The organism is Leptolyngbya sp. 7M, assembly GCF_018128485.1.
On the sequence record NZ_CP070897.1, the window covers coordinates 516,100 to 746,785 of the forward strand.

200 protein-coding genes, 2 tRNA genes, 6 pseudogenes and 1 riboswitch (2 of these 209 running past the window's edge) are annotated in these 230,686 nt (G+C 49.8%); of the genes and pseudogenes, 112 read left to right on the top strand and 96 right to left on the bottom strand.

Features of this window, described 5'->3' with window-relative positions:
* On the top strand, positions 1 to 565 hold the 3' portion of the coding sequence (locus JVX88_RS02520; RefSeq protein WP_211625445.1) for a DUF4388 domain-containing protein. 197 nt of this gene lie to the left of the window's left edge; only the last 565 of its 762 coding nucleotides appear in the window; its start codon lies beyond the left edge, outside the window; the stop codon is at positions 563 to 565.
* A 97-nt stretch (positions 566 to 662) separates the two neighbouring features.
* Complete coding sequence (locus tag JVX88_RS02525) at positions 663 to 2,882, top strand: chromosome segregation SMC family protein (protein WP_211625447.1); 2,220 nt, start codon at positions 663 to 665, stop codon at positions 2,880 to 2,882.
* Here JVX88_RS02525 and JVX88_RS02530 read toward each other — a convergent pair.
* Positions 2,836 to 3,345 (bottom strand): fatty acid desaturase, encoded by a 510-nt coding sequence (locus JVX88_RS02530; RefSeq protein WP_211625449.1) that lies wholly within the window; start codon positions 3,343 to 3,345, stop codon positions 2,836 to 2,838. The genes JVX88_RS02525 and JVX88_RS02530 overlap by 47 nt on opposite strands.
* Before the next feature lie 272 nt (positions 3,346 to 3,617).
* Here JVX88_RS02530 and JVX88_RS02535 point away from each other — a divergent pair, with 272 nt between their 5' ends.
* The 3 genes from JVX88_RS02535 to JVX88_RS02545 are packed head-to-tail and all read left to right on the top strand — an operon-like array spanning position 3,618 to position 5,795.
* Positions 3,618 to 3,971, top strand: coding sequence for a hypothetical protein (locus tag JVX88_RS02535; RefSeq protein ID WP_211625451.1), 354 nt, complete (start codon positions 3,618 to 3,620; stop codon positions 3,969 to 3,971).
* 55 nt (positions 3,972 to 4,026) lie between these two features.
* Positions 4,027 to 4,962 carry a lysophospholipid acyltransferase family protein gene (locus JVX88_RS02540; protein ID WP_211625453.1) on the top strand — a complete coding sequence of 312 codons (936 nt, stop codon included), beginning with the start codon at positions 4,027 to 4,029 and terminating at the stop codon, positions 4,960 to 4,962.
* A gap of 41 nt (positions 4,963 to 5,003) precedes the next feature.
* A complete protein-coding gene (locus tag JVX88_RS02545) occupies positions 5,004 to 5,795 on the top strand; it encodes a cyclase family protein (protein WP_211625455.1) in 792 nt (263 codons plus the stop codon).
* Positions 5,796 to 5,804: 9 nt separating this feature from the next.
* Here the strand turns inward: JVX88_RS02545 and pta are convergent, their stop codons facing one another.
* Entirely contained in the window at positions 5,805 to 6,809 is a 1,005-nt protein-coding gene (gene pta, locus JVX88_RS02550; RefSeq protein ID WP_211625457.1) for a phosphate acetyltransferase, read from the bottom strand.
* Between the two features lie 234 nt (positions 6,810 to 7,043).
* Between pta and JVX88_RS02555 the strand changes: the two genes are divergently transcribed.
* The 10 genes from JVX88_RS02555 (at position 7,044) to JVX88_RS02600 (ending at position 18,353) form a co-directional block, all read left to right on the top strand.
* Positions 7,044 to 7,508 (top strand): YkvA family protein, encoded by a 465-nt coding sequence (locus JVX88_RS02555; RefSeq protein ID WP_225931329.1) that lies wholly within the window; start codon positions 7,044 to 7,046, stop codon positions 7,506 to 7,508.
* Positions 7,509 to 7,648: 140 nt separating this feature from the next.
* A complete protein-coding gene (locus tag JVX88_RS02560) occupies positions 7,649 to 10,048 on the top strand; it encodes an ATP-dependent Clp protease ATP-binding subunit (protein ID WP_211625459.1) in 2,400 nt (799 codons plus the stop codon).
* A 299-nt stretch (positions 10,049 to 10,347) separates the two neighbouring features.
* Positions 10,348 to 13,488 carry an outer membrane protein assembly factor BamA gene (gene bamA, locus JVX88_RS02565; RefSeq protein ID WP_211625461.1) on the top strand — a complete coding sequence of 1,047 codons (3,141 nt, stop codon included), beginning with the start codon at positions 10,348 to 10,350 and terminating at the stop codon, positions 13,486 to 13,488.
* A 23-nt stretch (positions 13,489 to 13,511) separates the two neighbouring features.
* The gene (locus JVX88_RS02570) at positions 13,512 to 14,093 is read left to right on the top strand and encodes an OmpH family outer membrane protein (protein ID WP_211625463.1); all 582 of its coding nucleotides are present in this window, start codon (positions 13,512 to 13,514) and stop codon (positions 14,091 to 14,093) included.
* Positions 14,094 to 14,245: 152 nt separating this feature from the next.
* The gene (locus JVX88_RS02575) at positions 14,246 to 14,857 is read left to right on the top strand and encodes an OmpH family outer membrane protein (protein ID WP_211625465.1); all 612 of its coding nucleotides are present in this window, start codon (positions 14,246 to 14,248) and stop codon (positions 14,855 to 14,857) included.
* A gap of 84 nt (positions 14,858 to 14,941) precedes the next feature.
* Positions 14,942 to 15,388 carry a 3-hydroxyacyl-ACP dehydratase FabZ gene (gene fabZ / locus JVX88_RS02580; protein ID WP_211625467.1) on the top strand — a complete coding sequence of 149 codons (447 nt, stop codon included), beginning with the start codon at positions 14,942 to 14,944 and terminating at the stop codon, positions 15,386 to 15,388.
* Positions 15,389 to 15,399: 11 nt separating this feature from the next.
* A complete protein-coding gene (locus tag JVX88_RS02585; RefSeq protein ID WP_211625469.1) occupies positions 15,400 to 15,702 on the top strand; it encodes a hypothetical protein in 303 nt (100 codons plus the stop codon).
* Positions 15,686 to 16,462, top strand: coding sequence for an acyl-ACP--UDP-N-acetylglucosamine O-acyltransferase (gene lpxA, locus JVX88_RS02590; protein ID WP_211625471.1), 777 nt, complete (start codon positions 15,686 to 15,688; stop codon positions 16,460 to 16,462). Before JVX88_RS02585 ends, lpxA begins: the two co-directional genes overlap by 17 nt.
* Before the next feature lie 70 nt (positions 16,463 to 16,532).
* On the top strand, positions 16,533 to 16,760 hold the full coding sequence (locus JVX88_RS02595; protein ID WP_211625473.1) for a hypothetical protein: 228 nt from the start codon (positions 16,533 to 16,535) through the stop codon (positions 16,758 to 16,760).
* A gap of 15 nt (positions 16,761 to 16,775) precedes the next feature.
* On the top strand, positions 16,776 to 18,353 hold the full coding sequence (locus JVX88_RS02600) for a DUF5715 family protein (RefSeq protein ID WP_211625475.1): 1,578 nt from the start codon (positions 16,776 to 16,778) through the stop codon (positions 18,351 to 18,353).
* An 8-nt stretch (positions 18,354 to 18,361) separates the two neighbouring features.
* On the opposite strand, the gene JVX88_RS43845 is transcribed toward JVX88_RS02600, so the two are convergent.
* Positions 18,362 to 18,496 carry a helix-turn-helix domain-containing protein gene (locus JVX88_RS43845; protein ID WP_225931448.1) on the bottom strand — a complete coding sequence of 45 codons (135 nt, stop codon included), beginning with the start codon at positions 18,494 to 18,496 and terminating at the stop codon, positions 18,362 to 18,364.
* 267 nt (positions 18,497 to 18,763) lie between these two features.
* Positions 18,764 to 19,024, bottom strand: a pseudogene (gene glyA, locus JVX88_RS43850) (serine hydroxymethyltransferase); the annotation flags it as partial.
* A gap of 31 nt (positions 19,025 to 19,055) precedes the next feature.
* Between glyA and JVX88_RS02610 the strand changes: the two are divergent.
* Positions 19,056 to 19,328: a hypothetical protein gene (locus JVX88_RS02610; protein WP_211625479.1), complete on the top strand. Its 273-nt coding sequence runs from the start codon at positions 19,056 to 19,058 to the stop codon at positions 19,326 to 19,328.
* Here JVX88_RS02610 and JVX88_RS02615 read toward each other — a convergent pair.
* From JVX88_RS02615 to JVX88_RS02630, 4 genes are all read right to left on the bottom strand, one after another.
* The gene (locus JVX88_RS02615) at positions 19,303 to 19,827 is read right to left on the bottom strand and encodes a hypothetical protein (protein ID WP_211625481.1); all 525 of its coding nucleotides are present in this window, start codon (positions 19,825 to 19,827) and stop codon (positions 19,303 to 19,305) included. The genes JVX88_RS02610 and JVX88_RS02615 overlap by 26 nt on opposite strands.
* Positions 19,828 to 19,898: 71 nt before the next feature.
* Entirely contained in the window at positions 19,899 to 21,905 is a 2,007-nt protein-coding gene (gene ligA / locus JVX88_RS02620) for an NAD-dependent DNA ligase LigA (protein ID WP_211625483.1), read from the bottom strand.
* Between the two features lie 25 nt (positions 21,906 to 21,930).
* Positions 21,931 to 22,950: an aromatic ring-hydroxylating oxygenase subunit alpha gene (locus JVX88_RS02625; RefSeq protein ID WP_211625485.1), complete on the bottom strand. Its 1,020-nt coding sequence runs from the start codon at positions 22,948 to 22,950 to the stop codon at positions 21,931 to 21,933.
* A complete protein-coding gene (locus JVX88_RS02630) occupies positions 22,943 to 23,701 on the bottom strand; it encodes a hypothetical protein (RefSeq protein WP_211625486.1) in 759 nt (252 codons plus the stop codon). The genes JVX88_RS02625 and JVX88_RS02630 overlap by 8 nt, the downstream gene beginning before the upstream one ends.
* A 280-nt stretch (positions 23,702 to 23,981) precedes the next feature.
* On the opposite strand from JVX88_RS02630, the gene JVX88_RS02635 reads away from it, so the two are divergent.
* The 12 genes from JVX88_RS02635 to JVX88_RS02690 all read left to right on the top strand — a co-directional run bounded on the left by JVX88_RS02635 (position 23,982) and on the right by JVX88_RS02690 (position 37,162).
* Positions 23,982 to 25,559, top strand: coding sequence for a DUF4388 domain-containing protein (locus JVX88_RS02635; RefSeq protein ID WP_211625488.1), 1,578 nt, complete (start codon positions 23,982 to 23,984; stop codon positions 25,557 to 25,559).
* A gap of 70 nt (positions 25,560 to 25,629) precedes the next feature.
* Positions 25,630 to 26,211, top strand: coding sequence for an HD-GYP domain-containing protein (locus JVX88_RS02640; RefSeq protein WP_211625490.1), 582 nt, complete (start codon positions 25,630 to 25,632; stop codon positions 26,209 to 26,211).
* Between the two features lie 82 nt (positions 26,212 to 26,293).
* Complete coding sequence (locus JVX88_RS02645; RefSeq protein ID WP_211625492.1) at positions 26,294 to 26,473, top strand: hypothetical protein; 180 nt, start codon at positions 26,294 to 26,296, stop codon at positions 26,471 to 26,473.
* A gap of 715 nt (positions 26,474 to 27,188) precedes the next feature.
* Entirely contained in the window at positions 27,189 to 30,050 is a 2,862-nt protein-coding gene (locus tag JVX88_RS02650; RefSeq protein WP_211625494.1) for a DUF6531 domain-containing protein, read from the top strand.
* Positions 30,051 to 30,055: 5 nt separating this feature from the next.
* The gene (locus JVX88_RS02655) at positions 30,056 to 31,312 is read left to right on the top strand and encodes an RHS repeat-associated core domain-containing protein (RefSeq protein WP_211625496.1); all 1,257 of its coding nucleotides are present in this window, start codon (positions 30,056 to 30,058) and stop codon (positions 31,310 to 31,312) included.
* Positions 31,309 to 31,647, top strand: a complete 339-nt coding sequence (locus tag JVX88_RS02660; protein ID WP_211625497.1) for a hypothetical protein — start codon at positions 31,309 to 31,311, stop codon at positions 31,645 to 31,647. Before JVX88_RS02655 ends, JVX88_RS02660 begins: the two co-directional genes overlap by 4 nt.
* Before the next feature lies 1 nt (position 31,648).
* A complete protein-coding gene (locus tag JVX88_RS02665; RefSeq protein ID WP_211625500.1) occupies positions 31,649 to 32,020 on the top strand; it encodes a hypothetical protein in 372 nt (123 codons plus the stop codon).
* A gap of 68 nt (positions 32,021 to 32,088) precedes the next feature.
* Positions 32,089 to 32,736 carry an RHS repeat domain-containing protein gene (locus JVX88_RS02670; RefSeq protein WP_211625502.1) on the top strand — a complete coding sequence of 216 codons (648 nt, stop codon included), beginning with the start codon at positions 32,089 to 32,091 and terminating at the stop codon, positions 32,734 to 32,736.
* Positions 32,736 to 33,143 carry a hypothetical protein gene (locus JVX88_RS02675; protein ID WP_211625504.1) on the top strand — a complete coding sequence of 136 codons (408 nt, stop codon included), beginning with the start codon at positions 32,736 to 32,738 and terminating at the stop codon, positions 33,141 to 33,143. The genes JVX88_RS02670 and JVX88_RS02675 overlap by 1 nt, the downstream gene beginning before the upstream one ends.
* Positions 33,136 to 33,309 (top strand): hypothetical protein, encoded by a 174-nt coding sequence (locus JVX88_RS02680; protein WP_211625506.1) that lies wholly within the window; start codon positions 33,136 to 33,138, stop codon positions 33,307 to 33,309. The genes JVX88_RS02675 and JVX88_RS02680 overlap by 8 nt, the downstream gene beginning before the upstream one ends.
* Positions 33,306 to 34,334 carry an RHS repeat-associated core domain-containing protein gene (locus JVX88_RS02685; RefSeq protein ID WP_211625507.1) on the top strand — a complete coding sequence of 343 codons (1,029 nt, stop codon included), beginning with the start codon at positions 33,306 to 33,308 and terminating at the stop codon, positions 34,332 to 34,334. Before JVX88_RS02680 ends, JVX88_RS02685 begins: the two co-directional genes overlap by 4 nt.
* A 65-nt stretch (positions 34,335 to 34,399) precedes the next feature.
* Positions 34,400 to 37,162 carry a vitamin B12 dependent-methionine synthase activation domain-containing protein gene (locus JVX88_RS02690; RefSeq protein ID WP_211625509.1) on the top strand — a complete coding sequence of 921 codons (2,763 nt, stop codon included), beginning with the start codon at positions 34,400 to 34,402 and terminating at the stop codon, positions 37,160 to 37,162.
* Positions 37,163 to 37,434: 272 nt separating this feature from the next.
* On the opposite strand, the gene JVX88_RS02695 is transcribed toward JVX88_RS02690, so the two are convergent.
* The 7 genes from JVX88_RS02695 to JVX88_RS02725 form a co-directional block, all read right to left on the bottom strand.
* The gene (locus tag JVX88_RS02695; RefSeq protein WP_211625511.1) at positions 37,435 to 38,928 is read right to left on the bottom strand and encodes an ABC transporter ATP-binding protein; all 1,494 of its coding nucleotides are present in this window, start codon (positions 38,926 to 38,928) and stop codon (positions 37,435 to 37,437) included.
* On the bottom strand, positions 38,929 to 39,978 hold the full coding sequence (locus JVX88_RS02700; protein WP_211625512.1) for a BMP family protein: 1,050 nt from the start codon (positions 39,976 to 39,978) through the stop codon (positions 38,929 to 38,931). It abuts the gene before it with no gap.
* Positions 39,975 to 41,297, bottom strand: coding sequence for a thymidine phosphorylase (locus JVX88_RS02705; RefSeq protein WP_211625514.1), 1,323 nt, complete (start codon positions 41,295 to 41,297; stop codon positions 39,975 to 39,977). Before JVX88_RS02705 ends, JVX88_RS02700 begins: the two co-directional genes overlap by 4 nt.
* Positions 41,298 to 41,346: 49 nt before the next feature.
* Positions 41,347 to 41,838 (bottom strand): 2-C-methyl-D-erythritol 2,4-cyclodiphosphate synthase, encoded by a 492-nt coding sequence (gene ispF / locus JVX88_RS02710; protein ID WP_211625516.1) that lies wholly within the window; start codon positions 41,836 to 41,838, stop codon positions 41,347 to 41,349.
* A 6-nt stretch (positions 41,839 to 41,844) separates the two neighbouring features.
* A complete protein-coding gene (ispD, locus tag JVX88_RS02715; protein ID WP_211625518.1) occupies positions 41,845 to 42,522 on the bottom strand; it encodes a 2-C-methyl-D-erythritol 4-phosphate cytidylyltransferase in 678 nt (225 codons plus the stop codon).
* Positions 42,523 to 42,565: 43 nt separating this feature from the next.
* A complete protein-coding gene (locus JVX88_RS02720) occupies positions 42,566 to 43,714 on the bottom strand; it encodes a PIN/TRAM domain-containing protein (RefSeq protein WP_211625520.1) in 1,149 nt (382 codons plus the stop codon).
* A gap of 64 nt (positions 43,715 to 43,778) precedes the next feature.
* Complete coding sequence (locus tag JVX88_RS02725; RefSeq protein ID WP_211625522.1) at positions 43,779 to 44,441, bottom strand: SDR family NAD(P)-dependent oxidoreductase; 663 nt, start codon at positions 44,439 to 44,441, stop codon at positions 43,779 to 43,781.
* Between the two features lie 151 nt (positions 44,442 to 44,592).
* Between JVX88_RS02725 and radA the strand changes: the two genes are divergently transcribed.
* Entirely contained in the window at positions 44,593 to 45,981 is a 1,389-nt protein-coding gene (radA, locus tag JVX88_RS02730; RefSeq protein WP_211625524.1) for a DNA repair protein RadA, read from the top strand.
* Entirely contained in the window at positions 45,974 to 47,407 is a 1,434-nt protein-coding gene (locus JVX88_RS02735) for a DUF6986 family protein (RefSeq protein ID WP_211625526.1), read from the top strand. The genes radA and JVX88_RS02735 overlap by 8 nt, the downstream gene beginning before the upstream one ends.
* Before the next feature lie 4 nt (positions 47,408 to 47,411).
* Here JVX88_RS02735 and JVX88_RS02740 read toward each other — a convergent pair whose 3' ends face one another.
* A complete protein-coding gene (locus JVX88_RS02740; RefSeq protein ID WP_211625528.1) occupies positions 47,412 to 47,864 on the bottom strand; it encodes a PilZ domain-containing protein in 453 nt (150 codons plus the stop codon).
* A gap of 262 nt (positions 47,865 to 48,126) precedes the next feature.
* Between JVX88_RS02740 and JVX88_RS02745 the strand changes: the two genes are divergently transcribed.
* From JVX88_RS02745 to JVX88_RS02755, 3 genes are all read left to right on the top strand, one after another.
* Complete coding sequence (locus JVX88_RS02745) at positions 48,127 to 48,816, top strand: DNA-3-methyladenine glycosylase family protein (RefSeq protein ID WP_211625530.1); 690 nt, start codon at positions 48,127 to 48,129, stop codon at positions 48,814 to 48,816.
* 148 nt (positions 48,817 to 48,964) lie between these two features.
* Positions 48,965 to 50,014, top strand: a complete 1,050-nt coding sequence (locus JVX88_RS02750) for a hypothetical protein (protein WP_211625532.1) — start codon at positions 48,965 to 48,967, stop codon at positions 50,012 to 50,014.
* A gap of 99 nt (positions 50,015 to 50,113) precedes the next feature.
* The gene (locus tag JVX88_RS02755) at positions 50,114 to 50,923 is read left to right on the top strand and encodes an FG-GAP repeat domain-containing protein (RefSeq protein ID WP_211625534.1); all 810 of its coding nucleotides are present in this window, start codon (positions 50,114 to 50,116) and stop codon (positions 50,921 to 50,923) included.
* Positions 50,924 to 51,069: 146 nt separating this feature from the next.
* Here JVX88_RS02755 and JVX88_RS02760 read toward each other — a convergent pair whose 3' ends face one another.
* Positions 51,070 to 52,563: a DUF1501 domain-containing protein gene (locus JVX88_RS02760; protein WP_211625536.1), complete on the bottom strand. Its 1,494-nt coding sequence runs from the start codon at positions 52,561 to 52,563 to the stop codon at positions 51,070 to 51,072.
* A gap of 4 nt (positions 52,564 to 52,567) precedes the next feature.
* On the bottom strand, positions 52,568 to 54,787 hold the full coding sequence (locus JVX88_RS02765) for a DUF1800 family protein (RefSeq protein WP_211625538.1): 2,220 nt from the start codon (positions 54,785 to 54,787) through the stop codon (positions 52,568 to 52,570).
* Between the two features lie 258 nt (positions 54,788 to 55,045).
* Here JVX88_RS02765 and JVX88_RS02770 point away from each other — a divergent pair, with 258 nt between their 5' ends.
* Together JVX88_RS02770 and JVX88_RS02775 are read left to right on the top strand one after the other, a co-directional pair.
* A complete protein-coding gene (locus tag JVX88_RS02770) occupies positions 55,046 to 55,930 on the top strand; it encodes a DNA-3-methyladenine glycosylase family protein (RefSeq protein WP_211625540.1) in 885 nt (294 codons plus the stop codon).
* Between the two features lie 115 nt (positions 55,931 to 56,045).
* Complete coding sequence (locus tag JVX88_RS02775) at positions 56,046 to 57,725, top strand: serine/threonine protein kinase (RefSeq protein WP_211625542.1); 1,680 nt, start codon at positions 56,046 to 56,048, stop codon at positions 57,723 to 57,725.
* A gap of 3 nt (positions 57,726 to 57,728) precedes the next feature.
* On the opposite strand, the gene JVX88_RS02780 is transcribed toward JVX88_RS02775, so the two are convergent.
* Positions 57,729 to 58,487, bottom strand: a complete 759-nt coding sequence (locus JVX88_RS02780; RefSeq protein ID WP_211625543.1) for a hypothetical protein — start codon at positions 58,485 to 58,487, stop codon at positions 57,729 to 57,731.
* Positions 58,488 to 58,558: 71 nt separating this feature from the next.
* Entirely contained in the window at positions 58,559 to 59,314 is a 756-nt protein-coding gene (locus JVX88_RS02785; protein WP_211625545.1) for a PilZ domain-containing protein, read from the bottom strand.
* Between the two features lie 238 nt (positions 59,315 to 59,552).
* Here JVX88_RS02785 and gyrA point away from each other — a divergent pair, with 238 nt between their 5' ends.
* Both gyrA and JVX88_RS02795 read left to right on the top strand, forming a co-directional pair.
* A complete protein-coding gene (gene gyrA / locus JVX88_RS02790; protein WP_211625547.1) occupies positions 59,553 to 62,099 on the top strand; it encodes a DNA gyrase subunit A in 2,547 nt (848 codons plus the stop codon).
* A 181-nt stretch (positions 62,100 to 62,280) separates the two neighbouring features.
* Positions 62,281 to 63,489, top strand: a complete 1,209-nt coding sequence (locus tag JVX88_RS02795) for a dipeptidase (RefSeq protein ID WP_211625550.1) — start codon at positions 62,281 to 62,283, stop codon at positions 63,487 to 63,489.
* 131 nt (positions 63,490 to 63,620) lie between these two features.
* On the opposite strand, the gene JVX88_RS02800 is transcribed toward JVX88_RS02795, so the two are convergent.
* Positions 63,621 to 64,103, bottom strand: coding sequence for an MgtC/SapB family protein (locus tag JVX88_RS02800; protein WP_211625551.1), 483 nt, complete (start codon positions 64,101 to 64,103; stop codon positions 63,621 to 63,623).
* Positions 64,104 to 64,109: 6 nt separating this feature from the next.
* On the bottom strand, positions 64,110 to 65,006 hold the full coding sequence (locus JVX88_RS02805) for a LysR family transcriptional regulator (protein ID WP_211625552.1): 897 nt from the start codon (positions 65,004 to 65,006) through the stop codon (positions 64,110 to 64,112).
* Positions 65,007 to 65,170: 164 nt separating this feature from the next.
* Between JVX88_RS02805 and JVX88_RS02810 the strand changes: the two genes are divergently transcribed.
* Positions 65,171 to 65,476: a hypothetical protein gene (locus tag JVX88_RS02810; protein WP_211625553.1), complete on the top strand. Its 306-nt coding sequence runs from the start codon at positions 65,171 to 65,173 to the stop codon at positions 65,474 to 65,476.
* Complete coding sequence (locus JVX88_RS02815) at positions 65,398 to 66,522, top strand: hypothetical protein (protein WP_211625554.1); 1,125 nt, start codon at positions 65,398 to 65,400, stop codon at positions 66,520 to 66,522. Before JVX88_RS02810 ends, JVX88_RS02815 begins: the two co-directional genes overlap by 79 nt.
* Before the next feature lie 96 nt (positions 66,523 to 66,618).
* Here JVX88_RS02815 and JVX88_RS02820 read toward each other — a convergent pair whose 3' ends face one another.
* The 3 genes from JVX88_RS02820 to JVX88_RS02830 all read right to left on the bottom strand — a co-directional run bounded on the left by JVX88_RS02820 (position 66,619) and on the right by JVX88_RS02830 (position 68,920).
* Positions 66,619 to 66,996: a hypothetical protein gene (locus JVX88_RS02820; protein ID WP_211625555.1), complete on the bottom strand. Its 378-nt coding sequence runs from the start codon at positions 66,994 to 66,996 to the stop codon at positions 66,619 to 66,621.
* Positions 66,997 to 67,055: 59 nt separating this feature from the next.
* On the bottom strand, positions 67,056 to 68,072 hold the full coding sequence (locus JVX88_RS02825) for a hypothetical protein (protein WP_211625556.1): 1,017 nt from the start codon (positions 68,070 to 68,072) through the stop codon (positions 67,056 to 67,058).
* 104 nt (positions 68,073 to 68,176) lie between these two features.
* On the bottom strand, positions 68,177 to 68,920 hold the full coding sequence (locus JVX88_RS02830) for a DedA family protein (RefSeq protein ID WP_211625558.1): 744 nt from the start codon (positions 68,918 to 68,920) through the stop codon (positions 68,177 to 68,179).
* A 178-nt stretch (positions 68,921 to 69,098) separates the two neighbouring features.
* On the opposite strand from JVX88_RS02830, the gene JVX88_RS02835 reads away from it, so the two are divergent.
* The 17 genes from JVX88_RS02835 to JVX88_RS02915 all read left to right on the top strand — a co-directional run bounded on the left by JVX88_RS02835 (position 69,099) and on the right by JVX88_RS02915 (position 89,497).
* Entirely contained in the window at positions 69,099 to 70,025 is a 927-nt protein-coding gene (locus JVX88_RS02835) for an ROK family protein (RefSeq protein WP_211625560.1), read from the top strand.
* A 300-nt stretch (positions 70,026 to 70,325) separates the two neighbouring features.
* Entirely contained in the window at positions 70,326 to 70,985 is a 660-nt protein-coding gene (locus tag JVX88_RS02840) for a cytochrome c3 family protein (RefSeq protein ID WP_211625561.1), read from the top strand.
* 19 nt (positions 70,986 to 71,004) lie between these two features.
* Positions 71,005 to 74,244, top strand: a complete 3,240-nt coding sequence (locus JVX88_RS02845) for a TAT-variant-translocated molybdopterin oxidoreductase (RefSeq protein WP_211625563.1) — start codon at positions 71,005 to 71,007, stop codon at positions 74,242 to 74,244.
* Positions 74,245 to 74,298: 54 nt separating this feature from the next.
* Positions 74,299 to 75,747 carry an NrfD/PsrC family molybdoenzyme membrane anchor subunit gene (gene nrfD, locus JVX88_RS02850; RefSeq protein ID WP_211625564.1) on the top strand — a complete coding sequence of 483 codons (1,449 nt, stop codon included), beginning with the start codon at positions 74,299 to 74,301 and terminating at the stop codon, positions 75,745 to 75,747.
* Positions 75,748 to 75,795: 48 nt separating this feature from the next.
* Positions 75,796 to 76,329, top strand: a complete 534-nt coding sequence (locus JVX88_RS02855) for a DUF3341 domain-containing protein (protein ID WP_211625565.1) — start codon at positions 75,796 to 75,798, stop codon at positions 76,327 to 76,329.
* On the top strand, positions 76,316 to 77,014 hold the full coding sequence (locus tag JVX88_RS02860) for a c-type cytochrome (protein WP_211625566.1): 699 nt from the start codon (positions 76,316 to 76,318) through the stop codon (positions 77,012 to 77,014). The genes JVX88_RS02855 and JVX88_RS02860 overlap by 14 nt, the downstream gene beginning before the upstream one ends.
* Complete coding sequence (locus JVX88_RS02865) at positions 77,014 to 78,222, top strand: hypothetical protein (RefSeq protein WP_211625567.1); 1,209 nt, start codon at positions 77,014 to 77,016, stop codon at positions 78,220 to 78,222. The genes JVX88_RS02860 and JVX88_RS02865 overlap by 1 nt, the downstream gene beginning before the upstream one ends.
* A gap of 35 nt (positions 78,223 to 78,257) precedes the next feature.
* Positions 78,258 to 78,794: a hypothetical protein gene (locus JVX88_RS02870; protein ID WP_211625568.1), complete on the top strand. Its 537-nt coding sequence runs from the start codon at positions 78,258 to 78,260 to the stop codon at positions 78,792 to 78,794.
* 28 nt (positions 78,795 to 78,822) lie between these two features.
* Entirely contained in the window at positions 78,823 to 79,722 is a 900-nt protein-coding gene (locus JVX88_RS02875; protein ID WP_211625569.1) for an SCO family protein, read from the top strand.
* A 6-nt stretch (positions 79,723 to 79,728) separates the two neighbouring features.
* A complete protein-coding gene (gene coxB, locus JVX88_RS02880; RefSeq protein WP_211625571.1) occupies positions 79,729 to 83,307 on the top strand; it encodes a cytochrome c oxidase subunit II in 3,579 nt (1,192 codons plus the stop codon).
* 106 nt (positions 83,308 to 83,413) lie between these two features.
* A complete protein-coding gene (locus JVX88_RS02885; RefSeq protein ID WP_211625573.1) occupies positions 83,414 to 84,472 on the top strand; it encodes a hypothetical protein in 1,059 nt (352 codons plus the stop codon).
* A 129-nt stretch (positions 84,473 to 84,601) separates the two neighbouring features.
* Positions 84,602 to 84,883 carry a hypothetical protein gene (locus tag JVX88_RS02890; protein WP_211625575.1) on the top strand — a complete coding sequence of 94 codons (282 nt, stop codon included), beginning with the start codon at positions 84,602 to 84,604 and terminating at the stop codon, positions 84,881 to 84,883.
* Between the two features lie 109 nt (positions 84,884 to 84,992).
* Entirely contained in the window at positions 84,993 to 85,664 is a 672-nt protein-coding gene (locus JVX88_RS02895; protein WP_211625577.1) for a DUF4129 domain-containing protein, read from the top strand.
* A gap of 5 nt (positions 85,665 to 85,669) precedes the next feature.
* A complete protein-coding gene (locus JVX88_RS02900) occupies positions 85,670 to 87,115 on the top strand; it encodes a DUF4350 domain-containing protein (protein ID WP_211625579.1) in 1,446 nt (481 codons plus the stop codon).
* A gap of 4 nt (positions 87,116 to 87,119) precedes the next feature.
* Positions 87,120 to 87,866 carry a sulfite exporter TauE/SafE family protein gene (locus JVX88_RS02905; RefSeq protein WP_211625581.1) on the top strand — a complete coding sequence of 249 codons (747 nt, stop codon included), beginning with the start codon at positions 87,120 to 87,122 and terminating at the stop codon, positions 87,864 to 87,866.
* A gap of 35 nt (positions 87,867 to 87,901) precedes the next feature.
* On the top strand, positions 87,902 to 88,855 hold the full coding sequence (locus tag JVX88_RS02910) for an AAA family ATPase (protein ID WP_211625582.1): 954 nt from the start codon (positions 87,902 to 87,904) through the stop codon (positions 88,853 to 88,855).
* 90 nt (positions 88,856 to 88,945) lie between these two features.
* Positions 88,946 to 89,497: a hypothetical protein gene (locus tag JVX88_RS02915; RefSeq protein ID WP_211625584.1), complete on the top strand. Its 552-nt coding sequence runs from the start codon at positions 88,946 to 88,948 to the stop codon at positions 89,495 to 89,497.
* Between the two features lie 247 nt (positions 89,498 to 89,744).
* Here JVX88_RS02915 and secA read toward each other — a convergent pair whose 3' ends face one another.
* The 3 genes from secA to JVX88_RS02930 form a co-directional block, all read right to left on the bottom strand.
* Complete coding sequence (secA, locus tag JVX88_RS02920) at positions 89,745 to 92,552, bottom strand: preprotein translocase subunit SecA (RefSeq protein WP_211625586.1); 2,808 nt, start codon at positions 92,550 to 92,552, stop codon at positions 89,745 to 89,747.
* A 173-nt stretch (positions 92,553 to 92,725) separates the two neighbouring features.
* Positions 92,726 to 93,424 (bottom strand): hypothetical protein, encoded by a 699-nt coding sequence (locus JVX88_RS02925; RefSeq protein WP_211625587.1) that lies wholly within the window; start codon positions 93,422 to 93,424, stop codon positions 92,726 to 92,728.
* 3 nt (positions 93,425 to 93,427) lie between these two features.
* A complete protein-coding gene (locus JVX88_RS02930; protein ID WP_211625588.1) occupies positions 93,428 to 94,750 on the bottom strand; it encodes a hypothetical protein in 1,323 nt (440 codons plus the stop codon).
* Positions 94,751 to 94,928: 178 nt separating this feature from the next.
* Between JVX88_RS02930 and JVX88_RS02935 the strand changes: the two genes are divergently transcribed.
* The 4 genes from JVX88_RS02935 (at position 94,929) to JVX88_RS02950 (ending at position 98,727) form a co-directional block, all read left to right on the top strand.
* Complete coding sequence (locus JVX88_RS02935) at positions 94,929 to 95,603, top strand: DEAD/DEAH box helicase (RefSeq protein ID WP_211625589.1); 675 nt, start codon at positions 94,929 to 94,931, stop codon at positions 95,601 to 95,603.
* Entirely contained in the window at positions 95,572 to 97,134 is a 1,563-nt protein-coding gene (locus JVX88_RS02940) for an OPT/YSL family transporter (RefSeq protein WP_211625590.1), read from the top strand. Before JVX88_RS02935 ends, JVX88_RS02940 begins: the two co-directional genes overlap by 32 nt.
* Positions 97,135 to 97,304: 170 nt before the next feature.
* Positions 97,305 to 98,177 carry a hypothetical protein gene (locus JVX88_RS02945; RefSeq protein ID WP_211625591.1) on the top strand — a complete coding sequence of 291 codons (873 nt, stop codon included), beginning with the start codon at positions 97,305 to 97,307 and terminating at the stop codon, positions 98,175 to 98,177.
* A gap of 82 nt (positions 98,178 to 98,259) precedes the next feature.
* Positions 98,260 to 98,727, top strand: a complete 468-nt coding sequence (locus JVX88_RS02950; protein ID WP_211625592.1) for a hypothetical protein — start codon at positions 98,260 to 98,262, stop codon at positions 98,725 to 98,727.
* A 20-nt stretch (positions 98,728 to 98,747) separates the two neighbouring features.
* Here the strand turns inward: JVX88_RS02950 and lon are convergent, their stop codons facing one another.
* From lon to JVX88_RS02965, 3 genes are read right to left on the bottom strand one after another with little or no spacing between them, the layout of a single operon-like run.
* A complete protein-coding gene (lon, locus tag JVX88_RS02955; protein ID WP_211625594.1) occupies positions 98,748 to 101,240 on the bottom strand; it encodes an endopeptidase La in 2,493 nt (830 codons plus the stop codon).
* Positions 101,241 to 101,291: 51 nt separating this feature from the next.
* The gene (locus JVX88_RS02960) at positions 101,292 to 101,657 is read right to left on the bottom strand and encodes an Hsp20/alpha crystallin family protein (RefSeq protein WP_211625596.1); all 366 of its coding nucleotides are present in this window, start codon (positions 101,655 to 101,657) and stop codon (positions 101,292 to 101,294) included.
* Between the two features lie 36 nt (positions 101,658 to 101,693).
* Positions 101,694 to 102,212, bottom strand: coding sequence for a CBS domain-containing protein (locus JVX88_RS02965; protein WP_211625598.1), 519 nt, complete (start codon positions 102,210 to 102,212; stop codon positions 101,694 to 101,696).
* Between the two features lie 29 nt (positions 102,213 to 102,241).
* On the opposite strand from JVX88_RS02965, the gene JVX88_RS02970 reads away from it, so the two are divergent.
* The gene (locus JVX88_RS02970; protein ID WP_211625601.1) at positions 102,242 to 102,589 is read left to right on the top strand and encodes a Rieske (2Fe-2S) protein; all 348 of its coding nucleotides are present in this window, start codon (positions 102,242 to 102,244) and stop codon (positions 102,587 to 102,589) included.
* Positions 102,590 to 102,733: 144 nt separating this feature from the next.
* Here JVX88_RS02970 and JVX88_RS02975 read toward each other — a convergent pair whose 3' ends face one another.
* The 4 genes from JVX88_RS02975 to JVX88_RS02990 form a co-directional block, all read right to left on the bottom strand.
* Positions 102,734 to 104,329, bottom strand: coding sequence for a YbaY family lipoprotein (locus JVX88_RS02975; protein ID WP_211625603.1), 1,596 nt, complete (start codon positions 104,327 to 104,329; stop codon positions 102,734 to 102,736).
* 93 nt (positions 104,330 to 104,422) lie between these two features.
* Complete coding sequence (locus JVX88_RS02980) at positions 104,423 to 104,686, bottom strand: ferredoxin (protein ID WP_211625605.1); 264 nt, start codon at positions 104,684 to 104,686, stop codon at positions 104,423 to 104,425.
* 47 nt (positions 104,687 to 104,733) lie between these two features.
* Entirely contained in the window at positions 104,734 to 105,846 is a 1,113-nt protein-coding gene (gene nadA / locus JVX88_RS02985; protein WP_211625607.1) for a quinolinate synthase NadA, read from the bottom strand.
* A gap of 95 nt (positions 105,847 to 105,941) precedes the next feature.
* Entirely contained in the window at positions 105,942 to 106,541 is a 600-nt protein-coding gene (locus JVX88_RS02990) for a hypothetical protein (RefSeq protein ID WP_211625609.1), read from the bottom strand.
* A 102-nt stretch (positions 106,542 to 106,643) separates the two neighbouring features.
* Between JVX88_RS02990 and JVX88_RS02995 the strand changes: the two genes are divergently transcribed.
* Positions 106,644 to 107,285 carry a YceH family protein gene (locus tag JVX88_RS02995; RefSeq protein WP_211625611.1) on the top strand — a complete coding sequence of 214 codons (642 nt, stop codon included), beginning with the start codon at positions 106,644 to 106,646 and terminating at the stop codon, positions 107,283 to 107,285.
* 3 nt (positions 107,286 to 107,288) lie between these two features.
* On the opposite strand, the gene JVX88_RS03000 is transcribed toward JVX88_RS02995, so the two are convergent.
* From JVX88_RS03000 to JVX88_RS03010, 3 genes are all read right to left on the bottom strand, one after another.
* Positions 107,289 to 107,654, bottom strand: a complete 366-nt coding sequence (locus JVX88_RS03000) for a response regulator (protein WP_211625613.1) — start codon at positions 107,652 to 107,654, stop codon at positions 107,289 to 107,291.
* A 60-nt stretch (positions 107,655 to 107,714) separates the two neighbouring features.
* Complete coding sequence (locus tag JVX88_RS03005; protein ID WP_211625615.1) at positions 107,715 to 109,397, bottom strand: choice-of-anchor Q domain-containing protein; 1,683 nt, start codon at positions 109,395 to 109,397, stop codon at positions 107,715 to 107,717.
* A 415-nt stretch (positions 109,398 to 109,812) separates the two neighbouring features.
* Positions 109,813 to 110,361, bottom strand: coding sequence for a hypothetical protein (locus JVX88_RS03010; protein ID WP_211625617.1), 549 nt, complete (start codon positions 110,359 to 110,361; stop codon positions 109,813 to 109,815).
* 20 nt (positions 110,362 to 110,381) lie between these two features.
* Between JVX88_RS03010 and JVX88_RS03015 the strand changes: the two genes are divergently transcribed.
* Positions 110,382 to 110,810, top strand: coding sequence for a hypothetical protein (locus JVX88_RS03015; RefSeq protein ID WP_317134655.1), 429 nt, complete (start codon positions 110,382 to 110,384; stop codon positions 110,808 to 110,810).
* On the opposite strand, the gene cyaB (JVX88_RS03020) is transcribed toward JVX88_RS03015, so the two are convergent.
* Complete coding sequence (gene cyaB, locus JVX88_RS03020; RefSeq protein WP_211625621.1) at positions 110,807 to 111,379, bottom strand: class IV adenylate cyclase; 573 nt, start codon at positions 111,377 to 111,379, stop codon at positions 110,807 to 110,809. The two genes, JVX88_RS03015 and cyaB (JVX88_RS03020), sit on opposite strands and share 4 nt — an antisense overlap.
* Before the next feature lie 281 nt (positions 111,380 to 111,660).
* On the opposite strand from cyaB (JVX88_RS03020), the gene JVX88_RS03025 reads away from it, so the two are divergent.
* The 6 genes from JVX88_RS03025 to JVX88_RS03050 all read left to right on the top strand — a co-directional run bounded on the left by JVX88_RS03025 (position 111,661) and on the right by JVX88_RS03050 (position 118,553).
* Positions 111,661 to 112,698 carry a sugar phosphate nucleotidyltransferase gene (locus JVX88_RS03025; protein WP_211625623.1) on the top strand — a complete coding sequence of 346 codons (1,038 nt, stop codon included), beginning with the start codon at positions 111,661 to 111,663 and terminating at the stop codon, positions 112,696 to 112,698.
* An 8-nt stretch (positions 112,699 to 112,706) separates the two neighbouring features.
* Positions 112,707 to 113,537 carry a bifunctional DNA-formamidopyrimidine glycosylase/DNA-(apurinic or apyrimidinic site) lyase gene (gene mutM, locus JVX88_RS03030; protein WP_211625625.1) on the top strand — a complete coding sequence of 277 codons (831 nt, stop codon included), beginning with the start codon at positions 112,707 to 112,709 and terminating at the stop codon, positions 113,535 to 113,537.
* A gap of 43 nt (positions 113,538 to 113,580) precedes the next feature.
* A riboswitch (SAM riboswitch) is annotated at positions 113,581 to 113,656 on the top strand.
* 66 nt (positions 113,657 to 113,722) lie between these two features.
* Positions 113,723 to 115,597: a bifunctional homocysteine S-methyltransferase/methylenetetrahydrofolate reductase gene (locus JVX88_RS03035; protein WP_211625627.1), complete on the top strand. Its 1,875-nt coding sequence runs from the start codon at positions 113,723 to 113,725 to the stop codon at positions 115,595 to 115,597.
* A 187-nt stretch (positions 115,598 to 115,784) separates the two neighbouring features.
* Entirely contained in the window at positions 115,785 to 116,702 is a 918-nt protein-coding gene (locus JVX88_RS03040; RefSeq protein WP_211625629.1) for a carboxypeptidase regulatory-like domain-containing protein, read from the top strand.
* 121 nt (positions 116,703 to 116,823) lie between these two features.
* Positions 116,824 to 118,071: a VWA domain-containing protein gene (locus JVX88_RS03045; protein ID WP_211625631.1), complete on the top strand. Its 1,248-nt coding sequence runs from the start codon at positions 116,824 to 116,826 to the stop codon at positions 118,069 to 118,071.
* Positions 118,068 to 118,553 (top strand): DUF488 family protein, encoded by a 486-nt coding sequence (locus tag JVX88_RS03050; protein WP_211625633.1) that lies wholly within the window; start codon positions 118,068 to 118,070, stop codon positions 118,551 to 118,553. Before JVX88_RS03045 ends, JVX88_RS03050 begins: the two co-directional genes overlap by 4 nt.
* A 77-nt stretch (positions 118,554 to 118,630) precedes the next feature.
* Here JVX88_RS03050 and JVX88_RS03055 read toward each other — a convergent pair whose 3' ends face one another.
* From JVX88_RS03055 to JVX88_RS03085, 7 genes are all read right to left on the bottom strand, one after another.
* Positions 118,631 to 119,074, bottom strand: a complete 444-nt coding sequence (locus JVX88_RS03055) for a BrxA/BrxB family bacilliredoxin (protein WP_211625634.1) — start codon at positions 119,072 to 119,074, stop codon at positions 118,631 to 118,633.
* Between the two features lie 153 nt (positions 119,075 to 119,227).
* On the bottom strand, positions 119,228 to 122,212 hold the full coding sequence (locus JVX88_RS03060) for a choice-of-anchor Q domain-containing protein (RefSeq protein WP_211625636.1): 2,985 nt from the start codon (positions 122,210 to 122,212) through the stop codon (positions 119,228 to 119,230).
* 169 nt (positions 122,213 to 122,381) lie between these two features.
* Positions 122,382 to 123,734, bottom strand: a complete 1,353-nt coding sequence (tssK, locus tag JVX88_RS03065; RefSeq protein WP_211625638.1) for a type VI secretion system baseplate subunit TssK — start codon at positions 123,732 to 123,734, stop codon at positions 122,382 to 122,384.
* 127 nt (positions 123,735 to 123,861) lie between these two features.
* Entirely contained in the window at positions 123,862 to 124,650 is a 789-nt protein-coding gene (locus JVX88_RS03070) for a YkgJ family cysteine cluster protein (RefSeq protein ID WP_211625640.1), read from the bottom strand.
* 27 nt (positions 124,651 to 124,677) lie between these two features.
* Positions 124,678 to 125,184: a hypothetical protein gene (locus tag JVX88_RS03075; protein WP_211625642.1), complete on the bottom strand. Its 507-nt coding sequence runs from the start codon at positions 125,182 to 125,184 to the stop codon at positions 124,678 to 124,680.
* The gene (locus tag JVX88_RS03080) at positions 125,168 to 126,040 is read right to left on the bottom strand and encodes a M16 family metallopeptidase (protein ID WP_211625644.1); all 873 of its coding nucleotides are present in this window, start codon (positions 126,038 to 126,040) and stop codon (positions 125,168 to 125,170) included. The genes JVX88_RS03075 and JVX88_RS03080 overlap by 17 nt, the downstream gene beginning before the upstream one ends.
* 44 nt (positions 126,041 to 126,084) lie before the next feature.
* Complete coding sequence (locus JVX88_RS03085; protein WP_211625646.1) at positions 126,085 to 127,362, bottom strand: M16 family metallopeptidase; 1,278 nt, start codon at positions 127,360 to 127,362, stop codon at positions 126,085 to 126,087.
* Positions 127,363 to 127,574: 212 nt separating this feature from the next.
* Between JVX88_RS03085 and JVX88_RS03090 the strand changes: the two genes are divergently transcribed.
* The 5 genes from JVX88_RS03090 to xseB all read left to right on the top strand — a co-directional run bounded on the left by JVX88_RS03090 (position 127,575) and on the right by xseB (position 131,981).
* The gene (locus JVX88_RS03090; RefSeq protein WP_211625647.1) at positions 127,575 to 128,612 is read left to right on the top strand and encodes a 2Fe-2S iron-sulfur cluster-binding protein; all 1,038 of its coding nucleotides are present in this window, start codon (positions 127,575 to 127,577) and stop codon (positions 128,610 to 128,612) included.
* Positions 128,613 to 128,729: 117 nt separating this feature from the next.
* Entirely contained in the window at positions 128,730 to 129,596 is an 867-nt protein-coding gene (locus tag JVX88_RS03095; RefSeq protein WP_211625649.1) for a DMT family transporter, read from the top strand.
* A 60-nt stretch (positions 129,597 to 129,656) separates the two neighbouring features.
* Complete coding sequence (gene xseA, locus JVX88_RS03100) at positions 129,657 to 131,060, top strand: exodeoxyribonuclease VII large subunit (RefSeq protein WP_211625651.1); 1,404 nt, start codon at positions 129,657 to 129,659, stop codon at positions 131,058 to 131,060.
* Between the two features lie 22 nt (positions 131,061 to 131,082).
* On the top strand, positions 131,083 to 131,757 hold the full coding sequence (locus JVX88_RS03105) for a hypothetical protein (RefSeq protein ID WP_211625653.1): 675 nt from the start codon (positions 131,083 to 131,085) through the stop codon (positions 131,755 to 131,757).
* Positions 131,754 to 131,981 carry an exodeoxyribonuclease VII small subunit gene (gene xseB / locus JVX88_RS03110; RefSeq protein ID WP_211625655.1) on the top strand — a complete coding sequence of 76 codons (228 nt, stop codon included), beginning with the start codon at positions 131,754 to 131,756 and terminating at the stop codon, positions 131,979 to 131,981. The genes JVX88_RS03105 and xseB overlap by 4 nt, the downstream gene beginning before the upstream one ends.
* 14 nt (positions 131,982 to 131,995) lie before the next feature.
* On the opposite strand, the gene JVX88_RS38040 is transcribed toward xseB, so the two are convergent.
* The 3 genes from JVX88_RS38040 to JVX88_RS03130 all read right to left on the bottom strand — a co-directional run bounded on the left by JVX88_RS38040 (position 131,996) and on the right by JVX88_RS03130 (position 139,788).
* A complete protein-coding gene (locus tag JVX88_RS38040) occupies positions 131,996 to 132,559 on the bottom strand; it encodes a peroxiredoxin (RefSeq protein ID WP_315875320.1) in 564 nt (187 codons plus the stop codon).
* Positions 132,560 to 132,649: 90 nt separating this feature from the next.
* Positions 132,650 to 133,357, bottom strand: a complete 708-nt coding sequence (locus JVX88_RS03125; RefSeq protein ID WP_211625661.1) for a Bax inhibitor-1 family protein — start codon at positions 133,355 to 133,357, stop codon at positions 132,650 to 132,652.
* A gap of 509 nt (positions 133,358 to 133,866) precedes the next feature.
* Positions 133,867 to 139,788, bottom strand: coding sequence for a Calx-beta domain-containing protein (locus tag JVX88_RS03130; protein ID WP_211625663.1), 5,922 nt, complete (start codon positions 139,786 to 139,788; stop codon positions 133,867 to 133,869).
* On the opposite strand from JVX88_RS03130, the gene JVX88_RS03135 reads away from it, so the two are divergent.
* The 7 genes from JVX88_RS03135 (at position 139,770) to JVX88_RS03165 (ending at position 149,421) form a co-directional block, all read left to right on the top strand.
* On the top strand, positions 139,770 to 140,627 hold the full coding sequence (locus JVX88_RS03135) for an FG-GAP repeat domain-containing protein (RefSeq protein ID WP_211625665.1): 858 nt from the start codon (positions 139,770 to 139,772) through the stop codon (positions 140,625 to 140,627). The genes JVX88_RS03130 and JVX88_RS03135 overlap by 19 nt on opposite strands.
* A 68-nt stretch (positions 140,628 to 140,695) precedes the next feature.
* Positions 140,696 to 140,998 (top strand): hypothetical protein, encoded by a 303-nt coding sequence (locus JVX88_RS03140; protein ID WP_211625667.1) that lies wholly within the window; start codon positions 140,696 to 140,698, stop codon positions 140,996 to 140,998.
* Positions 140,999 to 141,025: 27 nt separating this feature from the next.
* A complete protein-coding gene (locus JVX88_RS03145; RefSeq protein WP_211625669.1) occupies positions 141,026 to 145,936 on the top strand; it encodes an RHS repeat domain-containing protein in 4,911 nt (1,636 codons plus the stop codon).
* 11 nt (positions 145,937 to 145,947) lie between these two features.
* The gene (locus tag JVX88_RS03150; RefSeq protein ID WP_211625671.1) at positions 145,948 to 146,472 is read left to right on the top strand and encodes a hypothetical protein; all 525 of its coding nucleotides are present in this window, start codon (positions 145,948 to 145,950) and stop codon (positions 146,470 to 146,472) included.
* Between the two features lie 42 nt (positions 146,473 to 146,514).
* Positions 146,515 to 146,847 (top strand): hypothetical protein, encoded by a 333-nt coding sequence (locus JVX88_RS03155; RefSeq protein WP_211625673.1) that lies wholly within the window; start codon positions 146,515 to 146,517, stop codon positions 146,845 to 146,847.
* Positions 146,831 to 148,924 carry an RHS repeat domain-containing protein gene (locus JVX88_RS03160; RefSeq protein WP_211625675.1) on the top strand — a complete coding sequence of 698 codons (2,094 nt, stop codon included), beginning with the start codon at positions 146,831 to 146,833 and terminating at the stop codon, positions 148,922 to 148,924. The genes JVX88_RS03155 and JVX88_RS03160 overlap by 17 nt, the downstream gene beginning before the upstream one ends.
* Positions 148,925 to 148,926: 2 nt before the next feature.
* Positions 148,927 to 149,421, top strand: a complete 495-nt coding sequence (locus JVX88_RS03165) for a hypothetical protein (protein WP_211625677.1) — start codon at positions 148,927 to 148,929, stop codon at positions 149,419 to 149,421.
* A 292-nt stretch (positions 149,422 to 149,713) separates the two neighbouring features.
* Here JVX88_RS03165 and JVX88_RS03170 read toward each other — a convergent pair whose 3' ends face one another.
* The 3 genes from JVX88_RS03170 to JVX88_RS03180 are packed head-to-tail and all read right to left on the bottom strand — an operon-like array spanning position 149,714 to position 154,213.
* On the bottom strand, positions 149,714 to 151,954 hold the full coding sequence (locus tag JVX88_RS03170; protein ID WP_211625679.1) for a hypothetical protein: 2,241 nt from the start codon (positions 151,952 to 151,954) through the stop codon (positions 149,714 to 149,716).
* A 31-nt stretch (positions 151,955 to 151,985) separates the two neighbouring features.
* Complete coding sequence (locus tag JVX88_RS03175) at positions 151,986 to 152,921, bottom strand: hypothetical protein (protein ID WP_211625681.1); 936 nt, start codon at positions 152,919 to 152,921, stop codon at positions 151,986 to 151,988.
* Positions 152,918 to 154,213: a hypothetical protein gene (locus JVX88_RS03180; RefSeq protein ID WP_211625683.1), complete on the bottom strand. Its 1,296-nt coding sequence runs from the start codon at positions 154,211 to 154,213 to the stop codon at positions 152,918 to 152,920. Before JVX88_RS03180 ends, JVX88_RS03175 begins: the two co-directional genes overlap by 4 nt.
* Before the next feature lie 74 nt (positions 154,214 to 154,287).
* On the opposite strand from JVX88_RS03180, the pseudogene cobO reads away from it, so the two are divergent.
* From cobO to JVX88_RS03195, 3 genes and pseudogenes are all read left to right on the top strand, one after another.
* A pseudogene (gene cobO / locus JVX88_RS03185) lies at positions 154,288 to 154,815 on the top strand (cob(I)yrinic acid a,c-diamide adenosyltransferase); the annotation flags it as partial.
* Between the two features lie 72 nt (positions 154,816 to 154,887).
* Positions 154,888 to 155,442: a phosphatidylglycerophosphatase A gene (locus JVX88_RS03190; protein ID WP_211625687.1), complete on the top strand. Its 555-nt coding sequence runs from the start codon at positions 154,888 to 154,890 to the stop codon at positions 155,440 to 155,442.
* Positions 155,439 to 156,158: a DUF1835 domain-containing protein gene (locus JVX88_RS03195; RefSeq protein WP_211625689.1), complete on the top strand. Its 720-nt coding sequence runs from the start codon at positions 155,439 to 155,441 to the stop codon at positions 156,156 to 156,158. Before JVX88_RS03190 ends, JVX88_RS03195 begins: the two co-directional genes overlap by 4 nt.
* On the opposite strand, the gene corA is transcribed toward JVX88_RS03195, so the two are convergent.
* Positions 156,141 to 157,193, bottom strand: coding sequence for a magnesium/cobalt transporter CorA (gene corA, locus JVX88_RS03200; RefSeq protein ID WP_211625691.1), 1,053 nt, complete (start codon positions 157,191 to 157,193; stop codon positions 156,141 to 156,143). The genes JVX88_RS03195 and corA overlap by 18 nt on opposite strands.
* Before the next feature lie 54 nt (positions 157,194 to 157,247).
* On the opposite strand from corA, the gene JVX88_RS03205 reads away from it, so the two are divergent.
* Genes JVX88_RS03205 through JVX88_RS03220 form a run of 4 tightly spaced genes read left to right on the top strand, consistent with a single transcriptional unit; the run spans position 157,248 to position 160,897 of the window.
* Positions 157,248 to 158,159: an ABC transporter ATP-binding protein gene (locus tag JVX88_RS03205; protein ID WP_211625694.1), complete on the top strand. Its 912-nt coding sequence runs from the start codon at positions 157,248 to 157,250 to the stop codon at positions 158,157 to 158,159.
* On the top strand, positions 158,152 to 159,504 hold the full coding sequence (locus tag JVX88_RS03210) for an ABC transporter permease (RefSeq protein WP_211625696.1): 1,353 nt from the start codon (positions 158,152 to 158,154) through the stop codon (positions 159,502 to 159,504). Before JVX88_RS03205 ends, JVX88_RS03210 begins: the two co-directional genes overlap by 8 nt.
* A 47-nt stretch (positions 159,505 to 159,551) precedes the next feature.
* Entirely contained in the window at positions 159,552 to 160,094 is a 543-nt protein-coding gene (gene cyaB, locus JVX88_RS03215; protein ID WP_211625698.1) for a class IV adenylate cyclase, read from the top strand.
* A 14-nt stretch (positions 160,095 to 160,108) separates the two neighbouring features.
* On the top strand, positions 160,109 to 160,897 hold the full coding sequence (locus JVX88_RS03220; RefSeq protein ID WP_211625700.1) for a DUF1349 domain-containing protein: 789 nt from the start codon (positions 160,109 to 160,111) through the stop codon (positions 160,895 to 160,897).
* Between the two features lie 51 nt (positions 160,898 to 160,948).
* On the opposite strand, the gene JVX88_RS03225 is transcribed toward JVX88_RS03220, so the two are convergent.
* Positions 160,949 to 162,949, bottom strand: a complete 2,001-nt coding sequence (locus JVX88_RS03225; protein ID WP_211625702.1) for an ATP-binding protein — start codon at positions 162,947 to 162,949, stop codon at positions 160,949 to 160,951.
* 216 nt (positions 162,950 to 163,165) lie between these two features.
* On the opposite strand from JVX88_RS03225, the gene JVX88_RS03230 reads away from it, so the two are divergent.
* Positions 163,166 to 164,686 carry a sigma-54-dependent transcriptional regulator gene (locus tag JVX88_RS03230; protein ID WP_211625703.1) on the top strand — a complete coding sequence of 507 codons (1,521 nt, stop codon included), beginning with the start codon at positions 163,166 to 163,168 and terminating at the stop codon, positions 164,684 to 164,686.
* Between the two features lie 95 nt (positions 164,687 to 164,781).
* Here JVX88_RS03230 and JVX88_RS03235 read toward each other — a convergent pair whose 3' ends face one another.
* Positions 164,782 to 165,090, bottom strand: a complete 309-nt coding sequence (locus JVX88_RS03235) for a hypothetical protein (protein WP_211625704.1) — start codon at positions 165,088 to 165,090, stop codon at positions 164,782 to 164,784.
* A 119-nt stretch (positions 165,091 to 165,209) separates the two neighbouring features.
* On the opposite strand from JVX88_RS03235, the gene JVX88_RS03240 reads away from it, so the two are divergent.
* Positions 165,210 to 165,473 (top strand): GlsB/YeaQ/YmgE family stress response membrane protein, encoded by a 264-nt coding sequence (locus JVX88_RS03240; protein ID WP_211625705.1) that lies wholly within the window; start codon positions 165,210 to 165,212, stop codon positions 165,471 to 165,473.
* A 17-nt stretch (positions 165,474 to 165,490) separates the two neighbouring features.
* Here the strand turns inward: JVX88_RS03240 and JVX88_RS03245 are convergent, their stop codons facing one another.
* Positions 165,491 to 165,913 carry a hypothetical protein gene (locus JVX88_RS03245; RefSeq protein ID WP_211625706.1) on the bottom strand — a complete coding sequence of 141 codons (423 nt, stop codon included), beginning with the start codon at positions 165,911 to 165,913 and terminating at the stop codon, positions 165,491 to 165,493.
* 115 nt (positions 165,914 to 166,028) lie between these two features.
* Between JVX88_RS03245 and gcvT the strand changes: the two genes are divergently transcribed.
* Together gcvT and gcvH are read left to right on the top strand one after the other, a co-directional pair.
* Positions 166,029 to 167,141: a glycine cleavage system aminomethyltransferase GcvT gene (gcvT, locus tag JVX88_RS03250; RefSeq protein ID WP_211625707.1), complete on the top strand. Its 1,113-nt coding sequence runs from the start codon at positions 166,029 to 166,031 to the stop codon at positions 167,139 to 167,141.
* A 152-nt stretch (positions 167,142 to 167,293) separates the two neighbouring features.
* Complete coding sequence (gene gcvH / locus JVX88_RS03255) at positions 167,294 to 167,686, top strand: glycine cleavage system protein GcvH (RefSeq protein WP_211625709.1); 393 nt, start codon at positions 167,294 to 167,296, stop codon at positions 167,684 to 167,686.
* A gap of 20 nt (positions 167,687 to 167,706) precedes the next feature.
* Here gcvH and JVX88_RS03260 read toward each other — a convergent pair whose 3' ends face one another.
* Positions 167,707 to 168,699 carry an alpha/beta hydrolase family protein gene (locus JVX88_RS03260; RefSeq protein WP_211625710.1) on the bottom strand — a complete coding sequence of 331 codons (993 nt, stop codon included), beginning with the start codon at positions 168,697 to 168,699 and terminating at the stop codon, positions 167,707 to 167,709.
* A gap of 337 nt (positions 168,700 to 169,036) precedes the next feature.
* Here JVX88_RS03260 and JVX88_RS43855 point away from each other — a divergent pair.
* From JVX88_RS43855 to JVX88_RS03270, 3 genes and pseudogenes are all read left to right on the top strand, one after another.
* A pseudogene (locus JVX88_RS43855) lies at positions 169,037 to 169,141 on the top strand (RHS repeat-associated core domain-containing protein); the annotation flags it as partial.
* Positions 169,142 to 169,198: 57 nt separating this feature from the next.
* Entirely contained in the window at positions 169,199 to 169,648 is a 450-nt protein-coding gene (locus JVX88_RS03265; RefSeq protein WP_263975466.1) for a hypothetical protein, read from the top strand.
* A gap of 14 nt (positions 169,649 to 169,662) precedes the next feature.
* Positions 169,663 to 170,154 carry a tetratricopeptide repeat protein gene (locus JVX88_RS03270; RefSeq protein ID WP_211625712.1) on the top strand — a complete coding sequence of 164 codons (492 nt, stop codon included), beginning with the start codon at positions 169,663 to 169,665 and terminating at the stop codon, positions 170,152 to 170,154.
* 605 nt (positions 170,155 to 170,759) lie between these two features.
* Here the strand turns inward: JVX88_RS03270 and JVX88_RS03275 are convergent.
* From JVX88_RS03275 to tadA, 6 genes are all read right to left on the bottom strand, one after another.
* Positions 170,760 to 172,433 (bottom strand): methylmalonyl-CoA mutase, encoded by a 1,674-nt coding sequence (locus tag JVX88_RS03275; protein ID WP_211625714.1) that lies wholly within the window; start codon positions 172,431 to 172,433, stop codon positions 170,760 to 170,762.
* A 167-nt stretch (positions 172,434 to 172,600) separates the two neighbouring features.
* Positions 172,601 to 172,691 (bottom strand) — tRNA-Ser (locus tag JVX88_RS03280).
* A 26-nt stretch (positions 172,692 to 172,717) separates the two neighbouring features.
* A complete protein-coding gene (locus tag JVX88_RS03285; RefSeq protein WP_211625716.1) occupies positions 172,718 to 173,752 on the bottom strand; it encodes a YiiG family protein in 1,035 nt (344 codons plus the stop codon).
* A 124-nt stretch (positions 173,753 to 173,876) separates the two neighbouring features.
* Positions 173,877 to 174,641 (bottom strand): aquaporin Z, encoded by a 765-nt coding sequence (gene aqpZ / locus JVX88_RS03290; RefSeq protein ID WP_211625718.1) that lies wholly within the window; start codon positions 174,639 to 174,641, stop codon positions 173,877 to 173,879.
* Between the two features lie 148 nt (positions 174,642 to 174,789).
* Positions 174,790 to 174,879: transfer RNA gene (locus JVX88_RS03295), tRNA-Ser, on the bottom strand.
* 48 nt (positions 174,880 to 174,927) lie between these two features.
* Positions 174,928 to 175,446: a tRNA adenosine(34) deaminase TadA gene (gene tadA / locus JVX88_RS03300; RefSeq protein ID WP_211625721.1), complete on the bottom strand. Its 519-nt coding sequence runs from the start codon at positions 175,444 to 175,446 to the stop codon at positions 174,928 to 174,930.
* 83 nt (positions 175,447 to 175,529) lie between these two features.
* Between tadA and JVX88_RS03305 the strand changes: the two genes are divergently transcribed.
* The 5 genes from JVX88_RS03305 to JVX88_RS03325 all read left to right on the top strand — a co-directional run bounded on the left by JVX88_RS03305 (position 175,530) and on the right by JVX88_RS03325 (position 179,945).
* Positions 175,530 to 176,465, top strand: a complete 936-nt coding sequence (locus tag JVX88_RS03305; RefSeq protein ID WP_211625723.1) for a DUF2270 domain-containing protein — start codon at positions 175,530 to 175,532, stop codon at positions 176,463 to 176,465.
* A 1-nt stretch (position 176,466) separates the two neighbouring features.
* On the top strand, positions 176,467 to 177,357 hold the full coding sequence (locus JVX88_RS03310) for an alpha/beta hydrolase (protein WP_211625725.1): 891 nt from the start codon (positions 176,467 to 176,469) through the stop codon (positions 177,355 to 177,357).
* Positions 177,358 to 177,380: 23 nt separating this feature from the next.
* Positions 177,381 to 177,830 carry a hypothetical protein gene (locus tag JVX88_RS03315; RefSeq protein ID WP_211625727.1) on the top strand — a complete coding sequence of 150 codons (450 nt, stop codon included), beginning with the start codon at positions 177,381 to 177,383 and terminating at the stop codon, positions 177,828 to 177,830.
* A 14-nt stretch (positions 177,831 to 177,844) separates the two neighbouring features.
* Positions 177,845 to 179,107, top strand: coding sequence for a M24 family metallopeptidase (locus JVX88_RS03320; RefSeq protein ID WP_211625729.1), 1,263 nt, complete (start codon positions 177,845 to 177,847; stop codon positions 179,105 to 179,107).
* A 73-nt stretch (positions 179,108 to 179,180) separates the two neighbouring features.
* Complete coding sequence (locus tag JVX88_RS03325; protein ID WP_211625731.1) at positions 179,181 to 179,945, top strand: inositol monophosphatase family protein; 765 nt, start codon at positions 179,181 to 179,183, stop codon at positions 179,943 to 179,945.
* A gap of 7 nt (positions 179,946 to 179,952) precedes the next feature.
* Here JVX88_RS03325 and JVX88_RS03330 read toward each other — a convergent pair whose 3' ends face one another.
* A complete protein-coding gene (locus tag JVX88_RS03330) occupies positions 179,953 to 181,836 on the bottom strand; it encodes an FG-GAP repeat domain-containing protein (RefSeq protein ID WP_211625733.1) in 1,884 nt (627 codons plus the stop codon).
* Positions 181,837 to 182,043: 207 nt separating this feature from the next.
* Between JVX88_RS03330 and JVX88_RS43860 the strand changes: the two are divergent.
* Positions 182,044 to 182,190 (top strand): annotated as a pseudogene (locus tag JVX88_RS43860) (hypothetical protein); the annotation flags it as partial.
* A gap of 26 nt (positions 182,191 to 182,216) precedes the next feature.
* Here the strand turns inward: JVX88_RS43860 and JVX88_RS38050 are convergent.
* The 3 genes from JVX88_RS38050 to JVX88_RS03345 all read right to left on the bottom strand — a co-directional run bounded on the left by JVX88_RS38050 (position 182,217) and on the right by JVX88_RS03345 (position 186,930).
* Positions 182,217 to 182,762 carry a hypothetical protein gene (locus JVX88_RS38050; RefSeq protein WP_225931874.1) on the bottom strand — a complete coding sequence of 182 codons (546 nt, stop codon included), beginning with the start codon at positions 182,760 to 182,762 and terminating at the stop codon, positions 182,217 to 182,219.
* A 367-nt stretch (positions 182,763 to 183,129) separates the two neighbouring features.
* Positions 183,130 to 184,566 (bottom strand): carboxypeptidase-like regulatory domain-containing protein, encoded by a 1,437-nt coding sequence (locus JVX88_RS03340; RefSeq protein ID WP_211625737.1) that lies wholly within the window; start codon positions 184,564 to 184,566, stop codon positions 183,130 to 183,132.
* A 501-nt stretch (positions 184,567 to 185,067) separates the two neighbouring features.
* The gene (locus tag JVX88_RS03345; RefSeq protein WP_211625739.1) at positions 185,068 to 186,930 is read right to left on the bottom strand and encodes a S8 family serine peptidase; all 1,863 of its coding nucleotides are present in this window, start codon (positions 186,928 to 186,930) and stop codon (positions 185,068 to 185,070) included.
* 266 nt (positions 186,931 to 187,196) lie between these two features.
* On the opposite strand from JVX88_RS03345, the gene JVX88_RS03350 reads away from it, so the two are divergent.
* The gene (locus JVX88_RS03350) at positions 187,197 to 187,406 is read left to right on the top strand and encodes an MM0924 family protein (protein ID WP_211625741.1); all 210 of its coding nucleotides are present in this window, start codon (positions 187,197 to 187,199) and stop codon (positions 187,404 to 187,406) included.
* A gap of 97 nt (positions 187,407 to 187,503) precedes the next feature.
* Here the strand turns inward: JVX88_RS03350 and JVX88_RS03355 are convergent, their stop codons facing one another.
* On the bottom strand, positions 187,504 to 187,935 hold the full coding sequence (locus JVX88_RS03355; RefSeq protein WP_211625742.1) for a C40 family peptidase: 432 nt from the start codon (positions 187,933 to 187,935) through the stop codon (positions 187,504 to 187,506).
* On the opposite strand from JVX88_RS03355, the gene JVX88_RS03360 reads away from it, so the two are divergent.
* Positions 187,919 to 188,110, top strand: a complete 192-nt coding sequence (locus JVX88_RS03360) for a hypothetical protein (RefSeq protein ID WP_211625744.1) — start codon at positions 187,919 to 187,921, stop codon at positions 188,108 to 188,110. The two genes, JVX88_RS03355 and JVX88_RS03360, sit on opposite strands and share 17 nt — an antisense overlap.
* Positions 188,111 to 188,735: 625 nt before the next feature.
* Here the strand turns inward: JVX88_RS03360 and JVX88_RS03365 are convergent.
* From JVX88_RS03365 to JVX88_RS03390, 6 genes are all read right to left on the bottom strand, one after another.
* Complete coding sequence (locus JVX88_RS03365; RefSeq protein ID WP_211625746.1) at positions 188,736 to 189,092, bottom strand: HesB/IscA family protein; 357 nt, start codon at positions 189,090 to 189,092, stop codon at positions 188,736 to 188,738.
* Between the two features lie 156 nt (positions 189,093 to 189,248).
* On the bottom strand, positions 189,249 to 189,782 hold the full coding sequence (locus tag JVX88_RS03370) for a hypothetical protein (RefSeq protein WP_211625748.1): 534 nt from the start codon (positions 189,780 to 189,782) through the stop codon (positions 189,249 to 189,251).
* 87 nt (positions 189,783 to 189,869) lie between these two features.
* Positions 189,870 to 190,382, bottom strand: a complete 513-nt coding sequence (locus JVX88_RS03375; RefSeq protein WP_211625750.1) for a carboxypeptidase-like regulatory domain-containing protein — start codon at positions 190,380 to 190,382, stop codon at positions 189,870 to 189,872.
* Between the two features lie 37 nt (positions 190,383 to 190,419).
* Complete coding sequence (locus tag JVX88_RS03380) at positions 190,420 to 192,114, bottom strand: hypothetical protein (RefSeq protein ID WP_211625752.1); 1,695 nt, start codon at positions 192,112 to 192,114, stop codon at positions 190,420 to 190,422.
* 172 nt (positions 192,115 to 192,286) lie between these two features.
* A complete protein-coding gene (locus JVX88_RS03385; RefSeq protein WP_211625754.1) occupies positions 192,287 to 194,113 on the bottom strand; it encodes a DUF5050 domain-containing protein in 1,827 nt (608 codons plus the stop codon).
* Between the two features lie 33 nt (positions 194,114 to 194,146).
* Positions 194,147 to 194,671, bottom strand: coding sequence for a carboxypeptidase-like regulatory domain-containing protein (locus tag JVX88_RS03390; protein ID WP_211625756.1), 525 nt, complete (start codon positions 194,669 to 194,671; stop codon positions 194,147 to 194,149).
* 60 nt (positions 194,672 to 194,731) lie between these two features.
* Between JVX88_RS03390 and JVX88_RS03395 the strand changes: the two genes are divergently transcribed.
* On the top strand, positions 194,732 to 194,941 hold the full coding sequence (locus JVX88_RS03395) for a hypothetical protein (protein WP_211625758.1): 210 nt from the start codon (positions 194,732 to 194,734) through the stop codon (positions 194,939 to 194,941).
* Positions 194,942 to 195,095: 154 nt separating this feature from the next.
* On the opposite strand, the gene JVX88_RS03400 is transcribed toward JVX88_RS03395, so the two are convergent.
* Positions 195,096 to 195,608, bottom strand: a complete 513-nt coding sequence (locus JVX88_RS03400) for a tail fiber domain-containing protein (RefSeq protein WP_211625760.1) — start codon at positions 195,606 to 195,608, stop codon at positions 195,096 to 195,098.
* Positions 195,605 to 197,311, bottom strand: coding sequence for a sensor histidine kinase (locus JVX88_RS03405; RefSeq protein ID WP_211625762.1), 1,707 nt, complete (start codon positions 197,309 to 197,311; stop codon positions 195,605 to 195,607). Before JVX88_RS03405 ends, JVX88_RS03400 begins: the two co-directional genes overlap by 4 nt.
* Before the next feature lie 146 nt (positions 197,312 to 197,457).
* On the opposite strand from JVX88_RS03405, the gene JVX88_RS03410 reads away from it, so the two are divergent.
* The 5 genes from JVX88_RS03410 to JVX88_RS03430 all read left to right on the top strand — a co-directional run bounded on the left by JVX88_RS03410 (position 197,458) and on the right by JVX88_RS03430 (position 203,294).
* Complete coding sequence (locus JVX88_RS03410) at positions 197,458 to 197,970, top strand: SixA phosphatase family protein (protein WP_211625764.1); 513 nt, start codon at positions 197,458 to 197,460, stop codon at positions 197,968 to 197,970.
* 103 nt (positions 197,971 to 198,073) lie between these two features.
* Positions 198,074 to 198,760 carry a response regulator transcription factor gene (locus JVX88_RS03415; protein ID WP_211625766.1) on the top strand — a complete coding sequence of 229 codons (687 nt, stop codon included), beginning with the start codon at positions 198,074 to 198,076 and terminating at the stop codon, positions 198,758 to 198,760.
* Positions 198,757 to 199,842, top strand: a complete 1,086-nt coding sequence (locus JVX88_RS03420) for a sensor histidine kinase (RefSeq protein WP_211625768.1) — start codon at positions 198,757 to 198,759, stop codon at positions 199,840 to 199,842. The genes JVX88_RS03415 and JVX88_RS03420 overlap by 4 nt, the downstream gene beginning before the upstream one ends.
* A gap of 119 nt (positions 199,843 to 199,961) precedes the next feature.
* Positions 199,962 to 200,498 (top strand): CarD family transcriptional regulator, encoded by a 537-nt coding sequence (locus JVX88_RS03425; RefSeq protein ID WP_211625770.1) that lies wholly within the window; start codon positions 199,962 to 199,964, stop codon positions 200,496 to 200,498.
* A gap of 267 nt (positions 200,499 to 200,765) precedes the next feature.
* A complete protein-coding gene (locus JVX88_RS03430) occupies positions 200,766 to 203,294 on the top strand; it encodes a diguanylate cyclase (protein WP_211625772.1) in 2,529 nt (842 codons plus the stop codon).
* Between the two features lie 23 nt (positions 203,295 to 203,317).
* Here JVX88_RS03430 and JVX88_RS03435 read toward each other — a convergent pair whose 3' ends face one another.
* The 3 genes from JVX88_RS03435 to JVX88_RS03445 form a co-directional block, all read right to left on the bottom strand.
* Entirely contained in the window at positions 203,318 to 206,578 is a 3,261-nt protein-coding gene (locus JVX88_RS03435) for an outer membrane protein assembly factor (RefSeq protein WP_211625774.1), read from the bottom strand.
* 133 nt (positions 206,579 to 206,711) lie between these two features.
* A complete protein-coding gene (locus JVX88_RS03440; RefSeq protein ID WP_211625776.1) occupies positions 206,712 to 208,709 on the bottom strand; it encodes a translocation/assembly module TamB domain-containing protein in 1,998 nt (665 codons plus the stop codon).
* Between the two features lie 130 nt (positions 208,710 to 208,839).
* The gene (locus JVX88_RS03445) at positions 208,840 to 209,178 is read right to left on the bottom strand and encodes a hypothetical protein (protein ID WP_211625778.1); all 339 of its coding nucleotides are present in this window, start codon (positions 209,176 to 209,178) and stop codon (positions 208,840 to 208,842) included.
* Between the two features lie 240 nt (positions 209,179 to 209,418).
* Between JVX88_RS03445 and JVX88_RS03450 the strand changes: the two genes are divergently transcribed.
* Both JVX88_RS03450 and JVX88_RS03455 read left to right on the top strand, forming a co-directional pair.
* On the top strand, positions 209,419 to 210,489 hold the full coding sequence (locus JVX88_RS03450) for a class I fructose-bisphosphate aldolase (protein WP_263975467.1): 1,071 nt from the start codon (positions 209,419 to 209,421) through the stop codon (positions 210,487 to 210,489).
* A gap of 53 nt (positions 210,490 to 210,542) precedes the next feature.
* Positions 210,543 to 212,318, top strand: a complete 1,776-nt coding sequence (locus JVX88_RS03455; RefSeq protein WP_211625782.1) for a hypothetical protein — start codon at positions 210,543 to 210,545, stop codon at positions 212,316 to 212,318.
* On the opposite strand, the gene JVX88_RS03460 is transcribed toward JVX88_RS03455, so the two are convergent.
* From JVX88_RS03460 to fahA, 9 genes are all read right to left on the bottom strand, one after another.
* Positions 212,319 to 213,227: an MBL fold metallo-hydrolase gene (locus tag JVX88_RS03460; RefSeq protein ID WP_211625783.1), complete on the bottom strand. Its 909-nt coding sequence runs from the start codon at positions 213,225 to 213,227 to the stop codon at positions 212,319 to 212,321. It abuts the gene before it with no gap.
* Positions 213,228 to 213,267: 40 nt separating this feature from the next.
* Entirely contained in the window at positions 213,268 to 213,960 is a 693-nt protein-coding gene (locus JVX88_RS03465; protein WP_211625785.1) for an MBL fold metallo-hydrolase, read from the bottom strand.
* On the bottom strand, positions 213,957 to 214,235 hold the full coding sequence (locus tag JVX88_RS03470; protein WP_211625787.1) for a hypothetical protein: 279 nt from the start codon (positions 214,233 to 214,235) through the stop codon (positions 213,957 to 213,959). Before JVX88_RS03470 ends, JVX88_RS03465 begins: the two co-directional genes overlap by 4 nt.
* 593 nt (positions 214,236 to 214,828) lie before the next feature.
* On the bottom strand, positions 214,829 to 215,281 hold the full coding sequence (locus JVX88_RS03475) for a GNAT family N-acetyltransferase (protein WP_211625789.1): 453 nt from the start codon (positions 215,279 to 215,281) through the stop codon (positions 214,829 to 214,831).
* A gap of 52 nt (positions 215,282 to 215,333) precedes the next feature.
* The gene (gene purF / locus JVX88_RS03480; protein ID WP_211625791.1) at positions 215,334 to 216,719 is read right to left on the bottom strand and encodes an amidophosphoribosyltransferase; all 1,386 of its coding nucleotides are present in this window, start codon (positions 216,717 to 216,719) and stop codon (positions 215,334 to 215,336) included.
* Between the two features lie 57 nt (positions 216,720 to 216,776).
* Positions 216,777 to 217,364, bottom strand: coding sequence for a molybdenum cofactor guanylyltransferase (locus tag JVX88_RS03485; RefSeq protein WP_211625792.1), 588 nt, complete (start codon positions 217,362 to 217,364; stop codon positions 216,777 to 216,779).
* A gap of 4 nt (positions 217,365 to 217,368) precedes the next feature.
* Positions 217,369 to 219,648, bottom strand: a complete 2,280-nt coding sequence (locus tag JVX88_RS03490) for an FdhF/YdeP family oxidoreductase (protein WP_211625793.1) — start codon at positions 219,646 to 219,648, stop codon at positions 217,369 to 217,371.
* A gap of 42 nt (positions 219,649 to 219,690) precedes the next feature.
* Entirely contained in the window at positions 219,691 to 220,533 is an 843-nt protein-coding gene (fdhD, locus tag JVX88_RS03495) for a formate dehydrogenase accessory sulfurtransferase FdhD (protein ID WP_211625794.1), read from the bottom strand.
* A 116-nt stretch (positions 220,534 to 220,649) separates the two neighbouring features.
* Positions 220,650 to 221,969: a fumarylacetoacetase gene (gene fahA, locus JVX88_RS03500; protein ID WP_211625795.1), complete on the bottom strand. Its 1,320-nt coding sequence runs from the start codon at positions 221,967 to 221,969 to the stop codon at positions 220,650 to 220,652.
* Between the two features lie 44 nt (positions 221,970 to 222,013).
* On the opposite strand from fahA, the gene JVX88_RS42940 reads away from it, so the two are divergent.
* Positions 222,014 to 222,256, top strand: a complete 243-nt coding sequence (locus JVX88_RS42940; protein ID WP_211625796.1) for a hypothetical protein — start codon at positions 222,014 to 222,016, stop codon at positions 222,254 to 222,256.
* 594 nt (positions 222,257 to 222,850) lie between these two features.
* Here the strand turns inward: JVX88_RS42940 and JVX88_RS03510 are convergent.
* From JVX88_RS03510 to dnaG, 8 genes and pseudogenes are all read right to left on the bottom strand, one after another.
* Entirely contained in the window at positions 222,851 to 223,279 is a 429-nt protein-coding gene (locus JVX88_RS03510) for a hypothetical protein (RefSeq protein ID WP_211625797.1), read from the bottom strand.
* A 293-nt stretch (positions 223,280 to 223,572) separates the two neighbouring features.
* Positions 223,573 to 224,307, bottom strand: a complete 735-nt coding sequence (locus JVX88_RS03515) for an SDR family oxidoreductase (RefSeq protein ID WP_211625798.1) — start codon at positions 224,305 to 224,307, stop codon at positions 223,573 to 223,575.
* A 4-nt stretch (positions 224,308 to 224,311) separates the two neighbouring features.
* A complete protein-coding gene (locus JVX88_RS03520; protein ID WP_211625799.1) occupies positions 224,312 to 225,619 on the bottom strand; it encodes an FAD-dependent oxidoreductase in 1,308 nt (435 codons plus the stop codon).
* The gene (locus JVX88_RS03525; RefSeq protein ID WP_211625801.1) at positions 225,609 to 226,475 is read right to left on the bottom strand and encodes a decaprenyl-phosphate phosphoribosyltransferase; all 867 of its coding nucleotides are present in this window, start codon (positions 226,473 to 226,475) and stop codon (positions 225,609 to 225,611) included. The genes JVX88_RS03520 and JVX88_RS03525 overlap by 11 nt, the downstream gene beginning before the upstream one ends.
* Positions 226,472 to 227,683 carry a hypothetical protein gene (locus JVX88_RS03530; protein ID WP_211625802.1) on the bottom strand — a complete coding sequence of 404 codons (1,212 nt, stop codon included), beginning with the start codon at positions 227,681 to 227,683 and terminating at the stop codon, positions 226,472 to 226,474. Before JVX88_RS03530 ends, JVX88_RS03525 begins: the two co-directional genes overlap by 4 nt.
* A gap of 51 nt (positions 227,684 to 227,734) precedes the next feature.
* Positions 227,735 to 228,463: pseudogene (gene rpoD, locus JVX88_RS43865) on the bottom strand (RNA polymerase sigma factor RpoD); the annotation flags it as partial.
* A gap of 630 nt (positions 228,464 to 229,093) precedes the next feature.
* Positions 229,094 to 229,474: pseudogene (locus JVX88_RS43870) on the bottom strand (sigma-70 factor domain-containing protein); the annotation flags it as partial.
* Between the two features lie 119 nt (positions 229,475 to 229,593).
* Positions 229,594 to 230,686, bottom strand: the 3' portion of a protein-coding gene (dnaG, locus tag JVX88_RS03540) for a DNA primase (RefSeq protein WP_211625804.1). The gene runs 755 nt beyond the window's last position; only the last 1,093 of its 1,848 coding nucleotides appear in the window; the start codon falls outside the window, past its right edge — the gene reads right to left on this strand; its stop codon occupies positions 229,594 to 229,596.

Here is a 230,686-nt window from a genome sequence, read left to right on the forward strand (position 1 = left end):
TCTGACCGAAGCGGCTCGGCAATGCCTAGCGCTTGTAACACTTTACATCGGCCGCGAGGATTTCGATCTGGCATACGACCGGCTTCAGGAAGCCAAGCTCTTGGACCCAAGAATTTCTGTAGCACCTGGTTTGGAAGCCATTCGACGCGCCCGGCGTCCGGATTATGCCGTAAGCCGGGACCGATCGCCCCAAAAGGTCCGCACCGACGTTACGCTAGCTGGAAACATCGGATACGTAAGCATTTTTGACGCCGTTCAAGTGATCGAAAATGCAAAGATGACCGGTCTCCTAGTACTCAAATCAGAATTGGCTCTCGCCAGCGTTGCGTTCAATGAAGGCCGGATCGTAGATGCCGAATGCAACGGAAAGAATGGAGTAATGGCTTTTCGCGAGATCATTGAGCTTTCAAGCGGGACCTTCGAGTTTACGACTGCAGACCACGAGTTCCCGGTCGTAATTAATGTTTCAAGCAATACCAATTTCCTTCTGGATGTTCTGACGGAACTCGACAACGAGCGGGCCGAGCAGCAAGGACTTCGGAACGTCGGAAGTGAACTCGTTTGAATGCTCTTGCCACATTCCCCTGACAATATCTAGGTTGACTAAAACTACTACATACCCCAAAATATAGTGCTACCCAAATTGGTAAGCACTATATACGATGTTTAAGCTTCAGCGGTTAGAGATAACCGGATTTAAGTCTTTTGCAGACCACACAGAAATAGTTTTCACCGGAAATGGCATAACGGCAGTCGTTGGTCCTAACGGCTGCGGCAAGTCTAATGTATCGGATGCTATCTCTTGGGTGTTGGGAGAGCAACGCGCCCGTTCGCTCCGCGGCGGCGAAATGAAGGACGTAGTTTTTCAAGGCACAAAGAACCGGAAACCATCCGGAATGGCGGAAGTAGTCCTGCATTTGATCCGCGACGAGAATGTTTTCGACGCAGAAGACAGTATTCTTGAAGACATTGATGAAACATTAAGCGAGATCGACGAGCTTTCGGTCGATGTGGACGCACTCGAAGCTCCACAGGAAAGCGAGTCTGTCGCTGAAACCGCCGGATCGGAGATGATTGCGTCTTTACCGGAGGCAAATGGAGTAAACGGCGAATTGGTCGAGGTCGAAACTGTTAAGGCTGCTCAGGTGGGTTCTGCACAAGTAGTAGAGCGTGCCGTTAAAACTAAACGACATTGGAAACCGCGAACCTTTGCCCTTGAGTTTGCTCCGGGTGAGGCGGTCTCTGTCACGCGCCGTCTTTATCTTTCCGGCGAAAGCGAGTACCTGTTGAACGGCAAGAGTTGTAGGTTGCGCGACATTCAAGACCTTTTCGCGGGTACCGGACTTTCCGGGGCACATTACGCGATCATAGAACAAGGTCGCATCGGACAGATACTTTCCGCGAAACCGGGCGACAGACGAAACCTCATTGAAGAGGCAGCAGGCATCTCAAAATTCAGGATGCGCCAGCGTGCCGCAGAATCACGTTTGGAATCGGCGAAGACGAATCTCGGGCGGATTTCCGACATAGTTTCTGAGGTCGAAAAACAGGCAAATTCACTCCGTCGCCAAGCAGCCAAGACACGACGATTTACCGTCCTGCAGGAAGAATTTCGCAACCTTTTGCGGTCACTTTACACCGCGGAGGACCGGCATTTTGCAGTACGGATCGAACAGCTGAATTCATCGCTGAAGGCAGCGATCGATACAGAAAAGAAACTAGCAGCAGACGTAGAACTGCAGGATGAGGCCGTCCGGCGGGCGACACATGATGCTCGAATGGCCGAAGAACAGCTTTCCGAGGTCAGGCGCCAGCACGCTGAGAACGCTTTGGAACGTGACCGAACGGAGCGTGAATATCGTTATCAGTCCGAACAGATCGTAGCCCTTGATCATCGAAATAAAACACTCCGCTCAGAAACAGAAGCTGCAGAAAAGCGGCTGCAGATAGCAAAGGCGGAACAGGGCCGATTGGAAATAGAAGAAAGAAAAGAGGCAGCCGAAGCGGATGAATCGCGAACGCTTCTTCAGGAAGCGGAAGCGTTCTATAGCAACAAGATCGATGATGTTCGCAAGGTCGAAAAAGAGATCGAAGATCGCCGTGCTGAACAGATGCGCCACTCGGCTGCCGTCGAAAGATCGGATGAGATCGCGCGACAACTGACCTTGAATCTTGAACGGCTTCATGAACGTTCCTCGGGCCTCTCCAATGAGGCGATGCGCGCGGAAGAAACTCTTCAACTGCATCGCTCCGAGTTAGATACAACCAGAAGTGAGCTTTCTGCAGAGCGCATAAAGCTAGATGGGCTTATCCTCGAAAAGAATGCTCTGACCTTTGAAACAGAAAATGCCAGAAACTCCCTACGCAGGGCGGAAGAAAATGCACAAAAGATAAACGAAGAGCTTGCTCGAGCTCGTAATCGCCTGGAAACACTGCAAGAGATAGAAGATAAGCGTTCGGTATATTCACCGCCGATTCAGAAGATCTTTGCTGAGCGATCATCGTTCGATGTTTCGGTTCATGGCGTTCTTGCGGACCATCTGAACGTTGCGGAACGATATGAAAAAGCCGTTGAAAGCGTCTTGGGTGGCTATCTGCAGTCAGTTATCGTAGGCTCTTACGATGATGCACGTGAGCTTTCAAACTGGATCGCTTCTGCAAATGCGGGACGTGTCCCGATACTTATCGTGCCCGGGATCGAAGACCATGAGATAGCGAGGTCGGATAATGAAGCTCCTACAACCTTAGGAGAGTCACTCGGGACATCACGCCCGATAATGGAAGCACTGCGGTCTGCATTTCCGCGAGAGCTTTCTGGTGGTCTCGTCAGCAAGATCAATGGTGTAGTTCCACGATTGTCGGGATGTAATAGTATTTATTGATCACCTGATGAATGGGATCATTCGCGAAGTCAGGGCAATACCGCTGCATATCAGCCCAAGTTTGGTTCTGCGCCTTTCCACGAAATATCCATCCCATATGTGCCCAATAGGTTCCGTTACGCGGGCTGTGCGGGTCACGATCCGTTTCTGTGAATGCATGATGTATGCGGTGCGTTGTGACCCAAGTCAGCGGGCCAGATTGCAGCGCTAGCGTTCCGAAAATGCTTAATGTGTATTCAAGCCATTTAGGAACCTTAAATCCGCGATGCGTTAGCAGGCGATGATAGCCAAGTCCGATGCCCAGACTTCCGGAGATCCACCAAAGAATGGCAGCTGCCGCAAGGTTTGCCCAACTAAAATTAATTAGTGCCCAAATAGCCAGGAGATGGAAAACGGTAACAAAGAAAAGTGTGCTCCAGTTCCAGGAAAGCCGTTGACCGGCGGATGGTATTGATGTTGTCATTTTTGCTCTTTTTGTGGTTTTCGGAAGAGGAAAAGTCCTTGATCTTAAGAGTAGCAGGTTCGTGGTGTGATGATTGTAAGACTTTTGTAAGACTTAGATCGGCGCTCCGTAATTGCGTTTCCGGTTATCAAAATATAAAATTCTATAAATTGAGCTAATGTGACCCGAGGTTTGCAGTGGGAACGATTAGATCGATCTCTTGTTCTCTTCCCCTCAATAGTTGTTGCGCAAAGCTCTCTCATAAAATGGAAACAGGTTTTTTGTTAAGATTTGTGAACGATCATATACATATCGTTCACCCTCCCGGTTTTACGTTCAGATCAGAATCGATAGATGAGGTATGGGGAACGATCGGTTCCGCGTGCAAGAAATATAGCTGCTTCAAGGTGCTTGTAGAAGTTCGCAAATTCGACCGTGAGTTGGACACTGCAGCAGCTTTTGATTCCGGTGTCGCAGCTTCAAAGATAGTTAAAGGTCTAAAGATCGCTCTTTGCTTTCCGGGATATGAACCGGATGATATAAGTGAATTCTTCAAGACGGTCGCATATAACCGAGGCACACTGGTCGAGTTCTTTCAGGATGCGGACGAAGCTCGTGAGTGGCTCGGTGTCAGCACCGGACCCTAAATACAGCTCTAGGTTGATTTGTCTGTCGTCGACATTAGGTTTTTAATAATGCAGGATGGCGGAGAAGCGAAAAAATCCCTTGGTCGGCTTGATCGAGTTTGTGATCGCTTGGGCCATTTTCAGAACTCTTGGACTGTTGCCGCGTAGTTTAGCGAGGATGGTCTCCGGAACTATCGCCGCTATCGTTTATCGCTTGCTTGGGCGATTGCGGCGCACGGGAAGAAGGAATCTGGAACTCGCCTTCCCTGAGCTCGCTGCAGATGAGCGTGAAGCCTTGCTTCGCGAATCCTTTCAAAACCTCGGGCGCGTGCTTGCAGAAACAAGTAAGTTTCCAAGACATACCAAAAAAAGCATTCAAGATATTATAGATATCGATTCGGCAAATGCATTTCAAAAGCTGTGTAACGATGCACGCGATAAAGGAAAGAGCGTCCTGGTCGTAACCGGACATCTGGGGAACTGGGAACTTTTCGCCTTTGCCTTTGGCGCGTTGTTCGAGCCGATAAGTTTCTTGGCACGGCCCTTGGATAATCAGCGATTGGAGAGCTTCACTTACGAGATCCGATCAAAGTTCGGAAACCGTCCGCTAAGCAAGACTAACTCGATATACAGCGCCATCCGTATCTTGCGAAAAGGCGGCGTCATTGGCGTTCTCGCGGATGTTAATGCACATCCAAAAGAAGGTGTTTTCGTTCCTTTCTTTGGAATCCCGGCATGCACAACTGTGGGTGTAGCCGCGATCGCCATCAGGGCCAATGCCGTTATAGTACCCGGATTCTGTGCTTGGGACGATCACAGGCAGAGATACATCACCGTTTTCGAACCAGCGATCGAACCACCTCAAACCGGAGATATGGAAGCAGATATCTTATCGACCACCGCAGCTTATACTGAAGCTCTTGAACGTCTGATCCGACAATATCCGGGACAGTGGCTATGGATCCATCGCCGTTGGAAAACTCGCCCGCCGGGCGATGTTCCACTATACTGACCGAACCGTTAAGCAGATCAATTAAGTAACAGGCGGTATTTATGAAAGGGATCATTTTCTTGCTGTTTTTTGTTGTTTTGTTCTCTTCATGCAACCAGCCCGGAGCCGGATTTCCAGAGGGAGAATGGATCGACCTCAGCCACGATTTCTCAGAGGATACGCTTTATTGGGTTACTGCCGAACCGTTCAAACGGACCACCGTTTTCGAAGGCCAGAATCCTGCGGGATTCTATTATTCGGCCTACAATTTTTCAGCTGCCGAACACGGAGGCACGCACCTTGATGCCCCGATCCATTTTGCCGAAGGGAAAAAGACCGTTGATCAAATAGAGTTGGACCGGCTGATCGGTCCGGGTGTAAAGATCGACGTTTCGGAAATGGTTGCTTCAAACCGCGATCACCAGATCACGATAGATGATATCGCCACATGGGAAACGACGAACGGCCGAATACCTGAGGGAGCGATCATACTCTTTCAAACCGGGTTTGGTTCTAAATGGCCAAACGCCAAGGAATATCTCGGAACGGCTCAGAAGGGGCAAGATGCGGTAAAAGACCTTCATTTTCCGGGGCTTTGTCCGGATGCGGCGAGGTGGCTGGTTGAGAATCGAAAATTCAAAGCTGTCGGCATCGACACGGCCAGTATTGACTACGGCCAGTCAACAAAATTCGGATCGCACGTCGCATTGATGGAGCAAAACATTCCGGCATTTGAGAACGTCGCGAATCTGGACAAGCTTCCGGCAAAGGGATTTCATATCATCGCCCTCCCTATGAAGATAAAGGGCGGATCAGGCGCCCCGCTCAGGATCATTGCTCATTTTTCTCGCTGAAGATGAATCTCAACGGGACTTTCGTGCCTGTGCCTGGACGGCCGTTATCGCAACCGCATCAACGATATCCTCAGACTTGCAGCCGCGGGAAAGATCATTACAAGGCCTATCAAGTCCTTGAAGGATCGGACCAATGGCAGTTCCGCCGGTCAATCGTTCTGTAAGTTTATAAGCGATGTTGCCGGCGTTAAGGTCTGGAAAGATCAGAACATTAGCTCGGCCTGCAACGGGCGAACCCGGAGCCTTAGAGTTTGCGACTGCCGGAACCAATGCGGCATCCGCCTGAAGCTCCCCGTCTATTTGCAGATCCGGCATCCTGGCACGAACCGTCTTTGTGGCTTCGATAACCTTATCGATCGACTTGTGACTCGCGCTTCCTTTTGTTGAAAACGAAAGCATAGCAACACGTGGTTCGACCTGAAGGAGCGTGCGACATGAATCGGCTGATGCAATAGCGATCTCCGCAAGTTCGCCGACGTCGGGATCGATAACAACGCCACAATCCGCGTAGATCATCGCCCCTTTTGCCCCAAAGTTCTTATCTGGAACCACCATTAGGAAGAATGATGAAACGGTCTTGAATCCAGAACGAACTCCTATGCATCTTAGCGCGGCTGCGACCGTGTGAGCAGTTGTATTTGTTGCTCCGGCAACTGAACCGTCGGCTTTACCGTCGCGAACCATCAGATTCGCGTAATAAAGCGGATCCTTTACCGTTTGTTCGGCTTCTTCAAGCGTAATACCCTTGGCACGCCGTAGGTCGTAATAAAGCGTGGCATATTTGCCGAACTCTTGTGCTTTTCGATGATCAATGATCGAAACACCGTTAAGATTCGCACCGCTATCTGCAGCAAGCGATCGTATCTTTTCTTCACTGCCGAGCAGCGTGATCTCAGCTAAATTATCGCGCACACACATTTGCGCAGCTTGCAGCGTTCGCGGATCATCGCCTTCAGGTAGGATGATATGTTGTCGATCAGCGGCGGCTTGTTTACGGATCTGTTCAAGGATCATATATATGTGGAGTGGTAAGCGGCATCGTAATTGAAAAATGTAAATCAAATTGCAGCTAGTTTGCCGGTCGCCTCTCGCTTCATGCAAGAATTTAACATACAACCGGCGTGGTCAAAACTTGCACCAAGCAAGCGTTGCTTCTAGACTTAGGACATTCGAGAAGTGATCTATTGAGTAATGAATAAAAGAACGACCAAGAACAGATCATCTGAAAGGCGTTTGGCCCGAGGGAGAATGACCAACTTTCTGATGTTCTTGCCGAATATGGTTCGCCTGCTCGGCAGACTGCTGAAAGACTCCCGAGTGCCAAAAGCGGAAAAGGCTCTTTTTGTGGCGGCGATCATCTATGTGATCTCACCGATCGATCTGATCCCCGATATGCTCCCATTCATAGGCCAGGTGGACGATATCTATATGGTTGCTCTCTCGCTATTGAGGCTTATAAACAGAACCGATGAGCGTGTTGTCCGGGAACACTGGCCGGGCGGCGGTGATATCGTGGCTCTTGCTGATTCTATTGCCGGGATCGCTCCAATTCTTCTTCCAAAGCGTGTTGCCCGAGTAATAACTTCTCGTGTTGAAATGGCTCCTGCTGCAAAGGTCTTGAAAAACATCGGAAGATCGAATGAACCGATCATGGTCGAGGTACAAGAGCCGGAAAAGATCTCGGTTGATGCAAGTTCGAGGATGACAAATTAGAAGCAAGATTTATTTGGATTTTCCGATTGTTTGCAACTATATAGTGCGTAGCTCGTAACTAATTCATATATTGAACGGCGGTATTTTGCCGGCTATGCGCTCCGGGCTCCCCTTTTTCCGGCAAGCGAAGCTCTATATTTATGTTTGAACGCTATTCGGAACGTTCCAGACGTGTGATCTTTTTTGCAAGGTATGAAGCCCTGCAATACGGTTCCCCGTACATCGCTCCTGAACATCTTCTGCTTGGTCTCCTTCGCGAGGACAAGACTCTCGGAGCCCGGTTTTTCCCTTATAAGCCGACCGTTACCGTAGAATCCGTACGGCGCGAGATCGAAGAACGGATAGTCGTTCGTGAAAGGATACCGCAATCTGCCGAGTTGCATCTTTCGCCGGAAACAAAACGCATTCTTTTCTATGCAAACGAAGAAAGCCGCCAGTTAAAGACTAAGAATGTCGGGCCGGAGCACCTGCTAGCGGGAATTCTCCGTGAAGAGCGCTCGATCGCAGCAGAGATACTTTTCCAGTACGGTCTGCGCGTGCAGGATGTCCGAAGCGAGATCGGACGACAGAGCGGGCTTCCGCATATAGTTGATGAACTGCCTAACAACGAAGCCTCCAAAATGCCCAATCTTGATGAGTTCACCCGTGATCTGACCGACAGCGCTAGAAAAGGCAGGCTCGATCCGCTTGTCGGTCGCGAACGCGAGATCGAACGGCTTGTTGAGATACTCTGTCGCCGGACAAAGAATAATCCGGTACTCATAGGTGAGTCCGGTGTAGGTAAAACTGCAATTGTTGAAGGCTTGGCTCAAAGGATAATTGATCGGCAGGTCCCAAGCTATCTTGAGGATAAACGGATCGTTGCTTTGGATATCTCTTCGGTTGTCGCAGGAACGAAATATCGCGGCCAGTTTGAGGAACGTTTGAAAAAAATCCTAGGCGAGCTTCGTGAGAATCCGAACAACATAGTTTTCATTGATGAGATACATACGTTGGTCGGCGCGGGTTCTGCCGAGGGAACGCTCGATGCCGCAAATATCCTGAAACCGGCGCTCTCTCGAGGTGAGATGCAGTGTATCGGGGCCACTACACCGGGAGAATATCGAAGGTCTATTGAGAAGGATCGCGCTCTTGAACGAAGGTTTCAGGCAATAAAAGTTGAGCCCCCATCGGAAGAAGAAGCAATACAGATCATCGGAGGCGTCGTTGACAGGTACGAGGCGTTTCACCGCATCCGATACACTCGAGAAGCTATTGAAGCGGCAGTATATCAGTCGAATCGTTACATTACGGATAGATTTCTTCCTGACAAGGCTATAGATGTTCTTGATGAAGCAGGTGCTCGAGCAAAACTTCGACATCAGCAGGAAAGCCCAGAGGAGCCTTCATGGAAAGAAACTGTTGAGAATTGGAAACGTGCAACGGCTTCAGAAGATCAATTGATCTCGTTTGAGCTTCGCAGCATTGAAGATTCTCTTTCGACAATCGAAGTAACAAAAGACGATATCGATGAGGTGATCGTTCGCTGGACAGGAGTGCCAGTCAGCACCGTCAGGCAAGACGAGGCCGCAAAACTCATTGCCATCGAAAACGAATTACATAAGCGAGTCGTCTCGCAGCGGCCTGCCATCTCTGCTCTTGCCCGAGCGATTCGCCGTTCGCGTGCGGGTCTGAAAAATCCGAATCGTCCGGTGGGTTCGTTCCTTTTCCTTGGGCCTACCGGGGTAGGTAAGACCGAGGTTGCCAGAAGCCTTGCGGAGTATCTATTCGGATCGGAAAGATCACTCATCCGATTCGATATGAGTGAGTTCATGGAGAAACATTCGGCTGCGAAGTTCATCGGATCGCCGCCGGGCTACGTTGGCCACGAAGAAGGTGGTCAGTTGACCGAAAGGCTCCGCCGATATCCTTATTCCGTTGTCCTATTTGACGAGGTCGAAAAGGCACATCCTGATGTCTTTAATATGCTTCTGCAGGTTTTCGAGGATGGCATCTTGACGGACGCTCTTGGCACCGCCGTTGACTGCAAGCACGCGATCTTCATAATGACTTCGAATTTGGGGGCTCGCAGCATCCAAAAGCGAAACGATCTCGGCTTTCAGCCTCTTGATGGCCGCACACGCGAAAGTCTTGAGAATCGTGTAATGGCGCAGGTGAAAGAGGTTTTTGCTCCAGAATTCATCAACCGTCTCGACGAGATCATAGTATTCGACGAATTGAGTGAACAAGACCTGGCAGAGATAGTGGATCTGCAGATCGAGCGGCTCAACGTGGTCCTTGAGCGAAAGCGATTGCGACTTTCCATTACTGCTGAGGCTCGTGCATGGCTTATCGAAAAGGCCTGTGCGGACAAAGCTTATGGAGCAAGGCCGCTGAAACGGGCACTTCAGCGACACGTAGAGGATCAGCTTTCGGAAGCGCTGATTCAAGGTGTTATCAGTGAGGACAGCGACGTGGAGGTGTTTGTCAAAGAAGATCAACTCAGGGTTCGCGAGACATTCGGCTCTGTTTTTGGTCCTTTGGCCGCATCGCGAAGTTAAGGGTTTTAAATGTTCCGGGCAGGTCGGACCGTGTTTATAGAAACCGAGGGCGTGAGTTGGCCCCACTGACCCTCTAACTGACTCCTGCCTTTCTGTTTTTGCCGATTTCCCTGTATAATTCGTAGGTTTGCCGGACGTGTTTTCAGCAAGGCAACGCGCTTTTTGCAGCGCGAATCAAAGCTTGCGTATTTTTTCGGCATTTAAGGCGGCTCTGACATTGAAATATTTGGTGTCCGAGCTCGGCTATTGGAGCGGCTCTCCGGCTCCCGAATCGCATTTATAAGGGATATAGTTTTTGTATGCAGACATTGAGAGCGTTCGGATGTGTCGCACTGGCTCTTGCAATATTGGCTTTTCCGGCCATTGCGGCCGCCGATGGCGACCCTGAAGACCCAGTTGCTGAAAAGGCCGCTGGTGATCATCCCGCAAGTGATGCTTCAAAGAAAGAAGCTAGGTCAGAAGTTGCGCGTCAGCAGATAGTCGAATCTGTCGATATTCAGGGAAATCGTCGGCTACGCGATGACGACCTGATCTATTACATTAAGACGCGTCCGGGTGATGTTTATGACCCCGCTGCACTTGAACGAGACCTACGCGAGCTTTTGTCGTTGAACTTCTTTGACAAGACCGCCACCCGTGTTCTTGTAACAGATGGCGTCCGCGGCGGCGTGAATGTGATATTCGAGGTGCGCGAATGGCCGATAATCCGTGACCTGCAGTTCAAGGGTGCAAAGGCAGTGCCGGAATCGGATATCCTTAAGGCATTCAGAGAGCAGCGTGCAGGAATTTCAAAAGAAGAGATCTACGATCCAGTCAAGGCGAGGAATGCCACGCGGATCCTTCGCGAGCTTCACGCTTCAAAGGGCTACCCCAATGCGACGGTCAATATCGAAGAAGAAGAGGTTTCCGCGACGTCTATTGCACTCACTTTCAACGTTGAACAGGGTAACCGCTCCCGCATCGTAAAGATCGAATTCGAAGGTAACGAGAAATTCAAGGACAGTGAGCTCCGCGGGGCTCTCCAGCTTGTAAAAGAGACCAACCTGATCTCCAGATTCAAAGGCCAGGATATTCTCGATCTACGCAAGCTTGAATACGACTTGCAGCGCAATGTTCGGTCGTATATGTGGTCCAAAGGACATTTTCAGGCTAGGATAGGTGAACCTGAAGTGGTTGGACTGGGGGTAAAGCGAACCAGCATTATTCCGCTGATCACGCTTCCGATACCCCTTGTATCATCAGTTGACGACACACTGAAGATCGTTATCCCAGTCCAGGAAGGAAAGGTATTCAGGGTTGGGGAACTTAAGGTCGAGGGGAACTCTATCTTCTCTGAGCAGCTTATTTTGGCCTATGTGGGCCTGCGTCCCGGTGAGATAGCGGACGGCAAGCGGCTTCAGGAGGCCGTATATGAGAACCTGAAAAAGGAATATGGTTCGCAAGGCTTCTTACAGTACAACGCAGAGTTTGATCCCGTTTTTCGCGACAATCCGGATAATCCTAATGAAGGAATAGTCGATATAACCATCACTATAGAAGAAGGCAAGCAGTTCACGCTTCGTCGGCTTGAATTTACAGGGAACACATTTACCCGCGATCGGGTCATGCGGCGTGAGTTTTTGTTGAACGAAGGTGATATCTACAACCAGCGGGCACTTGAGATCTCGATAGTCCGTTTGAACCAGACTCAGTATTTCGACCCTATCGATAAAGATCAGGACGTCGAGACAAGAACTGATGAAGAGCAGGGCGATGTTGATCTTGTCGTGAAGGTGCGAGAAAAGGGACGCCAGCAGATATCTTTCAACGGCGGGCTTTCCGGCATCGGCGGTTCATTCTTTGGTCTTGAGTATTCGACCAATAACCTGGCCGGACGGGGGGAGATACTTTCATTCTCGCTTGGAGCCGGCAACCGTCAGCAGAGTCTTCAGATCACCTATCAGGAACCCTATTTCCGTGATCGGCCTATCTCCGTCGGTGTTTCACTATTCGCCTCGCGATACAAATTTTTTGGTGAAGGAACATTCCTTACCCAGAATACGGACCTTCTCAACCAGTTGTTCGATCCGTTCGCTCAGGTGTTGACTGACGAAAGCAACCTTTTTACCCAAAGCACCTACGGTGCTACCGTTTTTGCGACGGCCCCGCTTTCGGAGCTTTTGTTCAAGAAGCGACGTTTTACTCAGTTCTCTCGCATCGGATTGACGTATCAGTTCTCGGCCACAACCATCGAGGATCCTCCGGTGAATGAATCAGCCGATCCGGCCGCACGGATCCCCATCATCTATGCACAGCCGAATATTTTGACCAGCCGAATTACCGGAACCTTTGTGTATGATACGCGACAGCCGGCGGCGAACGGGATCGATACGCTCCGCGGAACGCAGATCGCAGCATCCATAGGTTTTGCCGGGCTTGGTGGCGATGTCCGGACCTATCAGCCAAACATCTCTTATACGCAGTTCATCCCGATGCGAAAGAAGCGTTCGAAGAACCCCGAAGTATTCGCATTCAGGATACAGGCAGGGACCATCGGAACTTGGGCCGTTACGGATAAGATCCGAAATGCCAATTCTATTTCGTTCGTAAATGGAATACCTATATACGAACGCTATTTCCTTGGAAGTGAGAATGATATTCGCGGCTACACCTCACGTGCCATCGGGCCGATCGCACCGTTTGATACCTACGTTACAACGCGTAATGTTGTGCTTGCCACGAACTCGTTTGGAACTCCCAATACGAATCATGGCATTGTCAACCCACTGATCGCGGAGGAGATCCGGCAACTCGGTTTGTTGACCGGTCCTGACGGACCTAATCCGGCACTATTTACCCGCAACTTCCGTTTCATCGGCGGCGACACTCAGCTGCTCGGGAATTTCGAATACCGCATCCCGTTATTCGGCCCGGCCACGCTGGCTGCATTTGCCGATGTGGGTACTGTGTTCAACCTGAGGAAATCGGGAACACAAAGGATCAATAGTGAGTTCCTCGATGACGAGCGATTTCTCGGTGCAGGTCGCGTAACGGCTCTGGCTCTGATCAACACGCCAGTTCTTGAAAGTAGCTTCGGAAGCCTTCTGTATTTCAGAAATCGGCTAATGACCAAGACCGACTTTTTGAACCAGTTCTGCCGCGGTAACCGTTTCGGATGCCCAACGACACTCTCTCCTGAGGTTCAGCAACTATATCTACGTGGCGAGGCGCAGCAGAATTCGCTGCTTAGAGTTGATGATAGCTCGTTCGCAAAGATCGGAGATTTCAAGGCAAGCGTCGGTATGGAGCTTCGCGTACAGGTGCCTGTCGTTAATGTGCCGTTCAGGCTCATCTATTATTACAACCCCAATGGGAAATTCGGTTTTACCGAACAGCTTCCGGGTATATTCCTTCCCGGCAAGCGCAATGGTCTTAGGTTCACGGTCGGTAGAACATTCTGATCGGCTTGGGCGAACTATTTGTTATGAAAATTACATTGCTCACAACGTTCTTTTTACTTTTGCCGATGATGGCCTTCGGACAGACGCCGCCTCCCGCAGCCGGGCCTCCGGCAGGTACGGGCAAGATAGGGATCGTTAACCCGATCCTATTTACTGAAGGTGACGGTCCTGGTATCACCCGCCTTAAGTCAGCGATCAAGACACTTAATGACGAACTGAAGCCGTTAGTGGACAAGATCCAGGCCGACCAGACAAAATATCGAGCCGTTGTTGCTGAGGTAGAGCGTTTGAGAAGCGCTCAGAACGTAAACCAGGTTCAGCTTCAAGCGAAGGTCAACGAGGGCCAGGACCTGGAGGTCGCATTGAAGCGGGCTGAAGAGGACTATAAGGCGCGGTATGAAAAGCGCTATCCCGAGCTTGTTGGGCCAATTTTTGATGACATCTTTTTGGCAATGAATGCCTACGCGAAGCAAAAGGGCTTCGCGATCATTCTGAATGGCCCGAAACTTGAACAGGATGATATCCTGATGGGTTATGACGATCGTTACGACATAACTGCTGATTTTATTACGTTTTATAACGCTAGACCTACTCCGCGCCCATAGGAGCAAAACTAATAAAATTGACTTATGGACGGCGATGAAATACTATTCTCGCTTGCTATTTTTCGGCAACGGGCAACAATTCTGCCGGAAAATGTCTCAAATATACTGAGATCAAGATTAAATTTGCCCAGATCATTAGGAGTTTTTTTAAGATGAAAAGATCGTTAGTTCTTGCTGTCGGCCTCCTGTTTGCAGCGTTTCTTGTTTCGGAAGCGGCAGCACAGGGAGCGGCGCAGCCCGTTACTCTCCGTGTAGGTATCATTAACACTGCCGAGTTCGATTCGAAAGAGGGTATTACACGGTATCTCAACGCGATGAATTCGCTTGAAGCTGAATTTAAGCCGGTCGAAACTGAGATACAGCAGCTGATAAATAAATATCAGGCTCTTGGTGCGGAGATCAAAAAATTACAGGACCAAGCAGCCGCAGGCGGCCCAGTTCCGATCGACCAAAAATCAGCTCAGGCAAAGGTTGAGGAATACACAACGCTGGAGACCACTATCAAGCGAAAGCAGGAAGACGGTAAGGCACGCTTTGAGCGTCGCCAGCAACAAGTACTAGGGCCGATAATGCAGGATATTGGCAAGGCAATCCAGGATTTCGCGACCCAAAAGGGCTATGACATCATACTTGATTTGGCGAAGCTAGATGCAGGAGCGATGATCCTTGCTTATAACCCTTCAAAGGCGGACATTACCAAGGAATTCATCACCTACTTCAACTCGCGACCCGCGACGGCCGCAACCGCCGCAACGCCTCGCTAGTTTTACGGAGAGTTTTCTTGTAGTATTCAGCCGGTCGGGGACGTTTTCCTCGTCCGGCTGTTTTACTGATTCAGGTCAACGTAAATGGTAATCTACGATATTCAGGAGATAATCCGTATTCTGCCGCATCGCTACCCCTTTCTCCTTGTGGACAAGATAGTGGAGATCGAGCCGCGGGCTCGCATTGTCGGAATAAAACAGGTAACGGCAAATGAGTATTTCTTTCAGGGACATTTTCCAGGCTCAATGGTCATGCCCGGTGTGCTTCAGATCGAGGCCTTAGCTCAGGTCGGCGCGATCCTTGCTCTACGCGAATTTCAGGGCCGGGAGGATAAGATCCCGTATTTTGGTGGGATCGACAGTGCTCGGTTTCGACGGCCAGTAGTTCCCGGCGACACTCTTCGGCTGGAAGTTACCGCTCTCAGGACCGGCTCCAAGGTTCATCGTATGCGCGGTCTAGCATCTGTTGACGGTCAAATCTCGGCCGAAGCGGAGATAATCTCAGTTTTCGGAGACCGGCCAAAGGAATAGATCTTACAAAGATGGAAGCGATCCGATTAACAACACAGGAAGCCATTATTTACGTTACGCTGCTGAATGCTGCGGTTGGCTTCTTTCTTGGACTGATCCCATTGGGATTTGGGATCTTCAAGGGGAAGCCTCGGCTTGGGATTCTAGGCATTGCGGCATCAACCATCGGCGGTGCATTGCTCGGTGTATTTCTTTCTATCCCCGCTATGGCCATCTGCACTTGGCTTATTGTGAGGGACTCTCACGTCCAGAGAGACGATATTCCCGATCCCGCAAATATAGACGCAAATTCTGAGAATGACCACGATCGATAAGACGGCCATCGTTCATCCGAACGCTAAAATTGGAGATGATTGCTTTATCGGCCCATTTTGCACCGTTGGCGCGAACGTGGTAATCGCAGATAAAGTTCGGCTGGATTCACACGTCGTAATTGATGGCGAAACCTCCATCGGTAATGAGACGCACATCTTTCCGTTCGTTTCAATTGGCCTTGCACCGCAGGATCTTAAATATACCGGTGAACCGACGCGTGTAACGATCGGGCAGCGGAACCAGATCCGTGAATTTGTGACCATACACCGCGGCACGGAGGGCGGCGGCGGGATCACGACTATCGGTGATGACAATCTCTTGATGGCGCAGGCTCATGTTGCTCACGATTGCTCCATTGGGAACGGCGTGATCATGGCAAATGCAGCAACGCTTGCCGGACACGTTGAGATCGCCGATCGGGCTAACATCGGCGCTTATTCTGGCGTGCACCAATTCTGTCGCATCGGGCTTGAAGCATTTGTGGGCGGCTATTCCGTTGTCGTAAAAGACGCAATGCCTTTCGCTATCATTCAGGGAAACCATGCAAAATGCTATGGCTTGAATCGCGTCGGCATGAAACGAAGAGGTTACTCAAAGGATGCGATCGAAAAGCTTGGTCACGCGTTTCATTTGCTCCTTTCCTCAAAGCTGAATACCACACAAGCTGTGGAACGCATTCGCAAAGAGATAACAGCTTCTGCTGAGGTTGATACTCTTTTAGATTTCATAGAAACCTCAAAACGCGGTGTCGTAAAATGATCCGACGCGGTGTCGTATATCTGGCGGAGCGGTTTGCGAATACCGCTATGGTAAAATCCTGTATTCAATAATGGAAAATAATGAACAGAACTCTTTGCTAAGCGAATTCGGCAAACGCGTTCAGCGATGCTATGGATGTTTTATCGCGTTCCACTTAAAGGATATGTATCTGGGTGAGGATGCGACCTTTTATTGTGGAAATTGCAAAGACGAATCGATGTTCCATTTTGATGATTTTGCCGGTTCGATCGATACCTCAAAACTCCGTGAAGCCGAAGACGACGACCATCATCATTGATCCAGACTGACCGACGTGGGATTTACTCTTCGTATCAATGGCCCCTATGAAAGCCGTTCAGTAACGGTCGAGAATGAGATCTCGGTCGGACGCACAGACCTTGCGGACATTCCCATTGATGACACCGGGCTTTCGCGTGTTAACACAGTATTTTTTGTTGAGGACGGCGATCTGATAGTCTCCGATGAGAATTCTACTAACGGCACTTTTGTAAATGGTGAACGCATAACTCGGCCGCGTGTTCTAAGATCTGGCGATACGGTCACGCTTGGCAGCTCTACTACGATAACATTCGCAGATAAAGAGGATGCGATAGTTGAAACTATTCAGCCCGCAAGTTCTCCTGGAATCGACGTCAGCCAACCCGACCGGCCTAAAGAAATGGAGCACGCTGTCCGCGCCGATGATGAAGACGAAGACGATTATGACACCAAATGGCTCTTGGCCGCAGCCGGCGGTTTAGCACTGCTTATCGTTTTCTTTACGGTGATTGGGTTATTGGTAGTTTCATATGGCGGCGGCCAAACACAAGGTCAAAATTCGATCACCATTGCCAGCAATAATCCAATACCTGTTCGAGTAATAGATCCCCTAGGCGGTGAGGATGAAACAGACATCGCAGACATCCTTTCCGAATGGGAAGTTGCCGAGGATGAACTTGTGGCTTCTGACGTTGCGGATATGAATATAGATTCTGCTGAAGCTAGGGAAGAGAACCTGAACGTATCGGCCGCCTTCCTTGCTGAGCGTCAGCGGCTGGCCATGGAAGACCGCCCGGGCGAGAAAGGGATCCGTCCAGCGGGGTTGAAAGTACCTCCCGAACTTTTTGGCGATGGCGTTATAAAGCAAACCCGTAAGTTGCGGGAAATGCGGGCTGAAGGTTATCAACAACCGATGGACTTTGCGGACCTTGCAGATAAACGACTAAAGCGCGAACTGATCGAGCTTCCAATGGCAACAGAAAGTTATTATCTTGATGTGGGAGGCTCTGCCCAGGACGTACAGTTCACCTCATTCGAATTTGGCAATCCTCAAGATATTCGGCAACCAATACAGCAAGGACATCCGAAGTATCCGATACTAAAGCAATTGGCTGACAACTTCGCCGGCCAGAAGTATGATCTTGATAATGCAGCGGACCGCAAGCAGATCCGTCGAAGGTTGCTCCGAATGTTTCACCCGCGTGCAAGGCCGATACTTAAGAAGCTTGCTGATGCCTATTTTTCAAAGTTCGGGCGTCCGTTGCGCGTAACCTCGCTAACGCGTTCAATGGATTATCAGATCCTGCTGAATAGCAATAATGCGAACTCTTACAAAGTTCGTGGTGCAGGCTCACTGCCGCCGCATACCTCTGGCTGCGCGTTTGACCTTGCAAGAAAACATATGCCGGTCGAGGAGCAGAACTATTTGATGCAGGTTCTTGCGGAGATGGAGCGGGCGAATGAGCTGGATGCCCTGATCGAATATGGTGTAAACGCGTGTTTCCACATATTCATATATCACGACGGAAATCCGCCACGGTCATTTGTGCCTGATCCTTCACAGTACGAGCTTTTCGGATTTCTCGGCCACGATAGCGCACACTTGCACTGACCCGAAATTCATTCGGTGCCGTACTGCTCTAATTTTCGATAAAGCGTTTTTCTACCGATCTTCAGCAGCCGGGCCGCGCGCGATTTATCACCTTCGGTGAAATCGAGTGTAGCTTTGATCGTACGTTCCTCTACCTCTTCCATTGTGGCCGGCAATTCTACTTCAAAGCCGACGGAGCTTCGTCTTCCTTCGGTAGCCCTATAAAGGATATTCCCGGCTTGTCCTGAAAGGCCGACACTTGCCACCGTTTCAGGAAGGTCCTCAAGTTCTATTTGCCGGCCCGAAGCAATTATCACTGCGCGCTCTATCGCGTTCTCCAGTTCTCTTACATTTCCGGGCCAATGATATCGGAGCAGGGCATCCTTGGCCTCACGCGAGATCCCCGATACGTGCCTCCCTGTCTTCTCCCTGTAAAGCTGCTTGGCTCGGTCGATGGCTGCCTGTTCAACCACGTCAGCGAATTCGCAGCCGCCGTAATAACGTTTGCCCGGATAGCCTTCGGCATACTTGTTCGTAAATACGGTGCCCATAGTTTGAAGCACGGCCTCGGAAACAAAATTCTCCGAAGCGATCAGCTCCAATCCATCGGCCTGCCGCCGGACCTCATTATCGATAGCCTCAGAAATAAACGGGTCAGTTTCGGAAAGATGTGATGTGAAAAAATTTGTCATGACGAAGGCTCCTCAAGGTTAATACGTACGATTGTATAACCTTTCATCAAAAGGGAATAGCCCGCCCGAAAAGGCGCGGCGGCAACCCGGCGGAGATCGCAATTGGCTACAGCTAGTAAATGCGGGCCGCGACGACTTCGGGGTAATCGCCGTGGATGCGTTTGAATATCTCGCGTTCCTGTTCGTCGGGGGAAAGGCCGGGCGGCAGTGCGGCGCGGGCGATTGCTTTCGCGTCCTCATACATCAGCGCTCACATGATGAAACGCTCTTCGACGGTCCTAGACATCACGATCTCGTAGACTAATCTTCGATTTTCTCTCGTTGTGTCTTCCATTCAGAACCTTCGACCAGATATTTTGAAGCCCGAGGCTATCGATCCAATGTTCGACGTACTCGGCATCATAGTCGCTGTCGGTGAGACTGGCAATATCGCGGATCTGAGTGCCGGAATGCGTGTCGCGCGCCCAATTGAGCTTGGCTATGATCAGGTCTTCTTTGGTCGTTACCCACACGATAACGTCTGCGATGTTCGCACGTATCCTGCCGCGAAAACTCTCACGGGCAAAGTCCGTATCCTTACCGATGATGCAGTCGATCTTGCCGCCGTGTTGGTGGCTGATCAAATTGAACATGGACCGCCGCGAGATCGCGCTTCGTATGGAATCGTCGCTGACGTAGTAATCATCTCGAAACGCGTGTGCGAATCGCGCGACATCTTCACGCTGAAGTTCAATGACAACGTCGATATCGCGCGTTGTCCTGATCTCACCATAAACGCTCATGGCGTAGGAATCGGAGATCATTTATTCGATGCCGAGTCCTTCTACTTTCGTGACGAAATCCCGGAGCGTCTCGAGCATTGAAACGCCTTGGTTCATTGTTGAGTTCCAGTCATCTCAGAGAACTGAGCTTCATTCAGTACGGTGACGCCTAGGGATTCGGCTTTGGTCAGTTTCGAACCCGCGTCGGAGCCGGCGACTACGTAGTCTGTCTTTTTGCTGACGGATGATGAGACGCGGCCGCCGCGTTCTTCTATCAGCTTAGCGGCTTCGTCGCGGGTGTAATGTTCGAGCTTTCCGGTTAGCACGAACGTCTTTCCGACGAAGCGGTCATCGAGAGCAGCGGTCGAAGAGACACCCATTTCCGTCTGGACACCGGCGGCTTTCAGCCTTTCTATCAACTCGATGTTCTTCGCGTCGCGGAACCACGAATGAACGCTCTCCGCTACGGTGAGGCCGATCTCAGGGATGTCGTCAAGTTCCTCGACCGAAGCTTTGGCGATGCGGTCGATGCTGCGGAAATTGTTGGCAAGTATCTTGGCATATCGTTCGCCGACGTGGCGGATATCGATGCCATAAAGCAGGCGCTGAAGCCCGCGTGTTTTGCTTGCTTCTATATGCTCGATCAAGTTCGTGCCGGACTTTTCGGCCATTCGTTCAAGAGCCGCGATGTCCTCAACTTTTAGGTTGTAAAGATCGGCGACATCACTAATCATCCCCTTATCGACCAACGTTTCGACCAGCACCTCTCCTAGGCCTTCGATGTCCATCGCTTTTCGCGAGGCGTAGTATTGAATACGTGCCTTGATCTTCGCCGGGCAGTCAGGATTTGTGCAGCGGCGGACGGCCTCGCCTCTAGGCCGAACAGCTTCCCAACCACATACGGGACACTTGGTCGGGAATTCGAAGTCGGTCTCGGTACCGTTCCGTTTTGCCGGTATGTTTTGCAGCACTTGTGGGATGATCTCGCCGCTTTTTTCGATAAGGACATAGTCACCAATCTTAAGGTCGAGCCGCTTTATCTCATCCTCATTATGGAGTGATGCCCGGGCAACTGTCGTACCAGCAAGCTGAACAGGCTCAAGATTTCCTACGGGGGTCAAGGCTCCGGTTCTTCCGACCTGGACGGTGATCGAAAGTAGTTTTGTAGTTGCCTGGCGTGCCGGGTATTTGTAAGCGATGGCCCAACGCGGTGCTTTCGTTGTCGTACCGAACTCGTCCTGCAACGCCGTCGAATTCACCTTTACGACAACGCCATCTATCTCATAATCAAGTGTGTCGCGGCGCGTTTCCATATCGTTGACGAAAGCGACAAGTTCGTCGTAACCGGCGCACAAAGCCCGGTTCGGATTGACATTGAAGCCATTCTTTTCCAGCCACTCAAAATTCTCCCAGTGCGTCGTGAACATCTTCTGGCTGCCAGAAAACACGTCGTAGGGAAACATATCCAGCCGGCGCGAAGCGACGACCTGCGAATCGAGCATTCGCAGTGTTCCGCTTGCGCAGTTTCGTGGGTTTGCAAAGGTCTTTTCGCCCTGCATCTCAAGCTCTGAATTGATTCTGGCAAACTGAGAACGCGATAAGAATACCTCGCCCCGAATTTCCGCATGCTGCGGAGCATCCTTTTTGAGGCGCAACGGAACGGTGCGGATCGTTTTCGCATTCTGCGTGACCTCATCGCCGGTTTGGCCATCCCCGCGTGTTGCAGCAGTCTTCAAAATTCCGTTTTCGTAATGCAGCGAAACACTCAATCCATCTATCTTCAGTTCGGCGACGTATTCCAGCTTTCTTCCTTCAGCCAACTTCTCACAGCGTTCGGTAAAGGCCTTCAGGTCGTCAAGGGAATAACTGTTGTCCAGCGACATTAGCGGAACGGTGTGAGCGAATGGCCTCAAGCTGTCTGCCTTTCCGCCGACGCGCTGAGTCGGGCTGTCCGGCGTGATGAGTTCGGGGTGCTCTGCCTCAAGCGCCCTTAGCCGCTCGAGCAGCATATCGAAATCATAATCAGAGATCTCCGGCTCTGCCTTTTGATAATAAAGTTCATTGTGCCGTTCGATCTCGGCACGCAATTCTTCTATTTCTTTACGGATGGAAGCGGTCATTGGAATGATTCTAATATGAGAACTGTCAGCCGAGGAACTCGGCTATCAATCGGTGGAAGTGATGCGTACCCTTTTCCTTCGACGGCGAATACCGCCCGCGATCATAAAATCGCGAACGTATCCCATGCTGGACGCTTTCCACAACGGCTTCATCCTCTAGCTCGACTCGTTCCAAATCAGCTCCTGCACCGGAACCAAATTTCGAGTCGTCGGAAACGTAGGTAAAATATTCGATAACGGAACTCGAAGAGCTTACAGGCCGAACAATGTTGACGGATATCCCCCAAGGATAAAAGTTAAACATTAGATTAGGGAAAATGAAGAGATAGGTCCCAGCGAGTGTCCCGTCCGGTTCATAACCGGTCTGAACACTCGAGTACCGATACAGGTCTGTTGAGTAGGTTCCGTAATCGACAACTTTATTAAGCGAATGATGTACGAAGGGAATGTGAAATCCTTCCAGATAATTTTCGCAATAGAGTGCCCAATGGGCATCTATACTGTAAAGCTTATTGGAGACCAGGCGTGCATCAGAATATTCATTAATATCTATTGATGCGGCAACAGGACCAAGGAATTCGTTTAGTGGTGCCGCGGGCGAAATAGAAGAGAACAAAAATCTCCCCCAACGCTCCAACGGAATTTGTGGAAGATCGTCCGCCACTGAAGGGAAGTTTTCAACACCTTCGAACTCAGGCATCGAAACGAACTTACCATCCAGCGAAAAGCGCCGACCGTGATAACCGCAACGTATTAATCCGGCAAGGCACGGTTCATCAACGAGTATTTTGCCGCGGTGTGTGCAGACGTTGGAGAAGCATTTGATCGCACCTTTATTTTCGACCAAAAGCAGAGGTTCGTCTAAAAAATCTTCAAGTAAAGTAACCGGCTTTAGATTCCGGACCTCATCCTGGGTGCCTACCAGATGCCAAGATAGCGTGAATATACGTTCGCGCGACATATTAAAAAACTGCTCGTCCGTGTAAAAATTGGCTGGCAGTGTAGATGCACGGCGAATATCTGCATCGATCGTAAATTCAGGCATTTTCCTTCCTGTAAAAAAGGTATTGCGGCTCAGACTCACTGCGTTTAAAGCTTTTACAGACAAGTCCGTCGGCAAATGCTGCTTCGAACTCTAAGCGGAGCCTTTTCTGTTCTGCAAGTGCCGCCTCAGGGCTTTGAGCCACAAGTGCTGACCAGTCAGGAGTAACATCTATTTGCCGTTCGGGATAGTTCGGTTCAGCAAAGCTTTCACCTTTCGAAAGCGCGATCACCTTAGGACTTTCAAGGTGCCACTCCGCAAATAATCGGTCGCTCGCGAGACCGATCTTCTTTCCGCCGGTCGATGCTGTAGCGTAGTCTATACCGTAAAAATTTGGTTGATATTCGGTTATGATGGCTCCAAGTTTTTCAAGGTTGAAATATGCATTTCGAGCTTTCCACGGCTCAAAGGTCCACTTAACGAACTTGACGCCAAGTTCAAGGGCTTTTAGCCGCTGTTCCCATTTAAGCCGCCTTCCGATACCGTAACTTTGAAAATCATCCCGAACCGCAGTCATATGCGAGTAGAAGGCCTTTTGGCCGCGAAGGAACGCAGGGACGCTTAGAACAAAGCCGATAAGATCGCTATTTTCAAACGCGCCAAGGATAAATCCGCCCGCGTTCTTGGTAACGATAAAATGCCTTACCGGTGATATCTCTATCTCTGGCAATTTGAATACTTCTCGCTGGAGTTCAACACAGGCCGAAAGCTGATCGACCGTTATGCACTCACGGATATCAATGTCTTTTTTCACTTAACAAAAACGGCTCAGATCCTGGCCTGCAGACAACTTTCGCAATTTGTTAAGTAGGTGTCAAATAGTTGGCCGCGTGCTCAGGAACTAAGAAGGACGTTCTGCCTTTTTATGTCTTAAACTACTCAGTGAACAAAGCTTTAAGTCGCACACCGGCCTGCCTGCGAAGAGTCAAAGTATGCCACCTCTTGCGAAGCCAAATTCTTGACACGAAACCGATCGATTCTGTTAATCTATAAGCTAGCACGATACTTTTTCGTGCGGTCTTCCAGATCTCCAAATGTCACCCAATTCAGATCTTGACGTAAAAGGTACATTTGCTCAGTTTCCGCTCGCGGAGCTATTGGTAGAACTGCGTCAGCATTGCCTCAACGGTTCGATACGTATCGCTAACGGTAGCCGTAAAGCTATCATTTACCTCCGCGATGGTTCTGTCGTCCACGCCGTTTCCAATGAGAAAGAACATCGTCTCTTTACGATCGGGCTGGGGAAAAAGGCGTTTGGCAAAGAGGCTCTCGCCAAGTGCCCGAACTTTGCCAACGATGTGGAGCTCTCATCTGCCCTTATCTCTCAAGGAATTCTTTCAGAGGAGCAATTAAAAGAGCTGACCATCTCTCAGATTGAAGCGATACTTATCGAGCTTCTCTCACGAGGGGAAGGCGAATGGGAGTTCAGCCCGCATGCGAGGCTCCGCGAGGGGCTTGAATACAACGTTGACATTCAGACTTGCTTGATAAATTACGCTCGGTGCGTGCCTGGCAATATCGTTTACGAAAGATTTCGCAGCGTTGACGAGGTATTTGAACAATGCGGAAACTCGGCTTCGGGGACGTCGCTCCAGCCGCACGAGGAATACGTACTCAACCGCTTTGCGACCGGACGACAGTCCATTGCACAGCTCAGGTCAATGAATACTCTTCCCGAAAGCGGATTGATGCAGGCCATTTATTCACTCTGGCTTGGCGGTTTCATCCTTAGGCATAGCTGGAACGGAGCGATCCCGGAGCAAAAGCTGGAGGCTATTAGATCCTCAAAATTAAATAGGAAGATCCACGCACGTCCGATGCCCACGCTTCAAATCGCCGCAACAAAGGTTGAAGAAGTGAATGAGGGATCTGCTGTGTCTGCGGAGATCTCTGAACCCGGCGTTGGCACGGACCAGCTGACTGTAGAAGAATATCTTTCACAGGTAGAAAATGCCGAAACATTTTATGACATCTTAGGTGTCGAAACAGATGTAAGGACCGCCGATCTAAAGAATTACTATTTTTCTTTGGCAAAGATATTCCACCCGGATCTTTTCCGGAGAGAGAGCACTGAGATACATTCACGGGTGCAGGCCGCCTTCACTAAATTGGCTCATGCATATGAGACCTTGCGAACGGATGAAACGAGACGAGCCTATGATCTTAAGGTTAAAAAGGAACTCGAATTAAGGCAAAAACGCAAGAACGCTGGCTTTAATGCAGAGGTCGGAGGCGGCGACCCGCAAGCCGAGCTTGGCCTCAATTGTTTCGAAGAAGGCCTCGAACAGTTGCAAGCTGAAGATTATTCGGCGGCAGCGACACAGCTCGCACGCGCCGTTCACTACAGCCCAAATAACGCGCTTTATCACGCATATTTCGGACAGGCCCTATCTTTTTTGGGTGACAAGTATCGCCATCAGGCTGAATCGGAATTTCAGGCCGGGGTAAAACTCGATCCGAAGAATTCCAAGATACGTATGATGCTGGTCGAATTCTACATTGATATGGATCTGATCAGGCGGGCGGAGGGTGAATTGAACAGATTTCTTGAGATAGTCCCCAATGACAAGGACGCATTGAAAATGCTTTCAGAGCTTAAGCAAGTGGTCTAGACTTACGAGAAAAGCTCAGTTGCAAGGCGAAATATGTTAGAATCCTTTCTGTTTCGCTGAGTCAACGTTTATGAGAACGTCAGTTGCTTTTGACCCTTCTTCAGAAGAGAAATTGCTTGATATCTCCTCGAGGATTGACCTATTTGAGGGTTACACCCACGCGCACGGTTTGCGGATCGCCGAAATAGCTGATTCGATCGGGAATGAGTTCGGAATGCATGAGCACGATCGTAAGTTGATGCAGCAGGCAGCTTTGCTTCACGACATTGGCGAGATGGCAATGAAGCGAGACTACATTAGAGAAGCCCGTGAGCTTTCAGATATCGAAAGGCTTGATATGCAGCGGCATTCGGTCATCGGTGAACAGGAAGCCGCAAAGCTTGGCTTGCCGCGAAGTGTTCAGCTTCTGATACGTTGGCATCATGAATGGTGGAACGGCTACGGATATCCTGACCGACTGGCGGGAGAGCAGATACCGCTTGCCGCACGTATCATTCGTGTAGCGGATTCGTTCTGCGCTCTTACCGACAACCGGCCCCGACGTGCAGCCAGATCAGAAACAGAAGCCGTACAATATCTGATCGAATGGGCCGGACTTGAATTCGACCCGCGTATCGTAAATCTATTCCTAAAACTAAGAAAGCTATCGTGATCGTGTGTCGCGAATAGGAAAGAGATCACTTGTCCCGGTGCGTGCACTGGTAAAGCTTCCGTGTTAAACACTCTGCCAGAACGTGGCAATTTTTGCTCTGTTTTTAGCTGACTTTGGCTTACTTTTAGCTAACTTTGGTTCATTGTTAGCTAACTTTGCTCTATTGTTAGCTAACTTTGGCTCAAAGTTTCCTAACTTTGCTCCATTGTTAGATAAAATTTGTATCTATTTAGGACAGGTTTTCCAGCCGCTTTCCCGCTAACGCAGCTTCTTTCAACCACTTACCCCGTTTTCCACAGATGTGGAAATCTTCATCGCCTCCCGCCCGTGTGTTAAACACTCTCCGCATTTTCTGCTTTGACTGCTCCCGATCTGTTATCACGTTTGCCTTAACTTGCAGACATAAATACAAAAAATGTACCGTCCATAGAATACTGAGCTGCCTTATTAATGCGACCATTTGCTTTCAAACAATCTCGCCCGTTTGTGGCTTAGACCGTATGTAAACATTCTCCTTGACAGACCGCAAACCCTCTGCTAACTTGTCCGGCATACGTTTCCCGAATCACTTAACAGATTCGATCTCCCGATCCTTCGACTAGGATCTGTTCCAAACAGTTTTTAATAAGCAGGAGTAGCCCCTGACCCCCCTCGGATTCCCGTACACCGACAAAGCGCCGGCGGCTACTCTTTTACCATTTGTCCGTCGCAAACAATTACGTGCTTTCTAATAAGTAGGAGCAAATACAAAACATATGTCCCGCAAATCCCAATTGACGCCGCAGCATGGAACCATAAGAACTCACAAGGTGATGAAAACTTTCGCTTCTCCAAGCGTACTGTTAAGAGGTTCGTTTACTATTCGGATCTTTTACGCGTGCTAGGTCTTCAGTTCATCAAGAGCTCCGATCATAAGTGCTCAGCAACAAAACAATCCACCTGTTGCAATTCCTGATGTAGTTGTCGCACCGGGCTCAGTGCTATCGTCTCTCGGGAATGCGCACGATAACGATTATGATCCGGATGGCGATGCGATCATAGGTCATTACACGCATTACTGGACGGAAGCAGCACCGGTGGGTAGAGGGTATGTTGGTTACCTTGGTGGAATCGCTGTTGTTGGCGGGACGGTCTCAGGAACTTTTGATATCCCATACGGAATTACAGATAACCGAGGCGGTCATGCTTATAGTTCGGTAACTGCTCACGTCACCGCATCCGGCGGGGCGGAGAATGCCGGACGGTTTTGCCCGAGCATTGGCCAACCCGTAAACGTGACAAACGGGAACATGTGGGTCGAGCATACCGACTATGATCTGCCCGGAATTGGTGAGCGGATAGAGATCAGGCGTTTTTACAATAGCATGATCCAATCTTCGGGGATGTTTGGATTTGGTTGGTCAACCAAATATGACGAGAGTCTTTGGATCTACGGAGATAGACTTCTTCGACTTAATCTGCCCGACGCACGCGCGGTCTATTTTGGTCGCCGTTTAACTACCGACCCTTTTGAGTCCTTGACATTTGATTTTCAGGGCCAAATAGTTAAGGAAGCGGACGGAACGTTTTTGCTCACATTCAAAGACGGGCGGACTCATAAGTTCGATCAAACCGGCAGGCTTCTTTGGCAACGAGATAGAAACCAGAATCAGACGACTCTCGCTTATGACGTTAATGGCCGATTGGCTACTGTTACCGATGCCTTTGGTCGAACTCTTACGTTCACCATGAGCGCAAATGGATATGTCGAAGAAATTTCAGATGCATTGGGTTCGGTTGCCACGTACGAGTATTTTCCGGGAACGGGGCGACTGAAAACCGTCACGTTTGCAGATGCTTCGAAGTATAAATTTGAGTACAACACAACTGCTGTCTACGGGAAGGTTTTTCTCGCCACCGTAAAGGATGCACTTGATAACATTCTGGAAACGCATTTGTACGATTCAAGCGGACGAGCTACTACCTCTGAATTACAAGGCGGCGTAGAAAAGTACGAATTCGATTATACGAATCTGACTGGCTCTAATCCGTACACGATCGTCAAGCACAAGAAGAATTCAGCCGACCCGTATATTCAAACAAAGTTTTACTTCAAGAGCTTTCGCGGACGAAACGAGGTCACAAAAACCGAAGGATTGTGCGGATGCGGCAGCAGCGGTTCGGAAATTACCGAAAACATTTTCGACACACAAGCAAGACTCACGAAAACGATCGACGCGTTAGGGCGGGAGACCCTTTATACCTACGACAATGATCGAAACATCATCCAAACCGTCGATGATTTAGGAACACAGAAATGGACGTATAATGCTTTCGGGCAAGTCCTCACCTACAAGGACCGCGTCGATTCCCAAAATTCAGATCCGAATGTAAATACATTCACCAATACGTACAACTCGAATGGCGATCTGCTTACAGCGACTGATGCTTTAGGAAATGTGACGACATTTACATATTCAATGATCGGCCAGCCGCTCACGATAAAGGATGCCCGGAACAAAATAACTACCCTGACGTGGGACAGTTCTGGAAGAATGACCCAGATCAAGGATGCAAACAATAAAACGACAAGCTTTGCCTATGATCCGAGAGCCAGAGTTACCAGCACAACAAATGCTTTAAGCCAGACGACGAGTTTCGAATACGACCTTAATAACCGGTTGAAAAAGGTTATCTACCCGGACACGAGTTTTGTCGAGAACACTTACGATATTGCGGGCCGCAGGACTGCCTTCAGAGACGCTCGCGGAAATGTTACGAATTTCTCTTATGATGGCGCAAATAGGCTAACGGGAATAACCGATCCGCTGGGGAATTCAACTACTTACGGCTATGACCTGATGTCGAATCTTATTTCGCAGACAGATGCTCTCGGTAATGTAACTAACCTTGAATACGACGATTTCAACCGCTTGAAGAAGATAATTTATCCTCCGGCAACGACGGGAGCGACACGGCTGGAAGAATCGATGACCTATGATCTTAATGGAAATATAAAGACACGCATTGATACTGCCGGACGGACGACTACCTATGATTACGACACTTCGAACCGGCTTATCAAGATCACTGATGCGCTTTTGAATCAGACTCAATTCGAGTACAACTTGCGGTCGCAGCTGACAAAGGTGAAAGATGCCCTCAATCAGGAGTATATTTATACATACGATCCTTTGGGACGTGCATTAACTCAGACACGGGCCGGAGCAACCATGAGTTTCGAATACGACGCTGTTGGAAACAGGACGAAAAGAACCGATTATCGCGGCAGAGAAGCAACGTATAGTTTCGACAGCCTTAATCGGCTGACCGAGATCAGCTATTCTGACGGAATGGGCAATCCGTCTCCAACATCAACTGCAACCTACGGTTATGATGCTCTTTCGCGGTTAATCTCGGCGACAAATGGTGCCGGAACTGTTATGTTGACTTACGACAATCGAGGTCGGTTAAAGACTGAAACCGATGTTTTCGGTCACGTAACCGAACGGGCATACGACGCAAACAGTAATCGGACACAGTTGAAGCTGAATGGTGATGTTCATACCGCTTATGCTTACGACGCTGCAAACCGTTTGACGACGCTGACTGACGATGCAAGCCAGAGTTTTACATACGGCTACGACATCGCCGATCGATTGATCTCGACTGTTTTGCCGAACGGGATCACTTCGACGTTTGAATACGACGGGATGAGCCGATTGAAGAAGTTGAAACATCAATCGGCATCGGCGACGTTGACCGAAAATGATTTCACTTACAATGCAGCGAATCAGATCGGGCAGATCGCGGAATTGGCACAGACCAGGAATTCGCTTACGACAACGTTGATCGGCTGACGGGAATGACGAACGGGACGGCGAATGAGAGTTATGCGTTTGATGCGGTTGGAAACAGGACGGCGTCGCATCGGAGTGCGAGTTATACTCATCAGCCGTTCAACAAGCTAACCGCGACCGCAAATGCATCGTTCAGCTACGACGCCAACGGTTCAATGATCGGACAGACAACGGGCACGGTGGGTTGGTCGTTTGTTTGGGATGATGAGAATCGGCTGGTTTCGGCATCCGACGGAACTGATACAGTCGAATATTCGTTCGACGCTCTCGGACGCAGGGTCAAACGAACGCAGAAGGGAACGGTCGAAAAATATACCTTCGACGGGCTTGATGTGATCCAGGACGACACGAACGGAACACTAACCAAATATCAAAACGGCGACGGCATCGATAACAAGCTAAGCCTCAGAACCGGTAGCGATGTTAAATACTTCTTGCAGGATCATCTTGGAAGCACAATCGGATTAACCGATCAAAGCGGAGCTATCACGGTCTCTCAATCTTACGATTCCTTCGGCCACGGAACGAACGCAAACTTCCCGACACGCTTCCAGTTCACCGGACGTGAGTTTGACACTTTCACCGGGCTACAATTCTCGCGGGCCAGATGGTACCATCCCGGCATTGGCCGCTTCATCTCCGAAGACCCCATTGGCTTCGCGGGCGGGGATGTAAATCTTAACGTATATGTAAAAAATAGGCCGTTGAAATACCGTGATCCTCGCGGTCTAGACGATGCTGATCGCGAATGGGAGAATCGATCGCGACCTCGTGGTCCAGACTACAATCCTTGGTACTGGTCACACAACGAATCCGCCGACAATTCAATCTTTTCGAAGCCGAGTCCGTCTGGAGGCCGTTGGTCGTATAGTTTTGGATGCCCAGGTTCTGGTCTTGGGTTTGGAGCATTTTCCGACTTTTCGAACAACTATTCGGATATGCGTACAGCCAACACGATTGGCGCCGATAAATTCTTCCACTGTATGGCAAACTGTCAGGCTGCCCAAAGAGGAAGTTTAGGAAGTGGAATCGCCAGAGTCGTTAGTGAGGGTCGTGAATTCTTTGACCAGTACGCGAAAGGCGACTCTCAAGCTGAATGTGACGCGGACCGATTTGCAAATGGCACGGGATTGAGCGGCGGTCAGTCGTGCAGGCCGTGTGTTCAAGTCTGTTCTCAATTTAGACCCACAGGACTTTCTTTCCCAGTAACTAGGCCTCAACGAGACCCTTGTCAAGGGTTTGGAAACTGGAGCTGCAAATGATAGGGAAGTTTCTAATCTTGCTGCTCTTGTTAACGGCAATGATGATTCCAGCTTGCTCGACGTCAACGCGATTGTGCAAGCTGAGCTTTGATGCGAATTGTCGAATATGTGATATCCGGAGCGATGGTGCCAAGTTACTCGAGTACTTCAACACCGACACAAATGAACTTCGGTTATTTATCCTCGAACCTCAAAAAGAGACAGAGATTTCGCATCCGCACGGCAAAGTGCCAAATTTCCGGGATCGAATTGATGAAAATCAGATTCTGTTCGACCGAATTGATCCGAGGTATCTGCGAGTGAACGGTGAGAAGTTTGAGATTCTCGAAAAGTAGTATGTTAAGTCTTGTCCATGACAATCTTGATCGGCTAACGGGAATGACGAACGGGACGGCGAATGAGAGTTATGCGTTTGATGCGGTTGGGAACCGGACGGCGACCCATCGGAGTGCGGGCTACACTCATCAGCCGTTTAATAAACTCACTTCCACCGCGACGGCGACGTTCAGCTATGACGCGAACGGTTCGATGATCGGAAAGACGGCGGGCACGGTGAGTTGGTCGTTTGTTTGGGATGATGAGAATCGGCTGGTCTCTGATCCGACGGAACTGATACGGTCGATTATTCGTTCGACGCACTCGGACGCAGGGTCAAACGAACGCAGGGCGGGACGGTCGAAAAATATACTTACGACGGGCTTGATGTAATACAGGACGACACAAACGGCACCATCACCAAATATCAAAACGGTCTGGGAATTGATAACAAACTAAAGATGTTGGTTGGCGAACAGGTAAAGTACTTTTTGCAAGACCACCTTGGCTCAACGGTCGGCCTCGCGGATGCAAGCGGCAATCTGACATCTTCAGCAAATTACGATTCTTTCGGGAACTCTACAAACAACTTACCAACCCGCTATCAGTACACAGGCCGCGAATACGATAGCTTTTCTGGCCTCCAATACAACCGTGCTCGTTGGTACGACCCGAAAATAGGGCGGTTTTTTTCAGAAGATCCAATTGGGCTCAATGGGGGCTTAAATCTCTACGAATATGCGAAAAGTAACCCCGTAAGCTACACCGACCCGACCGGTGAGATTCCTAACCCTTACGATTTCTTTTGGTGGCTTTATTACAGCATGCGTTGCGGCGAGGATGGTATTCAGTGCGGTAATGCATGCAATTCATCGAATCAAAGCCAAGCGGAATTGGAACTGACAATGCAAGAGGCTTTTGATTCTGGAGCGGGTAATTTTACCGGCCTGAGGTATCGCAATTGCTTTTCAGCAAATTATTTCTGTGAGCAACAATTGTACTATTCAGGCCGTGTCTTTGAAGGCTCACATCCGTTAAATCCCTATAAGATAACCGGTAGAGCCATACGTGACTACAAAAAGAACATTCAGCCTGGGGAGGTGTACTGATGCGAGGTATTTTGCGAACAACAGTTATTGGTTTGGCTACAGGGTTAGCGATCTTCTTCGTAGGAGCATTGTGCGTTTATTTTTATATCGTCAGTTTTTCGTTCGAAGCAGAAATCCTACCCGATGCAAAAAACGTGTTAATAGTTACAAAGCGAGGAATTGAATTTGTAGTTGCTCCGATAACGTATTTTTGCATTGCCTTATCCGTTGCGTCATTTGGTAAGGCCACAAGAACGGGGCGAACTATTGGGCTCATTCTTGCGGTTGCCCCGTTTACGGTGTTTTTGTTTCTTGGATTTGTAGCGGACTATAGATTCTTCTCTGGGGTATTTCTCCTTCTTGATCACATTATAGCCGGGCTGACCTTTACGTTCTTCGTCAATCGTAACTACAAAGAAAATGTTTGACCCAATCAAGGCAGTAAAAGAGGCTTTTTATGAATTGGTTGAATTAGTATTGATTCCGGCGGAAGCTTTGATTGCGACGGTGGGGCTAAACCGAAAGGCCGGGTTAATTGGTTTAACGGCATTGTTGTTAGTGGGGCTTCTTATCGCATCTAGATTCGCTTTATGAGGATAGGCCGAAGAGTATCGCGACAGGGCAAATCTGCCGGTTCGACGGGCTACACGAAATACGTTTTCGACGGGCTTGATGTCGTGATGGACATTGACGGCGGAACACTAACCAAATACCAGAACGGCCCCGGCATCGACAACAAACTAAGCCTCAAAACCGGCAGCGACGTAAAGTATTTCTTGCAGGATCATCTTGGCTCAACGGTTGGTTTAACCGACACGACCAGATCTATTACGGCCTCTCAATCCTACGATTCGTTCGGCAATGGAACGAACACAAGTTTCCCGACGCGATATCAATTCACGGGCAGAGAATTCGATTCGTTTACAGGCCTTCAATTCTCCCGAGCAAGATGGTACGACCCGAATCTGGGTCGCTTCATCTCCGAAGACCCGATCGGCTTCGCGGGTGGTGACATCAATCTCTACGGCTATGTCTGGAACAATCCGATGCATTTCACGGATCCGATGGGATTATCTCCGTGGTCTGACTGGGCGGCATGGGCGAACGAAGGAAGATGGCGTGGCGAACAGGCCGTTATCAATTTTTTCGCTCCGTTGTTCGAGGGTGCGATCGGTTTTGGCGATAATGCGAGCTTTGGAGCTTCTCGTTGGTTTCGGCAATGGCAAGGCTTTGATGATTCCTACCTAGACTGTTCGTTTGCCTTTCAAGCCGGTGGCTGGGCTGGCCTTGCCGTTGACGCGGCAACAGGAATAGGCGGAGCTGCAAAACTTGGGCTCAAATTCGCCGCGAAGCGTGGTGCGAAAACCCGTTTCCCGAAGAGCCCGGAAAGAATGGACGATAGGTTAGGTGTTCCGGGACGACGGATTCCAGATGGACCGGGTACCCCCGGACGAAACAAGGTTGAATGGAAACCATCTGACAAAGTTAAGATCACTTACGAACAACATCCCTATCATCCGACTGCGCCAAAATGGCACCGAAATCCCCATTGGCATGTTCAATGGCCTGGGCAGCGACATACTAGGTACTTACCGGGAGATAAGTTTCCCGGACTTTGAGCAGATACGCAATATGTATATGGAAGACCAAACTATTACTTTAACTGACGCCCTAACCGCTGAAAATGCTACTGTCATTGTCAGGCGTGTCGATGGGAGTATTGGCCTATGTCTTTCCCTCGAAACAGACGGAGATATTGAAATCTTCTTCGACCGAGATGATTTTCAAAAGCTTATTGCTGTCCTTCATTTATTTCGCGATTAGGTGTGCAAAGCTGGTTCCGTCGGCGTCATCGATCTATTTTCAACAGCCTTACACGCAGGACGCGTCGTTCCTTATCGTAGGCGAACGCGTCAATGCGTCCGGCTCAAAGAAGATGCGCGACCTGCTCGACGCTGAGGATTGGGACGGGCTTGTCAATCTTGCCAAATCGCAGGAGAAAGAAGGTGCTCACATCCTCGACGTCAATGTCGATTTCGTCGGCCGCGATGGCGTTGCGGATATGCATGAACTCGCTTCGCGGCTCGTTACTAACGTAAAGATCCCGCTAATGTTCGATTCGACCGAATGGGAAAAGATGGAAGCGGGCCTGGAACACGCGGGCGGCAAGTCGATCCTGAATTCGACGAACTACGAGGACGGCGAGGAGCGTTTCCTGAAAGTGCTTGACCTTGCGCGAGAGCACGGTGCCGCTGTCGTGATAGGCCTCATCGACGAAGAAGGTATGGCTCGAACGACCGAGAAGAAGGTCGAAATCGCCCGACGTGCGTTTAAGCAAGCGACCGAATATGGCATTCCTGCACACGACATCTTTTTCGATCCGCTCGCATTACCGATCTCAACCGGGATCGAAGAGGACCGCAAGAATGCGGACGAGACCATCAAAGCGATTCGCCAGATCAAGGAAGAGATGCCTGAGGCAAATCAGATACTCGGCGTTTCAAATATCTCTTTCGGCCTGTCGCCCGCGGCGCGCGTCGTTCTGAATTCGGTGTTCCTCCACGACTGTGTCGAGGCGGGAATGAACTCGGCAATAGTCAACGCTTCAAAGATCCTGCCACTCATACGATTCAACGAGCTTGAGATCGATACCGCACGCGACCTTATTTACGACAAGCGAAAATTCGATGGCGACGTCTGCACCTACGACCCGCTGGCCGAATTCACGAAGCTTTTCGAAGGCAAAACTGCCGCCTCCATCAAGCCGGACATTTCAAATCTGCCGGTCGAGGAGCGCCTGAAAGAGCACATTATCGAGGGGGAAAAGATAGGACTTGAGGATTCGCTCAAGGAGGCTCTCGAAAAATATCCGCCGCTCGACATCATCAACAACATTTTGCTCGATGGCATGAAAGTGGTCGGCGATCTGTTTGGTGCGGGGCAGATGCAGCTTCCTTTCGTTCTGCAGTCGGCCGAAGCGATGAAGGCAGCCGTAAAATTCCTCGAACCATTTATGGATCGTGTCGAAGGTGTCGAAAAAGGCACGATGGTGCTCGCAACAGTCAAAGGAGACGTACATGATATCGGCAAGAACCTTGTCGATATCATACTGACCAATAACGGTTACAAGGTCGTAAATCTCGGCATCAAACAGCCGATCGATGACATTCTCCGCGCCGCTGAGGAGACGAAATGCGATGCCATCGGCATGAGCGGCTTGCTTGTAAAATCCACGCTGATAATGCGTGACAACCTCGAGATAATGAACGAACGCGGCGTCAATGTGCCCGTAATTCTCGGCGGTGCAGCACTCAATCGTCGGTATGTCGATTCGGATCTGATCCCGCTGTACAAAGGCAAACTCTTTTATGCACGCGACGCCTTTGACGGACTGCATGCGATGGATGAGTTGACGCAGAAAGAAGACACAACCACTCAGACCACAGTAATAGGGGTTGCGGCCGGAGCGCAGACGGAGATCTCATCGGTCATGAGCGTAGCGGATGAAAGCGTAAGCTATTCGGATGCAGAAGATCTTGTCGGCGAAGACGCGAAACTCGGACAGGAAGCGGCACGAGTATCATCGCGCTCGAGCGGAGACACGACGCATACGACGCGATCTGACGTGCCTGTGCTCGACAATGTGCCAAAGGCGCCATTCTATGGTTCAAAGATCGTCGAGATCACCGACCTGACCAAGGTTTTCGCGTTCATCAACGAGACGGCGTTGTTCAAGGGCCAATGGCAGTTCAAGCAAGGCCGTAAGACGCCAGAAGAATATAAACAAATTCTCGAAGAAACGGTCTATCCGAAATACGCCGAGATCAAGGCAAAAGCGATCCGCGAAAAGCTGCTCGAGGCTAAGCTCGTCTATGGCTATTTCCCGTGTGCATCGGACGGAAATGATCTGATCATATTTAACGATGATGAGCGAACCGAGCGTATGCGTTTTACATTCCCGCGGCAGCCTGTCGAGCAACGCGGCGGCAAGAATCTTTGTTTGGCTGACTACTTTCGCCCGGTCGGTGGCGAGGTTGACACCGTTGCCTTCCAGCTGGTAACGATGGGCCGGCGGGCAAGCGAGTATTCGGCGCAGTTGTTCAAGTCTGACAACTATCAGGACTACTTGCTCTTCCACGGCCTTTCCGTCGAAGCTGCTGAGGCACTTGCCGAAATGTGGCACAAGCGAATACGCGAGGAACTCGGCATCGCGGGCGACGACGCTCCGGAGCTCGCAAAGCTTTTTCACCAAGGCTATCAGGGTTCGCGTTTCTCATTCGGCTATCCGGCGTGTCCGAATCTTGAAGATCAAACGAAGCTGTTCGAATTGCTGCAACCTGAACGCATCGGCGTCGAACTGACCGAAGAATTCCAGCTCGACCCCGAACAATCAACTTCTGCGATCATCGTCCATAACCCTGCGGCGAAATACTTCAATATTGATTGACTTCCATATTTTCATCTGAGTGTAACCTTAGTTAATAAGACAATATAAAGCCTGTCCGGGTGCAGATGGTATTGTGCTCATAATGTTCACACTTTGCGAATATAGACAAGGTGATGGACGGACAGATCGCAGATCGATCAAGCAATGGTTACAAGCGTTCAGAGCTTGGTCTGATTAACATGCGAATGATTAAATGCCAAAGGGAGCGATCTGCAGGACTTGGGGGGAGACTGTGTTGTGATTTTCTTTATAAGGCTTTTGCGAGCATTTTTCTAGCCGCCTGTCATTAGAAGGCCAATTTCTTCGTGTGAGGTATTTGCGGGGTCAACCTCGCCGACGATCTTCCCCTCGCGTATGACTAGCAAGCGGTCGGCAAGCGAAGTAACCTCTTCAAGTTCAGCGGACACCAGCAAAATGCCTGAGCCGGAATCACGAAGTTCAATAAGTTTGCGGTGAATGAATTCGATGGCACCGATATCCACCCCGCGTGTCGGCTGTGAGACCAGAAGCAGTCTCGGGTTCAGTTCAAACTCGCGGCCGATGATCAGTTTTTGTTGATTTCCACCCGAAAGCGAACGCGCCGAAAGTTCGGGATTTGCAGGACGCACATCAAATTGCTCGATTATCTCGTTCACACGTTGAGCGATCGACTCACCGTTCATAAGACCCGAGGAACTCGCGATCGGCGGGCGGTAATGGACACCAAGGATCGAATTTTCCGCAAGATCAGAATCTAAGAGTAATCCGCGCTTGTGACGGTCTTCAGGGATATGGGCGATGCCAAGTTCCTTGATCCTTCGTGAAGAAAGATCTGTGATATCTTGGCCTTCGAAAAGCACATTACCACTCGAAACCATTCTAAGACCTGAAAGAGCTTCAATTAGCTCGGTCTGTCCGTTACCTTCGATCCCAGCTATCCCGACGATCTCCCCCGAACGCACGCTGAACGACATGCCGTCAACCGCCCGCCCATGTTTCCCTTCAACGATGAGCTCTCGAGCCTCAAGAATGGTTTCTGCCGGTCTGGCTGCAGGTTTTTCAACGCGTAAAAGCACATCGCGTCCGACGATCATTTTTGCCAGCTCGGGTGCTGACGTGTCGGAGGTGACCTTATGACCGACCGTTCGACCATCTCGCATCACGGTAACTTCGTCTGAGATCGCAAGAACCTCATCCAGTTTGTGAGTAATAATGATGATCGTCTTTCCCTGTTCACGCATCCGACGCAGAATCGCAAAAAGATCATTAACTTCCTGTGGCGTAAGTACAGCGGTCGGCTCGTCTAATATCAAGAGCTCAGCATTGCGATATAACGCCTTGAGGAGCTCAACACGCTGCTGGGCACCTACCGAAAGGTCCTCGATCATGGCTTTCGGATCGACGTCCAGTTTCAGCTCGTCGGAAAGTTTCTTGACCTCTCGTTCAGCAGTTGCAAGGTCCAGATTTGCCGCCGAGCCAGTCTCCGCACCGAGGATGATATTCTCGGCAACGGTCATTGTATCGACCAGCATAAAATGCTGGTGAACCATCCCAATCCCAAGATCGATGGCCTCGTGGGGATTTCGGATGGTTACTGGCTGGCCGTCAAAAAATATCTCGCCCGCATCCGGTCGGTAAAATCCGTAAACGATCTTCATTATCGTCGATTTACCCGCACCATTCTCACCGACGATCGCATGGATAGTACCCTTCTCGACCCTTAACGAAACCTCGTCATTGGCGATGGCATCTCCAAACGCCTTTCTTATGTTTTTGACTTCAAGCATCTAATTTTTCGGAGCCATTGCATCCGTCACCTTGATCTCGCCCGTAATGATCTTGGCTTTTGCGGCCTCGGCTTTCTCGATCACCTCTTTGGGTACTAAAGGTTCGTTGAATTCATCCATTGCATAGGCGACACCATCCTTATCAAGGCCGAATACGTGAAATCCGCCGGCAAATCGTTTCTCAAGAACCTCAAGGATCACATCGTAAACCGCGTTATCCACCCGCTTGACCATTGACGTAAGCACGTATCCCGGTTTCACACCGTTCTGGTTAGAATCCACACCTATTACAAAACGATTTGCTTCGCCCTGAGAATTCTTACCGAATTGTTCAGCCGCATCAAATGCTCCCAGGCCTGAATTTCCGGCAGCTGTGAAGATAACGTCGGCCCCCTTTTCTATCTGGCTAAGAGCCAATTCCTTCCCCTTTCCGGGATTGTTCCAAGCGTGATCTGTTACACCAACGAAGTTAGTAACAACACGAATATTCGGATTTACCGCCCGCGCGCCCTCTTCGTATCCTTCTTTGAACCGATGAATAAGCGGGATATCCATTCCGCCGAGGAAGCCCAGAACGCCAGTACGTGATTTGGAAGCCGCGATCATGCCGACCAAATATGAGCCTTCATGTTCGCGAAATACTAGCGACGCAACGTTTGACCGCGGGGTCTTGCCATCCGCCTCGAATATTACACCATCAATTATTGCGAATTTTATATCTGGATAATCCATCGCGACCTTCTGCATTATCGGCCCTTGCGCGAAACCCACACCGATGACAAGGTCGAAATTCCTTTCTGCGAAAGCACGCATCGCGGGTTCTATAGATGTCGGATTTCCAGGCTCGATGTCGTATAAACAGATCCCTAGGTCGCGCTCAGCCCTCTGGACGCCTTCCCACGCTGCCGCGTTGAAAGATCGGTCGTTCTTGCCGCCGATATCGAATACGATGCCGACCCGAATGTTGCAATCATCGCGGGCGACCTCGTTACCACCACAGGAGATCGCAAAGATAACAATTGCAAAAATAAGTATGAGACGTTTTTTCATGCATCAATTACCGCCTTGATAAGCTCAGGTTTTGAGGTTGGCTGTTCGTCAATTCTATACGCAGCATTGAGTTTTTCGCTAACGCTTTTGGCCTGATCTTTGCCGCGGCAATATAGAACCCCCAAGACATCGCCGTAGCGCACCTCGTTGCCGATCTTTACCTCGCACGAATACCCAACCCCATGATCGATAGAATCTTCTGTGAGCCTCCTGCCGCCGCCGATCGAAACCACCGCCTCGCCGATCGCAAGTGCGTCGACGGTGCTAACATACCCATCCTTATCTGCTCTGATGATAAATTCATCAAGCGTGCTGTCAAGCAATTGTTTTGGCGATCGGCAGAATTCTTTCTCGCCGCCCTGCTCATAACAATTCTGTTCAAATTTCTCGTAGGCAGCACCGATCGTGATCGCGTCCTCTATTCGCTTTTTCGCAATGTCGATATCGGCTTCTACGCCGGTGAGTATCAACATTCGAGCCGAAAGTTCTACCGAAAGCTGTTTCAGATCTGCACTGCGTTCATCGTCCTCACCGCGAAGTATATTTAGGCACTCAAAGACCTCACAAGCGTTCCCGACAAAACGTCCGAGCGGCTGGTCCATATCAGACACAATAGCTTGTGTTCTGACCCCAAATTCTTTTCCAGTTCGCACCATTGCACGTGCCAAATAGACCGCATCATCTGGGTTAGTCATAAACGCACCACTTCCGGTTTTAACGTCAAGAATCAGCGCATCAAGTCCCTCAGCCAATTTTTTGGACATTATCGATGCGACGATCAGAGGGATGTACGGAACGGTCGCCGTGGCATCGCGCAGTGCGTAGAGCTTTTTATCGGCGGGAACGATCTGATCGGTCTGTCCCGTCATTGCAAATCCGCACTTATCAAGGACCGAGCGAAACTCATCATTCGACAGATTGATCCGATAACCCGGTATGGATTCGAGCTTATCAAGTGTTCCTCCTGTATGGCCGAGTCCGCGTCCGGAGATCATCGGAACAGCAACGCCACATGCGGCAACTGCTGGAGCTATAATAAGCGAGGTTTTATCGCCAACGCCTCCGGTCGAATGTTTGTCGGCTTTTGGAAGGTCGATCGATGCGAGATCCAGAACATCTCCGGAATGTAACATCGCGTTTGTGAGAGCGTTCTGTTCGTCCTCCGAAAGGCCTCGAGTGAACATTGCCATTAAGAAGGCCGATATCTGGTAGTCAGCCCAGGAGCCGTCGCAAACACCGTCGATAAAGCCTTCGATCTGTTCGCGTGAAAGTTCCCCGCCGTCGCGTTTTATGGCGATCATCTCCTGAGGACGCATCATTTAAGAAATAGAAAGCTGCCCAAGTTTTGCATAGCAGCAACCGAAAAGTCTATTCTTGAGCGGCTCTATCGATTGCGAGCAGCACTACCGCCTCTGCTGTGACAGCTTCGTTTTTTCCGACCGCGCCGACCCCTTCACCTGTCTTCGCCTTCACGGACACATTCGATAGATTTGTCTGCAGGATCTCTGCCAGCTTACTCCGCATTTCGTCTATGTAAGGGCGGAGTTTCGGAGCTTCCAAGTTTATGGTCGAATCGAGATTAATAACTGAAAAGCCTCGTGACTGTGCCGCCTCAAATGCCATCTCGATAAAGATCCTGCTGTTGGCATTTTTCCAACGCGGATCTGTGTTCGGAAAATACGTGCCGATATCCCCCAGTGCTAAAGCTCCGAGGATAGCGTCCGTAACAGCATGAAAAAGTACGTCCGCATCGGAATGGCCGACAGCACCTAATTCAGATTCGATCTGAATACCACCGATAGTAAGAGGTATACCGACCTCCAATCTGTGTATATCGTTTCCGAAACCGATGCGAAACATCTTTAATTAGTAACCTTCGCGCAGGAATTCTTCTGCAATCCGGAGGTCTTCCGGATGTGTGATCTTTATGTTACGCGTCCCTCCCGGAACTGAGGCGATGTGATGACCTAGTTCTTCTATGAGAGAACATTCATCTGTGATGTCGTCGGTCAGCTTGCGTCCTTTAAATGCGTTTCGCAATAATTCTAACTTAAAGGCCTGCGGAGTCATTGCGCGACGAAGTGTTCGTCGATCTATCGTTCCGGTGATCCAGCCATCTTCGACCTGTTTTATAGTGTCAACGACGGGAGCAGTTAAACACGCAGCTCCCGTTTCTACGGCCTTTTGTATAACGAGGTCTATCTCGTCAACAGTAACCAAGGGCCGGGCTCCGTCATGTATAGCCACTATCTCGGTTCGTGCATCCACGACGCGCACTCCACGATGAACCGACTCAGCTCGTGTTCTTCCACCGGCGACAACTCCTTTTAACTTGTAAATAGATGCAACGTCTTCCCTTTCGCCAAAACCCTCAACCATGTCTTCCGGAACTACGACCACGATCTCATCAACCGACGAACAAGCAGCAAACCGCTCGAGCGAGTAGATCACGACCTGCTTTCCGCAAACTTCAATGAATTGCTTTGGAGTTGCTGAATTGAATCTTTGACTTGCCCCTGCTGCTACGATGATTGCCGTGTTCATTATTGGGTCGGAGCAAGTAGCCGATACCGAACGCCCGCCGGTGTCAGGATTCGAGTTCCTCGATTATTGTGGTTTGACGCAGTTCTCTGGTCGCTTTTCTGAATCCCATTGAACGCGAATCATGGATCGCAAGATTTGAAGCGTCGTTTTCCTCTTTCTCTTCCCACAGACGACCAAATATCATCTTTCCGGCTGTGGTTTGAAGAACGCTGGTAACGGCAATATCGGCAGTTTTTCCAATAAGGCGCCGGGCATTATCAATAACGACCATGGTCCCGTCATCTAAATATGCAACGCCCTGGTTATATTCCTTTCCTTCTTTCAGGACGTAAACACGCATTGCTTCGCCGGGAAGTACAACAGGCTTGACCGCATTTGCGAGTTCATTGATGTTGAGCACGGAAACTCCACGAAGCTGGGCCACTTTATTGAGGTTAAAATCATTAGTAACGATCACGCCTTCAAGTTGCTTGGCAAGTTCGATGAGCTTCAGATCCACCTCGCGAACGGATGGAAAATCATTCTCCACGATCTGAATATCCAATTTTGTGTTGTTCCTAAGCCGCTGGAGCATATCAAGGCCGCGTCGGCCACGCTGACGCTTCGAAGAATCAGCGGAATCGGCGACCTGCTGCAATTCGGCCAGAATGAAATTCGGAATGACCAGCGTTCCGCTTAGAAATCCGGTCTCAGCAACATCGGCGATACGTCCATCAATTATCACGGAGGTATCCAAGACCTTATAATCACGCTTGACGGCCTTGTCACTAAAGATCCCGCCTAAAGCGGAAAGATCGATAAAATCCCCTTTCGCGGCCCCTACCATCAGCCCGATATAGCCCATAAAAAATCCGAGAGCAATGGTCATAAATACCTTCATCTGTCCCGGAACTGTTCCTATGTCTTGGGCGGTGATCAGCATTCCGATCAGATAAGCTCCGACGATGCCCAATATTGAACCAATTGCCGCGCCTATCAATGTCTTCAAACTTGCCTGACGGGCTCTAAGCTCAAACGCAATCATGAGAACACCGAGAATAGCTCCAAAAACCGCTGAAGCATAACGCACACCGCGGTCGGAACCCATCAAGTCTTTAAGCTCAGACCATGACTGGAACGGATCGAGCAAAAAACCGACTCCGCCGAGCAAGCCTACAAAACCAAAACGTATGATGAGGACATCCCACTTCATTAACTTGATATTAACACGAACTTAATCGCAAAGATAACATTTCGGCGGGATTTAGCAGGCGCCGTCATATAAGATCGATGGTCTGTCCGTTGACGCCTGCGGCCTCACCAGAAAGAAGGAACAATACGGTCCTCGCTACATTGTCAGGGGCGGTGCCGGGTTGGTCGGAGAATGAAACTGCATTAACTCGAAAATGATCGGGCAGATCGTGGGCCAAGCCGCCGATAAATCCTGCAGTTGCTCCTAAGATAGTCTGAGAAACAGTATCCGGTGCCTGCCGCCTCCGGCAGACAGAAACTATTCGCGGCTTTGGCCGTTCTTCCATTCTTGGGATCGCACACTCTGTTGCCTCTATCATCGAGCCAAGAACCTTTTCGATGGTCATTTTAGACGAGCGGCCGGACAAAAGGTCGTCCGCCTTTGAAACATCTACCATCAGAGTATTTACCAAGAGATCCAGTCTCTCAAACGGCTTGAACGAGCGTCGGACCAATTCGGCAGCCGAGCCCACCACGTCCGGCTCCCATTCAAACGAATTGACGAGTGTGCCCATTTCTTCCAGATCTTTTACGGCTGCGACACGGTCCTCCTTAGCTGATGCAATACCGAGCAGAAGATAAGCCCCGTTAAGAGCAAGCTGTATCGCAATGGCTCGGCCGACAGGATCGGATGCGTCCGTCACCAGAGCGACCTTTTCAGAAAAAGCATGTATTGAACCTATACTCATTCGAAAACCTTAATCGATTTAGTTTCTTATTTCCAAGGTCGGGCAGTAGCGGTGACTCTACAGCCATTTGTCAATTCAGTTAAGGCATATTTTTAGAGCTAAAACGGTTCGACTACACTTTTCACGCGGTCTGAAGTAATCTCAAGGCTCGATGGCAAAGCAACCCGCATCTATCTATGTCTGCCAGAATTGCGGTGGCCAATCCAGAAAATGGCTTGGCCAATGCACGGAATGCGGCGAATGGAATTCGCTTGTCGAGGAGATCTTCCGGGCTTCTTCTCAAATCCGTTCTGCCGCTGCAACAGTTGGTGGCAGGCTACGTGCGCCCGAAGCAATACCGTTCACCGAAATAGAAGGTCAGGATGATGCTCGTTTCTCAACCGGGATCGAGGAATTTGATCGCGTTCTAGGCGGCGGCATCGTTGCGGGGTCTCTTGTTTTGATAGGCGGCTCGCCTGGTATCGGTAAATCGACCATTATGCTTCAAATGGCGGAAAAGTTGGTCAGCAGCGGTTCCTCCGTTCTCTATATTTCGGGTGAAGAATCAGAGCAACAGATCAAGATGCGCGGCGAACGGCTCGGCATCAGCGGAGGTGGCTTATTAGTTTTGCCTGAGACCGATCTCATTTCCGTGCTCTCTGAAGCCGAGCGGCTGCGTCCTCAGGTCATCATCGTGGATTCGATACAAACTGTCGCAAGCGACAAGATCGAGTCCGCACCCGGTAGTGTTTCGCAGGTACGTGAGGTGGCAGGGCAGCTTATGCTGTTTGCAAAACATAGCGGGACACCGGTCTTCATAACCGGGCACATTACAAAGGATGGGGCGATCGCCGGCCCTAAAACGCTCGAACATATAGTTGACACGGTGCTCTATTTTGAGGGTGATCGGCATCATAATCACCGAATTATCCGTGCGACAAAGAATCGTTTTGGGACCGTTAATGAGATCGGGGTATTCGAGATGACCGGCAGCGGACTTGAGCCGGTCTCGAATCCATCAGAATTGTTTTTACAAGAAAGGCCAAAAGAGGCAACCGGTTCCGCGGTTGCCGTTTGCATGGAGGGCACCCGGCCAATGCTCGTTGAGGTTCAGGCTCTCGTCAGCGGATCGAAATTCGGCACCGCGCGGCGAATGACGCAGGGTTTCGATCAAAATCGGACTTCTCTGCTGATAGCCGTCATTGAAAAGCGACTTGGGCTTCAGCTTGCGGGGGATGATGTTTTTCTGAATGTCGCAGGAGGGCTTGAGATAGATGAGCCGGCAGCAGATCTCGGCGTTATAGCGGCCATTATCTCAAGTTTCCGCAATCTACAGATCCCGCCTGAGACGGCTGTCTTTGGAGAAGTGGGGCTTACGGGTGAGATAAGAGGTGTATTGCAGGCTGAAGCTCGAGCGCGCGAAGCTCAGACCCTTGGATTCAAAAAACTTATAATTCCGGAATCAAATAAAAAGGGTTTGGAACGTCTATTGGGAGTTCGCGTGGTAGGTGTCCGTTCTCTCGAAGATGTTATTGACCATCTATTCGATCGAAATGAGTAAGACCATATTGACGGAAGGCGACGAGGGTGTTCGCCTTATTATAAAACAAAGAAAGTCACAAAGCCCCCAAAAGGCCGTCGCGGAGAATAGGGCTTCTCGTGCACCGGTCCATGTGGTTTACGGCGGAGCAGATCGATTTTCCGCCGGAACAGCAAAAAAGCTGGGTGAACTAGCTCTGAAATCTCTCGATATTTATGCCCCGGACTTCATTGAGTTTGCTATTGCGATGGGTATGCCGGGTGTAGAGACTTTGGGTGATCTGCTCGGATCTGCAGAACGGCTCGAACGTCAAATACTGCGCAGCCGATCGGCTGCGAGACGTGAAATGCCTTCGGCATGGCTCGCCTGGAGTGTTTATCAAAAGACAAGAAAGAAACTTGAGACCGAACCAGTCGAAGACTTCAGGATCGACTTTGAGGACGGTTATGGTTTTCGTTCAAACGACGAGGAAGATAAAGATGCAGCACGTGCTGCTAAAGAACTTGCCAAGTCGTTTAACTCAGGATCGATCACCCCTTTCTCGGGGTTTCGGATCAAATCGTTTAATGCGGAAACATATGCCCGCGCAGTTAGGACGTTCGAGATATTTCTCGAAAATCTTTTGACGAGCACAGGCGGAGAAGTGCCTCCTAACTTCGTGGTTACGCTTCCGAAGATAACAGACCGAAAACAGGTCGGCGATCTAGCGGACCGAATTCGACGATCTGAAAAACACACGGGTTTATCTCGTGGGACGATCGGGATCGAAATAATGATCGAAACGCCGTCTGCAATATTTACTGGTAACGGCAGTTCGGCCTTACCCGGACTCATAAAAGCCGGTAAAGGCCGTGTTACATCAGCACATCTCGGGGCCTACGATCTTACCGCTTTACTTGGCATTGCGGGCTCGCATCAACGGATCGATCATCCGGCTTGCGATCTTGCGCGGCAGATGATGCTATTTAATCTTCGACCGCTCGGGATACGTCTCTGTGATTCAGTAACCACGCTGCTTCCTGTTCCGATCCACCGTGATGGCCGACTGGGTGTTGTTCAGCGAAAAGAGAATACCGTTTCGGTACATACCGGATGGAAGCGGCATTTCGAGAATGTTACCCGTTCCATGGAAAACGGATTCTTCCAAAGCTGGGATCTTCATCCGAATCAGCTTCCGGCACGGTATGCTGCTGTTTATACTTTCTTTTTGTCAGAAATGGATCTTCAGGGCGATCGGCTGAAGGCATTCGTAGAACGTGCGACTCGTGCCACGCTCACTGGCAATGTATTTGACGACGCCGCATCCGCTGAAGGTATTATCTCCTTTTTCCGATATGGTATCGAATGCGGGGCATTCACTGAAAAAGAGGTATCGAACGCTTCGGGGTTAAAGCCATCTGAATTAGAAAGCTCATTTACGGAGATCGTCGCTTCACGACCGGGCTGATTCTTTATAATTCTTCTGCAGCCATTACCTCTTCCAGTAAGCGTTCGCGCTCATCGCGTTCGGTTCGTTCAAGATAAGAAATGGTGTCAACGCGTTTGCGTTTCGGTTCAGCAAACGGATCGATTCCGGTAGGAAGTCCTTCAGTCTCAAGCCTGTCGGCAATTATGGATGAGATCAGCTCTTGCTCGAAACGTGACATATCCATGAATCGTACACCGATTCCGGCATTCTCAAAGCGATAGATGGCCTTGCATGCGATAGGCAGCCTATTTTTGTTCGGCAGTTCGATCTCAAGGCGAAACTCATCGCCAGGGAAGATATTCTCTTCCCAATCGGTAAAGCATCCGCCGATACTTATTTGCTGAAGAAGGGTTTCCTGGCGGTCGCCGTATTTGGTTACAAGCGTAGCTGGAATGTCCAGAGAGAATCTTACGTGTTGTCTTTGGTTGATAGACATTTCGGGATTGTGGAAAGTAAGGTAGGTTCCGGTAATAGACCGGCAACGTTTTTATTTTACTTTTGTCGGAGAGACTTGGCAACTAATTTTCTTTGCCCCCTCTTGATTTGCTAGGTCATAAATTTTTATCTTCTGGTGTTCTCGGACATAAATTCTGATAATCACGAAATTGAGCTTTTGTCCGCAGGTCTGAATATGATGCTCTTATTAGGCTGATCTATACCTTAATATCTCATCATTATGGACAGGTCAGAGAATCAGAATGAGTATTGTTGTGAGAAATAATGATATCAGAACGCTGAACCCAGCTTCGTTGGACATTGCCGCTAGATCGCTTGCAGAGCGTGATCCTCACTTAAATACTATATACGAAGCTTACGGCCCCCCACCGCTCTGGGACCGTGAACCTGGATTTGCGACACTCCTTAAGATAATTCTTGAGCAACAAGTCTCGCTGGCCTCGGCTAAAGCGTGTTTTGACAAATTAACTGCCCGGATCGAAGTGGTTTTACCGGGCAACGTGCTCAAATTGGACGATCTCGAATTGAAAAAAATCGGTTTCAGTCGGCAAAAGGCCGGCTATGCCAGGCATCTTTCAGAGGCAGTTCTGGAAGGAAGGATCGACCTTGATCATCTTTTTCATTTGCCCGATGATGAGGTCCGGGCCGAGCTGATGAAACTGAAGGGAATTGGCATCTGGACTAGCGATATCTATCTTCTGATGGCCTTGCTCCGACAGGACGTAATGCCTAAAGGCGACATTGCTTTACATACTGCATGGCAAAAAATATCCGGTGAGCCAAAGCCGAATTATGATGAGTTTCAGGTAATCGCAGAAAAATGGAAGCCTTTCCGTTCCGTGGCCGCCCGGCTGCTCTGGCACTATTATCTGTGCGAAAAGGCCTTACTGGCCAAGCAACCTGGAACTCCCCTGATGGTTGAGCCAATTTAGCACTGAAGATTTAATAGAACGTTAGTTTGCTTGGCCAATACAAGCAGACTTCTATGCGCTGGAAAATCGCGGCAAACTATTTCCGATACCGACAACATCTGTTATCTTTGGTCAGGTGGGTATATCGTTTGAGTTGAGGTTACAAAGAATGTTGTTCAGGGTAGCTGCAGTTCTCGTCGTTGTTGCTTTTGCCATCGCAATAAGCGTTTCAGTGGAAGCCGACGCAGTTTCATCTCGGAAAAATAAGGCGCAGATGAACCAATTGGTGTCAATGCTGCCAAATTCCGACATGGTCATTACGATCCATTCGAGTCGTATGCTGGGCGAAGCGCTTCCTATGATCCTTGGCGGTAATGGTTCGACGCTTGCTGAAGTTATGTCAAAGATCGAATCAATCAAGCAAAAGGTCGGTGTCGATGTACATCAATTCGAGTATGCGGCCGTTGGGCTTGGGATCAAGGATGCCGGAAATAACTCATATAGGTTCGAGCCCGCGGTGATCGCACGTGGATCTTTTGATCCCGCCGCTGTGATCGCATCTGCAAAGACAGCATCGAATGGGAAATATCGTGAAGAACGGTTTGACGGGAAAGTTATTTACATCTTTAACATAAAAGATCTAAAAGATAACACTGCCGATAGCGTTGGATCTTCCGGGAAATGGTATTCGAGCCTTTTTGACGGAATGTCGGATGAGGTCGCAGTTGCGGTGATGTCACCGAACACGATCGCCATTGGCACCGCAGAAAGAGTTCGTCAGACAGTTGAGGCAAATAGTCGTGTTGCAGCTGAGATAATTGAACTGCTAAACAAACGAGAAGTTGCCGTCATGAACATTGCTGGGCGCGTGCCGAACGGGCTTAGCAAATTCCTTCCACTTGATGATGATGAGCTTGGCCGAAGCATAGACTCGATCAAGTTCGTTTACGGCGGTATGGACATTGCAGATAATTCAGCGACGATCTCTTTGTCCGCACGGACGGAAAAGAATGCGGACGCTCAGCTCTTGTCTGAAACGCTGATCGGTTTGAAAACGCTCGGTGTTGGTCTGCTTGGCGGCTCAAAACGCGCGGATCAGCAACTTTATGCACGACTGATCAACAACGTAACCTTTACGAGAAGTGGTTCCGTGCTTACGCTGGAGATCAAGATCCCGCGTTCGGACCTAAATGCCCTGACCGCGGAGCTTGCTAAATAACAATTACCTACGTGAACGACCCTGTCGGTGGTTGTTTTCTCTTTTGGCAAGTAGTCTCTCGGCAGTCGGGTCCAGTTTTCCAGAAGCGTCGAACAGAGGATGGAGCCGCAGGTCATTCGAAAGAACTGCAGCTCGGCGGATTTTGACGGAGACGGAAAGAGCGACTTAACGGTATGGCGTAGTGTTTCGACGGGGCAGCCTTCAGGGAATGCGTTCTTCTACATATTCCAGAGCAGCAACAATACCATCCGAATTGAGGACTTTGGCCAGCAGGGTGATACCCCGACTGTTGTTGGCGACTATGACGGAGATGGGAAAGCGGATGTTGCGGTTTATCGTCCAGGACCCGTCGCGGGGGCCCAGAGTTTCTGGTATTATCGCGGCTCACTTAACAATCCGGGAGGAAACATCACGTACGTACAGTGGGGACAGAACGGCGATTTTCCAGCATCTGGAGATTATGATGGTGACGGTAAGTATGACTTTGTGATGCAGCGGAACAACGGAGGCGGACAGGCCCGGTTCTGGATGCTGCAGACAACTGCCGGGATTCAGACCGTCGTGTTCGGAACGCCGACCGATCTTATTGTTCCGGGTGATTACGACGGTGATGGGAAGATGGATATTGCGGTTTTAAGAGCTTCGGGCGGGCAGATCCTATGGTTCGTCCGGCCCAGTTCAACGGGAGAAGTATCTGCTACACCATTCGCGATATTCGGAAACTCAGCGACGGATTTTCCGACTGCGGGAGATTACGACGGTGACGGAAAGACGGACCCGGCGATCTGGCGGCCAAGTCCTACCCCGGGCGAAAGCCGTTTCTGGGTACGCCAATCCACCGGATCGGTTATAACATCCGCATTCGGCCAACAGGGTGATTATCCCGTAGCCAATTTCCGGACGTTCTAAGTATAAACACTCAGCCCAAACGGGGACCACATGGTATCTTTGAACATCGTAGAGGTATTTTTGAGATATCAGCAGTGAGTACTTAAAAAGAGGCTGTCCGAAAAGGCAGCCTCTTTTTCTCCATCATTCAGACCATCAGGAAAATTTCAGATCATAAACCCTAGGTTTGATGTCGAGAAATTCGCGATGTTCGGGAAGACCTGTGACATCTGGTTCTCGGGAAGCCCGAACCAACGGGCGAGCGTCGCTGCGTATTGATCTACGGAGGTCGTCGGTATCCAGCGTCCGCGTGCTCCTGATCCGCTGTCTGTATCGTCCGGCCCGGAAGCTCCTATGACAAGCGTCGGGAATGGAGTTCCGTTTGAAGTGTTCATTCCGTAGAAATCACCTCCTGCGACCGAGCCGCCAATAACGAACATATGATTTCCCCAAGCGTGATCCGAGCCTACGGTCGCACCGGAGCCGGCGGGGTTGAACGTTCGGTTGAAATCGGTGAGCGTAAACACAGTAACATCGTTCGAAACTCCCTGTACGACCATCTCGTCGTAAAACGCGCGGACCGCCTGAGAGAATTGCGATAGCAGCGTAACATGGCCGCCCAATTGATTGTTATGTGTGTCGAAGCCGCCGATCTGAACATAAAATATCTGGCGGTTGATGTTCAGGTCTAAGCGCTTTTTGATGAGCCTCGCGACTTGCTTTAATTGCAGCCCCATGCTTGTATTCGGGAAGGTTACAGTAACTTCTTGCGAGGTCTGCAGGGCAGCATTTGCCTGCATCGCAAGGTCTGTAACGTGGCTGGCGGCTGCGACATAATTTGAATCCAGATCTATTGTCCGCAGTTGATTGAAAGCATTCCTTCTTGCTGTCGATGCGGCAGTGCTATTAAAGCCAGTCGGATTCAGCACGTTTGCGAGCGAGGTATTCGCGTTCGCGATCGCCATTGGAAGCGTGGTCTGGCCAGCGGTGAAAAGCTGCGCGCCGGAGATCGATGTGATCATCGGTATCAGACCTGTGGGATTACTTCCCTGTGTTAGACGATCAGCGATCCGACCGCCCCACCCGGTGAAGGCCTGCGTGTTAGAGATACTGGTGTGCGTCTGATATACCTGGTCCGAATGCGAAAAAAGCTGATACGGTTTTTGTATCGAACCATTCTGATACTGAGCTTTTGTCATCGGCCTTATCAGAGTTCCGCAGTTGCTGACCACGGCCAATTTGCCGAGTCCCCAAAGCTCGTGAATGCCGTTATTGGTGCCTCCTGTTACCGGCCCGAGCGCAGGATGAAGGCCGTATGTAAGGCCGCCCATGCGCGGAACTGAGATGGGTAAAAGATCCGCTTGCGGGATAGCAAGTCCTTGCGGCTGTCGGGCTGCTGCGTAAGCCGCATAATTACTTACCGAGCTGCTGCTATGATTCGGTATCACCATATTGTTGCCGTCGTTCCCGCCGGCAAAATATACCAATACCAATGCCTTGTAATTCTCTCCGCCTTCGGTGGTTGAAGTGGTGTCCACTTTCTCTTCCATCTTTTGGGCAAGAGCACTTACCATCCCTAGATGGTGCATTTGCGTAGCGAGCGCCGTCATGCTTAGCGCACACCCTGTCTTTTTAATGAATTCGCGTCTTGATTCGTTCATAAATTCACCTCTGCACCTGATATTGGGATGAAGTTGCAACAAGATAGATCGCTGCTCGTGCCCTTCCCAATGGGTCGGAGGCCGCCACAGCGGTAAAAGCCGGCAGGATTATGGCACGCATTTGCGGCGACATCCTTCCATGCAGCATTCTATGATTCAAAACATCCAGCAGCGTATTTCCTGTCGGGTCCTGTGCGGCCAGCGCCTGCATCTCGGCAAGATCAAGCCGCGTTCCCTGAGGAGTGTTCTCACCAACACCGATCTGGTTATAGACCATCGTGTTGACCGCGTTCGCCCTTGCCACTGCGGTTCCGGTTGTCATCAAACCGAATTCCGGTCCAAGCAGCGACGTTCCGGGGATAACATAGTCCGGAGGATAATAATTGAACACCGTCGGCGAATAGAACGGATTTTGCCCGGACGGATTCGTTAAGCTGATGACATATCCATCGCTCTGTCCGCTGAGATTAGCCGATTTCACGTCAAAGGTCCGCATAATTGCGGTAACAAACTGTACCGGCTCCCGAAGCTTTCCAAAATTTGGATCGGTCTTAATATCGCCGCGGGCTTCCGGATCGAGGAGTATCGCACGAATCACCGACTTCATATCGCCGCGAACACCGAAACCGTTATTATTGAAAACCGCGGAGACGCGTCCCACATATGCCGGTGTAGGATCGCTTGTTACCAAATGCTGGATGAGAAGTTTGCTTACAAACGGAGCGACATTCGGATGATAGAAGATGTTGTCCAATGCCTGCTCCAGCGAGTTGTTCGCATATGTTATTGTCGCCGTGCCGGTGCAGCCGCTGCAGGCCGGTATGGTCGGGTTTGGGGCACCAGGATAATTAAACAAGGTCTTGGATGTTATGTCATGATTATTGGCATTCGTGATCACCATCGGATCCTTGTAATTAACGATGCTGGGCTGCGAATTAGGACATCCGGTGTTACAAAAGGTCCAACCTGTGAACACTTTTGTAAAATTATTTACGGTGTTCTGATCATAGGTAGGGATCGGATTTCCTTGTCCATCAAGGATAAGCGTTCCGTCCGGATTCATCATAAAAAGCCCGACTGAAAAAAGCTGAAGAATCTCTCGTGCAAAATTCTCATTCGGATTGTTCCGGGTGCTGCGCGCCATATCCAGATAATTGCCCATTCCCGGATTCAGCGTGATGTCACGCATCAGGTTTCGATAGTTCCCGAATGCATTCTCGGAAAGCTTCTTGTGGTAGGCGATCATCCAGCTCGATTGCTGCGTGTCAACGCCGGAGATGACCCAGATCTGCGAGAGAGCCCAAGCCACCTTATGACGCAGCTGAGCATTTCCGTAAAGGGCTTCCTGGAAGAACCACTTTTGGATCGGATACATCGTATAGTGATCCCGATTACAGATCCTCCGCTCTGCCGTGCCCGATGTGAACATCCCGCAGCCTAGTGTGGCATTATCAGGGTCTGTATGCTTTAGCGGTATATCCGGATAAGGAAAGTCAGGTGAAGGATATGGACGCTCAAACTGTTCGGCAAGATAAGCCCGGATGCCGATACGCCGCACACGCCAATCTAATTCCTGATTTGGCCCGAAGCCCGCCTGTTCCAAAAATCTCATTCGGTCGCCTGCCCATCGGTAAAGGACAAGCTCAGAAGTCGGCGGTTCCGATTCTCCTTTGTCATCGTATTTGATGGTTTCGCCGCTTCGCTTGAATTCACCGCCGGTCGCTCCATAACCGATGCGGAGCTTTTCGCTTGCCAGGCCTCGCCAGGTAACACTTATCTCAACGTCACCCAACGGGATCGGCTCCTCCCAAAATCCCAGACTATCAGAAAGCCTTATCCTTAGAGCATAAACGCCTTCAAAGCCTTTCACGTCCACCGGAAAAAGGTCTGTTACCGGAAAACGGTAGCTCCTGCCGTTCTGGTCAGTAACATTTACCCGGAATGCATTCGCACCTTCACCTTTCATCAGAGAAATATTTCTGATGAAAAGAAATGCTTCTGTATTGGGGGTCGCAGAATCCTCACTAAAAGCGTAAGGATCTCCGCCGCCAAATCTGTCAGCCGGAATTAGGATGGCCCTTTTGCTATCTTTTTGTGCCAAAAGCACCGGCACGGGCGAATTCGGGTCAGGATCGATCTGAGCAATCGCCGATTGCGACAGAAACATCGACAAGATCAGAGCTAAAGATGTCTGAAAATATTTACTGAACCGCTGCTTGAACATTTAGAGTTACCTCCTGGACAGCCTGGCAATTTAGAGATTATCGAAAGAATGCAAAAGATCGGACGATCGGTGTGGACGAAAGTGCGTTAAACTCTGTTTAGCAACAGAGAGAATAGCTCAATTTAAGAAAAAGCGCAATAGCCTTTTCAATCCACTTTATCACTCCATTCGTCAAACGTTAGACGGCTGGTCTGGGGATTTGGCCGAAGAAATTGTAAGGAATTGTAAGACGCATCAGTAATGTGTATCATTGCGTCTATGCAACAACGTGTTTCAATCGCAACGCCATCGAGTTTCAGCTTCAGGCACACCGTAAATAGCCATGGATGGAGCGATCTTCTGCCGTTTGAGGTCGATCCCGAACTAAATGAGCTGATCGTTTCGCTCGACTTGGGAAACAATGTCGTAACTGCTCGTATCACCCATTCCGGAGGTCGTTTGAAGATAAAGCTCACAGAGCCGGTAGCCCAAACCGAACAGGTTCGCAAAACGGTCGCACACATATTTCGCCTGGATGAACCCTTAGATGAATTTTATATATTGACGGCCGCCGATCCTGAATTGATGTGGGTATCGGGATGCGGCGCCGGCCGACTCCTTCGGTCTTCCACGGTTTGGGAAGACCTTGTAAAAACGCTGTGTACAACTAACTGTTCGTGGTCGCTGACCCGGATAATGGTCACAAACATTGTAAACGAACTGGGGCCTGCGGGTTCAGATGGGCGACGAGCATTTCCTTCGGCGGAAATGATGGCAGACAAAGATGAGGCATTTTACAGAGACGTTATCCGAGCCGGATACAGAGCACCATATCTGCACGAACTGGCAAATTCGGTGGCATGCGGAAAATTGAAGCCGGACGAATTTCTTGATCCGCAGGTCCCGTCGGCGGAATTAAGGGCTAACATAAAAAAGATAAAGGGATTTGGCGATTATGCGACAGATAATCTGTTGAAGCTGCTCGGAAGATATGACGGACTGGCTCTTGATTCTTGGTTGCGATCCCGTTTTTATGAGAAACGCAACAATGGCCGGCGGTGTCCCGACAAAAAGATAGAACGTCATTATAAAAAGTATGGGGACTGGAAGGGCCTTGCGATATGGTGCGATATGACGGAGGACTGGTTTGCCGAGCCGGAATAAACGTTCGGCAGGTGCTATTTTCATGGCATATCTCTGTTGATGGCGGTTCAGTTTCCTAAATCCTTTGGTTTCGAATGGTGTAAACTTAAATCTTGTTTTTGTCGTAAACGAATAGATGAGCGCTGAAGGCAACAATGGGCAATTGATCGGATCCGGGCATATCTTACAGGGTCGATATCAAATCACCGAGAAGATCGGACAGGGCGGTATGGGTGCTGTCTATGTCGCCGTCGATCAGCGTTTTGGCAGTACCGTCGCGATAAAGCAGACGCTCTGCATGGACGACAATTATCGAAAGGCGATAGAGCGCGAGGCCCGTTTGCTCAACAGCCTAAAGCACAGTGCATTGCCAAGAGTAAGCGATCATTTCGTAGAGAACAACGGGCAGTTTCTCGTAATGGAATTCATACCCGGTGAGGATCTCTGCTGCATTCTCGACGATCAGGCCCATCCATTTGAGCCTAAGCTGGTGCTGAAATGGGCCGATCAACTTCTCGACGCATTAGAATTTCTACATAACCAGGAGAATCCGGTCATCCATCGCGACATCAAGCCGCAGAACCTTAAATTGACTCCGAAAGGCCAGATCGTTCTCCTGGATTTCGGCCTTGCTAAAGGAAATCCGACCGAATCTAACAATAAGACTGCTGCGAAGAGCATATTCGGATATTCGCGTAATTACGCATCGCTTGAACAGATACAAGGCACAGGCACCGAACCGCGCAGCGATCTTTATTCGCTTGCCGCTACGCTTTATCACTTGATGACCGGAGTGCCGCCGGAAGACGCATTGACGCGTGCAATGGCAGTGCTTAGCAAGAAACCCGATCCGCTTCGTCCCGCTCATATTGTCGAACCAAAGGTGCCGAAGGGCGTTTCTGCGATCCTTTATCGTGCAATGGATCTGGATGTCGCAATGCGCCCCGAATCAGCCGTCGAGATGCGCGATATGCTTCGCGACCACGTACAGTTTGAGCATTTAGACCTGCACTACAGCGGAGATGCAGTGTCAGAGCAGGAAGCAAAGCTCCACTCGCAGCCAACGAGACTTATGCCGGCTGCAACGCATCAAGGCGGCAATAAATTGACCGAGGCAAAGACACGTTTGCTCACCGACGAGGCTTCTTTAGTGACAGAGGTCCGCCCGAATGCGGAGGCTGAGGGTAAAACCAGTGTTGAAACATCGTCTCCAAAACGCTTCGCTTTCGCGGCCGGCGGATTGGGGCTTTTGCTGCTAGGCTGGGCCGTGGTCGGCGGAGTTTATTTTTATGGGCCCGGAAGTTTTGTAGAAAGCGAACTGCCTATTCCCGCTGACACCGTTCCGGAACCCGAGACTGCCGCGCCAAAGGATGATGCGTCCGGTGTTAGTATCGCGAATACATCGGTCTCCGAAAATGCTTGGTCTCATTCGGCCGCTCCTGAATCAAAACGGGACCCAGTTGCTGCCGATAAAGAAAGCAGGACATCCGCACAAACGAATGCCGCATCCGCAAATGCTGATGAAGCTGCTAAGGTCAGGATAATTCAGACCGAAGCCGGACAGATAATCATCGATGGAAACACGATCATAATGGGCGACAAAAAGATAGTCGGCTCCAAGCTCATAACGCCTCAGGGCGAATTTGATCTGCAAGAGCCGCCGATCGTTCCGCGACCTCGGCTTCGTCCGGGGGACACTCCGCCAAATCTTGAGGATCTTACTCCCGAACAGAGGCGACGTGTTATCCAAACGATGAGGCGATTCGAAGGCAACATTAGGCCTATCCCTCCGCGTCCGCCGAGACCTGAAAACTGATCCTTATCGTTTCTTCTTTTTCTGCTTGAGTTTCTCGATCGGAAATTGTTCTTCGATAAATTTGAGGTTAAGCCTTGACCTGCCGTTCTTTAATTCGGTCTTTCCACACACTATCGCCAACCCGGAGAAATCGTATTGAGCGCTTATAAATTTTACGCGGTCGCCGATCCCAATACTTAGCGTCGTAAAAACGGCTGCACCGCCGCTGCTGATGTTGTCTGTCTTTGTTCGCTCGCCTCGTACTGGGTCGCGTTTGCCATCAAGGACGGCCAGATAATGCTCTACCGAGGTCCAGTATCGGAGGCTGCGTCTTGGCGTAAAACTCTTTTCGCTTTGAGCGATCTTCCAAAGCCCCAGTTCGTTGACACCGGTGATGCGATAACTTCGGTCCGGATCTTCCAGATAGCTCTCAGGTGGTTCCTTTGAGGAAAATGCCAGGCTAACATGGTATTTCTTACTCCCATGATCAGAAACTATTTGTGATGACTGAACGACACACCAAACCTCGTAATCATCGCCGTCTTCATCAAATGCACGCAGGTTTGCCGGAATATTCGCCTTTAGTTTTAACAGACAGCCGACACGGCAATCTATATCACATTCAACAGAGGCCCCTGCAGAAGTGCAATTTACGATGGACGCATTCGCCTCCCAACCCTTGCCCGATATGAATGCTTCAGAAAATGCAGTAACCTTTTCTGAACTGCTAATCGAGTTTTGTCCGGTATCTGAGTAGATGTTGTGATTTAAAGCTATGGACATTTCCCTGTTCAACAACTCCCGAACGGGAAGTATGGATGTTGATTACAGATACGCGCTCTAACAGAGGCAGATCAGACTATGCCCTCGAGCGGAAAATAGTGATCTATGAACTCTAGATGCAGTCGAACAATGCCGTCGGGGCCGGCATGGCGCCCTCGGACGATCGCGATGATCGAGAGGTCATGGCGTTCGCTCTTCACTCTCAAAAATGAACCCGGTTCGACCATGAATGACGTGAAAACGCAGGCTCCGCCCAAGCTGATGTTTTCCGTAACGCTTATCTCACTAGCTGCAACATCTCCGTTCTCATCTAAAAGTTCAAGCACGAGTGATTCTGGTATTGAAAACCGAGTATGTCGACGTAAATAAGCGGGAATATCTGATTCATCTTGAACAGTTACTGCCTCAGCTAATTGCCAGAGACCTCCATCCTCTCGGTCGGATAGGTCATACAACTGTGCCGGATTATCTAAAAAGCTCGAGGGCGGGTTCTTTCCGATGAAGGCGACGCCGATCGCGTATTCTGAAGCTGCCGGGTTACTTCCGACCTGAATACATCGCCTCACAAGACCCCAGATCCGATATTGTGGTTCGAGGTAATCGTAGCAGCGAAGCTGCCTCGGCATCGGAAGACTGATCAGTATCAGACGGCCCCGTTTCACAGGACGTTTAAGATTAAATCCGGCCCCAAACGCAGAAATATCTTCCAGTCTGGTAACCTCGTTCCACGAAACTTTATTATCTACCTTTACCTCCACCCGAGCAGGTAAGGAAAGTTCGTACCGTTGAATACGTCGGTTCTCTTTTTCTGAAACAATTGTTGACATTTTTCGGTTGAATAAGGCTTGCTAGGTGGGTAAGAGAAGCCCCAATAAGGTCTTGTGATATGAACTATTTTCCGGAGATTTTGCTGAGGATCAGCCGGTTGCTAAACAGGCTCGCCGCCTGTAAAATAATGATAGCATTAAGCAAACGGAAATTCCAACATTTTTTATCCGCTAACAATGCAGGAAATAGCCTCACGGGCATTCCGGATCTCTGATCTGAACTAGATTTACAACAAAAATGGATTCACTTCTTGAACGAAATCAAATAAACATTGAAGACGAGATGCGCCGATCGTATCTCGATTACGCGATGTCCGTCATAATCGGACGCGCTCTTCCCGATGTGCGCGACGGTCTAAAGCCGGTTCACCGTCGGGTTATCTGGTCAATGAACGAGCTCGGGAATACATATAATAAGCCCTATAAGAAATCAGCTCGCGTAGTTGGCGACACGATCGGTAAATATCATCCGCACGGGGATACTGCCGTTTATGATACGGTTGTTCGTCTCGCACAGGATTTTTCGATGCGTTATCCGCTGGTCGATGGTCAGGGCAACTTTGGTTCTATCGACGGTGATAACCCTGCTGCGATGCGTTATACAGAGGTCAGGCTTGCCAAGATCTCAGATCAGGTCATTGCCGATATAGAGAAAGAGACGGTAGATTTTCAACCAAACTACGATGATTCTCTTTCTGAACCTACGGTTTTGCCTACCAAGATCCCGCTTCTTTTGGTCAATGGATCGGAGGGCATCGCTGTCGGAATGGCAACCAAGATCCCGCCGCACAATCTGACCGAAGTGCTTGATGCTTCGATAGCACTTATCAAAGATCCTGCTATCTCAGCCGATGAGCTAATAAAGATCGTTCCCGGCCCTGATTTTCCGACAGGTGGCTTTATTTACGGCCGCGAAGGCATAGAAAGTGCCTATAAGACCGGGCGCGGCATCGTGCAGATGCGGGCTCGAGCGGCTGTTGACCGCATCGGCCGCGGTGAACGCGAACGCGACGCGATCGTCGTTACCGAAATACCTTATCAGGTAAATAAATCAAAGCTCATCGAGAAGATTGCCGAGCTGATGCAGGAGAAAAAACTCGATGGGGCAAGCGAGGTTCGCGACGAATCGAACCGCGAAGGAATGCGTATCGTCATCGAACTTAAACGCGATGCTATTCCACAGGTGATCCTGAACAAGCTTTATAAACTGACGCCTCTACAGGCTTCGTTCGGGATAATCAACATCGCTATTGTTGACGGTCAGCCGAAGCTTTTGACGCTTAAAGGAATGCTGGAAGCCTTCGTCGAATTCCGCAAGGAGGTCGTACGACGGCGCACCGAATTCGAGCTTAAGAAAGCACAGGCCCGAGCCCACATCTTGGAAGGACTTAACAAGGCGATCGATGCCCTTGACTATATCATTCCGCTTATCCGGAATTCTCGTTCGGTCGATGAAGCCCGGCAATGGCTAACGGCAAATTTTGCTACTCTTGATGAAGTAAAGAAATGGCGCGGCATCACCGGCGGAAAACCCGAGGCCGCATTCCTGAAAGATCTTCGAAAAGTCATCTCCAGCCTTGAATTCACAGATATCCAGGCACAGGCAATACTCGACCTTCAGCTCCGCAGGCTTTCGGCCCTCGAACGTCAAAAGATACTTGACGAATACGAACAGATGATCAGGCTTATCGCCGAGCTTGAGAACATTCTGCAAAATGAGCCCGTGCTTCGGCAGGTGATCGTGGATGAACTGCTCGAGATCCGGAAGGCCTTCGGTGATGCACGACGGACTGAGATCATAGATGCCGGCGTTGAGCTCAGCATTGAGGATCTGATCAAGGATGAAGATGTTGCCATCACGGTAACAAAAGCCGGATATATCAAGCGAACTCCGGTTTCTACATATTCAAGACAAGGACGCGGCGGCAAAGGGCGGCTTGGGGCAACGGCAAAGAATGATGATTTCGTTGAGCATCTTTTCATCGCCTCCACCCATGCATATCTGATGATCTTCACCGATGACGGCCAGGTCTATAAGATCAAGGTACACGAAATACCGGAGGCAGCGGCCGCAGCCCGCGGAAAAGCGGTAGTGAACCTCGTCCAGATATCCAGCGAGCGAAAGCTTGTGGCGGTAATGCCGGTGCGTGATTTCGCTGAGGATGTTTTTCTGACAATGGTAACCAAGCAGGGCGTTATCAAGAAGACAGCGCTTTCGGATTATCAGAATATCCGGGTTACCGGCATAAATGCGATAAATATCGATGAGGGCGATGAGCTTCTCGATGTTATCCGCACCGATGGCAAACAGCAGATCTTCATCGCTACACACGACGGTATGGCGGTGCGGTTCAATGAATCGGACGTCCGGCCGATGGGCCGCGTCGCCCGTGGTGTCCGCGGCGTCAATCTGAGGAAAGGTGATTTTGTCGTCGCGGTCTGCGCGGTCTCTCCCGAAGGGAATCAGAAGATACTTTCGGTGTCAGAGAAAGGCTTCGGTAAACAGACCCAGGTGGACAGTTATCGGCTTACCAAGCGCGGCGGTATCGGCGTTATCAATATGAAAACGACCGAGAAGACCGGAAAGGTGGTGGCTGCATTCCCTGTCGAAGATGATAGCGAGATAATGATAATCACCCAACAGGCAAAGCTCATCCGGCTCGGTGTTGACAAGATACGTGAAACCGGCCGCTCGGCTCAGGGAGTTACGCTTATCAAATGCGATGAGGAAGATTGCGTTACCAGCGCAACGCTTCTCGCGACTGAAAGCGAAGAAACTGAATAGCTAAATACTATTCTGCTTAAGAAGCCCCCAGAGCTATGAATGCCGGGGGCTTTTCGTATGTACGGCTTTCTGCGATAGACTAACTAAAACTACCGCTCTCCGCTATCAAACTATGAAACCTTCGAAGCTCATTGTCTTATTTTGCCTTTTCTTATTTTCCATTTCCGCAGTTTCCCAGACGATGCCACCGGATGCTGATCCAAAGCTGTGGGCAGAGGCATTGAAGATCCATCGCAAGGCGATAATCATCGATGGCCATAACGATATAACCGGCCCGATGATGGATATGGATTTCAATCTTGCCGATGATTCGACAGGACGCCTGCAATCAGGCGGAGATCCGATGCATACTGACATCGCCCGTTGGAAGAAAGGCGGGATGACCGGCCAATTCATGTCGATCTACGTTTCCGGCAATACGCTTCGAACTGGCGGTTCGATGCGCCGAGCAATGGAACTTATCGACGTCACAAATCGTGAGATCGAGCGCCACAATGACCTTGTAAAATGCACCACCGCAGCCGAGATACGACAGGCAAAACGGCAAAACAAGATCTGCCTGCTGATGGGCATCGAGGGCGGATATGCCATCGAAAACTCGCTCTACGCTCTACGGAATTTTTACCGTCTCGGCATCCGCTATATGACGCTGACGCACAACGTTACCCACGATTGGGCCGATGCTCATGGCGACGAGAAGCGAAATAACGGGCTGACGGATTTTGGAAAAGAGGTCGTTCGTGAAATGAATCGGCTCGGCATTCTGGTCGATATCTCACACGTTTCAGATAAAGTGATGCACGATGTCCTTGACATCACAAAGGCCCCGATCATTGCTTCGCATTCCGGCGCTCGCGGGGTTTCAAATCATACGCGAAATGTCCCGGATGATGTGCTCAAGCGTCTGCCACAGAACGGCGGCGTGATAATGGTGGTCTTCTATCCGACATTTCTTGATGAACGCACCGCACGGGAACAGAGCGAACGAGCAACGCGGCTGAGAGACCAGATCGCTGCCCTTCGCGAACAATTCAAGGACGACGATGCTGCATTTTTTGCGGCCCGAAACAAACTCTACGACGAGAACCCGATCTATATCGCCGACTACAAACGGATCGTAGATCACATCGATCACATCAAGAAGATTGCCGGCATTGCACACGTCGGTCTGGGCTCGGATTACGACGGAGTGCCCTTCTTGAATCCGCCGATGAAAGGTGTCGAAGACCTTCCGCTCGTAACCTATGAGATGCTTCGCCGCGGTTATTCAGAAAAAGAGATTCTGATGGTGCTGGGCGGTAATATGCTGAGGGCGATGGAACAAGCCGAACGCATCTCGCGCGGAACACGCATCTCCGCCGACGGTAGCTTGATGAAATTCAAGAAATAATTTCGTGAGCATTTTTAGGGTGCAATGCACGAATGATGCTTTTACTCCTTTGACGGCCTAGTTTGTAAGAATGCCTGCAGGATAAGATAAATAATAGCTGTTTTCGGTTCCGGGCTAAGCGGTCATTCTTATTATTTTTCTTCTTTCGGTGGCCCCGCGGAAGCTAATTTTTTTTTATTGCCGCGGGGCTCGATCCAACTGACGAAACGGAGCACGATAAATACTATCAGCGTGCTGCCGGCGGCGAGCACGTAGCGTTCAAGCCCGACCATCATTCCGATCGCCGCGGTCGTCAGTATCCCGGCGGCTGTCGTTAATCCTTCGATACCGCTTCTTCCTTTGCGGAAAATGATCATACCGGCGCCAAGAAAACTGATGCCTGTTACGATCGCTCCGATAAGGTTTGCCGCGTCAAAGCGGACGTGGTCGCCATATATTCGGAAGGATGCGGCCATACTTTCGCCGATCACAATGAACATCGCCGCCGCGACACCGACGAGAATGTGAGTGCGAAGTCCTGCCGCCTTTCCCGCGCTTTCGCGTTCCCAGCCGAGTATGCCTGCGAGCACGCAAGCAACAATTATTTGCAGAAGTATTCTTATATCCGGTTCCATAAATAGCTATGGGCGATCTGCTCCATTCTCTGTCAGGATACCGACGAATTTCTTGGCGGCCAGCGAGAGTGTGCGGTCGCTGCGATAGATGACGCCAACCGGGCGGACCCATTCCTTTTCCGCGAGCGGAACGACTGCAAGCCGTGTTCGCTCCTGTTCCGTTATTGCCGGATCGGGCAGGATCGCTATCCCGAATCCGACTTCTACCGCGCGTTTGATCGTTTCGATATTGTCGAATTCGGCAACCTTTTTTACCTCTACCCCTTTGGCCTTCAATAGCTTGTCGATCGCCTTTCGCGTTGGTGTGTCGCGCTCAAAGTGGACGAATGCCTGTCCGTTCAGGTCCTTTGTTCGGATATTCGTTCTCGATGCGAAGCGATGATCCGGCGGACAGACAAGCACGAGCTTGTGTTCGGGCATATATTCGATCGAAATACCGCGTTTTGGTTCTGGAAATGCGAGCACTCCAAGCTCGGCGGCCCCACTTGCAACGTCGCGTGCTACTTTGGTCGTACGAGCGTATTCAAGATCGATCTTCGCCGAAGGGAATTTCGACATGAATTCGCCGACCTTTGGCGGCAGTTCGTGCAGCCCGACGCTGTATGTCGTCGAGACCTTTACGGTTCCGCCGATCTTGCCCACCAAGCCGCGGAGGCTTTCCTGCATTTGGTCGTACGCAGCAAGGACGTTCTTCGCCTCGCGATAGAAGACCTCACCCGCGGGAGTGAGGTCCATTTCCCTTCGGCCCCGTATGCGCTCAAGAAATCTGCGCTTGAAACTCTTTTCAAGGGTCTTGATCTGCTGGCTAACGGCCGATTGCGTAATAAAATTGCGCTCCGCGGCCAGCGAAAAGCTCTGCAGATCGACCAGATCACAAAATACCTTCAATGTTTCGATATGCATTGGTCTTTATCAGTATTGCTTAATAATCCCCGTAAAAGAATTCATTTTAACTTATAAGAAAAACACCGTAAAATCTGGAATTTACACGGTCGATTGCCGAACAGCCCGTTTAGGTTTAAAATCTGGGCATTCAGCTTTAAGTTCGCGCAAACCCCGGGAAACAGATGGCAAACCGAATGAGCACCACTTTCCTGTTAAGAAAACTTCACCAGCTAACAGGCATAGTCCCGCTCGGCCTTTTCTTTTTCGTGCATATGTTCACGAACTCAAAGGCTCTGGGCGGCGAGGCAAACTTTGAAAAAGCGGTTCAGGAGATACACGATATTCCCTCGGCGATCTCGATTTTCGTGTCCAGCGGGTTTATGCCGATACGTTTCGTGTTCAAAAAAATTTGCAGATTAGCGTCGAATCTTCGCGTTCGGCGACCAGAAACTATCAGTCGGAAATATCGAAATTCGAATGGTGGATAACTGCCGAAAGAAATGACCTGCGAAGCATCCCGGCGGAGATAGCCGATCTGAGGGAGTACATAAGCCGAGGCGATGCTGAGATCGTCAGGTCCGAGACACGTGTCGCCGAGATGAATAGATCGGCCGCAAATGCAAGAGCAAGAGCACAACGTACTAAGGAATCTGTGATCAGAATGATCTCATCGCTGCTGGTCGGTAATGATCGGTCCGCATTTGAAATAAACGCAAGAGCAGCTTCGTTATCGCCTTTGGAGATTGTCCCACCCTATAAGCCTGCTCCATCCAGTCACACGAATTTGGTAGCGACGGTGCCGCAGTACGCGACAAATTTAGTTGCAGTTGACTACGATCCTCCCAGGATCTCAGGTGTCGAGAATAAACTCGACGCGATCGACAGCCTCGCGGGTCAGATCACAAGACTAAGAACCGAATTACGCTCGGCCGATGGACGCGAAACTGAAATGACTAGAAAACTGGCAGCGACCAGAACGGAATACGAAAGGTTAAAGTTTGAAGCTGACATATTGAGAAACGAAAGAGAAAGGCTTCGGCAGCTAGCTGCACCTTTGATCGCACGAGCAGAAGCAGTTACTTATGATCTTGCAAATGGTTCAGGGAACGTTTATCGGATGGCTATGACAGAATTGGTCTGGGATCACATAAAGGACAACATCGTAGCACCAAAACTTAAGCGAATTATCCGAATACATCGTCTTTCAGCAAAGGCAGATCTAGCGGCGGCTTTGAACGAGATAAGGCAGAACCCCCGAAAATTACTGACGCTTTCCACTCGCTTTCGTAACTCTGAAGACTTCGTAGAAACGATGGGAACAGTAACCGAGCTGATTCCTAATTTTACAAAATACGCAATGGAGGCATCAGACCGTCTCGGTGTAGGAACGTGGCAGTCTGCGGATGATCTTCGTTTTGACTTAGAAAGGGATTTGGGCGATATTTCTGCGAGGATCGTTGAGAAAGCGGGCGGAGGTCTCGACGGGCCGACCACAAAACTACGTCGATGGCTGTTCTCTAAAGACACTCAGTAAGGCGGTTTTCGAACTCGCATCGGTTGGACATCACCCATGATCTATGACTGCTTCAAATTGCCGCCGGCGGATCCTCAGCTCAATTATATCGGCTTGTTACCAAGAGATCTCCAAGAGATATTCAGCGGAACCTCCGCGTTCATCGTGTATTTCTATGACCGCCTTAAAATCATTTGCGGCGTTGGGCTGTTGGATCACAGTTACGCGGGTGCTTCTCCCTTCAAGTCTGTTCACTATTACATTTACCGCAGAACTCGGCAGCGGAGCCGTGAAACTGTAAACTCCGTCTGCCAAAGTTTGGCCCTCGATCGTGGTCTGTTCGAGTGTTGTTCCGAAAACGGTAAGCCTGACTTTGTTATCGACCGCTCCACGCCAATATACCTTTCCGGATACAGCTTCTTGGGCAAATGCGGTAAAGCTGCCAAAGATCATAAGAGCCAGAACAAAGATCAATGAATATGTGAGCGTTTTCATCGTTTCCTCCCGTCTTGATAGATACCAATTACCTTAGATTAGGCTGAGCAAATTTCCCATCACGCGTGTGCCTCGGTTCGGATCGTCAGTCCCTCACTTGAGAAAGACCAGTCAAGTATCTCGGCACCTTCTTCATTGGAAAGAGCTTTTTCGACCTCTTTCGTTCGTCCTTCTTCACAAAAGAATGCGATACAGCCACCGCCGCCGGCGCCGCATATCTTAGCGGCGATAGCACCATTTGCATAGGCTTTTGTTACAAGTTCCTCCATATGCGGGGTCGCGAGATTCGGAGACATTTGTTTGCGGATCGGATATGCTTCACGCAGCAGTTCGCCGAGTCGGTCCCAATCTTGATCAATGATCGCTTCGCGCACCATAACGGCATTGTCGCGAATGCTATCAAAAATAGAGATCACTTCTTTGTCCCCATCGATATGTCGTTTCGTCAGTTCCCAATTATTGATACCCGAATCCCTCGGTTCGCCCGTGTAGCAGATAGCGATCCGGGAGCGAAGTTTCGCAGTATCAACTTCCAACGCCTCACGAACTATTCCGTCCGGACGAAAATGGATCGCGGCAGCACCGCCGTATTGAGCTGAATAGTAATCTTGATAACCGGTCGGAACTTTGATTACCTGACATTCGACGTTTGCTGCGATCTGGATAAATCGATCCGCGGAGTAACGATTGCCGACCAACGCATTCAGCGCCCCGATGCAGGCGATATTCAAGGTGGACGAACCGGCAAGACCAGCTCCCGCCGGCGCTTCGGACTCGGTTATCATGTTGAATCCGCTTTCGGGCCGAAAGAAATAGACCAACTTCGCCAAAAGTTCAAGACGGGGTTCATCGCGAAGAGAATCTACCTCACTGAGCAAGACCTGGTAGCTTTCGCCGCGGTCAGTAGAACTGATCGAAATAACGTCATCGTCGCGCGTCTCTATTCGGCACCGTGCCATAAGGCTGATCGCAAAATTTACAGTTGCGGAGCCCTCGTGGAAAAGAAAAAGCGGCGGGATATCTATTGTACTACCGGCAAGATCGACTCGCGTCGGGGCAGAAGATTCGATTATCACGAAATTTATCCTCGATCAGTTTGACTTACGTAAGTTCTAATGGTCAGTTGGGTGACGTCGATAAGATAATAGCCTAAGCAACTGGAAATTTCACTTGGTAAGACCTATTTCTTAGCGACTGAGGTTTTTGCTTTTGTTTCGGATTCCGGGGGTTTTTCATCATCGCGATCGCGGGTAAGATGGAGGCGTTCGGTTAGGTCGTGAAGTTTCTCTTGTGCCACTTCCTCAACGGCGTGAAGGGTTTCTTCGATCCGGTGAAGCGTTTCGGGATCAGCTTCCTCGACCTTCTCCGAAAGCCAAAATCGTTCGACAGCATAAATGACAATAACGGCGAACAAGATCAGGAAAAACAGTGCTATGCCGATTTGTTGGAAATCACCGATTATTGACTTGATCGCGCCGCTGAAGAAGTATCCGGTGCCTGCGAGGACCAGTACCCAAAGCGAGCAGCTTATCGCATCAAGAAGAATGAAACGATGGAAAGGCATCTTTCCGATGCCATAAAACACGCAAATTGCGGCCCTGATGCCGTAAATGTATTTTGATATGATTATTGCAAAGCCCCCGAATTTCGCGATAAGCCGCTCAACACGCGGCTGAGCCATCTGATAAAAACGGTAATGCTTGGCCTTTTCATGAAAGATACGCCCGACCCCGTATCCGATGCAGTCACCGGTCATGCCGCCAAGCGTACCGAAAATGAAGACTTTTAAGAAACTATACTGACCGAAGAATCCGGCCTGTGCCATAGCTCCTGAAATGAGCAATGTTATATCGCCCTCGACCGTACAAAGGGCAAATACTGCGTATATGCCGTAGGTCGCGATGATATGCTCGAGTTCACCCATACGGTAGCGTTAGCGAAAAGTATCGCGCGAATCTTCAAAGAGTATCGTTTGAACTCTGTAGTAGTCAAACATTTAAAATTCGCATATTGAGTTCAGATAGTTAAATGAGAACCTAGTTCGCCCGTGTTTGACTAAGCCAGGACCGGCGAATAAAATCCAAGCCGAAGCTGAGGATATTATGCCAGAGCTAAAAGACTGGAGCGGTCTGGGTGTCGGGATCGAGCTAAAGAATGACTCGGCGCTCGCGGTGGCCGTTGAACCGAATGGCAGCATCTTTGATGAGTTTGAGCTCCTCATTGAGCCGGAGGAAAGTACTCTAGACTTAGCATCCCGCACGATCAGATCCATAACCGGTTCCTCTGCCAGCATCGATTCTATCGGTATAGCGGTTCCCGGCCTTATCGATCAGCGCACCGGCCTTTTGGTCCACTCAAAGTTTATTGATCTTGGGAGCGGAGAACCTGTCTCTGAAAGACTTTCAGCTGCGACAGGGGTACGGATCGCTCTTGAAAACGATGCGAACGCAGCGGCGATCGCCGAGTATCAGTATGGAGCAGGCCGCGGCTCAAAGAATATGTTCTACGCGACTTTGGGCGAAGGGATCGGAGCGGCATTGATAATTGACGGGAGTCTCTGGCGAGGTGATTCGGGTTTTGCAGGCGAACTTGGAAATATTGCGATAAATTCTGAAGGGATGCGGCTTGAGGAGATCGCCTCGTCTTCGAACATTGTTCGAAGGACACAGAATCGGATTCATCAGGACAGCACTTCTTCATTAAGTCGGCTTTCGGAAGATGAGATAAATATTACCGAGATTGTGCGTGCCGCGAAAGCAGAAGATGACTTCGCGTTGCTGATGCTTGAGCGAACAGGAACATACGTCGGCACTGCAATCGCTACCGTCATTAATCTATTGAACGTGGAGCTGATCGTGATCGGCGGCGAGATAATGGATGCAGGAGACGTTGTCCTGGAAGCTATCATTCAGCGTGCACGCGAGTTTGCCTATCTCCCGGCTTTTAGGACTACGCGTATCCTTCGCGGTTCTCTAGGCAGTAAGGCTGCCGCTATTGGAGCGGCAATGGCAAGCAAGCGGACCATTTAGCGTGGATTGAAAATTTTCCGACCCGCTCTGATGATGATCAATTAGATACGAAGCTCTTTTGGTACTGATAATCTTGCTTATCAGTAAAACTTATTTTTTCCGAAATGGTGATGGGCATTGAACAGCGCTATTTTCCAAGATGAGGTGTTTGCGGATTTTTTTATATTTGGTAGGATTGTTGGCAGTTTTACAGATATTCTCATTTCAATTCAAGATAGGTTCTCGTGCTTCGAAGCTCCCAGGCTTCGGGATCAGTAGTTCTTTAGCCGTTGGGGTTCAATATAACGGTAGGGGTTGAAGATGGCACAGTTTTTTCCAAAAAGTGCGAACAATATCGCAAGGATCAGTATGATCCTTGGCGTTATAGTTGCCGGTACTGCTTTTTACGTTTACACCCAGGTAGCTCGGTCGTCCTATCTCACAGGACGATACGTCGAAAAGCAGCAGCCGGTACAATTCAGTCATAAACACCACGTTGGAGATGACGGAATTGATTGTCGGTATTGCCACACAACCGTGGAGACCACGGCCTCAGCCGGAATGCCGTCGACGCAGACATGTATGAACTGCCACAGCCAGATCTGGGCCGATAGCCCATATCTTGAACCTGTTCGAGCAAGTTTCCGCGATAACAAGCCGATCGAATGGGTCCGCGTCCACGACCTTCCGGAATTTACGTATTTCAACCACAGTATCCACGTTGCAAAAGGTGTGGGATGTTCTACCTGCCACGGCGAGATCGACAACATGGCCGCCGTATATCAGGAGAACACGCTTCAAATGGAATGGTGCCTTGCCTGCCATCGCGAGCCGGAGAAATTTATACGACCCAAAAGCGAGATCTACAACATGCAATGGAAGGATAGTGACATAACTCCGGAAGAAAGATTGACATTGAAAAACGATTACAGGATCAGAAGCAAGGAGATGCTGACAAGCTGTTCGGTTTGCCACAGGTAACCTGAGAGGTCCCGAAACGATGCCAAAAATGGAAAGTAAAAGTTCATTTGCAAAGTTGCGCGAGACCATTCTCTCGCAAAACGGACGCGATTATTGGCGAAGTGTAGATGAATTCGTTGATACGCCTGAGTTCGCAGAATATGTGAAAGGAGAGTTTCCTGTCCATGCTGAAACTTGGGATAATTCGCTTAGCCGCCGAAATTTTGTCAAGGTGATGGGAGCATCGCTGGCCCTTGCCGGGCTTTCGGGGTGTGTAATTCAACCTACCGAAAAGATCGTCCCATATGTAAATCCACCTGAGGACGCCCTGCCGGGCAAGCCAATGTTTTATGCCACGGCGATGTCGCTTGGCGGCATTGCCACCGGCCTTCTCGCCAAATCTTATGAGGGACGGCCGATCAAGGTCGAGGGAAACCCCGAACATCCCGGAAGTCTTGGTGCGACCGACGCTCTTGCGCAGGCTTCCATCTTGGATCTTTATGATCCGGACCGCTCTCAAGAGGTTAGATTCCGTGGCTCTTCATCTAATTGGCAGAATTTCACGACCGCGATCAGGGCGGAAATAGATGCGGCCCGTGCCGATGGCGGAGCAGGAGTTAGGTTCCTGTCAGAGACAGTGACCTCCCCGACGCTCCAGGATCAATTCCGACGGCTTGCGACCGAACTTCCGAATGCTCGCTGGTATCAGTACGAACCGATAAACAACGATAACGCCATTGCCGGAGCGAAGTTGGCCTTTGGGTGGCCGGTGAACACGGTTTATAGATTCGATCAAGCGGAACGGGTCGTTACGCTTGATGCTGACATCTTTTCCGGCTTTAATGTCCGTTACATAAAGGATTACGCAAAGGCCCGGCAGCTGCGAGAGGATAAACAGGAGATCAATCGGCTTTACGCGATAGAATCGACACTATCGCTTACGGGGGCAAAGGCAGACCACCGATTGGCGGTAAAACCCAGCGAGGTCGAATCCGTTGCACGGGCGATCGCCGCGGGCGTCGGTGTATCTGGAGCGGTGTCTGATTATCAGGACAGTTCGCAATGGGTCGGGACGATGATAAAGGATCTGCTCGCGTTCAAAGGCAGGTCATTGGTTGTGGCGGGAGCGCAACAATCGCCGGTGGTTCATGCACTTGCGCACGCGATCAATGCCTCGCTTGAGAACGTAGGCAAAACCGTAGTTTACACAGACCCGCTTACCCCGTCTGAGAAGACGCAGGTCGAACAACTAAGGGAACTGGTTGCGGACATAGATGCAGGCCGCGTCAGGTTACTCGTATTTCTGGGCGGAAATCCGATCTACAATACGCCGGCAGATCTGAAGCTGACCTTCGAGCGTCTTGAAGGCAAGGTGCCGTTCCGGGTTCATCTTGGGCCTTATTTCGACGAAACGGCCGAGGTCTGCCACTGGCATGTTCCGGCGAAACACTATCTTGAGATGTGGAGCGATGCTCGTGCGTTTGACGGGACGGCTTCTATCGTTCAGCCACTTATTGAGCCGCTCTATTCGGGTAAGAGTGCCCACGAGATCGTTCAGTTGTTCTTCAGAGAGAACTTTGACAAACGTGACCACGACATCGTCAAGGAATACTGGCAGACGCAGAATGTCGCTTTTGCGGCCGCAGCACCTCAGCAGGCAGCCGCAGAAAATACCAATACCGCACCGGCTGCAGCACCCACTCCGGCGGCCACGGCATCTTCCCCAAATAATGCCGAGGACAAGTGGCGGAAAATGGTGCACGATGGCATTGTGCCCAATTCAGCTTTGCCCGCTAAAGCGGTCTCGGCGAGTACTGCTTTCCTTTCGCAGCCTGTCGAAAAAAGTCAGGCGGGCGGGCCGATCGAGTTTAATATTCTTCCGGACCCGACCATTTATGACGGCAGGTTTACAAATAACGGATGGCTTCAGGAATTGCCAAACCCGATTAACAAGATAACTTGGGAGAATGTTGCATTGGTAAGTCCTGCAACCGCCGCGCGGCTTTCTTTGAATAGAGGGAATGATCCGCAGGAGATATCCGGAGGAGAGCGCGGCACATCGTTTGTCAATACGCGCGGTACAAATATGTCCGCCGATCTTGTAACCGTAACGCTTAATGGCGGAACTATCTCAAAGCCGGTACCGGTTTGGATCTCCCCGGGACAGCCCGATGACGTCATCACGCTAACCATGGGCTACGGACGATCCGAACGTGCAGGTCGCGTAGGTGGCGGGCTAGGATACAACGCGTTTGAGGTGATGCGTTCGAATGCGATGTATGCAGGCTCTGGCAATATAGAAAAAACTGGCTCGAAAACTGAGATCGCTTCGACGCAGATTCACTACAACCTCGAAGGGCGTGACCTTCTACGCGTATTTGAGGTCGAAGAGTGGAAGAAAGATCCGGAAATGGGCCGTCAAAAAGACGAATCGGGACTTTCGCTATATCCTTCTGAGCTGTATCAAAAACAATATTCTGAGAACTACAAATGGGCGATGTCGATCGACCTCAACGCCTGTGTTGGTTGTAATGCCTGTATTGTTGCTTGCCAGTCGGAGAACAACATCCCCGTCGTTGGCAAGGAGCAGGTAGAGCGCAGTAGGGAAATGCATTGGCTAAGGGTCGATACTTATTATTCAGGTGACGATATAAACAAGCCGGGTGGTGTCGCATTCCAGCCTATACTTTGTCAGCAGTGTGAGCTCGCACCTTGTGAGGTGGTATGTCCTGTGCATGCGACCGTGCATTCACCGGAAGGACTCAACGACATGGTCTATAACCGCTGCGTTGGTACGCGGTATTGTTCCAACAACTGTCCATATAAGGTTCGTCGATTCAACTTCTTGCTTTACCAGGATTGGGATACCCCGCAGTACAAGCTGATGCGAAATCCCGAGGTTACCATCCGCAGCCGCGGCGTCATGGAAAAATGTACGTTCTGCACTCAGCGGATCTCCGAGGCTCGTATCGAGGCCGAGAAAGCCGGGCGACGCATAAAAGACGGTGAGGTCGTTACTGCGTGCCAATCTGTATGCCCATCCGGGGCGATCATTTTCGGCGATCTTAATGATCCGCTGAGCAAGATCGCAGAGGCAAAGAAAGACAAGCGTAACTATAATCTGCTCAATGAGTTGAATACACAGCCGAGGACAACATATATGTCCTCATTGAAGAATATGAATCCGGAAATGCCGGACTATAAGCCGCTGAAAAAGCCGAAATCGTATCCGGCTCCTGTGGCAAAAGACGGAAAGAAAGCGGGAGGCGACGGCCACTAATACGGTCCGATTCTGTTTTTGGATAATGTCCAAAGCTGCGGCGGCTAAAAAAATATGTCGGAACTGAAAGAAATTCAACAACGGATCTATCCTCCGATGGTCGAAGGCGACCATTCCTTCGGTACGGTGTCCGATAAGATCGGGGATATCACGCTTAAGAAGCGTACTCCTTTCGGCTGGTTTGTTGGTTTTGGGATCTCGTTCCTGGTCGCCCAGCTTCTTCTTTTCTCGGTCGTGGCTCTCTTGGCCAAGGGGATCGGTATCTGGGGAAACAACCAGCCAATTGGTTGGGCGTTTGACATCATCAACTTCGTTTGGTGGATCGGGATAGGACACGCCGGAACGCTTATATCTGCGATCCTGCTTTTGCTGAACCAAAAATGGAGAACCTCGATCAACCGCTTCGCAGAGGCGATGACGCTCTTTGCGGTGGCTTGCGCGGCGATGTTTCCTTTGCTCCACACCGGACGTCCATGGTTGGCCGCCTACTGGCTTTTTCCATATCCCAACACGATGGGAGTTTGGCCGCAATTTCGAAGCCCCCTTATTTGGGACGTTTTCGCGGTTTCTACTTACGCGACAATATCGCTTTTATTCTGGTACGTTGGTTTGATACCGGATTTTGCCACCCTTCGTGACAGGGCAAAAAATAAATTCTTCAAGTTCATCTACGGGATACTTTCTTGGGGCTGGCGCGGAAGTGCCAGGCATTGGCACCGGTATGAACTTGCTTATTTGCTGTTGGCTGGCTTATCAACCCCGCTAGTTTTGTCCGTACACTCGATCGTGTCCTTTGACTTTGCGGTCTCCCAGCTTCCTGGTTGGCACGCCACCATCTTCCCGCCGTATTTCGTTGCAGGAGCCATATTTGCTGGCTTTGCGATGGTGCTGATCCTGTGCATACCGTTGCGGGTTTGGTACAACATGAAGGACTTCATCACTGATACCCATCTCGCCTATATGGGCAAGATAATGTTGGCGACGGGTCTGATCGTGGTTTACGGATATGCCATGGAGTTCTACTTTGCGTGGTACAGCGCGGCAGAATTCGAATGGTTCATGATGAAGAATCGGGTGTGGACCGGGCCATATTGGTGGTCTTATTGGTTGCTGTTGATTTGTAATGGGGCCTCGATCCAATTGCTATGGTTCAAGCGCTTTCGTGAAAGCCCGTTCTGGCTCTTCGTCATATCTATTGTGGTCAGTGTGGGGATGTGGCTGGAGCGCTTTGTAATCATCGTTACCAGCTTGAATCGCGATTTTCTTCCGTCGTCATGGGGAATGTATTCGCCGACAATGTTCGATTGGACGATGTTCATCGGTACGATCGGATTCTTCTTCACGCTGCTGTTCCTGTTCGTAAGATTCGTGCCGATCATTTCGATATTTGAGGTGCGCACATTATTGCCCGAGGCCCACGTACACGGGCATCAACAGGATTTTGATGAAAGTGTGCTCGAGGTCGAGTACACGTATGACCGGACGGATCCGCCAAATAAGTAAAGATTAGCGACTTTGAAAGGCTTAAGCCGTAACGCAACGGTTGAGATTATGGAAAGGAACATATACGGATTGCTTGCTGAATTCGACTCGGCTACGGAGTTGGTCGATGCGGCAAACAAGGTGCGGGAGGCCGGATATACAAAGACTGACGCCTTTTCACCGTTTCCATTGCATGAGATAGACGAGGCTCTGGGCATCAAGCGAAGTATCCTTCCGGTGCTTGTTTTTTTCGGCGGTCTTACCGGTACTTGCCTTGGTATCGCTTTGCAAGTATTCGTGCATTACATTGATTATCCGATCAATGTTGGCGGGCGTCCGTATTTGAGTTGGCCTGCGTTCGTTCCGCCGGCGTATGAGTTGACGATACTCCTTGCAGGTTTTACCGCTGTTTTCGGAATGTTGTTTTTGAACGGATTGCCGCGTCCATATCATCCGGTATTCAATGTTCCCCGTTTCTCACTTGCCAGCCGGGAGAAATTCTTTTTGTTGATCGAAGCGGCCGACCCTAAATACGATGCTGAATCCACGCGTGAATTTATCGCGTCGCTTGACCCTCAGGAGGTGTTTGATGTTGAGGAATAGATCACATTACTTCCTGCTGGCTATCGCCTTAAGTGTGTTTATGGCGGGCTGCGGCGTGCGTCTTGATATGCACGATCAGCCGCGATATAGGGCCTATAAGAAAAGCGGTTGGTATTCGGACGGTTTAGCGTCGAGGCAGGCGCCAGACGGCACCGTTGCCCGCGGATTCTTAAAAGAGGATAAGGCTTTCTATACGGGCAAGATCGACAATCCTGACCCAAACGCCCAGGCTCAGACAACTACCGACGCATCGGGAAATACTATCGTAACGAGCTTCCCGAATGCGATCGATGAATTCCCGATACCTGTAACCAAAGAATTGGTCAAACGCGGCGAGGAACGTTACAACATTTACTGTATGGTCTGTCACGGTCCGGTCGGTGCAGGCGACGGAATGATCGTCCGCCGTGGGTTTACTCCTCCTCCGACTTACCACGACGATCGGCTCCGTCGAGCCCCGGTCGGCCATTTCTTTGACGTAATAACGAATGGCTGGGGACGAATGAATGGCTACGCAGCATCTATACCTGCGGCCGACCGTTGGGCCATCGTGGCATACATACGTGCACTGCAGGTTAGCCAGAATCCGGAAGAGATCATTAAAATGAACTCGAATACTTCAACATCAGCCGCTCGAACCGACGTACCGGCCACTACTTCGAACTCGAATGGAGGTGCAAGATAATGGCCGAATTGGGTAAGTATCGGGTGCCGGAAGAATTGGTAAGAATGCGGTCGGTATTTCTCGGCATCGGCGGACTTGCGCTCATAGCATGGGCGATCGGCGTGTACCTGGATCCCGAACAGGGGCTGCGATCGTGGCTTCTCGGGTTTATTTTTTGGGGCGGGATCACCTTTGGAAGTATCGGGATCTTGATGCTCCAATATTTGACCGGCGGAGCTTGGGGAGTGGTAATACGTCGTGTTGTTGAAGCCGGTTCACGAACCATTCCCGTTGCGGCGGTCGCCTTTATCCCTCTTTTTTGGATTACCAAATATCATTATTGGACCACTTGGGGGCCGGATGATTACGCGATTGAACACCGCGGTTGGTTCATGACCCCGGAAAGTTGGATACTCAGGTCGATAGTTTATTTCATACTGCTTTTCATCATTGTTTATTTATTGAACAAGTGGTCTGCAGCGCAGGACAAGGCGGCGGATCACGAGGAGGCAGCCTCGTGGCTTGGGAAGGCGACTGCTTTCTCGGGGCCGACTATGGTCTTCTACGTTCTAATCATCACCTTTGCGACAGTGGATTGGGTGATGATGCTTGACGCACATTGGTTCTCCACGATCTGGGGCCTGCTTTTTGTGGTCGGCTGGGCACTAAGTACGTTCTGTTTTGTGGTAGCCCTGCTTGCTTATATGTCGGACAAGGCTCCGATGAGCTATATTCTCGGCAAACGCCATTTTCACGATCTCGGGAAATTGATGCTCGCTCTCGTGATGGTTTGGACATATTTTAATTTTTCACAGTTCCTTATCATCTGGTCGGGCAACATCCCTGAAGAGACCGGCTGGTACATCACGAGAATGAAAGGCGGTTGGCTTTACGTCGGAGCGGCACTTTTGCTTTTCCATTTTGCCTTTCCATTCCTTACGCTGCTGCAGCAGGATTTCAAACGGCGGATGAAGCAGCTTGCATGGCTTGCCGGTTTCATACTACTGATGCGGCTTGTAGATATGTTCTATTTGATCGCTCCTAATCCGAGAATAGATAAGACCATTGAGAAAGGTGCGTTCATCATTAGTTGGATGGATATTGCCGCACCTATAGCACTTGGCGGACTGTGGATGTGGTATTTCATCGGGCAATATGCGAGCAGGCCTGTGGTTCCGGTAATGGATCCGTTTCTTGAAAAGGCCATCGAGCACGGACGCGGGCATTGATAGTTCATTGTTGTATTGAGTTGGAGCTTTGATATATGAGTTCAGCAAAGCATACAAGTGTCTCCGATCTGGATAAACCCTATGAGGCCAATGTAATTGGTATCAGAGGCATCGTGTACTTTACGATCGGACTTGCACTCTTGATAATCATCACCTTTGCGTTGATGTATGCGCTTTGGGGCGTACTCGAACAGGATGCCATACAGACGAAGTCATCCAATAATCCGATGATGAAGAGCGAGATGGAGCGTTTGCCACCTGAACCGCGTCTTCAAGGAGCCCCAGGCTTCGAGGTGCGCGGTCCTAAAGGTGTGATAAATCTGGAGCTCAAAGAGCCGCAGGCGGAATGGCGGGCACTTAAAAAGATCTGGGATGATCGCATCAAGAATGGTGAGAAACATCCTGAAACAGGTGCTCTGATCGCGATGCCGGTAGATAAGGCAATAGACGTTCTGCTTCAGCAGCCGATAAAAGTCAGGGCTGGTGAAGAAGCAGCAACGATCCGCGATAGCTCGCGAATGTATTTTACAGATGCCAGTTCCGGGCGAAAGGCATCACTAAAGAGGAATTGATCCAGGCGAGGTAGTGTTCGTGGTTAGTATGAAGACGAGTGCAGTTGCTTTTATCGCGGTGCTTCTGTTTGCCGTGATCGCCGTTGCGCAAAAGAATGAACATTATAACTCGCCGCTTTATTCACCCAGAAAGTACGATCCTTCGGTCGGGACGGCTAACGGTATTCCCGAACCGCTGAAAAAGGTCGGGATAGAACAGAAGCTCGGTGCAAAACTTCCCTTAGAGTCGGTGTTCAAGGACGAGGATGGAAATGCAGTAAGACTTGGGGATCTTTTTTCCTCCGGACGTCCGGTGATCCTAACATTCGTCTATTTCGAATGCCCGATGCTTTGCAATCAGGTGTTGAATGGGTTGACCGGATCACTCAAAGGAGTGTCGCTCAATGCGGGGAAAGACTTTGATGTGATCGCTCTCAGTTTTGATAGCTCCGAGAACAACAAGTCGGGCTTGGCAAAGAACAAAAAGGCTTCATACATGGAACGATATGGTCGGCCGGGGACGGAATCTGGCTGGCATTTTCTTACCGGAGATGAAGGGGCCATAAAGGCTGTTACGGAAACCGCAGGCTTTTCTTTTGAATGGGACGAAAGATCGGAGCAGTTCGCACACGCAAGTGCGATCATCATCGTAACCCCGGACGGGGCCATTTCGCGTTATCTTTATGGTATTGATTATGCGCCCCGTGATGTGCGGCTTGGATTGGTCGAATCTGCCGAGAACAAGATTGGCAATGTCGCAGATCAATTGCTGCTTTATTGTTACCATTATGACCCCTCGACCGGTAAATACGGATTTGCAATACTGAGTGTTCTTCGGGGCGCGGCCGTGCTAACGCTCTTCGGAATGGGGCTGATGGGTTTCGTCTTTTGGCGAAGAAGCAAGGGCCGGAGATCTGATCCGGATGGACCTGACTCAACGGGCAACTAGATAGTTATGCAAACGAATACGTGGGTGCCATTATTTCCTGAAGCGGCGTCAACATTCGCATGGCACGTGGATGCGCTCTATTTCTATCTGATAGCGATCAGCGTGTTCTTTACGATACCGATCGTTGCCGCGATCTTCTTTTTTATCATCAAGTTCCGAGAGCGCGGCAAATATCTTAATGGTGCGGAGATACATGGATCGATGGCGCTGGAAACGGCGTGGTCAGTGCTTCCGTTCATCATCTCGATGACCATATTTCTCGGCGGGGCATATGTATATTATTTGCAGTATCGTGTGCCCGATGACGCAATGGAGATATTCGTTGTCGGTAAGCAATGGATGTGGAAGATCCAGCACGGGACAGGTCAACGGGAGATAAACGAACTGCACGTCCCAGTGGGCCGCCGGATCAAGTTGACGATGACCACAGAGGATGTCCTGCACGATTTTTCGATACCCGCATTCCGGACCAAAGCTGACGTAGTGCCCGGCCGTTACACATATATGTGGTTTGAGGCAACCAAACCGGGTAAGTATCACCTATTCTGTGCCGAATACTGTGGGCTGAATCATTCCGGTATGGGTGGTTATGTTTACGTAATGGAGCAGAGGGATTTTGATAACTGGCTTGCCGGCACGGTTGCTGATCAGACCCCGGTCGAACAAGGACGCGATCTTTTTGAGAACAAACTTGGCTGTGCCTCCTGTCATGCCGGAGGGCCACAGCAACGCGGAGCTAAACTTGAAGGCATATATGGAAAAGAGGTCAAGCTAGTTGGCGGGCAAACCGCGGTAACGCCATTCTGCCCATCGCAGACGATCGGCAGTGTTTGCACTATTCCGAACTTCCTGCAATATGCTCAGACCGTGTTCCCGAGTGGCAACATCCGCAGCACGATCTCACCATATATTCTTAATAACGTTCTTGCCGGCATGCCGACAACGAGCAACTTTACCGGCGGTGATGGCTTAAACACTCTTGGTTATCGGCTTAATCGTCGTCAAGACCAGGACCGCGACCAGTACTCATCGCGTATTGACGTTGACGTAAATGACCGGAATTCGCTCAGCTTCATTTACAACTACAACAAAGAAGTGAACCTGAGGCCGGATATCGACGCAACGGGATTTACCGAAGTTCCGGATGGTATCCAGTCGTCGGCGAACAAACAGTTCACGATGGCATATCGCCGTGTTTTCACCTCGAACTTCATTACGGAGTTTCGCGGCGGTATATTTACAAGCGAAGTTCCTTTTGATCGAATAAGCGAATACCCCGCATTTATCGCATCGGTTCCGCTTATCAGCGGTCCGAATACGTTCACAGATCAGGGACGTAACACTAAAGGTTTCAACTACCAGGCTAACTCTGACTGGATCGTTGGCAAGCATACCTTCAGGTTCGGGGGCCAGCTTCAGTTCTTCAAGGTCAACGCTTATAACGACGTGGGTACTGTTCCGACGCTTACTTTCGCAAGCGGAACCGGCACAACCTTTACGGCTGCTAACTTCACTAACATCGGTGGTATTAGCACGACACAGCTTGCGACTGCAAATGGTCTGCTTGGATTGCTCGGCGGACACTTCACGCAGATCGCACGTTCATTCAATATCACCACGATCGATGAAGGATTTGTCCCCGGAGCAACCGAGTATCGTCCGTTCCGTTATGAGAACCACGGGTTCTACTTCTCGGATCGGTGGTCAGCGGCCCGCGGACTTACCATCAGTCTTGGTGCTCGCTATGAGATATTCCCGGCTCTCCGCAACTTGACGGGACGCGGCTTGGAACCCTTTATAGCTGACCTTGACAACCCGCTCGCATCGTTGTTGGATCCGAACGGCAAGTATGTAGTGTTGGGCGAGAGCATCGGCAAGAAGAACCAGTACTACTTGACCGATTACAATAACATCGCTCCGAACATCGGAGTTGCTTGGTCACCAGCCGCTGAGAAGGGCATTCTCGGATTCATTTTTGGTAACCGTCGTTCGGTATTCCGCGGCGGCTATAGCCATGTGTTCGGAAATGACTCGATAGTAACCTCGATAAATAACGCATCGGTCGGAAACTCCGGCCTTGCCCGCACGACTGTTACTTTGAGCGGACTGGTAGGACGTGTCGATACCGATCCTGTACCGACAGTTCCTGTCCCGTCTGTTCCGACCATCCCGTTCTCGTATCTTGTTAACAACGGACCGGGGATCGGAAACCATTTTGGTACCGTATTTGGTATCGATCCGAAACTTCAGACGCCTCTTGTCAAGCAATACAGCTTTGGCTGGCAGCGTGAGATCTTCGGAAATATGGCGTTTGAGATCCGCTACGTCGGTACATCGAGCAACAACCTTGCCCGTGGTGTTGACTATGGCCAGATCGATGTCGTCAACAATGGTTTTCTTGCTGATTTCCTTCGTGCCCAGAACAACCTGCGGCTAACGGGCAATGCCTTCTGTACCGATCCTGGCTGTGTGCCGCTTCAGATCTTTGCAAATTCAGGTGCACCGCAAGCCGGAAGGCTTCTTGTTGGTGGAGCGAACGGCATCAATGCCGCGACGTTCAATAACAACCTGACGAACGGTACTCCGCTGGACCTCGCGCTCGCGTTCATCAACAGCACGAATCCGCGGAACATCAACAATCAGCCGTGTATCGGTTCGATCGGAACGTTCGTATGTAATCCAAATGCGGTCCCATACGTCAACTTCCTGCCGAACAACTCTTCGGGTGTGATCGATATATTTGAGAATGCTGGCTGGTATCAGTATGATTCGCTGCAGACGGAGATCCGTCGCCGCTTTGCAAATGGATTGTACTTCCAGGCAAATTACACGTTCTCAAAAAACATCACCGATACAGTAGGTACCACTCAGCAGCTCTTTGAGCCGTTCCTCGATAACAACAACCGCAAGCTTGACCGCCAGCGTGCTGATTTCGACACGACTCATGTTTTCACTGCCAATGGTATTTATCAGCTTCCGTTCGGCCGCGGGAAGAAGTTCCTCAATTATGACAATTGGGCGAGCCGTATCTTCCTAAGCAACTGGGAGCTTTCGGGCCTGATGCAGTGGCAGTCAGGTGCTCCGATCACGTTCGTTGATACGCGTGGAACTCTTAACCGTACCGCCCGTTCAGCTCGCCAGACGGCGAATTCGAACCTGAGCTACGATGAGATCCGGGCTCTGATGGGGATCTTCCAGCAGAATGTTGGCGGACAGGACGTCATCTATTGGATCAATCCGGCGATCATCAATAGCCAAGGCGCCGCTTCTGGAGGCTACAGCCTCACGGGTGCAACCTTCCCCGGCCAGGTGTTCTTCAACACCAACCCGGGCCAGACGGGCAATCTTGGCCGTACGATCGTTAACGGTCCGCGTTACTTCAACATTGACATGGCTCTCTTGAAGAGCATTCAGTTCAGGGAAAGGATGCGCGTCCAGCTTCGCCTGGAAGCCTTCAACGTCCTGAATAATGTCAACTTCATTCAGAACACTCAATTTGCGAACATCAATTCAACGACGTTCGGTCAGATAACGAGTGCATTTGCTCCGCGGCAGATCCAGTGGGCTGCTCGGTTCGAATGGTAATTGATATGGGCTTTTAAGCCGCTTAGCCTGCCGGTCTTCGGGTCGGCAGGCCTTTTCTTTTGTTCCGGTTCTTCGGTTTGGATACAAAAGATATAATCCATATTCGATGCCGAGCTTCTCGAACGTCCAAACACCGCCTGTTTCCTCTATGTCGATAGCTCCGCTTGGTCCCGGCGATCTGATCGATCGCGCCGTGAGGTTTTATCGCAATAATTTTTTGACTTTTGTATTGATCGCATTACCGCCGGTCGTCGGTGCGACGGCACTTGGAGTCGGATGGACGCTGTTGACGCGCTGGATGTTTCCGTTCGTGCCGGGTATCGATAGTGCCGACATATTGCTCTATTACAGTCTTGGCTGGTTAGGAAAGTCCTCGATCTGGATTCTTGAAACGATCGTAACGCTTGCAGTGATGGGCGGAGCATCGCGGAATTTTGTCCGTCACATTTTATTTGGTGAACCGATCACATTCAAAGAAACCTATAAGAATACTTGGAAGCGCCTAGGTTCCTTGTTGGCAGTCTCTCTTCTGATCACGTTGTTGCTCGCCGCAGTCGGCGGCGCGATCTTTTATTTCGGGTTGTTGGCCGGGATAGTGGCCGCAGCGATCGTTTATGCACTGCTAAGCTTTTTCCCACCGGTAGCCGCGTTTATTGCTGTAATCATCAGCGTAGCGGCTTTTTTTGTAACGCTGATGTTGTTTTTTCTGATTGCATCGCGATTTGCCTATGTTCCGCAGGCGATGCTAGTCGAAGGACACGGCGTTTTCGGTTCTATCACACGGAGCGTATCGCTTGCCAAGGGTAACTTGAAGCGGTTCGCAGCCCTGTTCTCATTCACTATCGTTGCAACTTACTCGGCACTGGCGGTCTTATATGTCCCGCTTGGCTGGTATGCCTGGATCGAGGGGATCGACCTATTCGGTTTTTCAGGTGCGGCGTCGCCAGCTTGGTTCGAGATCGCCCAGCAATTCGTTTCACAGATAAGCGTGATACTTCTTTCACCGATATGGATGGTAGGGCTGTGTCTTCTCTATGTTGATGAACGTGTCCGGCACGAGGGGTATGATATCGAGCTTATGGCCGCGCGAAGGCTCGGCAAGATCCCTGACGTGCCTGATTCCTACATCAATCCGCTTACCCCTGCACTTCACGCAGATGTTTGATCATTATGGATGCCCTCGAACCCTAATCGCATAACGGTAACAACATCAGATCCTTATGGACAAGAAAATGGTATATTGCGTGATGATGACTTATAAGTATTAAATATTGATGATACGGGCATCTCCGGAATGCCCGAGCTTCAGATCTTCGGTCCGGACAGACTGCTAGAGAGAGCGAAGCTCGGAGATATACCAGGGTTTGCATGCAGGCATTTTCTGCTTTCAGGTCTTGTGTCACAAAAGGTCAGCGGAAGGGAGCGTTCAATGCGGCTGGTAGATGAGGAATGCGTCCTTTTGATGTCCGTTGTTCATATCGATCACGTTCGGCGAGATATCGCGCTCGATCACGGTTCCGATAGATTCTCCACATTCAATGAGTTTACTTGCGAACCCACAGGTAAGTACGATTAAGCACTTCCAGAGCGGCAAATGGCGGCTCAGATCTCTTCGCGTTCAAAGGCGTCGTGTGATAGGCGGAATAAGATTCCTTTCGCTTGCCATCTTTTGCACTTTTCTAGTTTTGCCATTGCTTATCTTGGGTTCCGAGTCGCGTACGAAAGATGAGGACAAGCAAAAGCTTGCTGAGATACTCTCACGCGAAGAGTTCCAGCGCCCGCCCGCCTCTGAAAACAGCCTTCTTGAAGAATGGATGAAGAGGTTAGATGAGTGGCTGGCGAGACTTTTCCCGGTACCTAGCGGAGCAGGAGGAACGGCTCCATCGGCCCGCATGGTCTCTGCAATGCAGATACTAATATTGATCGGCATAGTCGCCTTGGTCGGTTTTGGTCTTTACAAACTGCTTCCGCTTTTATTTCCGGGGTTAAAGCGTTCACGAGCGGAGAGGCCTGAGGGCCGGGTTGTGTTGGGAGAAGTGATCGCTCCGGAGGTGCCGACCGCAACCATTTTTGATGAAGCAGAACGTCTTGCACAGTCCGGACACACCCGTGAAGCGATCCGAAAAGGATATATCGCACTGCTCTGCGAGCTTGCGGACCGCCGAGTCATCGGGCTTTCCCGAAATAAGACCAATCGTGATTATCTAAGAGATGCCCGCCGAAACACGACACTTTACCCGCATCTGGCCGGTATAACCGGGAAATTTGAGCTTCATTGGTATGGTAACGTTGCTTGCGACAGTATCGATTGGAGAGATTTTAGAGAAAGTTATCAGGAGGCTCTCCGCAGCATTTAAGTGCAATGAAAGAAAGGCTGCTGATAGGAACTGGTCTGGTGCTCGTGGTGGCCGCGATGATCGCGCTTAATTCAGTGGCGTTTGTCAGCAAACAAGTCGTTCCTGATGTTGAACACAAACCCAACAGGTCAAGTCATAATGCCGGTGCGACAGGCACAAAGGCGGTCTATACACTTCTCGCAGAAACTGGGCGAGAAGTAGTTCGCTGGCGATATCATTCTGCCGACCTGAATCGGCCGGGCCAGCCAAGGCCGGACGTTTTTGTGATGGTCGGGCCCCTTAAACGTGAGCTGGAAGAATTTGAGACGGAAGAACTTCTGCTTTGGACGCTTGGCGGCGGCCGATTGGTGATAATAGATCGCGATCCTCCAAAAGATCTCATGGTAACTACTGTGCCGGGAACGATATCGGTCAAGAAAGCTCCTCCGTTTCAAGAGGTTGGCGTCGATCCTTACGACCAACTGCAGATGACGAGCGGATCTCCGGCGCTGCGGCCAGACGGTGAGACGGCATTCACAACGAATGTAAATGCGGTTCAAGCGTCGCGCTTTGCCAGTTATTTTGAATTCACGCCAGCGTACTCCGCGGAAACGAACAGCGGGGTTGAGCCAGAATACGACGATCTGCCGGCATTTTTTGCTCCCATAGCCTCACCAACACCTATCGATATTGATGGAAAACCGCTTGTCGTTGGCGATCCTGATACGACCGGGAGCGAACCTGAAAACGAAGGAACAAAACAATCCGAAAGGGCTGAGGTCTTTTCAAGGATGCCGATATCACACATCGGTCGGGACGGCGAGTCGCTTGTACTTGAGGTTCCGTATGGTGACGGCTCTGTTATTTTTGTCGGCGATCCCTACATTGTGTCAAACGGCGGTATTGCCTTGGCAGATAATGTTCAGTTCGCAGTAAATCTTTTGGGCAGCGAAGGCGTGGTCGCATTCGATGAGTTTCATCAAGGGTTCGGCAGCGGACGAAATCGGCTTCTCGAGTATTTTTCGGGTACACCCATGATCGCCATTTTCCTGCAGATCTCGGCACTAGTTGGATTGGTATTTGTTTCACGAAGCCGCAGATTCGCCCGTCCGCTGCCGTCCGATCCTCCGGATCGTTTGTCAAATCTGGAATACATATCCGCAATGGCCGAGCTCCAGCGTAGGACGCGAGCCTATGACCTGGCAGTAGAGAACATTTATGGAGATCTTCGCCGCCGAGCAGGACGGCTTTTGAGCATCGATCCTTCAACTATCTCCGATCGTGAATTTGCAGAACGTTTGAGCGAACGAACCAAACGCTCTGCGGACAATATACTCCGTCTATTTCAAGACTGCAGCGATATTATTCAGGGCGGATCGGCCACTCGATCCACAACGGTCGAACTGATCGCCGCGATCCGGGATCTTGAATACGAATTAAAGTTACGGCGTGCGGCAGGAGGAACGAGATAAACAGATGTCTGCCGTCGCACTTTTGGGCTTATTACTGCTTTTCTTTATCACCAGCGCAGTTGGCGTGATAACCGGGAGCAACTCGCTCATTACGGTGCCCGTGATGTTCCAGTTCGGAATAGATGAGAAGGTGGCGGTGGCGACGAATATGTTCGGGCTTACTTTTATGGCCGCGGGAGCGACCATACCGTTCTTTCGAAGCAGGAAATTAGAGATAAACCGACTTGTGCCGCTGATTGCGGTTACACTTATCGGTTCGGCTTTAGGTGCAATGCTCGTAGGAGCGATCCCCAACAGCGGCATTCGACTGATCGTTTCGATAGCAATGTTAGCTATCGTTGCTTTCACCCTATTTCAGAATAATGGTGACGGTAAAGGTGACGAGTTGTGGCGCATAACCACACTTGGTCTTGCCGTAACATTCTTTCTCGCGATATATGGCGGTCTTTATAGCGGCGGGTATGTAACGCTTCTTACAGCAGCCTTCGTTGCATTCATGGGAATGACATATTCCGGGGCCATCGCCGCGACAAAGCTGATCAATGTGTTCTCATCCCTGATTGCGACCATCGTTTTTATGTGGCAAGGTTTAGTAGATTATAGGCTTGGCGTTCTGCTGGCCGCCACGATGTTCGTCGGAGCTTATGCTGGTGCGCATTTTGTGACCAAAATGAGCGAGACATGGTTGCGGCGTGTCTTTGTAGCGACCGTGATACTACTTGCAGTGAAAACGCTATATGACCTTGTCTAGATGATCTCGAGGAACATTCTTAAAAATTTTCATCAATGCTCCAATATACACCTCCAACCGTAGAACATATCCTGAATGAACTCCGCAAGACGATCGTCGGGCAGGACGAGGTTATTGAACAGCTCCTAGTTGCGATCTTCGCCGAGGGCCATGCACTGCTCGAAGGCGTTCCGGGAACCGCGAAAACCTTGATGGTAAAGACGTTGGCGGAGATAATCGGTGCGCGGTTCTCGCGCATACAATTCACACCCGACCTAATGCCCTCAGACATAACAGGCACGAATGTCTTTAATATGCGAACATCGGAGTTTACGCTCCGGCACGGCCCCATCTTCACCGACATACTTCTGGCTGACGAGATCAACAGGACTCCGCCCAAAACACAGGCCGCATTGCTTGAAGCGATGGAAGAACGTCAAACCACCATCGACGGTGAGCGATACCATCTCTCTCCGATCTTTACAGTTCTTGCCACAGAGAATCCGATAGAGTACGAAGGCACCTATCCGCTGCCTGAGGCGCAGCTCGACCGTTTTCTATTAAAGATACTTATCGATTACCCGGCGGAGGCGGATGAACGTGAGATCGTAGCGCGATGGGACGCCGGGTTCAATTCTCGCCGCCTTGAGGCGGCAAACATTCAGACCTTGCCAGATGCTGCCGCGATCTCGCATTGCCGAGCAGAGATCCGAGCGACCCGAATGGAGCCGGGAGTTCAGAATTATATAGTTGAGATAGTTCGGAAAACCCGAGAACATACTTCTATACTTTATGGCGCCAGTCCGCGTGCATCGATTTCGTTGCTGCTTTGTTCGAAGGCATTAGCCGCGATCAGAGGCCGCGACTTTGCAACTCCCGATGACGTACGCGATATCGCGGTACCGGTCTTGCGGCATCGGCTTGCCCTGCGTGCCGAAACGGAGCTTGAAGGCGCAACGACGGATGCGATCATCGCTGACATCCTTAAAATGATCGAAGTGCCTCGGTAAGGTTTCATTGTGGAAGCTGCGGCGATTACCGCAAGTTCCAGACCTTCGCACGTTCTAATGGAGAGCATAGATGTTTGCAGGAGGTCGGGAATGTTTATCTTTTTTAGAATACTGGTTTTTGCGATCACCTTCTTTCTCGGTATCGTCTCAGCCCTGCCGTTCGTCGATGGTTGGATCGGCAAACGGTTAGTCGGATCTTTGACCGAATGGGTTACTGGCACACCGCCGGTTAGATATGTCAAACCTGAGTTACGGAGCGGGAAGGTCGAGCTGCGTTATGCCGGTTGGGCGATCGACGGATCACAACCAGTTATCCGACTTCGTCTAACGAACGGTTTGGACCGTTCGATCTCGTACAGTTCTTATAATGCCGAACATCCATTTGTTACCCTAACGAAGAATGGAAAGGAGATCCCTCTCTTGTACTGCGGCACAGGGGCAACCAATCATTACATATGGCCCGGCGAGACCGTCGAGTTACAGGTTGGCAGCGGACTGTTCCAAGGGTCGTTTGACGTAAATGACCGCTATTCTGTTCGGATGTACATAAAGCATTCTGGCTCACAAGTTCCCGAACAGATCGGATCCGATGTATTCATATTGTCTGCCGGCTTTCTCAGGGCAGCGAAGCAATTTTTGTGACTAGCGCCAGAGGCTAATAGACGCTCATTTTATTTAATACGGTGATTTGCTTGGAAACTTTAAAAGGTCAGCAACAGAATTTCAAGGGCCCTATTTGTATCAAGAACCATGCTCAAATAATTATATTGGATTCTTAGAAGATTGAGAGCCTTAGATATTCTTAGCCTTTAACTTAGATATATTTACTTAAAAGAGGCTCGAACGCTTCATTAGCATCCAAGCCCCTTTTGATTTATCAAAACCCTGCTCAGACACCTGCTCCGTGGCATTTCTTGAACTTCTTCCCGGAGCCGCAATAACAGGGTTCGTTAGGCTTTACCTTAGGCTGCTGCCGCACGAAAGGTGTGTGCCGTGCCGCTTCGGCACCAGCGGCTTCAGCAGTTGCCATAGCTCCAGTAAAAGCCATACCGGCAGCCTGACGACGAGCTCGCTGTTGAGCCAGCCGTTCTAGCCGTTCACGCTCTTCCTGCTCATCCCGTGAGACGACTTCCAGGTGGAAGAGAGCCTTTGTCGTATTCGTATCGATCCGATCGAGCATATCCTGAAACATATCGAACGACTGTTTCTTGTATTCAACAAGCGGGTCCTTTTGGCCGTATCCGACAAGGCCGATGCCCTGCTTGACCTGATCGATCGACGCAAGATGGTCCTTCCACTGTGAATCGATAATGTTGAGCATAATGTAACGTTCGTATGCTCTAAGGCTTTCCTCGCCCGCCTTTTTCTCCTTTTCAGCATAATTTGCTGAAGCCTTCGCCCAGATGGCTTCCGCGATCTCATCGGGATTCATTGTATGAAAATCGACGCCGGCATCTTTTGCAGGGTCTATCGCATATATGCTCTCGATCTCCGCGGCGTATGTATCGATATCCCAGTTCTCCGGATCTATGTCCGGATTCAAAAAGCTCATTGTCAGGTCATGAAGCAGGTCGCGAGCAACGCCATTTTCGCCCAAGAGATACTCTCGATGATCAGGTTCGAACATCAGCTGTCGCCTCAGACCGTAGATAGTCTCACGCTGTTTGTTCATCACGTCGTCATACTTGAGGACGTGTTTGCGTGTCTCAAAGTTCCTTGCTTCGACGGCTTTTTGAGCCCGTTCGATCTGCTTTGAAACCGTTCGGCTTTCGATGGCAACGCCTTTTTCCATTCCAAGCCATTCCATCATCGAACGAACCTTATCGCCGGCGAAGATACGCATCAGATCGTCTTCGAGCGACAGAACAAATCGCGACGAACCAGGGTCGCCCTGACGTCCGGCGCGTCCGCGAAGCTGATTATCGATGCGCCGAGATTCGTGGCGTTCGGTACCAAGGATATGGAGCCCGCCAACAGATACGACCTCTTCGTGTTCTTTTTCAACAACGGCCTTTGCCTTTCGGAGTTGTTCTTCGAACTGTTCGAAAGTTGCTTCATTCGGATCTACCTCCATCCGTTTGAGATAGTCATGAGCAAGAAACTCCGGATTGCCGCCAAGAAGGATGTCAGTACCGCGACCCGCCATATTGGTCGCGATCGTGACCGCGCCCTTTCGGCCTGCCTGTGCGACGATCTCCGCCTCGCGTTCGTGATACTTTGCGTTCAGGACGTTATGTTTGATGCCAGCTTTTTTTAAACGTTCTGAAATGAGTTCAGAGTTCTCCACCGAGACCGTACCGACCAGCACGGGCTGTCCTTTTTCATGAAGCTGCTTTATCTCATCTACGACCGCATCCCACTTTTCCGGAAGTGTGCGGTATATAACGTCCGGATTATCCTTTCTAACCATCGGACGATGGGTCGGTATCATCACGACATCGATGTTATAGGTCGTTCCAAACTCTTCTGCTTCGGTCTCGGCCGTTCCGGTCATGCCCGAAAGCTTTTCGTACATTCGGAAGTAGTTCTGTAGAGTTATCGTTGCAAGCGTTTGATTCTCGCGCTCGATCTTAACGCCTTCTTTTGCCTCTACCGCCTGATGAAGACCATCTGACCAGCGTCTTCCGTGCATCAATCGGCCGGTAAAGTCGTCAACGATTATCACTTCATTATCTTGAACAACGTAATGATGATCCCGTTTGTAAAGCGTGTGAGCTTTTAGTGCCTGCTCGACGCAATGTAGAAGCTCCATATTTCCGGGATCATAGAGATTGTCTACACCAAGAAGCTTTTCAGCTTTAGAAACGCCCTGTTCGGTTAGAACTGCAGAATGATTCTTTTCATCGACCAGGTAATCTCCTGTGGTAACCTTGGTCTCTTCATCTTTGTGTCCTTTTTCCAGACGTGGGATAACGTCATTAGCAAGGTAGTATTTGTCGGTCGCTTCATCGGTCGCACCTGAAATGATCAATGGCGTTCGTGCCTCATCGATCAAAATAGAATCGACCTCGTCAACTATCGCATAGTAATGATCCCGTTGAACAAGCGATTCGACATCGAACTTCATATTGTCGCGAAGATAATCGAAACCGAATTCGTTGTTAGTGCCGTAAGTGATGTCGCAGGCATAAGCCTCCTTGCGCTCGAAATCGTCCATGTCGTTCTGGATGCAGCCGACGGTCAATCCAAGGAACTGGTGGATCTTGCCCATCCACTCCGCATCGCGGGATGCAAGATAATCATTGACCGTAACAACATGTACGCCGCGACCGGTGAGGCCATTCAAATAAGAAGGAAGCGTAGCGACAAGAGTTTTACCTTCCCCGGTGCGCATCTCTGCGATCCGGCCCTGATGAAGAGCTACACCGCCGATCATCTGCACGTCAAAATGCCGCATTCCGGTAACGCGACGTGAAGCCTCGCGAACCGTTGCGAATGCTTCAGGAAGAATCTCATGTAAGATCTCTTGCTCGGCCTGCCTGCGTTGTACCTTATCATCGACGCCCTCTAAATGCCGGGCAATGATCTCCTTGAATTTGGGAGTTTGAGCCTTTAGCTCATCGTCTGATAGAGCCTGTATCTTTGGTTCCCACTCGTTTATCTCGGCTACGATCGGTTTGACCTTCTTCAGGAAAATATCGCTAGATGAGCCGAATATCTTCTTTATCCATTTATCTGCAAAACTGTTAACTGGCATTTTTCCTCTTCTCGGTCGAGTTTGCGTTATTGGACTTCGCCTCTGATAAAAGTTCCATGACTTTTAATACAAACCAGAGAAATTACTCTGAAGCAGCGAAAGCTGATCCGCAACTCGAAAAATTAAAATTGTTACTATAAATGGCGATGGATCCAGATAGATGTCGCTCGCCGCTAAATTGCGTTTTCGGCGAGCAAGGGATCAAGTGAGGCACGAGGCAAGCGCGTGACGATGACCACTCGGGCGCCGTCAACTTCGATCCGCGATCGGCTATAGATGTATGACCTGCGAAGGTCTATTTCAGAATCTCTTCGGTTTGTAAGTGCTTGGGAAAGAAAATACGCGAACCCCGCGGCGGTATTCTCGGTTTCCGTTAAAAAGTTGACCCTAAACTCATAGTCAGACAAACTCATCAGAATGTCGACCCTGAGCTTTTCGTGCAGGTCAGCGGAACGAGGCAAAAATGTGTCGTAAAGCCCGATGAGGGACTTTGCGTAATTGCCGAATCGTTGAGGAGTGTTATTGAACTCGGGCTTTGATACCCAACTAGAAACCCCTTCCGGAGATATAGTTACAAAATTGAAAAAATTGAAATGCCCGCTCTCAACAGCTTCTGTCTCATTCGCTGATGCTTTTACCGCGGCTCGGTAGATCTCCTCAGCCACAAAGCCATACTTTGCAATTATCGCGTCGGGATCCGGTTTGTTATCAAGATCATCCTTTACCTCGATCTCATCCTTTACATCGAAATTCCTGGTCATCGCAGCGGCCTGCTGCGCAATGACGCCCGGGGCGGAACCGGACATCAATAGACCGATGTACACACCTAGCGTGGTAAGAAAAAGTATCGAGGTTTGATTCTTCTTGCTCAAGTCTTATCTAGCTACGGTCTTATCGCTAGGCCGCATTCCCGCATTGCCATTCGGTTTCGCTTGTTCTGCTTTCTGTTCAGCCAGCTTCCGCTGGATCATCGGATGAACGACTGCTTTGGGAACGGTAAACTTAATGATCACGTTCTTTCCGTTCGCTTCGATAACAGCATTTTCCAGCAATATAAGATCATCCTTGTCGTTCTGATCCTGGGCCTCACCCTGTTTTCGGAACTTGGCCAAGGACAGTGCCAAATTGAGCGTGCTTCGAACCGAGCGAGCACGTTCAGGAGTTTCCATCTCTGACTGAACCAATGCAGTTACGTTCTCCTCGTCCTGTTCAAGCTGCATATTGAAATCTTTGCCGCCGAGTTCTTTAAGATACTGAAAATATCCGGCATCATTCACTGCTTCGACCGAGCGCTTGACCAAGTCAAGGATCATTGTATCGTCGCTTGAGGCTTGGAGGAAACGGAAGCTGTTAGCTTGGATCCTTCCATTCTTATCAAGCCGCCCGCGTGCGTTGACAACAAATTCGCTCTCAATGTTTACCGCATTTTTGTCCCTAAGCTCATTGACAAAATTTGCGAGATCCGTCATCGGACGCTTATTGATATCAACTCCAAGTACCGCCTCAGGATTTGCGTTTCCTGTATTGGCATTTGCAGAGTTCGACCCCGTTCCCGTATTCACATTCGCATTTGTCCCGCTCTTCGGATCATTTTGGGCGACCGTTTTATCATCTTCGTCATTTCCCCATGGATCGCCGATCTCGCCCTTGACAGGGTTCGGATTCCTCTTGGGCAACCTCTGCGGGCGGTTTGCAAGATCATTACGCGCTGGTGGCAATGAAGTCGGCGGCGGGAAGTTTTGAACGGTCGAACCTGGTTTCATTGGGTCGAAACCCAAAGTTTCCGGCTCTACAAACTGTTCAGGATTTGCCAGTCTAAAATACCCCGGCGGATATTCGAACATCGGCTCAACTCCGTCCATCGAGATGAAAGTTACATCCATATCGCCAAGATCTGTCCTTTCATAGGCAATATCAACAAACTCTCGCTCGGTGCCGAAAAGAACCGTCCCGACATAGGCCATATCCAGAACCGTACAAACGTTTCCTACGAACGGGCTATCACAACCACGCATCGTCAAAATACTGGTCTGAGCGAAGGCCGCGAATATCAGGATATTCAGTACAGCCGAAACTGCGAGGATCTTATAGATCCTCGGCGTGAACTCCCAATTTTTGATCTCATATCCCTGAAAAAGCTCGCCTTCTGACGTTGGCTGAACTTCCTGTTCCGGATCGTATGACTCCTGCTCGAACATATTATGCGAATCCTTTTAATTCCAATGCGCCTGTGGCTATAAATACTGTATAACTACCCGTCAGCTTTAGACGCAAAACATCGCTGGTTCGTTGCGATGTAAATCTTAATCGTATCATTTTCCACCCTAGCAGGGAAGATTAGACTTTGACCGTTCAAACATTTAACATCGGGCAAATATGCCACGTTCCTATAAAAACCAGAGGCGAGATCGCAGAACCAAACCAACCCGTCGCCGCACGAAAGAGGAACGAAACAGAGAACGTGGTTTTGCACCTGAAAGTTCCGAGAGATCCGGTGAAAATGAGGTTACTCCAGGTCTAAGTAAGATCGTTAAACGGCTGCTGGCTGGTATCGGCGTGCCGGAACAGAAGCCTTTTGTCCCGGATGATTTTCAGCTAGAGGCACTCGAAGCGATCGAACACGACGATGTTCTTGTAACGGCCCCAACCGGGAGCGGCAAGACCTGGATAGCTCGCGAGGAGATCAGAAGGCTGCTTGAACAGAAGAAGCGGGCTTGGTACACAACGCCTCTAAAAGCCTTGACAAACTCAAAATATGCCGAATTTACTGAGGAATTCGGGGCTGAGAATGTCGGGATACTCACTGGTGACCGGAAGGAGAATGCGAATGCTCCTTTGATCGTTGGCACCACAGAGATCTACCGTAACCAGCTATTTGATGCATTGCGAGGCGGCAGCGAGGTGCAGACCGATCTTGTCATCCTCGATGAAGCTCATTATCTGTCAGATGACGATCGCGGCCACGTTTGGGAAGAGGCGATAATATTAACGCCTCCGCGGATACTGGGTTCTGATACCAATGATCCGATTCTTTGGCGATGCCCTGAATGAGCCGCTCGCTCCGGCCACAACACTCATCCGCGATATGCCGATCGAAGGCGGCGGAAGTATTCAAAGTGAGTATATTCTTTACATCGGTGCAGGAGCGGTTACCGCCGGCGGGATAATCTCGCTAATCCGCTCTCTACCAACTATTTGGAGTGGTATTCGCGGAAGTATCTCCGATTTTCAGTCGAAAAGATCAGATAAGGCCGCAGGCAACAGCACAGTTTTGCCGCGAACCGAGCAAGATATATCGCTGAAATGGGTAACTATCGGAATACTTGTATTGATAATAGTCATCACACTGATGCCCTCGCTGAAAATGAATATCCTTGGAGCGATCCTAATAATCGTGCTTGGATTCTTGTTCGTAACGGTCTCCTCACGGCTGACTGGCGAGATAGGGTCTTCATCAAATCCTATTTCAGGTATGACGGTCGCAACACTGCTTTTTACATCGCTCGCATTCCTTTTGCTTGGCTGGACGCAGCCTGATCCCTATTTCGTAACCGCCCTCTCAGTCGGCGGTATCGTATGCATCGCTGCTTCAAATGGCGGAACGACCTCGCAGGATTTGAAGACCGGATTTTGGGTCGGTGGAACCCCGTGGAAACAGCAAACGGCCATTTTGATCGGGGCTTTGTCATCTGCACTTCTTCTCGGGCCGATCCTGATCCAGCTGAATAATGCCTCTGCTGTTTACCAGCCGGTTGCACCGAACACTTTTGCCGCAGACTTTCAGGTGCCTGAGAATCAGCTGGTCCGCGAGGGCGGTCAGCTTCTTGGGGAAAAGGTCGGCGGATTCTGGGGCACCAAAGACACTGCGAACTATCGCGTCTGGCACAACAAAGATGCCTCAATTGGGCCGGTGGGACGCTATCTGGTCGGAATGCAGGGAAGGCCCTCGTACCTTGTCGATCCGGGGATCAATGGGAACATCAAAGAAGTTCAAACAGGCGTAGATGCAAATGGCGAACCAGTAATGCAAACCGTCGAGAAATACCGAGCCCCGAAGGCAACACTGATGAGCTACATAATCGAAGGTATCTTGAGCCAGCAACTGCCCTGGGCATTGGTGATCCTCGGCGTAATGATCGCGGTTACACTGGAATTCTGTGGAATATCGTCGCTCGCCTTTGCCGTTGGGCTGTATTTGCCGATCTCGGCATCATCGCCGATCCTCTTTGGCGGGTTGGTCCGTTGGGGAGTCGATAAGTACCTGAAGAGAAAGTTTGCCGATAAAGATCTGACCGAAGAAGAGTTTATCGCCGAGACGGATAAGAGCTCAGGTATTCTGATGGCATCGGGGTACATTGCAGGCGGTGCCTTGGCAGGTATCCTCATCGCCCTGTCAGCGGTCTATTTTGGAGATATCGTTAGTTACTTTAACGAGATTTCCACAGCTATAAATCCATTCTATGCGGGAGGCTGGGCGGATCTTCTGTCAATGATCCCGTTCGCTGCGATAGCTCTTTTTCTTTATTTTGTGGGACGAGATAAGGTTTTCGGGCAACGGAACAAAAAAGATGGTCTGGAATAGTTAAACAAAGTTAAGTTTTTGTTTTATTTTTTCCACAGGACACGCTATACTATGCTTTGCGTGTCTTTCCTTTTTTGCCTCCGGCACGCTTTCGAGGAGGCAAGTTTGCGTCCCTGGGTCTCGGTCGTAATTTCGGCCTTCAAATAAAATTTCTCTTCCGAGGTAAAGTTTTGCGATATTATTCGCCGATCGCAAGGTTTGTATTCGTTTTCACGCTTCTGCTCACCACGGCGTCTGTGTTGGGTTGTTCAGCGAAAGCCTCTGAAGACAGGGCTTCTTCGTCTGCATCAACTGCTGAAGAACACTCATCCTCCCCGACAAAGAGTGTATCTACCATTGAGATAACGCCGAACGGCCCGGCCGATACTGTTCGGGCCTTCTACCTAAAATTGCGAGAGCGTCGAATAAGGGAAGCTCTGTATCTAACCAATCTTCGGCCAGCGATCGAGGGATTGAGCGACGATGAGCTACGTGAATTTTCGTTGGATTTTGAGCGGATCGCTTTGAAGGTTCCGGCAGACATACAGATCACAGGAGAGATAATCAGCGGTGAACTTGCTTCAGTTACTGCAAATCTGCCTAACGAAAACGACCAACTTGAAGCACAGCAAATTCAACTTAAGAGAAAAGGCGAATTTTGGGTCATACTAACTGTCGATCCCGCAGCCGAGGCTAGAGTTAAAAAAGAGGGAAAGAATTATTTTCGGGCATTGAAGATCGATGCACATCAGGAAGATGCGAAGGAAATGCTCGAGCGGGTCGCAAAGGCGCAAATGGTTCATTCAATGCAGAATGAAGGAAAATTTGCTGATACTGAAAAGCTGATCGAACTTGGCCTACTTCCGGAAGATATACGAACATCGGAATCAACGGGCTACAAATACTTGATCGTTCTTACAGATGATGCATCCGATTATTATGCGACGGCAACACCTGCCCAATATGGCCGAACGGGCACAAACTCCTACATACTAAAACCTCAGAAAAAGGGAATGCCTATCGTAACAGGCCGTGACAATGGCGGAAAACCGCTGATGAAATGAACTTTATGTGAATCAGCATATTGGCAGATTTGAATTATCGCTGTGTAAGGATTATCAACTAAACCGACATCTATAGCGAGCAATGATCAGAGAGCTCATAACAAAACTAAGACAAACTTTCAGTGAACGCTCGCATTCTGCCCGAAAACCCCACAATCTTCCTATAAAGATCTCTTTTGATGCCGAGCATTCGACCGGCCGACTTTCCTCACCGTCAGAAAAGCTTTTCATCGCCGGAGAAACAACCGATATAAGTTCCTCCGGAATCGGCTTTGTAGTTTCATCGATCCGGATAAAAGAATATTATCTGGTCGGACAAGATCGGGTGCTTAACGCTGAGATCGATCTTCCGGGAGGCAAGATTAAAATGAAGGTCATTGGAAGGAGATACGAAAAAGTCGGTATCCACCTTTCAACTGAACGATTTCTTATCGGCGCTGAGATCGTTGATATGCTGCACGCTGACCGGGAACGCTATGAACATTTTCTGAGATATGGCAGACGCCGGGGGAAAAGTGCCGAGCCAAGCTTTGAGGCAAGTCCACGATAGAGGATCCCATCCACCGACCTTTATCTCTCTACGTCCTCTCTTTTAGCGATCAAGCTCTCATGTTCAGATTCCGGTCGCCGTCCGTCTGTGCCCATTGGTAAGACCGGTCCGCGGCCGTTCGCATCAACTATGCGGGAACCATTCGGTTCAAGCGCGGCGTTTAGCACATCACTAACTCGAGTAGCCGTTATCACCTCAAGTTCTTTCCTTACGTCGTCCGGGATCTCTTCAATGTCGTGTTCATTCTGCGCCGGAAGAATTATTCGGCGAATACCCGCGCGATGTGCCGCAAGAACCTTCTCCTTGATACCGCCAACGGGAAATACGAGTCCGGAAAGTGTTATCTCACCAGTCATAGCAGTATCCGTTCGGACGCGCCGGCCAGTGTAGAGAGAAGCAAGAGCCGAAGCCATCGTAACGCCCGCACTCGGTCCGTCCTTTGGGATAGCTCCCGCAGGGACGTGGAGATGCACCCCGTCTTTCTTGATCATCTCCGGATCTATGCCGAATTCGGAAGCGTGTGACCAAAGGTAACTTCGTGCGGCTTGAGCCGATTCTTTCATCACGTCACCCAACTGCCCGGTCAGTGTCAGACCGCCGCCTCCCGGCAAAAGCGTGGCCTCTATGAACAAAACCTCCCCGCCCATCTCTGTCCAGGCCATACCTGTAGCAACACCCGGCGGAAGTTCGGCTCGCGCGGATTCCGGATGGAAGCGCGGAGCACCGAGATAATCCTTTACGTTCTGAGCATCAATTGTTACCTTCTCCGTCGAACCTTCGGCAACCTTTAATGCTACCTTCCGTGCTAGATTCCCAATGGCACGTTCAAGCTGGCGAACGCCTGCTTCGCGTGTATAACGGGATGTCAGAAGATTGATCGCCGCATCGGTTATTTCTAATTGCTCCGGCTGAAGACCATTCTCATTTATCTGCCTCGGCACAAGATACTGTTTCGCAATGCTAAGTTTCTCTCTGTCGCTGTAACCGGCAATTTGGATAACCTCCATACGGTCACGCAGCGGCATCGGGATAGGACCCAACGAGTTTGCCGTTGCTATAAAGAATACCTTTGAAAGATCGAACGGCAGATCAAGATAGTTATCACGAAACGTATTGTTCTGCGCCGGATCAAGGATCTCAAGCAAAGCAGACGCCGGATCACCGCGGAAATCGTTTCCAAGTTTATCTATCTCATCCAGCATCATTACCGGATTGTTGACACCCACCCGGCGAAGTGCCTGAATTATGCGGCCCGGCATGGCACCAATATAAGTCCGACGATGCCCGCGAAGCTCCGCCTCATCTCGCATCCCGCCAAGCGACATCCGTTCAAATTCACGGCCAAGCGAACGTGCGATCGAACGTCCTAATGATGTTTTACCGACACCCGGAGGGCCGACGAATAAAAGGATCGGACTTTTCGAATCAGGCCGAAGCTTTACCACCGCAAGCGACTCAAGAATTCGTTCCTTTACATCTTCCAGACCATAATGGTCCTCATCCAGAATTCGTCTTGCCTCATTAAGATCAAGCTTTTCCTCGCTCGATCGTCGCCACGGCAATTCGAGGATGTATTCAAGATATGTACGGATAACGTGGTAATCCGGAGCGGATTGGGGCAATGCCTCCATCCGTTTCAATTCTCGCTCCGCTTCTTTACGAACATCATCCGGCAGATCGGCGGTTTCAAGCCGTTCGCGTATCTGGGCTGCTTCGGCCTTTTGACCTTCATCTTCGTCCTCACCCAGCTCCTTCTTTATCTGCTTCATCTGCTGGCGAAGCACATAATCACGCTGAGCTTTGTCCATTTCGCCTTGAGCCTCCGAGGCGATCTTTGACCGGATCTGCATTATCTCAAGCTCACGTGCGAGCGCTGCATGCGCAAGAGTCAGCAGTTCATCGGTGGTGTTTGCCTCGAGCATTTTCTGTTCAGTCTCGGTGCCGAGTTCCAAAACAGAGGCAAGGAAATATGATAGCTGCACCGGATCGCTCTGCGTCATTACCGCCATCCGGATCTCGGGCGGCACCTGCGGGAGCATCGCAAGCGCCTGTTGGATCATTTGCTGGATATTGCGTTTGAGAGCCTCGACCTCCTCGTCATCGACGCGTTCCAGCTCAGGCAATTTCTCAACCTTTGCCTTGATAAAAGGCTGATCTGTCTGCCATTCGATGATGCGAAAACGCTCTAGCCCCTGAACGATAAGCTGCATTACGCCTTCGTTCCGCATCATTCTTTTGATAGAGACAATGGTCCCGACCTGATAAAGGTCTTCAAACTTTGCCTCGTCGCCGGTAACGCCCTCTGACTTAGTTGTTACACAGCCAAGTAATTTCTCTTCTGTAGAAAGTGCGGCTTCAACAGCACGCATCGAACGCTCGCGACCCACCGCAAGCGGCACAACAGTATCAGGAAACAGCGTCGTATTTTGCAACGGCAGTATGGCGATCTCAAGCTGTTCCGGAATATTGACCTCGGTTTCCGTCAGTGAATTTTGTTGTAGTTCGTCTGCCATCGTTTACCCGTATCTTCGATGTTCGCCGTTAGCGCGATGTACGATACAAATTTATCCTTTCGATGTTCTAAGGCGGATGATCAACAGTCCATTTTCGAACATATGGTCCAGTTTTACGCCTTCGATAGAAGCCGGGAAATTTAGCGTTTTCTCAAAACGACTGTATGTTATTTCCATCTGATGATATGAACCGCCCGATGCACACGAACGGTCTTTACGGCATCCGGCGATATAAAGCGTGTTGCCTTCGACCTCGATCTCAACATCTTCAGCGGCCACACCGGCCAATTCGACCTTAACGACCCAGCCATCCTCAACTCTGTAAACGTCCGCTGCCGGCAACCAAAGCCTTCCGGAAGGTTTTGCTCCGCGCGAGGATCCCAAAAACTGAAAATGTCGATTTAACGCTTTTGCCATTCTTTAACAGATCGAGCGCGACAAAATGAACGTAGGTTACTTTTTACTCCAAAACGCTGCGCCGCTGGATATCTCTTCTAATGTCTCGGCGATCTCGCGCTCGTCTTCCATCTCTAGTGCAACGTCAGCCATAGAAATGATGCCCGCCAGCGAGCCATCCTCGTTAACTACCGGAATGCGGCGGACCTGTTTTTCCCCCATTAGACGCACGGCTTCAAATACAAAATCATCCGGGCCAACAGAAAATATCTCAGTCGTCAGAGCGTTAGAAACAGGCGAATCGGGGCCATTCCCTTCTGCGATCGATCGAACGACGATATCCCGATCGGTTACAATGCCAACAAGACGATCGTCTGAGACCACCGGCACACTGCCCATGTCGCCGTCACGCATCATTTCCGCTACTTCGCGTAGCGTGTTAGCAGGCGAAGCAGTCCTGACATTTGAGGTCATTATCTCTCGGCATCGTGAGCGCTTCATACCTGTGGCTCCGGTTTCCTGCATTTCTCCATTTTCATTGACTTCGAGAGATAACGCAAGCGGTTTTGATTTCACTCAGCGGATTGGCAGAATTGATATGGCAAATGGGAAAGGTGAGACACAATAAACACAAGCCAATACGTGAAGGACGCTCCATAAAAGTAGGGCGGGCCGAATCGGTACCCTCCGGACGAGGAGCTACCGTACAGCTAAACGATGGAAGCGAACTGGCGCTTTTCAATGTCGGCGGCACATTTTATGCAATAGAGAATTTTTGTCCACACAAAGGCTATCCATTGGCAGATTCACCGTTGAAAGGTACGACTGTTATCTGTGAACATCATGACTGGATGTTCGACGTCCGCACCGGACACTGCTTTACGGCTCCGAAATGTTCAATAGAAAAATACCCGGTTCGGATTGAGGATGGTTGGATATTCATTGACGTTTGAGTCCCGCGGTATAGCTTCTTACAGAATTGCTAGAAAAAGAACCGAGAACTCGACTGCACATACATTCCATGATCGGATCTATGGCACTCAGAATTCTCGGATCTTTCAACAACAAAATCCCGATACAGTTAGGATTCAAATAAGCTAGAACCTAAGCGTTACGTTCTGGCCGTCCAGTACAAGGCTCGTTGCATTTATATTTCTTAAGTTCCTGCCACTGTATGCGATCTGGATCTCACCGCTAGCATCGGCATCGCCGGAGTTGGTGACAGCGATTCGAGCCGTCGTATCGTCAATGAAGACAAGCTTCCCCTGAAAACTTATCGTACCGCCGATACGTGTCAAAGAGACTGTAGCATCGCCGCTTTCAGTTACAACTACATTGCCGCTAACCAGAAGCCAAGCGCTTCTTCCTTCTATTTGCAATGTTCCAGTTCCGAACTTCGATAGGCTCAGAGACCGCCCAGTTATCGGCTCAGGCCCATCAGACGCAGGTTCAAGAACAAGCTCGACATTTGCAGTTTGGTTCCCCCGTAAAGTTATCGGCTGACCGTTTGGTGTTCGGAATCGGAGCCTTCCCTCACTTCGGATCTCTGCCTGCAGTTCATAGTTTCTCTGGCGATTTATGTCACGCTGAGCGTAGCTTAGCTCAAACGGGATCGGCACATTTCTATTACCTGAACTAAAAGAATTCTCGGCTACGGGCGTGCCATTCGGATCTGCTGAATCGACAAGTCGGACAGTGATCTCCGAGTTTGGCGGAAGAGCGATCCGCTGGCGATAGGTCACGGTCCCGCGGATGGACGAATCGCGAGTTCCTCCAGTTCCGACCGGAACCACTACGATATCAACAACTCTAGGATTGCCCTGTGTGATCACTAAATGATTCGTGTCGGTTGTAAACAGGAGCCGATCGCGGTCGCGTATCTCAGCTCTTATCGCATAGCGATTCCGTTCCTGGATACGGCTGCGGTCATAGGCCATATCAAATGAGAAAGGAACCTGTTTGCCTGCTGTTTCGATACGCTGTTCAGCTATCACGGTGGCTGCCGCATCTGCCCGTGAGATGTCGATCAATGAGACGATCAACACTGCGGTCGGCGGCAGAGCGCTTCGCTGGCGATAGGTTACCGTACCGGAAACAACATTGTCCTGGGTTTGGATCGGCCCATCACAATTAGCACGCGTTTCGACGTCCTCTGCGCTGACGGTTGGTCGAGTTCCCGTGGTGATCTTGTATGTTACGTAACTCGTCTGGGACGGACAACATAAGGGGTCGTTCGAAGTATAACGGACGAACTCAACCGACAGATCATCCGGTGTATAAAGGTTGATCCGGCTTAGTGCACCATCCGACCTCGCCTCGGAAAATACCGGTGCCAGTGTTCCGGCAAAGCGTGTCCCCACAAAAACAAAGCCGTTGTATTGATTTGGCCGACACATTCCGTCAACGCTGGCCATCGCTGTAATTATCGAGATCTGACCATAAGTGTACGCAGGGCCGTAAAGATGCCAGCCCGCACGCGTGAGCGCCCGATCATTAAGGCTTTCCGGCCGCCGGACTGTCGGAGCACACATCGTCGATGTCGGCGACGAAGCAGTGCTCCGCGGTGCATTTGGAATAACCCCATTGCCACTGTTCCAATTAGAAAGCGGGCGATCAAGCCAAGGAGTTTGGCCGCTCGCACCTGCTACAAATAACAAAATCCCCAACACAATCGGTGTAATTAGATTCTTCATATCTCCCCTCGTTCAAGTTTGTAGAAAAACAAGATCAAATAGTGGGCATGTGTTAGATAGGATACACCCGAACACAAGTTTGCCTAAAAATGATCAACCCTGGCTCCCATCTTGTCCGATCGCTTCTACAGGACAAGCTCTCATGGCCTCTTCACAAAGTTCAAATTCCACGTCGGTTTCTGGCTGTTTGTAAACGAAAGAATAAGCGTTTTTATGATTGCGAGTGAAATTATCCGGAGCGGTATCGCGGCAAACATCGCAATCAATGCAGTGCCGCTCGACATAAAATTTACCGGGCGCGTTATCAGGCACTTTGTCTTTGTTCTTCGCCATAGTTTGCCCGATCGTAAGGTTCATAGCAATTCGTAAAGCAATTGGATGGATCGACTAAAATACCTCTTTTGCTAGATTTTTTTCTCTGTCATTGAGATCATTCGTTCCAGAGCAACGTTCGCAAAGTGTTTGGTCTCATCATCCACCTTTATCTCATTGACAATCTGACCGTTAGCGAGGTTATCCAGTGACCATGCAAGGTTCTGCGGCGCTATCCGATACATGGTCGCACACATACAAAGATCCGGAGCAAGCAAATGTATCTCTTTATCAGGAAACCGATCGGAGAGCCGCTTTACAAGATTTACTTCCGTCCCGATCGCCCACTTCGACCCAGCCGGAGCATTTTCGACGGTTTTGATGATAAATGAGGTCGAGCCGTTGAGGTCGCTTTTTTGAACCACCTCATATGTGCACTCCGGATGGACAAGCACTTGTACCTCCGGCACCTCGTCGCGGATCTTATCCACGTGCCAATCTTTGAACCGGCCATGTACTGAACAATGTCCTCGCCACAATATCAGTTTCACGTCAAGCAAAGCCTCAGGCGAATTACCTCCGAGTTCTTTATGCGGATCCCATACGACCATTTTATCCAGAGGAATGCCAAACTTTGCACCGGTATTCCGTCCTAGATGCTGATCCGGAAAGAAGAACATCTTGTCATAATTTCTAAGATAAACGTCGAACAGAGGCACAGCATTAGAGGAGGTGCAAACGACACCTTCGTTCCTGCCACAAAAGGCCTTTATCGCAGCCGTCGAATTCATATATGTGATCGGGGCAACGCGTTGTTCGAGAACGCCGATCTCACGCAACTGTTCCCATGCTTCTTCGACCTGATCGATGTTCGCCATGTCGGCCATCGAGCAACCGGCTCCCATATCAGGCAAGATCACGACCTGTTCGGGCTTGCCCAGAATGTCTGCCGATTCAGCCATAAAATGGACCCCGCAGAAAACGATGAAATCAGCCTCAGTTTGCGATGCCATAACTGAAAGCTGATAGCTGTCGCCCGTAAGGTCGGCGTGTCGGATAACATCGTCGCGCTGGTAATGGTGACCCAGAATAACAACACGTTTACCCAAAGCCTCGCGAGCCGCTTCAATTGACTCGGAGACCTCAACCTCGGACATCAGCAAGAAATCCTCAAGCGGCCGCACATCAGTTAGAACTTCAGCCATATTACCTCCTTGGCGAGCATCGTGATCTGTGCTCATTACAGTAGAGAATTGCACTTTGGAGCAGCATTCGCAAGGGTTTGGGATCAGTTGAAAAACTAAAGATCATAGGTCACTTTGTCCTGGCCAAATGCATTGCAAAACTGTTCGCGGCAATCTTCCGACAGGCCAAGTTTGTTTAACCATTCACGCTGTTCCTGCATAAGACGCGGCAGGTGCACTACGTCCGAAACCGCGTATTCGACCAGATCCTCAGTCCAAATACCATCCCATTTTTTTGTGAATCTTGTCCTCTGAGACTTGTCCAGATCAACAGCGAAATAACGATAAAGTGTATCGGCGAGCGATACGGATTGTCGCGCACCGCGCGTAAGCAGCTTTTCGGCGATCATCGTGTCATATACACTAGTGATCACATATCCGCCTGCACTAAGGAATTCCAGATCGAACCGTGCATTGTGAAACACTTTGACTATCGCGGTATTTGCGAGCAGCTCAGCAAACCGGCCCATACCGACACCTTCACTCAATGGGACCAATACGCTTAGGTCGCCATCAGAGAACTGGATCGAGTACAGCCTTCCGACCTTTGAATTAAAGCCGGAAGTTTCAGTATCACACCCGACCACGTGGGCAGAGCCCAATTGCTGCATCGCGGACTCCACATCCTCGGTTGTTCTGGCAATCAGAGTTCTCATTCTTGCAGAGATAGTTTTACTCAAAGTTTGGCTTGGGCAAAATGTGTCCTGACCATACCAGCGGATGAGCTTTGCACATTTTCAAGGTATTATTGAAACGCGATGATAAATGAGATCGAGGCAAGAGTCCTAGGAAGCCTTGTTGAGAAACAACTGACCACGCCGGAATATTACCCGCTTACATTGAATTCGCTAACGGCGGCATGCAATCAACGGTCGAACCGTGATCCTGTAATGTCGCTTGGGGAAACGGAGGTCTTAGCGGCCATTGACTCTCTTCGCGATAAGAATCTGGTCTATCTTTTTCACGGCAGCACTAGCCGGACGGTTAAATACAAGCATATGCTGCCAAGCGTTTTGGAGCTCGAGCCGGAGGAGACGGCCATTATCACACTCCTTTTGCTTCGCGGGCCACAGACCGTCGGTGAACTGCGCGGACGTAGCGAAAGGCTTTATGATTTCAGATCGCTGGACGAAGTGCAGCAAACGCTCGACGCACTTGCCCGCCGGTCAGAGCCGCTTGTGGCCCGTTTGGAAAGATCGCCGGGGCAGAAGGAGCCGCGATACGCTCACCTCTTCAGCGGTGAGCCGGATGTATCTAAGCTCGCGAATGCTGAAACTCCGAGGCCAAGCAGAGACGATACTTCCGCGATCGACGAACTCCGAAACGAGTTTCTAGCTCTAAAAGACGAACTGGAGAAACTAAAGGGAGAGTTTGCGGAATTCAGAAAGCAGTTCGAATAGAAATTACTGGCGCACAAGGTGTTTATCCAAGGTCCGCCGTAATTCAACCGGATCGATCGGCTTGTAAATCACGTCGTCGCAGCCCGCTCGTTCGGCATGATCGCGGACATTGCGAAACCCGGTTACTACGATTATAGGAACCCGCTCGAACGCGTCGATCTCGCGGATCATCTTTGCGGTTGAAAGACCGTCCAGCAAAGGAAGTCCGATATCCATCAAGATTAGGTCAGGAAGGAACTCCTCGGCTTTTGCAATAGCGTCATACGCACCTGCCGATTCCAATACAGTATGCCCCTGTTTTTCCACGATCAAGCGGATCAACGCGCGAGCATCTTCACGATCTTCAACAACAAGGATCTTTTTCTTCATTCTCTCCGGCTCGAGTGTGGATAGCTTTGATGCTACAGCCGAAGTTTCAGGTTTGCAAAATTAGTGAGGTGAAAGTATCGAGCTTAGTGTGAAGGCTCTCTCTGCGGTTTGTCCTTGTGAATCTGTTACGCGGATCGTAAAGACCCACGTACCCCGCAGCCTGGGCCGCCCAAATATGCGTCCGCTGCTTACATCGAGCCTAAGGCCGGGCGGAACACCGCCTTCCGCAATTGAGAACTCAAACGGCGCGATGCCGCCCGTGATCTGTAGGCTCTGATCATAAGGGCGAAGACGTAACGCCGGTGGCAGCGTCTCAGTGTTAATGACCGGCGGCAGCAGAGCAGAATATTCGAATGCGCCGAGATCAAACTGCCCAACTTGCGGCCGAGCGGTCGATCGTTGGTGTATTAGATACTGCCTCGAAAGATCATTTAATGGCAACACGTCAGGGTTCAGGGCCGTGCCGGCATCGATAGCGGGCGAGCCGGGAAGAAGTGCAAAGTTTTGTGCGTTTATATCCGCGAAGCCCGGCGATGTACCGGTTACCATCGTATTCCCACCGGTAACGCTTCCTGTAAATCCGCCCCCTTCGTGGGAATTTCGCCATCCGGTTTTTGCCCAGTTATTGGCAAGCAGAAGAGTCCCTGCCTCTGCCAGCATCGCGAGGTTTGCCCCCGAAGAGGTATTGAAGAAAATATTGTTCCGAAGATCAGCATTTTCGTCGTTTGTAGAAAGCCGAGCAATGACCGTTGTGCTCGCGCGCACCGAATAGATCGTATTGCCGTAGAGATATAACTTTCCCTTCCGATAGTTTGCCGTGGTGCCGCTATCACCGCCGTAATGGACCACTTGATTGTTTCCGCCGTCCTGCTTGATCAGAATGTTTCCGTAAACGAACGTCTTCCTGTAGGCTGGATGATTGCGTATAACAGCCGTATCCTCGCCATCCACCATATCGATGGTTCGATTGCCGCCTTCGATCCAGTTATATCTGACCACCAAACCGGCGGAACGATCCTTTAGATTTACACCGGGAGAGCCGGAACGCAGCGGCCCGAATCGATTGTACTGAAAAGTGATATTTATAGCTGCGGTATAGTTGTTGTGCTGATAAATGCTCCCAACTATCCCGTTTCCGTGAATATAATTTCCTTCCACCAGGATATCGCGCGATTGGGCGGAATCCGTCGAGGCAGCAAAAAGCCCATTTGCCCCATCGGTAATAATATTGTTCCTGATGGTAATGAATTCACCTTTTTCAATGAAGATAGGCGAAGCCGCGGAGGCATAGCTCTGAACCGTACCGTTTCGGCCTGTGAATTGATAGTTCGGGTGAGCGCCGCGAACTTCAAGGCCCTCAATGATGATGTGCCGCGGCATTGTGTCCGCGGGAACATTGGCACCGCCGATCTTTATCACACCGCGTTGCTCGCTCCAGAAATTCAGATTGGCAGGCGTCGTCGCGTTAACACCATCGATTACAGGGCGCTGGCCTTCCGGCCCCGGAACCCCGACAACCGTTATTGGAAGTTCGGCGGTTCCCTGACGGCAGATCACCCATTTTTCGCGATACGGTTCCGTACGCCAATGGATCCTTACGATGTCTCCCGGCTGAAGTGTTGCCCAAGGCACACCGGCGATATTGGTTATCTGCTGGCCGGGGCCCACTTCGTAAACGGCAGCCGATGTGGATAGATCGGACGCGAAAATTGTCAATACCAAAGTCAGAATAAGAGAACGCATAGATCAGAGAGTGTTTGGTGGGCAAAAGATCGGATGATCGCAGAAAGTTATCCGCTATTTTAAAGATAGTTGCAAATTCCGGCTCTTTCTATAAAAAGGAATAAAAGAGTATATCTGGATATTTGTTCTGCTCCGTGCGTAACAAGCCTCTACATCCAGGAAAACAAACTTAAATCGCATATCGGCAAGCTCCGGGAATGTGTAAAGCACGAAGATCGGACATCGTCAATTGTAGTTGGTCGATCCTCAATCACTAATCAAAATTCGTCAATCGTGAATAATTGTGTGTTTAGGGATGGCATCTCCGAGGGAGTGGAAGCGACCTGAAAGTAATCTCAACTGAACGGCTGAAAAGATACAAGGCTGCCTTTTCCGACAGCCTTGATATGCAGCTGCGTGAAAGCTTTACTAGCGATCAGAAAATGAACCGAACACCCAGCTGAAGTTGTCGCGGGCCGCCGAAACGTGCCGTTGACGGAGCGAAAAGCGGAATGCCGGCTTCCGGGTTTGACGGGGAACCATCCGGCAAAGGTGTACCAAACAGACTGATAGCATCGTTACCAAAATTTTTGTTTGAGGCTTTGGTAACGTTGAAAACCTCTGCCGAAAGATCCAGCCGTTTTGATTCGCTAAGTCTGAATGCTTTCAGCAAGCGAAGATCAAGGTTAAAGAAATTCGGCTGGCGGAAAGAGTTTCGTTCAACAACGCGTCCGTTAACTATCGCCCGGTCATTGTCGTCATTACCATCGTTCTGGGTGTCAAAGCCGATCACTGGCGTGTAAGGAAATCCAGAACGGGCAAGCAGAACGCCGGAAAGCGTAAATCCTGCGCCCAGATCAACCAATCCGCTCAGATTCATATTGTGGCGAACATCCTGCTTTGAATAACCCCGATCCATCTTTAGATCGAAAGGATTAAGAGCCGGTTCCTGCGAAAAGTTTCGCTCGTTCGAATCGTCATCCATCGTCTTGGACAAAGTGCCTGATCGAGGAGTTATATGCAGCCTCGATGGCCGGCGTCGACGTCGATCTTATAGTTCGCGGCATTTGCTCGCTTCGACCGGGTGTAAAGGGTCTATCAGAGCGGATCAAGGTTCGGTCGATCGTTGGGCGATTTCTTGAGCACAGCCGCATATTCCACTTCCTTAACGGAGGTTCAGAAACCTCGGAAACATATATTGGCAGTGCAGATTGGATGCTTCGAAATCTGGATCGACGTGTCGAGGTGGTGGTCCCGATCATTGATCGGGAGATAGCAACCTATATCCGGGACGTTATTCTTGAAGGTTATTTGAGGGACAATGTGAATGCGTGGTCATTACGTCCGGATGGAACCTATCGAAAAGTTGCGGCAGGCAGCACGCGCGAATCGAATTCGCAGATGTCATTTGTCGGAGAAGATATCTTAAACTAGGCTGAAGCCTTCCTTTCGAATCTTGCTTCCATTACTCCGTTTACGTTCTTGCCGTATTTTATTGTGAGCCGCGGGTAGCCGCGCGGCTCTCGTTCTATTTCCCGCATCCCAAGAAGCCTCTCGGCTTTCTCTATTTCTTCGATAGAGCCTTCGATCTCCATGAATAAGCCGAAGGGCAGTTCATCCAGCACCACTTCGACCGACCCTAGCTGCCAATATTTTCGGCGTTTCTCATAAACAGCGGTCAACCGATACCCAAGCCGTTCGATGATCTTCTCCATTGCCTCAACATCAGAGACATTGGTCTCGTATTCGAGCTTGTGCTTAGCCCCAGATTCTGATTTGACCTTTTCTTTATACGTTAGGACCGTAAAATCGCCGATCTTTCGAAGGCGAAGCGTGGCACCGCGTTCGTCCATATCGCCACCGCGGTGCTGGTAATTGACTTCAAACACCTCCTTGAGAAAGACCGCTCCGAGCTCCGACAGTTTCGCCGTAAGTTCCTCGACCCTCTTTGCTCCAAGGCGATATTTCTTTTCCGTTTCGATCTTCACCGGTAAGCGCGCCATTTGTCAGATGGCAAAATGCGAGTGTAAGCATTCTTTCGACTAACGGCAAATCTACCTATAGAACATTCAATTAGGTGTAAATATATAACTCTGATATTGCCAATTTACCTAGGGTCCTTGCTGTTCTGCGGTAATAAGATGAGTTTGGAGCATATATTGAGATCTTCTGGTGTTTATTTAAGGACATTGTTCAAACTTGCACATTTGCCCACATTAAGATCAAAAATATCTTTATTTTTGATTTTAGCCTCTTCATTGCTTACTCTTTTCTTTTTCTTGATATGAAAGCATTGATTCTTGCCGGCGGGAAAGGAACACGTCTTAGACCGCTTACCGTTTATACGCCGAAACCGATCGTGCCGGTCATGAATCGGCCATTTCTTTCATATCAATTAGAGCTGCTATCGCGTGCCGGCATTTCCGGCGCAACTCTCTCATTGAATTATCAGCCAAATAAGATCGAAGATACCTTGGGAGACGGCTCTGATCTTGGCGTTGCGATAGATTACGTTACAGAACCTTCTCCTTTGGGAACGGCTGGAGCTTTCCGTTTCGCAGCCGATAAAGTTGAAACAACTGTTGTCCTCAATGGTGATATTCTCTCGGATATCGATCTGTCAGCGATGATCAGCCAACACCGCGGATCTGGTGCAGCGGCCACGATAGCTCTTGCTCGAGTTCCTGACCCCTCAGCATATGGCCTTGTTGAGATCGATGATGATGGCGCGGTGCTCCGCTTTATTGAAAAGCCCTCTGCTGCAAGTTTGTCTGAGATCAAGACCGATCTGATAAATGCAGGTATCTACATTCTTGAGCCCTCAGTGCTTGAGCTTATTCCGCAAGGTGAGAACCGCTCGTTTGAATACGACGTTTTCCCAATGATCTTGTCAAAAGGAATGGGATTCAATTCCTTCGTTTTGGAGGATAACTATTGGCGGGATATTGGGACGCCTGCCTCTTATCTGCAGGCACATTTAGACCTTTTGGCGGGAAAGTTCAATTTTTTGGTGAGTCCCAACATCTCACATTCTGAGCTCGCCACCACGGCTTTCGTAGATAAAAGATCTGTGATCGCTGAAGGCTGTGTTTTGAAGCCGGGCGTGCGTATAGAAAACTCAGTTATCGGACCCGGTGTATTTATTGAAGAAAAATCCCTTATTAAAGATTCCGTACTTTGGTCGCATTCCCGCGTCTCGTCATCTGCCGAGATACGCGGTGCCGTGCTTTGCCGGAGCTGCCATATTGGAAGAAATGTCGTCGTCGGCGAAGGAAGCGTGCTCGGCGATAAGGCTTCGATCCCCGATTACTCTAAGGTTTAGATGTCGTTATGCCGGAACTGCCGGAGGTTGAAACTGTTGTTCGTCAGCTTGACGCTCTGATCGCTGGCCGGACCATCAATCAAGCCCGATTATTGCGAGCGAAGCTTTCGCCTGACTGCTCATCAAAGAGATTCTCGTCATTGCTGCAAAACTCCTCCATTACAGGAATAACAAGACGCGGAAAATTCATTCTTGTTGACCTTTCAAGAGGGCGAACGTTGCTCGTTCATTTAAGAATGAGCGGGCGTTTTATGTTATTGGACGAAGAAGCCGCCGAACCGAAGTTTACCCACGCCGTTTTTCATCTTGATGATGAAACGAAACTTGTATTTCAAGATCAGCGGCACTTCGGATTGATGAAGATAGTAACCAGCGGGGACCTCTCGAACTTAAAAGAACTTTCTAAGCTCGCTCCGGAACCATTTTCTGACGAATTTTCGCCGGACTATCTTCGGTTCTGTTTACAGAGATCACGGCGCAGTTTGAAGGAGACGCTTCTTGACCAGACACGCGTCTGCGGGCTTGGGAATATCTACGCATCTGAAGCAATGTTCGTCGCGCGGGCCGATCCGCGTATGTCTGCCGATAGTCTTTCAGCAATTAAGACAAAACGACTTCATTCGGCTATTCGAGATGTATTGACTGAAACGGTCGAACTTGGGAAAACCATCGCGATAGATCGTGATAACATCGGCGGCAACATTTACGGTAACGGCAGCGAGCAGATCTGGCGCGTTTATGGGCGTCAAGGTGAGCCTTGTTCCAAATGCGGCCGGCCGATACGTCGCATCGTTCAAGCCGGTCGCTCCACCTTCTACTGCGCATATTGCCAGCGCTGACCTCGTGTAACAGCTTGACTTAGCAAGGCGAAAAACGCATCATTCAGGAAACCGTGGTGAGTTATTGCGACTTGCGACCACGTTAAATAAACTGCTAAACAGCATAAGACGTTCAAGATGTAATTTTGAGGTCTCGCTGTTTGGCGAGACTTTTCATTTGATGAACGCCGCGTTTTAACAGGGCAATGAAAGACTTTCGCGAATTGATAGACTCTGGTGGGATATTCGTATTTGACGGGGCAATGGGAACACGTCTTTACGATAAAGGCATTTACATAAATCGCAGTTACGATGAACTGAATCTGACCAATCCGGATCTGGTCCGTGAGGTTCATGAGGAATACATTCGCGCAGGCTCAGATGTGATCGAAACAAATTCTTTCGGAGCAACTCGCCATAAATTGCAGACTTACGGACTTGAGGACAAGGTGCGCGAGATAAACACGGCCGCCGCCAGTATAGCCCGAAAAGCAGCGAATGATAATGCATATGTTGCTGGGGCGATCGGTCCGCTTGGAATTCGGATCGAACCGTTTGGCCCAACATCCTTTGACGAAGCCCGCAGCCTTTTTCGCGAACAGGCAGAGGGGCTCCTCGAAGGCGGTGTCGATCTCTTCGTTCTTGAGACCTTCTCAGAGCTTTCTGTAATAGAGCAGGCGATCCGTGCCGTGCGTGACGTTTCCGACCTACCGATCATCGCTCAGATGACGATCATTGATGATGGAAAAACGACCTTCGGGACCACTCCTGAGGCCTTCACTGCAAAACTGGATGAGCTCGGCGCGGACGTCATCGGACTAAATTGTGGTATGGGTCCAAGCCACGTGCTTACTGCGCTTGAAGCGATGCGTGCCGTAACCAGCAAACCTCTTTCGGCACAGCCTAATGCCGGTCTGCCACGCGACGTACAAGGAAGACAGTTCTACATGGGATCGCCTGAATATATGGCGACATATGCAAAACGATTTGTGCAGGCCGGGGCACGATTTGTTGGTGGATGCTGTGGCACAACGCCAACGCATATAAAGATAATAGCGGATTCTATCCGCTCCATCAGCCCGCGAAAAGCAGATGTATTTACGAGCATAAAACCGGCTGAGGTGGTCGAGCTACAGCCGCCTGATATAAAAGTGATCGATCCAGAGGATCGTTCCAACTGGTCAAGGAAAATAGCTCGCGGCGAATTCGTAACCTCGGTTGAGGTGCTTCCGCCGAAGGGATGCGATGCAGATAAAACGCTTGAATCCATTCGTCTATTAAAGGAGGCGGGAGTAGATGCAGTGAACATTCCGGACGGTCCGCGTGCGCAGACTCGAATGTCAGCTCAGGCGACCGCAGTGCTTGTTGAACGCGAAATCGGCATCGAAGCGGTTCTGCATTATTGTTGCCGCGATAGAAATTTGCTCGGGATGATGTCTGATCTTCTCGGTGCAGCCGCTCTCGGTCTTCACAACCTGCTTATAATTACCGGAGATCCGCCGAAAATGGGACCTTATCCGGACGCGACTGCCGTCTTTGATATCGACTCAATAGGATTGACCAATATGGTCAACAAGCTGAATCATGGAATGGATATTGGAAACAATCCGATCGGGCGCCCAACGGAGTTCTCGATAGGAGTCGGCGTAAATCCAGGTGCCGTAAATCTAGAAGAAGAGATCCGCCGGTTCGAATGGAAGGTAGAGGCAGGCGCCGAGTATGCTATCACGCAGCCGGTTTTCGATACGGAGCAACTTCGTTCGTTCATCGACAAGATCTCGCACGTAAAGATCCCAATTGTCGCGGGAATTTGGCCCTTGGTCAGTTTCAGAAATGCCGAATTTCTTCACAATGAGGTCCCGGGCGTGAACGTTACCCCTGAGATTCTTGAACGTATGCGCTCAGCATCAGACAGGGGTAAAGAAGAAGCTCGAGAAGAGGGGATTCAGATAGCACGTGAATCGCTGCTTGAGGTCCGGGACATCATAGCCGGTGTTCAGGTTTCAGCACCATTCGGGAACGTGAAGTATGCTTTGCAGGTTTTTGAAGTTCTAAGTTCTCCCTCGTCTGTATCAACATAAAGAACTGCCAATGTTTGCTTTCATAACGAAAAATCATTGACATAATCTCTTGCCTTATATAATCTGAAAATGAGGGTATTCCCCTCTTCTCCTTCATAAAATCCCACAATCCCACTTATTTTCACAACGTGCCTCCCAACTTGGCCGCGTTTTTCTGCGCGCTTCAGTTCTCACAGAGGAGTGATTTATGTCTCAACATTTCCGATCTATCTGCTTTTCCTTACTCAACTTGATCCTTACAAATATCCAGATCTGGCTTCTGATACTTGCTTCAGCATCAGTATCCTTTGCCATTGTCGTACCTGGCACAGGTACGGGTGCTATACCTGATGGAAGCTCTCCGAATCCTACATGCGGAGCGCCACGCAATGTTTTGTTCAACGTGTCAGGTGCTCCTTGGACTCTGGGCTCGATATCAGTTTCTTTCACGATGACGCATACTTATATCGGGGATCTACAGGTCTTTCTCATTTCCCCTGATGGAACGACCGCCTCATTATTTACCTATGTAGGAAGAACGCCTCCCGTTGGGAGCGGATTTGGTGACAGTTCGAACCTTAGCGGAACTTATGTGTTTTCAGACGCCGCATCTGGAAATATTTGGGTTGCCGCTACCGGAGGTGGAGACACATATAACATTCCCCCTGGGTCATTCCGAGCTCAAGCTCCAGGGCCCTTTTCGCCAATAAGTCCAGGTCCTCCATTCATTTCACTAAACTCTACTTTTTCTTCTATACCGACGCTTAACGGCGTTTGGACACTTAGATTTCTTGACTGTGCAGCAGCTGATACAGGTTCTGTTACCGCAGCTTCGCTTACAATACTAGGACCGACTGCCGCTGGGGCATCGCTATCGGGAAGAGTAGCCTCCCAAAATGGGACCGGGATCAGAAATGTAACCGTTTCCTTATTTGGAGGCGGGCTTGAGGCCCCGCTTACCACAACAACCAATTCTTTTGGTTATTACTCGTTCTCAGATGTTCCGGCGGGTCAAACTTACATAATTACGGCGAGCTCAAAGCGACATTCGTTCTATAACCCTACTCAGGTCGTAACCCTTGACGGAGATCTAAGCGATTTGGATTTTATCGCAGAAGCATTTTAATGGTTCAGCTTTTCTGCCACTAAAATGATTACCGAAGGTTCTTTACATCGGTAAAATGTCCAACCATTTGGGGAAATTTGGTATCATATTCGTTACCTGACAGATCCGAGGTCATCGAATTATGAACCTGCTCTCTTCTGGCCGCTTCGCGTTCGCCGTAATAATTGCAATATTTTTGGCGTTTTCACTGACATCGTTTTCCCAATCCCGGCCCCAGCGGCCGACCAATCGGCCCGGCGATGATAAACGCAATCAGCGGCCTACACCAAAAACTGAGGAAGAGCTGAAAAAAGAAGAAGAGGAACGCCGAAGGCAGGAAGAAGAGCGCAATGCGGAGATCGCTGACGATGTTGTCCGAATTGAGACCAACGTAGTTAATATCGAGGCAGTCGTCGTAAACCGTAAGACCGGACAGATAATCACCGGTCTAAAACGCGAACAATTTCAGGTTTTTGAAGAAGGCGTTCGGAAGGAGATCGCAAATTTTTCAACACCTGATGCCCCGATAACCGTTTCCCTGGTACTTGAATACAGCAAGTGGACGGAGGTTTTCGGGCGAGCGGGCGGCGGCCCATTTGAGCCTGGCGTTTATGAATCTATTCGTCCGGTCGCGCAGTTTCTTACCCGTTTCATCCAGCCGCCGGATGATTACGCCTCGGTCATCGCGTTTGATATGCGGCCGACCCCGATAACGGATTTTACGAACGATCCGCGGCGAATAAACGAAACAATAAACCTCCTGCTAAGGAACCAGCCAGCATTTCGTGAGAATAATCTCTACGATGCGATCAAGTTTGCACTTGTCGGCGGAAAGGGCGATTCGGTCGTGCTTGAGCGGAATCCGGAACGCTACACCGAATACGGCGGGATGGTGGATGTAAAAGCTAAACGCCGGGCTATCATCTTGGTTGCATCCGGCATCGACACATTCAGCCGTATAAATTACAGCGATGCGAGAAAGGTTATTCAGGAGGCCGGTATCCCGATCTATATAATCAGCACCGGAAATCTTTTCTATAAGAAGTACGAGATGTATCTCGGTGCGACCGACTCGATCACGGGAATGCCCGGAAGACTCACTTTCCAGCAGGCTAGAAATGCCATGAATACCTTTGCAAAAGAATCTGGCGGGATGCACTTCGAGATGACATTTCCAAGTGAGATACCTTCGTATCTGAATTCCATAAACGGCCTGCTTCGAAGCCAGTACAGCCTTGCATACGAAATAGATAAACGCCACGAACCCGGCAAGCGTTACAAGTTGGAAGTAAAAGTGGACGTTGACGGCGACGGCCAGACAGACGAAAAGCAGTATGTAGTTCAGCACCGTCCATTCATCTATAATCTGACTGAAAAAGAGCGGAAATGAGCGTGGCTGAAGCGAATCATTGCCGCACCGTCACGATCCACACCATTGGCCACGGTAAACACGACTTTGCCTATTTCCTTGAACTATTGAGAAGGTTCGGGATCGGGTTTGTTTGTGATGTGCGGAGCGTGGCGCGTTCGCGATGGCCGCATTTTAACGGGCTTGTGCTTGCGGAACTTCTTCGGGAGAATGCCATCGGCTATGAACATTTACCCGAATGCGGCGGAAGGACGCGGCCTACGCCTGACGAACTCAACTGGGGAACGGATCGCATCATTGAAATAGCTGCCGAGGTGCCGACGGCCCTGATGTGCTCCGAATCGCAGCCGCTTTCGCAACATAAGACACCGCGTGCGAATTGCCATCGCATCGGTATGCTTGCCCCGATACTCAAAGCGAAAGGTGTTGGGCGGCTCGTTCACATTTTGCCGGACGGACGCACCTTAGAATTCGATGAATCGGTCGTCCCGTCGATCTGGTAAAATCCACCGCAGCAAACAAAAAGGCTTCCCCGATGTGAAATTCGGAAAAGCCTCATCCGTAACACAAAGACCTTGTTTTAAGCTATCGCTGCCTGCTCCGCACCGCTTGTCTCGTTAAAGGCTTCTACAAGAGCTTCAGCAATAATTGCCGGGTGTCGGCCTTCAAGGTCGCGCCGCTCGAACATCTTCACGAGCTTTCCATCACGAAGAAACGCGATCGAGGGTGACGACGGCGCATAGCCTGTAAAATACTCGCGGGCAGTATCAGTCGCATCGATGTCGGCACCGGCGAACACCGTGATGGCGCGGTCCGGTTTGACGGAAGAATTTTGTAGGGCCATCGCAATGCCAGGCCGAACACCACCCGCCGCACATCCGCAAACTGAATTGACTACGACCATTAGCGTTCCGTCCGTATTTTCGACCGCTTCCTTCACGGCCTCCGGCGTTTTGGTTTCTTCGATACCAAGCTGTGCGAGCTCGGCACGCATTCCGTGGATCATTATTTCTGGATATGGCATATCTTTTACCTCTTGAAAACAGTACTTTTCGGGTCTTCTTAATACCTGAAATTATTTTCAAGTATGTGAGATACGCGGTGCCTCGTCAAGTTTTGCCATCCGAGCAATATAGGTCAACCCGGCGGAATGTCCATTGATAATGCACCATTCCATTCAACGCTTCCGCCCTATGAACACTAGTCCGGTGATGTCTTCCTGGGGTGTTACGACTATCACTGGTTCATCAAATGTGAAACGGCCGGAGCTGATTACAAGAACATAAGTTTCGCCGGCTCGCAGGCCCTCGATCACAAAATTGCCGAAAGTTCCGGTGGTACTGACTGGAGGAGTTTCCATTCCACCGCCATAGACTGTAACGACCGCTCCGCGTATCGGAAGGCCGTCATCCATTTGAATACGGCCCAAAATGCTGACGTAAGCTGACGTTGGTCCGATAAGCTCGAACGCACCGATATCCGCACCATCGCCTGCGTTCGGATACGCCGCTATGTCAAACATCCTCTGAAACCCGCGCTGATCTGTCGCAGCTCCGAACGAATTCCCAGCGTCGATCACTGGACTGAAAACCAGCGGCCGGTGCGTCGCGGTTGACCCGCCGTTGTTTTGTAATGCTCCGAGCATTGGAGCTGTGTCCAAGATATCGGTTGCAAGATAGGCGATGGGAAGGCTTGTATCCCCAGCGTCTCCGGCAGAATCGCCGATAAGATTGAACCCCTCGGAAATGAACATTCCGCTCGCGAAGAAGATCTCCGGCCGCGCGGATGCAGAATTACCGGAAATGATCGTCGAGCCGACCGCAAGCGTTCCGCCGGAATGATATACGCCGCCGGTAAACGAAACTCCCGCATTTGCAGTTATCGTCGAATTGCGAACGGCGGTGATCCCGGCTGTGAATGTACACATCGCGGCACCGGCATTACCTGCCCCGATAGAATTCCCGCTTATCGTAGTGTTCTCGATCACGAGGTCGGACGTGCCGAACTTTGCTATCGCACCGCAGCCAAAGCCCGAATTCGAAGCTATCAGCGAACGCTCGATGCGATGCGAACCGCTGCCCTCAAAGGCCACGGCAATTCCAGAATTGATAGCACTGTTTGAGCCGAGCCCAATCCCGACAAGAGATACATCCGCATCAATGGCATATACCGCACCGCCGCGTCCCGAGGCCAACACACCCTGACCGCCACCACCCGTAAGCGTTAATCCGGAGATATCCGCCGCCGCCCCAGAAATACTGAAAATACGATTTGAGCCGGGGCCGCCGTCAATGCTGAGTTGATCCGCACCCGGTCCGAGGATCTTGGTATCGTCCGTGATCGCGATCTCCGAACCCAGAACGATCGTCTGCGGTACGCCCGCTAATAAACCCGCGATCCCGAAGGTAATCTCTTGCTCACCGGGCAGCGCATTCGCCTCCTCTATTGCCGCTCGCAGCGAACAGCCTCCGCTCTCCGTTGCACAGCTTCCGTCGCCGGGGCTCTCATCACTCTCATCTGAGGTTATATCAACAACGAACGGATCGGGTGTAGGAGATGGTGAAGGAGTCGGGGTCGGGGTCGGTTCCGTATCGTCATTTAGGATAGTTATCAAAGCTTCGGACGGTTCACCGATCTGGGCACCGCCTGCTGCGTCTCTAAGCTCGATCACGAATGATTCGCCCGGTTCGAATTCAGCATCGGGGCAGAGCTGGATCTGAAATGTCTTGTCTGCGCTGTCGCCGGCAGCCCAATTCAAAGTCCCACTTGGTGATACATAATCAACACCTTCCGAGCAGCTTGCCCCGCCCGTAGCTGTTCCGCCGCCAAGTCTATCTATAAAAGTGGGGCTTGCGGCAACACCATAATCTACCGATACGGCTCCGGCCGAACCGCCGGTGCGCGTTACCGATACAATTATCGGCCCGCCATCCTCATCGCCCGAATAACTCCCTGATGAGAACTGCACCATTCCGTAATACGAGTCAACAATCTCTGGGGCGAGCGCAACACCTCTGTAAGCATTATTTATTGATGCGGTGCTGATCAACTGTGGAACAGCGGACGGAGCAGAGTTATATCCAGATGTGTCCTCTACATAGATCAATTGTTGGCCGTTACGAGTTGCAAACAATCTAACTGTTCCGTTCGCAACCTCACCGGCAAGGCCTATAAACAAAGTCGGAGCCACAGATGGAGATGTGATCGCAGGAAATGTCCCATTATACGTCCAGAACCCTGCGATCAACGAAAATTTCTTGATCCCCCCTCCAGAAACGCCGGAAGTAGTTGCCTGATCTGCAACATACACGGTGTCAACTCCATCAACAGATGTACTCAGATCGGCAAAGAAATACTGATGAGGGTTTCCGGCGGTCGGGAATCCGGGTAGATTCGTAATGTTTGAACCAGTTGTTGAAGGCAGACCGCTTCCAACTTTTGAAAGTCTATTGGACCCAGATGCTCCGGAAACAAAAAGCTGATCACCGAAAATATTTACTACACGGTTATTAGTTACATTGCTGGCGATAGTAGTCGGAATCCCCGACCCACCAAGCGATTGATAAACTACCCCTGAATTGCCGCCGACAGCCCAAAAGGCAGAACCATCAACAGTAGTTGCACTTCTAATATTTGCCGAGCTAAATCCAGTCGTCGAAGTTGAGATATTAACAACACCGTATGCATCCACTGTTCCTATCACACGGGGATAATTGGAGCTCAGTGTCCCGGCGATCGAGGACACACCTGGACTTGCGGCATATCCGGTGATCACCAAGTATCTCCCATCCGTGGAACGCGTGATCATACATTCGGTATCCGCTGTACCGGAAACGGTCAAAGGAAAATTTGAAGATTGATATGTAATGGGAATCGCGAGACTTGAGATCAATGTGCCCATCGAATTGTATTCATCCAAGAATACTGGCGTCGAGGCATTAGAAAGTGCCGTGACTCCGTTGCCAACCCTACACACGACCACGTTCCCGGGTGTGAAATGTAATGAGTGGAAGTCAGAGATAACCACATTATTTCCTTCTGCCGAGACTGTGGAAACATAGGGAATCTGCTCAAGTTGCCGGCTCGTTGGCTCTGCAAATAAAAGTAATGTGATCGTAAACAGACATACAACGGCACCGATCAACTTATAAGAAAGTCTCATCTGAATAGGAGTAAATGAAAAGACAAGGTTGTAAGTAAAGCGCACAAAACAGTTTAGGTGCTGCGCAAATGTTTAGCTTGAATACTGGAAAAAGACAATCCGCTCGGTCGGTAAGATATCAATTGCAATTTGGTTTGTATCTCACAACCCTTTGCGTATGGTCATCATTTTATGGTTTCACAGCATACAATTCCAATTTCTCGTCCGGGATCTCGCTCGGGACATAAACGGCGATCACCTTAGAGCCGGATATTCCATTCCAGTAGGGTCCGATCGAGTCCAATTGAAAGTACTTGAATCCCACACGCGCAGGAATCGGTGCCGGAGGCGGATTTGAATGCGTTAAGACCACTCCCGGCAAAGCGGAACCGATCACTGAATCGATCACATCACGCGAAGCGATCTTCACCACGCGAGGAACGCCTTCGATCAATTTCGCCTCTGGCATCTGGGCTCTTACCGCAAGATAAAATCCTGCTTCCTTCAGCAGCCTCTCATCATCGATACGACCGACGTAGAGCGTATCGCGCGTTTTCTCAAGCGGTATCGGAACGCATCGGCTCGGTATTACCGTCTCAAGAAGTTCCCTTAACTGTGTGGAAAGATTGTAAAATGTGAAGTGAAGGTCGTCGTGATCATACTTGACTATATCTTTTGGATGAATCTCTAAAGAGAATGTCATTAATTTTCCGACAAGCGTGCTCATCTCCAGATATAACTTTTCGGGGTGGACAAGCGGAGTCCGAAAGTAATGCGACATTACCGGAATCGAGGAATTTATAGTATGAAGCAGCCAGAAAACGGCGACCTCAGAGGTTGTGAAATCTGCGAGCGATGCATTGCTCGCCCGACGCTGTTCGCCAAGACTGCCGCTTTTCGTTACAAGTATCTCAACCAATTGCCGCAGCATATTGACCAACCAGGTCGAGGCAGATACCTTTAGCGTCGGAGGAATGTAATCGTCGGATATTTTTAACTGTCCGGTCGGAGTTCTTTGCAATTCGGCGATCTTTATCGAAGTAAACCCGTCGCGAAGCTCGTCGTCAAATATTATACGCAGATTGCTTTTGGCGTATGCGATAGGCTGCTCATTGGTGCCGCTGGTCTCATCCTTGACCATCACACCTTCCTGCAAAAAACGGACGTTATTCGTAACAGGAGCTCCGCTGGCTTGGAAGTTGGCTTCGCCCGCTTTCTTTGCCGGGATCGCAAGATGAACACCGAGCCGTTCCTTCTCAACCTTAAAATGGTCGCCAACCGGTCTCATATCCGGAACGGCCTCGGCATCCGGAACATTTACAACCAAGCCGTCCGGCATAATCGCCCGGCATCCGGTTATCTGAAAGTTACCGTTTGCTACCGCCTCGCTATTTATCCGGAGGTCGAGTATCCCGTATTCATAAGGCATCATTGACCTTATGCGCGAATTGAGCAATTCCTCGTGGTAATTATCCCACTGCTGAAAGTGGTGCGGCGTAAGCAGCATCCCTTCGTTCCAGACTATCCTTCGGTAGTTGCTCATAACGGTCAGACGTAAATAGTAAAACGAGTAGGTAAATTAGTAAACACGGCCAAGCGTTCTTTTGAGGTCGCCGTAAATACTCAGAAAAGTTCAGTTTCTAGAAGTCTCATATGGGATTATCTGCTTCTCACCTAGGTCTAACTGCAGCCGGCGAATTCGACAACTCGGAGAAAAAGTCCTTGACCCATTCCGGCCCGGACTTCGATCCGAAATCTTCGCTTACCTTTTCTGCAAGATCAAGAGCCCTTACCAACGTCAAAAAACCAAATCTATCGAGACGGCCGGTCGCTCCTAGTTTCTTCATGGTGCGTGAAGGTTTGATCAATAATTTGACCACATTCACGGTTGCGGCCGTTGGTTTCGCGCAATTTTCTGCGGGAGAAGTAACCAGATATTCCCTGCATGCTATCGGTCGGTCCGGATGGATCGAGCACGATTCATCTTCCAGAAAAGGACAAGGAATGCCGGCATGAAAATATTCCAACACGATGTCTGTAGCCTCACCCACCGCCTGCAAACCGTCAGTTCCTCGAAATCGCTCAAAATGGTCATTGAGTTTATCGAACCAGCCTATCTTCTCAAAATAAGCGTTTGCTTCTTGAAAACGACGTTTTATTTCCGTGCGACGCGGCTCGGGCATAGAATCCACCAATTCCGCGATCTGATAGACCTCGGTCTCTGAAATGGGTACCGGTTGGCGGCAGCAGGCTCCGCAACCTGCTTTGCAGGATATTCTTTCGCCCCCGGCTTCCACAGCATCGACTCCGATATCTACTATCGCAGAGGTCATCCGCTGAAAGATCGGCAACATTCGGTGAGGTTTTACAGGCACTGCCGGTACGGTCATCTCCATTTCCAACGGAACGCCCGAGATATTTACCGCGATCTTACCTGTTATCCATTCTTCATTTTCCATCGCCTTAACTTCCGTCGAGAATTGGTATCATAGTGTCAGCGGTTCTGCATTTACGCCAAATGCTTTTGGATCTTGTGTTATCACACCGATCGCAAGGAACGTTAACGCCATATCAAATTCCGCCTTCGTTATCATCCCTTCTTTTTCTAGAAACCATATAGATCTAAGCTCGCGTGAACTGACCTCGCGTTTTCCCGCCAGATCCTGAAGCATATTCCGCAACTTCATTGTTTCACCAGCCGCCCCTTGATCATAGGCAGCGATCAAAAGAAGTGCGTCATCCGATCTTTCACTTCCTATCTGCGGATGCAGTTTTCCGAAGACTTCTGACATCGTTCTAGCCGTGTTCGCAACGTCGCCACGGCTATTGCCTAATCTGGCAATAGCCGCCACCGCCAGAAGCTGGGGCTTTATGTCATTTGCAGCCGCCAGCTCGGCGATCTGCTTTGCGCTCTTCCTGGCTGAATTGATGTTATCAGCAAGAACTGCGGAATTCTTCAATTGCGACACTTTAGCGTCAACTCGTTTCGGCACCTAGCACCTGATTCATCACCAAAAGCGGAAAGAAATCCGGATCGTCACGCTTTATCGCAGAATTCGCAAGCACAATGTTTGATTGTGCCGAACCCGGCCGGTCAACAATGACTAGCGAGCGTTCCTTTCGATCAGGCACATTTGGAAATTCGTGAATATGCCTGTCACCAGATTCCCAGTCGCCAAATAAACGCTCGACGATCATAAGGAAATCATCGCTTTGGAGATCACCTACCGCAAAAAGCACTGCATTATTAGGAACGAATCTATTCCTTCTTAATTCTTCAAGAGCCTCTCGGTCGATCCTCTCGATATCGGAAGGCCTAGGGGCGATCACCGCATAAGGATGCTGGCCATAGATAAATCGACCGACCTGTTCCGACGCAAGAAAGCCAGGTTGTGAACGATTGAATTTCAGATTCTCGATTGTATTTCGCTTATAAAGATCGACCTCGTTATCAGGGAAAGTCGGCACGAATACAACTTCCGACATTAATTGAAGTATCTCTTCGAAGTACATTGAAAGCGATGATGCCGCAACAATAATAAAATCGTCATTCGAGCTTGCATTCAAACTTGCTCCGAGCCGCTCGATCTTTTCTGCCAGCTCTCGACTGGAATGTTCAGTAGTTCCTTCCGTGACCAGCGAAGCCAATGCAGATGTGATCCCAATTGAATCTTTAGGATCGTTAGCATCGCCTGTCATAAATGCGAGCCTCAAAGAGACCAGCGGAAAACGTCTATCCGGAACAAGGACGATCTTTAGCCCATTCGCCAAGGTTTCACGAAATATTGGAGGGGTATTAAATGGTATCGGGTCGAGCGGTGAAGGAACAGATCTTCGATCAGTATTCATAATGTCAGGAAAATATGATTTAATGAGCAGGCTGCATATCCTTGTCAGCCTTTGCCGGCCGGCGTTACATCAAGAAGCGACCGATTGGCTGTATTCAGGTATGTCGAGACAGCGCGCCGGATCTGATCTGGCGTTATTGAAAGCAGTTCATCGAGTTCTGTGTTGATAAGATTTGGGTCACCATCGTATAAAGCATACTCCCCGATGGCCTGTGCTCGTGACATCGATGATTGGCGCAACCGAACAGCATCATTTATCAATTGATTCTGCAGTTTCATCATCTCATCAGAGGTCGGGCCATGAGCTGACATAGTTTCGATCTCGGCCATTATGGTCTCTCTGATCTTGCTAAGGTCTTGATCTGGTTTCGGTATCGCACCGATAAGGATGCTCGAGGGGCCGCGTCTCTCATCCGTAAATCCGAATAATTGAACGACTGATTCATCGCCCTTGACCAGCTTTTGATACAGCCGCGAGCTTTCACCGTCATAAAGAAGCTTGCCGGCAAGATATAGAGCGTTGAATTCAGGTGTGCGACGCGCCGGTATCTTCCATCCCAGAAGAAACGCCGGCAGCGGAGCGTGCGGATCATTCCATTCACGATAATCATCCGCGACCTCTGGCGGTTCTTCAACATTTATTGGCGGTGCAACTGGTTGCTCAGGTATATCCCCGAAATATGTCTCGATGAGTTCCCTTGCAGTTGCCGGGTCAAACGAACCGGAGATCACAAGCACTGCATTGTTCGGCGCGTAATAAACACGGAAAAATTCCTTTACGTCATCGACCGTCGCATCGTCCAGATCTTCCATCGAACCGATCGTGGAATGTGCGTTCGCAAAGTTCTGATAGATCATCGAGGTTACGATGTCGAAGATCTGACCATACGCCTGGTTGTCGTAACGGAGTCTCTTTTCTTCCTTTACCGCTTCACGCTGATTGTCAAGATTCTCTTGCGTAACGGCGAGCGACCGCATACGATCTGACTCCAGCCATAATGCAAGCGGAAGCTGGTCAGCGGGAACGGTCTCAAAATAGTTCGTCCTCTCGCTCGAGGTCGTCCCGTTCATTGTTCCGCCGGCTTTCATTATGTACTGAAAATGCCCGGCCTTTGGCACGTTCTCTGAGCCCTGAAACATCATATGCTCAAACAAATGAGCGAATCCTGTCCTTCCCTCGCGTTCGTTCCGGGAACCTACATCATAATAAACAGCCACCGCGACGACCGGAACCGCATCATCATGATTAAGAACCACCCGGAGTCCATTCCTTAGTTTGTATGATTCAATTGAAAGCGGTTGAAGTTCGAATCTTTGTCCCATTTTACTGACGTTCCAATGATTTTTTCTACAAGCGAGAGATCAAAGGTTTCTACACTAATCAAAACACTTCGATGTCGAAAATGCAAAATCGAAGGGAACCTAAGATCTTTGAATGATGATCCGTATTTGTCCAACCCAACGAATTGCGGTCGTCGGTCCAGTTTCATATCATATTAGTTTGCAATTTTCATAGTATTTCATTCTGTAAGATTATGAGTAACGACTTTCTTACCTCACTTGAAACATTTGACGAGGCGACTTGGCTTACCGCTATAGGATCTATCGCGGAAGAGATACACGAGGTAGATCGTGTCGCGACGCAGCTATGGTTCCGCTTTTACCCGTTGGATCTGGTTAGATATCTCGAATCCTCCGACGATGTCGAGACCGCGATGAAGGGTATTGCCCTCGAAGGTGATTTTGGACTTCTGGACAAGATCGATTCATCTCATAAATTCTTGTACGGGCACCGATATTGGCCGCAAGTTAAACAGACAATAATCGAAAGGAGCGGATCAAGTGATGCTTTCTCGGACATCGAAACTGAGATCCGTTCCATAGCAAGATCTGTTTCTGAGAAAGCCGGCGTTGAGCTGGGACTCGTGCTCGGCATCTCGGCTGTAGGATTGATGACTCTGGTACAGACAGGGATAGAAGATCTCAGATCCTCACCAGGCAACGTCGAAAAACCTCGCGGACTCATGGCTCGAAGCCCGAATGAGATAGTTGTCGAAAGAAAAAAAGATGATTCCCAGGGTATATTGGGCTTTCTCCGAACAGTTGATAAAGAATATTCGCTATTCTTCGAAGCGCTTGAATATTCTGGAAAATGTAAGGTGATAAATGAGGAAGAGCTTGCCTCAGCATCGCAGAAAGATCATTCAAGAGATTGGCAATCGCTTGACGACCGCTGCTGGGACGGCCCGATACCGATCGAATGTACGTCAGCTTCGTGCGGAACCTGTTGGGTCGGTATTGTCGGAGGAGCTGAAAAGCTTTCTGAACCATCAGTACGGGAACGCAGACAGATGAAGGTATTCGGTTACGATCAGCCTGATGATCAAAAACCATTTCTCCGTTTAGCGTGCCAGGCGAAAGCTTCTGGGAATGTCTCGATCGTGATCCCGCCTTGGAATGCCGTTTTCGGAAAAAAGGTCAGAGGAAACGTGGATGAGGTCGATCTTGAACCCGCGACGACATCAGCAAAACGGCTTAGAGAGACCATCGCCTCGGCGGTCTCGGGCGAATAGTTTTATCATCGACTAACTTACCCGTCATAACCGACGACACACGCTTCGTTTAGAAGCTATTTATATACGGTGCATTGTTAAGAAATGTGTCTAAATTGTGTTCGATGATGTTCCCCGATGCGCGAACAAAGCTCTCCACATCCACTGTTGCTTGTTGTGATCGCGGTGCTTCTTTGGAGCACCGGCGGACTCTTCATAAAGCTAACCTCGCTTGACGCGTACCAAGTTACATTTTTCCGATCGTTTTTTGCCGCTGTGGTGGTAATGATCGTAACCCGGAAAGACGGCCTTAAGATCAACACATTCGGCATCTTTACTTCCATAATTTACGCGATGCTGCTCTTTCTTTTCGTTTGGGCGACGAAGATGACCACCGCGGCAAACGCGATCTTTCTGCAATACACAGCGCCGATCTACATACTTATTCTCGCACCGTTCCTCATCGGCGAACGCTTCCGTTTTCGTGATCTTTTGACGGTTGTGGTCGTTTTAGGTGGGATGAGCCTCTTCTTCGTCGGGAAACTTGAGATCTCCGACTATCAGGGCAATATCGCCGCTCTTTTTTCCGGGATTTTTCTCGGACTGTATATCTTACTTCTTCGTCATCCGCGAGCAGAAGGCTTCAATCCGGCGATCGCCGTGATCTATGGAAATCTTCTTTTGGCGATCCTCAATGCTCCGGCCGGGATATCCGCTCTGCCGACAATGGTATTCCTTGATTGGTTCGCGGTCATTTTCCTGGGTGTTTTTCAGATCGGCATCTCCTACATACTCTTCATCAAAGGAGTCCGCGGCGGAACGCGGCCGCTTGATGCAAGTCTTATCGGCTTCATCGAACCGCTTCTCAATCCGGTTTGGGTATTCATCTTTATCGGGGAACGTCCTGCACCGTGGGCTCTAGTTGGAGCAGCTATTGTCATAAGTGCAATCGCATTGCATACGCTCGCGGTTCATCGCGTCTTTATGCGGTCAAGCCCGACATAAAATATTGGTTGGCTCAGCTAATTAGAACGGCCCAAGCCAAAGATGGCATAATGGTACTAAATGAACGATCCGGGAATATTGAATGCCTTGTTCGATCAACCTGACCAAGGGCCTAGTTCTGTCTCAGAATTAAACGCGGAGATAAAGACCACTTTCGAACGTCGCTTTGCGAACATATGGGTCGAGGGCGAAATAACCGGATTTCATTCCGCAGCCTCTGGCCATTGGTACTTTTCGCTAACTGACGGTGAAACGACCATACGTGCCGCCTGTTTTAAGGGCCAAAACTTCCGCATTCGTTTCAAACCGTCAGATGGCCTACTGGTTCGCGTTCGCGGACGGGTCACGATCTACGAACAGCGCAGCGAATATCAGATCGTTGTCGAATCTCTTGAGCCGGTCGGTGAAGGAGCCCTTGCGGTCGCTTTCGAACAGATTAAGGCGAGACTTCATAGAGAGGGGCTTTTCGATCAGGCACTAAAGCGTCCAATACCTAAACACCCACGGAAAATAGGCGTGGTCACATCGCCGACTGGGGCTGCTCTTTACGATATACTCACCGTACTAGAGCGTCGGGCCCGTTCGATCGATGTCGTTGTGGTCCCGACACTCGTTCAAGGGGAAAAAGCGCCCGAGCAAATAGTTTCGGCGATCCGATCGGCAAATCAATACAATATCTCTTGTGCAAAGGAAGAAAAGATCGACGTGCTGATCGTCGGCAGGGGTGGTGGTTCATCTGAAGACCTTTGGGCATTTAACGAGGAGCAGGTCGCACGGGCCATCCGAGCCTCTGAGATCCCGATAATTTCAGCAGTTGGGCACGAAATAGATATGTCCATCGCGGACCTGGTCGCCGATCTGCGTGCCCCGACTCCGTCCGCGGCTGCGGAAATAGTTGCACGGGCGGAGGCCGAGATCTTTGAACATCTGCGGCGCTGTAGTGAGACCCTTATCCGTTTGGCGTCTTTTCGCCTGATGGAGGCGCGCACCGATCTACAATCTCTTTCGATGGCTCCCGTCTTTACTGGATTTCCATCTTATCTGAGGGAGCTTCGGCAGCGCGTCGAGCAGGAATTGAATAATGCCGGATTTCAGGTGACATCCCGCATCAGGTCTGACGAAACAAGATTTCGGGATCTAATACAAAGACTTTCTCCAGTATCGCTTGCCCAAAAGGCAGGGGCAAACTCCAGACGTCTGGGACAGCTTGAACAGCGAACCACAAATGTTTCTTCGGACATTGTAAAAAAGCGTTGGTCTCGGCTGGAGCTTGAAATGGGGCGGCTTGATGCAATGTCCCCGCTTCGGGTTTTGGATCGGGGCTATTCGATCACTCAAAAGGAGAACGGAAGTGTGGTAATGAATGCAAAGACAGTTGAGCCCGGAGAATTGCTCTCCGTCAGGCTGGCGGTTGGCGGGCTGAAGGTTACCGTTAAGGAGAAACAGGACCAGAGCAGTTCCTGATCTGATCATAAGATCTGTCATAATGCGCAAACCATTAAAGATAGTTTTAATAGCGCTTCTTCTTTTGACTGCAGTTGGTTTTGCGGGCTCATATATCTATTGGCAGCGTGTTAAACAACGCCCTGAGTATTCGCTCGCTCTTCTTGTAAAGGCCGCACAGGAAAAGGATGCGGCAACAATTAATGATCTGGTCGATACCAACGCTATAGTTGACGGGTTTGTGCCGCAGGTGTTCTATAAAGCCACAGAACTGTATGGCCGCGGGATCCCACCCGCCGCGGTCGAACGTCTTTCATTCATTGCTGCACCTTTGCTCCCACAAGTAAAGGAGAGAGTTCGCGCGGAACTGCCCGAAACGCTGCATCGTCACACGGAGAACTTGGCCGAGGTACCATTCCTTGCACTCGTGATCGCAGCCGATCAGTATGTGAAAGTTACGCAAGAGAGAGATTCTGCCACGATCGAGATACCAGCATATCGTGAGGGCTTTGAGATAAGGATGCGACGGAATGACCAAACCTGGCACGTGGTCGGGATCAAGGATGATGAGTTGGCGGCGGCGGTCGCCCATTCGATCGGTCAACAGCTAATAGGTGCGGCGGCCAGCAGCGACCTAAACAAAGCCGGTGAGAAGCTAGGCATCAAGGAACTGGAATCAATAATAAAACAGGCTACCGGAATACTGGAACAAAAATGAAGAAGACTTTTGAACAAGCCCTTGACGAACTTGAATCGATAGTAAAACGTCTGGAAGAAGGTGATATGCCGCTTGAGGAAAGCCTTGAGCTTTTTGAGCGAGGCGTGCGCCTTTCGCGCGATTGCCGGGACCGGCTTGAAAAAGCCGAGCGGCGCATAGAAATGCTGACCAAGGATCCATCGGGCGAGATAAGACTTGAGCCCATCTCGCTCGACGAAGAATAAACATTGGCATAGGATCACGGTTCCTGTGCGGGACGCCTAGCCTTTCTCTGTTGGATCAGGTCACATGCCTGATAGGCCCCTGTCGGATCGATAGCGGAACTCCCTGTTTCGATATGTTGTATCTTTCCTTCGATGTCAATCACAAAGGTCCCGCGGCGACCGTAACCGGTCTGCTCATTGTATAGGCCGTATGCCTTTGTAACCTCTCGCTTCCAATCGCTTAAGAGCGGGAACGTAATGCCGAGCTTTTTACCGAATTCCCTATTCGATGCAAAGCTATCCATCGAAATGCCAACCACCTGTGTTTCTTTTTCTTCGAATTTTGCTATATCAGCCTGATACGCTTTCAGCTCGGCTTCTCAACCGCCCGTAAAGGCAAGTACGTAAAAGGCAAGCACCACGTTCTTTTTGCCGCGCAGATCGCTTAACTTGAATTTATTCCCGGTCGTGTCGTTAAGCTCCAGGTCGGGAGCCATATCGCCTACCTTCAAATCTGTTGCCGGAGTCTGAGGTGTTTGAGCAGGCATCAAGACCGCAAATATTGCCAGCAAAAAGACAGAAAAGATAATCCGTTTCATTTTGATCACCTCACGAAAAAGAGTTCGAAGATTCCGACGTAACGTTAACACGGAAACCTTCGAACTCTAAATTCCTACAGATCAAGAATATCAATCGCGGGAACTAAAGATACTCAGGATATACCAGAACAACAGGGCAATGCCGGCAAAAAGCGTTAGCGACGCGGCCACGTGCTGGTTAGGATTAAATTGATGCAGCACGTTGGAGGTATTGTAAAGTATCGCCGTTCCGGCGAACGCCACCATTACGAAAGCAAAAACGCTGCCGAGAGAGAAACCAAAAAGAATGCTTGCAACGATAAATCCAAGGGCTGCAAAACCTCCGATCGCGACGATTGGCCCGAGCCAGGAAAAATCAGCCCGCGTAATGAAAACCGTCGCAGTGATGCCAAGAAATAGCCCGATAGTTACGATGCCCGCTTTAGCAATGGCATATTCGTCCGCGGCATAATACTGGGCTATAAAGAGAAGCGGCACGAATATGATCGCCTCTGCAAGGATAAATATCCCAAGCCCTGCGTACTGCATCACCGCTGAGGTATCAGACATTGCCCAGCGGTTCGCCAGATACGAGATACCCATAAACGCACCCAAGACGATCAGCCAGGAATACTGAGTTCCGAGCAGCGTTGACGCTATCGCGGGTGCCATTCCGGAAGCAAAGATCGCCGTTTCCACCAAGATAAACGCCAAGATCGCACCCGCAAGCAGCGTATAGGTCTTGCGGATGAACTGAGCCCGCTGAGAGGGCATCGCATCAGCCACCGAATTACCGAATGATGTTGAATATTCGTTCATAGTTTTCTCTTTGCTTAGATTTCCAAAAGGCCAGATCCGCTGTCCGAATTCGCACACGAAACCGCCCAAAAGCAAGTCAATACAGATATTGTATCTTAGAACTTTATACTTGGGAACAAGATCAGGTAATGTATAGATCCTAAAAAACGATAAACTAATGTAAGAAACTGCACACTAACTTACGCTAAAGCTTAACTCGAAAATCCCCAGCTAGTTACCATCGCAGAATCTCAGACTTGACACCAGTTGCCTTGACACAACAGTTTGTGACGGTTGAATTACCGACGGCTGAGTTTAGCAGATAAGAGGATCGTCACAACTCACAACTGTAGTGAGCTCGCACCGCATCGGCAATGAAATTTAGCAGATAAGAGAATCGTCACAATTCACAACGATGGTTGAAACAAAAAGAATCACGCCGTACGCGAAGTTCTGAAGGAGGATACTAAAGCTTAGAAACGGAAAGGGCTGTCGAAACTTCTGCTCCGAACAGCCCTTTCCCTATTCCACTAGTACGGCATATAGGCAGTTGCCGCCGGGACGTCGCCGGCCAGGCCCCAATTTGAGCCGCCGGAGCCGCCGCCGCTGTAAAGCAGATACCAATCGCCGGTAGATGGCCTGAAGACCACAATATCCGTGGTTCCGTCACCGTCGTAATCCGCCGGAGCCGGAATATCAGTTGCCACACCCCAATTAGCGACACGCGAAGTATTGGTAAGTGAATCAAGTATCCACCATTGGCCGTTTCGATAGATCGCCAGATCATTTGACCCATCGCCATCAAAATCGCCCGAAAGCGGGATATCGGTCGGCAAGCCCCAGCTTGCTATCCGAATTGTATTTGTTCGGCTTTGGAAGATATACCAAATGCCTCCGCGATAGACGGCGATATCCGTCTTGGCATCGCCATCGTAATCGCCCTGAACCGGACGATCGCCCGACAAGCCGAAGTTGACCGTATAGAACGTACCATTCGAACTTCGGCGAATCCACCAATCACCGCTTGACGGACGGAATACCGCAAGGTCGGTCCTGCCGTCGCCATCGTAATCGCCCTGAACAGGAATGTCTCCGGCTTGGCCTAGCTGCTCGGTATAGATGCCGGAGGTTTGGCTCGACCTGATGGTCCAGATACCGGTGGCGGCATCCCATACGGCAAGGTCCATCTTGCCGTCGCCATCGTAATCGCCCGGCACCGCGGTGCCCGCATCGCCAAGATCCACGATGAGCGGTGCTCCGCCGGTCGAAGGAGCGATGTACCAGGTTCCTTCGCTCGGACGATAGATGCCGATGTCGCCCTTTAGGTCGCGATCAGAATCGGCCACATAAGCACGGTCATCATCGATGATAATGCCTGTGCCCTGAGCGTCCGTAATGCTTGCATTAATGGGGTTACTGAGGTTCAGGAACAGCGTTTCGTTCGCCTCCTTGAAGGTGTCGCCTACCACGGAAACCGTAACCGTCTGCGTTTGCTGTGGGATGCCCACGGCATTATAGATCGGTGTGTTGAAGGTAAGCGTTCCGCCCGTTGCAAGGTAATCAACGCCCGCGGTTGCAGTTCCGTTTGAGGTCGAGTAATCAACGGACGCGAATCCCGCTCCGGTGTGCGTTACCGTAAACGTCATATTTACTGTCCCGGCATTGCCCTCAAAGACGCGGACATCATTTACAGAAAGCGAACCCGCCGCAGGATCATTGTCTTCGATCGTTTGAACTGCAGTGCTTGGCGTTCCGAGTACTGCACCGCCGGTTGGATTGCTCAACGTGTAATTGAAGGTTTCATCCGGCTCATCAAGAAGATCGTCGCAGATCACCACATTGAAGGTCTGGCTGGTAACGCCGTTCGGGAATGTTAGTGTTCCATTAGTGGTGATGTAATCTACGCCCGGGGTACAGCTTGCTCCGCCGGTGGCAGTACCGTTGCTGGTAGCGAAATCAACGGTAACCGTCCCGTCAGATCCTCCGGTCCTTGTTACGGTTACGGTGAACGGACTTGCACCTTCACTACCAGAATAGGTCGGACTGCTGAACTGCAGCGAACCCGGATTTCCGGAACTGACAAATTCATCGGCCCCGATGTCCGGAGTAGTAGCCGAACGCGGATCACCGTCGATATCCGTTACCACATCAGCGAGCGGCGTGCCGGCATTGATCATCGGACTACCCGATTGAATATGCAGATCGGTAGCCGAAACAAACAACGGATCGACAGCAAGCGAATTTGCATCCTGCCCGGTCCCTGTTTGCCAATTAGCAAGCGTTGGACGATCCGTACCTCCAATAAACCCGACCGAACCAGTAGAAAAGTAATCGTTATAGTTGATCGTGCTGAAGACGGAGGCCGCGGCCGCACTGTGTACTGCACGGCGAGTTGCTCCAGCCGTTTGCGTATTGGCAAAGATATTGTTGCGAACATCTAATGCCCCCGCAGCAACCACAGCTGAAGTAAGATTCAATGCAGCGGTGGTCCCGCTTGCCTGATTCGTGTTCAGGTTTATAGAGTTGTGGTAGATCTTATAACCACCCGCCGTTGCCGCAGCGTTTACGGTGATACCGTGCCCATTACTTGCAACAGTCGCGGACCCCGCTGCGATAACGTTCCAGATGAAATTATTCGCGATCAGTATATTAGTTGTTGGTGTTGCGGAAAGCTGCATACCGAATGCACCGGTACCCGAAGCGCTTAGATTATGTACATTCGAAATGCGATTTCCCGTTACGGATCCGTTCGTAACTGCAAAAGCAAGTTGGATGCCGGTCAATGCACCCGTCGTACCCGTGAAGTTGGTTACGCCGAGAACCGTGTTATTGCGAATAACAAAGTTGTTGGCATTACCCATAAGCATTCCTCGGAAGCGATTCTTCTCCGCCTCGACCGTGGAACCAAATTCATTATCGGTAACCAGCCAGTTTTGATCCAATCCCGTATTACCCTGATTATAGATGGAGTTCTGAACGGTGTGGATCCAGTTATTGACCACCGAGTTGTTATTGTTCGGCGCCTCAGCAGGCCCGCCAATGGTTGTACCGCTTCCGGCAAGGATACCGGCCGTCGTTTGTGCGGTGGCCCCGCCAGCCCCGTGAATGACAGTGTTCTTGACGGTGTTGTTGGTTGCACCATTGCTTGCGCTTGCGCTTCGTATCCAGATCACCGTCGAGGTCCCTGTCTGAAGATTCACGATGGTAAGGCTGCGGTCTGTTCCACCTGAGAGCGACCCGTCTATAACAACCCGGTCGGCCCCATTTAGATTTATCAACCCATTGTTCGTGGCTCCAGTACCCGAGATGGTTCTTGCAGCTCCGCTTGGTTTGATCGTTAAAGTATATCCGCCGGCTCCAAATTCGCTTATCTGGTTAAGAGCTACAGCACCGGTCTCAGCAGTCAGATCGGATGTGATGTTAATGGTAAGATCACCGTTCAATCCGGCACCGTTGATAGCCTGGAAGACACCCCCTGGATTTGTCAGCGAAGTGAAGACCTCGCCGGTTCCGACATTGATCGTACCGCTTAGCGGCGGCGGAACATCAACGATCGTTAACGTAGCCGGATTGTTGGTTCCGATAGTTGCCCCACCGGTAGGATTCGAAAGCGTCAAATTTACCGTCTCGTTCGCCTTCAGCGTTCCATCTGTACAAGTTTGAACGTTGAACGTTTGAAGCCCGACACCATTTCCAAAGGTAAGCGTTTGAGGACCTGGGTTGATGTAATCCACACCCGCAGTACAAGCCGCACCACCGGTTGCGGTCCCATCCGTTAATGTAACCGTGATCCCAACCGTCCCATCAAGTCCTGCCGATCTGATAACGTTTATAGTTGCGGCACTTCCTTCATTCGTGCTGTAACTTGTTGAGCTGAATTGAATTTGCCCAGGACCACTTACCGTGATCTCGTCTGCTCCGATATCAGGTACAGAGGGACGCGGATCACCATCAATATCGTCCACAACGCCAACATTTACACCTGCGCTTTCCATCAAGGAAGTAGGCAAGATGTGAAGGTCTGCATTAGATGTGAATGATGGATCTACCTTCTTGCTGGCATTATCGTTATTGCCGCCTGCAGCTAAGGTACTGGTATAAGCACGGAAATTGGTTGCCGGAGTCGTGGTGGTTGGGTCGAAATTATCCAACGTATATTCGCCCGTGCCAAAAGCTGTGCCCACCTGAGCCAGACGGTTCTGGGCATCTGATCCAACAAAATAATCGTTGTTATTCAGCGTCAGATTCATCGCACTCGTCGCACCTGACGGCAAGAAAACAGCGACGTTACGGGTACCAGAAGGATTTCCTCCCGAGATAGTGTTGACAAAAATATTGTTTCTGACGTCAACGCCGGTTTGGCCTGTAGCCACAATAAGGAACGCTGCCGTTAAGTTCGTATTTGTAACCCCGGGCATCGTTCCATAGAGATTGACCGAATTGTGATAGATCACGTGGTTCGTACCTGATCCGATCCGGATACCATACGCACCAAATGTTGTCCCAAATGCGCCGGTTCCGGTGGTCTGATTGTTTATCACGCCTGAAACAAAGTTGTTTCTTACCACGTGAGCACTTCCAATAATGCCCGTTACGTTGATCCCGTATGCAGACCAACTCGAGACATTGTTATTTTGAACCCTATTTACTCGATTCTTCTCGATAACGGCACCGGTCGTATTCGTGCTGTTTACACCAACGTTGATACCCTGACCAGCCGCACTTGAAGCTATGAAGCCTTCTACCCACACCAAGTTTCCTGCTATTACCGCATTTGAAGATCCGTTGACTGTGATCCCTATCGCCGTAACTTGATCAACTGCCCCTGCGATGGAATTACCGACCTCGTTATTCCTGATCTGAAGTCCGGGCGCAACAGAAGTAGCAGCACCATTTATCGAAATGGCACGAGCGGCTGTTACCACACGATTGTTTTGGATCAACAGATTAGACGCTGTCGCCCCTGCCGCAACCCCTGTGGAAACTGATGCCACGGCGGTCGGAGCGGTGGTCGCACCAGAAGCATTTGGACCAAGGAAAATACCGAACGTCGTATTCTCAGAACCAGCGGTCGTAGTCGCTGTACTAATATTCCTGCCCGGCGAACTACCAACAATATTCAGGTTCCTAACAATATTATTATCCGCACTTGTAACCGTGGTGGTATTAAGCGCGATACGTACAACTGATGTAAAGGTCGTGGTGTTCGAGGCCGTATTGTGAATTGTCAGATCACGATTTGTGCCTGCAGTGTTTGGATTGTCTCCATCAATAGTCACATTATCTGCACCATTCAGTTCGATCAATCCGCGTCCCTGAGCAGAAGCCCCCGAAACGGTCACACCGTCTGCACCCGGACGGATCAGAACGGAAGAGTAACTGGCCGATCCGGCACCGCTGCTGTTCAACACAACGGTACCAGGTTCGGTGGTGTTTTGATTGATGTTTACAACGATGTCTCCCTGATGTGTGCCATCATTGATCGCCGCAACAGCCTCTGTAAGCGTATTGTATGAACCGGAAGTAGTCCCGGCAGATGCGGTTACCGTTACTGGCCCGGTAACAACATCGTCATCTACGATGGTAACAGTCGCTGTGGCCGGCGTGCCGAGCGTTGCTCCGCCAGTCGGGTTTGAAAGAGTAACATCAAATGTTTCATCCGATTCAACGGTCGAATCATCACAAATGGTAACGTTGAATGTCTTGGATGCTTCACCATTAGCAAACGAGACCGTGCCTCCTGTATTTATATAGTCAATACCTGCACCGCAAGAGGCCCCGCCGGTAGCAGTACCGCCACCTAGAGAATAATCTATGCCGACGGCACCATCAGTACCTCCAGTGCGATTGACTGTTATAGTCACGTTCCCCGCATTCTCATTAACGGAATATGATGAGTTGCTGAGGGCCAGTATTCCAGGAGAAATAAGAGCACCGGGTTCGGCGAGTGTCCAATCTGAAAAGGAGGAGACACCTGTTATCGTAGCCGTGTTTGCCCCAGTATTCACGGTTCCGCCCGGCTGCGTGAACGCCCCATCATATTTCAATATTACAAAGTCGTTTTCGTTGGCCGTCCCCGGAATGTCCGCCGGATCGAGATAGCTAAATGTTAGATCCGACGTAACACCAGTTCCAGAGAGCTTCCAGTGTCGTGAAAGAGCTTTTGAGGGATTAGGTATATTTGGCTGCACTGTTCCAACTGCACGCACGGATAGTGAACCTGTTCCCGCTGTCACATTTGCAGCTACCGGCGAATAGCCATTTTGCCCAACGTGATAGGTGTAAGCTCCGGTTGAGCTAAAGTCACGTCTAAGGTTTCCATTGACGAAACCGTTTGTCCGCGTTACCGCTCCGTTATGGACCAGGGTGTTCGCTCCGGTCACGATCTCACCGTTGGTCAGCGCCAAGGCCCCGGTAACCGTTGCATCTCCCGGTGGAGGATGCGAACGCAAATGCCGCTCCGCCGGCCGATCTCGCGGTGTGGCGGCCATCAACGGGAGTTTGGTGGGTGCTCGGTGGGCCGGGGTCGCAGCAGACCACATTCCAATGGGGCGGCGGGAGCGACATGCCCGTGCCGGGCGATTATGACGGCGACGGAAAGACCGACTTTGCGATCTTTAGGCCCAGCCAGGGGGAATGGTGGATATTCAAGTCGTCCGACAATACATACTATGCATTCCAGTTCGGGATGAGCGGCGATACGCCGATAGCGGCCGATTTCGACGGCGACGGGAAAAGCGATCAGGCGGTCTTCAGGCCGGATTCGCCGAGTGCGGGCCAAGGTTCCTGGTACATTTTGCAGAGTTCGGGCGCTGGAGTTATCTCGCAGCAGTTCGGGCTCTCGACCGACAAACCGGCCCCGGCGGACTTTGACGGCGACGGTCGTGCGGACATAAATGTCTGGCGCGATTCCAACTACACTTTCTACACTCTCTACAGCACAACATCTTCGGTAGGCTCTGTAGTTCTCGGTTCATCCGCAGGAACACCCGTCCCAGCAGATTACGATGGCGACGGCAAAGCCAATTACGCAAGGCTTAACGGCAACCAGTGGCTGATCCTGAACGCATCTTACACATCCTCATCAGCCGTCACGTTTCAGAACTCCGGCGATATTCCGGTCCACAACGACTACGACGGAGACGGAATCGTTGACATCGCCGTCTGGCGAGCCTCAAACGGCACCTGGTATATACGCCAGTCATCGCTCCTCGGACAATCCGGCGAACTTCGCACCCAGCAATGGGGAGCCAGCGGAGATATTCCGGTACCGGCGTTTTATAGGAGATAACCTTAGTTAAAATTTGACGCCGTTAATGATGGAAACTACTTTTTACCTTGAAATATTCGGAGAAGATCATGGCTAGGTTAATTCTACAAGAGCACTCGATTCGCACTTATATCGTCGCGGCTCTAATCGGTCTAATATCCTCGTCAACACTGCTTGGGCAGGAATCAAAAATAGTTGAAGGTGGAGTTATAAGCGGAATCCCGTATGCGTCGACTCAGTTTGAGGATATTAATCTGACCAATGGAGCACTCAACCTGAATTTCCCGTTAGCGAGCCTTAAAGGAAGAGGATCTGTTTCTCATTCGTATGCATTACGGTACAACAGTAAGCTCTGGCAGACGGTAACGAATCCAGTTTACAACCCAAATTGACCAGTCGATCCAACCTACCAGAATTTTATGACGGATACATACGATTCCGGATGGCAGGACAATGGTCACTATTACTACATCCTATGGAATCGAAATATGACCTTAGATTTTCCTGGAGGCGATATTTGTAGCAATGGTCAAGCCTGGGCTTACGCTTACAGATGGAAGTTGGAAATGGTTGCCCCGGGAGGGCGCAAGATCGAATTCAGGCCGACAGGCTTTTCTGATATCCCTCCCGGTCAAAGCGATGATAGGGGTGGATATTTCAATGTACATCCCGACGGAAAGGTGACAACGGTCCAGTGGTCTGGATCGGTGTGCTATGGAGTAGACAGCACTCCGTCAGGTAATCGAACGACCTACTACAGTTCGGACGGTTCAGGAATCAGATTGACCTTTGCGAACCAGGAGCAACTCGGATTTGTATGGGAAATGTCGATGCCGGATGGCTCAAGGATAATTGAAAAGGTCGGCGGCGGACAGAAGATCATTGACCGAAATGGAAACTTCATTGAATCGGCAACGATCACCCTTCCGGATTCGTCACAAGCACCCGGATGGGTCGACGAAGCTGGAAGATGGATAGCACGGAAAATTGGCGCGCAAACAAACGAGGATCATTATTACCAACTGGGGTTCAATGGTGAATTGTTGACAACGAAGGTGATTTGGAAGGATATCTTTGTTCGTCGGAATTATGTGACCACCTGCGCGATTGGATGCGCGCCAAACGAACGAGGACCAGTAACAGATCAACAAGTCCAGATGTCATTCAGGGTAGTGGATCGAATCGAGTTGCCGTCTCAATTAGGCGGCCTTGAATACCAATTCGAGTACCACGCAAAGGATCAGGATGATACCGAAGTATCTCCGGGCTGGGGCGAGGTCAAGTCCATCGAGATGCCCACGGGGGCGAAGATCCGCTACGGCTATAAACTATCAGCCCTGTCCCCTGAGGAAGAATACAACGACTCGTTTGAGAATGAGCTGTTCCTCAGAACGGACCAGATCCTTGAGCGAGCAGGAACCATCAGCAAGAAGGTCCTTGAATATGAAGAGACCTACGACGGGCAAACGGAAGAACGCAAGGACATATGGGCGTACAGCATCTCTCGATATCAAAGCTCTGTTATCGGGCCAGATGGGGCGACAAATCAGCAGTTCTTCTATGACATTGTAAATGATGTAAAGAAAGGCGGACAAGTTTACAAGGAGATCAGGGGCGACGGGACGATAATCGAGCGTATTTGGCAGAACAATTTCCCCGTTGGCGCAACCTACGGATCGGGGAACCGTCTCAATCCGTTCGTCAAAACTGAACTGATAACGATCCCGAATTCAGCAGGTAGTCCGGCATTAAGCATGATCAGGGACTATAACTTCGACCAAAACGGCAATCCGTTGATGTCAGCAGAGTATGACTGGATATCCGCCTCATCAGGCTCGATTCATCGGACCAGCGGGGTGTTTACAGGATTCAGTGGGTTGACGCCAGCAAGGTCATCGGCAACCAGCTACTACAATGGAACCCCCGAGTTCTCAAGCACGACATCATCGGCAAATGCTTATTACTTCGCAACAGCCCCGTACTTACGTAGTTTGACAGCCGCTTCCGAGGTTAAAGACTCTTCTGGTACGCCCGTCAGTCGAACCGAGATCTATTATGACAATCTTTCCACACCAACAGTCGGCAACCCGACCGAAATTAGAACTTGGGACTCGTTCAAAGGCGGGCAGTATCGTTCCTATAGCGCGCCGCTGACCACAAGTAATTCGATCTCTACATTTGCAGAATACGACAGTTTCGGAAATGTTACGAAGGCAAAGGATGCGAACGGTGTAGAGACGGTATTTACTTTCGGCAATGTTGCCGGTCCGAGCGGTAACGTAACCGGTCTTTACCCGACGAAGACGGAGGCTGCCGCAAACTATTCGAGTTTGAAACGCACGTCAACTGCGGTCTTTGATTTCTATACCGGGTTGGTCACTTCAGCAAAGGACGAGGACAACGATGTTACGGTGGTGACGGAGTATGACGATTTGGGGCGGCCTGTGAAGGTGAGGAATGCCTACGGGACGGTGCTTGAAAGCTGGACGACGAGCGAATACGACGATGTGAATCGCCGTATCGTAGTGCGCTCGGATCTTGAGACAAAGGACGACGGGCGAAAGGTCGCAATCCGGCATTTCGACCAACTGGGACGTGTGCGCCTTTCGCGTACTCTTGAAGACTCATCGACCGAAAGCCCCTACAACGAGCAGCACGGCATAAAGGTTCAGACGCGATATCGTTATGATGATGGCGAGAATCCTACCAGCAGCAACGGTGTTTTTTCGCTCACTTCGAATCCCTATCGTGCCGCCACCTCCGACGCCGCGACGAACGAGGAGACAATGGGCTGGACGCTCTCCTATGCCGACAAGACCGGCAGGTTTAGTACGATGACGACGTATTCCGGTGCCACGCTTCCGGCACCCTGGGGCGGCAACAGTAATAGCACAGGGACGATATCGACAAACGTCGATGCCGACCGGACGCTTGTGACGGATCAGGCCGGGAAGAGCCGGATAAGTAGGACGAACGCGCTTGGGCAGTTGAAAGAGGTTTGGGAGGTTCTTGCCGCGAGCGAGACCGGATCGGAGAGCGTCAGTTTTCCGAACACGTCCATTGCACACGGCTTCAAGACAACTTACAGCTATGACTCACTCAGTAACCTTACGACCGTAAATCAGGGCCAGCAGACGAGAACGTTTACTTACAGCAGTCTTTCGCGCCTGCTTTCAGCGACGAATCCGGAATCGGGAACGATCAGCTACGGCTATGATTCCAACGGCAATCTGACCAGTAAGGTAGATGCTCGGAACATAACGACCAGCTACTCCTATGACGCCCTTAATCGTGTTACACAAAGAAGCTACTCCGGCGAATCGGGTTATACTACCCCTACGGTGGGTTATTTTTACGACGATCCGCAGACCGCAAACTCAAAGGGCCGGCTGACAAGGGTCTCGTCAAGCATTTCAGCCACGGAGTACACAGAGTTCGATATTCTTGGCCGGATCAAGGCACACAAACAAACGACCGATGGCGAGGAGTATGAGATCGGCTATGTTTACAATTTGTCTGGTACATTGATCGAGCAGACCTACCCATCGGGCAGAGTTGTCAAGAACACTTTAGACCAGAATGGCGATCTGGCTCAGGTTCAGAGCAAAAAGAATAGTGCGGATATTTTCAGGAACTACGCGAATAGTTTTGTTTATAACGCTGCCGGGTCTGTCACGAGTTTAAGGCTCGGCAATGGAAAATACGAGACGACCGAGTTCAACTCGCGGCTCCAGCCCGTCCAAATAGGACTTGGGAACTCTCTGACCGACACAGGCCTTTTGAAACTTAACTACGACTACGGAACGACGCAGAACAACGGGAACATTCTTTCCCAAACGATAACGGTTCCAACTGTCGGGCAAACACCGGGATTTGTCGCAACTCAAACCTACAACTATGACTCGCTCAACCGCATAAAGCAGGCAACGGAGACGATCCCGAATCAAACCGGCTGGCAGCAGACTTTCCAATATGATCGTTACGGGAATCGAAACTTTGACGAGGTGAACACGACCACTCTGCCAAAGAACTGCGTGAACGGTTCGACGCCGGTCGTCTGTCCGGGAGACGTGCCAATTGTCAATCCTTCGGTAAACCCCGCAAACAACCGCTTGAACGGTTACCCCTTCGACCCGGCGGGGAACACGACCGTCGATGCCGAAGGCCGCCAGTTCACCTACGACGCGGAAAACAAACAGGTCAAAGTAAGAGACTCGCAGAGCCAGACCATCGGCGAGTATTTTTACAACGGCGAGGGAGAAAGGGTCAAAAAGATAGTACCCGCAACCGGCGAAACAACGGTTTTTGTGTATGATGCTGAAGGCAAAATGATAGCCGAGTACTCTACCGAGCTTTCACAAACTCCGCAGGTCAGCTATCTGACGCACGACCATCTGGGGTCACCGCGTATTCTGACTGACGAAAACGGAAGTATTATTTCCCGCAGAGATTTCCGTCCTTACGGAGAACAGATAATACGTTTCGGGTACGGGCAAGATACTATAAGGAAGCAGTTTGCCACATATGAGCGCGACACCGAGTCTGATCTCGACTTTGCCCAAGCAAGGTATTACTCCCCGAATCTCGGTCGGTTTTTTAGCATCGACCCCGAAAATGCCGATGCCGAAGAAGAAATCCCGCAAAGCTGGAACGCATACGCTTATGCAAGAAATAACCCTCTGAAATATGGCGACCCCTCAGGCGAAGGCGTTCAAGTATGTACAACCAGCGGCGAACGTCAGTGTACCGATTTCACCGAGAAACAGTGGCAAAACTTCCTCAAGATCAACAAAGAATCCGGCGAATATACAATCAAGGGTAATAAAGTATTTATCAAAGGTACGGATGAAGTAGCATTCGTTATTACCTCAAGCACGATGCTCAGTGAAGACCGAATGCAACTCTTCCGTGTGGGTGGCCCGGAAGCCATAAAGAAAGCTAAAGTAGTTGGCGTTGCAGCCGCCGGAGCAGCAGTTGTTGGAACAGCGTGTGGATTAACGGGCGGAGCCGGTTGTGTTGCCGCTGCTGGCGCTGCTTTGAGAGAAGGTGTTAGGAGAGCATCACCAGCTGCGATTCAAGAACTTGCAGCAGCTTTGCGATTTACAGGCACAACTGCGCTCCGTCAAGCAAATCCTGCCAGGCGTGTTCCTCTGCAGACGCTTGCCACTGCAATTCTAACGGGTCAGCGAATGGCTGATCCTCAACGTGCTCAGGGAGCAATCAAGATAGTTCAAGAAATGTGGAAGAATGGCGTGAAGTATAAGCTCGAGATTATCTATCGTGAAGCGGACAAAACCATTCTTCATTTTCTTTACAAACGAGCTAAATAGAGGACGAAATAATGCCGACCCCAAGATTTAATTTTGTTTCGAGTCAGGATATTGCCAATGGTAATTGCTCATACTCAGAACAAGACTTGATGCTCATTTATGAGGTTAAGTTGGTGCGTTCGGAGTCTGAAACTACTTCGTTAGTAGATTCGATAGATAACAAATTCAACATTACCCCTCGGCAAGACTTATTGGTTACAGCCGATACTTTGACTTTGGAATTCAGTGGAGATAGTTTTTGTTTCAAAGGTCTTGATGCATATACCAGTAAGGAGCTATGGGATGAATCGTCAAGTCCAGTCCCCGACCTTTCTGGATCAGGCGTGTTCGCGGTTGATCCAAATTCCCTAATGAACGGAAGCGGCGATATTGATCTGGAGTTGAGCTATGAGCTCTCACCGTCTGAGAACTGGGTTAGGATTAAGTGGCCAAATGAAACATCGGCAAATTTCTTCCGTGTAGGAACTAACATGATCATTGGATTATCTCGTTCTCTAATTACGGATATTTACCTACTGAATGTTACATTCCGGTAAAATGCTGATCATGTGACATCTTAGTAGGAAATAGAGGCCATCATGGAAATACGATTCATTCCGGATAGAAACGGAGACGCAAATCCTCCCGATTTGCTCGGGGATATATGCTTATCCGATGGACGGAATACGATTTTAGACAATTGTACATACCCCGACCCGTGGTTGGACGCTTTGAAGAAAGGAACAAGACTGTTAAGACATGAAAAGGTAGCAAGTATTGATTTGGTAGAAGAATCAAACCCTCTGGTTTTTGAGAAACGGGATAGCCACATCGTTATTTCATACGGAGATTCGTTTATCTTTGTTAATAGCGTCGAAGAAATTCTCTTGGCTCTTCAAGATTTTGAAGGTCGGGATGCTGACAAAGGTTGAGTCCAGCGTATCTACAACCGAATACACCGGCTTTGACATCTTAGGGAGAGTGTTGAGCCACAAGCAGACAACCGACGGCGAAGAATACGAGACCGATTACTCGTATAATTTGTCTGGGGCTTTGATCGAACAGACTTACCCGTCGGGCCGAAAGGTGAAGAACGTTATTGACAACAACGGCTATCTTTCTATGGTTCAGAGTGCGAAGTGTATGGACTCGACTCCCGGGACGAACGCGACCTGCACATCGCAAGCCGGTCTTTTGAACTACGCAAAGAACTTTACCTACAACGCCGCCGGAGCGGTAACGAGTATGCAGCTCGGCAACAATCGCTGGGAATCGTCGCAATTCAATTCGAGATTACAGCCGACGCAGATCGGGCTTGGTGTAACACCGGGAGCCACAAACCTGCTGAAACTCCTTTACAGCTACGGCGGAGCAACCAACAACGGCAACGTCCTTAGCCAGACGATCACTGTCCCGACAGTGCTACAAACGGACGGCTTTACTGCCACTCAGACCTACGAGTATGACAGCCTCAATCGGTTGAAATCAGCCGAAGAGATCATTGACAGCCAAACAAGCTGGAAACAGGTTTTCACATTTGATCGATACGGCAATCGAAACTTTGATGAAGCGAATACTACATTTACGGGATTCGAAAAACTGTGCGCGAGCGGGACCGAACTTTGTGCCGAGCTTCGGAAGATCCTGAATCCGTCTGTAAATCAGTCGAACAACCGTCTGAGTTCGTCGGATGATTATGATTTCGATATTTCCGGCAACACGACGGAAGATGCACAAGGCCGCACGTTCATTTACGACGCCGAGAATAAACAGGTCGAGGTGCGGGACAGCCAGCAAAATGTGATCGGCGAATATCGCTACGACGGAGATGGGAAAAGGATAAAGAAGATCGTGCCGTCAACAGGCGAAGTGACCATTTTCGTTTACAGTGCCGGCGGCCAGCTTGTTGCGGAGTATTCGACAGTTCAATCACAAGACCCCAAAGTCAGCTACACAACCGCCGATCACCTCGGAAGCCCGCGCATCCTCACTGACGAAAACGGCGCCACCATCTCCCGCCGCGACTTCCACCCCTTCGGCGAGGAAGTTTTCACATCCGAACGCACCGCCGCCCTCGGCTACCAGCCCGACGACGTTCGCCAAAAATTCACCACATATGAACGGGATATAGAATCTTCACTCGATTATGCTAAAGCAAGGTACCACAGTTATAGTCATGGGCGGTTTACGTCACCTGATCCATTGCTTTCATCTGGGAGGGCTGAAAGCCCACAGACATGGAACCGTTACGCTTATGTTTTGAACAATCCACTTTTCTATACAGACCCGTACGGTTTGTACGAGTGGGCAGAATCTGCGGGTGGTTCGGCGACAGATGAAGAACTGCTTCGACGCAGCAAAGATAAATCGTTGAAAAAGAAGGAGCGCAAATTGGCGCAACGACAGTATGATTTTAGAGAGAGATTCAAAGCCGGACTTGAAAGAGCTAAGGTCGCAGCGACAAGTGACAAACTAACCGCAGAACAACGTCAACAAGTTCAGGAATCAGTTGATTCTTATGGTGATGAAAATGAAAGCAATGGTGTGCTTGTCGGCATTCGTGTTAATGCCAAGGGCGAGCCTATAACGCAAGGCCCAAGAGCAACTGTACGACTGAACGAGGACGACACTGTATCGGCGGATTTCAGGATGGACGGGAAAGCAGACCGACTAGCCGTAACAATCGCTCACGAAGGAAGGCATGTTGCCGACGCGCAAGCTTGGGTAAATGCAGGTCATCCAACCGGTGGGGACACAGATTTGAATCATTACTTCCGAGAGCAGCGAGCGTGGAATGTTAGTTCTTACGTTGGGCAAGAACTAAATCTTAAAAAGATCACTGCCGGTCGTGATCGTGCCGGGAAATCCTATAGAGTGTGGGAGCGCGGTTGGAAGGCCGCAGAAATCGAAACGAAACGAGCGAATGGCGTGGCCGATATTTTGAGGTATATGAATCTAAATCCGACAGACACTGATACCTATAGTAGCCAACATAGACACAGACCTTAGTTATGATGCGAATACACAACCAATATCGCGTTTTGTCCCTTTCAGTGCTAATCCTGTTGCCTTTTCTCTGGCAGGTTACTCCGGGACAGAAAAAAAACTACAATAAAACGATTGTGGAATATTGCGACTTAGTAAAGAATCCCGAAATATTTGACGGTAAAGAAGTTACGGTGCGCGCTACATACCGATACGGATTTGAATGGAGCGAGATGTACTGTATCGAATGTCGTAAATTAGGAAAGACGTGGCTTGAAAAAGGTTATTTAACGAAGAATGCTGAAAGGGTTTTTAAGAAACTCCCGAAGGACGATGGAACAGTAAACGCAGTTTTTACTGGGACATTTGAGAGTTCAAAGGGTCCGTTTGGTGACGGCGGTTACCGCTTCCGATTCTTGCTAAAGAGTCTCGACAACGTGGATCTTGTAAGTAAATCTGGGGCTGATCCGGAACAACTGTCGGACAAGGAGCGCAGTAAGGTCTCTAGGCAGTGCTTATGAAAGCGTCCAAGTTATCTGACTCTTCTTTTGAGCTAATTCAATGGAAACGCGATTAAGCAGACGGCATCATCAAAAAAATCTGGACAGTAAAGGCGAACTTTCCGTCGTCAAGAGCCGGGATTGAGAATTTCGGTTACTGGTACTACGCCCAACATTTTACATACGAATCCGACGGCGAATTCTACAAACGCAGCCTGTAAATGGCAAATGTGAAAGCTGACAGATAAATTCCGGACTGCATCGGACACCGATCGCCATCGGATAGATGCCGAGACCAGCAAGCGTAATAGCTCTAGTATTTTGGTTTCATCTCCTCCAGGCGCCGATCCATATCCCTAAAGAACCCTGTCACAATGGTCGAGACCATCCGTAAGCGAGCGGCTTCCAACGCCGCCGTTTGGTTTATAGAAGCAGCTTCGCTGCGTCCATCAAAGTTTAGCTGGTTGGCGACACGTTCCATATCGGCGGATCGACGGATACCTGAAAGCTGGATACCGGCTCCCTGTCGGCTGCTTGATGCGGCAATACCGCTTCCCTGGTTTATAGCGGCGATATTCTGAGAGGCCTGGCCGTCAAGGGCCTTGTTGATGTCGCCCTGGTAGGTATTCGATGCGTCGATCTTCTTGTCGGCGACATTCTGGGTGTTACTGTTTTGCAGAGAGGTATTATCAAGCGTCGTGGAGTTCATCCGCTTGTTAGCGTCTTGCATCACGTGCTGATCGTTAGACCAGTCGTATAGCTCGACACCCTTGCGAACGGGAACAGTTGTACCGGCGATGGAGGTGCCTCCCGGGATGAACTCATATTTCATCATCCCAAAGTTCTGCAGCATTCCCTGGCTGCGAAGGCTCGTCTCCTTGGCAGCGTCAAATATCCTGCCGTCTTGAGTTCCCTGTGCTTCAGCCTTCATTCCGGTAATCTCTCGGCGCGTTGCAGCGGAGCTGCTCAGAAGCCCGAAGGTCTTGTTCGCCTCGGCCATGAGGGTTTGAGTCACTTGGTTTGCTCGGATCTGGCCGAGATTTGTAACAAGGCCGCCCTCGACTCCCGCCACAGATGAAACAAGCCTCGCATCAACTGACTGATTTGCGGCTTCGAGTGCTTTTTTCGCCGCCATTTGTTCTGCATTGTAGATGCCCTGTATCTGGGTATTTTCTGCCTGACGGTGGATGGCTGCACCTGCCACAATGCCATAAGTCTCCAGAGCCGCTCCGAGAGATGTGAGCATCCATCCCATAGATATCTGCGATACGCCTTCATAGACCTGTCCACGAAGAACCCGATAGCTCAACCACGGGACAAGGATGAAACATAGACTGGAAACAAAGAACATGATCGTGACGATCAGAGCGCTCGAGGCAGGATCGTAGTTACCATTGGTGATTATCTGAGCCGTAGTTGGATCAAGAGAAAATACGCTTTCTCCGTTATATATTGAGAGTGCCAGAAGTCCGATCCCGTAGCAGACGTATAGAGTTATTTCCTTTACGATCGGGAAGGCAACGGCGAATGTAGCTACGCCCCAGCAGAACGGGTAGAAGATCTGATTCGCGAACTTCTCGTCAAAACCGAATGCTGACAGCACGGGCGCGGCAAGTTTCAACCCGATAAGAATGAATAAACCTGCCAGTGACAGAAAGACCGCACCAAACTTTATGATGTTCTGTCCGATGACCATAAAGGTAAACATGCGGGGCATATCCCAGCCGAGGACGTTCATCTCGCTGGTGATATCTTTCACGGATGAGTTTTTGTCGGTGATGATCCCGACAAGGCCAGGCTCTCCGTTCGGCAGACGCTCGGCAAGCAGTTCATTCGGGTCTTCGACAGCGAAGTTCGCCCTTACATACTGCTTCATCTTCTCGTCGAACTCGGCGATGAGTTGGCGGTTGTAAGCTCTGACAGGACGTGCAAAAAACTTTCCGGTTATTGTTAGCGCGTCGATGATGAAAGGGCTTGCCCCGATCACGACCATAAAGATAATGGTCCTGACACCCCACGCGACAAGCTGTTCGGGACCGATTCCACGGTTGTCATGAAATCTTCGAATGAACGCGACGATTAGGACAAAGCTCGCAACTATCCATGCCAGGAATGTCAGTATCGGCATCAACGGCCTCACGATCGCGTCGAGAACTGACCTGAACAGCCATTGCTGGCCGGTCAGCATCAGGTTCTTTATCTGCTCGCTAAAACTTGGCGCAGGCGGTTTCGGAGGCAGAACCGGCCCGGGTTGCGGTGTTGCGGTTGGGTTGGCAGGATATTGGTTCTCGAACTGCTGCAGCGCAGGTGCGGGACTTCCGTCGAGTGGCGGCATGAACGGCGAGTCAGTATTGATCGTCGTGATGAGATCGTTCGCCGTGACAGGCTGCCCGTTCATAGTTCCGATGGGAGTCTGCCCCTCGACACGCGGTGGGCGTTGGGGACGAGGCGGCCTTTGTCCGACCGCCGTCGTAAGGAGGCAGGTGTAGAGGAGGGGCGTTAGCAGGATCGTGAGTGCGGCAGCCGTACCGCGCGATATTCTGTTGATTTTCATTGCCTTTTACGTTCGAACCAGTTAGTTGTGTTTATGGAAGAGGGTTTTGGTAAACGTCTTCATCCCAGACTTCGTATCTTTCCAGTTCGCGAAGAAATGCATCCGACGCTTGTGTGATACCGGTCATCATCTCCGTCGTTCGGCGGATCTCCTTTCCGAATTCCGTCATTTGTTCGATCTTCAGGCCATAAGCTATGAACTTTGCATGGATCTTTGCTTCAAGTTCGCGAAGCTGGCCTTCGACGGTTGTGATACGGAGGTTTACCGCAAGCATCTGATCGATCAACGACTGAACGCCGTCCTGATTGGCGTCCGGGTTAGCCGAGATCACCCTTGTCGCGTCTGCGATCCGCTCTCGCTCCTCGTAGAGTTTTGCGAGATCTAAAGCCAAGTTCTCCCGGTCAAAGAGCATTCGCTCAAGTTCCGAGTCGAGCTTTGCAAGGCGCTGGAGATTGGCAAGTTCCGCATCGGCACTTCGTCCGATCGAATGGCGCAGAAAATCATCCAGATCGCGTTTATTGGCTTCCATATCGAAGATGCCGTTCTTGAGACGCCTTGAAATGTTGACGACGGAATGGATCTGACTCGTTATCGTGGCTTCGATCCGTTTCTTTAGCTCAAAGGTCCCGCGAATAAGGCGTCCAAGCATCGCATAGGTTGTTATCAGCTGTTTGTGACGCATCACCTGCTCGTCGACCTTGTCGAGGATGCCGCGTAGGTTCGTCACGCTTTCGACCATCTTTTCATACTGCCGAACGGCATTCTCGTAGGTCCGGATGTAATGGTTAATCGTCTCAACCCAACGAGCAGCCTCCTCCACTTTCTTTGAGAGTTGAAGAGCGTATTGGGAAGGATCAAATACGGTCCACTGTGCCTGGACGGGCCGAACGTCGATGCCGATAAGAAGCGATGAGAGGATCGCGCTAAATACAAGTTGTTGTACAAAGCCAGTTTTGTGTCTGTTCATTTGAAATTGCCTCCCGTAAGTTCTTGTATATCGGCATCCGACAGCGATGTTAGACCTATAGCCGCAAGCCCGCTCGGATACCTTGCGGCGAGCCAGGTGACGATAAAGTCGAGCGGAAGGTCGGGACGAAGTTTCTCTACAAGCCGACGGGCGTTCGCTTCGTTCGTGTCGTTCGTATTCGCCCAGAGCATGACAGGAGACAGATGTATCTCCGCCATCTGGACTATCTTGTCAGCACCGCTTCCTATGACAAATACCCACTGCGTATACCGGCCGTATTGGTTCCTGATGCCTCGGATTGCGGCAATGGTTTCCGGTGCAAGTTCGCAGTCATCTGCAAGCCGCTCGAACCCGCCGATCTGCTTGCCGACCATCTTGACGCCTGAGTTCTTTACAAGATCGATGCCGGTTACATTCGGTTGCTCGGGTGTTCCGGTGAAATGCTCGTAGGCTTGCGAAAACAGGATCGTCACCAGGCCTTCCTTTCGTCCTGTTACGGTCGCTTCGGCGATAAGCTCCTGAATCGCCGGAAAATGCCGATTGATCTCTCGCATTTCGTCACACAAGAAAAGGATCGGGGTCTTCTGGTTCTGAGCGTTCTCTTCGCCGATCTCCTGCATGATCTGGGCGCTGATCCGGAAACCGACGCTCTCGCGTATCTTTTCGTCGAGGCCGCTGATGCCCGATAGTTCGAAAACATCGAACATCGACGGCTCATCATAATCGGGATGCGTCGGTGCATTGAGCCAGGGGTCTTTTCGGTGAATGTTCAGCTTCAGATAAAGTTCATTAGCCTGCTTTTCTTCACCCACATTCCAGTGATAGCTCTTCAGGATGTCCAGGAAATGCCCGAGAGTCGGCTGGAATTTGGGGCGGCCATACCCGTTTCGCGAGAGTGCCATCTTGTAGACTTCATCGATGACGGTCGAAGCGACGGCGCTTGTGATCGCATCTGATTTGGGGGACTTGCTGAGGATCAGGATGTCGGTCAGAACCATCGCGAGCTGCCGTTTTGTAGGCGGCATTCCGTTTTCGATTCCCGGATAGTTCCAGATATTGATCGGCTTTGGGTCTGCTTCGTTGAACTCTATATGACGACCGCCAAACAGCCTGCATATCGGCTTGAATGAGTGGCGGTAGTCCATCACTCTCACCTTTACATCCCCGCGATGTGCCCGGATGTCGGTGATAAGCATTGAGGCAAGGAACGACTTTCCTTCGCCCGATGCCGCCGTCACGATCACAGTCGGGGACTTGATAAGAGATCGGTCATAGAGGTCCAGGCCAAACATCTGACCGTTCGGCGTCGTGAAAATGCTGTGCGGACGCGGGCTGCCTCGCCAAGCGTCGCGAAGATTATCGCGAGAAGACCAAGGGTCTTTTGATGGTGAATACGGGAAACGGTAAAGGGAAAACGACCGCAGCGATAGGTGTTCTTGTTCGTGCCGCCGGACGTGGGATGAAATGTTGTATGGTTCAGTTCATGAAGTCCAGAAACGACCGATATGGCGAACATGTTTCGCTCGAAAAACTTGGGGTCGAAGTGCATACGATGGGCGACGGCTTTACTTGGGATACGAACGACAAGACCCAGGACATCAAAACAAGCCAAGATACATGGGGACTTTGTATCGAGAAGATGGAGTCACAGGAATATGAACTTCTGGTTTTTGACGAAATGATATATGTGCTTGATTACAAATTCCTGGATGTTCGGGCAGTACTCGAAAAGATCGCTTCGGTCCGCAAGGAGCAACCGCATCTTCACATAATTATGACGGGTCGAAATGCTCCGACTGAGCTTATAGAAGCAGCCGATCTGGTCACCGAGATGAAAGAGATAAAGCACCCTTTCCACGTTGGCATTTATGCACAACAGGGAATTGAATTCTAGACGTCAGCCAAAGGCGAGTAATTAATGGCGGACGGCATTGGGTGCTATAAGTATCCGCCACGTACGTCTTCAATGAAGAAGTCAATAGAACGCCGAAAACCTAAAGGGATAGTTGATCATTTGTCGATTGCGCTTACCACGTTTGGCGTTGGTTATTTCCCGATCGCTCCGGGAACGTGGGGCTCTGCCGTGGCGGTCCTGATATATGTTGGTATTGGGGACTTGGTATCTTCTGTCCGCAATAACGAACTCGGCTTTTTCGTAGGTTTGTCTCAAGCGACAGTTTGGGCCGTCATAGCCGTCACCCTTTTCTTGTTTATCCTCCTTGGGATCTGGGCGTCTAACAGGACGATCGATATTTTGGGAAGCACAGACCCCTCCCAAGCTGTGGTGGACGAAGTAATGGGGCAACTTATAGTTTTTGCCTTTGTCCCATTCGGAGTTGGATGGCCATTGATCCTAGTCGGATTTCTCCTTTTTCGCTTTTTTGATATTTGGAAGCCTTATCCGATCAATGATCTTCAAATATTGCCGGGTGGGCTCGGGATCTGCGCAGATGATATCGTGGCTGGGGTGTATGCTGGTATCTGTCTTTCAATTATTTACGCAACAGGATTTTTATCATGATCATTCATGTCCTACCAGGCGATTCGCTCGTTGACGAATTCAAAAGAACTGGCATTGAAGGCGAAGTTGTGGTCTTTCGTGAATCCCTTGTTTGTGGTGATCTGGAAGCAACATCTCTTGAGGAATTTTGGGATGTTCGGGCAAATTTTATCGAGATCGAATACGGCGGCGATCCCATAGAGTATCGCGAAAACATTGCATATGAACTTGAGCGCCTTATGCAATTAGCACCAGACGATGAAGTATATCTTTGGTTCGAATATGAGCTGTTCTGTCAGGTGAATATGTGGTTTTGTCTTGATCTGCTAAAGACGCATACAAATGTTTTCCGTGTCACGCCGCTCAATGCCAGTCCGGACGATGTCTGGAAGGGTTTCGGAGGATATACTGCTAAAGACCTGAATGCCTGTTTCGAGGGGCGAATTAAATTCTCGCAAACTGATATTGAGACCGGTGGAAGGTTATGGAACGCCTTTCGCGAAGACGATAACGAGAAACTCAGGTCGCTTGGCAGTTATCGTTCGGAAACATATCCTTTCCTTCGCGAAGCAACCGAGGCTGCCGCCGAGCTCAGCACTCGGCCTTCGGAGGTTGTTGAGCAGATCATGGCGGAAGGGAATAGAGATCTCGATTCGGTTTTTTCTGAGTTTCAGAAACGTGCCGGGGTCTATGGTTTTGGTGACCTTCAAATACAACGTTTAATCGAGCGATTGTGAACGATGGATGTCGTCGTCCGCTTCGCCGGAAGATTCATTTTTCTGGAAGATCCAACCTTTTCTCCAAAAAATATATAGCAGGATGATCGCGATGGTTACCATCAGTCCAAGCGTTCCGAAATACGCCCACGGCCATTGTAATTCAGGCATATGCTCAAAATTCATACCGTAAATTCCGGCAATCAGCGATAACGGTAAGATTATCGCCGATACAACGGCGAGTGTTTTCATTACATCATTGGTCTTGTTTGCGACCATTGCAAGATGTATCTCAGAGAGCCCGCTTACAAGATCACGATAGCTTTCGGCGACGTCCGTTACGCGGAGGAGATGATCGTGCACGTCGCGATAGAACGGCAATACCTCCGGCGGAATCTGCTGAAACTCTCCATGTGAGATCCTGTAAAGCACTTCGCGTTGTCTTGCAGAGATCCTGCGGAGCCGTGCAACGCTCCGCCTTAGGTTCATTATGTCTTCAAGCACGCGATAATTGGCGGAACGTATCTTGAAGACCTCATCCTCTAATTCTGAGATCGAGATATCGAAATCATCGACGACCGGCATATACTGATCGACGATGTTGTCCAAGATCTGGTGAAGCAGATATGCCGCACCTCGTTGGCAAGCGAACGGCGAGGCACGTAATTGCTGTTTTACCGCTTTTATACTTCGAAAGCGTTCATTGTGGAACGTTACAACGTAGTTATCACCAAGATAACCGTCAAGCTCTTTTGTAACAAAATTCTCTGGCCGGGTTTCACCACTCTTAATGCCGTGGACGATAAAGTAAATATGGTCCGGAAACGGCTCAACTTTTGGTTGATTTCGCTCCTCGATACAATCTTCGATAGTCAGCGGGTGGAACCTAAAGATGTTGGTCAGAACATACCTGGCTTCTTCTACACGCTCGGGTGTATCGCCAAGGATATCGACCCAAACAACGTTGCTTTTATCAGCCAAAAGATCTGGAAGTTCATCGATCGAGAAACCTTCCTCCACCGCCTGTGAACCGTTTCTATAAACAAAGATCTGCATTTTCGTTAGTTAAGTTCAGAGAGGCCAATATGTTAACCTAAATACCCATAGTCTATGTCCGACGAGAATATAACACTCCAGGTAAGAAATGTAACAAAGCGCTTCGGAGATTTCACCGCAGTTGAGGACCTGAGTTTCGATGTTCGGGCGGGACGTGTTTTTGGTTTTCTCGGGCCGAACGGAGCCGGGAAAACGACTACGATCCGAATGATAGTCGGTATCACGTTCCCGGACGAAGGAACCATAACACTTCACGGCGAACGAGTGTCTCATAAATTGCAAAGCCGCATCGGCTATCTGCCTGAGGAGCGCGGTCTCTACAAAAAGATGCGCGTTGTCGATCAGCTTCGTTATTTCGCGGCCCTGAAGGATGTGCCGTCTGGTGAGATCGAGAAACGTATCGATCATTGGCTCGGCCGAATGCAGCTTTCCCAATGGAAAAAGAAGAAAACTACGGATCTTTCAAAAGGAATGCAGCAAAAGATCCAGTTTATCGCGACGGTCCTGCACGATCCGGATGTGTTGATCCTTGATGAACCTTTCTCAGGTCTGGATCCGGTAAACGTTGAATTCTTGATGGACGTTATCGCTGAATATCGCTCGGCTGAAAAAACTATAATCTTTTCAACACATTTGATGTCCACCGCGGAGAAGCTTTGCAGCGATATTCTTCTGATCAATAAGTCGCGAAAGGTTCTAGGCGGAAGTCTTCGGGATGTGAAGGAAAGTTACGGTGAAAATTTGATCGCGTTTCGTGGTTCGAATGCCGAAGCCATCATACGGGATCAGTCACTCATAAGCCGTGTTGTTGAGCACGCGGACGAGCAAGAACTTCATTTGACTGATGGTGTTGATCCTCAGGACCTGCTTAAACGAATGGTCGAGTCTGGCGTAATCATCTCAAAATTTGAGAGAACTGAGCCAAGCTTGAATGATATTTTTATCGAAAAGGTGAAGGATGCGTAAGTTTTTAGCCGTTGTCAGGCATGAATACAAGAAGATCGTCTTGAAATGGTCATTTCTCATCGGAACGCTTATGCTTCCGGCACTTGCTCTGATCTTTACCTTTATACCGATGCTCATATTTTCGCTGAATTCCGAGCCGACGCGAATAGCTATAGTTGATCGGAATGGACAGGTCTCAGAGCGTTTGAAGCAGAACCTTTCTACAGAGAAGTTCTCCGAACGGGTTCGCCAACAGGCCGGAGAGAGCATCGGTAACATAACTGCCTCTCAGGATGAGCAATTGAGGCGCTCGGCGGAGATGATGCAAAGCGCTTATCGTTTCATTGATCTGGATACGACCGACAAAAGCGGCGAAGAATTGCGTCGTTTCCTGATCTCACGTGTATCTGCCGGTGAGATCGATGCCTATCTAATCGTCCCCGAGAACATTAATGATCCGAACGCGGTTTTTGAGTATCGTTCACGAAAAGGCGGGGATTTTGTTGCCGGCGGAATGTTTCAGGAGGCACTGAATTCTGCGGTCCGGTCGGTAAGGCTGGCCGGTGAGAACATAAGCGAGCAAAAGTTGGATGAACTTTCCCGCAGGGTAAATCTAGACAACAAAGGACTGGATGAGACCGGAGCGGAGAAAGACACAGATGGTGTGATGATCGCCTCATTCATCATCGGGCTGATGATCTATATCACGCTCGCGATATACGGTCAGGCGATAATGGGTGCCGTGGTGGAAGAAAAAGAAACGCGTATCGCCGAGATACTGTTTTCATCTGCTCGTCCGTTCGAACTGATGCTTGGTAAATTGGTCGGTGTCGGATTGGCCGGGCTGACTCAGTTAGGAATCTGGGTCTTGACAGTCGCCGTGCTGATAGGCGTCGCTGCTACAAGTTCAGATCTCGCTCCATTCTTGTCCTCTGTCCCGCAGATCACGCCATTGATGGTCGTGTATTTTATGCTCTTTTTTCTCGTCGGTTTTTTTACCTATGCGGCAATTTTTGCACTTGTCGGATCGATGGTAACAAGCCTTCAGGAAGGTGGCCAGTTTGCATTTCCACCGATAATGATAATGTTGGCGGGTTTCTATTTTAGCTTTGCTGTTATCCGGGATCCCAATTCCTTTTTGTCATTTTGGGTCTCGATCGCCCCGTTCCTTGCTCCGATAACGATGCCTGTCCGAATTCTTGCTGAAACGCCACCGGCTTGGCAGATACTTCTCTCACTTTTTGTAAACGCTGCGGCCATTGCTGGACTTGTTTGGCTAACTGCTAGAGTTTACCGTGTCGGGATGCTGATGTATGGAAAACGAGCAACCATACCGGAAGTATTTAAGTGGATACGACAAGCTTAGATGCTGTCTAGCTGACCAGTTTAATGACAGCTGTTAGGAGACTTAGTTTGCCTATAGAAGTAGAGAAAAAATACAGACTAACCGAAAAACAGGCAGAGAGTGTGATCGCTGCGCTGGATGAAGCCGGAGCTCGATACATCGGGGAAGACGAAGAGGAGAACATCATCTATAGCGGTTCCACGCTCTCTGAGAAAAACGCTGTTCTTAGACTTAGAAAGATTCGCGAACGGGCGCTCCTAACCTATAAGAAGAGGCTCGCGGGCGACGGCGACATTAAAAAGCAGGCTGAAGAAGAGACCGAGGTTGAAGACCCGGCAGCGATGCAAAAGATAGTTACTGAGCTAGGATTCGTACCGGTTCTTATTTATGAGAAGCGGCGGCGGAAATGGAGTTACCGGTCAGTGGAGATCGTTGTTGATGAATTGCCGTTCGGACTTTACATGGAGATAGAAGGTTCGGTAACCTCCATTCGTGAGACGGAATTGCTGCTTGATCTTGATGACCTCGAATCGGTCCATGAAACCTATCCTCAATTGACCGCCCGTTATGGAAAACGAAATGGTGAGGTCATAGAAGCAAGATTTCAATAAATTTAGGAGAGGAAATGACGAAATACTTTTTTCTTATAATTTTTTGCTTACTCGCGAGTGCCTGCAGTGGCGCAGGAACTGAAACGGCCAAATTGGTAAACACCGAACCTCCTTCGAACACGAAAGCTTCGGAGCCTTCAAATTCGACCAATACGAATTCTTCGACGAGCATAGGCGAACGTATCGAAAAGGAAACCCCGGTAACTTTTGAGGGAGCGTCCCTACCGGACGGCTGGACGTTTGTTGATAATGACGCAAAAGAAAAACCATCACCGTACTCAATGTCCGATGGTAAATTCAAACTAACAATTCCCGGAGGGAAAGATCTTTACGCAGACAATTACGGCGCACCGCATCTGGTAAAAGCGGTCTCTGGTAATTTTGAGATCGAGGCTCGCGTAAAGTTCGACCCAAAGAGCGATTATCAAGGCGCGGGGCTTTTGATATTCCACGATGCGAAGAATTATCTGCGACTCGAGCGCTGCATGGGCGGCACTGGTGGCAGTGGTTCCGGTATTCGTCTCGATAGTCGAAAAGGGGATGAATATATTCCGATATCAACTCCCGATAGAGCAGAGACCGATGCCGATGAGGTTGACCTGAAGATAGTCCGAATGGGCAAGAAATTCATTGCTTTCTGGCGACTAAATGAAGAAAGTGAATGGAAAGAAGTTGGGGAATTTGATTCTGCTTACCCTGAGACCGTTCGTGTCGGATTGATCGGTGTAAACACTGCTGATGAGATAACCGCAGAATTCTCAAATGTTAAACTTCTTCCTATCGCAGGAACATCGAAAACCTAGCGCGCAGTTGAACTGGTCGGAGACTTCGTTAGGATCAAAGGCCGGTTGCTGTTATGCACCGGCTTCTTTATTTTCTGCTTTTTGAAGGGCCTTCAATATGAGTTCGATCAAAATATCGTGATCAAATGGTTTCGTTGCGTAACGGTCGAAGCCAGATTTGAAAGCTTTTCTACGACTCTCTTCATTTGCAAACGCACTTAAAGCTATTGCCGGGATCTTGCCGCCACGCTCTTCCGGAAGGTCTCTTATCCGGGTTATCAACGAATAACCATCCTCATCGGGCATTGCAAGGTCTGATATTAATACGTCAGGCAGCTTTTCAATCGATCTTTCCAGCTCTCGAAATGCGCTTTTAGCCGATTCGGTAGAGATAACGTTTGCACCGTTCTTCTCCAAGAACATCTGGAGAACTTCGCGCGAATCATAATTGTCTTCTACGATCAAGATCTTAACTCCTTCAAGGGGCTTCAATGAGGACATACGATCGAGCCGAATATTAGGATTAGAATCGTGAGGGAGGGGTGAGGTAGTGGTGATCGGCAGCGTAACGGAGAATTTCGAGCCTTTTCCGATGCCGCGGCTTTCTGCACGGACGTGTCCGCCGTGTCGCTCAGTAAGGATCTTTACTATCGACAATCCTAGCCCTAAACCCGAATTTGCCGAAAATCCGTCGGTGTCAGCTTGGGAGAATTGATTGAATATTGTTGGCAGTGTTTCTGCGGCAATTCCGGCTCCGCTATCCGCAACATCGATCGTAACCGCCTCCGCTCCTGCCTTAAGCGAGACCTCGATCCAGCCGCCGGGCGGTGTAAATTTCAGGGCATTGGAAATAAGATTTCCAAATACTTGCTGAAGCCGTGCCGCATCGCCGACTATCGCCAGTTCTCCTACATTGCTGTTGAATCTATAGTCGATGTTGGCAGACTCGATCGCAGGGCGATGACTTTCGACAACGCCGCGCACAACATCAAATATATCGATCGGTCTGTACTCTAGCCTGAGCTTGCCCGATGCGACGCGGGCGGAATCTACAAGATCATTGATCAGCTTTGTTTGTGTTCGGGCGCTCCGCTCTATAGTCTCAAGCGCATTCTGCCGCGTTTCGGCATCAACCTCGCGAGTAAGGAGTATCTTTGACCATCCTATGATCGCATTCAATGACGAACGTATCTCATGCGATACAAAGGCGATAAAGAAATCTTTTGCTTTATTTGCCTGGATCGCCTCATCACGTGCTTTTTTGGCGGCTTTATTAGCACGAGCCAGCTCGGCGGCCGCAGCTTTTTGCTCGGTTATCTTTCGCACAGCCCCGGTCATTGTGCCGCCTTCTCCGTTCGGAGATATATCAGAACTTCCTTGGACACATAGCCATTCGACCTCGCCTGAGCTATACACGACGCGAAATTCCTCAGCGTACGACATTGATCTGCGGCTTGCAGATTCGAAGAATCCTTCGATCCTGGTTCTGTCATCCGGATGGATCACCGCCAGACATTTTTCGATCGTCAGTTCTTCGTAAGGCGAGACCTCAAAAAGCTCGTTACATGACGGCGTGGAAATCACCTTTCCTGCGCCGATATCCCAAGTCCACAATCCGATATCCGCATTATCCGCAGCCAAAATGATCTGATCCGTTGAGGTCGAACCATTCTGCAAACCGATTGTCTCAGCATCGACCTCTTTGCCGCCGATCAGGATCAATATCTCACCGCTCTTTTTTCCCGACTTAGAAAGAAATAACTCAACAGGCCGTTTTTCGTCAGCACTTAACCGGAAGTCGATCCTTACCCGAGCATTTCCATTGCTTCTGCATTCACGTAGAGCTCGTTCCAGGATGTTCGGAGTGAATTCTGAAGCGTGCCAATGCACGGTTTCCGATAGCCTTTGTCCTACAAGGAGCTGCGGATCTGATCCGGCATTTTCATACAAACGACCGCCGATAGATATGATCTTTCCTTCGGTGCTGATCACTCCATAAAGATCGAATAGAGCAGAAATTGCTTCAAAGGAGAACCTATGAAAAGGCTCTGGCGAGGGCTTATCTATCTTCATTGAGGTCATATTACTGCAGGTATGCCCATGTTCTACTTAAAATTAATATAAAGAATATCATTTCTGCTCATGCTTCACGCACCTCATATCTAACTTCGTTACAGCTAACAACTATTCGAATCATATCGCGAATCTCGTGCCGAAAGGTTTTTCCCGCACAATTGGATAAGTACCGTTCGATTTTGATACAATGACTTACCCAAGCCACTCAAATATATGAAATTTAGAGTTTTAGCCATCGATGACGATCGGGCGTCGCTTCAGTTGCTCGAGTTCCAGTTAAAATCCGTAGGTTATGAGGTAACTACCGCTGAATCGGGTAACGACGGACTAGACCTGATCAGCCAGAATGATTTTGATGTGATCCTCACCGATCTTCACCTTCCTGACATTAGCGGTATTGGTCTGATAAAGCGGGCGCGAGAGATAGCACCTGAGACCGAGATCATAATGATCACGGGTGATAAGTCCAAAGATAAGGCGATCGAAGCAACCAAGGCCGGAGCATTTTGGTACCTTGAAAAACCTTATGAGGAAGAAGAACTTCTCGAACTTGCCCAGAAGGCAGTCGAGAGAAAGCGTTCTACAGCAGAGATCCGGGAATTGCGCGGAAGGCTGACGAGCCCCACTTCGTACCAGGGCATCATCGGCGGAAGCCGAGCTATGCAGAACATCTATGCGATAATCGAAAGCGTTGCGGAATCAGATGCGAACATCCTCATATTAGGAGAATCCGGGACAGGGAAGGAAGTCATTGCGAATGCGATACACTATAAAAGCCATCGCTCTGAACGTCCTTTTGTAAAAGTAAATTGTTCCGCACTCCCAAAAGACCTCGTAGAATCGCAGCTTTTTGGACATGTAAAGGGATCATTCACAGGCGCACACGCGGATAAGGAAGGTTTTATCCGGCAGGCCCATAATGGGAGCATTATGTTGGACGAGATCGGTGAGATGCCCATGGATGTCCAACCAAAGCTTCTAAGGGTTCTTCAGGAAAAGACCTACTATCGTGTCGGAAGTGATAAGCCGCAGGAAGCGGATTTCAGGCTGATCTCCGCGACGAATCGCGATCCTTTTGAGGCTATAAAAGAGGGAAATCTCCGCGAAGACCTCTATTACCGAATAAACACCATTGAAATAAGAATTCCACCGCTGCGTGAGCGTATGGAAGACATTCCCATGCTTGCAGAACATTTTCTTGAGATGTATGCAGATAAGTACAACAAGCAGGGTATCGAATTTGCCCAAAGTGGCTACGACCAGATGCTTAACTACAATTGGCGCGGAAATGTGCGAGAACTTCAAAACGTGATCGAAAGAGCGGTATTACTTTGCAGGGACGACAGGATCGAAAACCTTAATATTCCCCAAGGTGAGGGAGAGCCGATCGCAATGGTCGATGTTGCGGCCTTGGCGGCAGTTCGATCTGCATCCACCACCGTATCACCCGTATCTTTCGGTTCGACAAAAGAGGCAGTTTCTCCTCCGATGCCAAGTGCATATTCTGGTGCGGATGTGTTTGATGAAGTTGGACGGATGATAGTCGGAAGTCTTAACGAAAGTGAAGATGGCGAAACGGCTCGCGATGTTTTTGACGCGATCGAGGAAGCGATAGTAAAGGCGGCACTCAAGCGCACAAAATGGAACAAACAAGCAGCTGCGAACTTGCTGGGAGTTTACAGGCCACGGTTATATGGGATGATCAAACGCCATAAGATCAGCGACGATAATTGATCCAGCCAGCCGGAAGGTCATCAAATTTTCACAAGAATACGGGCCGCAAATATTATCCGACGGCCCGCTCGTTGTGGGAGGGAATTGAGCGTAATTTAATTATTTGTCGCGCTGGGAACCTTTATTTCGACGTCTATGTCATGTTTCTTGGTCCCGCCAAAAATGCCGCCATAATACAGGGCAGCCGCCAACATTCCAACAATGATCACCATTGCTAACGCCCATATAAAATTACTTGCAACACTTTTTCCTTCTTCCATTTTCTCCTCCTTGAAAATACCGATATTTAATAACTGCACCTTCGATGTAGCAACGATTGTGCCAAAATGATAGGTCCCTAAAATTCGACCTAACACGTTGTTCCTTGGGCGTTTTGGATCGCAATGTGTATCAAAATAGGACACCAGATTGTCGTCTAGTAGAATTATGGAATGCAAAAATCTTGCTAAAAGCATTCATCTGTAGTAAAAATTGGCTACACGTTCTGTAGAAATTCAACGAAAGTGAGGTTTTAAGTTTTGCTATGATCGGACAACTTATCGGTGGACTTATTGTGGGTATCCTTGCCAGATTTCTTCTGCCCGGAAAGGAGAATTTTCCTGAAGGCCCGCTCGGATGGCTTTTGACCGCACTTCTCGGCATTGGAGGAGCGTTTGTCGGCGGAACCATAGCGCGATCGCTTTGGCGTGCAGGGGATGAGAATTATGTTGCAAGCTGGACGATGTCAATCATCGGAGCGATCCTTTTGCTATTGATCGTTCGTTTCATATTCGGGCGGAAGGCTTAGTCAAATAAGAAGGCTGGTCAGGAACTGCCGTTCCGCTCGGCGGGTGGCAGTTCCATTTTTATTAGCCCATCGAATACAACATTGAACGGAGCCCCTTTTACGGCGACAGACATTTCTTCCTCCACTGTCGCTTCTGCATTGGCAATACCAACACTTGCAAAATAGCAGTTTGCACAATTCGCTCGTGCCAGATTCACTAGATGGTCAAAAGCCTGCTGCCCTTCTTCGAAACGTCCTCGATCGGGATAGATCGCAGTTCGTACCACGAAAAATGCCCGTTCATTATCTTTGCTAGCGATAATCTGCGGTGACTCAGTCTTGTTTGCGAACACGTCGGCCGATTCGATATGCCATCCATCCTTTTCGAGCTGCTTAAAGACTATCTCGATACCGAATGCATGAACATCGTCTTGGCTCATCAAATCTTTGCTACTATCCATGTTTATCTTTATCGTATCCCTGCATTGGTCAATCCTCAACCAAGGCGAAATAATTTTATTGAAGAAACTGCTGTCGGATTGCGGAACTCCAGCCGCTGATTTACGATTAAACTTTATGTCTTTAGAAGATCTTAAGAAGACCCCCCTAAATGCGGCTCATCGCGAACTTGGCGGTAAAATGATTGATTTTGGCGGCTGGGATATGCCGGTTCAATATACCGCCGGGGTGATTGAAGAGCATATGGCAACGCGGACGCGTGCCGGGCTTTTTGACGTTTCGCACATGGGCGAGATCTGGGTCGAAGGGCCGGATGCCATTAGGTTCGTGGACAGGATCACGACGAATGATGTCTCTAAACTTGCCGACGGGCAGGCTCATTACTCTTGTATGACAAATGAGCGTGGCGGCGTGGTGGATGACCTATTGGTCTATCGCTTCGGACCGGAGAAGCTGTTGCTTGTCGTAAACGCGGGCACGACTAACAAGGACTGGGATTGGATAAGCTCGCGACATTCCGAACACGAAGATGTTCATATTCGCAACGCCTCAGCGGACTATTGTCAAATCGCGATCCAAGGGCCCCACGCAGAGACAATACTTCAAAAGCTGACCGACACAGTTCTTTCTGAGATCAAGTATTATTGGTTTGTCACCGGAGAGGTTGATGGGGTTGAAGCGATCATCTCGCGCACTGGGTATACTGGAGAAGACGGCTTCGAGGTTTATGCTGCGGCAGATAAGGCCGAACAACTGTGGAATAAGTTGATGACGACCGGAAATGAAGCCGGTATTATGCCATGTGGATTGGCCGCACGTAATACCCTTCGGCTTGAGGCTGCGATGTCGCTTTACGGACACGAACTGGGCGATGATATCACGCCGCTTGAAGCCAATCTTGGCTGGATCACGAAGTTGAATAAAGAAAGTGATTTTGTGGGGCGTTCAGCTCTCGTTGCTTTGAAAGAGAATGGCATAGCGAAAAAGATCGTTGGGTTCGAAATGACCGAACCTGGCATCGCCCGCGATGATTACGATGTTTTCATCAATGGCGAGAAGGTGGGCAGGGTCACATCCGGGTCGCCCGCACCGTTCTTGAAAAAGAATATTGGCTTGGCATTTGTGCCGACCGAGTATGCAATTGAAGGACAAGAGATAAGTATCGATATCAGAGGGAAGAAAGTAAAAGCAAAGACAGTGCCTACGCCTTTCTATAAAAGGTCGATATAAGCTTGTTCCTATGGGGGAAATGGTTTAAGAATGCTCGAAATGCGGAAGCGGCCTTGGTAATGAAGTAAGGAAAATGTTCCGAACTGTCGGGATGAGAACAATGCGGTCTTTTGGGGTAATCGCTATCGAATAAGATTTTAGACCTTAAAAATATGTCAAACATTCCTGAGAATTTACGATATAGCAAGGATCATGAATGGGTCCTTGTCGAAGGCGATGTCGCAACGATCGGCATCACGGATTATGCTCAATCATCGCTCGGCGACGTTGTGTATGTTGATTTTCCCCGAGTTGGCGATAAGTTTGCAGCGCACGAAGCGTTTGGTTCGGTTGAGTCGGTAAAGGCGGTTTCTGAGATCTTTACACCGCTCGCTGGTGAGGTGGTCGAAGTTAACGAAGGGCTAAATGATACGCCGGAGGCCGTAAACAGTGACACTTATGGTGCGGGCTGGATGGTCAAATTAAAGATGGAAAATCCGGGCGATGCCGACGGTATGATGTCAGCGACCGAGTACGAAGAATACCTCGAAGGCATCGACCATTGATCCTGTCCAATAACTCTACTCTACTTGACCGCCGGTTCGGTTAGGACCGGCGTGTCGAGATATTTCGCAAAAAATCTAACATACCGTCTAACGCGGTCAACAGAATGCCTCGGTTCAGTTATGCCGTGTCCGGCACGCGGATACACGACAAATTCCACCGGCACGTTCATCTCTTTTAACGCCATATAAAATTCCTGCGCCTGTGCGATCGGCACTCGCGTGTCGTTCTGCCCGTGCATTATCATCGTAGGCGTCTTGACGTTCTTGATGTATTTCATCGGCGAGCGGTCCCAATACAATTCGGTCGCATCCCATGGCGATTTGTCATCATAGAACCAACGCAAATACCGCTGAATATCGTTCTGCGAATACATTGAATATATGTTTGTTAGTCCTGCACCCGGGCTGACAGCTTTGAAACGGTCGGTTTGCGTCAACATCCAGAAAGTCATATAGCCGCCGTAGGACCAGCCGAGAGCTCCCAGTTTGTCGGGATCGGCGAGGCCGCGTGCGATCAGATGATCGACACCCGTCATGCAATCTTCGTAATCGCCTTTGCCCCACGTATTCTTGTTCGCCTGGGCGAATGCCAGTCCGCGTCCCGTAGAACCCCGGAAATTCGGCTGCAGAACCGCGAAACCATTAGCCACGAGCACCTGAACAAGACCGTTGAAACTGTTCAGCGAGGCCGCCGTTGGACCGCCGTGCGGGTTAACAAGGAACGGTACCTTGCCGCTCGTATAACCGACGGGCTTTGTGAGAATGCCTTCGATCTCCATTCCGTCCTTGCTCTTCCATCGGACGATCTCCGTATCGCCGAGTGCGTAGTCGCGGATCCATGCGCTGTGGTCGGTGATCGAGCGAACCGATGCGAAATTAGCGTTCGCCGCGAAAAGCTCATTCGGACGATTCGCGGTTGACGATGTGCCGATGATGGTCTGGCCGTCGCGGCTGATATCGGCGATGGCGAGCGTGCCGCCACCGCGGGTGAGCTGCGTGAACGATCCGATCATTGTGAGTTTTGTGGAAGAAAGTTCTCCGTAGATTTAGATGGCGATAGCCTTCAACGAGGTTATTCGACAGAGGACAGTTATCATTGGATTTGCGATGATTGCTTCCCGATTTTAACGATGAATTTGAATGGATAGTTGATGCGTAGGCCCGTAAAGTTTTTGCTTTTCAACATAGGTTCGCAGCGGAACCGATGTAAAATACTTTTTGTCGGATCATCTAGGGTCAACCAACGGACTCGCAGATTCAAACGGTTCTTTGACAGCATCGACAGCCTAAGATGCCTTCGGGAACGCGACGAACACAAGCTTCCCGACGCGATACCAATTCACGGGCAGAGAATTCGATTCGTTTACAGGACTGCAATACAACCGCGCCCGTTGGTACGATCCGAAACTTGGCCGCTTCATCTCCAAAGACCCGATCGGCTTCGCGGGTGGTGATATTAACCTTTACGGATACGCATGGAACACGCCAATTGGCTATAAAGATCCGTTTGGATTGAATGCAGCCGCCGCATATTGGCCTTATGTCGCGGCAGGCGGCGTGGCTGGCGGCGCCATTGTGCCGCCTCTAGGTCTTGCGATTGCGAGCGGGGCTTTGATCTATGGTGCCTGGGACGCCGGCGAAACTATCGCCAGACATCCTTCGAACCCCTTTTCGCGTCCGTGGGTCTCGCCCGATGTAATTCGGCCTCCGGTTCCACCAATAAGTGCGTGTTATCCAAAGCCAAAACCGATTACGTGGACAATTCCTTATGAACGCTCCGATGGAATCCCTGTGCCTACACCAGATAGAAAGGGTTGTGCTCAAGAATGGGCCGATGCTTACGAATGGTGTTTTGAAAATATGGGAAAACCGGATCAGCGGGGTGGCACAGGCAATTATACCAACCCTAAGGATTGCGCTCGCGGTCGCGTGAGCGCGCGTTGCGGAGGAAACGCTGTATAAATAATCAGGAAATTGTGAAAGAAAAAGAATTTCTGGAAATCTATAAAGATCTCATTGAAAGCAAGAATTTCGATTCGGCGTTGACGATCTGCGAACAGTTCATCTCAGACAACCCTGAATCCTTCGAAGGATATCGAAAGAGAGCGTACCTTTACTCGCGTTCGAATGAGTTTGAAAATGCGATTAGCGATATTTCTGAAGCGATCAGATTGAATCCAATGAATTCTACTTATTACTTTTTTAGAGGATGGTGGAAGATTGAGAGCGGTGATTTCGTTGGGGGCGAGACCGACGTAACTGTTGCAATCGACTTGGATAGAGACTCAAACCTGCTCAGCGACACGGCATATTTCTTTCGATCTTTAGCAAGAGTAGAACTAGGAAGGAATGAAGACGCAATAGCTGATTTGAGAAACGTAGAAAGTGATTTCATGATTCACCTTAAGAGATTCGGTAAGATTTCGAGAGAGGAGCTTTTAAAACGGGCCACCAAATGCGCCGATTAGTAGAAATGACCTCCCCTTTAAAAAAGATACAGAACTAAAATGGAGAAATCCGCTGTCGCGAGTTATCGAAATTGAGATTGTAGCCAAATCACCAGTAGAGTAGGAATGTCGGGCTATATAAAAGCAGGACCCAGTTCAAAGCAGTCGCGGCAGACCAAAGATATAATGATTTTCTTATGGCGGTTGCCGCATCTAAGTATTCGTCATCTGTAAAACGGATCGTGTACCAGTATTTATAAAGCCATCGGACCATTATTGTTAATGGAATAAAGTAGGGTAATAGCACTAGAATTCGAAACCAGACGGGAAAACCTGTTGCCAACATCAATAGTCCGACGGGGATGTATGGAATAACTGCTAGATCTAAATTCTGCAGTTTATTTGCCGATGTTATAGAAGCAGTGTGCCAGAACTCGTAAGCCAAAGTATCGCGTATCTGATACTCTTCTATGATTACCCACAGTGGGGACACTTTCGCTCGGACAGATCGAGTTCGTCATTGGCATCAGTTTCAATTCTGATCAAATGCTTGCACGAATAACATCGGGCGAAGCAGTGAATGACCGGATTCAACAGTTCTGGGTCTTCACACGGCACAACTTAATCTAAAATGCCGGTTCTTCGTAGATGCCGTAAACGTCGCGGAGGGCAACGCAGATCTCTTCGACCGTCGCATAGGCAGCTACGGCGTCTATGATTGCGGGCATCGTGTTCTCATTATTTTCGGCGGCCTTCTTGAGGCGTTCGAGCGAGTTTTCGACGGCTCCATTATCTCGGATGGACTTTACGTGTTCTAATCGGAGGAGCTGGTGGTCGCGGACGGTCTCATCGATCTGGAGGATATCTACCTTTGTAGGTTCGTCTTCCATCACGTATTTGTTCACTCCAACTATGGATTGCTCGCCGCGCTCGACAGCCTTTTGATACTGGTAGGCCGATTCCTGTATCTCGCGCTGAGGGAAGCCGGCCTCGACCGCTTCGACCATACCGCCAAAACCATCGATCTTTTCGAAATAATCAAAGCAGCCTTCGATCATCTTTTCCGTTAATGATTCCAGGTAATAGCTGCCGCCGAGCGGATCGACAGTGTTAACGACGCCGGTCTCTTCGGCGATGATCTGCTGGGTGCGGAGAGCGATAAGAGCGGCTTCGTCGGTCGGCAGGGCAAGAGCCTCGTCGTAGGAATCGGTATGAAGAGACTGCGTTCCTCCGAGCACGCCTGCTAGAGCCTGAATTGCGACCCGGGCGATGTTATTAAGCGGCTGCTGGACCGTTAGCGACACACCTGCGGTCTGCGTGTGGAAGCGAAGCTGCATCGTACGCGGATTCTTTGCACCGAAGCGTTCTTTCATCGTCTTTGCCCAGACGACGCGTGCTGCACGATATTTCGCGATCTCCTCGAAGAAATCATTGTGTGCATTGAAAAAGAAAGAGATGCGCGGAACGAATTCATCAACATCCAAACCGCGGTCCACGCCATATTGAACATATTCGACGCCGTCACGGAGTGTGAATGCCAATTCCTGCAATGCAGTGGCTCCTGCTTCACGGATGTGATATCCAGAAACGGAGATCGGGTTGTATTTCGGGACATTCTTTGAACAGTATTCGAATGTGTCGATCACGAGCTTCATCGCCGGCTTGATCGGATATATCCATTCTTTCTGGGCGATGTATTCCTTCAGAATGTCGTTCTGGAGCGTGCCGGAGATCTTCTTGAAATCGGCTTTTTGCTTTTCCGCGACGACCAGGTACATCGCGAGGAAGATAGGCGCCGGTGCGTTGATCGTTTGCGAGACGGTAACGTCCTCAAGCGGGATGCCATCAAAAAGCACTTCGAAATCGGCAAGCGAAGAAACGGCGACCCCGCACTTACCAACTTCGCCCTCAGACAAAGGCGAATCGGCGTCGAGCCCCATCAGCGCCGGAAGGTCATATGCCACCGAGAGGCCTGTCTGGCCCTGCGACATCAGATATTTAAAGCGTCGATTAGTTTCCTCCGGTGACGAGAAACCGGCGAATTGACGCATAGTCCAAAGCTTGCCGCGGTAGCCGGTGGGATGAATGCCGCGCTTGTACGGATACTCACCTGGAAAACCGACCTCAATGCCTTCGGTGTCAGCCTCAGTGTAGAGGCGTTCGACCGGAACAAGTGAAACGCCTTCAAAAGAAGATTTTCGCTCCGGTGTTCTCTCGATCGCTTTGGCGAGCGTTTCGTGCTCCCAACGTCGTTTCTTTGCCTCGGCGGTCGTTCTCGCTTCCTTTATCTCAGTTGCCATAAGTTATAGATAGATAAAACGGAATTCTAGCATAACGGCGGAAAACTGTTTAAGTCAGATGGGGTGGCGGAACGCAGAGCGTCGCCATTGCGAAAAGAGCAGAAAAGCGTGCCAAGGTTAGGCATCGGCACGCAATCTAACGGATATGAATGTTTGTGAAACCTTGATGGCGGAAAGGGTGGGATTCGAACCCACGGTACCCTTTTGAGGTACACAGCATTTCCAGTGCTGCCAGTTCAACCACTCCTGCACCTTTCCACGCCGAACGATAAGACTACCAAAAACTACAGCCTAAGAAAACTGCGCGAGCGAACAAGAGAATTATATTCATGTACTACCTTGTCCGGTGAACCTTCGACCATCCAACCCGAGCCCGTCCCAAGCCAACGCTGATCCATCGAGCTGAACGGCTTGTTATCGCGAACACGCCGCATAAGATCTTTCACGGCCTTAAGATATTTATCCGCGTTGGACATATAGGTGCCCGCAAGCGCATTGTCCGAAACCGCATCTTTCATTGCTGTTATTGCTTTTTCTATTTCATCCGCATGCGTTTGGAGGGTGTCCGCCGAAAGTTCTTTATAAGGATTTCGAGAGACGTAAACCATCGCCTTTTTTGCCTTTATCCCGAAATCGGTAACCGTAAAAGCAAATTTCTTGGTGGCGTCGTCCCGGTATTGTTCGAGCCGACGGTTCGCAACCTCATCCTCGAGCTTATCGACCTCTAATGTGAAGTCCTTATTTGCCGTTTCAAAAGCAGCGAATGCTGCCATCAATGGCCCATGAGCGGCTTTGCCCTTTTCAAATTTGTCGTCCTTATAATCGTTCTGGTTGTAGTAAGGATAGATCGCCTTTACCTGTTTTGCAGCTTCTTTCAGAGCAGCAACGTATTTCTCCGCGGTCTGTTCGACAGTTTCCATCTTAGGCTCGATCTCTGCCGCTTGTTTAATGGCAGTTTCACAATCCGTGCCATCACCGCGTACCTCGTAAAGCCCATAAACGAGACGCTCATTACCGGTTGGCCCTGTTTTTGGGTCGGAAAGCCATGAAGTATAACGGCGGTAGCTGTTCATTATGGAGTTCGAATACTGGTTAACGCATTTTGAGATGTAAAGGTTGGTTTTTTCTATCAAGCCCTCGTCCTCGCCACCGGCTGTGTTCCGTCGAGAGACGTTTGAGATACCCGGTTCTCCCTCTTTTTCGATCTTCTCTGCCTGTTCTTTCAATTTTTCCGTGATCCGTCCACACCCTAGCGAGACGGCAAGCAAAAGAGAAACGGTGATAATTGTGGTTATAAGCTTTTCGTGTGATCTAGGCATATGGGTTTGCTCCAAAATCAAAAAGACGGGCGAAAGACCAGCATTTTGCGGACGATTCGGGCATGTGGAGGCCAAATGCGACAAACATTCGGCCTCCGTCTAAATTATCAGTGAATGATGACAATCAATCATTCTCTGCATCTGATACTTGGGGTTTGGAGCTGGCCACGGAAGTTTCCTCCTCACCCGAAAGCCAAAGGAAAAAGAAGCCCGCGAGTGCCGCGCCAAGTATGGGAGCTACCCAGAATAGCCACAGTTCCATTACTGCCCAACTGCCGCCTTGTAGTGCGACAACCACGGCTGGACCTGTGCTTCTTGCCGGGTTAACCGATGTGTTAGTAACCGGGATGGTGATCAGATGAATAAGTGTGAGGCAAAGCCCGATAGCGATCGGAGCAAAGCCCTTTGGAGCCAGACGATGAGTTGCACCAAGGATCACGACGAGGAAGAAGAATGTCATCGCAACCTCGGCTATAAATGCCGAATGAACAGCATAATTTCCCGGAGAGCCGGGGGAATTACCGTACCCATTAGCTGCGAAACCCGATGCGACGCTAAAGCCAACTTTTCCTGATGCGATCAAAAAGAGAATACCGGCACCCGCAAGAGCCCCCAACACCTGCGCAGCAACGTAAGGCAATATCTCATTGGCAGGAAAACGTTTTCCAGCGACAAGACCTATTGTTACTGCCGGATTGAAATGTCCGCCGGAAATATGCCCGAGAGCATATGCCCCGGTCAGAACCGTCAAACCGAACGCCAATGATACACCGGCAAATCCTATCCCAAGTCCGGGATATGCGGTTGCCAAAACGGCACTTCCGCATCCGCCCAAAACTAACCAGAGAGTTCCAATGAACTCGGCCGCTAACCTTTTGCTCAAAGGCATACTTCTCTCCTCCGAATTATGTTATTGAAGCTCGAAAATGGGTCTTGCAGAGAATTCCGGAAAGAGGTGAAGTTGGGTCGGCTATCGAACAGGCGCGAACCAGATCAAGACAAATCCGAAATCCAATATCCCAGATCCGAAGTTGAAATGGCGGAGAGGGTGGGATTCGAACCCACGGTACCCGTTAGGGCACAACGATTTTCGAGACCGTCCGATTCAACCACTCTCGCACCTCTCCGCGAATCACTAATGATACGTTCAAATTAAGTTTATTTTCAAGCTGTGGTCAACGCCGAGCTCGGAAAAAGGTCTGCATTAATTCGCGGCACTGCTCCGCGCAAATACCGGAAACGATCTCTATCTGGTGGTTCAGGATGGATGTAGAACAAAGGTTGAAGTGAGTTTCAACTGCACCAAAGCGAAGGTCGTGGGCACCGAACACCAATCGTGCTACTCGAGCATTTACTAGTGCTCCAGCACACATCACGCAAGGCTCGATCGTAGAATACACCGTACAGCCGACCAATCGGTAGTTGCCGATCAGAGATGCAGCCTCTCGCAGGGCAATTATTTCAGCATGAGCCGTCGGGTCGTTAAGACTTATAGTTCTATTCCCAGCGGTGGCAAGCTTTTTGCCGTCCGCGTCCACTATAGCGGCGCCGACCGGCACCTCGTTTAGCGATCCGGCGTTTCGAGCTTCGCAGATCGCATGTTGCATCCAAAGTTCATGATCGAATGTCACGTTTACGATTTTAGATCGATATTCTTGCAGCAAAAAGCTCTGAAATAGGCTAATTTCTTGCATCCCGAAAACGGAAGTGGTAATCCTATTATCTGATTTGATCGAATACCAGATGGCTGCTTTCCCGATCTATCCTGATTGGTAATATGAAAAACGATGTTCGGACCGGGACTCAAACGGCCGACGAGGACATTCACACGACGAACGTGCCCGAATCCTTCAAGGCATTTGCCGAAGAGGTTCGCCGTCGCAACCAGAAGCCACGCACCGCCCCAGTAAGCATTCCTCAAAAATTGCAGCCTGCCGAATTCAATACGGCAATGGTGCATTTCTATCGCGGCGAGATACAGCGTTCGAACATCTGGCGAAATCGGCTGGACGCGACCACCAACTGGGCCGTCATAACGGCCGGTGCGACGCTTTCTTTTGTGTTTAGTTCGCCAGATAATCCGCATTTTGCGATACCGATAAATACAATACTCGTTTCCATTTTTCTCTTTATGGAAGCGAGACGCTACCGATATTACGAGGTCTGGGCAAATCGTGTCCGGGTATTAGAGACCGGGTATTTCGCTCCTATGCTTTCACACCGGACAATCCCGCCGGACAAAGAATGGGCGGATCACATTTCGGCAGACCTGATCGCACCTCACTTTACGATAAGCGAATGGGAGGCGATCGGCCGACGGCTGAGGGCAAATTATCTCTGGATATTCATATTGCTCGCCCTCTCCTGGGCTTTGAAGATCTACATCCATCCTTCGCCGATACCTCTTGCATCAGCAATGGATCGCGAACGTTTTTGGGAGATCTTTCTTAGCCGAGCTCAAGTTGGTCTTGCTCCGGGATGGTTTGTCGTAACTGTCGGGGCGGTTTTCAATTTCACGATCTTTTTTGTGGCGTTTAGCACACTTAAACTTCGTGACGCCTCCAGCGAGGTGCTTCCGTTGGAAAGTTTTGAGTGGCATCCATTCAAGCAAGTTTCTGAATGGGCCGGTTCGAGCCTTGGCAGAAAAAGCCCGATCCGTCGTTCCAAAAAGGCGCGACAAAGAATGCGCTCAGTTCATCGATCAGAGGGGTAATATGAAACTAGCAAGGATCATCGTCCTACTTTCATTTCTTGTTTTCCCGGTGGCATTTTTTGCGTATGGGGATCATTCAATGATCGGCCCCGCGACCTCCGCGACCACCGAAACCCGCACTGAGAAACTCACGAGCAAATTGATGGCGCGTGACCTATCGTATCGTGTTGTTCTGCCCGTAGGTTATAGCGAAAAAATGAATGAAACTAAGAGGTATCCGGTCATTTATCTACTACACGGTCTGACGGGAAGCCACGCGAATTGGACCGAGCGAACAAAACTTTCCGAATATGCCGCAAAATACAGCATGATCATTATTACGCCCGAAGGAGAAAATGGATGGTACACGGACGGTGTGACGAATGATAATGACAAATACGAAAGTTATATCATCAAAGAATTGATACCCGAGGTCGATACAAAGTTTCGGACTCTCTCTGATCGAAAGGGGCGGGCGATCGCGGGTCTTTCGATGGGCGGTTATGGGGCAATAAAGTTTGGCCTTAAATATCCCGAGATGTTCGTCATCGCGGGAAGTTTTAGTGGAGCCTTAGGGGCAGCCTCCTTTACTGGTGCTGCCCCAAATGCCGCGGGGCTTGCTTCTATAGCGAGGATCTTCGGGCCGCCGGGAAGCGAAACCAGAAAGGCGAATGACATCTTTCAAATGATCAGGGACATGACTCCCGAAAAGATAAAAGCCCTGCCTTTTCTGTATGTTGATTGTGGAACTGACGATTTTCTGTTTCAGAACAATCGAGAGTTCGTCGAACTTTTGATCAGTAAGAGAATTCCGCACGAATATCGTCAATTGCCTGGCGGACATACTTGGATCTATTGGGACAAGCAGGTGCAGGAATTTCTACGTGTAAGCTCTCGCATATTTAGTTCTTGATGGATCTGGTCAGAGATAACTATATGAAAACATTTTTCTTGCTCTTTGTTTTACTTTCTGTTTTTGCCGTTCCAACGTTTTCTCAAGATAGGACGGTAGTCAATGACGCACCAGCCGCGCGAAAACTGCTAGGCCGGCACCTTTTTTCTCTTCAATGGATAAGCTGGGACTATTTCGGCACCGCTACGGTAACAAATTCCCGTGGTCTTTATCGTATAAAAGGTGAACAGAAAGGGAGAGGGAACAGCGATTTTGTGCGTATCGATGGGATAATCTCTCGGATAGATGCAAGAGAGTTCGTATTTAATGGGACCATCGTCACGAAGGTAAGCCACATCAACGGAGGCCAACCTTGTACACGTGAAGGTGAATTTGTATTCAAGATCACCGGAACGCGCAAATATTGGCGCCTGCAGCAAATGGATAACCCGTGTGATCCGGTCACAGATTACGTTGACATTTATTTTAGATAGGAAGCACTTGCTTAATGAGATCATTGATCATTATTGCCATTCTGTTTGTGTTCACGGCTGTGGCTTATACACAGACCGAACAAGAAAAACGCCTTTCCGAGATCCAGAAAGCATTGGCCGAGCAGGGTTTTGATGGCTGGCTTTTCTATGATTTTCGCGGAAGTGACATTCTTGCTCCGCGAATATTGAAGACGGAGCGTTTGAGCGGTTCGCGCCGCTGGTTCTATTTCGTCCCGAGGCAAGGTGATCCAGTGAAGGTGGTCCACGCGATCGAGCCTGGACAATTGGATTCTCTTCCGGGGAAAAAGCTTATCTATCGTGAATGGCAGCTTCTCCGCGATCAAGTTGCGAAAGCGATTTTCGATAAAGGGCGGCCAAGGGGCAATTTCCTTATCGCAATGCAGTATTCTCCGAACAATGACATTCCGTATATATCACGCGTCGATGCAGGCACGATCGAAATGGTACGGAGTATAGGTGTCAAGATCGGATCGAGTGCGGATCTCGTCCAGCAGTTCGAGGCTGTATGGACCCCTGAACAATTGGAGATGCATAAGGAAGCAGCTGTCAATATACAAAAGGTGATCATCGAGGCCTTTGGCGAGATAAAACGACGGATAAATGCCGATATTCCGACGACAGAGAATGACGTACAGCAATTTATGATGAAGCGTTATGACGAACTCGGAATGAATCCCTCGCCGATGATCGTCGCTGTGAACGCGAATGCTGCCTCGCCGCATTATTTTCCACGTGTAGGACAAGGTGCGCCGATCCGACGTGGTGATCTGGTTCTGATAGATTCGGTGTCAAAGATGCGTAAACCGAAAGCACCGGCTGCCGATCTTACGTGGATGGGATATGTCGGCGAAAGCGTTCCTGAGGAATATACAAAGATCTGGGGCATCGTTTTTGAAGCACAACAGAAAGCCTTACAGGCGATACGCGATGCTTTTGCCACCGGCCGTCCGATCACCGGTGCCCAGGTTGATGATGTTTCACGCGGGATCATTGCACGCGCCGGTTACGCAGATGAGTTCCTGCACAGGACAGGACATTCGATCGGTGAGGAAGGACACGGCAACGGGGCTAACATAGATAATCTTGAAACTCGGGATTCCCGCAGACTTATCTCCGGAACCGCTTTTTCTATCGAACCGGGCATTTATTTCGCAGGGCGATTTGGTATCCGTTCAGAGATAGACGTCTATATCGACGGTAAGAATGTCATAATAACTCATCCGCACCAGACTGAGATATTTCCTATAATGAAGTGAAGCAGCCTTAAAAGGCTGTACCAGATGGCAATCCAATCATAATGGTAGCCTGGATTTGCCTCAAAATTCCCGTATGTTGAACTTTGCGATCGAAACGGCCCGCGACGCCGGACAACTCCTCCTGGAAAAGTTTGGGCGAATTACCGCTGTTACAAAAAAGGGCGATATTAACCTGGTGACCGAGGCCGATCTTGCGTCCGAAGAACTGATCATCGAACGCATTAGATCCCATTTTCCTAAACATGGGATCCTTGCAGAAGAATCAGGAAGTTCCGGTGATGTGAATGCGGATGCAGAGTGGAAATGGATAATCGATCCGCTTGACGGTACGACCAATTACGCTCATGGTTATCCCTGTTTTGCAGTAACGCTGGCATTAGAGCATTGCGGAGAGGTAATTGTTGGCGTAACCTTTGACCCAACCCGTAATGAGATGTTCGCCGCGGAAAAAGGCTGCGGCGCAACTTTGAATGGTAAATCCATTCGTGTCTCATCAACTGAAAACTTGAGCGATTCGCTGATCGTTACCGGCTTCCCATATGATTTTAAGCGAAAAGACGATTTTGCCAGTCATTTAACTGCCTTTCTTCTGAATTCACGCGGCGTACGAAGAGACGGTTCAGCCGCAATAGATATGGCATACGTGGCATGCGGCCGTTTTGACGGATTCTGGGAAGAAGGGTTAAATCCTTGGGATATGGCCGCGGGTAAGCTTCTTATCGAAGAGGCCGGCGGCTGGATTACAAATTACGATGGTTCAGCATTCAGTATCTATCGGCCGCCGATACTTGCAAGCAATGGGCGCATTCATAAAGAGATGAGCGCCCTGCTTGCGTGATCGCAGATCATCTAACGTATGCCGATGGTATCGGAGTATCGTTAATGTTCCCAAAAGTTACAGCATCGAACCCACCCGATGACCTTAATACATACCAGTCATTTGAGGAGGGGCGAAATACCGCAATATCTGAGCGTCCGTCTCCGTCATAATCGCCTATGACAGGCACATCATTCGGAACACCCCACGCGACGCCATAATAGTCATATGTTCCTGATATAAGCACATAGAAATCGGCGAATGCCGGGTCTGCATACGGACGAAACATAGCGATATCGGTTTTGCCATCGGCGTTGAAATCGCCCGCAACCGGAAGATCTCCGGGCTGTCCGAACGGAAATGCCAAATAGGAATTCGTGGTGCTCAGCCAGAAATGCCACGTACCGTCTGACGGCCTGAAAATAGCCAGATCCCCGAGTCCATCACCATCATGATCCATTACAAGCGGAGTATCCCCATTGAGGCCGAACTGTGCAGCATAGTACTGCTGCCCGAGGCTTCTGAACTGGAACCAAACGCCTTCCGATGGACGGTATATGGTCCGGTCCGCGCGGCCATCGCCATCAAAATCATTCGGGACCGGAATGTCGCCGTTTGCACCGAATTGGTCGATGGAAACCGTATCGGTCGCGGAGTTGAGAACGTACCAAATGCCTTCGGAAGGCCTAAAAACTGCGATATCAGTTCGATTATCGCCGTCGAAATCCGCCGGGGTAATAATATCGGTCGGAATTCCGAAAGGTGTCTGAACGGTCTGTCCGTTTGAACTCCTGCGTACCGACCAGGTAGTGCCGGAATAGGTTCCGATATCGGTTTTTCCGTCGCCATCAAAATCAAATGAGGCACGCGGAACCCTCCGAATTGTTACATCATTGCCGGTTCCGCCGACATAGCTGATCCGAAAGGCTGTATTGAGCGGACCGGCAAATATCGCACCCTCCGGAAGATCCAGAAACGTACCTGACACAGGGTCAGATCCGTCATTATTAATAATGACGAACTCGTCTCCGACGGACGGAACAAATCCATCCCAGGGCACAGGAGCTAACAGTGAATCATTGAGCACCACGGGTCCGAGGACGTTCAGCTGATCATAACCGCCTGAGCCGGGAGTGGTGCCGGCTATCTTGCAGGCGAAAGCTCCGTTTTGTGAGAGCGTCAGTCCACCGGAAATGGTCAATATGCCGGTTGGAGAAGAGATAGATCCCGCCGAGATCCCACCTTGTATGACGTTAGTTGAACCAACTGTGCCTGTTCCCCCCAACCCACTTAATCCAAATCCAGTCGTGGTGTTACTGTTTACTGTAACTGTACTGTTGGGAATATTTGCATCAACTATCAAAATGCCATTCAAGAGTGATATTGGTGAGCTAAACCCGGAAGCGGCAAGGATAAGAGCCGCACCGGATCCTGTCTTGGTTACAGCACCGGAGCCCGAGATCAGACCTATGCCTATAAGCCCATCACCTGATATCTCAGTGGCGAAATTACCAATACTAAGACCAAGAAGCGTTAACGTCGCACCTTGTCCTGCGGTCAGTGTTTGTGCGGCGCTAAGAGTGACACCAGTATTAATGGTCTGTGTCCCCGCAGCCACGTTCATGCCGTGCGTTAGGCGAAAAAGATTTCCTCCCAGAGTGTATGTGCCGCCATCAAACCTGATCGAGCGAAACGTCGTTAAGATCAGGTAATTATTGTTCATGTTGTACTGGGCAGCTGTTGCAGGAAAGACGAGATCGTCGTTTGCAGATGGAGCAACATCTCCTTCCCAGTTGGCCGCGGTGGTCCAGTTTGCATCGCTGCCGCCTCCGTCCCACGTGCGAATTGCCGGATACGCGTCACCTAGGCCAATAAGGAAGAAAACGAAACACAATGAGATCGAGCGAAGCATTATGGTAAACCTCAACAAAACAGAAATTTCACGCGGTAAAACCGAATGTATCACGAAAAACATCAAACGGCGAATAAACAAAAGGTACCCCATGCCTAGTTCGTTCGCGACAATCTCGGTATGTCTATGCTAACCTAAACAACTTACGAGAGAATATCGTTCGAATCGGTGGGGATCGCACCAAACTGAAAGATAAAAGGACATTGTATGGCCTGGTTCCGAAGGGATAAACCAAAGATCGAAGGAGCTGCTTCAGATGAGGAGCGCACCGTTAATACCTCGGGTATTTTTGTGAAGTGTCCGGATTGCGATAACCCTCTTTATCGCGGCGAACTTGTTGAGTCACAGCAGGTTTGCTTACATTGCAACTATCATTTCCGTTATCCGGCAAGACTTCGGCTAGAAACGCTGTTTGATAATGGAGAATACGAAAAATTGGATGAAGAGGTAACATCTACGGACCCGCTTGGTTTTGTGGACTCCCGTCCATATTCGGAAAGGATCGAAGCCGCAAAGGAATCTTCCGGACTGCCGGAAGCTATCGTCTCTGGAAAGATATTCCCTGTAGAACTGCTAACAGATACGGATTTAGTGGGATCGGCTGGACCTGTTAAAACAACTCCCGGCTGACCAGTCGTAAAGAAGTACTGACCGTTTGGCGAACCAAAATCAAGCTTCAGCTCGTAATTTTCAACAATATGAGCGAACGCCGGATTACTTGACGCATTGAGAGTTGAGCAACTCGGGTTACCGCTGATGAAAATCGGAGCCGGTGCAAGATTCTCAGCAGGGGATCCGATCAAGATCGGCGGCTGTTCCTCGCCCTTCTGTGCGAGGCCCGCGGATGGAAACACGATCGTAAAGACAAGCAGGGCTGCCATCACAATGCTGGTTCTATTACGAAAAAAGTTTTTTCGGGGGATCATGATTTTACTCCTTAAGATCAGCTGATTATGGTCTGTTTCAAGTATCGGTACCTTGGCTGTCGCTGCAGAGTAACGCAAAGCCTTTTTGGTTTTCTAATGCCTAAACTGCTGATCTTTGCTTTTCACTGACTAACCACGGCGATATAGAACCTCAAAGACTCAAGAAATCAAAACAAAAATGAAACGGACCAAAATACGCAACAATGATCATGTTGGGCTTAACTATTAGACGACTTAGCTAAAATTTATTTGCTAGAATATATCACCAATCGGGCAAAATTCCAATAAAATCTTCTCCACAAAAAATGACGGCCCACTTCAGCGGGCCATCAGTAAGTTTCCTAACGATCGTGCTCTCACGAGCAGCCTATTCTATTGATGAGGCTGTAAAGTTGACATTCACAAGGTCCTCTTCAAGCGTGAAGGCTCTGCTGGCTTCCAAGAACAGATAACGCTTGTGCGAAACTGTCATTATGTAAAAGTCAGCTATCGGAAGGCCATCAATGCGGTAGTAGCCAAAAGTATTCGTGTAAGTCACTGACACTTCACCAGTGTTAGCATTGTGTATCGCGATCCTTGCGTTACTAATAGCTAGCCCTTCGGCTGTGGAGACCCTGCCGCTCACGGATGCGGGTGCTGAACTCGGGCCAAGGAACTGGTTTGTGAATACACAATGAACAGCTGCCCCTTCGCCTACTGTCAGACTTAGATTGCGCAAAGCTATGCTGGTAACAGCATTAAAAATGCCGGTGCCTGAACAAGAGATGCCGGTAAGGCTCCAAACGCTAGCATTTTCAGTAACGGAGATCGGGTTTCCTGACCCAAACTGCGTGATCGGCTGACTTTCGATCATGTTCGCACCTGCGGGCGCCGTTGGCCCATCGTAAAGTGTGAACGCGGTGGTTCCAAAACTCGGGCTAGCAGTAAAATTAAACGGAAAGTTAGAAGGATCAGTGTTCGGCGGTGCTATCGCATCCTTTTCGATCGTTACCTTGGCCGGAATTACAACAGCGTTAGCGCTTAAAGCAAGATCCTGATTTCCCGTGCTTGCACCGTCAAGAGACTTTAACCGCATATGATAGGGATTTCCATTTATACTCCCGGCGGAATTTCCGGCTCCCCACTCACCCTGCCATGCGATGTGTCCTCCCCATGCAAGGACCGGGTTGGACACAGTCGCGGTAAACGAACAAGATATAAGCCTTTCAACCCCACCAGTGTACGGATCAACGTAGCTGCATCCAATAAGAGTACCACCCCACATCGTGAACTTGCCGGTAGCCGGCATCGTAGGACGGGGAAGAGGAAAAGTATTGATGACCGGATCGACAGGGATTAGGGTTTGGCTGTCACCATTAGGATTTAGAAGCGCATTGCAGTGGGCAACTCCGTGGCAAGGATCATTTCCCATCGCCGTCGTTTCGGTCAAATTATAGGTGCCGAGGTAATCAAGAGCATGCACACCTGAATGAAGAATGTCATAGCCCATTACCAATGTGTGCACGGTTGTACCGTTTCCGGGAAGACCTGAAAAAAGTACTCTGTATGGCACATATTCTGTTTCATTCCAATGAGCCTGTGGGTTGCCGCTGCTTCCTGTAACCCATCCTAACGGATTAGATGCGTTTCCGCAGGGGGCTGGTGAAGAAACCGAACCGTTTCGGCACTGCTCTATAGTTGCCGAGGATGCAAGTTCCGATTTTTGACCGAAAGAAGTTACGGGTATCAAAAAGAAACAGAAAAAGATCACCGCGAAACCAATAAACCGTCTTGTCAAAATTGACAAATTGCTTGGGGGAATCATTGTCTTACTCCTGATCAATAGGTCGTGCGCCACGACCATTACCACTCTTCTTCGCCAAACAAAACAATCGAAGAGGAGCCAACATCCCTATCGCGTCCTTATACTAATGTGGGAAGCATTTACGCCTAAAGAGATAAAAATAAACATTATACGAGACTGTTTAACAAACCACCTTAGGTCTGTCAAGAGAAATCTTCTGGCGTTAAACAATGTAACCACAATGTTTACTTCATTTATACCCGCCTGACAAATTGGATGTATTCAACCTGTAGTATGCCACTTGGTCCAACATCACAATATATCTTGTTAAGCTACGTTATATCTTACTTTCGAGTAGTTTAACTGAATTAGACAACCTAAAGTAATAAATGGGTAAATTTCCAGAATTTTGCCGAAAGTGGCAAGATAGTTTGAGCCCGAGAACATTCATACAAAAAGCCGCCCGAAGGCGGCTGAGATAAAGCATTAGTTTTCAGGGGTTATCGTTTCAGAGACGTTAGCTTAGAAGCGCTGCATCGCGGTGAAGTTCATTCCAGCAATGTCATCTTCGGCAGTAAAGGACCGAGATGATGGAGAGAAAATAAGTCGCTTTGTTTCTGCGGCCTCAAGTACATAAAAGGTCGCGGAGGGAACACTTCCGAAGCTGTAGTAGCCAAAAGTGTTCGTATAGGCAATGAATTGCTCGCCCGTCATGGCATTTGTCAACACAAGAGCTTGGTTGCGAACGCCTGCCCCTGATTCGTCAGTCACGCGACCCGATACGGATATTGGGGCGGAGGTCGGCGTCAATTCATCGCTCTCGAAGGTGCACGTTACGGTCTCACCCTGTTCAACGACAATATATGCCCGTTTATTGATCATATCGACGGTCGTATTTTGGACATTTGTCATACCTGGTGCGGGGACCTCTACACAAGTTATAGAGTTAGTTGCCCAGCCATTGACAATAGCTTCCGTAACCGTTATGGATCCTGGTGATTCGAATATATACACAGCTGAATTCTCGAAGAGATCCGCCGGCGGGGCATCATTGTCAACTAAGTTAAACGAAGAAGGTCCAAGATTCGTGGCAGAGTAAGTGAATTGCTGGGTTGAGGCGGTCCCGCCGTTGCGTGTCCGAACCTGTTTAACGATTCTGACCTTGCCTGGCGTCGGTGGTTGTTGTGAACCAAGCCAAGTGTACAACATACGATTTGTAGATGACGTTCCGTCAATGTTTGTAACTACATTCGGTGTTGAACTGTTCTTGATCACGTTCTGAACCGTCGCAGGTGATGCCGATGGATTATTCTGCAAATAAAGAGCCGCAACACCAGCTACCATCGGGGATGCCATTGAGGTCCCACTCATTACTCGTGTTCCATTATTGGTTAAGTAGTCAAGTGAAGTGATCCCATTGCCTGGCGCCCACACGTCGATGCAAGGTCCGAAATTCGAGTACCCCGCTCTGTTGTCCGTGCTTGTTGTGGCACCGGCGACAAGAGCTGCAGAGATATTCGCCGGAGAATAATCACAAGCGTTGGCATTGAAGTTTCCGGCTGAGACTGCATAGGTGATACCTGTGTTGATCGAGTTTGTGATCGAATTGGTCATTGCCACTGAGACACCGCTGAGATTCATACTGATATTAACAACTGCGGGCTGTATGCGATTCTGGTTAACCCATTCTACAGCTGCCAGAAGATCAGAGACTTGACCGCTGCCCGAACACGGAAGAACACGAAGGCCATAGATATTTGCCCCCTTCGCGACGCCATAGGTACTGCTTCCAATGATGCCGGCGACGTGAGTGCCGTGTCCCCTGCAGTCAATTCCGTTCTGCCCATCGTTCAAAGCGTCAAATACTGCTGTGGCTCGGCCACCAAAATCAGCATGATATGGATTTATGCCTGAATCGATAACATAAACATTTACGCCGGCGCCGTTACTGCCGTAAACGTATGCAGAATTAAGGGGCAGGTTCGCTTGGTCGATACGGTCAAGCCCCCAATCTGGGGATGACTGGGCCGTTACCGAGGGCCAGATCTCCGCATCTTCTTCAACAAACAATACTCGCGGGTCGGAACTTAGTGCACTTGCGGCTTCCGGCGACATCTCTACCGCAAAGCCTTTTAACGAGTGGCTGTAGATCTTATCAACCGTTCCACCATAGAATCCGACAAGGCCATAAACCTCTGCTTCGACGCCAAACGACGTGATCAAGGAATTCCTCGCTTTATCATCGAGCACAACAATATACCTACCTGGTATGGCATTCTCTGTTTTGATCAATTTCGAGGACTTGCCTTCGGTGTGTATGGGCGCCGAGAGGAGGCAATAGGTGGTAACCAAGACGAGGGAAGCGAAGATCCAGATTTTTCTCATTGTTAAACTCCGTGGAAAAGTGTGGTGAACTGAAGTTTTTGCTAAGCGGGCAAACAGAGTAGTGTTGTACTCCGTTCAACAACATAAAATGTTGTAAATTATAAAGTCAATACTAAAATGCTCAGAGTGATGTGGGGGGCGTCAATTTGATAGCATTTCGGTCAAATTGAACAAATGGCGGCAGGAGAATATCATATTCACATAGCACATGAGGGGAAGCAGTGAGAGATTGATCAGGGGGCTGACATCTCTTCTACAGATCAGAAATGGAACAATATTTATTGGATTCAATCGGAAAGAAATTAGACGTAAATTGCGGGCCCGGAGCTATCTTCAGCGGTAAAGTGGTCAGTGTATCGAATGGTATAATGTCGCTGGAAACCGAAGATAGCGAGGCGGTGAGAATTTCGATTGTTTCTATCATCGCGGTGGTAGAATCAAATCAGCACTCAAATCGTCCCGGTTTCATCGCATAAGCTTTCCGGATTTCAAATATGGAAGGCTGCATCTTAAACAATAAAAGCGAGGCAAAATTGCTCCGCTTCTTGATCGGAAATTTTTATCGGGATCAGATCATTTGGACGTGTCCGCAGATCGGGGTTCAACGTTGAGTTTCCTAAAACCGACAATACGCTTTTCCCAATAGCCCGCAAATGGTGAGTAAGTGATACCCTTGCTGCGGGAGGCGTGGTAAAAACCTTTCTCATCAGCAACGATGCCGATGTGTCCAAGATTGTTCAGGAATACAAGCGTCCCAAATCTATATCTTTCGTCGCCCTCCACTGGTGTGGACATCGACCAAAGGCTTCGTGCACTGGTTCTCTCGAAGTCGATGCCGGCATCCTTGAATACTGCCCAAACAAAACCTGAGCAATCATAACGATTGGGTCCCGTTGCTCCGTAAAGATATGGGATCCCGAGTCTGGACGTTATTCCGTCCATGATGCTGTTGGTAACGCCGCCATTGTATAGAGATGGGGGAGCAGTTTTGACAAGCGACGACATTGGCCGAGATTCGCCGGTCTTCTTTACTAGCGGTGCAGATTCGGCTGTTTTGGGCTGTACAACTATCTCATTTGTAAGCGTAGGACGAGAATTTGGTGAATTTACCGGTCGTGATGATGTGAGAGGTCTTGATCTGTCAGTATCTGGCGGGTTTGTTGGTTGGTTGATGGGTTGACTTGAGCTGGTTGTTACAACTCTGGGCCTGTCTTGGGCCGCGGTTGTAGACGAAAATAACGATACGAAGACGAATGCGCAAACGGACAGATACAAGATCTTCTTGGAAAATTTCAAAACTAATTTAGCTCCCTTGATTTTTTTACAGACGGGACTGGAGTGGGCATCGGCACAATTGCCGCTCATTTAAATCACAGGCTCAAAGCAAGTCGGTTTCCAATAAATGAGGGAACCGATAAGTTGGCCCCATGTGTCTGTATTTATGTTTTTGTATTTTTTTGACTGCCGGAGACAACTTTTTAAGGCCCGAGAGGGCGGTCTCAAACGGCTGACCAAGAAAGAGGATAGCATTCTGAAGCGGATAGGGCAAATCGTCGAGGGCCCGCCGAAGCCGTACGCGGCCTTGCATCTGCAACATCCGGCTGACGGGACGGATGAATTCTCGTTTCGGACCGCCCCGTCTGCCTTTTGCCCCTCCGTGTATTGGAGGGAAATCGTTCCCCCGCAGCAAATTCCTTCAGCTGTCGATATGCTATGTTCTTGAGATAGGTTCAATCCGGATCGTATTCCAGAAAGAAAAAGACCCGCTTTGCAGCGAGTCTATCGAAGGAAAACTGTAATAAAATCTACGCCGAAAACGACGTGCCACAACCGCAGCCGCCTGTCGCGTTGGGGTTCTCAAACGTAAAGCCGGATCCCATCATATTCGAGGTATAGTCGATAGTAACCCCGTTAAGATACTGTGCCGAGAACATATCGACAAAAAGCCGGATCCCGTGCTTATCAAGCAGAAAATCACCCTGTTTGGATTCTTCCTCAACATTAAGGCTGTACTGAAAACCAGAACATCCACCCGGAACTACCCGAACCCTAAGTCCTGCGGTTTCCGGGAGATCTTCTTCCGCATCTATGAACTTCTTGATCTCGACCGCGGCCTGCTCGGTTACATTAAGATCTACACTGGGTGCTGCAACTGCTGACATAGAATCGATTGCTCCTTTCAAAAAATGAGGACCCGCGAAAGCGAATCCTTACATTAAAATAAATATTAGAACAAATTGGCTGTATATGCAAGGAAATGAAGGGGGAATGCATTTGCGAACGCCAATTTTCCGGAAAACAGAAATGCAGTTTCGTGCCTAATCACGCCCGATATTGTCGCGGAGCCACATCGCCCGCCCAAGATTCGAACCCTGCCCGGTCATAACGCGGTTCATATTGCTGAAAAATTTCAGGTCTCCGCATTGGAAAAGCAATTCTCCGACTGTCGAATTAAACGGCGGCGGGAAATGTTTTGCCAGCGTTCCGAACCCCTGGAAAAGGCTGTCGAAGGCAGCGGCGGCAGATGCCGGATCGTTGATCATAATGTTATCGTCTTTCAGCACTTGTATCGCCTGAAATATCTGATTTACGGCCTTGAGGTCTTTATAGATCTTCTCGCCTTTTTCCAGATATTCGATCACGTCGTTGAGATACCCACTTGCATCGACCAGTTTTTGATACGCGTTCGAATTAGAGCTCTGTAAGAATGCAGCAGAATTTAGAGCAAGATCGATACGCTTCTGTGCGACGATCGCCGCCGCCTTCATATCTTTGGCGTCTCCATTTGCACCAATCGCACCCGCCCACACCTTAACTCTTGTAAGTGCCCTTCCAAATAGTTCATCTGACATAATATTCCTCCATTCGATCCAAAAACATACCCCTCCCCACCAATACGCGGGAAAAGGGAATATTTTGTATCAGGTCGTGCCAGAAATCTAGAATTCGGCATTGTGGAACATTATAATTTTCAGGTCGGAAATATCCTCCATCGGCACAATTACCTGTGAACCGCTAAGGAAACCTCTGGCTGAATATTCGACAACATAAGATTCACCCACCGGTATCTCCTCGAACATAAAATAGCCAAAAGTATTGGTAATCGCGGAACGGCTCACTCCGCGTAAGTTTGTGATTCGCACTGAAGCTCTATTGACCGGCTGATCAAGTTCAGACACGACCCTGCCGATGATCGAAATGCTTGCCGATGTCGGAGCAAGATCAGAACGCCAGAAACCGGACTGAATACGATAAATAGAGCCGAAAGATCTTACTCCTGCGACCGATTGGCCGATAGTTCCTGTCAGAGTAAATTGCCCGCCCGGCCCGTCGTCCGACGCCGCACCGCCGCCCGCAATGACCGATTGGGTTATTACGAATTGCCCGCCGGTCTGCGCCGCGACGGGAATGCACAAACTTAGTAGCACGATAAAGAATTTGGTCGCTTTCATTTTCTTAACTCCACGCAAAGCTGCAAGTCTTCGAAATTCATGGTTGAAAAGCGGGAGGAAGCCGAATAACCGTGTTGCTGTTGGTGTTTGTCGCCCACATATTCTTCCCGTCAAAGGTAATGCTTGTTGGTAATGCTCCGAGTGCGAACGATGCGATAGTTACACCGTCCGAAGCGCGGACTTTCGCCGCAACTCCCGAAGCGAAGTCGTTATTTATAACCCACAAATGCGTGCCGTCAAATGCGATCTGATACGCCCCGGAAGCGATCGGATAGGAGTTCAGAATCGAGCCGTCTAACGTCCGGATCCTGACGACGCTTCCGGCGGTCGTATTGGCGATCCAAATATTGCTGCCGTCAAAGACGACACCGCCGCCGGTCGTCATCGAATAATCTACCGATGTTCCGTCTGCGACATTTAGTTTTTTCAAGCCGGCGGCTCCCAAATGCGTGATCCACATAAAAGCACCGTCAAAAGCAATGCCCGCCGGTGAACTTCCCGCCGGAAACGTGCCTAGATTTGCGCCGTCGGTTACCCGCAGTTTGGTTACATTGTTGCCATTCAAGACCCACATATTCTCGCCGTCAAAAGCAAGATTGAATGCTGCACTCGGTGTGGGGAAAGTGCCAAGAACCGCGCCATCGGACGTGCGGACCTTTATGACACCCGCGCTTGGCGTAGTACTTGTTATCCACATATTCGCGCCGTCAAACGCAATGAATCGCAAAGCGTTTCCGACCGTGAAGGTGCCGAGAACCATGCCGTCCGAAGCTCTTATTTTTTTGACGGTCGAGCCGTTAAATTCGACGACCCATATATTCGCGCCGTCTGAGGCGATCCCATACGGCTGATTGCCGATGTTAAAAACGCGCTGTGCTCTTAATTGATCCCAGCGAAGCGTGCCCAGAACCTTTAAATTGCCGGTATTCAAAAGTGTGTCAGAAGAGAGCTGGGTTGTCGTTATCGAACCGGGGATGATGTTTGCTCCGTCGAGATTTGTCAGCCCATCGCCGTTGCCGTGGAATTGATCAGCCGAAACGATGCCGTTTGGAACATCCAACGATCCGTTGATCGTCAGACTTTGGTTAAGTGTAACTCCGCTGTTGAACGTTACTCCGTTGTTGAACGTCTTGTTTCCAAAAACATTTTGATTGGAAAAAAGATCAACGAAATTCTTCGCGGAGCTGCCTGTACCGCCGCTTGTTATCGGTAAAATACCGGTAAGCTTGTTTGCATCGATCGACCGAATTTTTGCATCCGTGACGCACAATACACATGCGGTGGAAAGCGAATCGGCGGCGGCTGCTCTCAGACTTTTAACTGAAAAAGGCGTGCTGGTTATCTCCTGTCTCGGTGTGAGTTGCGTATATTCTCCTGTGCTTGCTCCGGGTCGGACGTGGATCTCTAAAAATCTTGGTTCGCCGTTGATAAAAGCTGCTTCACCGAAACTCAGCTTGACGCTGAAGATGCCGCCAGAAACAGAAACATCATCGCAAACCGCATCAGGGCTGCCCGACGTGACGCCGTTACACGCGGCCGCTCCGTCGATCTGGTCACCGCCCACGGCTGAATCATACAACCGAAACATCAGGTCATACGGCCCATTAGCAATTGTGTGCATTTCGGTCAATTTTCCTTGATAGGTAAACGAACTTGTCTGCGCATAGCTCGTCTCGATAACGATCAGTAATAATGGTAGAAACAAAGCATGTTTAATCAGTATCTTTTTCATAATCACCTCTCGAATTGACAATTCTTTTGGGTGCAAAATCATCTCTTGTGATCGAGGAAACGATCTTTGCAGCGCTATAAGGTCCCACAGTTTGGACAACGCTCCCTTTCGCCCGGAACCGTCGGTTTGACAACAACCGTTTCCTCAGTTTCTAGCGTGATCTCATTCGCTGTTACCAGTGCGGATTAAGGCCGACTCGGTTGATTAGTTGTGTTACTTCAGTTCCGTCGGCGTTCATCATATGGACAGTGAGATTTCCGCCGACGCGATTCGACACGAAAATGATCTTCCCATTCGCACCCCATGAAGGTTCGACATCGTGTGCGGAATTTGATGTCAGCCGCGTTAGTCCACTGCCATTGATATTCACAGACCATATCTCCTGCGAAGCGAAGCTGCCGCCCAACGTGCTTGCAAAGGCGAGATTGCCTCCGTCAGGGGACCAGGTCGGGCCCCAGTCAATAACAGAGTTGTTCGTAACCCGAACCGTTCCGCTTCCGTCTGCATTCATCACCATGATCTCGAAATTCCCAAAGCGATTAGAATCAAACGCGATTCTTGAGCCATCAGGAGACCATGCCGGGTTAGAATCTTGTCCGGGGCTGAACGTAAGCCTTGTTACACCGGAGCCATTTGCATTCATAATGGCGATCTCGGAGTTGTTAAGACTGGTTAGCCCTGCGTAGCGAAACGTATGAAACGCTATACGCGTGCCGTCCGGCGACCAGGTTGGAGCTGAATTGACCGCTCGATCATTCGTAAGTCGAGCAAGGAGCACTCCATTGATCGTCATAACGTAAATGTCAGAGAGAATTCCTCTGGAAAATGCGATTTTGGTCTTGTCAGGAGACAGCGCCGGCTGGAAGTCGGGTTGATTTCCATTTGTAAGGCGTGTTAATCCAGTACCATCCGAGTTCATTTTGAATATCCGATAATTTCCCCCATCCCAGCTTGAGAATACTATCGGTACGGCTCCGCCCGGTGTCGGGGTGGGCGTTGGAGTAGGAGTCGGAGTCGGAGTTGGTGTAGGAGTGGGGGTCGGGGTCGGAGTCGGGGTGGGATTGGGAGGACAGGTCAAGTTCGCGAAGCCCCAGGTCGCCCCGAAATCGCTTCCAGGAGCGTTGGTCAGACGTATCGGATCTGACCCGTCGGAGTTCATCACATAGATCTCATTTTGTCCATCGCGGGCCGAAGTAAATGCGATGCGCGTGCCATCTGGGCTGAATGATGGGTGCCGTTCGAGAAACGTGTTATTGGTCAACTGGACCGGGTCGGTGCCGTCAGCGTTCATTACCCAGATCTCGCTAGTTGCGTTCTGTTCTGTGTTATAAACGATCTTTGTGCCATCCGGGCTGTAGAAGGGCTGTTCCTCCAGCACGTTTGGCGTGAATGTAAGTCTGGTCTGATTTGAGCCGTCGGCGTTCATCATGTAGATCTCCTCGTTTCCGTCGCGGTTAGATCGGAAGACTATCTTGCTCCCATCCGCGCTAAATGACGGATCAAAATGACTGCCCGAAAAAGTGCCGGTGAGGCTTGTCTGGTTCGAGCCATCAGCATTCATCACAAAAATATTATTGTTCGAGGAGAATACGACTTTGCTCCCGTCATGATTGAACGAGGGCTGAATATTAAATTCATCGTTGTTAGTCAGATTGATCTGACCGCTTCCATCGATATTCATTACATAAATATCGAAATTACCATCCCGGTCCGACTGAAAGACGATCTTCGTGCCGTCGCTGCTGATCCAGGGTTCCATGTCTTCGCTCGGATCGTTGGTCAACCGCGTCTGGCACGTGCCATCTGAATTCATTATGTAAATTTCGCGGTTGCCGTCACGCTGCGAATGGAACGCAATTTTCTCTTGCGTAAGGACCGCGGCAAAAGCCGTTTGCTGCGGCCGCCGTGCGAACAAGGCGGAAATTACGAACACCGACATGACTAGACCGATCGCGAACGTTCTGACTGGTTTTTGTTGATATAGAATGTCTGTAAGCATAATTATTCTGTTCTCCTTGTGGCCCGATAGTTTCTAAGGGGTTGGGTTCTCTGGAATGTTCAATTGCACGTCATGGCCGCTTGCCACGAGCCTCGCGTCCGTGACGTCCTCCATGGCGGTGATCATGACGGGGTTGAAATGGTACTGCCGGTGCGAGGCGGCAAGCACGTAGTGCTCCCCCGCGCGGAGCCCCTCGAAGCGAAAGTAGCCGAATGAATTGGATATTGCCTGGCGGACGGAGCCTTGCATGTCAGTGACCGTCACGGACGCAAGCGAGATCGCAAGTCCGCGATCAGTCAGCACGCGCCCGGAGATGGAGACTGGGGCGGAGGTCGGAGTGAGATCGAACTGCCAGAAACCGCCGCGCGCCTGGTAGGGCGGCTCTGCCGAGCTTCGCCCCGCTATAGGCTGCCCGATCGACCCGGTAACCGAGAACTGCCCGCCCGTGCTCGACCCGCCGCCCGAGGCGAGCAAGTATTGCGTTATTTCAAATGATTGCGAAGCCAAAGGCGTAACGCAGAGCAAAACCAGTAGTTGTAATGTTGTTATGCGTTTCATGATTTTTTTCACGCCGGTCTGCGGCGGCTAACCTATTCGTCAAAGTGCCTTCCGTCCACGATGAAGTATCTCGCTTTGAACGTCGTCGCCTATAGCGATGGCGACGGCTTGAATGAAAGAAACTCGAACGTATCGGCTCGCATGGTCATCACGAAAATGTTCACGACAACCGGCAAGGCCGAAATGCCGATCAGGAGATGTTTGAACTTCATTGGCAACATATCGTTAGTGGCCGCCTATTCGGCATCACCGCCCCTCTCAATCGGGTGAGATAGATAACCACTGGTCTAAGGAGAATTCCCACGTCATCTAAAGACTAAAGACTAGAGACCTTCGGCGATTTCACTACGCCAGGCGGACATCAGTCACCTGCTCCAGCCAGTTGACCAAGAGGAGGCGATCGGGTTGCCGGCCGTTTCCCTTTTCATTTCTCTTTGCATATTTGTTCATCCGGCTTCACCGAGCAAACGAGTTTCATTAGCGCCGCAAGCCGCCGCTGCTGTTCCTCGATCAATTTCCCCTGCCGCTCGATCTGCGCCTGCTGCTCTTTCAACGCGTTGATCAGCACTACGCCGATCCGGTCGTATTTGACGCCTTCCACTTCGCCTTGTCCGTTATGCGTGACAAGAAGCGGCTCCACCGCGGCGACTTCTTCCGCGACGAGACCCAGGTCCGCTTTACTGTCCGCTTTCCAATTGAACGTAACTGGACGTAGGCGATCGATCAAATCCAGACCTGAACTGAACGCATTGACATTGGTTTTGTAGCGGATGCTCGACCCGCAAACTGAGAGCGTTCCGACGCCACCTATATTAGTATGACAAACCGAACCGCCGCCGCCGCCACTTAGAGATGTAGTTATAGTGCCAGCGACGTGAAGGCGTGTCAGCGGCGAGTTCGTCCCGATGCCGACATTGCCGGTTTCAAGCACCGTCATTCGTCCCCCGACAATGCCTGGCGCATCGATCTGAAATGCACCGGCCCCGCCAAATGAGGCGACCGTCCCCTAACCGTTCCACCCGCAGAATTGTTTGCAATCGCGTGCTTGACCGCATTCTCGACCAGGGGCTGAAGGATAAACGAGGGGATGTGCATCCTGCGAAGTTCATCTGCCACCTGGACCTCAACATTCAGTCTTTCGTCGAACCGGGCACGTTCGATGTCTAGATAGTTAGAGACAAGCTGAAGTTCATCGTCAAGCGATGTAAATTGGGTTCCGGAACGCAGCACTGCGCGAAGAAGTTTTGTTAAATGCAGGAGCGTTTCGATAGCCTTCTCTGGCGATGACCGGATTAGATAGCCGATCGTGGTCAAGGCGTTAAAAAGAAAATGAGGGTTTATCTGTGCTCTTAATGCCGAAAGCTGAGCCTCTGTGGCAAGCTTTGCAAATTCCTCTTCGCGGAGTTCCTGCTCACATCGCTCATGAATTACGCGAAGTTCATCGATCCGCCTGGCCGCCAGTATCGATGCTGATTCGATAAGCCTGACCTCATCGGAAAGAAGTCTTCTGCCACCTTCAAAATCACCAAGTGTTACTTTGAAGCGTGGGAACTCTGTCGTGCGTATCATCACATCTGCACTGTCGCGTTCAATGTTCACATCTACGGATTCCGGATCGCCGCCCGCATCACTTGTTTCCTGCCAACAGTGTTTCCCGGCAGTAAATGTTTTTCCCAGCGTTTCACTTAGTACATTCATCACATCCAAAATAGATTCCGCACGATCGATCTCCATTGCGATCTTGCTATGCACAACTTCGTAATCAGGCCGTGAGAGTATCATTCGATCCACCAGCCAAACAGAGAATCTATTGAGCCAGGGAAACGCAAGAGCCGTAGCTATCCAAAGCGAAAGAATAACGCCGACCGCCTGCGGATCTGAGCTTTCGTGTCCGGCATGGAGACCGATCAATGGTGATCCAACGAACGTATAAAGCCCCAAAGCAAGCATAGATAAAAGCAAAAGCGAAAATGCGCGCTTCAAGAAAAGATCTGCAAAGGCAAACCGATAGTTCTGGAGCAAGATAACGATGGCAAGCGGCAACGATGATTGATGAGCAACAAGCTCGACCGGCCAGAAACCCTCGTCGCCCGGACGGCTAAGATGTAGTGCTGAAACAGCAAAAATAAGCAGTGCCGCAAGCCATTGCGATTTTTGTTTGGCAACTCGTTCTCGACCGAATGCGAGCAGAAGTATCGCAAGCAGCACCGATCCGACCGTGAGCAACTGAAGCCCGAATGGCGAAGGGGTCTGCCCGGAACTCAACAACACTGCAAAATGAAACGATGCTGCGCAGCAGCTGAGAATATAGGCGATCGCGGCGATCCAACGAGCTTTTCCTTGGCGTCCGATCGCGGAATGAACAACCACCGACGGTAAGAATCCGAGTGCAGAGTAAGAGGCCGCGACCACTAACATATTTCCTGGCTCATGTCCGATATCTTTTTGAATCGTCAGCAGGAATTCACCCGCGTTCCACGCAAAGCCGAGAATAGCCGTTGCAAACAGCAGCCGCCCAGATTCCGCCGAACGTCCGATCGCAGCATGGCGGATCACCATTACGCCAAGCATTGAGTAAAGCGCGATTCCTACGCCAAACCCAACTATATTCACCAAAGACGCTGTACTTACCGGATCCATCCAAACTTTATATTGTAGTATTGTATAAGCCCCGAACCGTGTGACGCATCCAATTCTAGCAGATTGTCTTGTAGTGGATATCGGCGGTAGAATTCTCTTGCTGAATGGTTGAGATCGACCCAGAGATTTACACTAGGAGGAATGAATTGAAGCAGCTCTTTCTATTGCGTCACGCAAAATCTAGTTGGGAGGACGCAGCCCTTTCTGATTTTGACCGCCCGCTGAATGAGAGAGGTCTAAACACGGCCCCTTTTATGGGAGAACAAATGGCCGCGCGTAGGTTCGCACCAGATCTTATCATCTCTTCGCCTGCTAACCGCGCAGCTCAAACCGCGAAGTTAGTAAAAGAATCGGGCGGCTTCAATGCTGATCTACAATACAGCGACAAGATCTACGAGGCAAACCCATTCACTATCCGAAACGTCGTGTCGGAAGTGACTTCGGCTGTGGACTCGCTTTTGTTAGTCGGACATAATCCGGGACTAGAAGGAACGATCGCCCTTCTTACAGGAGCACAAGAGCGTATGCCAACAGCAGCCCTTGCAGTGATTGAGCTGGATATAAATGATTGGGCAGAAATTAATACCGTTGAAGGGCGCTTGCTTGAAATTATCAGACCGAAAGAGTTGATGAATATGCACCGCACATCAGCAAAATAATTAACACATTTGTAACACTTTGTTAATATCGGAGTAAGTCTCGGGAAATAAACTTGCGAGCATATTGAGTTCGTTCATTAAAAAGTCAGATAGCATCCGAACTATGCTCCAAAGTATTTTAATAATCGAAGATGACGCCGACATCGCGGAAAGCCTGCACTATAACTTCAAGCGCGAAGGCTATCGTTCGACGATAGCTGAATCCGGAGAAAAAGGACTTCGCATCGCTTTGGACGAACGGTCTGCGCCGTCCTTGATCATCTTAGACCTTATGCTCCCCGGAATGAGCGGAATGGAACTCTGCCGCCGGCTTCGACGCGAACCGCTTACTGAAACAATACCCATAATAATGCTAACTGCGCGAGCCGGCGAATCTGACAAGATCGCAGGGCTCGATTCAGGTGCCGACGATTACATTGTCAAACCGTTCTCGGTAAAAGAGGTCGTTGCACGTGTCCGGGCCGTGCTCCGCCGCGCCGAGAAAGAAGGTGCTCCGCGTTACGAGGATCCGCATCTATCTGTAGATTTTGATGATATGCGGGTAATGTGCGATGGTGAGGACGTCAAGCTTACTCGGAAAGAGTTCGCCTTACTTACCCATTTGATCAAGAACACGGGACGGGTTGCCACACGGCAGCAACTTCTGGACAACGTTTGGGGATACAGCTATTTTGGCGACACGCGCACACTTGATGTACATATCCGCCGCCTGCGTCAGAAGATGGGAGAGTGCGGCAATTGTATAGAAACGGTCGTCGGCGTAGGCTATCGGTTCATTGGAACTAAATGACCCCAGAGAAGAATTCTATAAACCATCGCCCCATCAACTTGGCCGACCGAGCCGGCAGTATTCTTACAAATCTATTGGAGGCAACGCATGATGCCGTTATCGTTACGGATAGCGCCTTGCGCGTTGTCATTGCCAATAAAGCTGCCCATACTGCTTTTGCGCGTAATAACGGTTCGCTCGTAGGCCGTCGGCTGAGCGAGACGGTCCGCGATGTTTCGCTTCACGATGCTTTCCAAAGGGCAGTTCTAGGTTCAGGGCCAACCGATCTACGCCTCGAGATAGCTTATTTCGAGAAGCGGACATACGAGGTCCACGTTGCTCCCTTCTTGAATGAGAACGAAAGATTGGCCGTCGGCTTTTTTTATGACCGAACGCAGGTCGAACGCTTGGAGCGGGTGAGGCAGGAATTCCTTTCCAATATCTCTCATGAGCTTCGCACACCTCTTACCTCGATAATGGCTTTTGTTGAAACGCTTGAAGATGGAGCGATCGACGACAGTCAAAATAATCGCCGCTTTCTGAGTGTAATCCGTCGAAATGCCGAGCGGATGCACTGTCTTATTTCCGACATTTCGGAGCTTTCAATGATCGAATCCGGAAACGTTTCGATAGAAAAGGGGCAGGTTCGAGCTTCGCACATCGTTGACGAAATATTCACCAATCTATCCGCTAAGGCTGACGAGCGAGCGATCGAGTTGGCCAACGAGATACCTTCTGATGAACGCGTTTTTGCAGACCCGACGCGTCTGGAGCAAATGCTAACAAACCTGATCGATAATGCGATAAAGTTCAATGTAGTTGGCGGGGCCGTCCGTGTTTCGTTCACTCGCCATTCTCGGAGCACAACCATATCAGTCGCCGATACCGGGGAAGGTATCCTTCCTGATCAGCTTGGAAGGATATTTGAACGTTTTTATCGGGTCGATCGCGGGAGGACACGCGATATCGGAGGCACCGGATTAGGTCTGGCAATAGTCAAACATCTTGCAATTCTCCACGGAGGAGAGATATCTGTCACCTCTGAGCTTGGATCCGGAACGACCTTTAGTATTGAACTGCCGGATCAACCCTCAGCTTCTTGACCATAAAAAAATCTTCAACCGCCTGCAGAATGTGTTATCATAATAAAATATTGAGAACATCAATAATGTGAGTGCGGCTGTTTTGCCGTCTCATCCGAAATGGGGGCATTCAGGTATCTATGCATCTCGCTATCGGACAAAAGGTCGCTTATCCAAGCCAGGGCATTTGCATGGTTGAGGATATCGAAAATAAAAAGATCGGAGCCGATTCGATCAGTTTTTATTCGCTAAGGGTTCTAAGTGACAATTCTACCATCCTGGTTCCCACTGATAATGCAGAGACCGTAGGTATCCGACCGATCATCAGCTCAATTCAGTGCAAAAAACTCATCAGCCATCTATCTGCTGATTTTGAAAAGATTTCGTGCGATTGGAAGACGCGATCGAAACAGTTCGCTGAACAACTCCGCTCCGGAGATGTTTTTGAAGCAGCCGATGTCTTGAAAAAACTAAGTTTTCTCAGTCTTGAGAAGAAGCTTTCCTTTAGAGAACAAACGTTGATGGACAAGTCAAAATTCCTGATCATTTCGGAGATCACGAATGCCAATGCCGCTGATGAGGCGATGCTAAGCGAAGAGATCGATCGTCTCATATCGGAAGCCTGCAAAAAACACGCCCGCACCCAGCCACGGGTAATGTCTGCCTCCGTTCATTAGTCCGCCCCGGAGAACGTTCAATTTGAATCGTTTTGTCAAACTGAACGTTCATTTTGAATAACTTTCGTTTATTTCTATTCTTCTTTCTCGATTTATCGCCATAAATCATCGTAATAAATTGGCATACATTTTGTATTCGTGCATTGGTTGATCGCCGCTTCGGCTGATCCGACTATCAGTAATGTGTATGGGTCTGAAAAGATCCGGTTTGTTTTGATGGCCTATAGATGAAGTAGCTAGTTCTCCCACCGTTCGGACTAGAAAATCATGGAAGTACGGGAAAGTCCGCTAAAAAGCAAAACCGGCTTGGCTGGGACACTTCTCAGCGCAACCTCGCTTTTGTGTGTATTGCTCGGGATCACACTTGCCCTTGACTTTGCTCTCACCGCGTATATTACTCTGCTATTCTCGGCAATCGTCGCTTCGATCGCCAGCGGCTATCGTTTCAAGATCCCCAAAACTGCGGTTTACCTGGAGCCGGCCCACATTGCCGTTCTGATCGCATTGGTTTGGTTGGGCTCCGCGGGCGGTATCCTTACCGCCGCTGCGTCAGCATTTCACAAAGCTTTGCCCCGAACGAGCATCAAGGACTATCTTGCCAATATCTCTCAGCCCATCATATCCGCGACACTCGGAGCATTGGTCTTCGTTCTGTCAAATTGGGCCATAGCCTTATATGGATACTTGCAGACGGATAGATCGTGGCCGATGACGCTAGATCTCTTGAGTTCTATCACTCTGGCAGCATTCGTGTACTTTGCATCAAATGAATTGTTCGCCAGATCCGAGTCTAGAATTATCAGCTCACCTAAAAAGAAACCCCATTCAGAACGCTGGACGGCATTCTTCGCCTCAGTGTTGGTTCACCTGGCCGGTGCGATCTTTATCATAGGCCTTACTCAACATTTCGGCCTCGAGCTTGGATTTCTCCTGGTGCCGATGGTCTTGTTCGCTCACATTGCCTACAAGATGCACACGCGTGCACTTGAGCTAAAGACCCGGGAATTATCAGACGCAAGTCGGTTGCATCTTGCAACCGTTGAAGCACTTGCTACAGCAATTGACGCGAGAGATCAGGTCGGAATGGGACACGTTCGACGAACGCAGCTTTATGCGGTCGGGCTCGGCCGGGCCTTCGGTCTAGACGAATCCGATCTTAATGCTCTTATGATGGGAGCTCTCCTACACGATATCGGGAAACTTGCAGTACCTGACCACATTCTGAATAAGCCCGGCAGATTGACACCTGCTGAGTTCGAAAAGACAAAGATACACGCCATAGTTGGGGCCTCGATCCTTGAAAGCATTAAATTCCCGTATCCGGTTGCCGAGACGGTGAAATTCCACCATGAACACTGGGACGGATCAGGATACCCATACGGACTTGCCGGTGATAATATTCCGCTGACGGCACGCATCCTTATGGTTGCGGATGTTTACGATACGCTTCGGGGAGCCCGTCCATTCCGAAAGGGCATGCCGATCCATGAGGTTATAGAACTATTAAAAAGCGAATCCGGAAAGAAATTGGATCCCGATGTTGTGAACACTATGCTTTCCAACGCGCAACGATTTGAGGCTGAGGTCTCTGCGATGGGCCTGGATTATGAAAATAGCAATGATTCTGGCTCTTTCTCCGTCGCGCCCACACACCTGGAGGCGAGCCGTAACTTTGTTCAACAGATAAAACGAGCGAATCGCGAAGTATTCACGCTTTATTCGCTTGCAAAAGAGTTTGGCGGTGCTTCGGACCTTGATGAGGCTCTCCAGTTGCTCTCAAAAGAGTTTGGGGAGTTGGCTCCATATGATACTTGTGCCGTCTATCTTATGGAGCAAGACGGAGAAACGGCGGTCGTACGACATGTATCTGGCATCCTGAACGAAGAACTGTTCGGGAACAGGATCTCTCCGGGAGAAGGCGCCACAGGTTACGTACTAAAGACCGGTCAGACCGTCCAGAACGTAGATCCGGCTCTTGACTTTGCGTTTTTTAACTCACAAGTGGCACAGAATTTTATTGCAATGGCATCTGTGCCTTTGGTTTCGGACGAAGGTCTGGTTGGTGCAATCTCCATATATTCTCAAACGCTCTCATGCTATTCCGACGAACATATCCGGCTATTGGAGACTATATCGAGGATCGCAGCAGAATCGATCGTACGATGCCAGCAGCTTGAACTGGCCGAAGCCAATGCCCATACGGAGCCGTTAACAGGACTACCTAATTCGCGCGGCCTGCAGAATCAATTTGAGAAAGAGGTCAAACGTGCAGACCGAGCTGATGCAGGTTTCACCATGCTCGTACTCGATCTGGATGGCTTTAAATCGATCAACGATACATTCGGTCACAAACTTGGTGACATCGTGCTTAGAGAGATCGCAAATGTGATCAGCGGTCAGCTTCGGGAATACGACTTCCTCGCTCGCTACGGCGGGGACGAATTCGTTGCGTTACTTCCCGGAGCAAGCTCGCTGGACATTCTTGAACTTTCGAGACGCATCGAAAGGGCCGTCGCGGACTTTCAGCTCTCAGTAGGCGGCGGCAAGACAGCTAAGATCGGAGTAAGCATCGGTGCAGCAACTTTTCCAACACAAGGTGAAACATTCGAGCAGCTGATCGAGATTGCGGATCGTGCAATGTACATTACAAAAGCGATCCATAGACAAGAAAGGGCCGCTGATACTGACCGTCATGTCCAATCAATAAGACCTAACACCCCTAGATTCTTGAAACACCAGAAAACAAATATAAATACTGGTGAGTATCAGGTGCTCGACCTAGAATCAATGAACTAGGTCTGGATCTTCTTGATGCTAGATCAGAATGCTTGTGAAAACCGAAAATGGATATGGCCGCGACGCGGCTGAAAAATAGCATTACTTGAATCCGGCTGTGGTATAAGGAATCTCGGCGGATTCAGCAGATAACCGTAATCTACACCCAATTCGCCCCCAACCGGCGTTTTTACACGAAGACCAAATCCGATGGTGTGTGACCATATGGCTCGAATATTCCGTCGAAAAACATCGCTCTCGGGGACGCTCGACGTTTTGAACATATCACCAGGCGTGCGAAAGACGTTGCCGCCATCATAGAAGGGTACTGCCCGTATCGAACGGGTTAGCGGCACACGAGCTTCAAGATTCACGACAGCGATGGCGTTCCCTCCAAACGGCACCGTGAACGGCGAGAGAAATACAGGTTCGCCATTCCTATCGCGAAATTGGCCCTGCGGTACGATAACCACACGCGGCCCCGCCGATTCAAATTCGAATCCGCGTAGTGTGTTTGAGCCGCCGGCAAAAAAGCGCTCACTGATCGGCAAGATCCGTTCAAGTCCGGGAAACTCATCCGGCGGGAAACCGGAGGAGCGTGAGAAAACGCTGGCAACACCAATGAAGGCATTTGCCGCGAACACCGCATCCCTTAATGCGGGGAAAGACGGAAAACGCCGATAAAAACGATATGATGCCTGGAACTTGTTAAAGCCCACGTTTGCTCCTAAAGCGGGAAGCGAAACGTTGTATTCAGCGGTAAAATAGTCTCCGTCCGTGGGATCGCTGGCGTTGTAACGGCAGGGTTCTTCTGCCTCGCCGCGTGCAATTATGTCTAGGATTGTATATCGGATCGAGCAGTTTTTTCGGGTATCACGAACGAACGTCGCGCCGAATCCCGAGATGCGAACCTTCGAATCGGGCCTCAGCAGATCCTTGATCAAAAGGCTTTCGATGTTATAAAGACGCACATCTTCGAATCGGTATCTGACGAACAGTATGCTGCGGTCGCGTGTGCTTATGGTTCGGTTGGTCTCAGCAGAAAGCGTCAGGCGATTAAGCGTAGGCCGGCCGGTATTCACTCCGAATTCGTCTATCGGATTCCCATCTTCATCAACTCTCTGTACAATGCCGAATGTTCCGCGATCAAAGGCCGATCGAAAAAAGCGTGTGATCGTTGCATCCCGCTGATACTGGGCCGTAAATGTAAGCGGAGCATATCTTTTCTGGCCATCTCTGATGAATCGCGGATTGATAAAATCGATCTGAGCGATCTGCTGCCGCTCACTCCATCGTATACGAGCTCCGCCTTGCCAAAGATTTCCAAGTAAATTGAAATGGCGGACATCAACTGATCCGCTGAGGCCAAGGTCGGTCGAATAACCGAATCCAAACTGAATAAGTCTTGGTTTTTGTTCCGATACGTCAACTATTACATCCGCATTTACATTTCCATCCGACCTTTCCTGCCTTGAAGTTGGCAATATTGAAACGCGTTCAAATGCATCACTTGAATATAGGTTCTGTTCGCTCGTATAAACGTCGGTAGCCTTCAGGAGTTCACCTGGCTTTATCGTCAAGGCTTTCAGAATCGCTGAATCCTTTGTTCGTACATTACCGGTTACTAGAATTCGGTCAGCAAAAATCGGCTTGCCTTCATTCTGAATGTTGTAAACGATGCGAAATTGTGGCTCCGAGGTTGCAGCATCGGGTTCGATCTCGTCGATAGAAAAGGTAACCGATGCGTCGAAATAACCTCTGGACGAATAAAACTCCGAAAGCTTACGCTGTCCGTTGCGGATCTTTGCGATAGAGAAATTCTTGTCAACCAGGTCTGGCAGTACAGCTAAAAGTTCTTCGTCACTAAAGGCCGAATTGCCCGAGATCTGGACCGAATCGATCTTTGTCGGAAGCCCTTCTTCTACAATGAAGGACACGATCAGACTTTCACCATCGATCGATGTACCGAGGTTTGTCCGTACTGTCGCATCGCGGTAGCCGAGTTCACGGAGCAGCGAACGGATGGTAGCGGCATCCTCCTCAAGTATCCGATTGCTCGTATAACCGCGTCCATAGCCGAACAATGGGATGATGCCAAGGATGTTCGCCCTTTGCGATTCAAGGACGCTTGAGATCTCTTCAATGGTAAAAAGATCCGTACCCTGAAGGCGAATATCGACCAGCTTCAGCCGTCGGTTAAGGTCAACCTGATACTCTACGCTAACCTTTCGGCCGGTCAGAGATTCAGACCCCAGAGATGAGCAGATGAACGGTGTGCCATTTGCCAGTGGAGTGCCATCAAAATCCTGAATGGGAGGATCGACGGAGCATACAACAGTAACATCCGCGAAAAAATAACCCTGTTCTTGGTAGAAATTCTCAAGACGGCGCTCACCTTCAATGATCGCCGCATATTCAAGCGTGCCATCCCGCTTGATCGGAAGGAGGCGACGTTGGGTCGATCTGCCCGGGCGACTTTGCTCTGAGACGACTTCTACGTCGATCGACGCTCCGGCCTCGCCGGTCAGGGAGATCGTGATCGCATTCGATTCGCTGTCGTAAACTATACGCGGCTCGTTCAATCGTGGTGCAAGAAAGCCCTGATCTGCCAAAGCTGTTCGGACACGCTCGATGTCTGCGCTGAGCTGTTCACGAGTGAAATCCGCACCGGGCTTCGATCTTAACCTTTCTAGGATCGCCTTTGTATCGGCTCCCGAAATGTCGATACCGAAAGCTTCGACCTTGGCTTGGGTTCCGGGAGTTACAAGGAACGTTACATTCTCATCTAGTGTCGGATCGACTTTCTCTCTGGTGATCAAGGCCTCTGCACGAAAATATCCTCGATCTCGAAGATATTCAACGATCGAATCGGCACTGTTCCTAAGTGTGGCGTCCGACACGGTAGCGCCGGGTTGTACAAGTGTTGTACGCAGCAACAGCTCCTGTTCCGTTATCTCTGTAAATGTGGTCGGCTGAAATCGAATAGATACGCGACGCACCTGCCCGATCGGACGAAGTACAAAACGAATACTTACAGTAGCATCTCCACGCGGTTCGGCAAACACCTCGACCTTCGCAATCCTGCCGGTATCATGAAGCTCCTGTATCGCCGACCTTATCCGAACCGAAGAATAAAATTGCCCCAATGTTTCCCGGAGTTTTGTTCGGATCGATTCCGGTGGTTCAGACCCGTCTGTGTCGTAGGCCAATGTCAGCGAAACTATCTCGCGTCCTTCCAGATCCGCTGTCTGTGCGCTTAGTTCTGATGTTATGGCGAGGAGCAAGAACAAAACGACCACCCGCACGGACCAACTCGAGCGAAAGAGAGCTCTTGGCCTGTTTATTTTTGGTCGGGGGGGTGCCGCCGGAATTATGCTATTTCTCTCCTCCAAATATTCTGCCACTATGATCAAGCCTTCGAACGGCCAAAGTTGTCGATCAGAATCGACGCCTGAATCGAACCTCAAAACTAAAATTGTCGCGATTTCGCGTAACGTTACTCAAAGAGCGCTGCTCGTACTGTGCGACCACTGATAGCCGATTAGAAACCCGATACTCCAGAGCCAGAACTTGGTTCTGGTCCTGTGAAAGATTTGTCGCATATGTGACCCGCAGATTGTTATTGATCTGGCGGCCGACCGTCAACCGTGCGGTCGGATTTACCCGATCGCCAGATATTATCGGATCGATCTCAAAAACATTAAGTCCGAAAAGACGGTCGGTCGCGCGGCGTGCGGGATTGTTGATTATCGAATCTGTAATAACCTCTGCTGCGGTATTTATACCTGTCGAGGCGATCGTTGATATACCGCGCTCGGTGTTTGATAAACTGCCTGTTGTTATCAAAGACACAACGTCGGCTTGTGGCAGAGCGGGGCTAGAGCGAACGGTAACATTCAAAAGCTCCGTGTCTGTAAGCGGCCCGGAAATATTCACGAATATCTGATAGCCAGCGATGTCTGCTTCAGCAATGAGGCTCAAGATCGGTTCAAGCTGTGTATTCGGCGGGAATTCGAGTACTCCTCGCTGAACTTGGTAGCGGTCTTTTCGGAAGAAAACGGTCCCTTCATTAGCAACGATCCTTCCAGAAAGGATCGGATTTGACGACGTGCCTGTGAGCCTTAGCGAAACTGAGGCGGTGAGGTCAGCGATATTGTTGCGAACGACTAACGCATCGCGCCCTTCGATCGACAGATTAAAGCGGGTCGGCAGCACGGAACCGCCGCCGGTCAATGCACCTTCTCGGCGACCACCGACTATGCTGGCAAGGTCTATATCGCTCGTGTATAGACTTCGTCGCGCAAGGATGGATCCCGAGATAAGTGTTGTCAGCGAGGTTCCGATCCTATTCCCCGTGATCTCGAGCCGGGCGTCGCCGGTAGTAATGAACTTGTCGGGAAGCGGCACCGTGACATTCGTCCCATTGATGCCGACTCGATACGAATTTATTTGCAGATCATTACCAAAAAGCACGCCTCCATTAGCGACAAACTTTCCGCCGCCAAGATATCCTTCTGCGGATGCTATCTGTGCCTGATCCGAGGCGAAAAGTATTCGAGACTTTACCCTATCGAATGAGAGGCGTTCTGACCCTATAAATGCAGCGATAGAGGCATTCTCGGTGGTCGCGGTTCCTGATAGTCTTGCGGTACGGTTCGGGCCCTGAAGCCTGACAGCCAAGTCAGCAAACCCACCGAAGAAGGTGTCCGTGCTGGCGATCGGTGGCAAAACATTCAAGAGAGCTAGATTAACCCTTCCATCTAGAGCAAGATCATTGATCCCGTTATCGTTGAATGCTTTAGTACCCGATATCCTAAGGTTTGTCCCGCCGCCCGCGAGCTTCGCATTCTCAAAAACGACCTCATACGGCGTGAACCGAACCATAACAGGTTCAGTAGCGCTCAAAGGCGTGTCCTGGATCTGCAGCGATAGTTGACTAAGGCTAATTGTCCCGGAAAGCCCTGACGCAGTTAACTCTCGCTGACCATCAGGAAGAGTGCGTGAAAGATCTCCGCCAAACTGAACTCGGCCAGTTGCTGTGCCGCCGATGGAAATGCCGCGAAGTTGCGGGATCAGAGCAAGAAACGGACGCAACGGGCTATTATCGAGATCGTGTTCAAGTTGAAATGGCAAGTTTTGGTCAGCAAAGTTCAATGTTGCTGTAACACGCTGCGGACGGCCTTCAAATGTCGCGGTCGCTTCAGCTCTTAGTAAACGATCGATGGTCCTTCCGCTGAATTGCACCTCGCCAAAGGAATTTTCATTTATTACAAGCTCGGTGGCGGCACCGCTAAACGAAACGTCGTAGGAATTTGGGTCATCGTATTTCCCGGCTACATTGGCTTCAATCTTTACCGCACCTTCTACCGATGGCAAATACGAACTCGGCGGCAGTAAAGCGGCTAAAAGCTTTGTGGGTATCTTTTCACCATCCAAACTAAGGTTGAATTCGGTAGATCCGCGTTCATAAAAGCCGCGTGCGGTCAGTCGTCCGTCACCAACCGTAAAACGGGCTTCCTGAATATCGATGCGAGTTCCACTAAAAAGAGCTTGCGCTTTGAAGGTATCAAAAGCCTCTCCCGCGATCGTGCCATTTGCCGCCGTTTGTGCCCTTGGTGAAGTTCACATCGTGTCGGGCAAAATCTTCACGGCCCTTTTCAGTAAATACCTTGATCCGGACATAGTGTCGAAGTGCAAGTTCATTGGTTGAACTGTCATCAACACGGACCTCCCAGAAAATTGCCTCTGCATCAGCACCCGGCTCCACGATAGGGGTTGATGCCTGGAGATCAGCAGGAGCGACAGGACGCCATCCTTTATCCTGGGCAGACACATTGACCGCTGAAAACACAAACAATGTCGCAACAAATAGCGACCAAAACGCGAGCAAAGATCGTTTCCTCATTCTTACCTCAGATTGGTGTCTATATACGGGTGCCGACTTTGCGGGAAATCCGGGAAAGCGGCTGATGAATTGAAAAAAAGTAACCTTTTAAACAATTTGCTAGAGTTTATAGAAAATCATCTGGCCTGGTCAAGAATTTTCGATCTGATGTCTGATTATTACAGGCCTATGTGTTATAATCCCGACTTTCAACACAACCCGATATTTTTACCATTTCTTACAGGAGAGAACTTTAAATTCGTGGAAATCAATAAGTTACAGGAACTATTGGGAGATGAGGCGGAATCGCTGCTTGGTCATGTCTCCAATACTATCCCGAAGGAGCAATTACACCTTCCGGGAAGCGATTTCGTTGATCGCGTGATCTCCCAATCTGACCGAACTCCGTCGGTGATGCGTGCGATGCAAACCATGTTCGACCACGGCCGACTTGCCGGAACAGGTTATCTTTCAATTCTTCCGGTCGATCAGGGCATAGAACATTCAGCGGGAGCCAGCTTTGCTCCGAACCCGCAGTACTTTGACCCTGAGAATATAGTTAAACTTGCGATCGAAGGCGGATGCAACGCCGTCGCCTCTACCTTTGGTGTGCTCGGTTCAGTAGCGAGAAAATTCGCACACAAGATCCCCTTCATCGTAAAAATAAACCACAATGAATTGCTGACCTATCCGAACGCCTTTGACCAAGTTATGTTTGGCACGATCGAACAGGCACGAGATATGGGAGCCGTCGCCGTGGGTGCAACCATCTATTATGGTTCCGAGAACGCCACCCGCCAGATCACCGAGGTCGCTGAAGCATTTGCGTATGCTCACGAACTGGGAATGGCGACCATATTATGGTGCTATTTGCGAAATTCGAAATTCAAAACGGCAGAAGGCGATATGCATACCGCAGCGGACCTGACGGGCCAAGCCAATCATCTAGGCGTTACCATTCAGGCAGACATAATTAAACAAAAGCTTCCTGAACGAAATGGCGGCTACAATATCCTCAACACGGAAAGCAGCTACGGGAAGACGAATCCAAAGGTCTATTCTGACCTTACAAGTGACAATCCCATCGACCTTGTTCGTTATCAAGTGGCGAATTGTTTCATGGGCCGGGCGGGGCTGATTAATTCCGGCGGTGAGTCAAAGGGCTCTGGCGACCTTGCGGATGCCGTCCGCACGGCGGTCGTCAACAAACGTGGTGGCGGGACCGGATTGATCTCCGGCCGCAAAGCATTCCAGCGTCCGATGAATGAAGGCGTCGAACTTCTGAATGCTATACAGGATGTTTATCTATCGCGTGAAATAACTGTCGCTTAACCTTACTGCATGGGAGCCGTTCTGGCTCCCTTTCTTCTCTTTTGACTTCATCTATGCAGTTCCGCTCTGCTTGGACATTCGCCCTCATTACTGCGGCGGTGGTCGTTGCGCTGGCTTTCATTCCTCAGCTGAGCCTTTGGAGATCGGTCGGAGAAAATTGGACAGGCTCATACGCCGCGGCCAATTACGATGAGGTCGCCTATTCTGCCTACGTTAACGGCTTGATACACGGAAAGCCGAGACGCTATGATCCCTACAAAGGTCGAGAGACTGAGCACGAATCGATCTTTTCTGTACAGTTCATACCTGCATACACGATTGCGGTTACTGCCAGAATGTTCGGCATTTCTGCTTCCACGGCGTTCATTGTCCTTCATGTCATCTTCGCGTTCTTTTCCTCGATAGCTATTTTCTGGTTTCTTTGGCGTGTGACCGAGGATAAATATGCTGCCGCCAGCGGCACGCTGGTCGTGTTATGCCTAGGAACAGCGATAACGTTGGAGGGAGCATTTCGTGAGTTGATCGGCGGCGATCTTGTGATCGAATATTTTCCATTCTTGCGGAGATACCAGCCCGGTTTTGCTTTTCCGATCTTTTTCGTTATGTGCGGGGCGATCTGGAATATGTTCCGACGGAACAATAGCGAAAGCGGAGCTTGGGCCGTCGCCGCAGGCGTCTTTTTTGCCATCCTTGTCTATTCGTATTTCTATCTATGGACGGCGGCAATAGTTTGGATTGCAGTAGTGGTGCTACTGGTATGGGTCACCGAAAAAGGGCTTCGGCTAGGGTTGCTTCGGTCTGCCTTAGTTATAACATCGATCGGCGTATCAGCACTTGCACCATATTTTTATTTGCTCAATCTGAGGTCCCGCAACGCTGATGAAGTTCAGCTTCTGACAATGACGCGTGAACCAGACGTATCTTCGCCTACCGTCATTATTGCCTTAATAACGCTTCTTTTCGCTGCGATCCTTCATTTCTTGCGACGAATTGATGGCAAGTCATTACAAGCTATCTTTGCGTACGCATTCGTCTCCATCCCGGTGATAGTGCTGAATCAGCAGATCATAACGGGACGTTCGCTGCAGCCTGTCCATTATGAGATCTTCATTGCTAATTACTGTCTTCTGGCCGGAATAGTGATACTTGCTTGGCTCGCTCTTCGCGGACTCAGCAACGGGTTGCGGATCTCACAGATCACGTTCGTTGTGGTAGGTATGATAGCGGCAATCTGGGGTGTATTTGAAGCAGCCAAAGGTGTTGAACGAAATAAGGGAATGGTTGCGGTTCGCGAGGCGGTTTACCCCACGGCGGAATACATCAGATCACGGTCTTTAGATTCCCACGCCGTGCCTGTCATTCACACTGCCAATCCGATAATTGCCAGTTTTCTGCCAACAGTGGTCCCGTCGCGGATACTTTGGACGCCGCATTTGGTCGCGGGCGGTTCGGTTAGTGAGACGGAAGCAAAGATGCAGTTCTACCGCTTCTTGTATTTTTCCGGCTTCAAAGATAAGCACTTGGAATCGGCACTCCGAACACGGTGGTTCGAAATGGTGGCGGCCGTGTTCGGCGGGGGCCGCGCATTACCGCAGTTGGGAGGAACCAATCACCCTATTACTGATGAGGAAATTGTCGAGGAAGCCAGGCTTTATGCACAGTTTGCCGCGGAAATGAACGCTGCCACTGCTTACGATCCGATGTTAAATTATTTTATCGTTCCGGACGATGACAAACCGGATCTAACGAATCTGGACCGTTGGTACACCCGCGATGAAGGAACGGTGATTGGCCTATTCCGCGTTTACGTTTTAGCTCCTAAACATTGATCATTTGCCTGCATAGCTGCGATATATTGTCTCTATCCAGGCATCTGTACGAATAAAACCGGATCCTGCTTCTTTAAATTTCTCCGGAAAACCTTCGGCTTTCAACTGATCCAGATTCTTACCCGCCGCAATTCCTCGTCGGACGATAAGTGATGTATCGATGATCATTTGATGGTATTCTTTCAGATCTTCGATCGTCGCCAGAGGCCCATGGCCGGGAATTATCTTCGCATCCGCAGGGATCATCAAAATAAGGTCACCAATATTTTTGATCAAACCCTCAACCGTGCCGCCGCTTTCAAGATCCACAAAGGGGAATCTGCCGACAAAAAAGTCATCGCCAAGATGGAAAACATTCGATGAGGTAAAATAAAGCACTGTATCGCCATCCGTATGGCCGTTGGGCATATGAATAGCCTTGATCCTTTCGCCGTTAAAATAGACATTCATTCCGGCGCCGTAAGTAAAGATCGGTAATGCGACGTTTGGCGAAGGTGTCCTTGCCTGACCACGAAACATCGTCATCTCCTGCATACGCTTTCTTACGTTCTCATGGGCAATGATTATCGAATCACTTCCAAAGACCTCATTTCCACCGGTATGGTCACCGTGCCAATGCGTGTTAATAATGAACCTCGGCTTCGAGCTGCCAAGTTTTTCCATTTCGGCTTTTATACGGTCCGCAACATTGGCAAATTGAGTATCGATCATCAGGATACCGTCGGAGCCGACTGAAAGACCGATATTTCCACCGTTGCCGAACAGGACATAAACATTTCCGGCGACCTTTTCCGTCCTGAAATTCTGCCGCTCCTCGCGATGTGGATAGCCTTTTATCAAGGTTGCATGACCAAATGCATATGGGGTCAATAGCGACAGCGAAATCAATATCGTAGCAAGGGTTTTCATTACATTTCTCCGTGTTCTGGCTGATGAAAGGCAAATGACTTTATACGAAACGTCCTCGGACGGGTCTATATAGGCCGTTCAAGAATGGGTTCGTGGTCCGTTCATGGCCAACAGTAGTTTCCGGTCCGTGGCCTGAATATACAGTAAAGTCGTCGCCAAGCGAAATAATGTTACTCATTATGGAATCGATCAACTGCTCGTGATCGCCGCCGGGAAGGTCGGACCTTCCGACCGATCCTTGGAACAGGCAATCGCCAACAAATACTTTCTTGTGGTTTGATTCTATTAAGACAATATGTCCCGGAGTATGTCCCGGACAGTGGCGCACTTCAAACTCCATTTCACCTATCTGAAAATGCTCGCCGTGCTGCCAGTTTCGTGTAGGCTTAGGCGGGTCTTCATAGTCAAAGCCCAATACCGCCAATTGATGTTGAGGAATGCCCATAAGCAAGGGTTGTTGGGGTAATCCATAATACAGATCCTCATCACCTTTATGGATGATCACTTCTGCACTGGGAAACGCACACTTCAGAGGAAAAGTACCGCCAACATGATCCAAATGACCATGCGTAAGGGCGATCATCTTCAGGTTCAGACCATTTGCTTTGACGTAATCAATGATCTCAGGACTTTCCGCTCCGGGGTCTATGCACATTGCTTCTCCGGTAGTCGGACAAGCGACGATACGCGTATTCTGCTGAAATGCCGAAAGTACGAATTTTTCGATCTTCATTTAGATACTAGATTATCAATATGAGGGGCGAGCGAAAACTTCCCTTTACGCCGATCTTTCAAAACAAACTCGATGGCCCTACGATAAGTTTCAGTATCGGGCCGCCCGCTGAAACACGGCATCTCTATCTCTTCCAGGCTTAGGTATATCACAAGTGTGTTAAGCAGCATCCAGAGCAATGTTTCCTCATCACTACCCATCGGATTATGCTTCAGGATCGATTCCCGGTCTTCACGCAATCCAGAGCAGATTCGGGCAAATTCAGATTCACTCATAGTAATCATCTAGATAATTACACCACAATCCGAAATTGATGCACAGTGAATCGATTCGGTACGAAAGTTCTTATGGAATTTTACAGAACGTATTGAATTGGAACATACCCAACTCATCGCCCGGAACGTTGAATCACGCAATTTGCTCTGTTATCTGGTGAAGGACCTGTGCCACTTTTTGGCACATCGTTTGCTCTTCAAATTCACATCGGAAGGGTTTAACTTTCGGCACGTGTGGACAACTGAAGGAACTGCTTAGAAGAGCAGGATGTGTCGAAAGCGGCGGGGCTTAGCTTAACTGAATTGCCTCGTATAGGTTTGGGAAAGGGTTCGAATTGCTTGGGGGAAATCTTCGAGTGTGGGCACGAAGACTGAGTCGGGCCTTTTCCCAATCGTAAATTCAAAAGAATCTTTGGTCTTTGAAAATCAATTCTCGGATGCCTCTTCTTTTTTATAGGGTGAACATTGATCTACGATTTCTCTCACATTCCTTCCATCAGAGCGACGGGAAATGATTTTCATGGTACTGCCGGGCTTGCAGAAAATGCGGGCCCGGCTTTTAAGTTTGCTGATAGGCTTCTAGAACAGATGTCTTATTTACTAGCAGCTTCTTCGTACATCAAATAATACGTCTTTTCCATTCCAAGTTTTTCGTAAACTGCCTGAGCTGTTTCATTTTCCTTTTCGACATAAAGCCTAAAGCCGCAAACGTGTCCATTTTCTTCGGCACAGCCCTTTACGAACTCGTAAAGTTTTCGATAGACGCCACGGCCCCGTGCTTCGGGCAAAATATAGACGCTCTGTATCCACCAGAACCAGCCGTTCCGCCAGTCACTCCATTCGGTAGTTACCATTAGTCCGCCGACTATCTTGCCCTCATTTTCTGCAACCACATAAAAGCCTTTGTTTTCATCAACGAAAACCGCCGAAACACCTTTCTCCAAGACCTCACGATCAAGCTGTTTGCCTTCGGTCTCCAAGGCCATTTCCTGGTTGAACTTTACCAAGCTTTGAATGTCTTCTGATCTTGCCGTGCGGATGTTCATCTGTGATCGTATTGCATTCAGTTTTGACCGGATATCATTTCCACCGACTGTTTCAGGCCGCCCTTCCGTTTGCGATGAGTGTCGGATATTTTCCGGTCCAGCACGCGGTGCACGAGGTTTCAGCCGGAAGTCCTATCGCTTCGAGCATTCCCTTATGCGAAAGATATCCTAAGCTGTCAGCTCCGATATATTTACATACTTCTTCAACAGTCATCCTCGCCGCGATCAATTCATCTTTGCTTGGCGTGTCAACCCCATAGAAACACGGACTTATGGTGGGCGGACACGAGATCCGCATATGCACTTCTCGGGCTCCGGCTTCACGAACCATTTGCACTATTTTTTTCGATGTAGTTCCACGAACAATCGAATCATCAATAAGAACGATGCGCCTTCCGTTTATCAAATGTCTAACTGGATTGAGCTTTAGACGGACGCCAAAAGAGCGGATCGACTGTGACGGCTCAATGAACGTGCGGCCGACATAATGATTTCGAATGATGGCCTGCCGATAATTGATGCCCGAACCGCGCGAGTATCCGATAGCGGCGGCAACACCTGAATCGGGCACGGGCACGACCAGATCTGCTTCCACAGGATGTTCAACAGCAAGCTGCTTGCCCATCTTGTGGCGCGATTCATTAACCGAGCGGCCAAAAATGATCGAATCCGGCCGCGAAAAATATACGTGTTCAAAAGAACAAACAGAAACCGGCTTCTGGGGAAACGGATATTCAGACCTTAGCCCATTTTGGTCTATCACAAGCATTTCGCCGGGTTCTATCTCGCGGACGTATTCTGCATCGATAAGATCGAATGAACACGTTTCCGAAGCTACGCACCAGGCGTCATTTAATTTTCCAAGAACAAGCGGACGAAAACCGCGTGGGTCCCGGACGGCCACCAGAGCTTCCGGTGTAAGGAATAATATCGAGAATGCTCCTTCTGTGTCGCTCAAGACTTTTTTCAATGCCTCGATAGCCGAAGGGGCCGGGGTTCTCGCAATGCCATGAAGTATAGTTTCCGTATCAGAGGTGGATGAAAATATCGCTCCGGCCTGTTCCAGTTCGTTGCGCTTCGCATCGGCAAATGGCAGGTTTCCGTTGTGGCAGATCGCGATCTGTCCGTGTTGACACGTTACGGAAAACGGCTGGACCTCTTTTATAGTATTACGTCCTGCAGTCGAATATCTGGTATGCCCAATAGCGGTCTGGCCAGAGAGCCGCCGAAGAACGTCTTCGTTCAAAACATCTGCGATCAGGCCCTGAGATCGAAATTGGTGCAGTTCTTGTCCATCGCTGGAAACTATCCCGCACGCTTCCTGCCCACGATGCTGAACGGCAAAAAGGCCAAGCTGTGTGAGCGTTGATGCCTCAGGATGTCCAAAAATACCAAAGACGCCGCATTCCTCATGAAACTTGTCGAGAACAAATGCCATTCAAACCTATTTTGCCATATGCTGCGAACAAACAGAATCAAACATTCAAGTGCTTGCTCAGATATCGAGGTCCCTTGGCGTGTTGATGTTACGAAGCAGGCGGCCACCTATGCCCAGATGTGAAAAGGCGGTCTCAGGAACGCGGTCCGTATTCAACATTCCTAATATCGAGTGAAGCGAAGGCACTATATCATCGGCTGTAACGATCTTTCCAAAAACTGGAAGACACGTTCTGACCTGATAGAAGGCACATAGTGGCTGGTTCCAGCCATCACTCTGTAAAGGTACGATAACATCGCTGTCCTTTCGTATCCGTTCTTTCAAAAGCCAGATAAGATCCGGGCTCACAAATGGAAGATCACACGCTAGAACGAAGATCCACTCCACATTGGCGAAACGCAAAGCGGTGTAAATTGCTCCGATCGGCCCTCGGCCGGGGACAAGGTCAGCAATTACCTGCCTTCCAGCGATCTCAGTTCGTGTGTCGGTGGTTCGGGTAACAAATATCGCCTTCGCAGGCAGAAGCGCTTGCTCTGTCGTTTCCGCGGCACGCACCGCAAAAGAACGTCCTTCAAACACTACATCTGCCTTTGGGCTTCCGAATCTTGTCGATCTACCGCCGATCAATATAAATGGCTGGATCATATAGCTATCCCGAAGGTCTGATCGAAACAACTATACATTTGGATGTCGGAGTTCCGCTTCTTCGTGCGTGACTACCAAGCGGGACAAGCGGATTCGCCTCCGGAAAATACGCAGCAACGCAGCCTTTCGGTATCTTGTATTCAACAATAGCGAATCCGTTTGCATAACGCTCGCCGTCGTCCCAATAACTCGTAACGTCAACTTGTTGACCTTTTAGCAAGCCCAGATCCGCGATGTCATCGGCGTTCATAAAGATGACCATCCTCCCGCCGTCGATGCCGCGATAGCGGTCGTCGAAGCCGTAGATCGTAGTATTGAACTGATCGTGCGAACGGATGGTCGTCATCAGCAGCCGGCCTGCGGGAACTTGCGGATACTCGAGGCTCGATGTCCTAAACAAAGCCTTGTCGGATGCGGTCGGAAAGATACGCTCACGCGGCGGATTCGGAAGATAAAATCCGCCGGGCTTTCTGATGCGTTCGTTGTAATTATCAAACCCCGGAACGACCCGCTCGATCGCGTCTCGGATCAGATCGTAATTGGCAGCGAATGCGTCCCAATCGACGCCGCTTCGGTCACTGAGCGTTGCCTTTGCGAGCCGGCAAACGATCCAAACCTCGCTGCGAAGCTGCCGCGATGCCGGCTCGAATACGCCCCGAGACATCTGCACATTGAGCATGGTGCTTTCGGTCGAAACGAATTGTTCGCGGCCCGCTTGCTCATCGACCTCACTGCGTCCGAGACAAGGCAAAATGAGCGAAACCTTTCCCGGTGCCAATGCGGTGCGGTTTAATTTTGTTATCACCTGAACGGTCAGATCGCATTTCTGCAAGGCACTTTCGACCGCGTTGGTGTCGGGCGATGCCGCGGCAAAGTTCCCGCCGATTGCGAAAAAAACTTTTGCCTTGCCTTCTTGCATTGCGGCGATAGATTCGACCGTATTGTAGCCGTCTCGTTCGGGCGTCTTGAAATTGAATTCGCGTTCGAGATTTTCTCGAAAAACGGGCGTCATCTTTTCCCAAATGCCCATCGTGCGGTCGCCCTGCACATTTGAATGTCCGCGCACGGGACACAGGCCCGCTCCCGGGCGTCCGATCGAACCGCGGAGAAGATGAAGATTAACTATATCTTGGATCGTCGCGACCGCCGCCGTATGCTGCGTAACGCCCATTGCCCAACACGTGATGAACGAGCCAGCATTGAGGATCATTTCGGCGGCCTCTTCGATCTGCTCGCGCGTGAGGCCTGAGCCTTCTTTAATTTCGCTCCAGCCGGCTGCATCAAGCGATGAGATCAGCTCATCGTAACCTTCTGTATGCTTCGCAATGAATGCATGATCAAATACACTTCCTGGCTCCGCACGTTCACGCTCGAGCAGGACCTTCATCAAGCCTTTTAGCACCGCCATATCGCCGCCGATGCGAACAGGAAGGTGCAGATCAGCTAGTTTCGCCGGACGAAAACCCAAGACGTTGAACGGATTTCCATGCTGCGGATTCGGATCTACAAAACTCGTAAGCCCGACCTCAGACAGCGGATTTATTGCGATCATCTTCGCACCGGCCTTCTTCGCCGCAGCGAGAGATGAGAGCATTCGCGGCGCGTTCGTTCCCGGATTTTGACCGATGACAATAATCAGATCGGTCCTCTCAAAATCCTCAAGCCGTATCGTTGCTTTGCCGAGACCGATCGATTCGGACAAAGCTACGCTCGTCGATTCATGACACATGTTCGAACAATCGGGCAGGTTGTTCGTGCCGTACTGGCGGACAAAGAGCTGATAAAGAAATGCGGCCTCGTTCGACGTTCTGCCCGATGTGTAAAAGACAGCCTCATCAGGCGAGGAGAGTGAGTTCAGTTTTTCGGCGATCAGAGAGATCGCATCTTCCCACGAGATCGGCTCGTAATACATGCCGCCTTCACGCAGCATCAGAGGCTCCGTCAAGCGGCCCTGTTTATTGAGCCAAAAATCGCTTTTCGCTCTTAGCTCTTCGATCGAATGCGCGGCAAAGAACTCACGGCCGATCTTTGCGGTTGTTGCTTCGTCGGAAAGAGCCTTTGCACCATTCTCGCAAAATTCGTTGATCGTACGGCGTTCGGGATCGGGCCACGCGCAAGATTGGCAGTCAATGCCGCCTTTTTGATTAAGTTTCAACAGGCCGCGAGTGCCGCGAATGACGCCCATCTTGCTGAAAACGTGGCGAAGTGCATTCGTAACGGCGTGAATGCCAGCCGAGGTCTCGGGCGGCGGTGTTATCTTAAGTTCATTGTCCCCGTTTGCCATTCTTTCTGCAGCCTACGAACTTCTTGCGATCCCTTTAACCCATTATCTATGGGACCTTAACCTAATTCGGGCATCACCCGAATAGATATTAAACCGGCCATCTCGGACAAACCCGACCAATGTCATACCGTATTCCTTGGCAAGCTCAACTGCCAAGCTCGATGGAGCTCCGACGGCGGCCATTATCGGTATTCCCGCCATCAATCCCTTTTGGACAAGTTCGAAACTTGCTCGGCCACTGACAAGCAAAACGGCATTGTTCTGAGGAAGTTCGCCGTCAAGGAATTTTTTTCCGATAACTTTATCCAGCGCATTATGGCGGCCCACGTCTTCGCGAATAATGTCGATCTCGCCGCTTGCGTCAAACAATGCCGACGCGTGCAGCCCGCCGGTCCGTTCGAAAGCCGACTGAGCTTTGCGCAATTCGTCCGGCAAGGAATTCACGACCTCACCGGCAATCTCTAAACCATTGTTATCAATAGGCTTAGCATCAGACCGCAGAGCATCGATCGAGGACTTTCCACATACGCCGCAGCTTGATGTCGTGTAAAAATGTCTTTCGAGTTTCTTGAGATCGACCGACGCATTGTCGCTCAGATCAACGCGGATCGTGTTTGAATTCAATGACGCAACTCGGTCGAGTGCTCCCTTGACCTTACCGATCTTCAACCCGCAATGGCGGATCTGCTTGATCTGTTCGGGTGATTTGATGATACCTTCGGTGAAAAGAAAACCTGCGGCTAGTTCGGCATCTTCGCCGGGTGTCCGCATCGTTATGGAAACGGCCTTGTGCGTTCCGTCAGGCAAACCAAGGCGTATCTCTAGCGGCTCTTCGACGGCCACCTTGTCGCGAAACTCACGCCCATCAGCCGAACGTACTGCCATTTCCGCTTCCGCGACCATTCGTTAAGTTTAGCAAACAGTTGCCAGAGAATTCACGGAGGAGCCGAGCAACAAAATAAACTCGTGCTCAATTTATCGGTGAGCTCTGTGTTTAAGGTTTAATCCGCAGGCAAAACCCTTCCACGACATTCACCCAGACCGATGCGGCGAAAGCCTTCGCGTTCGCAATAGCCCTTCATTATTACCTCGTCGCCGTCTTCGAGGAATCTGCGTGTTTCTCCTGAAGGTAATTCGATCGGCTCGCTGCCCCGCCAGGTGAGCTCGAGCAGGCAGCCGCGTTCATTCTTTTCCTTGCCGCTAACGGTTCCTGAAGCCATCAGATCTCCGGTCTGCAGATTGCAGCCGTTAGAGGCGTGGTGCGTCAGCATCTGGCCGATGGTCCAATAGAGGTCTTTCGTGTTTGATCGCGAAAGCATGAACGGCCGGATGTTTTCCTGCCGCATCTTTTCGGTCTGAATGTAGACTTCGAGATTGATATCAAGCCCGCCGAATGTCTGATTCTGCTCGTCGTAGAGATAACCGAGCGGCTGCGGATCGTCCGGCCCGCGTTCGAATGCAGGCGTGCGAAACGGTGCAAGCGCCTCCATTGTTACGACAAACGGCGAGATAGTTGTCGCGAAGCTCTTAGAAAGAAACGGCCCGAGCGGCTGGTATTCCCATGCCTGGATGTCGCGTGCCGACCAGTCGTTCACCAGACAAACCCCGAAAATATGTTCCTCGGCATCTTTGATATCTATCGGATGCCCAAGCTCATTTCCCTTTCCGACAAAGAACCCAAGCTCCATCTCATAATCAAGATTCTTGCAGGGAATGAAGGCCGGCGGCTTTTCCGCATCGCTCCGGTTCTGTCCCTTCGGCCGCGTGATATCGGTTCCTGAAATCACGATCGACGAAGCCCGCCCGTGATAACCGATCGGCAAATATTTATAATTCGGAAGCAAAGGATTGTCCGGCCGAAACATCGACCCAACATTCGTCGCGTGATAGATCGAGCAGTAGAAGTCTGTGTAGTCATTAGTCGAAAAAGGCAACTCTAGTTCGACATCATCCTTGTTAACCAGAAAGGCCGTCACTTTAGAACGCACCTCTGACGAGGCGGATCCGGACAGCATCTTTAAAGCCTCTTTGCGCACGAACCTGCAAAGCTCAGTGCCGAGAACCTCACTCATAAATGTAAGGTCTGATATCTCGATCTCCGCACTCAGATCTCGCAGATCGTCGCCAAACAAACCTGCTTCCATCGCACTGGAAATATCGAACAACTTGTCACCAATTGCCAAGGCAAGTTTTGACGGTTCTTCTTCGTCAGAGCTCTGCCAAAACGCGCAAAACGGCAGATTCTGTATCGGAAAATCCGTATCGGACAAGTTGGCGTCTTGCGCGTAAGGTCGAGCCCGACCTGCTTTATCGCGTCGCAAAGGCCGACAGCCTCGGCCGTTATGCGGATGGAGATCGAAGCAAAATGATCTTCGGTTCAGAAGCCCAGGAATGGTTTATCGAGCGCGTTCGATCGCTCCACATAGAGCACAAAGCTCCAGAGCCGATCCTGATGGGCCGCCATCTGATCGAACTTGGACTCAAGCCCGGCCCTAGCTTCAGAGGCATCCTTGATGCAGTTTACGAAATGCAGCTCGATGGAAAGATCACCGACCTTACAGATGCTTTGCAAGAAGCTCGTAAGATCGGTGATATTGCAGCTAATTAGCGGAACTCATTACCTAAGAGGTAAATGATCGATATATCAGCGTAGGTTCCAAAGTGGACGGTTCTTGGAGTAAGCGTTGGGCTGTCATTTATCCGCCAAAAGCACTCTGTTTCCCGCAGAAATATATTTATACAAAACCAAGCTCCTCCCTGATTCAATGATGAGGGGCTCGCAGGGTTGTCTAGTTGCACGACGTTGGTTCCCTCCACGGGTCCTTAGATCCCGTTTATAACCTGGGCTTTTGCGAAGTGATCATTTCCGGGCGCTATTGTCTCCATGCTCATTGACGTCCCCCCAAATTTCAGAAGTCAAGAACTTCCTTCCCCTTTCGAGAAAAAAGTTCAAAGGATGCGAAAACAATGGGGTGAGCTAACTAACTTATTGCGGCCAAATCTGCGGTCGGGCCCAACTGTTTAATAATGAGTGGTTCATCTTAGGGAAGCGATTCAATTGATTACGGCTTAAGGACGAAGATCTTATTTCCAAAACTCAACCAGATGAGACCCGATGTATCAGCAATGATGGCTGTCTCACCACCAGTAACGGAATAATCGTGCGGATAGAAAACTATCGGTGAGTCAGGAAGCCGCCTTATCAAACCCAAACTGCTTTGAATCCATAGTGAACCCCGTCTGATGCTTCGGCAAGTTCGAATGCCGTAAATGTAGCATTCGATCTAGCTTGAATATCAAGTGGTACGGGAACGAACGCCTGTTTTCCGTCAATATCTGCCAATCTAAATAGGCTTGTGGACGCGAGCCACAGTACACCGTTCCTGTCTTGAAGGGACATTCCTCGTGAATTTGTTACGAACTGTGCATTCAGTCTAGGTGGGTCACTTTCAGGCTGCGAGGTTCGGCTCGGATCAAATCGATATGTGCTCCTGGTCGTTGATATCCAGTACACACCATCACGCGTTTCATAAATATTCTCTGTTCCGGGCGGTGAATTTGTATCGACGATGGCATAGGTAACAAAACGCGAACCATCGAATCGGGAAAGCCGTCCCTCGTACAAAACCACATGAAACCGCGCGAGTCACGATAGCTATAATCAACAAATCCGATGCCTAGTCCCTCCGCAGAAGTATATATCCTGACCGGAAGTTTTGCGCTAAAGCCGTGAACCCGGTTAGAAAAACCATCCAAACAGCTATGGACGCTAATACTACCTTTCCTACCGACGGGTGTATATTCATTCTACAAAGATGCAAATAGGACTTATGTGAGTGAATTTTACACGAGAAATGGATTCTCAACATAAAGTATGTTCATCGTGAGAACTCTTCATTGTTAGGTTTCTATTGATTTCGATGATCAAAGTTTGGTGCGCACGAACAGAGATTCAGGAAGCATTTTGATGATGAACATGATCGATCGCCACATCGGCAAGTGATAGACGATGTCTTTTCTTCTCTTGTAAGCACTGAATACAGCCTCTGCAAGCTTATCTGGAGTAGAGGTTAATGGGGTTGGAAGCTGCATTCCCTCGGTCATTTTTGTACATATGAATCCCGGTTTAACGGTTATCACATTTACGCCGCTTGGAAACAGGCGATGCCGCAAGCCAGATAGAAAGGCAGTAAATCCAGCTTTCGCCGAACCATATATGTAATTGCTCTGACGGCCGCGGTCCCCGGCAACGGAAGAAATGCCGATAATGCTGCCGCTCTTTCGCTGTTCGAATTCATTAGCGAAAAGTGAGAGTATTGACACAGCCCCGGTGTAATTCGAAGTCATTATATCGAGTGCCAATTCAGGATCAGTGCGAGCTTTTACCTGATCGCCGAGGTGCCCGATAGAGTACACCACAACCTCTGGTCGCATCTGAAGATCTGAGAAGAAACGCTGATGAGTTTCGTATTTTGATGCATCAAATTCGACGACAAAAGTCTTAACATTGTGTCGGATCGATAGGTCCGAGGCGAGTGAATCAAAGCGCTCGGATCTTCGGCCCGCGAGTATGACGTCGAATCCCTCGGAGGCAAACTTTCTGGCAATGGCAGAGCCGATGTCTGAATTTGCCCCCAATAGCAGAAGACATTTTCCCATTCCTTTAATAACCTAAACGCTCAGACTGAAGCGAAGCAAACTTTGCTGAGCTTACCTGTTTTTTATAGGTCTGACCAAAGACTTCGGCATTCATCCGAGCATCTTTTGCCAAATAGACCCTTCCCCCAAGGTCGGCAACTATTCGGTCCAGCTTATCGAGCAAGCTAAAAACACGCTCACTCACTTTGAAATCGAGCGCAAGAGTATAGCCCTTCATTGGAAAACTCATTACTGCATTTGGATCCGCTTCACCAAAAAGCTTAAGGACGGCGAGCGGCGAGCCCTGGCCCGAATGCTCTATTTCAGCCAGTAACTTTTCCATCCCGGTCTTGCTTTGTTCAAGCGGAATGACACATTGATACTGGACAAAGCCTCGTTTTCCATACGCACGATTCCAGTTGTTTATTCGGTCCAGCGGGTAAAAATATGGATCGTAATGGATCGCCTTTTTCGAGACCTTACCCCGCTGTCTTGAGTAATAAAGAGCGTTGAGTATTTTTACCGTTAGGTAGTTCACTGTACTGGAAGGAGCAGTAAATGGAAAGTTCAGTCGAGGCTCCTGATGAACTAGAAGAGGTTCGTTTTTATATTTGATCGGGAGATTTTCACCGGAGATGTGTTCTCCTAGCAGGAGGATCGATCGGCCCATCTTCTGTCCTTTTGCAAAACAATCGATCCAGGCTACGGAATATGTTGATGAAAGATTCTCTTCAAAAAGCTCCATTATCTCGCAAAGATCACGGGCTTTGTAGGAGGTCTGTTCAATATAGGAAGACTCAATTGCTCTAAGTCGGATCTTTGCGGAAATTATAATACCTGTACGCCCCATTCCGCCGCATGTCTTCCAGAAGATCTCCGGTTCGCGAGTACCTGAACAAACCACAAAGCGGCCGGTCTCGTCGAGCAATACTATCTCCTCAACAAAATTTGAGAACGAACCGTGGACGTGATGATTCTTTCCATGAACATCGGCTGCGATCGCCCCTCCAACCGTAATGAATTTAGTTCCGGGCGTTACTGGAAGAAAAAATCCGTTGGGGACGCAAACCGCAAGAACCTCAGAGAGCATAACGCCGGATTCACATTCGATGACTCCATTTTTTATATCGAATGACAGAAATCTGTTTAAGGGAAGCGAGGAAACGATATTCTTAGATAGAGAGGCATCGCCGTAGCATCGCCCATTGCCGCGTGCGATAAGTTTGGACGTGCCTGTGATATGTTCACGAATGCGGTCAAGATCACGGCTTTCGAGCATCTCCGCCTCAACGCTCGGATAATTGCCCCAATTTGCGACGCGTTTAGAGGACATAAATGATAAATGCAAATGACGCGAGCCAGAGACCAATAAGTATTTGGATAAAGCGGTCGCGAAGCAAGATATCGGTCGGCGAACCGCTATTCTCCTCAACCATTGCGATCTGTAGGAAACGAAGCATTCCGAGTATCACGAAGACCGAGGTCAGATAGATATTGTCAGAGTGAAGACGCTGCACGACCTCTTCTGACACGGTGTACATTATGTAACAAACTATCGTTGCGACGCCGAGAACAACAAGACACGTATCGATAAATCCCAGCGTATATCCCTTCAGAGCCGGACGAAGATCTTCCTTCTCAATATCCAAAAGAAGATCATCTCGTCGCTTTCCTAAAGCGAGGCAAGATGCGAGCAGAAACGTCATCATTACAAGCCATTTTGAGACTGTTACATCGATGGCCATACCTCCGGCGAGAACGCGCAGAACAAATCCGATCGAGATGAACGAAATATCGATAAGAGAAAAGTGTTTCAGTCCAAGACTGTAAATGAGATTAAGAACAGCGTAACCGCCAATGATGAGAGGAATATTGTTAGAAATATAGAACGCGATCAAAATAGATGCTATCGCCAATATGATCATCAAAGCCACCGCATTGCGGACCGGCACTGCACCGGTTGCAAGCGGACGCTGTCGTTTAAGTGCATGCAAACGATCGTATTCGAGGTCGCGAAGGTCGTTAAAGATGTAGACCGCGCTCGCAATAAGACAAAATGCGATAAAAGTAAGGATCAGTTTCGGGGATTCAATAAGCAGCCATACCTTTCCGGCAAAGAATGCGGGGATAAAGACAAAGAGATTCTTTATCCATTGCTGCGGCCTTAGAAGTTTTAGGTATGCGTTCAACTGGCGATCTCAGGCTCGGCCGCGTCAGGAAAATTAGAACGCGGCAAAAATGTTAGTGCAAATGCAACACCGGCGAATACAAGGGTAAACATACCGTAGCCGGACTGACCAACGAAAATATCCGGCTCTCCCAGCTTGATCGAATGGACAATCGTAGTAAAAACCAAAATGATGAACTGCACAATGGCACAATACCACCAAAACATTGGATCATTAGCCTTATATCGACGAAGAGAGAATATCCCTGCAGCAAGGAAGCCGCTAAGCGGTATCAACTTGCCAGCGTGGGGAAGCACGATTTCGATAGACGTCACTTTATTCGCCTGAACAATTAGCGGTGTAAAGCCGGCGGGATCCCAAATGTAGAAGGGAAGCGTTACCGCCAAGCAGGCTATTCCCGCTACAGTAAGATATTTCATCGCCTGCCAAAAACCGCCGATCTGATACAGAGCGGAGAAAACTAGCGGTAAAAGGACAAGGAAATTAGACCTCGATGAAAGTGTCAAGCCAAAGAGTGCCGCTGCGGCATAGGCTTGCCATTTCGGCGATGACGATGAAGAGAGTGATGTCAGCAGTGCCCAGATAGCAAACAAAATGTATGCCGTGTTAGCGATATAATCGGAGCCCGTTGCAAGGTTTTGAAGAGATGTCGGCGAAAAGGCAAGCATCAGCGCAATTCCAAAAAATGCGACCGCATTTCCTGATATCCAACGTATTATGAAAAACAGAACACCCAGCCAGAAGACATTGAGCAAATAGATAGTTCCACTAAGCGTGAATGGGGCGCTTATCAAGACGGATCCCGGCATTGGCGAGATACCATTTTTCAAATATGTTTCCTTATAGTAAGGGTAATTTCCGGAGAACAATTCCTGAGCAGCGATTATTAGTGCGTCGTCAGCATCGCTGCCCGCCCCGAATCGGCCTGAGGTTGCCAGCTGATATCCGATAGCAGATGCGACCGCAAGCCCAATGAACATCGCTGCCGAAAGATAAAGAAAGACGTTTTCTGATATCTTCTCGCGGAGGAAGGGAATTATATAGCGAATAGAAATAAAAAGTCCGATAAGCCCAATACAAACGAAAACAGCGATCCCTCGAAGCCCAAAATATTTATTCGCCGTGTCGATCGACGGCAATAAGATCAAGAGCGATCCCAAAATGAGAGCGGTATTCGATTTGGCGAAACCCTGTTCGTCAGCTTTCATCGATAGTTTTAAAAGGATGGCCGGCAACGAACTCAAGCACCGGCCGTAGAATTATGCTTTGCCTTCAAGAAAGGCTTTTAGTCTTCGCGAACGCGATGGATGGCGAAGCTTTCTAAGGGCTTTTGCTTCGATCTGACGAATTCGTTCGCGTGTAACGGCGAAATGCTGACCAACTTCTTCAAGTGTATGTTCCGAACCGGTGTTCCCGAGCCCGAAGCGCATTTTGATCACTTTTTCCTCGCGCGGCGTAAGTGTCGCCAGAACCTCATCGGTTATCTCGCGCAAATTCGAAAAGGTTACTGATTCCGCTGGATTTAGTATTGAGCGATCCTCTATGAAATCGCCGAGATGGGAATCCTCTTCTTCGCCGATCGGGGTCTCAAGCGAGATCGGTTCCTGAGCGATCTTGAGCACTTTACGAACCTTTGAAACAGGGATGTCCATCCGTTTTGCGATCTCTTCGCTCGTCGGTTCGCGTCCGAGTTCCTGAACGAGCAAGCGAGACGTACGGATAAGCTTGTTGATCGTTTCGATCATATGCACTGGGATTCGGATAGTTCTCGCTTGATCTGCAATGGCTCGCGTTATGGCTTGCCGAATCCACCAAGTTGCATAGGTCGAGAATTTATAACCCCGTCTCCACTCGAATTTATCGACGGCTTTCATCAGGCCGATATTGCCTTCCTGGATAAGATCCAGGAATTGCAGTCCGCGATTCGTGTATTTTTTCGCGATCGATACAACCAGCCGGAGATTCGCCTCAACGAGCTCACGTTTTGCCTGATTTGTTTCAAATTCGCCGACGCTTATCGTTTGGTAGCAGCGTTTGATCTCTGTTGCGGTAAGAAAGTACTTTTCCTCGATCTCCGTGATGACGGCTTTCGCTGCTCTTATCTTCGCGTTCAGCTCCCGCTTCTCACTCAGCGAGACCTTTTTCGATGCTTTTGTCTCGAGCGATTTGATCGCCTTTTCCTGTTTTCGAATCACATCGACGGTACTGCGAATGGCTGCTATCAGAGTCTGCAACGCGTATTCCGTTAGATTAAGATTCTTGATCTCCGCAGCAATTTCGAGCCTTGCACGGGCCGATTGCCGCTTTAGCCGCAGCAATCTTTTCCCAGGTTTGCGTGCACCGCGTCCAGTAGTAGCGGAAACTTCTTTCCTGCAAGATGTCCATATCTTTACTGCCGCTGCATAATTTTGTTTTATATTTGCGATGCCCTCGAGCGTCCACCGAAGATACTCCTCGGCTTTATCCTCTTCAAGGGATATTTCGGCCTGCTCAGCGAACGTTACAACTTCGCGGATGCCGAAATCTCCGGTTTCGAGTTCTTCGCCTATCTTTATCAAACGCTCGACAGCGATTGGCGACCGGAAGATCGCCTTATGCGTTTTCATCTGACCGCGTTCGATCCTTTTGGCGATAGAAACCTCACCCTCGCGAGTCAAGAGCGGGACAATTCCCATCTCCCTAAGATAGAGACGGACCGGATCGTTAGATTTATCGAGAACACCAGCCGAAAGATCAAGATCGAGATCTTCGTCCTCAACATCGACCTCTTGTTCATCATCTAATGCCATGCTGGAAGCACGCTCCAAAAGCTGTGCATCGGATTCAGCTACGGAGATATTTGCGCCTTCCAACCGCTCCAGGACGTCTTCCAGATCATCTGGGGACATCATATTTTCCGGGATCTCGCGATGAAGTTCGTCAAGGCTGAGGAATTTTTTTCTTTTACCTAATGCCAACAAGCGGTCCATTAGGTCTTCTTTTTCATCGTAATCGGGCATAATCACTGAACGATCTCGATCGAACCGGTCGTAAATCGCTGTCAAATCTTATAGTTATATACGCACATCAGGCGGGAAAGGTTCCATACGCCACAACGGCTTTTAAACCGAAAAGTATATCAGACTTCCTTGATTTTGCTAAGGAGGTCATGCTTCATTCTGGCCAGATCGAGTTGTTCAGCAATAAGATCCCGCAACTTGTTCTGGTCATTGTCGCGTTCTGCGGCGATCACTTCCTGAGAGATCTCAAGGATTCTATTTGAGATCGCCATCGAGCGGAGGCTGAAGACGCAATTTTCCGCTTTATGGAATACCTCATCGATCACCTCGCCCGAAACACGCTGCGGCTCGGACATCATCAATATAGGCAGAAGGTCCTGAAGAAATTCATCGTCTTCGATGAACTCCGCAATATGTTCCGCCGAGAATTCCAGCCCCCGTTCATGCAGATCAATTAACCCTCGGAACAGCTGTGCCGACGCAAGATTCTCATAGTCGCTTTCTTCGAGGATCGGCAGGATCTTGTCCTGAAGCTCCCCATCATAGATCAGGAGTTCCAGCAATTGCTGCTCGGCTATGGTGAGTTTTGCCTGCGTAACGCGCTTTATCTGTTGTCGTACAATCTCGCTTTCTGTACGTCGTCCGTTTTTGACCGTGTTCCACAGCTCACGTTTGACGGCGACATCATCGACACGGAAAAACGCCATCGAATCATCGAAGCTTTGTCGCTTTTGGATCGGATTCTTGATCGCCGCAATTGCTGGGAGCACTTCTTCAATTGCATCTGATTTTTGCCGCGGATTATTCATTGATCGTCCCTTCATCGCGACATCGAGAGTGAATTGAAGAAACGGCATGGCCATACCGCGAGCTTCATTGTAGCGCTCGGCCCCTTGCGAGCGAATATAATCATCCGGATCAAGCCCATCGGGTAAGACAAGTACCTTTACGTCAAAATCTTGGGGCAACAGCTCTTCAATAGCACGCTTGGCGGCTTTGATGCCTGCTGCATCACCGTCGTAGTTTATGACCACACGTTTCGTGTAACGAGAGAGCAATTTTGCCTGATCTGGCGTGAAGGCCGTCCCAAGACTCGCTGAAACATTAGTTATCCCGAACTGAAATAGAGCTATCAGATCAAGATAGCCTTCGACCAGTATCGCGAATTTCTTTTGACGGATCGCTTCTTTAGAGTGATGAAGGCCATAAAGG

What these genes read in the sequence shown, in the direction of transcription:
- JVX88_RS02780 (WP_211625543.1), bottom strand. Translation starts at nt 58,487, where the DNA reads ATGTCCATAGCTTTAAATCACAACATCTACTCAGATACCGGACAAAAC.
- JVX88_RS02975 (WP_211625603.1), bottom strand. Translation starts at nt 104,329, where the DNA reads ATGAAGAATCTAATTACACCGATTGTGTTGGGGATTTTGTTATTTGTA.
- corA (WP_211625691.1), bottom strand. Translation starts at nt 157,193, where the DNA reads ATGCAGATCTTTGTTTATAGAAACGGTTCACAGGCGGTGGAGGAAGGT.
- ligA (WP_211625483.1), bottom strand. Translation starts at nt 21,905, where the DNA reads ATGACCGCTTCCATCCGTAAAGAAATAGAAGAATTGCGTGCCGAGATC.
- JVX88_RS02845 (WP_211625563.1), top strand. Translation starts at nt 71,005, where the DNA reads ATGCCAAAAATGGAAAGTAAAAGTTCATTTGCAAAGTTGCGCGAGACC.
- JVX88_RS03165 (WP_211625677.1), top strand. Translation starts at nt 148,927, where the DNA reads ATGATGCGAATACACAACCAATATCGCGTTTTGTCCCTTTCAGTGCTA.
- JVX88_RS02745 (WP_211625530.1), top strand. Translation starts at nt 48,127, where the DNA reads ATGAGTATTGTTGTGAGAAATAATGATATCAGAACGCTGAACCCAGCT.
- JVX88_RS03400 (WP_211625760.1), bottom strand. Translation starts at nt 195,608, where the DNA reads ATGACGGTGCTTGAAACCGGCAATGTCGGCATCGGGACGAACTCGCCG.
- JVX88_RS03070 (WP_211625640.1), bottom strand. Translation starts at nt 124,650, where the DNA reads ATGGAAAATGAAGAATGGATAACAGGTAAGATCGCGGTAAATATCTCG.
- JVX88_RS03530 (WP_211625802.1), bottom strand. Translation starts at nt 227,683, where the DNA reads ATGAAAGCTGACGAACAGGGTTTCGCCAAATCGAATACCGCTCTCATT.
- JVX88_RS03340 (WP_211625737.1), bottom strand. Translation starts at nt 184,566, where the DNA reads ATGATTCCCCCAAGCAATTTGTCAATTTTGACAAGACGGTTTATTGGT.
- bamA (WP_211625461.1), top strand. Translation starts at nt 10,348, where the DNA reads ATGCAGACATTGAGAGCGTTCGGATGTGTCGCACTGGCTCTTGCAATA.
- JVX88_RS02560 (WP_211625459.1), top strand. Translation starts at nt 7,649, where the DNA reads ATGTTTGAACGCTATTCGGAACGTTCCAGACGTGTGATCTTTTTTGCA.
- JVX88_RS02755 (WP_211625534.1), top strand. Translation starts at nt 50,114, where the DNA reads ATGGAGCCGCAGGTCATTCGAAAGAACTGCAGCTCGGCGGATTTTGAC.
- JVX88_RS03140 (WP_211625667.1), top strand. Translation starts at nt 140,696, where the DNA reads ATGGCTAGGTTAATTCTACAAGAGCACTCGATTCGCACTTATATCGTC.
- JVX88_RS02705 (WP_211625514.1), bottom strand. Translation starts at nt 41,297, where the DNA reads ATGATGCGTCCTCAGGAGATGATCGCCATAAAACGCGACGGCGGGGAA.
- JVX88_RS02595 (WP_211625473.1), top strand. Translation starts at nt 16,533, where the DNA reads ATGGAAAATAATGAACAGAACTCTTTGCTAAGCGAATTCGGCAAACGC.
- JVX88_RS03425 (WP_211625770.1), top strand. Translation starts at nt 199,962, where the DNA reads ATGCATCTCGCTATCGGACAAAAGGTCGCTTATCCAAGCCAGGGCATT.
- lon (WP_211625594.1), bottom strand. Translation starts at nt 101,240, where the DNA reads ATGGCAGACGAACTACAACAAAATTCACTGACGGAAACCGAGGTCAAT.
- xseB (WP_211625655.1), top strand. Translation starts at nt 131,754, where the DNA reads ATGAAGAAGACTTTTGAACAAGCCCTTGACGAACTTGAATCGATAGTA.
- JVX88_RS02980 (WP_211625605.1), bottom strand. Translation starts at nt 104,686, where the DNA reads ATGAACCTTACGATCGGGCAAACTATGGCGAAGAACAAAGACAAAGTG.
- JVX88_RS03025 (WP_211625623.1), top strand. Translation starts at nt 111,661, where the DNA reads ATGAAAGCATTGATTCTTGCCGGCGGGAAAGGAACACGTCTTAGACCG.
- coxB (WP_211625571.1), top strand. Translation starts at nt 79,729, where the DNA reads ATGCAAACGAATACGTGGGTGCCATTATTTCCTGAAGCGGCGTCAACA.
- JVX88_RS03275 (WP_211625714.1), bottom strand. Translation starts at nt 172,433, where the DNA reads ATGGCAACTGAGATAAAGGAAGCGAGAACGACCGCCGAGGCAAAGAAA.
- JVX88_RS03125 (WP_211625661.1), bottom strand. Translation starts at nt 133,357, where the DNA reads ATGAACGAATATTCAACATCATTCGGTAATTCGGTGGCTGATGCGATG.
- JVX88_RS03320 (WP_211625729.1), top strand. Translation starts at nt 177,845, where the DNA reads ATGAGATCATTGATCATTATTGCCATTCTGTTTGTGTTCACGGCTGTG.
- JVX88_RS02570 (WP_211625463.1), top strand. Translation starts at nt 13,512, where the DNA reads ATGAAAATTACATTGCTCACAACGTTCTTTTTACTTTTGCCGATGATG.
- JVX88_RS02530 (WP_211625449.1), bottom strand. Translation starts at nt 3,345, where the DNA reads ATGACAACATCAATACCATCCGCCGGTCAACGGCTTTCCTGGAACTGG.
- JVX88_RS03430 (WP_211625772.1), top strand. Translation starts at nt 200,766, where the DNA reads ATGGAAGTACGGGAAAGTCCGCTAAAAAGCAAAACCGGCTTGGCTGGG.
- JVX88_RS02665 (WP_211625500.1), top strand. Translation starts at nt 31,649, where the DNA reads ATGTTAAGTCTTGTCCATGACAATCTTGATCGGCTAACGGGAATGACG.
- fabZ (WP_211625467.1), top strand. Translation starts at nt 14,942, where the DNA reads ATGGTAATCTACGATATTCAGGAGATAATCCGTATTCTGCCGCATCGC.
- JVX88_RS03395 (WP_211625758.1), top strand. Translation starts at nt 194,732, where the DNA reads ATGAAGTATCTCGCTTTGAACGTCGTCGCCTATAGCGATGGCGACGGC.
- JVX88_RS03155 (WP_211625673.1), top strand. Translation starts at nt 146,515, where the DNA reads ATGGAAATACGATTCATTCCGGATAGAAACGGAGACGCAAATCCTCCC.
- JVX88_RS03485 (WP_211625792.1), bottom strand. Translation starts at nt 217,364, where the DNA reads ATGATCCAGCCATTTATATTGATCGGCGGTAGATCGACAAGATTCGGA.
- JVX88_RS02805 (WP_211625552.1), bottom strand. Translation starts at nt 65,006, where the DNA reads ATGCATATCGAAACATTGAAGGTATTTTGTGATCTGGTCGATCTGCAG.
- JVX88_RS38050 (WP_225931874.1), bottom strand. Translation starts at nt 182,762, where the DNA reads ATGATCCCCCGAAAAAACTTTTTTCGTAATAGAACCAGCATTGTGATG.
- JVX88_RS03105 (WP_211625653.1), top strand. Translation starts at nt 131,083, where the DNA reads ATGCGCAAACCATTAAAGATAGTTTTAATAGCGCTTCTTCTTTTGACT.
- JVX88_RS03055 (WP_211625634.1), bottom strand. Translation starts at nt 119,074, where the DNA reads ATGCCATATCCAGAAATAATGATCCACGGAATGCGTGCCGAGCTCGCA.
- purF (WP_211625791.1), bottom strand. Translation starts at nt 216,719, where the DNA reads ATGGCATTTGTTCTCGACAAGTTTCATGAGGAATGCGGCGTCTTTGGT.
- gcvT (WP_211625707.1), top strand. Translation starts at nt 166,029, where the DNA reads ATGTCTTTAGAAGATCTTAAGAAGACCCCCCTAAATGCGGCTCATCGC.
- JVX88_RS02760 (WP_211625536.1), bottom strand. Translation starts at nt 52,563, where the DNA reads ATGAACGAATCAAGACGCGAATTCATTAAAAAGACAGGGTGTGCGCTA.
- JVX88_RS03260 (WP_211625710.1), bottom strand. Translation starts at nt 168,699, where the DNA reads ATGATCGGATCGTTCACGCAGCTCACCCGCGGTGGCGGCACGCTCGCC.
- JVX88_RS03345 (WP_211625739.1), bottom strand. Translation starts at nt 186,930, where the DNA reads ATGAGAAAAATCTGGATCTTCGCTTCCCTCGTCTTGGTTACCACCTAT.
- JVX88_RS02830 (WP_211625558.1), bottom strand. Translation starts at nt 68,920, where the DNA reads ATGGGTGAACTCGAGCATATCATCGCGACCTACGGCATATACGCAGTA.
- JVX88_RS02750 (WP_211625532.1), top strand. Translation starts at nt 48,965, where the DNA reads ATGTTGTTCAGGGTAGCTGCAGTTCTCGTCGTTGTTGCTTTTGCCATC.
- JVX88_RS02685 (WP_211625507.1), top strand. Translation starts at nt 33,306, where the DNA reads ATGAGGATAGGCCGAAGAGTATCGCGACAGGGCAAATCTGCCGGTTCG.
- JVX88_RS02855 (WP_211625565.1), top strand. Translation starts at nt 75,796, where the DNA reads ATGGAAAGGAACATATACGGATTGCTTGCTGAATTCGACTCGGCTACG.
- JVX88_RS42940 (WP_211625796.1), top strand. Translation starts at nt 222,014, where the DNA reads ATGATCTTCGGTTCAGAAGCCCAGGAATGGTTTATCGAGCGCGTTCGA.
- JVX88_RS03420 (WP_211625768.1), top strand. Translation starts at nt 198,757, where the DNA reads ATGACCCCAGAGAAGAATTCTATAAACCATCGCCCCATCAACTTGGCC.
- tadA (WP_211625721.1), bottom strand. Translation starts at nt 175,446, where the DNA reads ATGCAAGAAATTAGCCTATTTCAGAGCTTTTTGCTGCAAGAATATCGA.
- JVX88_RS03175 (WP_211625681.1), bottom strand. Translation starts at nt 152,921, where the DNA reads ATGAACAGACACAAAACTGGCTTTGTACAACAACTTGTATTTAGCGCG.
- secA (WP_211625586.1), bottom strand. Translation starts at nt 92,552, where the DNA reads ATGCCAGTTAACAGTTTTGCAGATAAATGGATAAAGAAGATATTCGGC.
- JVX88_RS02700 (WP_211625512.1), bottom strand. Translation starts at nt 39,978, where the DNA reads ATGAAAAAACGTCTCATACTTATTTTTGCAATTGTTATCTTTGCGATC.
- JVX88_RS03050 (WP_211625633.1), top strand. Translation starts at nt 118,068, where the DNA reads ATGAGCGTGGCTGAAGCGAATCATTGCCGCACCGTCACGATCCACACC.
- JVX88_RS02690 (WP_211625509.1), top strand. Translation starts at nt 34,400, where the DNA reads ATGCTACTGTCATTGTCAGGCGTGTCGATGGGAGTATTGGCCTATGTC.
- JVX88_RS03350 (WP_211625741.1), top strand. Translation starts at nt 187,197, where the DNA reads ATGGAACAATATTTATTGGATTCAATCGGAAAGAAATTAGACGTAAAT.
- JVX88_RS02660 (WP_211625497.1), top strand. Translation starts at nt 31,309, where the DNA reads ATGATAGGGAAGTTTCTAATCTTGCTGCTCTTGTTAACGGCAATGATG.
- JVX88_RS03180 (WP_211625683.1), bottom strand. Translation starts at nt 154,213, where the DNA reads ATGTTTGGCCTGGACCTCTATGACCGATCTCTTATCAAGTCCCCGACT.
- JVX88_RS03090 (WP_211625647.1), top strand. Translation starts at nt 127,575, where the DNA reads ATGAGTAACGACTTTCTTACCTCACTTGAAACATTTGACGAGGCGACT.
- JVX88_RS02735 (WP_211625526.1), top strand. Translation starts at nt 45,974, where the DNA reads ATGAGTAAGACCATATTGACGGAAGGCGACGAGGGTGTTCGCCTTATT.
- JVX88_RS03080 (WP_211625644.1), bottom strand. Translation starts at nt 126,040, where the DNA reads ATGAATACTGATCGAAGATCTGTTCCTTCACCGCTCGACCCGATACCA.
- JVX88_RS03150 (WP_211625671.1), top strand. Translation starts at nt 145,948, where the DNA reads ATGCCGACCCCAAGATTTAATTTTGTTTCGAGTCAGGATATTGCCAAT.
- JVX88_RS03325 (WP_211625731.1), top strand. Translation starts at nt 179,181, where the DNA reads ATGTTGAACTTTGCGATCGAAACGGCCCGCGACGCCGGACAACTCCTC.
- JVX88_RS02740 (WP_211625528.1), bottom strand. Translation starts at nt 47,864, where the DNA reads ATGTCTATCAACCAAAGACAACACGTAAGATTCTCTCTGGACATTCCA.
- JVX88_RS02875 (WP_211625569.1), top strand. Translation starts at nt 78,823, where the DNA reads ATGAAGACGAGTGCAGTTGCTTTTATCGCGGTGCTTCTGTTTGCCGTG.
- JVX88_RS03370 (WP_211625748.1), bottom strand. Translation starts at nt 189,782, where the DNA reads ATGTCAGATGAACTATTTGGAAGGGCACTTACAAGAGTTAAGGTGTGG.
- JVX88_RS03465 (WP_211625785.1), bottom strand. Translation starts at nt 213,960, where the DNA reads ATGAAGATCGAAAAATTCGTACTTTCGGCATTTCAGCAGAATACGCGT.
- JVX88_RS03470 (WP_211625787.1), bottom strand. Translation starts at nt 214,235, where the DNA reads ATGAGTGAATCTGAATTTGCCCGAATCTGCTCTGGATTGCGTGAAGAC.
- JVX88_RS02725 (WP_211625522.1), bottom strand. Translation starts at nt 44,441, where the DNA reads ATGAGTATAGGTTCAATACATGCTTTTTCTGAAAAGGTCGCTCTGGTG.
- JVX88_RS02870 (WP_211625568.1), top strand. Translation starts at nt 78,258, where the DNA reads ATGAGTTCAGCAAAGCATACAAGTGTCTCCGATCTGGATAAACCCTAT.
- JVX88_RS02995 (WP_211625611.1), top strand. Translation starts at nt 106,644, where the DNA reads ATGATAAATGAGATCGAGGCAAGAGTCCTAGGAAGCCTTGTTGAGAAA.
- JVX88_RS03315 (WP_211625727.1), top strand. Translation starts at nt 177,381, where the DNA reads ATGAAAACATTTTTCTTGCTCTTTGTTTTACTTTCTGTTTTTGCCGTT.
- JVX88_RS02940 (WP_211625590.1), top strand. Translation starts at nt 95,572, where the DNA reads ATGATCCGATTCTTTGGCGATGCCCTGAATGAGCCGCTCGCTCCGGCC.
- pta (WP_211625457.1), bottom strand. Translation starts at nt 6,809, where the DNA reads ATGATCCTTGAACAGATCCGTAAACAAGCCGCCGCTGATCGACAACAT.
- JVX88_RS03460 (WP_211625783.1), bottom strand. Translation starts at nt 213,227, where the DNA reads ATGAAAACCCTTGCTACGATATTGATTTCGCTGTCGCTATTGACCCCA.
- JVX88_RS02775 (WP_211625542.1), top strand. Translation starts at nt 56,046, where the DNA reads ATGAGCGCTGAAGGCAACAATGGGCAATTGATCGGATCCGGGCATATC.
- JVX88_RS03475 (WP_211625789.1), bottom strand. Translation starts at nt 215,281, where the DNA reads ATGAACATCCGCACGGCAAGATCAGAAGACATTCAAAGCTTGGTAAAG.
- JVX88_RS03520 (WP_211625799.1), bottom strand. Translation starts at nt 225,619, where the DNA reads ATGTCCTCTAAACGCGTCGCAAATTGGGGCAATTATCCGAGCGTTGAG.
- mutM (WP_211625625.1), top strand. Translation starts at nt 112,707, where the DNA reads ATGCCGGAACTGCCGGAGGTTGAAACTGTTGTTCGTCAGCTTGACGCT.
- JVX88_RS03305 (WP_211625723.1), top strand. Translation starts at nt 175,530, where the DNA reads ATGAAAAACGATGTTCGGACCGGGACTCAAACGGCCGACGAGGACATT.
- JVX88_RS02555 (WP_225931329.1), top strand. Translation starts at nt 7,044, where the DNA reads ATGACCAACTTTCTGATGTTCTTGCCGAATATGGTTCGCCTGCTCGGC.
- JVX88_RS03085 (WP_211625646.1), bottom strand. Translation starts at nt 127,362, where the DNA reads ATGGGACAAAGATTCGAACTTCAACCGCTTTCAATTGAATCATACAAA.
- nadA (WP_211625607.1), bottom strand. Translation starts at nt 105,846, where the DNA reads ATGGCTGAAGTTCTAACTGATGTGCGGCCGCTTGAGGATTTCTTGCTG.
- JVX88_RS03245 (WP_211625706.1), bottom strand. Translation starts at nt 165,913, where the DNA reads ATGGATAGTAGCAAAGATTTGATGAGCCAAGACGATGTTCATGCATTC.
- JVX88_RS03035 (WP_211625627.1), top strand. Translation starts at nt 113,723, where the DNA reads ATGAAAGACTTTCGCGAATTGATAGACTCTGGTGGGATATTCGTATTT.
- JVX88_RS03515 (WP_211625798.1), bottom strand. Translation starts at nt 224,307, where the DNA reads ATGGGAAAATGTCTTCTGCTATTGGGGGCAAATTCAGACATCGGCTCT.
- JVX88_RS02640 (WP_211625490.1), top strand. Translation starts at nt 25,630, where the DNA reads ATGAGAACGTCAGTTGCTTTTGACCCTTCTTCAGAAGAGAAATTGCTT.
- gyrA (WP_211625547.1), top strand. Translation starts at nt 59,553, where the DNA reads ATGGATTCACTTCTTGAACGAAATCAAATAAACATTGAAGACGAGATG.
- JVX88_RS03330 (WP_211625733.1), bottom strand. Translation starts at nt 181,836, where the DNA reads ATGCTTCGCTCGATCTCATTGTGTTTCGTTTTCTTCCTTATTGGCCTA.
- JVX88_RS02840 (WP_211625561.1), top strand. Translation starts at nt 70,326, where the DNA reads ATGGCACAGTTTTTTCCAAAAAGTGCGAACAATATCGCAAGGATCAGT.
- ispD (WP_211625518.1), bottom strand. Translation starts at nt 42,522, where the DNA reads ATGAACACGGCAATCATCGTAGCAGCAGGGGCAAGTCAAAGATTCAAT.
- tssK (WP_211625638.1), bottom strand. Translation starts at nt 123,734, where the DNA reads ATGAGCAACTACCGAAGGATAGTCTGGAACGAAGGGATGCTGCTTACG.
- JVX88_RS03060 (WP_211625636.1), bottom strand. Translation starts at nt 122,212, where the DNA reads ATGAGACTTTCTTATAAGTTGATCGGTGCCGTTGTATGTCTGTTTACG.
- JVX88_RS43845 (WP_225931448.1), bottom strand. Translation starts at nt 18,496, where the DNA reads ATGGAAGAGGTAGAGGAACGTACGATCAAAGCTACACTCGATTTCACC.
- aqpZ (WP_211625718.1), bottom strand. Translation starts at nt 174,641, where the DNA reads ATGCCTTTGAGCAAAAGGTTAGCGGCCGAGTTCATTGGAACTCTCTGG.
- JVX88_RS02900 (WP_211625579.1), top strand. Translation starts at nt 85,670, where the DNA reads ATGAAAGAAAGGCTGCTGATAGGAACTGGTCTGGTGCTCGTGGTGGCC.
- JVX88_RS03160 (WP_211625675.1), top strand. Translation starts at nt 146,831, where the DNA reads ATGCTGACAAAGGTTGAGTCCAGCGTATCTACAACCGAATACACCGGC.
- JVX88_RS03240 (WP_211625705.1), top strand. Translation starts at nt 165,210, where the DNA reads ATGATCGGACAACTTATCGGTGGACTTATTGTGGGTATCCTTGCCAGA.
- JVX88_RS03390 (WP_211625756.1), bottom strand. Translation starts at nt 194,671, where the DNA reads ATGAAACGCATAACAACATTACAACTACTGGTTTTGCTCTGCGTTACG.
- JVX88_RS02990 (WP_211625609.1), bottom strand. Translation starts at nt 106,541, where the DNA reads ATGAGAACTCTGATTGCCAGAACAACCGAGGATGTGGAGTCCGCGATG.
- fdhD (WP_211625794.1), bottom strand. Translation starts at nt 220,533, where the DNA reads ATGGCAGTACGTTCGGCTGATGGGCGTGAGTTTCGCGACAAGGTGGCC.
- JVX88_RS03145 (WP_211625669.1), top strand. Translation starts at nt 141,026, where the DNA reads ATGACGGATACATACGATTCCGGATGGCAGGACAATGGTCACTATTAC.
- JVX88_RS02525 (WP_211625447.1), top strand. Translation starts at nt 663, where the DNA reads ATGTTTAAGCTTCAGCGGTTAGAGATAACCGGATTTAAGTCTTTTGCA.
- JVX88_RS02890 (WP_211625575.1), top strand. Translation starts at nt 84,602, where the DNA reads ATGCCCGAGCTTCAGATCTTCGGTCCGGACAGACTGCTAGAGAGAGCG.
- JVX88_RS03190 (WP_211625687.1), top strand. Translation starts at nt 154,888, where the DNA reads ATGAAGAAGTCAATAGAACGCCGAAAACCTAAAGGGATAGTTGATCAT.
- JVX88_RS02765 (WP_211625538.1), bottom strand. Translation starts at nt 54,787, where the DNA reads ATGTTCAAGCAGCGGTTCAGTAAATATTTTCAGACATCTTTAGCTCTG.
- JVX88_RS02835 (WP_211625560.1), top strand. Translation starts at nt 69,099, where the DNA reads ATGCCAGAGCTAAAAGACTGGAGCGGTCTGGGTGTCGGGATCGAGCTA.
- JVX88_RS02635 (WP_211625488.1), top strand. Translation starts at nt 23,982, where the DNA reads ATGTCACCCAATTCAGATCTTGACGTAAAAGGTACATTTGCTCAGTTT.
- JVX88_RS02795 (WP_211625550.1), top strand. Translation starts at nt 62,281, where the DNA reads ATGCCACCGGATGCTGATCCAAAGCTGTGGGCAGAGGCATTGAAGATC.
- JVX88_RS02960 (WP_211625596.1), bottom strand. Translation starts at nt 101,657, where the DNA reads ATGGCAAAAGCGTTAAATCGACATTTTCAGTTTTTGGGATCCTCGCGC.
- JVX88_RS03230 (WP_211625703.1), top strand. Translation starts at nt 163,166, where the DNA reads ATGAAATTTAGAGTTTTAGCCATCGATGACGATCGGGCGTCGCTTCAG.
- JVX88_RS03205 (WP_211625694.1), top strand. Translation starts at nt 157,248, where the DNA reads ATGTCCGACGAGAATATAACACTCCAGGTAAGAAATGTAACAAAGCGC.
- JVX88_RS02865 (WP_211625567.1), top strand. Translation starts at nt 77,014, where the DNA reads ATGGCCGAATTGGGTAAGTATCGGGTGCCGGAAGAATTGGTAAGAATG.
- JVX88_RS03405 (WP_211625762.1), bottom strand. Translation starts at nt 197,311, where the DNA reads ATGGATCCGGTAAGTACAGCGTCTTTGGTGAATATAGTTGGGTTTGGC.
- cyaB (WP_211625621.1), bottom strand. Translation starts at nt 111,379, where the DNA reads ATGGCGCGCTTACCGGTGAAGATCGAAACGGAAAAGAAATATCGCCTT.
- JVX88_RS03010 (WP_211625617.1), bottom strand. Translation starts at nt 110,361, where the DNA reads ATGGATGACGATTCGAACGAGCGAAACTTTTCGCAGGAACCGGCTCTT.
- gcvH (WP_211625709.1), top strand. Translation starts at nt 167,294, where the DNA reads ATGTCAAACATTCCTGAGAATTTACGATATAGCAAGGATCATGAATGG.
- JVX88_RS02860 (WP_211625566.1), top strand. Translation starts at nt 76,316, where the DNA reads ATGTTGAGGAATAGATCACATTACTTCCTGCTGGCTATCGCCTTAAGT.
- radA (WP_211625524.1), top strand. Translation starts at nt 44,593, where the DNA reads ATGGCAAAGCAACCCGCATCTATCTATGTCTGCCAGAATTGCGGTGGC.
- JVX88_RS03045 (WP_211625631.1), top strand. Translation starts at nt 116,824, where the DNA reads ATGAACCTGCTCTCTTCTGGCCGCTTCGCGTTCGCCGTAATAATTGCA.
- JVX88_RS02910 (WP_211625582.1), top strand. Translation starts at nt 87,902, where the DNA reads ATGCTCCAATATACACCTCCAACCGTAGAACATATCCTGAATGAACTC.
- JVX88_RS03445 (WP_211625778.1), bottom strand. Translation starts at nt 209,178, where the DNA reads ATGAGGAAACGATCTTTGCTCGCGTTTTGGTCGCTATTTGTTGCGACA.
- JVX88_RS03000 (WP_211625613.1), bottom strand. Translation starts at nt 107,654, where the DNA reads ATGAAGAAAAAGATCCTTGTTGTTGAAGATCGTGAAGATGCTCGCGCG.
- nrfD (WP_211625564.1), top strand. Translation starts at nt 74,299, where the DNA reads ATGTCGGAACTGAAAGAAATTCAACAACGGATCTATCCTCCGATGGTC.
- lpxA (WP_211625471.1), top strand. Translation starts at nt 15,686, where the DNA reads ATGACCACGATCGATAAGACGGCCATCGTTCATCCGAACGCTAAAATT.
- JVX88_RS03170 (WP_211625679.1), bottom strand. Translation starts at nt 151,954, where the DNA reads ATGAAAATCAACAGAATATCGCGCGGTACGGCTGCCGCACTCACGATC.
- JVX88_RS02680 (WP_211625506.1), top strand. Translation starts at nt 33,136, where the DNA reads ATGTTTGACCCAATCAAGGCAGTAAAAGAGGCTTTTTATGAATTGGTT.
- JVX88_RS02905 (WP_211625581.1), top strand. Translation starts at nt 87,120, where the DNA reads ATGTCTGCCGTCGCACTTTTGGGCTTATTACTGCTTTTCTTTATCACC.
- JVX88_RS03095 (WP_211625649.1), top strand. Translation starts at nt 128,730, where the DNA reads ATGCGCGAACAAAGCTCTCCACATCCACTGTTGCTTGTTGTGATCGCG.
- JVX88_RS02810 (WP_211625553.1), top strand. Translation starts at nt 65,171, where the DNA reads ATGGCAAACCGAATGAGCACCACTTTCCTGTTAAGAAAACTTCACCAG.
- JVX88_RS03490 (WP_211625793.1), bottom strand. Translation starts at nt 219,648, where the DNA reads ATGGCAAACGGGGACAATGAACTTAAGATAACACCGCCGCCCGAGACC.
- JVX88_RS02970 (WP_211625601.1), top strand. Translation starts at nt 102,242, where the DNA reads ATGGGAAAGGTGAGACACAATAAACACAAGCCAATACGTGAAGGACGC.
- JVX88_RS03195 (WP_211625689.1), top strand. Translation starts at nt 155,439, where the DNA reads ATGATCATTCATGTCCTACCAGGCGATTCGCTCGTTGACGAATTCAAA.
- JVX88_RS02575 (WP_211625465.1), top strand. Translation starts at nt 14,246, where the DNA reads ATGAAAAGATCGTTAGTTCTTGCTGTCGGCCTCCTGTTTGCAGCGTTT.
- JVX88_RS02625 (WP_211625485.1), bottom strand. Translation starts at nt 22,950, where the DNA reads ATGCCTGAATTTACGATCGATGCAGATATTCGCCGTGCATCTACACTG.
- JVX88_RS02720 (WP_211625520.1), bottom strand. Translation starts at nt 43,714, where the DNA reads ATGAAGTGGGATGTCCTCATCATACGTTTTGGTTTTGTAGGCTTGCTC.
- JVX88_RS03005 (WP_211625615.1), bottom strand. Translation starts at nt 109,397, where the DNA reads ATGCGTTCTCTTATTCTGACTTTGGTATTGACAATTTTCGCGTCCGAT.
- JVX88_RS02950 (WP_211625592.1), top strand. Translation starts at nt 98,260, where the DNA reads ATGATCAGAGAGCTCATAACAAAACTAAGACAAACTTTCAGTGAACGC.
- JVX88_RS02540 (WP_211625453.1), top strand. Translation starts at nt 4,027, where the DNA reads ATGGCGGAGAAGCGAAAAAATCCCTTGGTCGGCTTGATCGAGTTTGTG.
- JVX88_RS02695 (WP_211625511.1), bottom strand. Translation starts at nt 38,928, where the DNA reads ATGCTTGAAGTCAAAAACATAAGAAAGGCGTTTGGAGATGCCATCGCC.
- JVX88_RS02615 (WP_211625481.1), bottom strand. Translation starts at nt 19,827, where the DNA reads ATGATCTCCGATTCCTACGCCATGAGCGTTTATGGTGAGATCAGGACA.
- xseA (WP_211625651.1), top strand. Translation starts at nt 129,657, where the DNA reads ATGAACGATCCGGGAATATTGAATGCCTTGTTCGATCAACCTGACCAA.
- JVX88_RS03355 (WP_211625742.1), bottom strand. Translation starts at nt 187,935, where the DNA reads ATGTCGTCGCTTGTCAAAACTGCTCCCCCATCTCTATACAATGGCGGC.
- JVX88_RS02785 (WP_211625545.1), bottom strand. Translation starts at nt 59,314, where the DNA reads ATGTCAACAATTGTTTCAGAAAAAGAGAACCGACGTATTCAACGGTAC.
- JVX88_RS03225 (WP_211625702.1), bottom strand. Translation starts at nt 162,949, where the DNA reads ATGAAGATAGATAAGCCCTCGCCAGAGCCTTTTCATAGGTTCTCCTTT.
- JVX88_RS03375 (WP_211625750.1), bottom strand. Translation starts at nt 190,382, where the DNA reads ATGAAAGCGACCAAATTCTTTATCGTGCTACTAAGTTTGTGCATTCCC.
- JVX88_RS03285 (WP_211625716.1), bottom strand. Translation starts at nt 173,752, where the DNA reads ATGCCTAGATCACACGAAAAGCTTATAACCACAATTATCACCGTTTCT.
- JVX88_RS03455 (WP_211625782.1), top strand. Translation starts at nt 210,543, where the DNA reads ATGCAGTTCCGCTCTGCTTGGACATTCGCCCTCATTACTGCGGCGGTG.
- JVX88_RS02670 (WP_211625502.1), top strand. Translation starts at nt 32,089, where the DNA reads ATGTTGGTTGGCGAACAGGTAAAGTACTTTTTGCAAGACCACCTTGGC.
- JVX88_RS03365 (WP_211625746.1), bottom strand. Translation starts at nt 189,092, where the DNA reads ATGTCAGCAGTTGCAGCACCCAGTGTAGATCTTAATGTAACCGAGCAG.
- JVX88_RS02800 (WP_211625551.1), bottom strand. Translation starts at nt 64,103, where the DNA reads ATGGAACCGGATATAAGAATACTTCTGCAAATAATTGTTGCTTGCGTG.
- JVX88_RS02770 (WP_211625540.1), top strand. Translation starts at nt 55,046, where the DNA reads ATGCAACAACGTGTTTCAATCGCAACGCCATCGAGTTTCAGCTTCAGG.
- JVX88_RS02820 (WP_211625555.1), bottom strand. Translation starts at nt 66,996, where the DNA reads ATGAAAACGCTCACATATTCATTGATCTTTGTTCTGGCTCTTATGATC.
- JVX88_RS03220 (WP_211625700.1), top strand. Translation starts at nt 160,109, where the DNA reads ATGACGAAATACTTTTTTCTTATAATTTTTTGCTTACTCGCGAGTGCC.
- JVX88_RS02930 (WP_211625588.1), bottom strand. Translation starts at nt 94,750, where the DNA reads ATGTTCGAGCAGGAGTCATACGATCCGGAACAGGAAGTTCAGCCAACG.
- ispF (WP_211625516.1), bottom strand. Translation starts at nt 41,838, where the DNA reads ATGTTTCGCATCGGTTTCGGAAACGATATACACAGATTGGAGGTCGGT.
- JVX88_RS02545 (WP_211625455.1), top strand. Translation starts at nt 5,004, where the DNA reads ATGAAAGGGATCATTTTCTTGCTGTTTTTTGTTGTTTTGTTCTCTTCA.
- JVX88_RS03385 (WP_211625754.1), bottom strand. Translation starts at nt 194,113, where the DNA reads ATGCTTACAGACATTCTATATCAACAAAAACCAGTCAGAACGTTCGCG.
- JVX88_RS02935 (WP_211625589.1), top strand. Translation starts at nt 94,929, where the DNA reads ATGCCACGTTCCTATAAAAACCAGAGGCGAGATCGCAGAACCAAACCA.
- JVX88_RS02885 (WP_211625573.1), top strand. Translation starts at nt 83,414, where the DNA reads ATGCCGAGCTTCTCGAACGTCCAAACACCGCCTGTTTCCTCTATGTCG.
- JVX88_RS03310 (WP_211625725.1), top strand. Translation starts at nt 176,467, where the DNA reads ATGAAACTAGCAAGGATCATCGTCCTACTTTCATTTCTTGTTTTCCCG.
- JVX88_RS02915 (WP_211625584.1), top strand. Translation starts at nt 88,946, where the DNA reads ATGTTTATCTTTTTTAGAATACTGGTTTTTGCGATCACCTTCTTTCTC.
- JVX88_RS03380 (WP_211625752.1), bottom strand. Translation starts at nt 192,114, where the DNA reads ATGAAAAAGATACTGATTAAACATGCTTTGTTTCTACCATTATTACTG.
- JVX88_RS02655 (WP_211625496.1), top strand. Translation starts at nt 30,056, where the DNA reads ATGACGAACGGGACGGCGAATGAGAGTTATGCGTTTGATGCGGTTGGA.
- JVX88_RS03210 (WP_211625696.1), top strand. Translation starts at nt 158,152, where the DNA reads ATGCGTAAGTTTTTAGCCGTTGTCAGGCATGAATACAAGAAGATCGTC.
- JVX88_RS02585 (WP_211625469.1), top strand. Translation starts at nt 15,400, where the DNA reads ATGGAAGCGATCCGATTAACAACACAGGAAGCCATTATTTACGTTACG.
- JVX88_RS03415 (WP_211625766.1), top strand. Translation starts at nt 198,074, where the DNA reads ATGCTCCAAAGTATTTTAATAATCGAAGATGACGCCGACATCGCGGAA.
- JVX88_RS03040 (WP_211625629.1), top strand. Translation starts at nt 115,785, where the DNA reads ATGTCTCAACATTTCCGATCTATCTGCTTTTCCTTACTCAACTTGATC.
- JVX88_RS02675 (WP_211625504.1), top strand. Translation starts at nt 32,736, where the DNA reads ATGCGAGGTATTTTGCGAACAACAGTTATTGGTTTGGCTACAGGGTTA.